The organism is Mucilaginibacter rigui (assembly GCF_014773275.1).
GTDB classification, from domain to species: Bacteria; Bacteroidota; Bacteroidia; order Sphingobacteriales; family Sphingobacteriaceae; genus Mucilaginibacter; species Mucilaginibacter rigui_A.
Genome location: NZ_JACWMW010000002.1, coordinates 401,943 through 632,628, shown reverse-complemented (window position 1 = coordinate 632,628; position 230,686 = coordinate 401,943). Strand labels below are relative to the sequence as shown.

General features: G+C 42.9%; 208 protein-coding genes, 2 tRNA genes and 1 riboswitch (2 of these 211 only partly in view). Of the genes, 123 read left to right on the top strand and 87 right to left on the bottom strand.

From position 1 onward, the window contains the following. Nucleotides 1–128 carry the 5' end (the start) of a glycosyltransferase gene (locus IDJ75_RS09960; RefSeq protein ID WP_191175473.1) on the bottom strand. The gene continues 1,069 nt to the left of window position 1, outside the view, so the window shows 128 of its 1,197 coding nt (coding positions 1–128); its start codon is at nucleotides 126–128; its stop codon lies off the left edge, out of view. Between the two features lie 178 nt (nucleotides 129–306). Between IDJ75_RS09960 and IDJ75_RS09955 the strand changes: the two genes are divergently transcribed. From IDJ75_RS09955 to IDJ75_RS09890, 14 genes are all read left to right on the top strand, one after another. Next, nucleotides 307–954: a class I SAM-dependent methyltransferase gene (locus tag IDJ75_RS09955; protein WP_224746552.1), complete on the top strand. Its 648-nt coding sequence runs from the start codon at nucleotides 307–309 to the stop codon at nucleotides 952–954. A 126-nt stretch (nucleotides 955–1,080) separates the two neighbouring features. Beyond that, nucleotides 1,081–3,915 carry an ATP-binding protein gene (locus IDJ75_RS09950; RefSeq protein WP_191175472.1) on the top strand — a complete coding sequence of 945 codons (2,835 nt, stop codon included), beginning with the start codon at nucleotides 1,081–1,083 and terminating at the stop codon, nucleotides 3,913–3,915. A 445-nt stretch (nucleotides 3,916–4,360) separates the two neighbouring features. After that, a complete protein-coding gene (locus IDJ75_RS09945; RefSeq protein ID WP_191175471.1) occupies nucleotides 4,361–5,161 on the top strand; it encodes a shikimate dehydrogenase family protein in 801 nt (266 codons plus the stop codon). Continuing rightward, nucleotides 5,134–5,733, top strand: coding sequence for a gliding motility lipoprotein GldD (gene gldD / locus IDJ75_RS09940; protein WP_191175470.1), 600 nt, complete (start codon nucleotides 5,134–5,136; stop codon nucleotides 5,731–5,733). Before IDJ75_RS09945 ends, gldD begins: the two co-directional genes overlap by 28 nt. Before the next feature lie 151 nt (nucleotides 5,734–5,884). After that, nucleotides 5,885–6,520 carry an MBL fold metallo-hydrolase gene (locus IDJ75_RS09935; RefSeq protein WP_191175469.1) on the top strand — a complete coding sequence of 212 codons (636 nt, stop codon included), beginning with the start codon at nucleotides 5,885–5,887 and terminating at the stop codon, nucleotides 6,518–6,520. 7 nt (nucleotides 6,521–6,527) lie between these two features. Then, a complete protein-coding gene (locus tag IDJ75_RS09930) occupies nucleotides 6,528–7,754 on the top strand; it encodes an FtsX-like permease family protein (protein WP_191175468.1) in 1,227 nt (408 codons plus the stop codon). Between the two features lie 56 nt (nucleotides 7,755–7,810). Beyond that, complete coding sequence (locus IDJ75_RS09925) at nucleotides 7,811–8,842, top strand: alpha/beta hydrolase family protein (RefSeq protein WP_191175467.1); 1,032 nt, start codon at nucleotides 7,811–7,813, stop codon at nucleotides 8,840–8,842. Between the two features lie 136 nt (nucleotides 8,843–8,978). Beyond that, a complete protein-coding gene (gene rbfA, locus IDJ75_RS09920; protein WP_067059927.1) occupies nucleotides 8,979–9,356 on the top strand; it encodes a 30S ribosome-binding factor RbfA in 378 nt (125 codons plus the stop codon). A gap of 6 nt (nucleotides 9,357–9,362) precedes the next feature. Beyond that, nucleotides 9,363–10,067: a peptidoglycan DD-metalloendopeptidase family protein gene (locus IDJ75_RS09915; RefSeq protein WP_191175466.1), complete on the top strand. Its 705-nt coding sequence runs from the start codon at nucleotides 9,363–9,365 to the stop codon at nucleotides 10,065–10,067. Nucleotides 10,068–10,166: 99 nt separating this feature from the next. Continuing rightward, entirely contained in the window at nucleotides 10,167–11,150 is a 984-nt protein-coding gene (locus IDJ75_RS09910) for a pyruvate dehydrogenase complex E1 component subunit beta (protein ID WP_191175465.1), read from the top strand. A gap of 326 nt (nucleotides 11,151–11,476) precedes the next feature. Continuing rightward, entirely contained in the window at nucleotides 11,477–12,073 is a 597-nt protein-coding gene (locus IDJ75_RS09905; protein WP_191175464.1) for a DUF6624 domain-containing protein, read from the top strand. A 100-nt stretch (nucleotides 12,074–12,173) separates the two neighbouring features. Beyond that, the gene (locus IDJ75_RS09900) at nucleotides 12,174–12,776 is read left to right on the top strand and encodes a hypothetical protein (protein WP_191175463.1); all 603 of its coding nucleotides are present in this window, start codon (nucleotides 12,174–12,176) and stop codon (nucleotides 12,774–12,776) included. 11 nt (nucleotides 12,777–12,787) lie between these two features. Further along, a complete protein-coding gene (locus tag IDJ75_RS09895) occupies nucleotides 12,788–12,994 on the top strand; it encodes a hypothetical protein (RefSeq protein WP_191175462.1) in 207 nt (68 codons plus the stop codon). An 82-nt stretch (nucleotides 12,995–13,076) separates the two neighbouring features. Further along, entirely contained in the window at nucleotides 13,077–13,868 is a 792-nt protein-coding gene (locus tag IDJ75_RS09890; protein WP_191175461.1) for a DUF1835 domain-containing protein, read from the top strand. Between the two features lie 3 nt (nucleotides 13,869–13,871). Here IDJ75_RS09890 and IDJ75_RS09885 read toward each other — a convergent pair whose 3' ends face one another. Continuing rightward, nucleotides 13,872–15,419: a glycoside hydrolase family 10 protein gene (locus IDJ75_RS09885; RefSeq protein ID WP_191175460.1), complete on the bottom strand. Its 1,548-nt coding sequence runs from the start codon at nucleotides 15,417–15,419 to the stop codon at nucleotides 13,872–13,874. Nucleotides 15,420–15,681: 262 nt separating this feature from the next. On the opposite strand from IDJ75_RS09885, the gene IDJ75_RS09880 reads away from it, so the two are divergent. Both IDJ75_RS09880 and IDJ75_RS09875 read left to right on the top strand, forming a co-directional pair. Next, the gene (locus IDJ75_RS09880) at nucleotides 15,682–16,605 is read left to right on the top strand and encodes a hypothetical protein (RefSeq protein ID WP_191175459.1); all 924 of its coding nucleotides are present in this window, start codon (nucleotides 15,682–15,684) and stop codon (nucleotides 16,603–16,605) included. 93 nt (nucleotides 16,606–16,698) lie between these two features. Beyond that, nucleotides 16,699–16,866, top strand: a complete 168-nt coding sequence (locus IDJ75_RS09875) for a hypothetical protein (protein WP_191175458.1) — start codon at nucleotides 16,699–16,701, stop codon at nucleotides 16,864–16,866. 243 nt (nucleotides 16,867–17,109) lie between these two features. On the opposite strand, the gene IDJ75_RS09870 is transcribed toward IDJ75_RS09875, so the two are convergent. The 4 genes from IDJ75_RS09870 to IDJ75_RS09855 form a co-directional block, all read right to left on the bottom strand. Next, nucleotides 17,110–20,853 (bottom strand): sensor histidine kinase, encoded by a 3,744-nt coding sequence (locus IDJ75_RS09870; RefSeq protein WP_191175457.1) that lies wholly within the window; start codon nucleotides 20,851–20,853, stop codon nucleotides 17,110–17,112. Between the two features lie 66 nt (nucleotides 20,854–20,919). Beyond that, nucleotides 20,920–21,804 carry an ACP S-malonyltransferase gene (fabD, locus tag IDJ75_RS09865; protein ID WP_191175456.1) on the bottom strand — a complete coding sequence of 295 codons (885 nt, stop codon included), beginning with the start codon at nucleotides 21,802–21,804 and terminating at the stop codon, nucleotides 20,920–20,922. Between the two features lie 76 nt (nucleotides 21,805–21,880). Continuing rightward, nucleotides 21,881–22,519 carry a GTP cyclohydrolase I FolE gene (folE, locus tag IDJ75_RS09860; RefSeq protein WP_191175455.1) on the bottom strand — a complete coding sequence of 213 codons (639 nt, stop codon included), beginning with the start codon at nucleotides 22,517–22,519 and terminating at the stop codon, nucleotides 21,881–21,883. Between the two features lie 9 nt (nucleotides 22,520–22,528). Then, complete coding sequence (locus IDJ75_RS09855; protein ID WP_191176108.1) at nucleotides 22,529–22,945, bottom strand: 6-pyruvoyl trahydropterin synthase family protein; 417 nt, start codon at nucleotides 22,943–22,945, stop codon at nucleotides 22,529–22,531. 78 nt (nucleotides 22,946–23,023) lie between these two features. On the opposite strand from IDJ75_RS09855, the gene mqnB reads away from it, so the two are divergent. Both mqnB and IDJ75_RS09845 read left to right on the top strand, forming a co-directional pair. Further along, nucleotides 23,024–23,677, top strand: coding sequence for a futalosine hydrolase (gene mqnB, locus IDJ75_RS09850; RefSeq protein ID WP_191175454.1), 654 nt, complete (start codon nucleotides 23,024–23,026; stop codon nucleotides 23,675–23,677). Between the two features lie 70 nt (nucleotides 23,678–23,747). After that, nucleotides 23,748–24,599 (top strand): menaquinone biosynthesis family protein, encoded by an 852-nt coding sequence (locus IDJ75_RS09845; protein WP_191175453.1) that lies wholly within the window; start codon nucleotides 23,748–23,750, stop codon nucleotides 24,597–24,599. A gap of 631 nt (nucleotides 24,600–25,230) precedes the next feature. On the opposite strand, the gene IDJ75_RS09840 is transcribed toward IDJ75_RS09845, so the two are convergent. Both IDJ75_RS09840 and IDJ75_RS09835 read right to left on the bottom strand, forming a co-directional pair. Continuing rightward, entirely contained in the window at nucleotides 25,231–26,463 is a 1,233-nt protein-coding gene (locus IDJ75_RS09840) for a TlpA disulfide reductase family protein (protein WP_191175452.1), read from the bottom strand. Between the two features lie 58 nt (nucleotides 26,464–26,521). Continuing rightward, nucleotides 26,522–27,661, bottom strand: a complete 1,140-nt coding sequence (locus tag IDJ75_RS09835) for an acyl-CoA dehydrogenase (RefSeq protein ID WP_191175451.1) — start codon at nucleotides 27,659–27,661, stop codon at nucleotides 26,522–26,524. Nucleotides 27,662–28,273: 612 nt separating this feature from the next. Here IDJ75_RS09835 and IDJ75_RS09830 point away from each other — a divergent pair. The 6 genes from IDJ75_RS09830 (at nucleotide 28,274) to IDJ75_RS09805 (ending at nucleotide 34,203) form a co-directional block, all read left to right on the top strand. Further along, a complete protein-coding gene (locus IDJ75_RS09830) occupies nucleotides 28,274–30,328 on the top strand; it encodes a M13 family metallopeptidase (protein ID WP_191175450.1) in 2,055 nt (684 codons plus the stop codon). A gap of 141 nt (nucleotides 30,329–30,469) precedes the next feature. After that, on the top strand, nucleotides 30,470–31,081 hold the full coding sequence (gene pnuC / locus IDJ75_RS09825; protein WP_191175449.1) for a nicotinamide riboside transporter PnuC: 612 nt from the start codon (nucleotides 30,470–30,472) through the stop codon (nucleotides 31,079–31,081). After that, nucleotides 31,081–31,614 (top strand): AAA family ATPase, encoded by a 534-nt coding sequence (locus tag IDJ75_RS09820; RefSeq protein WP_191176107.1) that lies wholly within the window; start codon nucleotides 31,081–31,083, stop codon nucleotides 31,612–31,614. The genes pnuC and IDJ75_RS09820 overlap by 1 nt, the downstream gene beginning before the upstream one ends. Nucleotides 31,615–31,740: 126 nt before the next feature. Further along, complete coding sequence (locus IDJ75_RS09815) at nucleotides 31,741–32,301, top strand: RNA polymerase sigma factor (RefSeq protein ID WP_191175448.1); 561 nt, start codon at nucleotides 31,741–31,743, stop codon at nucleotides 32,299–32,301. Continuing rightward, nucleotides 32,298–32,873, top strand: a complete 576-nt coding sequence (locus IDJ75_RS09810; RefSeq protein ID WP_191175447.1) for a hypothetical protein — start codon at nucleotides 32,298–32,300, stop codon at nucleotides 32,871–32,873. Before IDJ75_RS09815 ends, IDJ75_RS09810 begins: the two co-directional genes overlap by 4 nt. Next, complete coding sequence (locus IDJ75_RS09805; protein WP_191175446.1) at nucleotides 32,854–34,203, top strand: hypothetical protein; 1,350 nt, start codon at nucleotides 32,854–32,856, stop codon at nucleotides 34,201–34,203. The genes IDJ75_RS09810 and IDJ75_RS09805 overlap by 20 nt, the downstream gene beginning before the upstream one ends. A 75-nt stretch (nucleotides 34,204–34,278) precedes the next feature. Here IDJ75_RS09805 and IDJ75_RS09800 read toward each other — a convergent pair whose 3' ends face one another. After that, nucleotides 34,279–34,488: a hypothetical protein gene (locus IDJ75_RS09800; protein ID WP_191175445.1), complete on the bottom strand. Its 210-nt coding sequence runs from the start codon at nucleotides 34,486–34,488 to the stop codon at nucleotides 34,279–34,281. Between the two features lie 676 nt (nucleotides 34,489–35,164). Here IDJ75_RS09800 and IDJ75_RS09795 point away from each other — a divergent pair. The 3 genes from IDJ75_RS09795 (at nucleotide 35,165) to IDJ75_RS09785 (ending at nucleotide 38,230) form a co-directional block, all read left to right on the top strand. Further along, nucleotides 35,165–35,953 carry a TerC family protein gene (locus IDJ75_RS09795; protein WP_191175444.1) on the top strand — a complete coding sequence of 263 codons (789 nt, stop codon included), beginning with the start codon at nucleotides 35,165–35,167 and terminating at the stop codon, nucleotides 35,951–35,953. A gap of 109 nt (nucleotides 35,954–36,062) precedes the next feature. Then, nucleotides 36,063–37,646, top strand: a complete 1,584-nt coding sequence (locus IDJ75_RS09790) for a M1 family metallopeptidase (RefSeq protein ID WP_224746551.1) — start codon at nucleotides 36,063–36,065, stop codon at nucleotides 37,644–37,646. 206 nt (nucleotides 37,647–37,852) lie between these two features. Beyond that, nucleotides 37,853–38,230, top strand: coding sequence for a hypothetical protein (locus IDJ75_RS09785; protein WP_191175442.1), 378 nt, complete (start codon nucleotides 37,853–37,855; stop codon nucleotides 38,228–38,230). A gap of 94 nt (nucleotides 38,231–38,324) precedes the next feature. Here the strand turns inward: IDJ75_RS09785 and IDJ75_RS09780 are convergent, their stop codons facing one another. Then, on the bottom strand, nucleotides 38,325–38,768 hold the full coding sequence (locus IDJ75_RS09780; RefSeq protein ID WP_191175441.1) for a cupin domain-containing protein: 444 nt from the start codon (nucleotides 38,766–38,768) through the stop codon (nucleotides 38,325–38,327). Nucleotides 38,769–39,052: 284 nt separating this feature from the next. Here IDJ75_RS09780 and IDJ75_RS09775 point away from each other — a divergent pair, with 284 nt between their 5' ends. From IDJ75_RS09775 to IDJ75_RS09765, 3 genes are all read left to right on the top strand, one after another. Continuing rightward, nucleotides 39,053–40,591 carry a YifB family Mg chelatase-like AAA ATPase gene (locus IDJ75_RS09775; RefSeq protein WP_191175440.1) on the top strand — a complete coding sequence of 513 codons (1,539 nt, stop codon included), beginning with the start codon at nucleotides 39,053–39,055 and terminating at the stop codon, nucleotides 40,589–40,591. Then, nucleotides 40,591–41,031: a hypothetical protein gene (locus IDJ75_RS09770; RefSeq protein ID WP_191175439.1), complete on the top strand. Its 441-nt coding sequence runs from the start codon at nucleotides 40,591–40,593 to the stop codon at nucleotides 41,029–41,031. Before IDJ75_RS09775 ends, IDJ75_RS09770 begins: the two co-directional genes overlap by 1 nt. 121 nt (nucleotides 41,032–41,152) lie before the next feature. Further along, nucleotides 41,153–41,524, top strand: a complete 372-nt coding sequence (locus tag IDJ75_RS09765) for a response regulator (protein WP_191175438.1) — start codon at nucleotides 41,153–41,155, stop codon at nucleotides 41,522–41,524. Between the two features lie 63 nt (nucleotides 41,525–41,587). On the opposite strand, the gene IDJ75_RS09760 is transcribed toward IDJ75_RS09765, so the two are convergent. Further along, nucleotides 41,588–44,545 (bottom strand): outer membrane beta-barrel protein, encoded by a 2,958-nt coding sequence (locus IDJ75_RS09760; RefSeq protein ID WP_191175437.1) that lies wholly within the window; start codon nucleotides 44,543–44,545, stop codon nucleotides 41,588–41,590. A gap of 228 nt (nucleotides 44,546–44,773) precedes the next feature. Continuing rightward, nucleotides 44,774–45,496: a collagen-like domain-containing protein gene (locus tag IDJ75_RS09755; RefSeq protein WP_191175436.1), complete on the bottom strand. Its 723-nt coding sequence runs from the start codon at nucleotides 45,494–45,496 to the stop codon at nucleotides 44,774–44,776. 203 nt (nucleotides 45,497–45,699) lie between these two features. Between IDJ75_RS09755 and IDJ75_RS09750 the strand changes: the two genes are divergently transcribed. Further along, nucleotides 45,700–45,972: a hypothetical protein gene (locus tag IDJ75_RS09750; RefSeq protein ID WP_191175435.1), complete on the top strand. Its 273-nt coding sequence runs from the start codon at nucleotides 45,700–45,702 to the stop codon at nucleotides 45,970–45,972. A gap of 104 nt (nucleotides 45,973–46,076) precedes the next feature. Here IDJ75_RS09750 and IDJ75_RS09745 read toward each other — a convergent pair whose 3' ends face one another. The 3 genes from IDJ75_RS09745 to IDJ75_RS09735 all read right to left on the bottom strand — a co-directional run bounded on the left by IDJ75_RS09745 (nucleotide 46,077) and on the right by IDJ75_RS09735 (nucleotide 51,161). Beyond that, on the bottom strand, nucleotides 46,077–48,692 hold the full coding sequence (locus IDJ75_RS09745; protein WP_191175434.1) for a zinc-dependent metalloprotease: 2,616 nt from the start codon (nucleotides 48,690–48,692) through the stop codon (nucleotides 46,077–46,079). A 94-nt stretch (nucleotides 48,693–48,786) separates the two neighbouring features. After that, the gene (locus IDJ75_RS09740; protein WP_191175433.1) at nucleotides 48,787–50,025 is read right to left on the bottom strand and encodes an aspartyl protease family protein; all 1,239 of its coding nucleotides are present in this window, start codon (nucleotides 50,023–50,025) and stop codon (nucleotides 48,787–48,789) included. A 113-nt stretch (nucleotides 50,026–50,138) separates the two neighbouring features. Beyond that, complete coding sequence (locus IDJ75_RS09735) at nucleotides 50,139–51,161, bottom strand: YihY/virulence factor BrkB family protein (protein ID WP_191175432.1); 1,023 nt, start codon at nucleotides 51,159–51,161, stop codon at nucleotides 50,139–50,141. A 58-nt stretch (nucleotides 51,162–51,219) separates the two neighbouring features. Here IDJ75_RS09735 and IDJ75_RS09730 point away from each other — a divergent pair, with 58 nt between their 5' ends. Beyond that, nucleotides 51,220–51,834 (top strand): SixA phosphatase family protein, encoded by a 615-nt coding sequence (locus tag IDJ75_RS09730; protein ID WP_191175431.1) that lies wholly within the window; start codon nucleotides 51,220–51,222, stop codon nucleotides 51,832–51,834. Here the strand turns inward: IDJ75_RS09730 and IDJ75_RS09725 are convergent. The 3 genes from IDJ75_RS09725 to porX all read right to left on the bottom strand — a co-directional run bounded on the left by IDJ75_RS09725 (nucleotide 51,831) and on the right by porX (nucleotide 55,211). Next, nucleotides 51,831–53,057: an alanine dehydrogenase gene (locus IDJ75_RS09725; protein WP_191175430.1), complete on the bottom strand. Its 1,227-nt coding sequence runs from the start codon at nucleotides 53,055–53,057 to the stop codon at nucleotides 51,831–51,833. The genes IDJ75_RS09730 and IDJ75_RS09725 overlap by 4 nt on opposite strands. Before the next feature lie 48 nt (nucleotides 53,058–53,105). Then, nucleotides 53,106–53,525 (bottom strand): tRNA (adenosine(37)-N6)-threonylcarbamoyltransferase complex ATPase subunit type 1 TsaE, encoded by a 420-nt coding sequence (gene tsaE / locus IDJ75_RS09720; protein ID WP_191175429.1) that lies wholly within the window; start codon nucleotides 53,523–53,525, stop codon nucleotides 53,106–53,108. A 132-nt stretch (nucleotides 53,526–53,657) separates the two neighbouring features. Beyond that, on the bottom strand, nucleotides 53,658–55,211 hold the full coding sequence (porX, locus tag IDJ75_RS09715) for a T9SS response regulator signal transducer PorX (RefSeq protein ID WP_191175428.1): 1,554 nt from the start codon (nucleotides 55,209–55,211) through the stop codon (nucleotides 53,658–53,660). A 139-nt stretch (nucleotides 55,212–55,350) separates the two neighbouring features. Between porX and IDJ75_RS09710 the strand changes: the two genes are divergently transcribed. The 6 genes from IDJ75_RS09710 to efp all read left to right on the top strand — a co-directional run bounded on the left by IDJ75_RS09710 (nucleotide 55,351) and on the right by efp (nucleotide 61,751). Beyond that, nucleotides 55,351–56,598, top strand: coding sequence for an HD domain-containing protein (locus tag IDJ75_RS09710; RefSeq protein WP_191175427.1), 1,248 nt, complete (start codon nucleotides 55,351–55,353; stop codon nucleotides 56,596–56,598). Nucleotides 56,599–56,662: 64 nt separating this feature from the next. Beyond that, nucleotides 56,663–57,706 carry a UDP-3-O-(3-hydroxymyristoyl)glucosamine N-acyltransferase gene (gene lpxD / locus IDJ75_RS09705; protein WP_191175426.1) on the top strand — a complete coding sequence of 348 codons (1,044 nt, stop codon included), beginning with the start codon at nucleotides 56,663–56,665 and terminating at the stop codon, nucleotides 57,704–57,706. Between the two features lie 87 nt (nucleotides 57,707–57,793). After that, a complete protein-coding gene (locus tag IDJ75_RS09700; protein WP_191175425.1) occupies nucleotides 57,794–59,191 on the top strand; it encodes a bifunctional UDP-3-O-[3-hydroxymyristoyl] N-acetylglucosamine deacetylase/3-hydroxyacyl-ACP dehydratase in 1,398 nt (465 codons plus the stop codon). 3 nt (nucleotides 59,192–59,194) lie between these two features. Then, on the top strand, nucleotides 59,195–59,980 hold the full coding sequence (gene lpxA, locus IDJ75_RS09695; protein ID WP_191175424.1) for an acyl-ACP--UDP-N-acetylglucosamine O-acyltransferase: 786 nt from the start codon (nucleotides 59,195–59,197) through the stop codon (nucleotides 59,978–59,980). A gap of 99 nt (nucleotides 59,981–60,079) precedes the next feature. Beyond that, nucleotides 60,080–60,697, top strand: coding sequence for an ABC transporter ATP-binding protein (locus IDJ75_RS09690; protein WP_191175423.1), 618 nt, complete (start codon nucleotides 60,080–60,082; stop codon nucleotides 60,695–60,697). Nucleotides 60,698–61,187: 490 nt separating this feature from the next. After that, nucleotides 61,188–61,751 carry an elongation factor P gene (gene efp, locus IDJ75_RS09685; protein ID WP_191175422.1) on the top strand — a complete coding sequence of 188 codons (564 nt, stop codon included), beginning with the start codon at nucleotides 61,188–61,190 and terminating at the stop codon, nucleotides 61,749–61,751. Between the two features lie 163 nt (nucleotides 61,752–61,914). Here the strand turns inward: efp and IDJ75_RS09680 are convergent, their stop codons facing one another. Beyond that, nucleotides 61,915–62,781, bottom strand: coding sequence for a PfkB family carbohydrate kinase (locus IDJ75_RS09680; RefSeq protein ID WP_191175421.1), 867 nt, complete (start codon nucleotides 62,779–62,781; stop codon nucleotides 61,915–61,917). A 259-nt stretch (nucleotides 62,782–63,040) separates the two neighbouring features. Here IDJ75_RS09680 and IDJ75_RS09675 point away from each other — a divergent pair, with 259 nt between their 5' ends. Further along, nucleotides 63,041–63,586: a peroxiredoxin gene (locus tag IDJ75_RS09675; RefSeq protein ID WP_191175420.1), complete on the top strand. Its 546-nt coding sequence runs from the start codon at nucleotides 63,041–63,043 to the stop codon at nucleotides 63,584–63,586. A gap of 143 nt (nucleotides 63,587–63,729) precedes the next feature. Further along, nucleotides 63,730–64,314, top strand: a complete 585-nt coding sequence (locus IDJ75_RS09670) for a carboxymuconolactone decarboxylase family protein (protein WP_191175419.1) — start codon at nucleotides 63,730–63,732, stop codon at nucleotides 64,312–64,314. 222 nt (nucleotides 64,315–64,536) lie between these two features. Here the strand turns inward: IDJ75_RS09670 and IDJ75_RS09665 are convergent, their stop codons facing one another. From IDJ75_RS09665 to IDJ75_RS09650, 4 genes are read right to left on the bottom strand one after another with little or no spacing between them, the layout of a single operon-like run. Continuing rightward, on the bottom strand, nucleotides 64,537–66,078 hold the full coding sequence (locus IDJ75_RS09665; RefSeq protein ID WP_191175418.1) for a DHA2 family efflux MFS transporter permease subunit: 1,542 nt from the start codon (nucleotides 66,076–66,078) through the stop codon (nucleotides 64,537–64,539). Between the two features lie 5 nt (nucleotides 66,079–66,083). Continuing rightward, nucleotides 66,084–67,139, bottom strand: coding sequence for an HlyD family secretion protein (locus tag IDJ75_RS09660; protein WP_191175417.1), 1,056 nt, complete (start codon nucleotides 67,137–67,139; stop codon nucleotides 66,084–66,086). A 17-nt stretch (nucleotides 67,140–67,156) separates the two neighbouring features. Beyond that, nucleotides 67,157–68,521, bottom strand: coding sequence for a TolC family protein (locus IDJ75_RS09655; RefSeq protein WP_191175416.1), 1,365 nt, complete (start codon nucleotides 68,519–68,521; stop codon nucleotides 67,157–67,159). A gap of 2 nt (nucleotides 68,522–68,523) precedes the next feature. Further along, nucleotides 68,524–69,153 (bottom strand): TetR/AcrR family transcriptional regulator, encoded by a 630-nt coding sequence (locus tag IDJ75_RS09650; protein WP_191175415.1) that lies wholly within the window; start codon nucleotides 69,151–69,153, stop codon nucleotides 68,524–68,526. 195 nt (nucleotides 69,154–69,348) lie between these two features. On the opposite strand from IDJ75_RS09650, the gene IDJ75_RS09645 reads away from it, so the two are divergent. From IDJ75_RS09645 to IDJ75_RS09635, 3 genes are all read left to right on the top strand, one after another. Further along, nucleotides 69,349–71,874 (top strand): PIG-L family deacetylase, encoded by a 2,526-nt coding sequence (locus IDJ75_RS09645; protein WP_191175414.1) that lies wholly within the window; start codon nucleotides 69,349–69,351, stop codon nucleotides 71,872–71,874. A 64-nt stretch (nucleotides 71,875–71,938) separates the two neighbouring features. Further along, a complete protein-coding gene (locus tag IDJ75_RS09640; protein ID WP_191175413.1) occupies nucleotides 71,939–72,136 on the top strand; it encodes a hypothetical protein in 198 nt (65 codons plus the stop codon). A gap of 111 nt (nucleotides 72,137–72,247) precedes the next feature. After that, complete coding sequence (locus tag IDJ75_RS09635) at nucleotides 72,248–73,945, top strand: sodium:solute symporter (RefSeq protein WP_191175412.1); 1,698 nt, start codon at nucleotides 72,248–72,250, stop codon at nucleotides 73,943–73,945. Between the two features lie 122 nt (nucleotides 73,946–74,067). Here IDJ75_RS09635 and dtd read toward each other — a convergent pair whose 3' ends face one another. Further along, nucleotides 74,068–74,520 (bottom strand): D-aminoacyl-tRNA deacylase, encoded by a 453-nt coding sequence (dtd, locus tag IDJ75_RS09630; RefSeq protein WP_191175411.1) that lies wholly within the window; start codon nucleotides 74,518–74,520, stop codon nucleotides 74,068–74,070. Nucleotides 74,521–74,627: 107 nt separating this feature from the next. Continuing rightward, nucleotides 74,628–75,545 carry a ribosome small subunit-dependent GTPase A gene (gene rsgA, locus IDJ75_RS09625; RefSeq protein ID WP_191175410.1) on the bottom strand — a complete coding sequence of 306 codons (918 nt, stop codon included), beginning with the start codon at nucleotides 75,543–75,545 and terminating at the stop codon, nucleotides 74,628–74,630. Nucleotides 75,546–75,793: 248 nt separating this feature from the next. Here rsgA and thrA point away from each other — a divergent pair, with 248 nt between their 5' ends. From thrA to IDJ75_RS09600, 5 genes are all read left to right on the top strand, one after another. Beyond that, nucleotides 75,794–78,244: a bifunctional aspartate kinase/homoserine dehydrogenase I gene (thrA, locus tag IDJ75_RS09620; protein ID WP_191175409.1), complete on the top strand. Its 2,451-nt coding sequence runs from the start codon at nucleotides 75,794–75,796 to the stop codon at nucleotides 78,242–78,244. 107 nt (nucleotides 78,245–78,351) lie between these two features. Next, nucleotides 78,352–79,338, top strand: coding sequence for a homoserine kinase (locus IDJ75_RS09615; RefSeq protein WP_191175408.1), 987 nt, complete (start codon nucleotides 78,352–78,354; stop codon nucleotides 79,336–79,338). A gap of 87 nt (nucleotides 79,339–79,425) precedes the next feature. After that, nucleotides 79,426–80,736, top strand: coding sequence for a threonine synthase (gene thrC / locus IDJ75_RS09610; RefSeq protein WP_191175407.1), 1,311 nt, complete (start codon nucleotides 79,426–79,428; stop codon nucleotides 80,734–80,736). Beyond that, nucleotides 80,729–81,202 carry a GNAT family N-acetyltransferase gene (locus tag IDJ75_RS09605; protein ID WP_191175406.1) on the top strand — a complete coding sequence of 158 codons (474 nt, stop codon included), beginning with the start codon at nucleotides 80,729–80,731 and terminating at the stop codon, nucleotides 81,200–81,202. The genes thrC and IDJ75_RS09605 overlap by 8 nt, the downstream gene beginning before the upstream one ends. Nucleotides 81,203–81,278: 76 nt before the next feature. After that, complete coding sequence (locus tag IDJ75_RS09600) at nucleotides 81,279–81,677, top strand: hypothetical protein (protein ID WP_191175405.1); 399 nt, start codon at nucleotides 81,279–81,281, stop codon at nucleotides 81,675–81,677. On the opposite strand, the gene IDJ75_RS21460 is transcribed toward IDJ75_RS09600, so the two are convergent. Both IDJ75_RS21460 and IDJ75_RS09590 read right to left on the bottom strand, forming a co-directional pair. Continuing rightward, nucleotides 81,678–81,920 carry a type II toxin-antitoxin system RelE/ParE family toxin gene (locus IDJ75_RS21460; protein ID WP_394368101.1) on the bottom strand — a complete coding sequence of 81 codons (243 nt, stop codon included), beginning with the start codon at nucleotides 81,918–81,920 and terminating at the stop codon, nucleotides 81,678–81,680. A gap of 46 nt (nucleotides 81,921–81,966) precedes the next feature. Next, on the bottom strand, nucleotides 81,967–82,149 hold the full coding sequence (locus IDJ75_RS09590; RefSeq protein WP_191175404.1) for a hypothetical protein: 183 nt from the start codon (nucleotides 82,147–82,149) through the stop codon (nucleotides 81,967–81,969). 69 nt (nucleotides 82,150–82,218) lie between these two features. Here IDJ75_RS09590 and IDJ75_RS09585 point away from each other — a divergent pair, with 69 nt between their 5' ends. Further along, nucleotides 82,219–82,824 carry an HAD family hydrolase gene (locus IDJ75_RS09585; protein WP_191175403.1) on the top strand — a complete coding sequence of 202 codons (606 nt, stop codon included), beginning with the start codon at nucleotides 82,219–82,221 and terminating at the stop codon, nucleotides 82,822–82,824. Nucleotides 82,825–82,980: 156 nt separating this feature from the next. Here IDJ75_RS09585 and IDJ75_RS09580 read toward each other — a convergent pair whose 3' ends face one another. Together IDJ75_RS09580 and IDJ75_RS09575 are read right to left on the bottom strand one after the other, a co-directional pair. Then, on the bottom strand, nucleotides 82,981–85,281 hold the full coding sequence (locus IDJ75_RS09580) for a TonB-dependent receptor (RefSeq protein ID WP_191175402.1): 2,301 nt from the start codon (nucleotides 85,279–85,281) through the stop codon (nucleotides 82,981–82,983). Nucleotides 85,282–85,344: 63 nt separating this feature from the next. Then, nucleotides 85,345–85,674, bottom strand: coding sequence for a hypothetical protein (locus IDJ75_RS09575; protein WP_191175401.1), 330 nt, complete (start codon nucleotides 85,672–85,674; stop codon nucleotides 85,345–85,347). Between the two features lie 114 nt (nucleotides 85,675–85,788). Here IDJ75_RS09575 and IDJ75_RS09570 point away from each other — a divergent pair, with 114 nt between their 5' ends. The 4 genes from IDJ75_RS09570 (at nucleotide 85,789) to IDJ75_RS09555 (ending at nucleotide 88,157) form a co-directional block, all read left to right on the top strand. Next, the gene (locus IDJ75_RS09570) at nucleotides 85,789–86,142 is read left to right on the top strand and encodes a hypothetical protein (protein ID WP_191175400.1); all 354 of its coding nucleotides are present in this window, start codon (nucleotides 85,789–85,791) and stop codon (nucleotides 86,140–86,142) included. A 14-nt stretch (nucleotides 86,143–86,156) separates the two neighbouring features. Next, a complete protein-coding gene (locus IDJ75_RS09565; protein ID WP_191175399.1) occupies nucleotides 86,157–86,867 on the top strand; it encodes a peptidylprolyl isomerase in 711 nt (236 codons plus the stop codon). Beyond that, nucleotides 86,864–87,325 (top strand): GNAT family N-acetyltransferase, encoded by a 462-nt coding sequence (locus IDJ75_RS09560; RefSeq protein WP_191175398.1) that lies wholly within the window; start codon nucleotides 86,864–86,866, stop codon nucleotides 87,323–87,325. Before IDJ75_RS09565 ends, IDJ75_RS09560 begins: the two co-directional genes overlap by 4 nt. A gap of 64 nt (nucleotides 87,326–87,389) precedes the next feature. Beyond that, nucleotides 87,390–88,157 (top strand): exodeoxyribonuclease III, encoded by a 768-nt coding sequence (locus IDJ75_RS09555; RefSeq protein WP_191175397.1) that lies wholly within the window; start codon nucleotides 87,390–87,392, stop codon nucleotides 88,155–88,157. A 54-nt stretch (nucleotides 88,158–88,211) separates the two neighbouring features. On the opposite strand, the gene IDJ75_RS09550 is transcribed toward IDJ75_RS09555, so the two are convergent. Continuing rightward, nucleotides 88,212–90,281 carry a prolyl oligopeptidase family serine peptidase gene (locus IDJ75_RS09550; RefSeq protein ID WP_191175396.1) on the bottom strand — a complete coding sequence of 690 codons (2,070 nt, stop codon included), beginning with the start codon at nucleotides 90,279–90,281 and terminating at the stop codon, nucleotides 88,212–88,214. 294 nt (nucleotides 90,282–90,575) lie between these two features. Here IDJ75_RS09550 and IDJ75_RS09545 point away from each other — a divergent pair, with 294 nt between their 5' ends. Then, on the top strand, nucleotides 90,576–91,697 hold the full coding sequence (locus IDJ75_RS09545; RefSeq protein ID WP_191175395.1) for a serine hydrolase domain-containing protein: 1,122 nt from the start codon (nucleotides 90,576–90,578) through the stop codon (nucleotides 91,695–91,697). Nucleotides 91,698–91,760: 63 nt separating this feature from the next. On the opposite strand, the gene IDJ75_RS09540 is transcribed toward IDJ75_RS09545, so the two are convergent. From IDJ75_RS09540 to IDJ75_RS09530, 3 genes are all read right to left on the bottom strand, one after another. After that, nucleotides 91,761–92,954: an MFS transporter gene (locus IDJ75_RS09540; protein WP_394368094.1), complete on the bottom strand. Its 1,194-nt coding sequence runs from the start codon at nucleotides 92,952–92,954 to the stop codon at nucleotides 91,761–91,763. 83 nt (nucleotides 92,955–93,037) lie between these two features. Next, nucleotides 93,038–93,271, bottom strand: coding sequence for a hypothetical protein (locus IDJ75_RS09535; RefSeq protein ID WP_224746550.1), 234 nt, complete (start codon nucleotides 93,269–93,271; stop codon nucleotides 93,038–93,040). Nucleotides 93,272–93,275: 4 nt separating this feature from the next. After that, nucleotides 93,276–93,866, bottom strand: coding sequence for a TetR/AcrR family transcriptional regulator (locus IDJ75_RS09530; protein ID WP_191175394.1), 591 nt, complete (start codon nucleotides 93,864–93,866; stop codon nucleotides 93,276–93,278). A gap of 162 nt (nucleotides 93,867–94,028) precedes the next feature. Between IDJ75_RS09530 and IDJ75_RS09525 the strand changes: the two genes are divergently transcribed. Both IDJ75_RS09525 and IDJ75_RS09520 read left to right on the top strand, forming a co-directional pair. After that, nucleotides 94,029–94,445: a polysaccharide deacetylase family protein gene (locus IDJ75_RS09525; protein ID WP_191175393.1), complete on the top strand. Its 417-nt coding sequence runs from the start codon at nucleotides 94,029–94,031 to the stop codon at nucleotides 94,443–94,445. Between the two features lie 74 nt (nucleotides 94,446–94,519). Then, nucleotides 94,520–95,344: a polysaccharide deacetylase family protein gene (locus IDJ75_RS09520; RefSeq protein WP_191175392.1), complete on the top strand. Its 825-nt coding sequence runs from the start codon at nucleotides 94,520–94,522 to the stop codon at nucleotides 95,342–95,344. 127 nt (nucleotides 95,345–95,471) lie between these two features. On the opposite strand, the gene IDJ75_RS09515 is transcribed toward IDJ75_RS09520, so the two are convergent. The 9 genes from IDJ75_RS09515 to IDJ75_RS09480 form a co-directional block, all read right to left on the bottom strand. After that, on the bottom strand, nucleotides 95,472–95,660 hold the full coding sequence (locus IDJ75_RS09515) for a hypothetical protein (protein ID WP_191175391.1): 189 nt from the start codon (nucleotides 95,658–95,660) through the stop codon (nucleotides 95,472–95,474). Nucleotides 95,661–95,701: 41 nt separating this feature from the next. Continuing rightward, nucleotides 95,702–96,067, bottom strand: a complete 366-nt coding sequence (locus IDJ75_RS09510) for a response regulator (RefSeq protein WP_191175390.1) — start codon at nucleotides 96,065–96,067, stop codon at nucleotides 95,702–95,704. Between the two features lie 160 nt (nucleotides 96,068–96,227). Further along, nucleotides 96,228–98,015, bottom strand: coding sequence for a tetratricopeptide repeat protein (locus IDJ75_RS09505; protein ID WP_191175389.1), 1,788 nt, complete (start codon nucleotides 98,013–98,015; stop codon nucleotides 96,228–96,230). A 126-nt stretch (nucleotides 98,016–98,141) separates the two neighbouring features. Further along, nucleotides 98,142–99,449 (bottom strand): MFS transporter, encoded by a 1,308-nt coding sequence (locus tag IDJ75_RS09500; protein ID WP_191175388.1) that lies wholly within the window; start codon nucleotides 99,447–99,449, stop codon nucleotides 98,142–98,144. 76 nt (nucleotides 99,450–99,525) lie between these two features. Next, nucleotides 99,526–100,914, bottom strand: coding sequence for a M20/M25/M40 family metallo-hydrolase (locus tag IDJ75_RS09495; protein WP_191175387.1), 1,389 nt, complete (start codon nucleotides 100,912–100,914; stop codon nucleotides 99,526–99,528). Nucleotides 100,915–100,965: 51 nt separating this feature from the next. Then, nucleotides 100,966–103,074 carry an ATP-dependent DNA helicase RecG gene (recG, locus tag IDJ75_RS09490; RefSeq protein ID WP_191175386.1) on the bottom strand — a complete coding sequence of 703 codons (2,109 nt, stop codon included), beginning with the start codon at nucleotides 103,072–103,074 and terminating at the stop codon, nucleotides 100,966–100,968. 12 nt (nucleotides 103,075–103,086) lie between these two features. Beyond that, a complete protein-coding gene (locus IDJ75_RS09485) occupies nucleotides 103,087–103,467 on the bottom strand; it encodes a RidA family protein (protein WP_067053474.1) in 381 nt (126 codons plus the stop codon). Between the two features lie 20 nt (nucleotides 103,468–103,487). Then, a complete protein-coding gene (locus IDJ75_RS21380; RefSeq protein WP_317173753.1) occupies nucleotides 103,488–103,631 on the bottom strand; it encodes a DUF6728 family protein in 144 nt (47 codons plus the stop codon). 75 nt (nucleotides 103,632–103,706) lie between these two features. Continuing rightward, nucleotides 103,707–105,071, bottom strand: coding sequence for an OmpA family protein (locus tag IDJ75_RS09480; RefSeq protein WP_191175385.1), 1,365 nt, complete (start codon nucleotides 105,069–105,071; stop codon nucleotides 103,707–103,709). Between the two features lie 149 nt (nucleotides 105,072–105,220). On the opposite strand from IDJ75_RS09480, the gene IDJ75_RS09475 reads away from it, so the two are divergent. Next, nucleotides 105,221–106,513, top strand: coding sequence for an aminopeptidase P family protein (locus IDJ75_RS09475; RefSeq protein WP_191175384.1), 1,293 nt, complete (start codon nucleotides 105,221–105,223; stop codon nucleotides 106,511–106,513). Nucleotides 106,514–106,569: 56 nt separating this feature from the next. Here IDJ75_RS09475 and meaB read toward each other — a convergent pair whose 3' ends face one another. Further along, a complete protein-coding gene (meaB, locus tag IDJ75_RS09470; protein ID WP_191175383.1) occupies nucleotides 106,570–107,463 on the bottom strand; it encodes a methylmalonyl Co-A mutase-associated GTPase MeaB in 894 nt (297 codons plus the stop codon). A gap of 112 nt (nucleotides 107,464–107,575) precedes the next feature. Here meaB and IDJ75_RS09465 point away from each other — a divergent pair, with 112 nt between their 5' ends. After that, nucleotides 107,576–108,463: a glycosyltransferase family protein gene (locus IDJ75_RS09465; RefSeq protein ID WP_191175382.1), complete on the top strand. Its 888-nt coding sequence runs from the start codon at nucleotides 107,576–107,578 to the stop codon at nucleotides 108,461–108,463. A gap of 28 nt (nucleotides 108,464–108,491) precedes the next feature. Here IDJ75_RS09465 and IDJ75_RS09460 read toward each other — a convergent pair whose 3' ends face one another. Continuing rightward, complete coding sequence (locus tag IDJ75_RS09460) at nucleotides 108,492–109,385, bottom strand: glycosyltransferase family 4 protein (protein WP_191175381.1); 894 nt, start codon at nucleotides 109,383–109,385, stop codon at nucleotides 108,492–108,494. 308 nt (nucleotides 109,386–109,693) lie between these two features. After that, a complete protein-coding gene (locus tag IDJ75_RS09455) occupies nucleotides 109,694–110,446 on the bottom strand; it encodes a glycosyltransferase family 2 protein (RefSeq protein WP_191175380.1) in 753 nt (250 codons plus the stop codon). Nucleotides 110,447–110,550: 104 nt separating this feature from the next. On the opposite strand from IDJ75_RS09455, the gene IDJ75_RS09450 reads away from it, so the two are divergent. From IDJ75_RS09450 to IDJ75_RS09425, 6 genes are read left to right on the top strand one after another with little or no spacing between them, the layout of a single operon-like run. After that, nucleotides 110,551–111,279 (top strand): glycosyltransferase family 2 protein, encoded by a 729-nt coding sequence (locus IDJ75_RS09450; RefSeq protein WP_191175379.1) that lies wholly within the window; start codon nucleotides 110,551–110,553, stop codon nucleotides 111,277–111,279. A gap of 15 nt (nucleotides 111,280–111,294) precedes the next feature. Further along, complete coding sequence (locus IDJ75_RS09445) at nucleotides 111,295–112,443, top strand: glycosyltransferase family 9 protein (RefSeq protein WP_191175378.1); 1,149 nt, start codon at nucleotides 111,295–111,297, stop codon at nucleotides 112,441–112,443. 37 nt (nucleotides 112,444–112,480) lie between these two features. Beyond that, nucleotides 112,481–114,316: an ABC transporter ATP-binding protein gene (locus IDJ75_RS09440; RefSeq protein ID WP_191175377.1), complete on the top strand. Its 1,836-nt coding sequence runs from the start codon at nucleotides 112,481–112,483 to the stop codon at nucleotides 114,314–114,316. A gap of 9 nt (nucleotides 114,317–114,325) precedes the next feature. Continuing rightward, nucleotides 114,326–114,922: a hypothetical protein gene (locus IDJ75_RS09435; RefSeq protein ID WP_191175376.1), complete on the top strand. Its 597-nt coding sequence runs from the start codon at nucleotides 114,326–114,328 to the stop codon at nucleotides 114,920–114,922. A gap of 19 nt (nucleotides 114,923–114,941) precedes the next feature. Beyond that, entirely contained in the window at nucleotides 114,942–115,841 is a 900-nt protein-coding gene (locus tag IDJ75_RS09430; RefSeq protein WP_191175375.1) for a hypothetical protein, read from the top strand. A gap of 13 nt (nucleotides 115,842–115,854) precedes the next feature. After that, nucleotides 115,855–116,808 (top strand): nucleotide-diphospho-sugar transferase, encoded by a 954-nt coding sequence (locus IDJ75_RS09425; RefSeq protein WP_191175374.1) that lies wholly within the window; start codon nucleotides 115,855–115,857, stop codon nucleotides 116,806–116,808. Between the two features lie 57 nt (nucleotides 116,809–116,865). On the opposite strand, the gene IDJ75_RS09420 is transcribed toward IDJ75_RS09425, so the two are convergent. Beyond that, on the bottom strand, nucleotides 116,866–117,552 hold the full coding sequence (locus IDJ75_RS09420; RefSeq protein ID WP_191175373.1) for a porin family protein: 687 nt from the start codon (nucleotides 117,550–117,552) through the stop codon (nucleotides 116,866–116,868). Nucleotides 117,553–117,736: 184 nt separating this feature from the next. On the opposite strand from IDJ75_RS09420, the gene IDJ75_RS09415 reads away from it, so the two are divergent. After that, the gene (locus tag IDJ75_RS09415; protein WP_191175372.1) at nucleotides 117,737–119,458 is read left to right on the top strand and encodes a glycoside hydrolase family 3 protein; all 1,722 of its coding nucleotides are present in this window, start codon (nucleotides 117,737–117,739) and stop codon (nucleotides 119,456–119,458) included. A gap of 88 nt (nucleotides 119,459–119,546) precedes the next feature. Here the strand turns inward: IDJ75_RS09415 and IDJ75_RS09410 are convergent, their stop codons facing one another. After that, nucleotides 119,547–121,133 (bottom strand): S41 family peptidase, encoded by a 1,587-nt coding sequence (locus tag IDJ75_RS09410; RefSeq protein WP_191175371.1) that lies wholly within the window; start codon nucleotides 121,131–121,133, stop codon nucleotides 119,547–119,549. A 113-nt stretch (nucleotides 121,134–121,246) separates the two neighbouring features. Here IDJ75_RS09410 and murQ point away from each other — a divergent pair, with 113 nt between their 5' ends. The 5 genes from murQ (at nucleotide 121,247) to metF (ending at nucleotide 128,532) form a co-directional block, all read left to right on the top strand. Then, nucleotides 121,247–122,050 (top strand): N-acetylmuramic acid 6-phosphate etherase, encoded by an 804-nt coding sequence (gene murQ / locus IDJ75_RS09405; protein WP_191175370.1) that lies wholly within the window; start codon nucleotides 121,247–121,249, stop codon nucleotides 122,048–122,050. Between the two features lie 99 nt (nucleotides 122,051–122,149). Beyond that, complete coding sequence (locus IDJ75_RS09400; RefSeq protein WP_191175369.1) at nucleotides 122,150–122,716, top strand: hypothetical protein; 567 nt, start codon at nucleotides 122,150–122,152, stop codon at nucleotides 122,714–122,716. 3 nt (nucleotides 122,717–122,719) lie between these two features. Continuing rightward, nucleotides 122,720–123,214 (top strand): Bax inhibitor-1/YccA family protein, encoded by a 495-nt coding sequence (locus tag IDJ75_RS09395; protein ID WP_317173771.1) that lies wholly within the window; start codon nucleotides 122,720–122,722, stop codon nucleotides 123,212–123,214. Nucleotides 123,215–123,461: 247 nt separating this feature from the next. Then, nucleotides 123,462–123,573, top strand: a riboswitch (SAM riboswitch). Nucleotides 123,574–123,712: 139 nt separating this feature from the next. Next, nucleotides 123,713–127,429, top strand: a complete 3,717-nt coding sequence (gene metH / locus IDJ75_RS09390; protein WP_191175367.1) for a methionine synthase — start codon at nucleotides 123,713–123,715, stop codon at nucleotides 127,427–127,429. Nucleotides 127,430–127,575: 146 nt separating this feature from the next. Next, nucleotides 127,576–128,532: a methylenetetrahydrofolate reductase [NAD(P)H] gene (gene metF, locus IDJ75_RS09385; protein WP_191175366.1), complete on the top strand. Its 957-nt coding sequence runs from the start codon at nucleotides 127,576–127,578 to the stop codon at nucleotides 128,530–128,532. 114 nt (nucleotides 128,533–128,646) lie between these two features. Here metF and IDJ75_RS09380 read toward each other — a convergent pair whose 3' ends face one another. Both IDJ75_RS09380 and amaB read right to left on the bottom strand, forming a co-directional pair. Next, nucleotides 128,647–130,290, bottom strand: a complete 1,644-nt coding sequence (locus IDJ75_RS09380) for a S8 family serine peptidase (protein ID WP_191175365.1) — start codon at nucleotides 130,288–130,290, stop codon at nucleotides 128,647–128,649. 168 nt (nucleotides 130,291–130,458) lie between these two features. Further along, complete coding sequence (gene amaB / locus IDJ75_RS09375) at nucleotides 130,459–132,000, bottom strand: L-piperidine-6-carboxylate dehydrogenase (RefSeq protein WP_191175364.1); 1,542 nt, start codon at nucleotides 131,998–132,000, stop codon at nucleotides 130,459–130,461. A gap of 239 nt (nucleotides 132,001–132,239) precedes the next feature. On the opposite strand from amaB, the gene IDJ75_RS09370 reads away from it, so the two are divergent. The 4 genes from IDJ75_RS09370 (at nucleotide 132,240) to IDJ75_RS09355 (ending at nucleotide 135,977) form a co-directional block, all read left to right on the top strand. Continuing rightward, the gene (locus IDJ75_RS09370; RefSeq protein ID WP_191175363.1) at nucleotides 132,240–133,643 is read left to right on the top strand and encodes a tetratricopeptide repeat protein; all 1,404 of its coding nucleotides are present in this window, start codon (nucleotides 132,240–132,242) and stop codon (nucleotides 133,641–133,643) included. A gap of 275 nt (nucleotides 133,644–133,918) precedes the next feature. Then, a complete protein-coding gene (locus IDJ75_RS09365; RefSeq protein WP_191175362.1) occupies nucleotides 133,919–134,140 on the top strand; it encodes a hypothetical protein in 222 nt (73 codons plus the stop codon). A gap of 13 nt (nucleotides 134,141–134,153) precedes the next feature. After that, a complete protein-coding gene (locus tag IDJ75_RS09360) occupies nucleotides 134,154–134,756 on the top strand; it encodes a flavodoxin family protein (protein ID WP_191175361.1) in 603 nt (200 codons plus the stop codon). Between the two features lie 33 nt (nucleotides 134,757–134,789). Then, nucleotides 134,790–135,977, top strand: coding sequence for a class I SAM-dependent rRNA methyltransferase (locus IDJ75_RS09355; protein ID WP_191175360.1), 1,188 nt, complete (start codon nucleotides 134,790–134,792; stop codon nucleotides 135,975–135,977). Nucleotides 135,978–136,101: 124 nt separating this feature from the next. Here IDJ75_RS09355 and IDJ75_RS09350 read toward each other — a convergent pair whose 3' ends face one another. Beyond that, nucleotides 136,102–136,554 (bottom strand): hypothetical protein, encoded by a 453-nt coding sequence (locus tag IDJ75_RS09350; RefSeq protein WP_191175359.1) that lies wholly within the window; start codon nucleotides 136,552–136,554, stop codon nucleotides 136,102–136,104. A 198-nt stretch (nucleotides 136,555–136,752) separates the two neighbouring features. After that, nucleotides 136,753–137,229, bottom strand: coding sequence for an Lrp/AsnC ligand binding domain-containing protein (locus tag IDJ75_RS09345; protein ID WP_067063623.1), 477 nt, complete (start codon nucleotides 137,227–137,229; stop codon nucleotides 136,753–136,755). 152 nt (nucleotides 137,230–137,381) lie between these two features. Between IDJ75_RS09345 and IDJ75_RS09340 the strand changes: the two genes are divergently transcribed. Both IDJ75_RS09340 and IDJ75_RS09335 read left to right on the top strand, forming a co-directional pair. After that, nucleotides 137,382–137,493: transfer RNA gene (locus IDJ75_RS09340), tRNA-Asp, on the top strand. 303 nt (nucleotides 137,494–137,796) lie between these two features. After that, nucleotides 137,797–138,261 carry a DUF4920 domain-containing protein gene (locus IDJ75_RS09335; protein ID WP_191175358.1) on the top strand — a complete coding sequence of 155 codons (465 nt, stop codon included), beginning with the start codon at nucleotides 137,797–137,799 and terminating at the stop codon, nucleotides 138,259–138,261. A 166-nt stretch (nucleotides 138,262–138,427) separates the two neighbouring features. Here the strand turns inward: IDJ75_RS09335 and IDJ75_RS09330 are convergent, their stop codons facing one another. The 5 genes from IDJ75_RS09330 to panC form a co-directional block, all read right to left on the bottom strand. Continuing rightward, complete coding sequence (locus tag IDJ75_RS09330; protein ID WP_191175357.1) at nucleotides 138,428–139,120, bottom strand: hypothetical protein; 693 nt, start codon at nucleotides 139,118–139,120, stop codon at nucleotides 138,428–138,430. 83 nt (nucleotides 139,121–139,203) lie between these two features. Next, nucleotides 139,204–142,020, bottom strand: coding sequence for a carbamoyl-phosphate synthase large subunit (carB, locus tag IDJ75_RS09325; protein WP_191175356.1), 2,817 nt, complete (start codon nucleotides 142,018–142,020; stop codon nucleotides 139,204–139,206). A gap of 244 nt (nucleotides 142,021–142,264) precedes the next feature. Beyond that, a complete protein-coding gene (locus IDJ75_RS09320) occupies nucleotides 142,265–143,254 on the bottom strand; it encodes an energy transducer TonB (RefSeq protein WP_191175355.1) in 990 nt (329 codons plus the stop codon). A gap of 29 nt (nucleotides 143,255–143,283) precedes the next feature. Beyond that, nucleotides 143,284–143,634 carry an aspartate 1-decarboxylase gene (gene panD / locus IDJ75_RS09315; protein ID WP_067059946.1) on the bottom strand — a complete coding sequence of 117 codons (351 nt, stop codon included), beginning with the start codon at nucleotides 143,632–143,634 and terminating at the stop codon, nucleotides 143,284–143,286. A gap of 88 nt (nucleotides 143,635–143,722) precedes the next feature. Further along, nucleotides 143,723–144,553: a pantoate--beta-alanine ligase gene (gene panC / locus IDJ75_RS09310; RefSeq protein WP_191175354.1), complete on the bottom strand. Its 831-nt coding sequence runs from the start codon at nucleotides 144,551–144,553 to the stop codon at nucleotides 143,723–143,725. A gap of 153 nt (nucleotides 144,554–144,706) precedes the next feature. On the opposite strand from panC, the gene IDJ75_RS09305 reads away from it, so the two are divergent. From IDJ75_RS09305 to glmS, 3 genes are all read left to right on the top strand, one after another. After that, nucleotides 144,707–145,531, top strand: coding sequence for a glycogen/starch synthase (locus IDJ75_RS09305; RefSeq protein WP_191175353.1), 825 nt, complete (start codon nucleotides 144,707–144,709; stop codon nucleotides 145,529–145,531). Nucleotides 145,532–145,546: 15 nt separating this feature from the next. Then, nucleotides 145,547–146,917 carry a DUF4270 domain-containing protein gene (locus tag IDJ75_RS09300; protein ID WP_191175352.1) on the top strand — a complete coding sequence of 457 codons (1,371 nt, stop codon included), beginning with the start codon at nucleotides 145,547–145,549 and terminating at the stop codon, nucleotides 146,915–146,917. A gap of 139 nt (nucleotides 146,918–147,056) precedes the next feature. Then, the gene (glmS, locus tag IDJ75_RS09295) at nucleotides 147,057–148,892 is read left to right on the top strand and encodes a glutamine--fructose-6-phosphate transaminase (isomerizing) (RefSeq protein ID WP_191175351.1); all 1,836 of its coding nucleotides are present in this window, start codon (nucleotides 147,057–147,059) and stop codon (nucleotides 148,890–148,892) included. Between the two features lie 357 nt (nucleotides 148,893–149,249). On the opposite strand, the gene IDJ75_RS09290 is transcribed toward glmS, so the two are convergent. Continuing rightward, nucleotides 149,250–150,740: a catalase gene (locus tag IDJ75_RS09290; RefSeq protein ID WP_191175350.1), complete on the bottom strand. Its 1,491-nt coding sequence runs from the start codon at nucleotides 150,738–150,740 to the stop codon at nucleotides 149,250–149,252. 91 nt (nucleotides 150,741–150,831) lie between these two features. On the opposite strand from IDJ75_RS09290, the gene IDJ75_RS09285 reads away from it, so the two are divergent. Together IDJ75_RS09285 and IDJ75_RS09280 are read left to right on the top strand one after the other, a co-directional pair. Further along, the gene (locus IDJ75_RS09285; RefSeq protein ID WP_191175349.1) at nucleotides 150,832–151,767 is read left to right on the top strand and encodes a hydrogen peroxide-inducible genes activator; all 936 of its coding nucleotides are present in this window, start codon (nucleotides 150,832–150,834) and stop codon (nucleotides 151,765–151,767) included. A 225-nt stretch (nucleotides 151,768–151,992) separates the two neighbouring features. Beyond that, a complete protein-coding gene (locus tag IDJ75_RS09280; protein ID WP_191175348.1) occupies nucleotides 151,993–152,511 on the top strand; it encodes a hypothetical protein in 519 nt (172 codons plus the stop codon). Nucleotides 152,512–152,531: 20 nt separating this feature from the next. On the opposite strand, the gene IDJ75_RS09275 is transcribed toward IDJ75_RS09280, so the two are convergent. The 3 genes from IDJ75_RS09275 to pdxA form a co-directional block, all read right to left on the bottom strand. Next, nucleotides 152,532–153,020, bottom strand: coding sequence for a cupin domain-containing protein (locus IDJ75_RS09275; RefSeq protein WP_191175347.1), 489 nt, complete (start codon nucleotides 153,018–153,020; stop codon nucleotides 152,532–152,534). Between the two features lie 169 nt (nucleotides 153,021–153,189). Beyond that, complete coding sequence (locus IDJ75_RS09270; protein ID WP_191175346.1) at nucleotides 153,190–154,374, bottom strand: heparan-alpha-glucosaminide N-acetyltransferase domain-containing protein; 1,185 nt, start codon at nucleotides 154,372–154,374, stop codon at nucleotides 153,190–153,192. An 80-nt stretch (nucleotides 154,375–154,454) separates the two neighbouring features. Continuing rightward, nucleotides 154,455–155,510, bottom strand: a complete 1,056-nt coding sequence (pdxA, locus tag IDJ75_RS09265) for a 4-hydroxythreonine-4-phosphate dehydrogenase PdxA (RefSeq protein WP_191175345.1) — start codon at nucleotides 155,508–155,510, stop codon at nucleotides 154,455–154,457. A gap of 165 nt (nucleotides 155,511–155,675) precedes the next feature. Here pdxA and rsmA point away from each other — a divergent pair, with 165 nt between their 5' ends. Together rsmA and IDJ75_RS09255 are read left to right on the top strand one after the other, a co-directional pair. Then, nucleotides 155,676–156,458, top strand: coding sequence for a 16S rRNA (adenine(1518)-N(6)/adenine(1519)-N(6))-dimethyltransferase RsmA (rsmA, locus tag IDJ75_RS09260; protein WP_191175344.1), 783 nt, complete (start codon nucleotides 155,676–155,678; stop codon nucleotides 156,456–156,458). Next, the gene (locus tag IDJ75_RS09255) at nucleotides 156,455–157,183 is read left to right on the top strand and encodes a hypothetical protein (protein ID WP_191175343.1); all 729 of its coding nucleotides are present in this window, start codon (nucleotides 156,455–156,457) and stop codon (nucleotides 157,181–157,183) included. The genes rsmA and IDJ75_RS09255 overlap by 4 nt, the downstream gene beginning before the upstream one ends. Here IDJ75_RS09255 and IDJ75_RS09250 read toward each other — a convergent pair. Continuing rightward, nucleotides 157,180–157,743, bottom strand: coding sequence for a hypothetical protein (locus tag IDJ75_RS09250; protein WP_191175342.1), 564 nt, complete (start codon nucleotides 157,741–157,743; stop codon nucleotides 157,180–157,182). The genes IDJ75_RS09255 and IDJ75_RS09250 overlap by 4 nt on opposite strands. Nucleotides 157,744–157,997: 254 nt before the next feature. On the opposite strand from IDJ75_RS09250, the gene IDJ75_RS09245 reads away from it, so the two are divergent. The 14 genes from IDJ75_RS09245 (at nucleotide 157,998) to IDJ75_RS09180 (ending at nucleotide 170,313) form a co-directional block, all read left to right on the top strand. After that, on the top strand, nucleotides 157,998–158,930 hold the full coding sequence (locus IDJ75_RS09245; protein ID WP_191175341.1) for a 2-hydroxyacid dehydrogenase: 933 nt from the start codon (nucleotides 157,998–158,000) through the stop codon (nucleotides 158,928–158,930). Nucleotides 158,931–159,147: 217 nt separating this feature from the next. Further along, complete coding sequence (gene greA / locus IDJ75_RS09240; protein ID WP_191175340.1) at nucleotides 159,148–159,621, top strand: transcription elongation factor GreA; 474 nt, start codon at nucleotides 159,148–159,150, stop codon at nucleotides 159,619–159,621. Nucleotides 159,622–159,706: 85 nt separating this feature from the next. Then, nucleotides 159,707–160,117: an HIT family protein gene (locus IDJ75_RS09235; protein ID WP_191176104.1), complete on the top strand. Its 411-nt coding sequence runs from the start codon at nucleotides 159,707–159,709 to the stop codon at nucleotides 160,115–160,117. Nucleotides 160,118–160,332: 215 nt separating this feature from the next. Continuing rightward, on the top strand, nucleotides 160,333–160,854 hold the full coding sequence (locus IDJ75_RS09230; RefSeq protein WP_191175339.1) for a YceD family protein: 522 nt from the start codon (nucleotides 160,333–160,335) through the stop codon (nucleotides 160,852–160,854). Between the two features lie 17 nt (nucleotides 160,855–160,871). Next, the gene (rpmF, locus tag IDJ75_RS09225) at nucleotides 160,872–161,063 is read left to right on the top strand and encodes a 50S ribosomal protein L32 (RefSeq protein ID WP_082855913.1); all 192 of its coding nucleotides are present in this window, start codon (nucleotides 160,872–160,874) and stop codon (nucleotides 161,061–161,063) included. A gap of 16 nt (nucleotides 161,064–161,079) precedes the next feature. Next, complete coding sequence (plsX, locus tag IDJ75_RS09220; RefSeq protein WP_191175338.1) at nucleotides 161,080–162,018, top strand: phosphate acyltransferase PlsX; 939 nt, start codon at nucleotides 161,080–161,082, stop codon at nucleotides 162,016–162,018. 11 nt (nucleotides 162,019–162,029) lie between these two features. Continuing rightward, entirely contained in the window at nucleotides 162,030–163,019 is a 990-nt protein-coding gene (locus tag IDJ75_RS09215; RefSeq protein ID WP_191175337.1) for a beta-ketoacyl-ACP synthase III, read from the top strand. A gap of 165 nt (nucleotides 163,020–163,184) precedes the next feature. Then, complete coding sequence (accB, locus tag IDJ75_RS09210) at nucleotides 163,185–163,661, top strand: acetyl-CoA carboxylase biotin carboxyl carrier protein (RefSeq protein ID WP_191175336.1); 477 nt, start codon at nucleotides 163,185–163,187, stop codon at nucleotides 163,659–163,661. 89 nt (nucleotides 163,662–163,750) lie between these two features. Beyond that, nucleotides 163,751–165,085 carry an acetyl-CoA carboxylase biotin carboxylase subunit gene (gene accC / locus IDJ75_RS09205; RefSeq protein WP_191175335.1) on the top strand — a complete coding sequence of 445 codons (1,335 nt, stop codon included), beginning with the start codon at nucleotides 163,751–163,753 and terminating at the stop codon, nucleotides 165,083–165,085. 71 nt (nucleotides 165,086–165,156) lie between these two features. Then, nucleotides 165,157–166,014, top strand: coding sequence for a twin-arginine translocase subunit TatC (tatC, locus tag IDJ75_RS09200; protein WP_191175334.1), 858 nt, complete (start codon nucleotides 165,157–165,159; stop codon nucleotides 166,012–166,014). A gap of 178 nt (nucleotides 166,015–166,192) precedes the next feature. Next, entirely contained in the window at nucleotides 166,193–166,630 is a 438-nt protein-coding gene (gene rpiB, locus IDJ75_RS09195; RefSeq protein WP_191175333.1) for a ribose 5-phosphate isomerase B, read from the top strand. A 29-nt stretch (nucleotides 166,631–166,659) separates the two neighbouring features. Continuing rightward, entirely contained in the window at nucleotides 166,660–168,228 is a 1,569-nt protein-coding gene (locus tag IDJ75_RS09190; protein ID WP_191175332.1) for a M28 family peptidase, read from the top strand. Nucleotides 168,229–168,370: 142 nt separating this feature from the next. Continuing rightward, nucleotides 168,371–169,753, top strand: a complete 1,383-nt coding sequence (locus IDJ75_RS09185; RefSeq protein WP_191175331.1) for a LutB/LldF family L-lactate oxidation iron-sulfur protein — start codon at nucleotides 168,371–168,373, stop codon at nucleotides 169,751–169,753. A gap of 11 nt (nucleotides 169,754–169,764) precedes the next feature. After that, the gene (locus IDJ75_RS09180) at nucleotides 169,765–170,313 is read left to right on the top strand and encodes a dihydrofolate reductase family protein (protein WP_191175330.1); all 549 of its coding nucleotides are present in this window, start codon (nucleotides 169,765–169,767) and stop codon (nucleotides 170,311–170,313) included. A gap of 208 nt (nucleotides 170,314–170,521) precedes the next feature. On the opposite strand, the gene IDJ75_RS09175 is transcribed toward IDJ75_RS09180, so the two are convergent. After that, nucleotides 170,522–171,340: a DUF4198 domain-containing protein gene (locus tag IDJ75_RS09175; protein WP_191175329.1), complete on the bottom strand. Its 819-nt coding sequence runs from the start codon at nucleotides 171,338–171,340 to the stop codon at nucleotides 170,522–170,524. Between the two features lie 88 nt (nucleotides 171,341–171,428). Between IDJ75_RS09175 and IDJ75_RS09170 the strand changes: the two genes are divergently transcribed. After that, nucleotides 171,429–173,405: an alpha-ketoacid dehydrogenase subunit alpha/beta gene (locus tag IDJ75_RS09170; RefSeq protein ID WP_191175328.1), complete on the top strand. Its 1,977-nt coding sequence runs from the start codon at nucleotides 171,429–171,431 to the stop codon at nucleotides 173,403–173,405. Nucleotides 173,406–173,488: 83 nt separating this feature from the next. After that, nucleotides 173,489–173,848, top strand: a complete 360-nt coding sequence (locus IDJ75_RS09165; RefSeq protein ID WP_191175327.1) for a hypothetical protein — start codon at nucleotides 173,489–173,491, stop codon at nucleotides 173,846–173,848. On the opposite strand, the gene IDJ75_RS09160 is transcribed toward IDJ75_RS09165, so the two are convergent. The 5 genes from IDJ75_RS09160 to gcvH form a co-directional block, all read right to left on the bottom strand. Next, complete coding sequence (locus IDJ75_RS09160) at nucleotides 173,845–174,462, bottom strand: SprT-like domain-containing protein (RefSeq protein WP_191175326.1); 618 nt, start codon at nucleotides 174,460–174,462, stop codon at nucleotides 173,845–173,847. The genes IDJ75_RS09165 and IDJ75_RS09160 overlap by 4 nt on opposite strands. Before the next feature lie 103 nt (nucleotides 174,463–174,565). After that, the gene (gene feoB, locus IDJ75_RS09155) at nucleotides 174,566–176,680 is read right to left on the bottom strand and encodes a ferrous iron transport protein B (RefSeq protein ID WP_191175325.1); all 2,115 of its coding nucleotides are present in this window, start codon (nucleotides 176,678–176,680) and stop codon (nucleotides 174,566–174,568) included. 14 nt (nucleotides 176,681–176,694) lie between these two features. Continuing rightward, complete coding sequence (locus tag IDJ75_RS09150) at nucleotides 176,695–176,910, bottom strand: FeoA family protein (RefSeq protein ID WP_191175324.1); 216 nt, start codon at nucleotides 176,908–176,910, stop codon at nucleotides 176,695–176,697. 319 nt (nucleotides 176,911–177,229) lie between these two features. After that, nucleotides 177,230–177,625 (bottom strand): VanZ family protein, encoded by a 396-nt coding sequence (locus IDJ75_RS09145; RefSeq protein ID WP_191175323.1) that lies wholly within the window; start codon nucleotides 177,623–177,625, stop codon nucleotides 177,230–177,232. After that, nucleotides 177,626–178,006 carry a glycine cleavage system protein GcvH gene (gene gcvH, locus IDJ75_RS09140; RefSeq protein ID WP_191175322.1) on the bottom strand — a complete coding sequence of 127 codons (381 nt, stop codon included), beginning with the start codon at nucleotides 178,004–178,006 and terminating at the stop codon, nucleotides 177,626–177,628. A 153-nt stretch (nucleotides 178,007–178,159) separates the two neighbouring features. Here gcvH and IDJ75_RS09135 point away from each other — a divergent pair, with 153 nt between their 5' ends. The 3 genes from IDJ75_RS09135 to IDJ75_RS09125 all read left to right on the top strand — a co-directional run bounded on the left by IDJ75_RS09135 (nucleotide 178,160) and on the right by IDJ75_RS09125 (nucleotide 180,368). Continuing rightward, the gene (locus IDJ75_RS09135) at nucleotides 178,160–178,741 is read left to right on the top strand and encodes a DUF4142 domain-containing protein (RefSeq protein ID WP_191175321.1); all 582 of its coding nucleotides are present in this window, start codon (nucleotides 178,160–178,162) and stop codon (nucleotides 178,739–178,741) included. A gap of 100 nt (nucleotides 178,742–178,841) precedes the next feature. Continuing rightward, nucleotides 178,842–179,858, top strand: a complete 1,017-nt coding sequence (locus IDJ75_RS09130; RefSeq protein WP_191175320.1) for a Gfo/Idh/MocA family oxidoreductase — start codon at nucleotides 178,842–178,844, stop codon at nucleotides 179,856–179,858. Between the two features lie 27 nt (nucleotides 179,859–179,885). Then, entirely contained in the window at nucleotides 179,886–180,368 is a 483-nt protein-coding gene (locus IDJ75_RS09125) for a TlpA family protein disulfide reductase (RefSeq protein WP_191175319.1), read from the top strand. A gap of 76 nt (nucleotides 180,369–180,444) precedes the next feature. On the opposite strand, the gene IDJ75_RS09120 is transcribed toward IDJ75_RS09125, so the two are convergent. The 3 genes from IDJ75_RS09120 to IDJ75_RS09110 all read right to left on the bottom strand — a co-directional run bounded on the left by IDJ75_RS09120 (nucleotide 180,445) and on the right by IDJ75_RS09110 (nucleotide 184,055). Beyond that, nucleotides 180,445–181,233: a succinate dehydrogenase/fumarate reductase iron-sulfur subunit gene (locus tag IDJ75_RS09120; RefSeq protein WP_191175318.1), complete on the bottom strand. Its 789-nt coding sequence runs from the start codon at nucleotides 181,231–181,233 to the stop codon at nucleotides 180,445–180,447. Nucleotides 181,234–181,316: 83 nt separating this feature from the next. Beyond that, complete coding sequence (locus tag IDJ75_RS09115) at nucleotides 181,317–183,251, bottom strand: fumarate reductase/succinate dehydrogenase flavoprotein subunit (RefSeq protein WP_191175317.1); 1,935 nt, start codon at nucleotides 183,249–183,251, stop codon at nucleotides 181,317–181,319. Nucleotides 183,252–183,275: 24 nt separating this feature from the next. Further along, a complete protein-coding gene (locus tag IDJ75_RS09110) occupies nucleotides 183,276–184,055 on the bottom strand; it encodes a succinate dehydrogenase cytochrome b subunit (protein WP_191175316.1) in 780 nt (259 codons plus the stop codon). 190 nt (nucleotides 184,056–184,245) lie between these two features. On the opposite strand from IDJ75_RS09110, the gene IDJ75_RS09105 reads away from it, so the two are divergent. The 3 genes from IDJ75_RS09105 (at nucleotide 184,246) to IDJ75_RS09095 (ending at nucleotide 188,799) form a co-directional block, all read left to right on the top strand. Then, complete coding sequence (locus IDJ75_RS09105) at nucleotides 184,246–187,563, top strand: VIT domain-containing protein (RefSeq protein ID WP_191175315.1); 3,318 nt, start codon at nucleotides 184,246–184,248, stop codon at nucleotides 187,561–187,563. 94 nt (nucleotides 187,564–187,657) lie between these two features. Beyond that, nucleotides 187,658–187,807: a hypothetical protein gene (locus IDJ75_RS09100; RefSeq protein ID WP_191175314.1), complete on the top strand. Its 150-nt coding sequence runs from the start codon at nucleotides 187,658–187,660 to the stop codon at nucleotides 187,805–187,807. Nucleotides 187,808–188,199: 392 nt separating this feature from the next. After that, nucleotides 188,200–188,799 (top strand): TlpA family protein disulfide reductase, encoded by a 600-nt coding sequence (locus IDJ75_RS09095; RefSeq protein ID WP_191175313.1) that lies wholly within the window; start codon nucleotides 188,200–188,202, stop codon nucleotides 188,797–188,799. 13 nt (nucleotides 188,800–188,812) lie between these two features. On the opposite strand, the gene IDJ75_RS09090 is transcribed toward IDJ75_RS09095, so the two are convergent. The 5 genes from IDJ75_RS09090 to IDJ75_RS09070 form a co-directional block, all read right to left on the bottom strand. Continuing rightward, nucleotides 188,813–189,076 (bottom strand): hypothetical protein, encoded by a 264-nt coding sequence (locus tag IDJ75_RS09090; RefSeq protein WP_191175312.1) that lies wholly within the window; start codon nucleotides 189,074–189,076, stop codon nucleotides 188,813–188,815. A 69-nt stretch (nucleotides 189,077–189,145) separates the two neighbouring features. Next, nucleotides 189,146–189,319, bottom strand: a complete 174-nt coding sequence (locus IDJ75_RS09085) for a PAS domain-containing protein (protein ID WP_317173770.1) — start codon at nucleotides 189,317–189,319, stop codon at nucleotides 189,146–189,148. A gap of 473 nt (nucleotides 189,320–189,792) precedes the next feature. Continuing rightward, nucleotides 189,793–190,080, bottom strand: a complete 288-nt coding sequence (locus tag IDJ75_RS09080) for a hypothetical protein (protein WP_191175310.1) — start codon at nucleotides 190,078–190,080, stop codon at nucleotides 189,793–189,795. 1,011 nt (nucleotides 190,081–191,091) lie between these two features. Beyond that, complete coding sequence (locus IDJ75_RS09075; RefSeq protein ID WP_191175309.1) at nucleotides 191,092–192,150, bottom strand: esterase/lipase family protein; 1,059 nt, start codon at nucleotides 192,148–192,150, stop codon at nucleotides 191,092–191,094. Nucleotides 192,151–192,671: 521 nt separating this feature from the next. Beyond that, entirely contained in the window at nucleotides 192,672–195,557 is a 2,886-nt protein-coding gene (locus tag IDJ75_RS09070) for a TrlF family AAA-like ATPase (RefSeq protein ID WP_191175308.1), read from the bottom strand. Nucleotides 195,558–196,232: 675 nt separating this feature from the next. On the opposite strand from IDJ75_RS09070, the gene IDJ75_RS09065 reads away from it, so the two are divergent. The 4 genes from IDJ75_RS09065 to IDJ75_RS09050 all read left to right on the top strand — a co-directional run bounded on the left by IDJ75_RS09065 (nucleotide 196,233) and on the right by IDJ75_RS09050 (nucleotide 204,301). Then, nucleotides 196,233–197,051 (top strand): Hachiman antiphage defense system protein HamA, encoded by an 819-nt coding sequence (locus IDJ75_RS09065; RefSeq protein WP_191175307.1) that lies wholly within the window; start codon nucleotides 196,233–196,235, stop codon nucleotides 197,049–197,051. Beyond that, a complete protein-coding gene (locus IDJ75_RS09060) occupies nucleotides 197,041–200,154 on the top strand; it encodes a DEAD/DEAH box helicase (protein ID WP_191175306.1) in 3,114 nt (1,037 codons plus the stop codon). Before IDJ75_RS09065 ends, IDJ75_RS09060 begins: the two co-directional genes overlap by 11 nt. Before the next feature lie 82 nt (nucleotides 200,155–200,236). After that, nucleotides 200,237–201,310 (top strand): restriction endonuclease, encoded by a 1,074-nt coding sequence (locus IDJ75_RS09055; protein WP_191175305.1) that lies wholly within the window; start codon nucleotides 200,237–200,239, stop codon nucleotides 201,308–201,310. A gap of 42 nt (nucleotides 201,311–201,352) precedes the next feature. Further along, nucleotides 201,353–204,301 (top strand): type I restriction enzyme HsdR N-terminal domain-containing protein, encoded by a 2,949-nt coding sequence (locus IDJ75_RS09050; protein ID WP_191175304.1) that lies wholly within the window; start codon nucleotides 201,353–201,355, stop codon nucleotides 204,299–204,301. Nucleotides 204,302–204,328: 27 nt separating this feature from the next. On the opposite strand, the gene IDJ75_RS09045 is transcribed toward IDJ75_RS09050, so the two are convergent. Further along, nucleotides 204,329–205,372, bottom strand: coding sequence for a hypothetical protein (locus tag IDJ75_RS09045; protein ID WP_191175303.1), 1,044 nt, complete (start codon nucleotides 205,370–205,372; stop codon nucleotides 204,329–204,331). 78 nt (nucleotides 205,373–205,450) lie between these two features. On the opposite strand from IDJ75_RS09045, the gene IDJ75_RS09040 reads away from it, so the two are divergent. The 3 genes from IDJ75_RS09040 (at nucleotide 205,451) to IDJ75_RS21375 (ending at nucleotide 208,144) form a co-directional block, all read left to right on the top strand. Continuing rightward, complete coding sequence (locus tag IDJ75_RS09040) at nucleotides 205,451–205,813, top strand: hypothetical protein (protein ID WP_191175302.1); 363 nt, start codon at nucleotides 205,451–205,453, stop codon at nucleotides 205,811–205,813. A 73-nt stretch (nucleotides 205,814–205,886) separates the two neighbouring features. Further along, the gene (locus tag IDJ75_RS09035; RefSeq protein WP_191175301.1) at nucleotides 205,887–206,939 is read left to right on the top strand and encodes a hypothetical protein; all 1,053 of its coding nucleotides are present in this window, start codon (nucleotides 205,887–205,889) and stop codon (nucleotides 206,937–206,939) included. 65 nt (nucleotides 206,940–207,004) lie between these two features. After that, nucleotides 207,005–208,144: an abortive infection family protein gene (locus IDJ75_RS21375; RefSeq protein ID WP_191175300.1), complete on the top strand. Its 1,140-nt coding sequence runs from the start codon at nucleotides 207,005–207,007 to the stop codon at nucleotides 208,142–208,144. A gap of 77 nt (nucleotides 208,145–208,221) precedes the next feature. Here IDJ75_RS21375 and IDJ75_RS09025 read toward each other — a convergent pair whose 3' ends face one another. After that, complete coding sequence (locus IDJ75_RS09025) at nucleotides 208,222–210,243, bottom strand: hypothetical protein (protein ID WP_191175299.1); 2,022 nt, start codon at nucleotides 210,241–210,243, stop codon at nucleotides 208,222–208,224. Nucleotides 210,244–210,624: 381 nt separating this feature from the next. Here IDJ75_RS09025 and mobC point away from each other — a divergent pair, with 381 nt between their 5' ends. Further along, complete coding sequence (gene mobC / locus IDJ75_RS09020; protein WP_191175298.1) at nucleotides 210,625–210,969, top strand: plasmid mobilization relaxosome protein MobC; 345 nt, start codon at nucleotides 210,625–210,627, stop codon at nucleotides 210,967–210,969. After that, the gene (locus IDJ75_RS09015; RefSeq protein WP_191175297.1) at nucleotides 210,956–212,317 is read left to right on the top strand and encodes a relaxase/mobilization nuclease domain-containing protein; all 1,362 of its coding nucleotides are present in this window, start codon (nucleotides 210,956–210,958) and stop codon (nucleotides 212,315–212,317) included. The genes mobC and IDJ75_RS09015 overlap by 14 nt, the downstream gene beginning before the upstream one ends. 37 nt (nucleotides 212,318–212,354) lie before the next feature. On the opposite strand, the gene IDJ75_RS09010 is transcribed toward IDJ75_RS09015, so the two are convergent. Continuing rightward, complete coding sequence (locus IDJ75_RS09010; RefSeq protein ID WP_191175296.1) at nucleotides 212,355–212,570, bottom strand: helix-turn-helix domain-containing protein; 216 nt, start codon at nucleotides 212,568–212,570, stop codon at nucleotides 212,355–212,357. A gap of 126 nt (nucleotides 212,571–212,696) precedes the next feature. Here IDJ75_RS09010 and IDJ75_RS09005 point away from each other — a divergent pair, with 126 nt between their 5' ends. Both IDJ75_RS09005 and IDJ75_RS09000 read left to right on the top strand, forming a co-directional pair. Then, entirely contained in the window at nucleotides 212,697–213,545 is an 849-nt protein-coding gene (locus tag IDJ75_RS09005; protein WP_191175295.1) for an RNA polymerase sigma factor, read from the top strand. A gap of 1 nt (nucleotide 213,546) precedes the next feature. Further along, nucleotides 213,547–214,638 carry a hypothetical protein gene (locus IDJ75_RS09000; RefSeq protein WP_191175294.1) on the top strand — a complete coding sequence of 364 codons (1,092 nt, stop codon included), beginning with the start codon at nucleotides 213,547–213,549 and terminating at the stop codon, nucleotides 214,636–214,638. A gap of 168 nt (nucleotides 214,639–214,806) precedes the next feature. Here the strand turns inward: IDJ75_RS09000 and IDJ75_RS08995 are convergent, their stop codons facing one another. The 3 genes from IDJ75_RS08995 to IDJ75_RS08985 all read right to left on the bottom strand — a co-directional run bounded on the left by IDJ75_RS08995 (nucleotide 214,807) and on the right by IDJ75_RS08985 (nucleotide 216,731). Beyond that, nucleotides 214,807–215,070, bottom strand: a complete 264-nt coding sequence (locus IDJ75_RS08995) for a helix-turn-helix domain-containing protein (RefSeq protein WP_191175293.1) — start codon at nucleotides 215,068–215,070, stop codon at nucleotides 214,807–214,809. Nucleotides 215,071–215,178: 108 nt separating this feature from the next. Further along, nucleotides 215,179–216,405, bottom strand: a complete 1,227-nt coding sequence (locus tag IDJ75_RS08990) for a site-specific integrase (protein ID WP_191175292.1) — start codon at nucleotides 216,403–216,405, stop codon at nucleotides 215,179–215,181. A 252-nt stretch (nucleotides 216,406–216,657) separates the two neighbouring features. Continuing rightward, nucleotides 216,658–216,731, bottom strand: a tRNA-Asp gene (locus IDJ75_RS08985). Nucleotides 216,732–216,908: 177 nt separating this feature from the next. On the opposite strand from IDJ75_RS08985, the gene IDJ75_RS08980 reads away from it, so the two are divergent. The 5 genes from IDJ75_RS08980 to IDJ75_RS08960 all read left to right on the top strand — a co-directional run bounded on the left by IDJ75_RS08980 (nucleotide 216,909) and on the right by IDJ75_RS08960 (nucleotide 223,004). Further along, nucleotides 216,909–218,438 carry a xylulokinase gene (locus tag IDJ75_RS08980; RefSeq protein WP_191175291.1) on the top strand — a complete coding sequence of 510 codons (1,530 nt, stop codon included), beginning with the start codon at nucleotides 216,909–216,911 and terminating at the stop codon, nucleotides 218,436–218,438. Nucleotides 218,439–218,461: 23 nt separating this feature from the next. Next, nucleotides 218,462–219,790 carry a xylose isomerase gene (xylA, locus tag IDJ75_RS08975; protein ID WP_191175290.1) on the top strand — a complete coding sequence of 443 codons (1,329 nt, stop codon included), beginning with the start codon at nucleotides 218,462–218,464 and terminating at the stop codon, nucleotides 219,788–219,790. Between the two features lie 53 nt (nucleotides 219,791–219,843). After that, nucleotides 219,844–221,529 (top strand): sodium/sugar symporter, encoded by a 1,686-nt coding sequence (locus IDJ75_RS08970; protein WP_191175289.1) that lies wholly within the window; start codon nucleotides 219,844–219,846, stop codon nucleotides 221,527–221,529. 113 nt (nucleotides 221,530–221,642) lie between these two features. After that, nucleotides 221,643–222,254, top strand: coding sequence for a hypothetical protein (locus IDJ75_RS08965; RefSeq protein ID WP_191175288.1), 612 nt, complete (start codon nucleotides 221,643–221,645; stop codon nucleotides 222,252–222,254). 90 nt (nucleotides 222,255–222,344) lie between these two features. Further along, entirely contained in the window at nucleotides 222,345–223,004 is a 660-nt protein-coding gene (locus IDJ75_RS08960; RefSeq protein ID WP_191175287.1) for a hypothetical protein, read from the top strand. Between the two features lie 89 nt (nucleotides 223,005–223,093). Here IDJ75_RS08960 and IDJ75_RS08955 read toward each other — a convergent pair whose 3' ends face one another. After that, entirely contained in the window at nucleotides 223,094–223,615 is a 522-nt protein-coding gene (locus tag IDJ75_RS08955; RefSeq protein WP_191175286.1) for a hypothetical protein, read from the bottom strand. 250 nt (nucleotides 223,616–223,865) lie between these two features. On the opposite strand from IDJ75_RS08955, the gene IDJ75_RS08950 reads away from it, so the two are divergent. Continuing rightward, complete coding sequence (locus IDJ75_RS08950) at nucleotides 223,866–226,289, top strand: ABC transporter permease (protein WP_191175285.1); 2,424 nt, start codon at nucleotides 223,866–223,868, stop codon at nucleotides 226,287–226,289. 29 nt (nucleotides 226,290–226,318) lie between these two features. On the opposite strand, the gene IDJ75_RS08945 is transcribed toward IDJ75_RS08950, so the two are convergent. The 4 genes from IDJ75_RS08945 to IDJ75_RS08930 all read right to left on the bottom strand — a co-directional run bounded on the left by IDJ75_RS08945 (nucleotide 226,319) and on the right by IDJ75_RS08930 (nucleotide 229,914). Continuing rightward, on the bottom strand, nucleotides 226,319–226,906 hold the full coding sequence (locus IDJ75_RS08945; protein ID WP_191175284.1) for a PAS domain-containing protein: 588 nt from the start codon (nucleotides 226,904–226,906) through the stop codon (nucleotides 226,319–226,321). Nucleotides 226,907–227,052: 146 nt separating this feature from the next. Further along, nucleotides 227,053–228,063, bottom strand: coding sequence for a phytanoyl-CoA dioxygenase family protein (locus IDJ75_RS08940; RefSeq protein ID WP_191175283.1), 1,011 nt, complete (start codon nucleotides 228,061–228,063; stop codon nucleotides 227,053–227,055). 534 nt (nucleotides 228,064–228,597) lie between these two features. Then, nucleotides 228,598–228,939: a HopJ type III effector protein gene (locus tag IDJ75_RS08935; protein ID WP_191175282.1), complete on the bottom strand. Its 342-nt coding sequence runs from the start codon at nucleotides 228,937–228,939 to the stop codon at nucleotides 228,598–228,600. An 84-nt stretch (nucleotides 228,940–229,023) separates the two neighbouring features. After that, nucleotides 229,024–229,914 (bottom strand): dienelactone hydrolase family protein, encoded by an 891-nt coding sequence (locus IDJ75_RS08930; RefSeq protein ID WP_191175281.1) that lies wholly within the window; start codon nucleotides 229,912–229,914, stop codon nucleotides 229,024–229,026. 107 nt (nucleotides 229,915–230,021) lie between these two features. Between IDJ75_RS08930 and IDJ75_RS08925 the strand changes: the two genes are divergently transcribed. Beyond that, nucleotides 230,022–230,420: a (R)-mandelonitrile lyase gene (locus IDJ75_RS08925; RefSeq protein ID WP_191175280.1), complete on the top strand. Its 399-nt coding sequence runs from the start codon at nucleotides 230,022–230,024 to the stop codon at nucleotides 230,418–230,420. 51 nt (nucleotides 230,421–230,471) lie between these two features. Here the strand turns inward: IDJ75_RS08925 and IDJ75_RS08920 are convergent, their stop codons facing one another. Continuing rightward, on the bottom strand, nucleotides 230,472–230,686 hold the 3' portion of the coding sequence (locus IDJ75_RS08920) for a hypothetical protein (protein WP_191175279.1). 190 nt of this gene lie beyond the right edge of the window; 215 of the gene's 405 nt are visible here — the last part of the coding sequence; its start codon lies beyond the right edge, outside the window — the gene reads right to left on this strand; the stop codon is at nucleotides 230,472–230,474.

Here is a 230,686-nt window from a genome sequence, read left to right as displayed (position 1 = left end):
TAGGCATTTTCTACAAAAAGGATATTGTTTTGGGCTGACAGCACTTTCATCAGCTCAACTACCGCTTTTATATAATTACCGTTCCACTCGGTACCGCTAATGCATAATATATTACGGTTATTTAACATGCAGGGTGTTATTTAATTGCTAAACTAATAATAAAACACATTTATACTAAACATTGTATAGGTAAAAGAGCTATTTGTGCTGAATTATATACTTTTAACGCGTTTAAATATTCATCAAAATAAATTACCTTTAAAACGGTAAGTAAAACTACCTTTTTTATTAAAACCCTTTTATAAAATGTCTGATAATAAACTGTACGTTCATTATGGTTGCGGCCAAACAGCCCCTGCGGAATGGAAGAATTTTGATGTATCGCCAACACTTGTTATTCAAAAAACACCTGTTGTTGGGTTTCTGCTTAAAAAAAGCCTTGGGCAGGTATTTGATAAGAATGTGCAATATGGCGATATTACCAAAGGGCTACCAGGCATAAAAGACAATACTGCCGACGGGGTTTACTGCTCGCACGTATTGGAGCACATGTCGCTTGAGCATTTCAGAATAGCGTTGCGTAATACCTATAAGATGTTAAAACCCGGTGGTATATTCAGGATGATAATGCCGGATCTTGAAGTACTGGTACGCGATTATATTACCGATAAAGATATAAAGCACGACCCGGAAGCATCTATCACCTTAATAAAAAGAATGATGATGGGGGTTGAAGTACGGCCGCGCAGCTTTAAAGCGGTTACAAAACATTTGTTTGGCTACCTGGAACACCTTTGGCTTTGGGACTGGGAATCGACAGAAAAAGAATTACGCGACGCCGGTTTTACAAATATCCGCCGCTGCGAGTATAATGACTCGGCCGACCCTTTGTTTAAACTGGTTGAAAACCCAAAACGATGGGAACTGGTTGTAAAGTTTGAATGTATTAAATAACGAATACACAATACAAACAAAAGGCTGTATTTACCAGGGTAGATATAGCCTTTTTGTTTTAATAGGAAAAATTTTAACCCTATTAGCTTAACAAATAATTGGTAATTAATTAATTTAGCGGGTATTATGCCCCTGGTTAAATACTATTGCCTTTTAAAAAGATCGGTTTTAAGCATCGCTTTATGTACACTGGCCTGGAATGTTGCCTGCGCCCAAAAGCAGTATGATCAACCACATCTCAAAAAAATAACGCAATTTAATAATATCGATTCGGCCAGGCGATATAGTGATTCGCTTTTAACTCTAGCTCGGCAGCAAAACAATAAGGTTTTTGAAGCTCAGGTGCTTTACCTTACCTCATTTAAATACTACCAGGTTGGTGAAGAGGTTACAGCCCTTGAATACGCACGCCGCGCGGTTGCAAACAGCAGCCCCGAAAGCGACTCTTCTACATACGCAAAATCGCGTATGATGATAGCCTATATGCTAAGCCGCAGCGGGAAAAACGAGGCTGCACTTAAAGAGGCATTTGATGTTTTAAAGTTAACTGATAAACATGGCTGGCGAAAACTGCGGATAGAATGCCGCATCTGTATAGCCGACCTGTATCGCCCTCTGCGCGACCGTAACAGCGCATTGCCCATTGCCTTACAAGCCGTGAATGAGGCACAGGCTATAAAAGATACTTCGCTATACATCGCTGCAGCCAGCATGCTCTCCAATGTATATTCTAACCCGGTAAAGCACGGCACTATACCACCAAAAGACGTTGCTAAAGCTGTTTTTTACCTGGAGCAGGTATTGAGCGGGCCTTATTTGCAAAAGCTATCGGCATTTAAAAAGGTTAATTATATGGGCAACCTGGGCCGTTTGTATGAGATGCAGGGCCGTTATGACAAGGCGGAAGATGTGTTAAACATTTCGTTGGCGGTTGCTCTTAAAAACAACTACCCCTCGCTTGCCAAACATAACCTAAACGAGTTGATGACACTGAGCATCGACCATAAAAATTATAGTAAGGCTGTTGCATATGGACAAAGGGCGCTTGCAATACAATTGGGTGTAAACAGCAACTCTACCCTGCAACGCAATATTTATAATAAGTTAAGCGTAGCTTATGAAGGGTTAAAGGATTATAAGCAGGCCTTTAATTTTGCCGTAAGAGAAAATCAATTAAATGATACCATCCTCACCGCCGAACAAACACGGGCTGCCGCCGAGCTTGATAAAAAATACCTGAATGATAAACAGTTATTACAAGCTGCAAACCGTAATAGCTTACTGCAACAGCAACGCAACTTTACTATCATTATAGCCATTTTTATATTAATTGCTATCATCGCCATATACCGCTGGTTTGTTTACAAAAAGAAAAAAGAGGCTGCTGCCTTAGCACTTGAGCATAAACAACTTGCCAAAATGGACGCGATGAAGTCAAAGTTCTTTGCCAATATAAGCCATGAGTTAAAAACACCGTTAACTTTAATAATTGGCCCCACACAGCAGTTGCTTAACCACAGCACTGCCACAGGTCCCGAAAAAGACAACCTGCAAACCATAGCCCGTAACAGTAAAAAGTTGCTCAATATGGTTAACGAACTGCTTGACCTCGGCAAGATAGAATCTGGCACATTGGCCGTAAAACAGCAACCCGTGCAGCTGGCATCGTTCATAAAACTTATTTACCAAGGTTTTGCCTCGGCTGCCGAATACAAGGATATCGCCTATACACTGATCTGTAAAATTGATGAGCAGCTGTATGTATCGTTAGATCGGGATAAGTTTGAACGGGTAGCCAATAACTTTATCAGCAATGCCATCAAATTTACCCCGGCAACACAATCGGTAAATATTATAGCAGGAATAGATGACGACATGATTTGCTTTAGCGTGCAGGATAATGGCCCCGGGATACACCCGCAAGACCTTTCTCAAATATTTGACCGCTATTACCAGGGCAACCAAAACCATATAAATGCCGAAGGCGGCACCGGCATTGGCCTATCAATTGCCAAAGAATTTACAGAATTGATGGGCGGCCGCGTTGAAGTTGAAAACACCTATGGAGAAGGTGCTACATTTAAGGCTTATATTCCATTAGTACCGGTTACAGTACAAAACAGCCTGGTTACTTTACAAGATGATGATAATGTACAAATACAGCCCGCCAATGCAACAGCAGGCAATAAGCTTATTTTATTAGTTGAAGACCACTATGAGATGGTGAAATATATTGCCTCTATACTTTCGCCGTATTACAGGATAAAAACTGCCAATAATGGTGTTAAAGCGCTGGAAGTTTTGCAATCGGCAGATGTGCTGCCCGATCTGATCATATCAGATGTAATGATGCCCGAAATGGATGGGTTTGCCCTGCTTGGCAAATTAAAAGAGCAGTCGGCTTATTGCCACATCCCCGTAATAATGCTTACCGCACTGGCAGATAGCCGGAACAAGCTGCATGCATTAAGCATAGGGGTTGATGACTATCTTACCAAACCCTTTGTAAGTGCAGAATTACTGGCCCGGGCCAATAACTTATTAAAGAATGCCTCGGGCAGGTTTTATGATGATGATAATGAAACCGAGGGGCAAATAACCGTTGAAACGGTAGTAAAGCAAAAAGCCGTACAACCATCGCCGGCCGACTTGGCCTGGTTAAACGATCTGGAAAAAACTATAAGGAGATATATTGGCAAAACCACTATCAACTTGTTGCTGGTAAGCGATGAAATGGCCATCAGCGAGCGGCAGTTGTTTCGCCGTATTAAAGGCATTACCGGTTTAACACCTAATAAATATATCCGCATTATACGCCTGCAGGTGGCGCGGGAGGCTATTGAGAGTGGCAGATACCGCACAATTGCCGAAATTTCATATATGGCCGGCTTTGAAACACCCACCTATTTCAGCAAGCTTTTTAAAGAGCACTACGGGCGCGATGTAAACGAACTTTTATAGTATAAAGCAACCGGAATTTAACTTTTATTAAAAAATGGCGGTTTTATGCGCTTAAATGGCAGTTTTGTTAATATGAGTGGCAGTTTTGTTTAACTTAAACACCCCACTTTTGGGGAAACCCTTAATGAAATGGAACTTATATTTAACGAGCAAAAGGCTAAGCCCCAAATTGATGCAACGGCTAAACAAAAAGTATCGTGCCCGCGTTGCGGCCGGAGTGGTTGCGAACGTGTAAAGCGCGGATCCATTGTAAAAATATTTTTACCCTGGTTAAAGCTAAGGCGCTATCAATGCCATGGTTGCCTGCGTTATTTTTATAGGTTAAAAAATCTGTAACTAAATTACCCTACATCTGCAATTAAATTATAAAACATGGTAGTTTGTTGCTAATATTACGGCGGATAGTGGCTATAAAAAAGCCGCATCCGTCTTAAAATTGCCGGCAATGAAACATTATGGCCTAATTGGGTTCCCGCTTTCGCACTCATTCTCTAAAAGGTATTTCACAGAGAAATTTGAAAAAGAAAATATAACGGATTGCACTTACGAATTATATCCGCTGGAAAATATTGCAGACCTTTCAAAACTCCTTCACGAAAACCCCAACTTGTGTGGTTTAAATGTTACCATCCCGCATAAAGTAAAAGTTTTAAAACAGCTTGACTGGATTGAGCACGACGCAAAAGGCGCCGGCGCGGTTAACTGTATCCGCATTACATCAGAAAGCCCGGTGCAGGCCGCTTTCTCGGGTGAGCTTGGTATAAAAGGGCACGATTTTAGGCTGGAAGGTTATAACACCGATATTTATGGTTTTGACATGTCGTTATCACCGTTGTTAAAAACCCAACATGATACAGCTCTTATATTAGGCGATGGAGGCGCGGCAAGGGCCGTTAAGTGTGTGCTTGATAATAAAGGCATTACCTACAAGTGCATAACCCGCAAACCCGCCGAAGGGAACATCCTTTTTAGCGACCTTAAGCCAAAAGATATCAGGGATAATAAACTCATCATCAACACTACGCCCGTGGGCACTTACCCTAATGTTGACGAATGCCCGCCAATACCGTATGAAGCCATAAACGATGAACACCTGATGTTTGATCTGATCTATAACCCCGAAGAAACACTATTTTTGAAAAAAGGTGCAGAAAAGGGCGCAGTTACAAAAAACGGATACGAAATGTTAGTATTGCAGGCAGAAAAGGCCTGGGAGATATGGAACTCAAAAGAAAAGCACCCGTGAGATATTTTGTACTGATAATAGCTGCTTTACTCCTTGCCGCCTGCGGTGGCAATGCCGATTATTCGCCAAAGCCGCGGGGGTATTACCGTATCGTCTTCCCTAAAAAAGATTACCAGGCCTATAACGAAGGCTGCCCCTTTACGTTTGATTATCCAAAGTACAGCAAAGTTGAAGCCGACAGGGCTGCCAATGCCAAACCTTGCTGGCAAAATATACAGTTCCCCCAGTTTAATGCCACGCTGCATTTAAGTTATGAGCAAATCAAGTCAAAAAAAGAATTTAATGAACTGGTAGAGGATGCGCATAAACTAAGCTTTAAGCATACCGTAAAGGCAACCTCCATTGATGAAGGTATAATTGCCTACCCCGACCGCAAGGTTTACGGCATATATTATACTATTGACGGGAACGCCGCGTCATCGGCGCAATTTTTTTTGACTGATAGTACCAAACATTACCTGCGCGGCGCATTGTACTTTAATTCCGAGCCACGGTTGGATTCGATACAGCCCGTCCTTAATTTTATTAAGAAGGATGTGGATGTGATGATCAAAAGTTTCAAGTGGAAATAACCCCCGGTTGTCATTTCGAACGAGGTACGAGGAGAAATCTTGTTAATTATGCAAAGTTCGCCACCTGTCAATTGACAGGATTTCTCACTATCGTTTCGAAATGACATATTGTTTATTTGCTATGCCCTGCTAATAACCTACTTTTGCAACCATGGCTACCGTTCAATCCTTTGTAAATAATCCCTACCAGGAAAACACCTATCTGTTATTTGACGAAACCGGCGAATGCGTTATCATCGATCCCGGCATGTACACCGCTGCCGAGCAAAACGCAGTGGTGGCTTTTATTAAGGATAATAATTTAAAACCGGCACTGTTGTTAAACACCCATTGCCATATTGACCATGTGCTGGGAAATAAGTTCATTTTCGACCAATATGGACTAAAACCGCAGTTTCATGAAGGCGAATCGGAGGTACTGGCGGCGGTTGTAGCCTATGCACCATCAATGGGCTTCAGGTACGACCCATCTCCACTGCCTGATACTTACCTGCCCGAAACCGGCACCGTTAAGTTTGGCAATACCGAGTTGCAATTAATATTTGCACCCGGCCATTCACCCGCGCATTTGTGTTTTTATGATAAGGCAGCAAACATACTGATAGGTGGCGATGTATTGTTCAGAAACAGTATTGGCCGTACCGATTTGCCCGGTGGTAATTATAGTACGCTGATCAAAAATATTGAAGAGAAGCTTTTTTTACTGCCCGATGATTGTACGGTTTATCCCGGCCATGGCCCCGAAACAACCATAGGCTACGAGAAACAAACCAACCCATATTTATAATAAGCATTTGAATACTTCCATCTATATAGCCAAAAGGTACCTGTTCTCAAAAAAACAGACCCACGTTATCAATGTCATATCGGGCATATCAATGATGGGGGTGCTGGTTGGTAGCGCAGCGCTTATCATCATTCTATCGGTATTTAACGGGCTGGAGAAAGTTATCCTGAAGTTATACAGCAATTTTACGCCTGAGTTGAAAATAGAACCCCGTTTGGGTAAAACGTTCGACCCAAACACACCATACCTTGCCGGCCTTGGCCGCGATGTAAGGGTAGTGTCATACACCCAGGTATTGCAGGAGAAGGCCCTGATCAAATACGCCGACAGGCAATTTATAAGCACCGTAAAAGGCGTAAGCGATGGTTTTTTTAAAGGCCGTACTTTAGATAGTACTATACAGTCTGGCTCGTTTACCTTAAAAGATAAAGGTCAAAACTTTGCTGTTATTGGTGCTACGGTGCAAGTCGCCCTGGACGTGAGCTTAAAAAATCAATTTACTTATTTGCAGATCTTTTCGCCAAAGCGGTCGGCAGGGAACTCCACTAATCCAATGAATGATTTCACGTTCCGCTCCATATTGCCTTCAGGGGTATTCGGGATTCAGCAGGATTTTGATGACATCATCATCACACCGATTGAATTTACCCGCGACTTACTTGATGAACCCAACCAGGTATCATCATTAGAGATCATCTACAAAAAAGGCACCGATGTGGATGCCATAGAAAAGCGCATAGAAGAAAAGATAGGCAAAGATTTTACGGTGAAAAACCGTAAGGAACAAAACACCGGCCTTTATAAAACCATTAATTACGAGCGCTGGTCGATTTTTATGATCCTAACTTTTGTATTGATTATTGCCATTTTTAACATCATTGGCTCGTTAACGATGCTGGTGTTAGATAAGCGCAAAGACATTGCAATATTAACCAGCCTGGGCGCCAATAAAGGCCTTATAAGGCGCATCTTCTTTTTCGAGGGGATGATGATATCTGTTATAGGTTGTATAGGCGGGCTTATACTTGGCCTTATTGTATGTTTAGTGCAGATGCAGTTTCACATTATTAAAATGGGCTCGTCATTATCAGTACTGGATGCTTACCCGGTAGCTTTAAAAGTAAGCGATATAGGGTTGGTATTCTTCACCGTTATTATAATAGCGGTAATAGCATCGGGTATAAGCTCTAACCTGAGCGTAAAACGGCTGGATGAAATAAAAGCGGATCTGTAGATGTCACGTTTTTGAGATAGGGGGTGTCTGTTGAGTTAAACAATTAATTTCATACCATGAATTTTACAACCCAAAACCAATACTTCAAATTCATCATCGCATTGGGTCTTATACTGAGTAGTTTTCACTCTTACGCGCAAAGCCCATGGGATAAATTTTTTGACCATGATACCCTTACAGATAAGCACTTAGGCACTGTAGTTATTCATGTAACCAAAACAAATAGAAAAGAGAAAAAGCCATTATTGATCTATATTGATGGTTCGGGGAATTATCCACTATTTTACCGTAAAAATAACGGCAACTACAATACGTCAATAGCTTTTGATATCGGCCGGTTCGCGAAAGATTATTCCATCGTATTGATCAGCAAGCCTGGCACACCTTTTAGCGACAGCCTTAGATACCAGGCGGGTAAACCTTTTTATCCTGATAATGATGTTTATGACAGCCTTTATAGTTTGCAATGGCGGGCGGGGGCAGCTTCAAAGGCTATTGATTACCTGGTTAAAAACATCCCGGTTGATACTAAAAATATTATTGTTATGGGATATTCTGAAGGCTCGCAGGTTGCACCAGCTGTAGCTGTGCTTAATAAGAAAGTTACCCATGTGGTATGTTTTGTTGGGAACTCGCTCAATCAACTTTATGATTTTATTATAAACGCCCGGCTGGGTGCAGACCGGAACGAAATTACAGCAGAGCAAAGCCAACAAATTGTAGACTCGTTATACAATGTATATGGAAAGATCTATGCAAACCCAAAAGCTACCGACAAGAGATGGTTTGGCGCAACCTTTTTAAAATGGAGCAGTTTCTCTGAAGCTACCCCGCTGGAGAACATGCTTAAATTAAAAATACCTATCTTATATATTGCCGGGGGGAAAGACAATAACCAAACCATTATTGATATGGATTATGCCAAACTTGAATTTTTGCGAAAAGGGAAAACAAACCTCACCTATAAAGTTTACCCTAATAGTAATCACGGGTTTCAGGAAAATACTGTAAAAGATGGTAAAGAAGTAAGAACCGACCGGAGCGATGAAGTACATCAGTTTGCTTTTGATTGGATAAAAGCCCACTAAACAACTTATAGCTGCTTCTAACACAACATATTTACAAACACTATTTTGTAAGCTATTTTCAATTCCTTAGCTTTAACCTTTACCTTCGCAGAATAAATTGAAAACTCATTCGCCTAAGCAGCGTTACTAACATACTATGGAATCTAAACGTCAGCAAAAATTTGCCGGGGTAATACAGGAAGACCTGGCCGCAATATTTCAACGCGAGGGGATGAATTATCTTCCGCATACACTGGTTACCATTACCAAGGTGCGGGTAACACCCGATCTGGCTATTGCCCGTGTGTTCCTAAGTTTTTTTAACAATACAGATAACCAGCAGGCACTTCAGGTTATCAAATCACATGCTTCAGAGATCCGCTACAAACTGGGCGCCCGCATTAAAGACCAGGTAAGGATTATACCCCAGCTGGAGTTTTTTGTGGACGATACCAGCGAATATGTGGAACGTATGGAAAAGATATTTGATAAGATAAGCCACGAGCCGCGCCAGCCCGATACAGAAGAGAACTAAACGGAAATGAACGCTACCGAAAAACTGGCAGCATATATTAAAGTCCACCCCGGTGCCATTGGCAAAGTGGTGGACTTTGATGCTCATACAGACCGCCTTTACCCGCTTGATCTCACCGCGGCCAATACCCAGCTAACCGAAGCCCTGGTTGCCGATACCGAAGCTTTTAGCCAGTGGATAACCAAAACACTGGCCGATAATAATTGCCGCTACGGCGTTGGCGGCTATATGGAACACCGCACCATCTATACCCGTAGCACCTTATTTGATACGGATGATGAACCCCGCCGCCTGCATTTAGGTATTGATATATGGGGCGATGCCGGTACACCGGTGTATGCTCCTTTAGTTGGAACCGTACATAGTTTTGCTGATAACGATAACTTTGGCGATTATGGGCCAACGATCATCCTGCAGCATGATTTAGATGGCTTGGTTTTATATAGTTTATATGGCCATCTAAGCCGGAAAGATCTTAATGGGTTACAGGTTGGCCAATCTATCGGCATAAATCAACAGATAGCCGGTTTAGGGAATGCCGCCGAGAACGGGCACTGGCCGCCGCACCTGCATTTTCAACTAATGCTGGATATAGGTGATGCCAATGGCGATTACCCGGGCGTTGGCAGGTATTCGCAAATGGAGCAATATTTGCAAAATATTCCCGACCCGGAACTTATTTTACAATTTGCTGATGCCCGCAATAACTAAGGCTTATTTGTAACCACTTTATTATATAATACAGCCGATTGCATTTTACACATTAGTGCTTATATTTGCCATCGCTAAAAACTTCATTTAAATAAAATAATGAGAGAAATACAATTCAGGGAAGCGCTAAGGGAAGCCATGCAGGAAGAAATGCGCAAGGATGAGAATATATACCTAATGGGCGAAGAAGTTGCCGAGTATAACGGTGCTTATAAAGTAAGCCAGGGTATGCTTGACGAGTTCGGCGCTAAACGTGTCATCGATACGCCTATATCTGAATTGGGCTTCGCTGGTATCGGTATAGGTTCGGCAATGAACGGGTTAAAACCGATTATCGAGTTCATGACATTCAACTTCTCGTTGGTAGCTATCGATCAGATCATCAACGGTGCAGCCAAGATCATGTCAATGAGCGGTGGCCAGTTCTCAGTGCCAATTGTATTCCGCGGCCCAACAGGTAACGCGGGTATGCTTAGCTCACAGCACAGCCAGTGTTTTGAAAACTGGTATGCAAACTGCCCGGGCTTAAAGGTGGTTGTACCATCAAACCCATACGATGCAAAAGGCCTTTTAAAATCAGCTATACTTGATCCGGACCCGGTTATATTCATGGAATCCGAATTGATGTATGGTGATAAAGGTGAAGTGCCTGAAGAAACATATTACATTGAAATAGGTAAAGCAAAAGTAACTAAAGAGGGCAGCGATGTTACCTTAGTTGGTTTCGGTAAAATAATGAAAGTAGTTAACGCTGCTGCTGCCGAACTTGAAAAAGAAGGCATCCACGCAGAGGTTATTGACTTACGTACCGTTCGCCCTATTGATTACGAAACCGTAATTAACTCGGTTAAAAAAACAAACCGTTTGGTAATTGTTGAAGAAAGCTGGCCTTTAGGTTCAATAGCTACTGAGGTTGCGTTTAAAGTACAGAAAGACGCGTTTGATTACCTGGATGCTCCTATCCTGCGTATCATGGGCGGTGACGTTCCGTTGCCTTACGCACCAACTTTAATACAAGAATACCTGCCAAACCCCGAGCGTGTGGTTAAAGCGGTTAAAGAAGTAATGTACGTTACCAAATAATCGTAACGCCCTAATATTAAAAGCCTCCCAAACTTTCATTGGGAGGCTTTTTTGTTTCCGTTTGTCCTGCCGAGTTATAAAACTCCGGCGGGACTTTAAAGGAGAAGTGACATAAGGAAAGTGTCATCCTTAGCTTGTCGAAGGGTGCGCGGAAAAGGCCTTACCCGCTATGGTTCTACAGGCTCACCATAACAACCCACATATATACGTTATAGGTAACGAATTGAAACATCTAGCAAATTCGCGAATAGATTCTTCGCCATGCTCAGGATAAAACATTTTTTGATTTATCAATACAAACTATATCTTTACCTAAAGATTTAGTTATGAAAAAGACATTCCTTATTTTACTATTAGTGAGTGGTTATGTTATCGCATTTGGCCAGGTTAAAACAGATTCGGTTTTATATAAAAAACTTAGCGCTATGTTTAAGGAGGATCAAAAATGGCGCATCGAATCGGCTAAGTTATATAATCACCAAAAATCCGAATATGACAGGGAAACTGTTGATAAAAACTGGAGTATAGCTGATAGTACAAACGAAGCCGAAGCTAAGCGGATCTTAAACAAATATGGCTTCCCTGGTTATTCGCTGGTTGGCCAAAGCGGCAGCAGTAAGTTTTGGGCAATTGTGCAGCATTGCGATGATAATGTGGCTTTTCAGCAAAAGGTTTTACTGCTGATGAAAAAAGAGGTTGATCGCAAAAACGCTTCGGGAGAAAACTATGCCTACCTTACCGACCGTGTACTAACCAATCTTAACCAAAAGCAATTATACGGTACACAAGGCATCTATGATCCTAAAACTAAGAAGTGGGCACCTTTACCTATTAAAGATGCCGCGCATGTGGAGGCTCGCCGTAAGGCCTTAGGCATGATATCGCTTAAACAATATATAGCCGATACCAACGCGGCTAATTAATTTAAAGGTGTAACTTTATTGTTGTGGTGTAATCAAATGTAAAAGACAGTAATTAATGATATGAGCATAGTGCTTTTAAAGAATAGAGAAACAGCTAAGAATGTTGACCAAAATAGGCCGAAAGAAGTTTCTGGAAAAGTATCCTGATTTTCCAACAGCAAGTGAACAAAGAAATATATTTCATTTCCCGGAAGTTTACGCTGGTTATGTTTTATATGTTGAGCATAAGTCTGATATAGGCCTGGGTAATAATTTAGCAAAAGCAACACAAAGTTTAGTCGAAACTTTGTGTTGTAAAGAGTTAAACTTTTTGGGAGATACAAAGACACCTTGGGTATATCAGGATAATGAGTATAAACCAATAACGCAAGGAATAATATACTTTAAGGAAAACAAGCTGGATGGGCATTTCATTGGAGGAATAAATGTGCCATCAACCAGGGTATCTGAATTTATAAAGCACTTATACTGGTTGGTAAGGGGCAATAGTATTGTAAACTATGTACATTTTAGCAACCCTGAATTTACTTTCATAGGCAGCGTGTGCCAATACGGTAATTTACATTTTCATACGTTAAATAAAAAAATCGATTTGGCATTCAATGAAAATATTGCACAATGCGGTTTCCATATTTCTGAAAATGGTGAATGTGGCGGTGGAAGAATTAAAGGAAGAAAGTATGCATATAAACCATATATTTAATAACTTAGGATATGGAAAAAACACCACGTCAAAAACTACTGCCTTCGCTATTCATATTTATTGGGATGATAATAATAGGCATTAATAGCATCATAAAAGGGATAGACCAGCATGAAACCTGGCGCATTGTATTAGCATCTATATCGGTGGTAATGTTTGCTATCGGTATTGCTTTGATCTTCATCTACACAAAAAAGCAGGAAAAGGCATCGGTTTAACAGGTGTTTATCTGCCGCAAGTTTTAAAAGCTAAAACGCCACACTTTAGTTGTGGCTATACGTTCTGTATAAAACATATCCTATGAGCCCGATACTCCACGTACTTAATGGCGGTGCCACTTTAAACGTTTTTGAACAAACAGGCATTAATGGCGATGTACTGGTTTGGCGCGAGGTATTATCAGAAGGCCCCGTGTCTGAAAACATTGAGGCTGCGGCCTTTTGGCAACAGCGATCGGATTTTATTTGCAAAACCTTTGATGATACCCCCGAACACTACCACGATAATATTGTAACGCAACTGGAGAAATTTAGCCAGCCGTATGAAGAGATAAACCTTTGGTTTGAATTTGACCTGCATTGCCAGGTAAACCTGCTGGGCGTAATGATGTTGCTTTCGCAAAAAACCAACCTGTCCGGCCCTTCGGTATACCTGATATGCCCAACAGAAGTGTCAGATGTTTCTGATTTTCGCGGCATGGGTCAATTGGATAATGAGCAACTGGAAGGCCTATACGATAACATCCGTGTACAGCTTGGCGAATACGATTTTGAATTGGCCACTGAAGCCTGGGACCTTTATGTTGCCGGCGATGCGGCTAAGCTGCAGGAGTGGATAAACACTACAGCCTTCTGGGGTAATATGCACTGCCTTAAACCTGCTATGCAAGCGCATTTAAAGCGGCTGCATAGCAATACAGATGGTTTAAATTATATTGAGCAAACATTGCTTGATATATATATAAATGGCACCAAAACCAAGCCTGAAATATACGCTGCCTTTTGGAGCGCAGATAAAATTTATGGCATGGGCGATAGCGAGATCAATACCTACCTGGATAAACTCGCTGCCCGCGGGCTTATTAATGTATAAGCTTTATTGAACAGTTATTGCCATAGTAGGTGAGCGTTCGCTTTCATTCTTTAGCCTGTCTATAGCGGTTATTACGTAAAAATAAGTTTGGCCCGGTTTCACATTGCTATCCATATAAAAGGCCGTGGTATCGTATTGTATGTGCAGTATGTTCTTAGGGTCGCCCAAATCAAATTTCTCATTCTCCTGGAAACGGTATATCACATAGCCATAAACCGGTTCGTTATCGCTTGCCGGTAATGGGGCCTGCCATTTAAGCATTACACCTTTGTTTTCGGTATGTGCTATAAAATTTTGTGGCGCATTTGGGGGGATAGAATCAAGCCAAAGCATTTGCGGCGGCAACGCCGGGTAACGGTAAAAATCTTTCCTCAGGCTATCTGCCAAATGGTTGGCATTCCCTATAAGCGATTGCGACCTGAAGAATACGCTGCCCTGCACACGCGGGTTAGCACGTATCATGCGTATCTGGTTTGGTATCTCTGATGGGTTTTTAAAAGCCGGGCTGCGTAGTTCATAAAAACGATAGGGTGCCTGGCCAATATATAAATGCCTGTTGTAGGTATTATTGCTCCACCAATTTAACAAGGTATCAAATGATGCGGCGCGATTACCAATGTGCCAGTATATCTGCGGATTAATATAATCTATCCAGCCCTCCTGCATCCATTTGCGGGTATCGGCAAAGTTCTCAATATATGATGATCCCCCGTTTGTGGCCGAGCCATCGGGATGCTGGCTTTTGTTGGCCCATATGCCAAACGGGCTGATGCCGAACTTCATATTAGGCTTATATTTATGAATACTATCAGCCAGCATATGTACCAGCTTATCAACGTTATCGCGTCGCCAGTCTTTTATATTATCAAAATCCTGCCCGTATTTAGCATAAGTATCGGCATCCTGTATTACCTGGCCCCTAACCGGGTATGGATAAAAGTAGTCGTCCATGTGTATGCCGTCAACATCGTAATTTTTTACCACATCCAGTATCACTTGTACAATATACTCACGCACCTCGGGCAAGCCCGGGTTAAAAAGCTTTATACCATCGTAAATAAAAAACCACTCGGGTTTGGTACGGGTAATATGCTCTGGCGCCAGCGTCCAAAATTTATTATCAAAAGTAGCGCGGTAAGGGTTAAACCAGGCATGCAGTTCCATGCCGCGTTTGTGGGCTTCGGTAGTAGCAAATTCAAGCGGATCGTAACCCGGGTACTGCCCTTGTTTACCGGTTAAATATTTTGACCATGGTTCGCGGCTTTTGGCGTAAAGCGCATCTGCGGCAGGCCTAACCTGAAACATGATAGCATTGATACCGTTTTGCTGATGAATGTTTAACTCTTCTGCAAGTTCTTTTTTTTGATTTTCGGCAGTTGCCCTTGTATTGGTTGGCCAGTCAAGGTTTACTACGGTTGCAATCCAAACGCCCCTAAACTCTCGTTTAGGCTGTGTTGGCGTAACCTCTTCTGGTGCAACTGTTTGGGCTATAGACAGGGAAAATATAATTGAAAAGCAAAGTGTAGTAAGCAGGTATCTGTATAATTGCATTAAGCGAATATTTTGTTTTTTTAAAGCCTCAAAGATATAAACTCACAACTAAGCAGTTTTAGTATTAGTATAATAATTACGCCTATTTTGTGTTTTAATCATATTGTACTTATTTTAGCCTGCACCATTATAAGTGCAAACAACGGGCTTTTTACTACGTTATGTTAGTTTTTTGCCTATATTTATTTAGATATTAAAAAAAGAAAGATAGCCTTAATAGGTTAGCAACCCGTTAAATTATCATAACCTTTAAATAATTACTATGGAATACCAACCAACAGATAACCAACCGCAGCAACCCAAAAAAAATTCGAATGTAATTTACTTTTTAATAGCTGTTGTGGTTGCATTATTGGGTACCGATGTTTACCTCTACACACAAAAGAACAAATCGGACATAAAGGTAGTTTACCAGAACGACGAAAAAACAAGGTTACAAACTGAACTGGACAGCCTTGAAGCACAAATAGAACAGGTAAATGCAGGCCGTGCAAAAATGTCGGCAGCTATGCAAGCCAAAAATGATTCGTTACGCTTAAAAATACGCGTACTTAGAAGCGAGCTGGCCAAAGGTAAGCTTACCGTTGCCGAACTGGGCAAAGCGCAGGAGGATATTAAACAACTAAGGTATTTTGTTACCAAATACACCGCCGATATTGAGGAGCTTAAAAAACAGAACACCACACTGGCTACCGAACGCGATACTTTAAAAAACAACCTGGCCACTGTTAGCCAAAAAGCTACAGATTTGGAACAAAAGAACCAGGAACTGGACACCAAGGTGAAGGTAGCATCGGCCATTAAAGTAGCTACAGCCAATGTGGTTGCTTATAAAGTAAAAAACAGCGGAAAAGAAAGCGACGTTACCAAGGCTAAGCAGGCTCAAAAGATAAAGATAAACTTTACGGTTGCCACCAATGCCGTTGCCGAAAAAGGCCTGCATGATGTATATGTACGTATTATTGACCCAACCGGAAACCTGATTACCCAAACAGACTCGGGCACATTCAATGCCGATAGCCAGGACCTGCAATACACTTACAAAACATCAATTGATTTTAGGGACGATGGCAGCGGTTATACGATCGACTGGATAAACCCTGCTCCATTCCAAAAAGGCACCTACACTGTGCTATTATATGCCGATGGATATACTATGGGCAAAACCAGTATAACCCTTAAATAACAAGCCCCAACAGATATTTAAAGCCTCCCGATGTGTCGGGGGGCTTTTTTGTTTCTTTTCCTCCCTGCACAGCCCCGGGTCAGCAAAACAGCTTTGGACGAAAGCGGGCAAAACAGTGGTGGCCTGGTGCATGGCAGGGGCATAGGAACTTTTGCAGAAGTAGCGGGCAAGCGTAACAGGGCAAAAGATTCCAGCCCGGGGGGTTACGCGGTTTGCAGTGCAAAGGCTATGTGTGGCAAACAAACCTTTTTACTGACTTGATTTTTTGGTTACTTTGTATCAAGACATACAGCGAAGCCCAGTACCTTTAAAAAACAAACAACCACGAAAAACTAACAGCCATCCCGCGGCAATTGAGCGGGCCGGTTAATTATAGTAGTACACTTAGCATGAGTGTTATCGATCTGAAGAGATTGCTACGCGCACAATGACATAGTTATAAAAGGGATAGCTTAACTTAGCACTTGAGGTGCTGAAACAAATTCAACATGACATCGGTTAAAGCTACACCATTTCCTCGCCCGCTGCTGGGAAGCTTAGGTAAAATGTTGTACCAACATCAATTGTGGTTTCAAACCAAACCTTACCGTTAGCGTTTTCTATTGAGTTTTTTACGAAGGCAAGGCCAAGCCCCGTACCCGAACTTTTGGTGGTAAAGTTTGGCTCAAATATTTTTTCGCGCATGCTTTCGGGTATGCCGTTGCCGTTATCCTTTATAGTAAGCAGTATATTTTTGGTGGTAATAAGGTAATTAATATCAATTAAGCAATTGGTCTCCTGATGCGCGGCTTCAATAGCATTTTTTAACAAGTTATTAAAGCAGCGCAGCAACTGGTCGCGGTCAGCGCTTACAATAAACGGATCGGCAGGGGGTTGGTAGCTTATGTTAACATTATCCATTTGTTTAAATATGGTAACGGCCTGGTTCAGTATCTCAAATATCGAGATCTTCTCGATACGGGTATCGGGCATTTTTGCAAATGCCGAAAACTCTGACGCGATAGATGACAGGCTCTCTATCTGCTCAACAAATGATTTACTGAAACGCTCAAACTTCTGATCAAACTTAGGGTCTTTATCCTTCCATGATTTATCAAGCAACTGTAAGCCCAATTTAAGCGGCGTAAGCGGGTTTTTTATCTCATGGGCCACCTGCTTTGCCATCTCGCGCCAGGCGGTCTCACGCTCAGACTGGGCAAGCTTTTGGGCGCTGTTCTCCAGCGCAGCTATCATGTTGTTATATTCTTTTACAAGTGCCCCAATTTCGTCATTACGCTCCCATTTTATGGGCTCATTCTTTTTACCGTAAATGGTTTTACTTAAATTGTACTGTATAAAATTTAGTGGCGCAGTTATCTGTCGCGCAATAATTACCGCAAACAGCCCAATAGCTATAAATACCAGTGCATAAACATTTATCATAATGTTTAGCAGCGAGCCTATTCGCTCGGTGTAATCGGCGGCATTGGCAAAGTAAGGTAGTTGAAGGTAGGCGATGGTTTGGTGTTTCACATCCCTAATGGGGGTATAAGCTGCTTTATAGGTAAGCAGGCCTATCTTCTCTTCGTTTAGCACTTCAGAACTTTGCGCCCCACTTAATGAAATAAATGCACGTGCGTTCATTTGCCTGCATAGCAAGCCATAATCATAAATTTTAGGCTGTGTAGAAAACAGCAGGCCCCCGTTAAGGTCATACAAAGAAAGATCGGCAGAGTAGGTTTTGGCCAGTTCTTCAAACCGCATCTTACTATCCTCGCTAATGTTTGTAATATTATTAATAGGCCCGGCCTCAAAAGCTGCCGTAATCTGCATTATTTTGTTGCGGATGATCTTATCCTGTTGCGCCTGGTATTGGGTGCTTATGGATACAAAAGTGATTATACCAACAAGTATAAGCGTTATAACAACCGCAAATATCATCGAAAACTGGATCCGTGTTTTGTACAATATCCTGTCGAAACTTATTCTAAAGCTCCATTTGATGCGATTATTACTTACGTTAAATATGCGTACCCTTATCCATATCAACCTTATCAATAATATTATGGCACTAAATGCCAGCAACACTACAAAGAAGAATGTTAACGCCGTAATATTTGCCAGCAGCACATTGCTTTCCTGGCTTACCACAATGAGATTTCGGTTGGCGGGTTTGTACAGTAAATGATTAAAGGTGGTAAACTTATCGGTAAAGCCATGCTTAACACTTTGCGTGGTTTGTGTAGTGTACTTTTTTAGTTCTCCTTTAAACTCGTTGTTACGAATGCTGTAAACGTAGGTTCCGCTTTGCCCAATGAGTATATTATCGGTATAAAACGCAAACGAATAATTTTTAAACTCTTCGCTGTTGCCCTTAACTTCTTTATCCACCAGCAGGTCGGGGAAGCTGCCGGCGGCAAGCAATGGTTTTGACTTCAGCTCTACAACTATAGTACCTAATTTTTTAGCGCCATCCATAACAGGCAGTATGGCAAAATAGCTTTGAAACCCGAAGGATTCGTTTTGCCTGTAAAAATAATCAGACACTTTAAATGAACTGTACACCACCATATCCTTGAATACATCAAGCGTATAGTTCTTATCAAGCGATATGGGTTGGTCGGCGGTATCATACTCATGTACCTCAAAATCGTATTTAGACAGGTAACGGTCAAAGTAAAATTTTTGCAAACGGGTTTCCAGGTAATCAGAAGTATGGTCGGCGCTTTTATAATAAGAGATAAGCAGCGGGTCTACAATTATTTGCTTCTCTATTTTTTTGAATATCCCATCAGCAATAACATCATCAGGCACTTCCAGGCGTTGTATCAAAACTTTTCGCAGATCTTGCTCTTTTACAGATTCGAAATGGTTAAGTTTTACAGACGCTATTACAGCACAAATTAGTATAACACTTATAAATGATGTGGCCGTGAACTTACGGTCGTTGAATAAAAAGGCGTAGCCCCTCAACAAAATCATCAGCATCCAAAGTAAATAAAACAGGCTAAACTCCCAGTAATATGTTACTATGGCGGTTGTAATAATTATGCTTACAACAAGCAGCAATGCCTGCTGCATGATAGGTATATCAAGCTTAAAACAAATGGTAAGTACAACCTCTGTTAACAAAAAAAACATCAGGAAACTAAAACAAAGCATCAGTACGCCAAGCAGGCTAAACACTGATAAGTTGAGTACATTGTTTACATCGAAACTAATTTTGGAGTTGATGACCAGGCCATAAAAAACCTGCAATAAATGCGTAGATAAAAGAATTAGAGAGAGCAAACACGCTGTGAAAATGATATAGCTTACTACCTTGCCGGGTACCTTTTTAATAAGGTTGGTGCGATGGGCGTAGGCAAAAATAACAACCCAGCACATCATCAGTATATTGATACAAAGATCGCCCAGGGAACGGTATAAGGACGAGGATGCATATAATTTGGGATTAAACAGCGGCAGTTCGCGCGTAAAATAAGGCCAGCCGTAATGCAGGTTTGCAAACCTGAGGCACACAATAAACCCGCATAGAAATACTAATGCCCCATATATATAGCCTTTACCAACCAGGTAGCGTGCAACATTATTTACCAGTAAAAAAAGTGTAAAAATGGCTAAAAGCCAAAAACTTATTACAAAATAAAAAAACCGGTGGTTAACGCCTTTAATTAATTTTAGTGAGAACAGGTAAACATTATTTATATCATGTACGGCGTAAACATTTTTGTCTGTAAAGTCGGCAATGGTAATGTTTTGATCTATAGTAAGGTCTTTTGCGAATACGTTTTGCAGGTAATCGTTTGTAAAGGGGTAATTGGTTTTTACAGGAATAAAAAATATAACCGATACGTTGCCCTCAGTTTTCTTAATGGTTTCGTAATACCCGTTAGGTTGTTTTATAAAAGAGCACCCTTCTTTTAACTTGGTTGCATTTTGGGGGATTATTTTTGCACCGGTCCAAAAATCGAGTTGTTTATCTTTATAAACCAGTATCCAGATGGCGTTTTTAACGGTATACTCGTTAATATAAGCAAGGCCTTTGGCGGGGGTGTTGCGCAGTTGTTTAATTTCATTAAATACCTGCCTGTTTTTAATAGCGTCATACACTACGCTTTCTTTCCGGTGCAGGTTATTCTCTAACAGCCTGGCAGTTTGGATAAGGTTATTTCCGGGCGTGTAAGTTCTTTCAACAACAATTGCTGTAAATAACAAGCTGGCAAACAGTAAACCCAGTAATACGCGTATTTTTCCGGCGGTTGTCAATTTGTTATCGGTGCTAAATCATTGGTAAAAATAAAAGCCATCCATTGGGTAACAGATGGCTTATAATTATTGTATTGCAGCGCTTGCTGTAGCTACATCGCGGTTAACCTTTTTTACAAGCCCTTGTAATACCTTGCCCGGGCCAACCTCGGTAAATGAGGTAGCACCATCCTCGAGCATATGCTCAACGGTTTGTGTCCAGCGTACAGGGCCTGTAAGCTGGGCTATCAGGTTATGTTTTATTTTTTCAATATCGGTATAGGGTTTTGCATCAATATTTTGATATACCGGGCAAACGGGTGTTTTAAATTCAGTATTTACAATAGCAGCCTCCAGCTCAACACGGGCAGCTTCCATTAACGGCGAGTGGAAAGCCCCACCAACATTCAATTTTAAAGCGCGCTTTGCACCTGCTTCAGTCATTTTTATACAGGCAGCATCAATACCGGCTTCGGTGCCTGATATTACCAGCTGGCCGGGGCAGTTATAATTTGCAGGTACAACAACGTCTGTTAAGCGTTTGCAAATATCCTCAACTGTAAAATCATCAAGGGCTAAAATTGCAGCCATGGCGCCGGGTTGTATCTCGCAGGCTTTTTGCATGGCATTGGCACGGGCGGCAACCAAACGCAGGCCATCTTCAAAAGATAAGGCTCCACTGGCCACTAATGATGAAAACTCGCCCAATGAGTGGCCGGCAACCATTTCTGGTGCAAAATCATCACCCAAAACTTTAGCCAGTATTACCGAGTGCAGAAAAATTGCCGGTTGGGTTACGTTTGTTTGTTTCAGATCTTCTTCAGTGCCATCAAACATCACATCCGTAATACGGAAACCTAATATTTCATTGGCTTGTTCAAATAATTCACGGGCTTTATCGCTTTGCTCGTAAAGGTCTTTACCCATCCCCGGGAATTGGGCACCCTGCCCTGGAAAAATGTATGCTTTCATGTTTAGTAATTGGTTGATTGGGTTGATTAAGTGAGTAGTTAGAGCCTCAAACACTCACTTAATTAACCATTCACTATTAACTTAAATTCGAAGAAATCAAGTTTAAAAACTCTGTTCTTGTTTGGCCTTTTAAAAACTCGCCCGTAAATGCCGATGTGGTAGTTACCGAATTTTGCTTTTGTACGCCACGCATACTCATACATAGGTGGCGGCACTCAATAACCACGCCAACTCCTATCGGGCTAAGTGTTTCCTGGATACAATCGCGTATTTCGTTGGTTAAACGCTCCTGTACCTGCAGGCGGCGGGCAAACACATCAACTATGCGCGGTATTTTACTTAAGCCAACTACATAGCCGTTGGGGATATAGGCAATATGCGCCTTACCGAAGAATGGCAGCATGTGATGTTCGCACATCGAGTATACTTCAATATCCTTTACAATAACCATTTGGCTATATTCTTCCTTAAACATGGCCGAGTTCAGGATCTCTTTTGCATCCAGGTCATATCCATGGGTAAGGTAAAGCATGGCTTTAGCAATACGCTCGGGGGTTTTTAATAACCCTTCGCGTTCGGGGTTTTCACCTATCTGTTTTAAAACATTAAGGTAATTGGCCGACAGGTTTTGGATCAGTTGGGGGTTGTAGCGGTCAATCTTCTGGTAGCCGTTTATCCCTTCGTCTCTGTCGGGAATGTTATCGTGGTCAGTCATGGGTTAGGTTTATCCGCCAAAATACTCGGCAGAGTTGTTTTCAGTTTCGTACAATTTTACCGAATGTAAGAATACACCGGGGTAGGCTTCTATCGGGGCTTTCAACTGGTTAAATATGCCTATGCAAAGCAACTCTGTTGATGCCATTATGCCCTTCATAAACTCCACATCCATATTGATGTTCTTATGGTCGAGTTTTTCTATCACATACTCGTTGATGATCTCCTTAAGTTCTTTAAGGTCAATCAGGTAACCGGTTGCGTGGGTAATTTCGCCTTTTACAGTTACAAACAAGTTGTAATTGTGGCCATGCCAGTTTGGGTTGGCACATTTGCCAAAAACCTCGTTGTTTTTCTCTGCGCTCCATTCCTCGCGGTACATCCTGTGTGCTGCGTTAAAATGTTCCTTACGCGTAATATGTATCATCATAGCAATTAATGGTGCAAATATACAAAACAAAAACAGGCGAGTTGTTTTATCTTAGCTGTCAAAAAAATAGCTTTTATGCGGATATTGTTTGTAGCAGCTACGGAATTTGAAGTAGAAAGTCTCAAGTCTGAGGTCGAAAGTCTGAAGAAGAAGCCAGGATTAGGACTTCATACTCACGACTTCGGGCTCCTTATAACCGGCGTAGGCATGGTAGCTACTGCTTTTGCCCTTGGGCGCGAACTGACAACAAACCAATACGACCTGGCTATTAACCTGGGCATTGCCGGCAGTTTCGACCGCGATATTGCACTGGGCGATTTAGTAGAAATAACAGACGATACCATAGCCGAATTAGGCGCTGAAGACGATGAAACCTTTTTGCCCATTAACCAAATGGGTTTTGGAGAAAGCAATTTTAAAGCGAGTAAACAACTATCGGCTATTTATAAAGGCCAATCAATAAGGCAAACCTCCGCAATTACCGTAAATACGGTGCACGGTAACCAGGCATCTATCCAAAAAATACAGCAGCGCTTAAATGTGCAGATTGAGAGCATGGAAGGCGCGGCATTCTTCTTTGCCTGTCGCGAAGCGGGGGTGCCTTGCATGCAAATCAGGGCAGTGTCAAATTATGTTGAAAAACGTAACCGGGATGCGTGGCAGATAGGTTTAGCCGTTAAAAATCTGAATACATTTGCTGCGGAGTTGCTTCGAATGTTGGATGGATGAAACGTTGTAAGTTATTAGTTTCAATCAACCTTGCAACATTCCAACTTTAAAACATTTCAACAGTAAAAACATGAAACTAACCATTGGCTTTTCGCCCTGCCCTAATGATACTTTTATATTCGACGCGCTGATCCATCATAAAATAGATACCGAAGAACTGGACTTTGAGGTGTTTTATGATGATGTGGAAACGCTAAATCAAAAAGCATTTCGCGGCGAACTGGATATTACCAAACTAAGTTACCACGCGTTTGCTTATGCAGCTGATAAATACATTCTGCTGGATGCCGGCAGCGCCCTTGGCTTTGGCGTAGGGCCTATGCTGATATGCAAAGGAAATGCAGAAAAATTAAAAGCAAGACTTGAAGCGGGCGATACATCTCTTAAAATAGGTATCCCGGGGAAATACACTACCGCCAACTTTTTGTTAAGCCTTGCATACCCGGATGCTACCAATAAACAGGAATTAGTTTTCTCAGATATTGAGAATGCCGTGCTTGATGGCCGAGTAGATGTTGGCCTCATCATTCACGAAAACCGTTTTACCTACCAGGATAAAGGCCTGCACAAGATCATCGACCTGGGCGATTACTGGGAAAAACGTACCGGCTGCGCCATCCCGTTGGGTGGTATTGTGGCAAATCGTAATTTATCTTTAGATGTTCAGCACAAAATAAACCGCGTGCTTAAACGGTCGGTAGAGTTTGCTTTTGCCAATCCAAAATCAGGGTTGGAATACATTCGCTCGCACGCACAGGAAATGAGCGAGGAGGTGATGTACAAGCACATCGACCTTTACGTGAATAAATTTTCTGTTGACTTGGGCGAGGAAGGTAAAAAAGCCGTGAAGCTTTTGTTTGACACCGCGCTGGAGAAAGGGATTATCCCAAGTGTGAGCGAGAGCTTGTTTTTGAACAAGTAAGAAAAGGCAGAGGGCTATGCGATTCCTTCCCTTGGGAAGGTGCAATAAGGGGTTTAACAAAGCGGCTAACCCCTCCCTCCACTACCCGGACAAACGCACCCCTCCCACCAGGGAGGGGTTTGAAAAACTATTATTCCTCCGTTACTCGGCTCCAGCCCACAGATGTTAGGAAGAGCCAAAATGGCGGGAATTGTGGGGTCGAGAGCTTCCGTGTAGCTACTTGACAAACGTGTCTTCTATGACCCATAGGGTCTACCGCTTTGTAGCCAATGAAAAGAATATAGTTTTGCTCCGTTAGGAGCTACCCTTTATCGGCTTTTCCGGTATAGAATAATGTAATGTTGCTACCTGTATGGTAGTTGGGTAGCCGCTATGCGGCACAACTACCGATTATTATTGTTTGCTACAAAGCGGTAGACCCTACGGGTCATTGCCCTTCTACATTATAAAACTTGTGGGTACGCGGTAGCTCTCAGGAAGGGAACTTTATCAAAACTTCAATCTTCCCAACACCTGTGAACTTGAGCAGAGTGACCGATATTACACGGCGTCCCGCCGCAGTACACTACAACCATAGGCCGCCATGTTATCACTGGGCTTAAGCCAGGTGATTCCGGTAAATATATTTGGTTTATTTCTCCGCCAGCAAATCATCCGTCAATTTTTCAAACTCGCTGATAAACTCGGTGTAATGCTCGTCGGTGCCAGGACCACTAAAACCAGTGTGGATCTTGCGCACATCGCCACTTTTATCAATAATAATAGTTGTTGGGAAACCTACAACTTTGGTAAGCATAGGCAGGCTTTTGGCTGTTTCTACCTTATTGCTGGTATAGCCAGTTATCAGTATAGGGTATTTAACATCAAACCTGTTTTTGAGTTGCGCCAGCGCTTTTTGCGATCTGGAAAAATCAGTAGTGCGCTCATACGCTAGGCCTATAACTTCTACGCCCCTTGGCTGATATTTTTTATAGTAGTTAACCATATAAGCGGTTTCATCCATACAGTTAGGGCACCACGACCCCATGATCTGGATGATAACCACCTTGTTTTTATAACGGGCATCATCAAGCGATACAGGTTTGCCGTTCAAATCCTTAAAAGTAAAGGCCAGTTTCTTGTAGCCGGATTTTAAGGCAGCCAATGAGAAAGCATCGGGTAATTTGGCGCTATCATCACGCACCGCTGTCCATACGTCTTTGCCGGTTAAGCCCGAAAAGAATTTGCCATCGGTAAGGGTATTATTATCAGCTATTTTAGCGGTAAACAGAAAGGCGTGCCCACCATCAAAACACGAAAGATATAAGCTGTCGCCGCTAACCGTTCCTTCTAAAAAGCGATAGTCGCCGGTGGTAGTAAGGAAAGTACCGGTAACCTTTTGGCCAACCTGTTTAAATTCGCCAACGGTGGTATCGCGGCCATCACCTTCACCAATAATGGCACTCCATCGGCCACTTACATTATAATTAGTTGCTGCCGGAGTTTTTAAAAAACGCCATGGAGTTGCAGCGGTAGCTTTAAATTCTATCTGCTGATCTTTTTCGCCAAGGTGCCTGATGAACAGGCCCTGCAAATTATCCCCGGTTTGCTTCAGCCTAAACTCTGAATCAAACAAAGGCATTTTAATAAATACCGAATCTCCCTTTGCGGTTACATCAGTTACTTTGAAATGTTCGGTGCTGTTAATAATGGCCAGTTGCTGCTTGCCGCCGGTGTTGGTAACCTCAAAATTAAAGGGGATGTGGTTGGCTGCCGCCGTAGTTAAAGCACCACGCCATATACCTGTTTTAAGCTTGGTTTGCGCGGTAGTTATTTGGGTAAGCGCGGCAACAAGTACCGCGCTTAATAAGATCTTTTTTATCATGAGTAAAAATAGTCTACTAATTTTATATACTTTATCAAAAGTAATAAATGTAGCTAAACTATTTCAACACCTCGCGCGATATGACAATGCGCTGAATTTCAGAAGTACCCTCATAGATCTGGGTGATTTTTGCATCGCGCATAAGGCGTTCTACGTGATATTCTTTTACAAAACCGTAGCCACCATGTATCTGTACCGCCTCAATAGTAGTACGCATAGCGGTTTCTGATGCAAAAAGTTTAGCCATTGATGCAGCCTGCGCATATGGCAAACCCTGGTCTTTTAACCAGGCTGCGCGGTAGCAAAGCAAACGGGCTGCCTCAATTTCGGTAGCCATATCGGCAAGTTTAAACTGGATGGCCTGCAGGTCGGCAAGGGTTTTACCAAATGCCTTGCGCTCTTTAGCATATTGTACCGATAGCTCGTAAGCCCCAGCCGCAATACCTAAAGCTTGTGAAGCGATACCGATGCGCCCTCCCTCTAACGTAGCCATTGCGAATTTAAAGCCAAACCCATCCTCGCCAATGCGGTTAGCCTTTGGTACTTTAACATCGGTAAACATCAGCGAGTGCGTATCAGAACCGCGGATGCCCAGTTTATTTTCTTTTGGGCCAACGGTAAAGCCATCCATGCCTTTCTCTATGATCAGCGCGTTTATACCGCGGTGCTTTTTGGTGGCATCGGTTTGTGCCATTACTATATAAGTAGATGCGGTATTACCGTTGGTTATCCAGTTTTTGGTGCCGTTAACCAGGTAATAATCGCCCATATCAATAGCGGTGGTATGCTGTGATGTAGCATCCGATCCCGCTTCGGGTTCGCTAAGGCAAAATGCGCCTATTTTTTCGCCTTTGGCTAATGGCATTAAGTATTTTTGTTTTTGTTCTTCGTTACCGTATTTCTCCAGTCCGTAACAAACCAGCGAATTGTTCACTGATACCACTACCGATGCTGAAGCATCAACTTTTGAAAGCTCTTCCATCACTATAGCGTAAGATATGGCATCCATACCGCTTCCACCATATTGCGGCGATACCATCATCCCTAAAAAACCAAGTTCGCCAAGTTGTTTTATTTCTTCTGCCGGGAATTTTTGGTGCTCGTCTCGTTCAATAACGCCGGGTTTTAATACGTTTTGTGCAAAATCACGCGCCGCCTGGCGTATCATTAGGTGTTCTTCTGTAAGTTCAAATTGCATAATGGTAAATAAAGCTTAAAGGTATAATTATTATGCATGCATAGCAAAAAATCGGTAACAAAAAAAGAGAGCCTTTTTGAAGCTCCCTTTTCCCCTAATTAATTTAAACTATTGATTAAACCCAAAATAAAAGAACATATTCATCTCAACTTGGGCAACTGAGAATTCACTTTTGGCCTTAACATCAGAAAAGTTTTCATAGGTAGATGAAATGTTTTTCAAAAGATGCATGCAGGGCTATTTAACTTTTAACAAAAGGCAAGCCATAATTGCCAAAAAATCTAAAAAATAAACATAGGCTACTTATTATTTTATTCTTTTAAAGAACATTTTTCTTTTTAGGCAAAAATTAAACTTCAATAGGTTTTTTACTATATACTGATTATTAGAGAATTATGTATATATTAAAAGTTTAAACAGATTTTATCGGCGCAAAAAACCACGTATTTATACGCGGTTTTCGTTTTCCATAAAAAAATTAATATTTTTTTGCTTTACCCATTCTTTAACCCCACATTTTAATAAATTTACCTGAAAGCCGGTGTACAGAAAATTATAACATTCTGTTTTTCCATACACAGGCTGTATTATATTTTATACAAACTGCAAAAAATGATGATAAAAAAGAACGCTTTACATGTATTTGCCGCTTGTGCAGTAGGTACCCTATTACTTACCGCCTGTAAAGACAAAAATAAAATATACGCCGAAAACGATGTGCTGATAAAAAACATTGATACAAGCGTAAAACCCGGCGACGACTTTTTTATGTATGCCAATGGTGCCTGGCTTAAAAAGAACCCTATCCCCGGCGCATACTCTTCATGGGGTATTGGCAATGTAGTACAGGAAGACCTGCGCAACAAGCTAAAAAAAATAAATGAGGATGCGCTTAAAGCTACTGCAGCAAAAGGCAGCAACACGCAAAAAATTGGCGACTTTTACTTCAGCGGGCTGGATACCATTAATATAGAAAAAAAGGGCCTTGCACCATTAAAAGATGAATTAGCCCGCGTTGATAAAGTAACTGATGTAAAAAGCCTGGTAGCAGAGTTTGCCCACCTGGAAACCATCGGCGTGCAAACACCGTTTGGTGCCTACGCCGGGCAGGACGACCGCAATAGCGAAAAGATCATCATGCAGCTATCCCAATCGGGTATTGGCCTGCCCAATCGGGACTACTACTTTAATACCGACGAGCACAGCATAGCCATTCGCAACGATTATCAGCAAAAACACCTGCCCACCCTGTTTAAGCTGATGGGCCTTGATGATGCCGCGGCTAAAGCAGCTACACAAAAAACGTATGCGATAGAGAAATTCCTGGCAGATAGCTCACGTAAGCTGGAAGATCTGCGCGACCCATACAAAAACTATCATAAAATGCCGCTCGCCGGGCTTAGCAAGCTTGCCCCCGTAGTAGACTGGAAAGCTACCTTTGAGCAAATGGACTACAAAAAAGTAGATACCGTTATTGTTGGCCAGCCAGAATACTATCGCGCAGTAAACAAAGCGCTTGCCCTGTACAGCATTGACGACTGGAAGAACTACATCCGTAAAAATATTGTGAATGACTACAGCCCTTATCTGAGCAAAGCTTTCGACAACGAGAATTTTCGTTTTTACGGCAACATTGTTTCGGGCAGGAAAGAACAGCTGCCCCGCTGGAAACGGGTGCTGGATACTGAGGGGAGCTTAATGGGCGAGGTGCTTGGGCAGATCTTTGTAAAAGAATACTTCCCCGAGAAAACCAAAAAGCGTTATGTTGCCCTTGTTGAAGCTGTACGCACATCCTTTGGTGAACATATTGATAAACTGGATTGGATGAGCGCCGAAACCAAGAAAAAGGCGCATGGTAAACTGGCTAAAGTATTCCCCAAAGTAGGCTTCCCGGATAAATGGAGGGACTTTTCATCGTTGGATATCGATCGTTCGTCATACGCGCAAAATGTGATGCGTGGCAACAATTTTTGGCATAAGGTAAATGCCGATAAACTGGGCAAACCGGTTGACCGCACCGAGTGGGGAATGACACCACAAACCTATAACGCTTACTACAACCCATCAAATAATGAGATTGTATTACCTGCCGCCATATTTATGATCCCCTGGGCAATGGACGAGAACATTGACGATGCCGTTGTTTATGGTTATGGCGCGGCATCAACCATTGGCCACGAAATTACTCACGGCTTTGACGACCAGGGCCGTTTATATGACGAAAAAGGAAACCTAAAAGCCTGGTGGACGCCACAGGATTCGGTAAAATTTGCGGCACGCGCCAAAATGCTGGCCGATCAGTTTAGCGGCTACACCGTGTATGGCCAGCATATTAACGGCAAAGCCACCCTCGGCGAAAATATTGCCGACCTGGGTGGTATTGTGATAGGCCTTGACGCCTTTAAAAAGACCGACCAGTACAAAGAGGGCAAAACCATTAACGGCCTAACCCCTGTACAACGCTACTTTTTAGGCTACGCCTTAGGCTGGCTGGGGCAGGACAGGAAAGAATCGTTACTGAGCCAGGTATTGACAAATGAGCATTCGCCCGGCTTTTTGCGCGTGAACGGGCCGTTTACCGATGTGCCCGAGTTTTATGAAGCATTCGGCATTAAAAAAGGAGATAAAATGTGGCTGGATCCTGATAAACGGGTGAAAATCTGGTAAGAGATTCTCCTCCTTCTCCGCGCGTAATTGCGAGGTACGAAGCAATCTTCGATAGAAAAGTAGGTGACAAGCATGTCGGAGATTGCCACGTTATCGCTCGCAGTGATGCGTGTTTTATATTAATCGTATTATATTTACCCCATGCAAATCATCCATACACTGCATGATTGGTGGCAGCATCAAACCTGGCTCGAGATAGCCGGGGTTATCACCGGGCTGCTGTGTGTGTACCTGGCGGCCAAAAACAACATCTGGAACTGGCCCTTTGCAGCCGTAAGCGTTATCATTTACATCTTTATTTTTTTTGAGGCCCGCCTTTTTGCCGATATGGGCCTGCAGGTTTATTTCCTGGGGATGAATATTTACGGCTGGTGGTATTGGAGCCAACGGCCGCCATCCGAAAAAAAGGTGCCGGTTGCCCGTATTACAAAAAGCGAGATGGCATTATCGTCAGTAGCTATTGTAGTTTTTACCTTCATTTTAGGCTTTATATTAAAATATACCACAGCATCGTTCCCATACCTTGATAGCTTTTGCACCGCCTGCAGCCTTGTAGCACAGGTTTTTTTGGCGCGGAAGGTGCTGGAGAACTGGCTGATATGGATCTTTGTAGATGTTATATATGTAGGCGTTTATATATTTAAAGATTTGCATCTTACCGCCCTTATGTACGCCGTGTATGTAGCCATTGCGCTGATGGGATATATAGATTGGAAAAAAGACTGGAAGAAGATGCAGGAGACAAGAAATTAATGATCAAATCTGATATCATAAAAATAGCCGTTGTTGGCCCCGAGTCGACCGGCAAATCGCATATGTCGAAGTATCTGGCCCGTCATTACCAAACGGTTTGGGTGCCCGAGTATGCCCGCGAATACTGCGAAAAGCTAACCGAACCACCCACCTGGCAGGACGAGATCAACATGTTTCATGGTCAGTTGTCGCTTGAGGCTACAATACTGCCAAAGGCAAATAAACTGCTGATATGCGATACCACCTTTATTACCGTGAAGATCTGGAGTGATGAGATCTTCGGCAAGGCTCCACAGGAGGTAATTGATGAATTGCCCAAACACCCTTACGATCTTTATTTGCTATTGGATATTGACCTGCCCTGGCAAGACGATCCTTTGCGTGACTTCCCCCACAAGCGCGAACATTTTTTAGATGTATGGCATAAAGAATTACAAGCCCTCCATGCAAATTATGTAACTATATCAGGCACGGGCCAAAACAGGTATCAAAACGCTGTAAATGCGATAAATGCATACATCAACAGCAATTAACCCGATTAACCGGATTAGTAAAAATCGTATTAATTAAAAAAATCTGCTCAATCTTGGTTTTTTTATTGTTAAGCGTGCAACGTTGTTAAATGCCCTGCGTCATTTAACCTGAAACCTGTCAGTAATTTGGAATCCGTATACGTAGATAAACATTATAGCCTGGTGTCTGAGTGTAAGCAGGGCAGTAAAAAAGCCTGTTACGAATTGTACCGATTGTATGCTAAAGCGATGCTAAACGTTGCCTTTAGGATAGTGGGTAATATTGCTGAGGCCGAAGATGTTTTGCAGGAATCGTTTACGGATGCTTTTAATAAGCTGAAGGATTTTAGGCAGGAAACCACTTTTGGTTTATGGCTAAAGCAAATTGTGGTACATCGGTCTATAAACCTTTTGCGCAAACGCAAGTTAGAGTTTGTAGAAGTAGAAGATGGCCACCTGGAAAATGTACCTGACGAGGAACCCTGGGATGATGAAGATGTACAATACCAGGTGGCACAGATAAAAGAGGCCATGAAAGAGTTGCCCGAAGGCTACCGGGTGGTACTATCGCTTTATTTACTGGAGGGGTATGATCACGAAGAGATTGGGCAGATACTAAACATAACAGAGAATACATCACGCACACAGTTTTTAAGAGCTAAAAGAAAACTGGGCGAGATATTAATAAGAAAGGGAATAAAAAAATGAGCAAGCGTTTAGAAGATTTTATGAGCAGCAACAAGGATGAGTTTGACGAACTTGAACCACGCGCCGATATCTGGAACAACATTGCCAAAGAGCTTGATGCCTGGCACGAAGGACAGCAAATGCCAAAAAAGCGCGAAGCAAAAACCTTTTCGCTGGCATTTGTACTAAAAGTTGCCGCTTCGGTGATCGTAGTTATGGGTTTAGGGTTCGGCCTATATCTAAAAAATCAAAAAGCGGCCGGCGGCGTAGACCTGGCCGATATTAACCCAACTTATGCCAAGCAACAGGTGCATTATGCATCGGTTATTGAAGGGCAGCGTACCCGCTTAAAGCTTGTTGCCAAGTTTGACCCGCAGCTTTATAAAGAGTTTAACGCCGAGCTGATAAAAATGGATGCCAACTATAAAAAACTAAATATAGATTTAGCCACCAGCCCCAACCAGGAGCGTGTTTTACGTGCAATGATCCGGAACTTGCAAATACAAACAGAGGTGCTTAATCAGCAACTGAGTGTAATTGAACAATTTAATCAAAGCAAAAAAGATCAGCAACATGAAAACAAAGATATTTAAACACGCCCTGCTTACCATTATTGCGGTGCTGGCAATAAGCACCGGCGTTTCCGCACAGGATTCGCTTGCGGTGCCGCCTATGCCCCCCATTAAGCTAAAGGTGTATAAGTTTAAGGACGATAAGGCATTCAAACAAAACATGGCCGACCTTAAGGTTAAAATGAAACAGCTGCAAAGGCAGATGCAACAAAAAAAATTTAAGATGGATATGAAGTTTGCTTTTAAAGATTTCGATAAAAGTTTTAAAGACTTTGGCAAAAACTTTAACGACAGCTTTAAAGATTTTGGTAAAAACTTTTCAGGCAGTTTCAGCGAAATGTCGCCCAATTTTTCAGGTAGTTTCAAAAACCTTAACGGGGTAAACTACAGCAATAATAACAACGCCGACAACGAAGAGTATAAGCAAAAAATAGCCAGCGGCGAGATGATCGAAAAGGTGAAAAATTATAGCAAAAGCTATCCTGCTGATGGTAACGATGTTTTACAGATAAGCAACACCTTTGGTAAGGTAGTGGTAAATACCTGGGCAAAAAAAGAATTTAAGGTTGATGTGCAAATGAAATTTAGCGCCGATGACGAAGAGTATGTAAACAACATGATAGAAGGCTCAAGCATCAGCGATAGTAAAGATGGTTCAATAGTATCATTTAAAACCAACCTGGCCCGCATTAATAACCGCCGCGGCAGTAATCATATAGAAATAAACTACACTGTTTACATGCCCGCAGGTAATGCATTAGACCTGACCAATACATTTGGCAGCACTGTGTTACCCGATTTAAGTGGAAAAGTAACAATAGTGATAAACTATGGTAGCTTAATTGCACAACAGCTTACCAATAGCGAAAATGATATACGAATTAAGTTTTCCCAAAATGGTCCTTCATCAATAGCTTTACTTAATGGTGGCAAATTTAAACTGGAATATGGGAAGTTAAAAGCAGGTATATTTAATAATGTAGATGCGGACATTTCCTTCTCTACGGTAAGCGTTGATAAACTGAAAAACTCTGCAAGCTTCAGGGTAAGGTATGGCGATGGGGTTAATATTGGGATGATTGACAGATCAGTTAAAAATATCAATATTAATGCTTCGTTCTCTAAAATTAAGCTTGATTTTAAAGATTCGGAAAGCTTTAAATTTGATGTAATAACCAAACTTGGCAGTTTTAATTACAACGACGACAACATAAAAATAACGGCGAAGACGCCATCAGATGAAGAACGCGGTTGGTCATCAACAAAAACCTATAAAGGATATATAGGCAAAGATAACAGTGATGGTAAAATTACCATTCATGCCAGCTTTACCGATGTGAAATTCCAATAAAAAGTATTGAACACACTATAAATAATAAACCCCTTGCTGCGAACGGCAAGGGGTTTATTATTATTGATTTCGGGCTTACTGCTGATTCTCTGTATTGCAGTGTGCTACACAAGGCGTCACTATTAATGTGTAGCAAGTACTCTGCATATCATTATGGCAACCTTGCAAGGCTGCGGTAACACAAGCAGCAACGCAAGCTTCTCCCGTACCACCAGTACCTAACGGTGGCCCACCACCTAAAACATTTTTCATCTCAGCTTTGCTGAGTTTCATAAATTTCTTCATAATAATATAATTTAGTAATTGATGTTATTGCTGTAACTACGCCACAGCAATTTGGGCGGCATGTATTAAAGTGCATACTCCTTACTTTCACGAAAAGTTACTTTATTGTACATCCTTAACTTGTGTAAAATATAGATATGGGCTTATTGTCTGGCTCAATAAACTTATTAAGTTACAGGCAATAAACCTACAATTATTTTAAAATCACGTAGTTTTACGTGGTTTTGGCATGTAACTATTTTGCTCTTTTTTCCCAATTATCAATTCAAAAAATATTGGCTGTATTTGATAATTAATGGCTGATTGATACGGGTAACCAACCTTCTTATTCTCAATAAAAATTAACCTGTTTGTTAAAAGCTACATTAATTGGCGCATTGCCCGGGTAATTGTTAGGTATTAGTGCCGGGCACACAAATAGATTAGTTGCAAGTAAGTGGTGGCGCTATATTACCAGTAGTCAAAATATCAAATACCTGATTATAAGTTATTTATTCATGTTCACGGGTGTTCATGGCAGTGAACGTGAACAGTTGAATGGGCAGCGTGGTTAAACAGGCCACCTATTACGTAAGAAACTTTATAATAAGTGTTATGTATATGAGCCACTCATAAATTAAAAATCTTGCTATAAACGGCAGGGGTTTTGCTATTTTTAGGGCGAACAATACACTGCATGGAAATATTTACCGACCCGGAAGCGTGGATCTCATTAATTACGCTTACCGTTTTAGAAATTGTTTTAGGGATTGATAATGTGATATTCATATCCATACTATCCGACAAACTCCCCAAAAACCAACAGGAAAAAGGCCGTAAACTGGGCTTGGCCATGGCTATGATAACCCGCATATTACTGCTGCTTACCATTACCTGGGTAATGAAATTAACTGCACCGCTATTTAGCATTGCAGGCCTGCTAAATGTTACCGACCCGGAGTGGGTAGAAAAACTGGCTATCTCGGGCCGCGACCTCATCCTTATTATCGGCGGTTTGTTCCTGATCTATAAAAGTACTGCCGAGATCCATCATAAAATTGAGGGCGAAGAAGAAGGCGCAGAGAATGTAAAACCGCATTCGTTCTGGGCTACCATCTTCCAGATCATGCTGCTGGATATCGTCTTCTCGCTCGATTCGGTTATTACTGCCGTAGGTATGGCCCAACATGTTGAAATTATGATAGCCGCCGTAGTGATTGCCGTAGGTATTATGATGTGGGCATCAAGCGGCGTGGCCAGCTTTGTAAACAAGCACCCAACGGTAAAAATGCTGGCACTGTCATTCCTGTTGCTGATAGGTGTATCGCTATTGGCTGAAGCATTTGAGCAACACATCCCCAAAGGGTACATCTACTTTGCCATGGCCTTCTCTATCCTTGTAGAAATGCTGAACCTTAAAATGCGCTCAAAAAAAGCGGCTAAAAGCGCTCAAGGAATAAAAACAACACCGCCAAAGAAAAAGTAGTCTTAAAAACAGGCAAGTTGCAGAAATCAGATACACAAGTGGTATGCTTTATCTAATGCATACCATCAGTCGCTTTGTTTTTACAGTGGTATTTTTTGTAACATTACCTATGCATAAAAAATTAAACCTGCTGCTTTTTGTATTATTGTTTGCTGTAGCGCCAACACTTGCCCAGCAGCCCGGTGCACCTGTTGATGTGCAGCACTATCGCTTTGCCCTTACCTTAAACGATGCCGATAATGTTATAAAAGGCCGGGCAACCATAACAGTCAAATTCCTGAAAGCATCTACAAAGCTGGAACTGGACCTTTACAAAAAAAACACCGAAGGCAAAGGCATGGTGGTAACTGCAGTAACCGAAAACAGCCGCTCGCTAAAATTTACGCAGGATAGTAATAAATTTGTGGTTGACACTAAAACAGCGCAGGGATCCATACATAATTATACAATAACCTACCAGGGCGTACCTGCCGATGGGTTGATCATATCAACCAACCAATATGGCCATCGCACCTTTTTTGGCGATAACTGGGCAACCCGCGCGCATTACTGGCTACCCTGTGTAGATAACCCTGCTGATAAGGCTTCAGTAGAGTTTTTAGTGACCGCACCGCTTAAATACAAGGTTGTAGGCAATGGCCTAAAGGTTTTAGAGAAAACTCTTCCCCATAATAAAAAGCTTACCCACTGGAGCGAAACCGCCCAGTTGCCAACCAAGGTAATGGTTATTGGCGTGGCCGGTTTTGCTGTAGACAATTCAGGGAATCCCGATGGTATACCGGTTTACACCTATGTATTCCCAGAAGATAAGGAAGCTGGGTTTAAAAGCTATGCAGTTGCCAAAAAAATACTTCCCTGGTTTGTAAAACGAATAGGTGCGTTCCCGTATAAAAAGCTGGCCAATGTGCAATCAAAAACGGTATTTGGCGGCATGGAGAACGCCGGAGCTATTTTTTATTATGAAAAATCGGTGAACGGAAGAGAAATAGAAACATTAATGGCTCACGAGATTGCCCATCAATGGTTTGGTGATGCCGTTAGCGAAAAAAGCTGGTGGCATGTATGGCTTAGCGAAGGCTTTGCTACCTACATGACCAACCTGTATATGGAAGGTACTTATGGGGCCGATACCCTGAAGAGCCGCCTCGCTGCCGACAGGAAAGCCATATTCAACTTTGAGAAAAAGTATATGGCTCCGGTAGTCGATTCAATCTTTAAAGGCCCCATGATCAATATGCTGAATGATAACGCTTACCAAAAAGGCGGCTGGGTATTGCACATGCTGCGCCGTAAAATTGGCGATACAGCCTTTTGGAAAGGTATTACGGCTTATTACAAACAATACAACGGCAGCAACGCTAATACCGAAGACCTAAGAGTAGTAATGGAAAACGCCAGCAGTACCGATCTGAAACAATTTTTTAACCAGTGGCTGCGCGAAGCCGGCCACCCCCGTTTAAAAATAACCTGGGATTATAATACTGCCGACAAAACCGTTGCTTTCCATATAAATCAACTACAGGAAAAACCTTACCAGTTTACCCTGGAATGCCTGGTTGATGGTAAGCTATACAAAACAGAAGTAAAGAATAATGCTGCCACCTTTATTGTACCTGTGGCATCTGCTACTGCCATTATAAAGGTTGACCCTAATGTTAACCTGCTCGCCGAGTTTGATACCGGTGGTAATTAAACCTTTTATATAATTGACTGTCTAACTTTAAATCGAATTATAATTTAGTTCCGAAAAATTGATTTTAACCTATATTAAATTTTGACAATTAAAATAATTCAAAATAATATATCTTTTTAAAATATTTTTCGTATAATTGAATCATACAATAACTAAGATGGTTGTTGTGAGAATTAACCCGATCTGTTCACTTAATTTTTAGCATCATGACAAAAGCCTATCAATCCATTTATGTAAAGTTTTGCAGGTGGAGCTTCAAAAATTTTGGTCAGGGTACCCTGCCTCAGTTTAAATCATTGTTTAATGTAAGCTTTTTGCTGGTTGTGGTGCTAACAAACGCCATGCTGCTTACCAAGCTTATGGTAAACGCAAACTGGCTAAAAGTGGATATGACAGCTTATGTAGCCATTTTATTCGGTGCTGTTGGGTTCCTGCTCATTAACCATTTTATACTGTTAAATAACCGCATGTTCAAAAAGCTGAACACCCGCCTGGCAACCATCAGTGTACATAACAAAAACCTGTTTTCGGTAGTATTACTGGTAAATGTAATATTTGCCTGTGGCCTTTGCTTTATCAGATAATAGTATACCACATATAACAAAAAAGCACAGCACCTATTTATTTAGGCCTCTGTGCTTTTTTATTAAATATACTTCTGCCCCAAGCTGTTATAACTTAAGCCAAAACTACCCCATTTCTTTTAGCCACATCGCGCATTACAGCAGGGTCCTTCCCAAATACCTTAACGCTAAGGCACAGGTCTTTTAAAAAATTTTCAGGCCCAAAAGGAGTAATAGTTATCAGCAATTTACCGGTTTGGGTGCCTGCATTCTTAAAATTATGCAACACACCACGTGGAATAAAAATATTACATCCTTTTTCGGCTTCGTATTTTTTTCCATTGGCAAACAGTATAAACTTGCCATCGGCAACAAAAATCACTTTGTCTTCGCGGGTAGAAACATGGGGTGTAGAGCATACGCCTACACTTATCTCTTCTTCAATAATAGTTAGGTGGCCTCCGCTGCATTCAGTACTCAGGATCACACTTTTGCGCGTCCCGGTCATTTCTATATTTTCGCCCGCTTGGGGCTGGTTATAGTTCATAGTAGGTATCATTGCATTAACGTTTTGGTAATGATATGACGGAGGTTTTGCGCTAAGTGTTACAGATACACTTAGAAAATGTTACGTGTTTAAACGGGTAATGAGCTGTTAAACAGACGTGCCGCATCAGATATAGCGGAGGCTCAAGGCCAAAGGCAATACTCTTTTTTTATGGCACGCCCCCATAAGGTGCTTTAAAATAGAGTGCAACTACCATTCGGATCTCTGCAAGAAAGAAAAATCTCCTCCACCCCTCAAATAAATTCTATATCTTTCGGATAACAAAAATCTATCACGTGTTAGTTAAAACCTTTGGAAGTGCGGTTTATGGTATCCAGGCTATTACCATTACAATTGAAGTGAATATTGCGGCTGGTACCAAATATTTTATTGTTGGCCTGCCCGATGTAGCTGTTAAAGAAAGCTATTTCAGGATAGAATCGGCGCTTAAAAACTGCGGCTACCGCATGCCCCGCCAGCAGGTGGTGGTGAACATGGCCCCTGCCGATATCAAAAAGGAGGGCTCTGCTTATGATCTTACCATTGCTACAGGTGTTTTAGCGGCATCCGGTCAGATAGAGGCCGAAGAATTGGACAAATACCTCATCATGGGCGAACTATCGCTTGATGGGGGCCTGCAACCAATAAAAGGCGCGTTACCCATTGCTATACAGGCTCGCAAGGAAGGTTTTAAAGGATTTATACTACCTAAGCAAAACGCCCGCGAAGCCGCTATTGTAGATAACCTTGAGGTTTATGGTGTTGAAAATATAAAACAGGTAGCCGACTTTTTTAATGGCGACACCTCCCTGCTACCTGAGGTTGTTAATACCCGCGATGAATTTTACAACAGCCTTACCGCTTACGACAGTGATTTTAGCGAAGTACGTGGGCAGGAGAACATTAAACGTGCCTTGGAAATTGCCGCAGCAGGCGGTCATAATGTGATACTGATAGGCCCGCCCGGGGCAGGTAAAACCATGCTGGCACGCAGGCTGCCATCTATATTGCCACCGCTAAGCTTGCACGAATCGTTAGAGACTACCAAGATCCATTCTGTAGCCGGTAAACTGTCGGCTGCCGATGCGCTGGTGACCACGAGGCCGTTCCGTTCGCCGCACCATACGATAAGTGATGTAGCACTGGTTGGCGGCGGCACTAACCCGCAGCCGGGCGAGATCTCGCTGGCACATAACGGCGTATTGTTTTTGGATGAACTGCCTGAATTTAAACGCAGCGCGCTTGAAGTAATGCGACAGCCGCTTGAAGAACGCCGGGTAACTATATCGCGCGCCAAGTTTGCGGTTGATTACCCCAGCAGCTTTATGTTAGTTGCTTCTATGAACCCCTGCCCATGCGGGTACTATAATCACCCCGAAAAAGAATGTATTTGCCCGCCGGGTATGGTGCAGAAATATTTAAGCAAGATCTCGGGGCCGCTGCTTGACAGGATTGACCTGCATGTGGAAGTAACCCCGGTAAATTTCAATGAGCTATCATCAGAACGTTTGGCCGAAAAAAGTGAACTGATACGTGACAGGGTGATAAAAGCCCGCGAGGTACAGATTAAACGGTTTGGCGAACGGCCCGATCTGCACGCCAATGCACAAATGAGCCCGCAAATGGTAAGAGATGTATGTAAGATAACCACCGCTGGGCAAACGCTGTTAAAAAAAGCAATGGAAAAATTGGGCCTTTCTGCCCGCGCTTATGACCGCATCCTGAAAGTTGCCCGCACTATTGCCGATTTAGCCGGTAGTGAAGAAATATTATTAGAACACCTGGCCGAAGCCATCCATTTTAGGAGCCTGGATAGAGAAGGCTGGGCAGGGTAATGGAAAAGGAACAGAATATAACAGGTGCTATTACACTTAAGTTTAAAATATACTTCACAAACTGGATAAACGTATTGAGTATAGCATTAGGCACGTACCTGTTTGTAGTAATTAGTGAAGTATTCAAAACGGGGGGCTCGGCTCTTGTACAAATGCTTATTATGGCGGTATGTACAATTGTACTGTATGGCGGCATTTGCTTTACGGGATTCTTAATAGGCATGTTACTGCTGGATCTGATATTGATGAACAGCAACACAAAATACCTTAGATTAAAACTTATTGTTGAATGGGTATTGATCAGCGCGCCATTTACTTATTGGTTGGTAGAGTATTCAGAGTGGATATTTTTAGTAGCCATTATCTTTTTTTTAATAACCCAGTTTATTAGGGAGAGACGGATTTTAATACTACTGGCATATAACAGCTTCCGTCTTTAGCAGGTCGTGTTCCTTTTAATTCTCCCCTTCCGGTTAACATTACACCATCGCTTTTATATCTCTAATTAAAAAATTTGCTTTTTTTAAAACTTATTTATAGCTTCACCCCCCTACATTACCCATGAGCGACAAAGTAAAAAAGATCATCATTTTTGACGATGATGAGGACATCCTATCTATTTGTAGTTATATTTTAGAAGAGCAGGGATGGGAGGTTCACACCTTTACAGATTGCAATGATATTATTGAAAAAGTTGCCGGTATTTTCCCCGATGTAATATTGATGGATAACTGGATACCTGATGTGGGGGGTATTAATGCTACCCAAACCCTAAAAAAAGATGAAACACTAAAGCAGATCCCTGTAGTGTACTTTTCTGCCAACAGTGATATTCAACTACTTGCCGACCATGCAGGTGCCGAATCATACCTGGCCAAACCGTTTGACCTGGAAGATCTGGAAAGGGTTATCAACTCTGTACTGGTTAATTAACAAAATAAAACATTAAGCATAAAAAAGCCATCCGTTAATTAACGGATGGCTTTTGTTTTTTATTTACATTGGGCCACCACCCATAGGAGGGCCACCCATGCCACCACCAGGAGGCCTGTTACCACCACCATCACCGCCTCTGAAGCCCCCTCTGTCTGGATTAGACGGGGTTTTGCCAGAGAATTTCTGCAGGCGGAAAGTAAAGGTTAACAGATAATAACGACCAAGCCTGTTTACGTTTGTTTGTGTAACAGTGCTGCCGTTGGTAACCGTAGAGAAACCTGTATTTTCGTTAAATAAATCGTATGCTGCAAAACGTAAGGTACCACGATGGTCTTTTAAAAACCTGCGTTCTACATAAGCATTAAAAATATTAGGGTTTTTAATATTAATACTGCTTGAATACCCGTAGTTTAATGTTTTGGTATAATCGTAGCTTAAGGTCCAGTCTTTCCACACATAGTTTTTGCCGTTGATACCCAGATCAAGAGAGCGGATATTGGTATTTTGATTGGTTAACGGAGTGTTTAAAGAATTGTCGGTTTTATTCAGCGAATATCTGGAGAATATCTCTGCATCTATCACATCTGTAATATTCGTTCTAAAACGTAATTGCGGCGCAAAAGTTAAAGTTTTAGCAATGTTTTTTTCAATAGGTGTAATATCGTTTTCAGCATTAACACTTTGCGAGTAGCCTATGTTATTAGTATAGTTTACCTGGCCGCCAAATATTAAAGTATACTTACGTTGGCTCCATGGCTTAGAGTAAAGGAAATTAGCTCCGGCTGAATAGTAGCCATCTGAATTTAGATATTTGATCAGCGTTGTGTTTTGATAGTTTTTCAAAGAAGGGTCTGCCGCTAAGGTTGCAGCAGTAAATTCAGGCGGATAGCTAATAATATTCTGTACTATTTTATGATCGGTTTGGGTATAGTTTAAGCCTATCAGGAAGATATTGCCTGTTTGAAAACTAAATGCATTATAACGTAACGATACATTGTTAGTAAATTCTGGCTTCAGGTTAGGATTACCTTGCACCGGATACAACGCATTAGAGAAATCGGTAACGGGTTGCAGCTGGTTAAAGGCAGGCTGATTACTACTGCCGTTGTAATTAAATCTTAACGACTGGCTACGGCTGAAATTATAGTTAAAACTTGCGGCCGGGATGATATTAAATGTAGACACACTTGTAGATACATTATTCATCAGGTTTACGCCATCAAGTTTTGATGGCTGTCCACCAACACCCAGTGTTAAGTTATACTTCTTTTCAACAATACGGTAGTTAAGGCCAAATCGGTTTGTAGTAAATGTATAATTATAGTTATTACTTAACAGATCGTACCTGTGGTACAAATCAGGCGTTGAAGTGTAAAGAGTATCTGTTTCTTTATCGCTTGATGTAAAGGTATGGTTAAGTGCGTAATTAAACTCAAGGAATGATACCTTACCAATAGGCTCCTGGTATGATAGGTTTACACCATAAGCATTTGTACGGCTATCGGTGTAAATAACCTGGTTCTCGGGAGCGGTTGGGATACCTACTGTATAGTTATTAATAGGATTATCATACGCATTATTTTTATTGGTGCTTGCATTAAAACCAATGTTTAAATTACGCTTGCTGTTTTTAAAACGATGGTTAAAAAAACCTGTTAAGCCATAATTTGGAGCCGTTGAGGTACTAATTGTGGTTGATGTATAAGCCAGATTGGTAACATTGTCGCGTATTAAAGATTGATTGTCAACACTGTTTACGTCAGTACCTGCATAACTAAACGTAGGCGTAACTTTTAAATAGTTGAGGGTATCGGGCTTCCACTCCAGGTTAAAGTTAAATCTGTGGTTGGTTGGTGTGCTGGTTTCCTGGCTTTGCTGTGTGCTGGTGCTTGGGTTGGCCGAGCTATTGGTTTGTAATGTGGTAGAATTGGTAAAAGTAGTATTATTACTAAAGCTATAACTACCATATACAGATAAATTTTTACCCCACTGGTCTCTAAAGTTTAACCCTATAGAACGGGCATTTGTTATCCCATTCGCATTAGTAGTAGAACCCGTAGAACCGCCACGCAATGCGTTACCACGGCCACCACCGCCACCGCCAAAACCACCACCGCCCGCAGCACCGCCTGTGGCACTACCGTAGCTAAAAGTGTTAACGTTGGTGTTATTAAGGTTACCAAGTACCGAGATCTGCTGATCGCCTTTAAACTTAAAGAAATTCAATAAGCCTATGTAACGATTGGCATTAGTTACACCAGGTTCTTTAGGTAGCAGGTCTGAGCCATCGCCGCCAGTTGCCTGGCCAAAATATCCGTAATTTTTATCCTTACGGATGGTAAGATTCAATATTTTATTTGGCTCGCCGGTTTTTACACCGGTAAGATTTGCCTGGTCGCCGTAATCGTCAATTATCTGTACACTTTCAATTACATCTGCAGGCAGGTTTTTAGTAGCGCTTTGTACATCACCCCCAAAAAAATCTTTACCGTTTACACGTACTTTGGTAATTTGCTTTCCCTGCGATGATACCGTACCATCTGTTGCAACATCTACACCGGGTATCTTTTTAAGCACATCCTCAATAGGCGCATTTTCGCGTACTTTATATGCCGCTACAGAATACTGAACCGTATCTTCTTTAAATACAATTGGGTTAACCCCCACAATAGTAACTACGCCCAGTTGCTTGGTTGCCGATCTTAGTACTATTGGGTCAAGCACAACGGGCTTTCCATCGCCTTGCAAGGTATAATGCTTAATCAGGCCTTCAAAACCTATTGAGCTTATGGTTAATGTTATCTTATTTCCTTTTACCGATGGAAAGGTAAATTTACCATTAACATCAGCAATAGTAATACTGCTGTCACCAAGCTCGGTGCGTATTTTAACATTACTGCCCGGGAGGGTTAATTTGGTAGTATCCACAACAGAGCCGCTTACCGGCCGTGCGGTTTGTGCGGCAGATATGTAGATATTTAAGCAAACCAATGCTAATATTAAATAAAGGTACTTCATGATATTTTAATAACGTAAGGGTATATTACAAAATGCTTATACAAGCACATATTGTACAAATGTTCACTTTATTCGGTTTATATATTTAATAATCATAGCATTGTTACATATTTAAATATGTAAATAATAGAATTGTTACACTGCCAAATAAAAAGCCCTGCAAATGCAAGGCTTTTTACAATTTTTAAACATACAACGGCATGTTTTTATATACAATTGCTTAATATCTTAGTTCAGCCGAAAGGCCGATGCTACCTGATTAAAGTTTCTAACGTTTAAACCGGGGTGTGTTGCAGATAAAGTGGTAAGCGATGTTCCGGATATTACAACAACCCTGAAATCTAAATTAGAGCCTGTAAAGTTGGCTTTAATATCTACATAACCAACGCCATAGTTAGATAAGGTGAGTGTACGGTCGGCTTCGGCGTATGGCAAAGCATAATAACCGGTAGTTGTGCCGCTCACCCTAAAGTAAACAAGCACTATACCACTGTTAACCACATCAGCCGTTATTGCCGGTATAGAAAACCTGGTTAAGCCCGTTAAAGTGACACTTTTATTTAGCAATAAAAAGCTTTGTGCGTTTGCACCATCCTGACCTGCAGGGCCTTGTGGGCCAGCTGGCCCGACGGGGCCTTGCGGGCCTGTTGCACCGGTAGCGCCTGTTGCACCCGTAGCGCCAGTTGCACCTGTAGCGCCGGTCGCACCTGTGGGGCCTTGCGGGCCTGTTGCACCCGTAGCGCCAGTTGCACCTGTAGCACCGGCCGGGCCTTGCGGGCCTGTTGCACCCGTAGCGCCTTGTGGGCCGGCTGCGCCGGTAGCACCGGTAGAACCCTTATCTCCTTTTTCGCCTGCCACACCTTGTGGCCCCGGGGTTGTAGATTTTTTACAGGCACTTACGCTTAAAAGGCAAAATGCCATAGCAATTATTAAAAGTCTATTTTTTTTCATACTTATTTAGTCAGTGTTATCAACTTGTACGGGGTTGTACTTATTTAGTTTCAAAAATTAATTTGTGCGGAAATAATTTTCTTTATAGTGACTGAAAAGGTTGCAGATATCCACATTGGCTATCAACTTTTGTTTAAAACCCTTATATTCAGCACGAAACATTTGATGTGTTTTTTTCGTTAAACATTAAAAACATTTAACCTATGAATAATTTTAAAGGCTCATTGCATAATAAAGTGCATAAGTGGATGGATGCTATTGGTTTTAGGCTAAATACGTCGCAAACGCATAAAAAAAGTAAGATAACCACCAACCATTACTTTTTTGAAACCTTTAATTTTTTTGAAAAATGGAAGGATGATGATCACGCCAAAGCAAAATTTTTATGCTTTGATACTTATGGAGAGAAAGTAAGCGTTAAAACTTTATTAGATCTGCAAACGGCTTTTTTTGAAAACATAAGTCAACTTAAATAATACCCGCTGCCCGCGACCAGCGGCTTTTTAAATAATATTACAAAACAAAAAACGCCTCCGGCTAATAGCAGAGGCGTTTTTTGTGTCTTATAAAAGGTACTATATTATTTTGTTTGCGGGAAGCAATCAGTATCTGTCTGGGGGGCATCGTCAGTTAAACGGCCCGGGGCACCGCCGCCTGCTACATTAACTATAGGGCGGGTTGGGTACAATGCTTCTTTTATACGCAAACGCAAGTCGGCGTAATGCGCTGTGGTTAACGCGTCGCTACCTTTTGGCAGGGATGTGCTTATTTTAGTAAGCTCGGCACGTACCATTGGCCTGATGTCAGACAGGGCAATATTTATAGGCGTTAAACCAATACCAGCCAACTGCGCTGATGTAGCACCCGGGAAACTTGGGCTTGCATCTTCATTAAGCAGGCTTTTCAACCTGTCAACATAACCGCGCTGCAGGTTACGCTTAAACTCGTCAGGCGTGCCTGTGGTAAATATACCACCGCGCAGGTCATTAAACATATCGGCAACAGTATAAGCAGCTGCGCCATTTTTTGATTGGTTATCAAACATACGGGCCATGCGCGATGCATTCAGCACATTTGCTACCGAGTTAACCTGTAAGGCCTTAATACGGCCTATAATAACGCCGTTATCAAATTTACTCAGCTCTTCGCCATTTATAAGCCATTTTGGTGTAGTAAATACCTGCTGGTTTAAAAATATAACCGCATCATGCTGCAAATTTTTATTTATAAAACCATAAACCGGGCCTTTTTGGTCGTACGTTTTAAAGTTTTCGTTCATGCCACCAATGTTCATGGTGACGTGGCCTATGTAACGGTTAAACTGGCCAATAACTTCGTTATATAAGGTTTGTACATCATCATAATCCTCCCCTTTCTGAAAGGTCCATTTCTCGATGTTCGGTAATATCCTTTTTAAATTGGCAATACCATAGGTACTGGCTTTCATGGCATTATCGCCCAAATCTTCGTTCTGTAAACGCGGGTCAATAGATGTGCCTTGCCTGCCGTAGTAGTATAAAGGATTGCCTGCTTTTTCTTTTGTCCAAACATCCAGCATTTCTTTTTCCTGGGTTGGCGTTTTCTTACCCGGGAAATAGCTGTAACCCCATTTAACAGACCATAGGTCATACTCGCCAATTTGCGGGTACAGGTGGGTTACACCGTCCCCCGGCTGAGCAATGTAATTAAAGCGGGCATAATCCATAATTGATGGTGCTGTGCCATGCTTATCTGTGAATGATTTTGAACGAAGCGAGTCAACCGGATAAGCGTAGCTCGAACCAAAGTTATGTGGCAAACCTAATGTATGGCCAATTTCATGCGATGATACAAAACGGATCAGTTCGCCCATTTGCGCATCGGTAAATTTAGCCATACGTACATTAGGGTTAACAGCAGCAGTTTGTATAAAGAACCAGTTACGCAACAGGCTCATTACGTTATGGTACCAGCCAACGTGGCTCTCCAGTATCTCGCCGCTGCGAGGGTCAGAGATATGCGGTCCGTATGCATTCTGCACATCAGATGCAAAGTACCTTAAAACACTATACCTCGCATCCTCTGTGCTAAACTCAGGGTCTTCTTTAGCGGTAGGGGCTTCTTTACCAACAATCGCATTTTTAAACCCGGCAGCTTCAAAAGCTTTGTTCCAGTCGTTAACGCCGGCAATAAGGTATGGTACCCATTTTTTAGGTGTAGCAGGGTCTATATAATAAACAATTTGTTTTTTGGGTTCAACTAATTCACCCCGTGAATAAGCCGCTTCATCTTTAGGCTCAAGTTTCCAGCGATGAATGTATGCAGTTGCTTCTGCTTTTTGGGCATCGGTGCCATAATCTGTTTGGCCCTGGCCAAAAAAGCCAACCCGGCTATCCATCAAACGCGCTTTCATTGGCGTTTTTGGTAATAATAGCATAGATGTGTTTAACTCAAAGGTTAAAGCCCCGTTGGTATTATCAGTTGGCGATTCGCCTGCACGGTATGTTTTAAGCGTACGGGTCTCCACATTAAGCGGGAAGCTTTTTATAGTGTCAATATATGAGCGGGCATTATCAACTCCTGTAATTTTGTAAAGTTTTTTAATATTATCTGGCAGGCCAATAGCAGCAACATCTCCATTATACAGGTCGGTAACATCAATTAATACACCGGTAGTGTCTTTGTTATAGGCTTTAATATCAAACGAGGCCAGGATGGCGTCAAGGTTTGAATTTTTTACAGATTGGTACATATCACTGGTACTATCAGCCCTTACTGAGTAGCTTGGTACGCGTACAAAGATCTGTTTGTCGTGGCGCTGCCATTTCCAAACCTGATTATTAACTTCTTCGCCGCCGTATTGTTGGCCAAAAGATTTTAAGCCCGCTGGTGTTTTTACAAACCTTGTAACAACAAGCATTTCGCGGCTTAAAAGGCTATCGGGTATTTCAAAATAATACTTCCCATCAATTTTATAAGTATTGAAAAGGCCGGCATCGGCTTTGGTTTTGCCAACCAGGTCGCTAAATTTTTTGATGCCTTCTTTTTTACCGGCGCCTATAGTGGCTGTAGCGGTAGAGCCGCCCGGTGTAGCTGTGGTTTTTAAGGTGAGGGTACGATCGGCCGTTTGCTTTTTTGTAGCGCACGAGCTTGCTATGGTTGCTATAGCAAAAACGGCCACCTGCAGGTATGTATTTACCCGTAAAGTTTTGTTCATTGTTAAATTAATTAGTAAGTCGAAGATAAAATTATGGATTATATTGATGAGAATGCTTACGCAACAAATTAGTTACGTTGCCTTGAAAAAACAGTTATATACGCCGTTTTAAGGAGATGATAACGCGGTCGTACTTTTTATCATGATAAATCTCAAGTAGCAGGCTACGCTCGGCTGTTTTGAAGTAAGAGTCGATCTCCTCAGCGCTCATTTTTGATACTGGTTTAAAGTTAATAGATGTTATTTCGTCATCCTTTATCAGGCCTATTTCGTCGGCAGGCGAGCCGGGGGCCACTCGGCCTATAATTAAATGTGCAAGATTATCGCCGGCCATAAAGTATTCAATGCCACTCATATCATGCTCAAAAGGCAGACTGAATTTTTCGTTTGATTTTAGATAAAGCAGGTTATTGGTATAATCAAATATCAGGTTAAAGCGTTTTAATATTCCTATGCCGATATTGCCATCGCGCGGTACATTAAATGTTCTTTGCACATAATCTTTATCGGGGAAGGAAGTGATCACATTCTTTATTTTATAGCTCCCTAACTCAATTTCTTTAAGCCGGCTTAAGTAACCGGTAATGGGCCCGTTTAACGCCACGCCTAAATTGGCCTGGATAGATTTTTTTGGTAGCCCATGCTTTTGAAGCATATTCTCCAGCGAGATGGGGTGCCCTGCGCCCAGATCTATTATGAATTTATTTTGCGATTTGGTGCCGTCGGGGAAACTTACATTGGTTACCAGGTATGGTTTACGGTCTTCAATAGTAATGGGCACCTTCTGGCTCTTTTTAAAAGGCTTAAGGTCTTTAGGGTAGCAAACATTAATTACACTATCGGTAAAGTTTATTTTAACCGCCAGCGAACTAAAAAACTCGTACCCTAAAAGCCCGTGTATAGGCACGCCTACATAACCCGATAAGTTAAAAACATCGGTTTTTAATATAGCTGCCGATACATTATTACTTTTTAGGCCGGGGATAGAAATATCTAAGGGAGGTGTTACATACGCCTCATAGGCATCCCCTTCGCCCAGGCCCGAAAGTTTTATAGTGCGTTTGTGGGTTACGTTTATCGAATCTATCAGTTTTGGCTCAGTAACGATCATCAGGCCCACACCTGTATCTAATATAAAGTTAAAAGGGCCTTTATTATTGATACTGAGCTTTACAACCATCATGTTACGAACAAGCCTGAAAGGAATGTTCACACTTTTGCGGCCGCTATCAAGCTCAAAAGACTGGGCGCTTGCCGATAAAAAAAGGCAACTTAATACGGCGCTGAACCATATATGTTTAAACTTTGGATATTTATATAGACCGGCTAACACCTGGTTTGAATTGGAAGCTAAAGCTACGGTATTTTTTTATAAAATAACAGCAGGGCTAGCCAGGTTCAAAAATTACAGGTGCTCAATTGCAGCGCCAGTTTGCTTAGGCGTTGTTATATGTTTTTACCATCCTTGCCGTCTTCACATTTAAGCGCTCCTTCCAGTTCCGGATTCTGCAGGGGCATGCGCTTAGTTGTCCTTTCTACTTCGGTTTGTTGTATTACTACCGCGTATTCAGCCGGTTCAATGTGGCTGCCACGGGCTTCGGCATATACCTGGGTAAATTCGGCTCCGATATATAAAATTGCGGCTGTATAATATATCCACACTAAAATTACGATAAGGGAACCCGCGGTACCGTATACGGAACCCTGTGCGGTATACTGAATGTATAAGCTAATGATATACTGGCCAACAATGAATAAGATTGCGGTAAATATGGCGCCCGAGCGTACATCCTTCCATTTTATTTTAACATCAGGCAACACCTTAAATATAATACCGAATAATACCGAAATAACAAGCAGTGTTATACCAAAATTAACGGTGAATAAAAATGTTTCCCCAACAACGCCTGCAATGCTTTTCCCTAATAAATGAGGCAGAAATGCTACTATCTTATCACTAATAGCACTGATGATAATATTTACCAGTAGAGATGCCAGTAATAAAAAGCCAAGGCTCACAATCAATGAAAAAGACAGAAACCTGTTTTTTAACATTTTAACCCACCCTTTTTTTGGCTTGGCTTTAACACGCCATATAATGTTAAGAGAGTCTTGTATTTCAATAAAAATACTGCTGGCACCAAGCAATAGCGTAACTATACTTATCCCCAGGCCTAATCCGCTTTTGCCCGTAATATCCTGCGAATTCATGGTGCTTTGAATCTGAAGGGTTCCCTGCTTGCCTATATAATGTTGTATCTGATCGTAAAAATCTTTTCTGTAACTATCATCCTTTAAAAAAATGCCTGCAAGGGAGAGTATTAATAATAGCAAAGGCGCTAATGAAAAAACGGTGTAGTAGGCTAATGATGCACTAAGCTTTAAGCCATTGTCATTAGAGAAACCGCTAAAGGTAGCGATCAACACTTTCCATAGCTGTTTTAAATATTCTTTGCTAAAAAATTTCATATCAAAAATCGAATATATTTGTTAGTACCTTGTTCTTAATAACAGATAACACCATTTTATGAAAAATGTAATAATACCTGCCAACTTTTTTAAGCTATTATTTATTTGCCTGTTAGTAAGCAATTTTAGTGCCTTGGCTCAAAAAACTAATATATGGATTGTGCGCCACGCCGAAAAAGTGACCACCATTGCCAAAGATGATGACCCTGTTTTAACTGCAGCCGGCCAAAAACGGGCCGAAGCTTTAGCTAAAGAATTAAAAGGCGACCATATAAAAGCCATTTATGTTACCAAATATAAACGCACAGGCTTAACAGCCAGGCCGCTGGCTTATAAAGCCAAACTACTACCACGGGTATATGATGCAGACACCGCTGTTGTAAAACAGTTTGCCAAAACTATTCTAAAGAATTTTAGAGGGAATAATGTTTTAATTATAGGGCACTCTAACACCCTAATGCCGTTGCTGAATGCCTTTGGTTCAGAAATGCCTTTTGCGGGGCTTGATGAACAAGATTACGATATGCTTTTTAAAGTAACTATTAAGGATAACGGCAAGGTGGAACTGGCTATAGATTACTACGGTGAAAAGCATCATACCAATGAGATACCTGAAAAATATCAGCCCGAAATAAACCACCCGGAAAGCGTAAGGCCTTTTACAAATTACTAATGGTTTGATACCACCAGCAGGTCGAGGTCTTTACTTGGGATAGAGAAGCGCTCGCCCATGTGCTTGTTGGTAAGGTGTCCCTGGTATATATACACGGCGTTGCGGATACCCGCTTTTTGCCAGATCACGTTTTTAAGGCTACCTTGTTCGCCTATATCTAATAATATTGGCGCGAAGATATTTGTTAGAGCGTAGGTTGCGGTACGCGCCACACGCGATGCGATATTAGGTACGCAATAGTGGATAACATCATACTTGCGGAAAACCGGATGGGTATGGTTAGTAACCTCAGACGTTTCAAAACATCCCCCCTGGTCAATGCTTACATCAATAATAACCGAGTTGGGCTTCATGCGGCTAACCGTAGCCTCCGATACGATCTGCGGGCTTCGGCCATCATCAGCCCGGATAGCGCCAATGGCAACATCACAGGTGGTAATTGCCTTTTCAAGTACGATGGGCTGCACCACTGATGTAAATACCCGCGTGCCAATATTATTTTGCAGGCGGCGCAGTTTATAAATAGATGGGTCAAAAACTTTAACCTCGGCGCCTAATGATATAGCTGTACGTGCGGCGTATTCTCCAACAGTGCCAGCACCAATAATAACAATTTCTGTTGGGGGTACACCGGTTATGCCACCCAGCATCAGGCCTTTGCCCTCAAAAATATTGCTCAGGTATTCGGCTGCTATCAGTACCGACGTAGCGCCCACAATCTCGCTCATGGCGCGCACAACGGTAAGCGATCCGCCTTCGTCTTCCAGATGCTCAAAGCACAGGGCGGTTATCTTTTTTTTCATTAAAGCGTGCAGGCAATCCGCTTTTAAGGTTGATAGCTGCAGGGCAGAGATCAACAACTGGCCGGGTTTCATCATTTCTATTTCCTCCTTGGTAGGCGGAGCTATTTTGATAATGATATCGGCTTCATAAACCTTTTTGGTATCGTAAACTATCTGGGCACCCTGTTCACTGTAATTGGTATCAGTAAAGTTGGCAGCCTGGCCGGCGTTGCTTTCCAGCATTACCTCGTGGCCGTTGTTGATGAGCAACGCTACCGATAATGGGGTAAGCGGGATGCGGTTCTCCTGAAAGGAAACCTCCTTGGGGATGCCAATATAAAGTTTGTTCTTTTTGCTCTTAACTTCCAGCATCGACTCCTGAGGCTGCATCATTGCCTGTTTGGCAACATCTGAAAACCCACTGTATTTCCCTGTACTCATGATACGTTAATTTTCCGGCTGATGAAGATAAGCAAAAAACAGGTTTGATTATGAAATGTTTTCAACTGTTATTTGCCTTGAGGTTGCATCTAAGACATGGATGCGCACGCCGGTGTAGCTATCCGGGATAAGGCCTGCTATCTTTTCGGGCCATTCTATAAAACAATAATTGCCCGAGTAAAAGTATTCTTCGTAGCCCATATCCAATGCTTCGCTCTGATCTTTTAACCGGTAAAAATCAAAATGATAAACCGGGCCATTGTTGCTTTCATATTCGTTTACGATAGAAAATGTAGGGCTGGTAACCGAATCACTAACGCCCAATTCTTCGCAAAGCGCTTTGATGAGCGTTGTTTTCCCTGCGCCCATATCACCATAAAACAGGAATATGCGGGTATCGCCGGCAAATTGTAATATCTCTGCCGCGGTTTTTGGCAGGTCGGTGGTAGATGTGGTGTGTAAGTCCATATTAGTTATACTCTCCCAAACGTCATTGCGAGGAACGAAGCAATCTCAAGACTTTGCATAGCGGATATGCTTATCAGGAGATTGCTTCGTTCCTCGCAATGATGGGTTGAATTAATGCTTCAAAAATAAATTTTATTTCGGCCCGTACGTTACCACGGGGATGATCATTTCTTCTAACGAGATACCGCCGTGCTGGAAGGTCTCATTATAAAAATTAACAAAATGGTTATAATTGTTAGGGTACACAAAATAGCTGTCGCCTTTGGCAAAAACAAAGCTGCTGCTTACATGCAGTTTAGGTAGCATGGCATCGTGCGGGTTGCGTATGTGGAATACCTCTTTAGCATTATAATTTAGGTTTTTGCCCTGTTTATAGCGCAGATTAGTATTGGTGTTACGGTCGCCTATGATCTTGCTTGGGTTTTTAACACGAATGGTACCATGGTCTGTAGTAATTACAACCCTAACCTGTTTTGAGGCCAGGAATTTCAACAGATCAAACAATGGCGAGTGCTCAAACCACGATAAGGTTAACGAGCGGTAGGCGGCATCATCACTTGCCAACTCGCGGATCATCTGCATATCGGTACGGGCATGGCTTAGCATATCAACAAAGTTGTAAACCACCACGTTCAGTTCGTTATTCATCAGGTTGCTAACCGATTCATTCAGCGCGCGGCCTTCATCAATATTTAATATCTTATGGTAAGAATGTTTCACATCCCTGCGCAAAACACGCTTTAACTGATCGGCAACAAAATCGGCCTCATAAAGGTTTTTACCGCCTTCATCTTCATCGTTTTGCCACATTTGCGGGTAACGGGTTTCCATTTCTAAAGGCATCAGGCCCGAGAAGATGGAATTACGTGCATATTGCGTAGCCGTTGGCAGGATGCTGTAATAAGTATCCTCTTCCTCCAGCCTGAAATATTCTGAAATGATAGGGTTGATGATCTTAAACTGATCGTACCTTAAATTATCAATCAATATAAAGAAAACCGGCCCCTTGCCATCCAGCTTAGGGAAAACCTTCTTTTTAAATAGTTGTGGCGAAGATGTAGGCCCATTCTCAGGGTTTTTTATCCATCCCAGGTAATTACGCTCAACAAATTTACAAAACTGTACGTTAGCCTCCGCTTTTTGCAAGGTAAGTATCTCGTGCATGCCGCTATCCTGCAGGGCTTCAAGCTCAAGTTCCCAGTAGATGAGTTTTTTGTAAACATCAACCCATTCCTGGTAGCTAAGGTTATCGTTAAGGCTCATGCCCAGGTTACGAAAATCCTGCTGGTAGGCCATGGTTGTTTTTTCGGTCACCAGGCGTTTATTCTCGGTAAGTTTTTTTATAGTAAGCAGTATTTGCTTGGGGTGTACCGGTTTTATCAGGTAGTCATCAATTTTAGATCCGATGGCATCCTCCATCAAATACTCTTCCTCATTTTTGGTGATGAGTACAATGGGTACATCGTTATTAATGTTCTTTATTTGTTGTAAGGTTTCCAGTCCGGTAAGGCCGGGCATGTTCTCGTCCAGGAACACCAGGTCAAAGTATCCTTTTTTAAATTCGTCAACGGCATCGTTGCCATTGGTAACGGTTGTTACCTTATAGCCTTTTTCGCCTAAGAAAAGTATATGTGGTTTCAGCAGATCAATCTCGTCATCGGCCCATAATATTGTGGTATCCTGCATAATATCTTTATTTTTACCACCCTATAACCTTTCGGTGGTGTATTTTGTTGTAAAAATATGTAAAGGATTAACATTAATTAACAAATATACCGTGCTTGTTTTGTCATAATTCAACACTTTTGCATTCTTAACACTTGCTTTGAATAAAAAGAAAATAATAAACGACCCGGTTTACGGCTTTATCAGCATCCCTACCGAGCTGGTTTACGACCTCATAGACCACCCATATTTTCAGCGCCTGCGTTATATTAAGCAACTGGGTATGACACATTTGGTGTACCCCGGCGCGTTGCATACGCGTTTTCATCATGCCCTGGGTGCTATGCACCTGATGAATTTGGCTATTGAAACGCTTTGCAATAAAGGCATTGAAATTGCGCCCGAAGAAAAAGAAGGCCTTACCATTGCCATTTTGCTGCATGATATTGGCCATGGCCCGTTCTCGCACGCGTTAGAGCATACGATTGTTGAAGAGATAGATCACGAGGATATCTCTATACTATTAATGAATAAGCTGAACGAAGAGTTTGGCGGAAGGCTCTCTTTAGCTATCAGCATATTTAAAGGCGAATACCATAAGCATTTTCTGCATCAGCTGGTATCCAGCCAGCTGGATATGGACAGGATGGATTACCTGAACCGGGACAGTTACTTTACCGGCGTATCTGAGGGCGTAATCAGTTCTGACCGGATCATCAAAATGCTGAATGTAAAAGACGACAGTATTACAGTTGAAGAAAAAGGTATCTATTCTATAGAGAAGTTCCTGATTGCCCGCAGGTTGATGTACTGGCAGGTTTACCTGCATAAAACCGTTATAGCGGCCGAGCAACTGCTTTGTAAAATATTTACCCGCAGCCGCGAACTGGCATTGACTGGTACGCATTTCCCGCTAACAGCCGCTTTGAGTTATTTTTTAGAGAATGTTGTTACCAAAGAAGCATTCATGGCCAGCGACGAACATTTAAAAACCTTTGCCCTGCTTGATGACACCGATGTAATGGCAGCGGTTAAAATTTGGGCCAACAGCGATGATTTTGTATTAGCGACCCTTTGTAAAAGGTTAATTAACCGCAGGCTTTACCATGTTGACATTACTGCCGAACAACCCGACGATGCGTTTATTAAGCAACTGATAGCCAAAGCAGTAAAAAAATACAGTATCAGCGAACATGAAGCCTCATACTTTGTTTTTACTGATACTATTCGTAATAATGCCTATAATAAGGGCGATGGGAACATCCATATTATGATGAAGGACGGCAGTATTAAGGATATTACCCTGGCAAGCGACAATTCTAACCTGGAAGCATTATCAAAAACCGTGAAAAAATATATACTTTGCTATAGTAAAGAATTGGTTGATAATATTCTAATGAATGAATAAGAGCCTAAAACCTACCGGCAAATTAATAGCTTGTTCATTTAATATTAACATTTAAATTTGTAAGATGCAATTTACCGCAAAGGATATAGCCTTTATGCTAAACGGAACAGTTGAAGGCGATCCGCTTGCTGTGGTTAACCATTTGGCTAAAATAGAAGAAGGCACAGCTGGGTCGTTGTCGTTTTTAGCTAACCCTAAATACGAGCAGTATATTTATACCACTAATGCATCTGTTGTAATTGTAAACCATAGCCTGGAACTAACCGCATCTGTAAAGGCAACGCTCATAAGGGTAGAAAATGCTTATACATCCTTTTCGCTTTTACTTGAACAGTACAATACTATAAAACTTAATAAAACCGGTGTAGAAGAGCCAAACTTCATACACTCATCTGCTAAGGTAGGTGCAGAACCTTACATAGGCGCATTCACATATATTAGTCAGGATGCCGTTATTGGCGATAACTGCAAGATCTATCCCGGATGTTACATTGCCGACAACGTAAAACTGGGTAATAATGTAACTTTGTTCCCGGGGGTAAAAATTTACTTCGATTGTGTAATTGGCAATAATGTTGTAATTCACTCGGGTGCAGTAATAGGCAGCGATGGTTTTGGCTTTGCCCCCAATGCCGATGGCAGTTATAAAAAAGTGGCGCAAATAGGTAACGTTATTATTGAAGATAACGTTGAAGTGGGATCCAATACTACTATTGACAGGGCAACTATGGGCTCTACTATTATACATAAAGGCGCAAAAATTGATAACCTGGTACAGGTAGCCCATAATGTAGAGGTTGGCAGCAACACTGTAATTGCAGCGCAATCGGGCATATCGGGTAGTACAAAACTTGGCGAGCGCATAGTAATTGGTGGGCAGGTAGGTTTTGCAGGCCATTTAACAATTGCTAGTGGCAGCCAGTTTGGTGCCCAAACCGGCATAAATAGTTCTATTAAAGAAGAAAATAAACAATGGGGGGGCAGCCCTCACTTGCCGGTAAAAGATTATTTGCGGGCACATGTAAATATACGCCGCCTGCCCGATCTTGAAAAAAGAGTAAAAGAACTTGAAGATATAATTAAGGAATTAAAGAAAAAAGGCGATTAGTTAACCAACTTATTAGTTATTATACCTTTATAGGCTAACCAACTAATCACCAATGAGCAATTGAATCAATAAGGAACATCTCATAACATGAATGTAAAACAAAGAACTATTAAAGCACCTGTTTCTGTATCAGGCACCGGTTTGCACACCGGCGAAAGCGTTACCATGACCTTTAACCCGGCACCCGAGAAGCACGGATACAAATTTCGCAGGGTAGATTTGCCCGGGCAACCTATTATTGATGCCGATGTTGACAACGTTACCGATACCTCAAGGGGTACAACCCTTACTCAAAACGGCGCCAGCGTAAGCACTGTTGAACATGTGCTAGCCGCTTTAGTTGGTTTGGAGATAGATAATGTACTGATTGATATGGATGGCCCCGAAACGCCTATTATGGACGGTAGTTCGATACAGTTTATTGAGGCGATAGAAGAAGCGGGTTTCCAGGAGCAGGATGCCGACAGGGAATATTATCATATCCCATACAACATACACTACTCTGAAGCCGACCGTAAGGTTGACATGGTAGCCATGCCATTAGATGACGAGTACCGCTTTACCTGTATGGTTGATTATAACTCGCAGGTACTGGGAAGCCAGCATGCTACCATATCAAGCCTGGCCGAGTTTAAAAAAGAGATAGCATCAAGCCGCACTTTTTGCTTTTTACATGAACTGGAAATGCTGGTTAAGCACGACCTGATAAAAGGAGGCGACTTAAACAATGCCATTGTAGTGGTTGATAAAGATGTTGATGAAGAAGAGCTTGCCCACCTGGCCAAAATATTTAACCGTAAGGATATCAATGTAGCGCCGCAGGGAATTTTGAACAATATTGAGCTTCGCCACCAGAACGAGCCGGCACGTCATAAACTTCTGGATATGATAGGCGACTTAGCCTTAGTAGGCGTTCCGCTTAAAGGGCACATTATGGCTGCAAGGCCGGGCCACGCTGCAAATGTTGCATTCGCTAAAAAAATAAAAACATTGATAAAAAAAGAACGCAGCCGCAAGCACATAAAGGTTTACGACCCAAACATGACACCGGTGTACGATACTGTTCAGATAATGAACATACTGCCGCACCGCCCGCCAATGTTGCTGATTGATAAAATTTTAGAACTTACCAAAACCCATGTGGTAGGTTTAAAAGCGGTAACCATGAATGAGCCATTTTTTGTTGGCCATTTCCCGGGGGCACCTGTTATGCCGGGTGTTTTACAGATAGAAGCCATGGCACAAACGGGCGGTATATTGGTGTTAAACACCGTACCCGATCCCGAAAACTGGCTGACACTTTTCCTTAAAATTGAAAATGCGCGTTTTAAAGACAAGGTTTTGCCGGGTGATACGTTAATATTCCGTTGTGACCTGGTTGCGCCTATTCGCCGTGGCATTGCTCAAATGAAAGGTATTGGCATGGTTGGCGAAAAAGTTGTGGTAGAGGCCGAGCTAATGGCACAAATAGTTAGATATAAATAAGATATGATACAGCCCCTAGCATATATACACCCACAGGCCAGGATAGCCGATAACGTTGTTATCGAGCCGTTTGTAACTATCCACAAAGATGTTGAGATAGGTGAGGGTACCTGGGTAGGCTCAAATTCTGTTATTATGGATGGTGCACGTATCGGTAAAAACTGCCGCATCTTCCCGGGGGCTGTAGTATCGGCACCACCGCAGGATCTGAAATACAAAGGCGAGGCAAGTACCGTTACCATTGGTGATAACACCGTTATCCGCGAATGCGTAACCCTTAACCGCGGTACAGCTCTTGATAAAAACACCACAACTATTGGCAGCAATTGCCTGCTGATGGCATATGTACACGTTGCACACGATTGTGTTATTGGCGACAATGTTATTATAGCAAACGGCGTGCAGCTTGCAGGCCACATCAACGTTTACGATTACGCGTTTATTGGCGGCACGTCTGCCGTGCACCAGTTTGTTGAAATTGGCGCACACAGCATGATATCAGGCGGATCATTGGTACGTAAGGATGTGCCGCCGTTTACCAAGGCGGGGCGTGAGCCATTATCATACATAGGCATCAACTCTGTAGGCTTGCGCCGCAGGGGCTTTAGCGCCGAAACCATTAACGAGATCCAGGAGATCTACCGGATCATCTTCCTTAAAAAATATAACATGACCAAGGCTTTGGATATCATTGAAGCTGAGTTTAACCCAACTGTTGAGCGCGACGAGATCATCAATTTTGTACAGAACTCGCAGCGCGGTATCATGAAGGGATTTGGAAGCAGCTAAGAAGCTATATGTAATGTCGAACATCGAATGTCCAATTTTGGATTTTGAAAATTTCGAAATTGGACATTCATTATTCGATATTATCTACAATAACTCCCTATGAACATCACTCTTCAAAATATTGGCCGCCGTTTTAATCGTGAATGGATCTTCAGGGGGATTGATTATACCTTTGAAAATGCCTGCAAATATGCCGTGTTGGGTGCAAACGGTTCAGGGAAATCAACCTTGTTACAGGTGCTTAACGGTAGCCTTGTCCCCTCTGTGGGAATGCTTAAGTATAATGATGCTGGGAAAGAAATTGAAGCAGCCGGGATCTTTAACCACCTTAGTTTAGCAGCCCCATATTTGGAAGTTATTGAAGAGTTCTCCCTTAACGAGATGATCGACTTCCACTTTAAATTTAAGCAGTTTAAAAACGGGATGGATAAAAACGCGGTAGCCGATATTTTAAACCTGGAAGGCAGCCGTAATAAGCTCATCAAATACTTCTCATCGGGCATGAAGCAGCGGCTAAAACTGGCGCTTGCTTTTTGTGCCGACACCCCCATGCTGATGCTCGACGAACCAACTTCAAACCTTGATACACAGGGGATTGACTGGTACCTGGGCCTGGTAGAAAAATTCAGCGAGAACCGCCTAACCATTGTATGCTCAAACCAGGAGCATGAGTACAGCTTTTGTAATAACAGGCTAAGCATAGCCGATTACAAATAGTATAGATCTGAGATTTTAAATGTAAGGCAGCACCGCCTGCCTCATCCTGCACCTGCATCTCACCAAAAACTCTGCGACCTGTTTTGTTCCTTTTTTGAGAAATAGAACAAAATTAAATAGTATTATAGGGTAAAAAAAGCGCCTTTTTTTCGTCCCTTTTCGCCTTTTTTTCGGCCTTTTTAGGATGCAGACAGGTAAAAAGGGGCATTAAACGCATTTTAACTAAATGCTGGTTTTTATTTACTTTAAAAAATACCCCTTGTTCCATTCTGTCTCATTTTTTTTGAAAATGGAACGGGATACTTTTGCTTTTTGCCGCAACAGGTTTTCACAGCATGCCCGTTTGGGGAGAGCATGCGTGTTCATATTGCACGCGGGATTTGGGGCTATATAATAAAGGTAATGTTATCACTCTTATAGCATTATCTCACATCTCTTATCTAAAATCTCAAATCTATTCTATAATTTTGGTGGCTCAATTATAAAGTTTATGGCAAAAGCATCTGATGTAAAAAATGGGAATGTGCTTCGCTTTAACGGCGAACTGGTACAGGTAGAAGAATTTTTACACCGCACACCGGGTAACCTGCGTGCGTTTTACCAGGCCCGCATGCGTAATGTAAAAACCGGCAAATTGGTTGAATATCGTTTCCGTACGGACGAGGAGGTGGATATTGCGCGCGTAGAAACCAACGATTATCAATACCTGTATGAGGATGGTGATTCATTAGTGATAATGGATAACGCAACATACGATCAGCATAATGTACCAAAAAGGCTATTTGGCCCGGCAGTTAAATTCTTGAAAGAAGGCATGAACGTTATTGTAGCTTTTGAAAGCGATGAGCCTATCATGGCCAATATCCCCGGTTCGGCCGAATTAGAGATAACCTATACTGAGCCTGCTGTAAAAGGCGATACCTCAACCGGTGCAATGAAAAATGCTACCGTTGAAACAGGCGCCGAAATAAAAGTGCCATTGTTTATCAACATTGGTGATAAAGTTAAGGTTGATACCGCCACAGGCGCTTATGTGGAAAGAGTAAAGAGTTAATCCCAGCCCCCTGAAGGGGAGTGGAATATAACAAGAAAGCCGCGAAGTTCGCGGCTTTCTTGTTATATTCTTACTTCATTTTAGGCTTGGTTACGCTACATTAACCCGAATTTATAAGTCTCCAAAATCTCCGTTTGTTCCATTTTGCAGTAGAACAGAACTTCTACCGCTGCATCATCGCCAAAACATCCTCTTCAGTCCCCTCAAACGGACCCGAAGTTTCAATTTTTAAGGCTGCCATAGCAGCGGCAAATTCGCCTGCTTTTTGGATGTCGGCACCCTTAACGCGCTTGTACAGGTATCCGGCCATATAGGTATCGCCGCATCCGGTAGCATCAACTACCTCGGTAGGTTTGTAGGCAGGGATGGTATAGTAAATGCTGTCGTGATAAATTACCGAGCCCATGCTGCCCAGTGTAACAACTACTTCTTTAACGCCCCATTCGGCCAGTATTTTAGCACCTTCTTTAATATCGGTTAGGCCGGTAAGTGCTTCCAGTTCGTGCTCGTTTACCTTTAGTATATCTATATACTTAAGGGCTTCACGTTTATCGGCCCAGTCGGTTGCTTTTACGCTTTTATCAACAACTTCGCGCAGGTAGCCCTGTGCATCAACAGAAACATTGCCCCGGCTAAATAACTCCTTAATCAGCTCGGTCGACATATCATCGGCCAGCAAAGCCCCCAGGTGGAAAATAATGGCTTCGGTGTCCTTCAGGTCGGCAACTGTAAACGGATCGGCTTTTTGCAGTACACGCTGGGTGCGGTTATCCTGGTTCTCGCCGTAAATGTTCTCAAAATAAACCGAGTGAGTACTTGGCAAAGCTTTTACCTCGATGCCTTTATTGCGCAGGGCGGTAACTCCCGGCATCTCGGTTTCGGCAACGGCGGTAACCAGGCCATATTTAACATCCATATTGCGAATAGCGTTCGAGAAATAGAACGCCGTACCACCAGCCATATGTTTAATGGCTTTGGGGGTAACAATTTTATCTAAGGTAATGTGCCCTATGCAACAAATGTCGTACATGTATAAATTCAATTTATGTTTAGCGGGGTTACAAATGTAATATTCTGCAGGCTAATAATTAATTAGGGGTAGGTTATAGTTAGTATTGTGGCATTTTACACACAAATAAAGTGTTTAAAAATAGTGGTTTATAAATAGCAATACTCAATATCAATTGATTAAACTATAGATAAAAACTATATTTGATAGATATTATAGATAGAATGCTTCAGAGTTTTATCCTTATATTTGTTGCATAATTTTTAATAAAACAACCAATATGTTAACGATAGGACAAAAATTTCCCGATTTCAGTAAAACTGCCGTAGTTTCTTTAGAAAAAGGCAAAGAGTTTGAAACCATAACTTCAGAATACCTGGTTAATGATGATAACGTTTGGACTGTAATGTTCTGGTGGCCAAAAGATTTCACTTTTGTATGCCCTACAGAAATTGCTGAGTTCAACAAAAATTTTGGTGAGTTCCGCGATCGCGATACCCGTTTAATTGGTGCATCTACCGATAGCGAGTTTGTACACGCTGCCTGGAGAACCCATCATGATGACCTGCGCGACCTTAAATTCCCGATGCTGGCTGATACTTCAAAATCATTGGCTGAAGACCTTGGTATTTTAGAGCCAAACGAAAAGATCGCTTACCGTGCTACCTTCATCATCGATCCTACAGGTATCATCCGTTGGGTATCTGTAAATGACCTTAGCGTAGGCCGTAACGTTAAAGAAGTTTTGCGTGTGCTTGATGGTTTGCAAACTGACGAACTTTGCCCTTGCAACTGGGAAAAAGGCCAGGAAACTTTAACAGTATAATTACCTAAAAGAGGTTTATTTATTAACCACAAAGTACACGAAGAGAAAACCACAAAGTACACAGAGATTTAAGCTTTGTGCCCTCTGTGAAACCTTTGTGTTCTTTGTGGTTATTTTTTTACATCACCCATAAATATTTAACCATGAGCGAAAGCACCGAAATAGTACAGGAACTGCTGGAAACAACAGGGCTTGACAAAACATACCGTACACCAGCCCTTAACTTATTAGAAGCTGGTGAATCGCGCTACCTGCGCGACCTGAAGCTGAACTTTACCAGCACGCTTACATCAGAACACCTGAGCGCTAAAGAATGCGCCCTGCTTGGCTTAAGCACCGCAGCCAACAACCAGAATGCGCCCCTTATTGCTTACTACACCAATGTAGCCAAACAAAATGACGCTACCGATGCTGATGTTGCCGAGGCTGTGGGCTGCGCATCGTTACTTGCATCAAACAATATATTTTACCGTTTCAGGCATTTTACCCAAAAGGAAAAATATACCCAAATACCTGCGCGCATCCGTATGCAGTTAATGATGAAACCGGTAACAGGTAAAGAGTTTTTTGAATTGATGAGCCTTGCCATATCGGCCGTTAACGGTTGCGAGATGTGCGTAAACGCCCACGAAGACTCGCTGATAAAGTTAGGAACTACCGAAGAACGTATTTTTGATGCTGTAAGAATAGCATCATTGGTAACAGCAACCGGCAAAATTATTTTCTAATTAAAAAGAAATAGCTTTAGCTATGTTTAAAAATAATCTGCATTAAATTTGTGTTTGTTAATTTAAAAGCCTTAATTTTAAAGCTTAGATTATTACTACCCCCTGTTGTCATAATAATTTTATAGCTGTAAAACATTACCGATATAAGGGGGGATTACAAATTTAATTGTTGATTTTTTGGAGAAACCATTCTGCTTTTAAAGGCAGAATGGTTTTGTTTTTTTAGTGAGAATCTGTTACAGCCTTTAGCTTTTTAAATGGCTGCAGGTATAGTAACGGGATAGAGAACAGCATTACCAAACCCGAGATCCAGTAAGCGTCGTCATAAGTTAGCAACATAGTTTGCCTGATAACTGTACCTTCAATAGCGGCATATGCCATGTGTGATGCATCTAATACAGATTTACCTTTAGCAATAAACCCTTGCGTTACTATATTTAAGCGTTCGGTAAATGCCGGGTTGTAAGGGTTAATGTGCTCAATAAGTGTGCTGCGGTGAAAACCCTGGCGGATGTGTATAATGGTTGTTAAAGCCGCTATACCAAACGACCCGCCTAATTGGCGCATCATGTTGTTCAAACCCGATCCCTGGCCAATTTCAGCCCCTTTCAGGTCGGCCATAGCCAAAGTGGTTAAAGGCACAAACAAAAGGGCCATACCCACACCACGTATTAATAAAGGTATAAGCACATCTTTTTCGCCTGTAGCCAGGGTAGAGTTGCTCAGCATCCATGTAAAAACAAAGAACAGGAACATCCCGGCAGTAGCCATAAACTGTGCCGGTACACCTTTATTAAGCATTTTGCCAATAAAGGGCATCATAACAATTGTACATACCCCGCCCGGGAATAATAGTTCGCCCGTTTGCTGCGCATTAAAGCCCAGTAAATTCTGGCAAAATACCGGGAACACGAACACCGACCCGTATAAACCAAACCCCAGAATGAACGAGGTAAACATCCCTACGGCAAAACTACGGTGCCTCATAATGCTAAAGTTAACAATAGGATGGTCTGTACTCAGTTCACGCCATATAAATAATATAATGCCCAAAACCGCGGTTATGCTTAATACAATGATATAGTTTTTTGCAAACCAGTCTTCAGATTCACCTTTTTCAAGGATGGTTTGTAAACTACCTACGGCTACAGCCAGTAAGCCAATTCCCCACCAGTCAATAGGCCGTTTTTCGGCCTTGGGTGTTTCAGTTATAAATGTATAGGTAAGAAATGCTGCAAGCGCACCTACCGGTAAATTCACATAAAATATCCAGGGCCATGAGTAGTTTTCGGTTATCCAGCCACCTATGGTTGGGCCTACAGTTGGGCCTACAACCGCGCCTAAACCAAATAATGCGGTAGCCGTACCAATTTGTTCGCGCGGCCAGGTTTCTATCAGGATAGTTTGCCCGGTAGATATTAAACCACCACCTGCAATACCCTGTATGATACGAAATACAACCAACTCATCAAGCGAAGTTGCGTTACCGCATAAAAACGAGGCTATGGTAAATACGATAATAGAGGTAAGGAAGTAATTTTTACGGCCAAAGCGCCCGCCCAACCATCCCGACATGGGCAGGATGATAACGTTTGCTACGGCGTAGCCGGTAACCACCCAGGCAACATCCTCAAGGGTTGCGCCAAGGTTACCTTGTATATGCGGAATAGCTACGTTTACGATGGTGGTATCAATAAGCTCCAGGAGCGATGCCATGATCACTGTAATAGTAATGATCCATTTTTTAAAGCCAGTTTCAGCCATTGTAGTTAGTCTTTAGTAATTACCGAAACGTCAACGCTCATACCCGGGCGTAGTTTCGCTATCTCTTCTTTATTGCCTGTTATTTTTATTTTAACAGGTACGCGTTGTACAACTTTAACAAAGTTACCGGTAGCGTTATCTGGCGGCAGCAATGAGAATTTAGCACCTGTGGCAGGTGAAAAATTGTATACCGTACCCTCTACTTTCAGGTTAGGGTAGGCATCAACCTTAAGGTCAACCTTTTGGCCGTTTTTTATTTTATCCAGCTGGGTTTCTTTAAAGTTTGCAGTTACATAGATGCTGTTATCGTTTACTACAGAGAACAATGTTTGCCCCGCCTGTACTAACTGGCCTACCTGTACATTCTTTTTGGCTACTATGCCGCTTGCAGGTGATTTAACATTTGTATAAGAAAGCTGCAGGTTTGCATAATCAATATCAACCTGCCTTTGGCTTACGCCTGTATTAGTAACTTTTAACTGGCTGCGGCTGGTAGCAATTTGCTCAACTGCTGCTTTATATTTATCACGTGATGCATTGTAGTTAGCTTTAGCTACCTCCAAATCGGCTTTGGCCTGGTCAAATTGCTGGCGGGTTACTGATCCATCCTGTACCAGGTTGGCGTAACGGTCGTAATCTTTTTGCACCTTATCTAAACGTGCTTTTGCTGATGCTACCTCTGCTTTTGCGCTTGACGAGTTTGCAGCTGTAGTAGAAATTTGCGACTCACCTACATTGATACCTGCGCTTGCACCAACCTGTGCGGCTTGCGCTTGTTCTACTTTAATCTTGTAGTCGTGGTCGTCTATTTTAACCAGTAACTGGCCTTTGTTAACGTGTGTGTTTTCTTCAAACATAATGCTGTCAACATAACCCCCAACACGGGCCACAACCGGGCTTATGTCGCCGTCTATTTGCGCATCATCTGTATCAACGTGTTTGCTGAAGTATATATATTCTTTTACACCGAATATGATACCCCCTAAAAGAACCACTCCCAGTATTATCGGAAGTACTTTGTTTTTCTTTTTAGGTTCTGCTTCTTGTGTTTCTTTTGCCATCGCTTTATGTATTGTAATTATTTGTTAAGTTTTCCTGTTGATTTTAATAATGTATAGTATGCAAGTCCTGCATCTGCTTTAGCCAGCTCTAAGTTTATCTCGGCCTGGTAAAGCAAGGTTTGTGCATCAGCACGGTCTGTAGCGGTTGATATATTGCTGCGGTATTTGTTTTCCAGTATGCGGTTGTTTTCCTGCGCCTGGTTTATTGATGTTTGCAGCAATGTTATTTTATCGAGCGCCGCTTTATAGTTCTGGTAGCTTTGGTTCACCTCGTTTTTGATATTATCTGTTGCAATACCTTTATTGATGATCACCTCTTCGCGTTGCAGTTTAGCCTCGTTCAATTTGTTCTTGTTGGTCCAAAGGGTACCAAAATTCCATCCTAAGGTTAAACCGGCCGATATAGGGGTAATGAAGTTACCGGTTTTAGGAATAGGGTTAGCAGCTATACCAACATAGTAAGCACTGGCTGATGCCGATAGCGTAGGTGATGTATTTGCCTTTACACTTTTAATGTTTGTTTCGGCAACCCGGGTACGCAGGTCAAATTGTTGAAACTCGGCTCGGTTGCTCATGGCTGTATCCAGGTAAGCGGTTAAAGGCGCTGCTGAGTGGTCAGTTTCGGTTATTTGCGCAATATTTAACTGGGTACCTTCAGGCAAGCCCAATAAAATATCCATGTTGTAATTAATAATGCGGCGGTTGTTTTCCAGGTCTATACCGTTCAGTTCAATATTTGAACGCTGCAACTGGAAACGCAACACATCGTTTTTGGTAACAATACCCTGGTCAAAAAAGCGCTGTGCCTGTTTTATCTGCGCATCAATGGTAATTAAGTTTTGGTCTACCACTTTTTTGCTTTGCAGTACTTTGTACAAGTTGTAATACGCGTTGATAATACTGTAGGCTATCTGGTCTTTATCGTTAACGGCATCCAGGCGTGCAATCTCTGTTAACAAGGTTGTAGATTCGCGTGCATACTTTAACTTATTACCTTGCCATATTGGCTGGCTAAGAGATAAGGTACCTAAATAAGCGTTAGCGCTTGTTGGCAGGCTTAGGCTTTCTTCGCCAAGGTTAAGTTTGTTTGCAGGGATCTGCGCGCGGTTGTAACCAAAGCTCGCACTGGCTGTTGGCAAGGAACGGTCTTTGGCCTGCTGGTACTGCGACACAGCCTGGTCAATTCGCGATTGCGACAGTTTTAGCGTTTTGCTGTTTTCAATGCCCAACTTCAGGGCTTCGTCAAGCGTAATGGTTCTGTCCTGTGCGGCGGCGGGGTTTGTAACCAGCAGTGCCAATAGTAACATGGCCATACTGCCCGCGGCCTTAAAGGCTTTGTTTATGCGTGAGGGTTTCAAGGGTATATATTTATTAGTTGTCATTTTTAATTCTGTAAATAAGCTTTTAACAGTTTCTTCATATAAGTTTTAAATCGGGGCTTAAGCAGCTTATCCTGATTATCGGCATCCAATACATCATAGCCAATTACTTTTGATGAGATATGCGGGGTGTTTACGATGTAATTTTTAGTACCAAATATGGTAGCAACCAAAAGCTGCTGATCTGCATCTTTATTAAAATCACCTTTTTTAATGCCCTCTGCTATAATGTCTTGAAAAATTTTTACATTTTTCATCATGATATCGGTTATCTGATCGGTAAGCTCGTTCTTCTTTGATTTCGAGATCTCCCGGTTCAGCATAATGTGGAAACAATTATTGGTTACTACTTTATCTATATAGCTATCAAGATATTTATCAAGCTTTTCCCAGGAGTTCATGGTTTCATCGTTACCTATACTAAGCAGTACGGTTTGAAATGTGGTGATCCGGCGATCAAATATTGCCAGAAAAACGCCTTCTTTTGAGCCGAAGTAATAATTAAGCATAGCCATGTTAACACCTGCTTCGCCCGATATCATCCGCGTTGAGGCGCCATCATATCCTAATTCGGCAAAAACACGCTCGGCAACATCGAGTATGTGATCCTTTTTATCTGTTTTTTCTTTTTCCATTTTTATTTGTCCCGCACAAAATTAATCAAACGATTGATTAATTTAAATTTAATTTATCATATTATTGTAATTGTTTGACTGTTAGGTTCAAAAAGTTAATCAATCGATTGATAATAGGGGAAGAAATATAATTATGACGGTATAATTATCATACCAATTACTGCACCAAAGCATCTTTCAAATATATTTGTTGTTATGAAGCGTATACTGCCCGTAACACTTGTCCTTTTTTTAGTTTGCCAAACAGCATTTTCACAAACATCGCCACCATCAGATATCGGCACCATTCGCCAGAATTTGAAAAAACTGAACATATTGGGAAGCGTACTGTACATAGCCGCCCACCCCGATGATGAGAATACCCGCTTACTGGGTTATTTGGCGCAGGAGAAACATTACCGCACCGGTTACCTGTCGCTTACCCGCGGCGATGGCGGCCAAAATCTGATAGGCACCGAACAGGGCGAACTTTTGGGTCTCATTCGTACGCAGGAGCTTTTAGCCGCCCGCCGTACAGATGGCGCGGAGCAATTCTTCTCCAGAGCCAACGATTTTGGCTTTTCAAAAAACCCTGAAGAAACCCTGAATTTTTGGGATAAGGATAAAGTACTTGGCGATATGGTTTGGGTGATCCGCAAGTTCAGGCCCGATGTAATGATATGCCGTTTCCCTACAACCGGCGAAGGCGGACACGGTAACCATACTGCATCTGCTATACTGGCACAAGAGGCTTTCAGCGCAGCTGCCGACCCAAAACGCTACCCCGAACAGTTAAAATATGTTGGGGTATGGCAAGCCAAACGCTTATTATGGAATACTTTTAACTTTGGCAATACCAATACCACCTCGCCAGATCAGTTTAAGATAAACGTTGGCGGCTACAACGCTATATTAGGTAAAAGCTATGGCGAAATAGCTGCCGAAAGCCGTAGCAACCATAAAACACAGGGCTTTGGTTCGGCCAAGCAGCGTGGAGATGCTTTTGAATATTTCAAGACCATCCTCGGCGATGCCCCCAAAACGGACCTGATGGACGGCGTGGATGTAAGCTGGAACAGGATCCCTTTCGGCATGCCGATAGCAACGCAACTGGCTGCCATTACCAAAGCCTTTAATGATGATGAGCCGCAGGCATCGGTACCGGCGTTGGTGAAATTGTTGAACGAGGTTGACCAAACCGTTGCCACAAATAAAGCTTTCCAAACCGTAAGGTTAACCGAAGTGGCTAACTCAAGCTATGATTACTGGCATAAACAAAAAACAAAGGAATTAAAAGACCTGATAGCGCAATGTGCGGGCCTGTGGTTTGAGGCATACAGTAATGAGCCATCATACGCTTTGGGAGATAAAATAGCCGAAACAGCACAAGTCTATACGCCTAATAACTTATCCATTAGTTCCCTTACTATAAATAATGGAGCAACTGCCGTTAAGGTTGACAATGCAGATGGGAAGTCCTTAGGACCGAATAAATTACAAACGTTTAATTTAGAGCCTAAAACTGCCGATAAGATTTCACAACCTTACTGGCTGGAATCACCGCATGGTATAGGTAGCTACACTATAAATGATGAGCAAAAAGTTGGCAATCCCGAAAACCCGGATGCACCTGCTGTAAATTTTAAGTTCACAATAGCCGGTAAAGAGATAGCTTACGAACGCAGGTTGATTTTCAAATATGTTGACCCCGCCCGCGGCGAGATCTATCAACCCCTGGAAATAGCCCCACCTGTTACCGCTAACATTGCCGAAAAGGTATACATCTATAATAATACTCAACCACAAACCGTACAGGTAAAGTTAAAAAGCTTTACCAATGCCAGCGGTAGCATCAGCATAAAACCTGTTGCAGGCTGGAAAATAAGCCCTGAAAAGATTGACTTTACCGGCAAAAATAAAGGTGATGAATGGACGGTAGCATTTAACGTTACGCCAACCAGTAATAAGCCAAACACCAGCAACCTGGAAGTTATTGCGACAGCAAACGGCAAAGCTTTTTCACAAGGTTTATTGAATATTAAATATAACCACGTACCGGCTATCACCATTTTCCCGCCGGCACAGGCCAAACTGGTAAATATCGACCTGAAAACAGCGGGCAAGAAAATAGGCTACATCGCAGGCGCCGGCGACCTGGTGCCCGATGCCCTGCGCGAAGTAGGTTATGATGTGCACCAACTAACCGAGAATGAAATTATTAACGGCGACCTGTCTGTTTACGACGCCATTGTAACCGGCGTGCGAGCCTATAACGTAAACGAACGCCTGGCCTATGAGCAGCCGCGGTTATTAGAGTATGTAAGAAACGGTGGTAACCTGGTTGTGCAATACAACAACAATAATGGTTTGGTAACAAAGCAAATTGGCCCGTATCCGTTTACGGTAGTTAACCAACGCGTTACAGAGGAGGATGCCAAAATAACTTTTACCGACCCGCAAAACGCTGTGCTTAATTATCCCAATAAAATAACCGGTGCCGATTTTAACGATTGGATCCAGGAGCGCGGGTTATATTTTGTTAGCAGCATTGACAGCCAGTACAGCACCCCGCTGCAAATGAACGATACCGGCATGGAACCAAATAAGGGCGCATTAATTGTAACAAACTTTGGCAAGGGGCGTTTTGTATACACATCGCTTGCTTTCTTCAGAGAATTACCTGCGGGAGTGCCCGGCGCTTATCGCTTATTTATTAATTTGTTAAGTAAACCGAAAAACTAACAATTCAATTAGGCATCAATACTTTTATACACTAAATTTGCAGCACATTATTTAACAAAATACTATGTCACATCATCAGCACCCGCACAAAGAAGAAAAAAACTACGATTACATATATTACCTTGTTGCCTTAATTAGCGGCATGTTTGTAGGCGCTATTGTTGACAGAGGCTTTATCTGGATCCCGGTAGGTGGTGTTTTCGGTTTATTAACCGCAGCGCTGTTCATCAAATTCCTGGTGAAAGGCCGTGAAGAGGTCTAAGGACAGCGACCTTCCCTCGTTTATAAAAAACTGGAACCAGTTTTACGGTATTGTTATCGTATGGCTGGTTTTTTTAATTTTAGTATTTTGGCTCATTACAAGATCTTTTGAATGAGTTTAACCGATTGGATAGTTTTAGGCTGCACCCTGCTTGCCATAGTTGCCTACGGCGTATGGAAAAGCGGCAGCAGTAAAAACATCGACCAGTACATGGGCAACCGCTCGCTCCCCTGGTACCACGTCGGTTTATCTGTTATGGCTACGCAAGCCAGCGCCATCACTTTCTTATCTGCCCCGGGCCAGGCCTATAGCGATGGGATGCGCTTTGTGCAGTTCTATTTCGGCCTGCCGCTGGCCATGATCGTGCTGTGCATTACGTTTGTACCCATATTCCACAAACTAAAGGTTTATACAGCTTACGAGTTTTTGGAGCAGCGATTTGATCTGAAAACCCGGGCGCTTACCTCTATTTTGTTTTTGATACAGCGCGGTTTATCTACCGCTATAACCATTTATGCCCCGGCCATTATACTGTCGGGTATATTGCATATTAATACTACTTACACTACGCTATTTATAGGCGGATTAGTTTTGTTTTACACCGTTTACGGTGGTGCAAAAGCGGTATCGTACACCCAACTGCTGCAAATGAGCATCATTTTTACCGGGATGTTTGTAGCCGGCGTTTTTGTGGTGATGTTGTTGCCGCAAAATGTAGGCTTTGGCAAAGCTGTTAAGCTGGCTGGTAACCTGGGCCGCATGAACGTTATTGACTGGAAGTTCGACCCCAATAACCGTTATAACATCTGGAGCGGTATTATCGGAGGTTTCTTTTTGCAGTTATCCTATTTTGGTACCGACCAGAGCCAGGTTGGGCGCTACCTAACCGGCAGTACAGTTGGGCAAAGCCGGCTGGGTTTGATCATGAACGGACTGATAAAAGTACCTATGCAATTCTTAATACTATTATTAGGCGTACTCGTGTTCAGTTTTTACCAGTTTAACAGGCCGCCTGTTTTCTTTAACAATTACGAGGTTGAGCAGGTAAAGAAAAGCCAATACGCACCGCAATTTAATCAGCTGGAAAAACAGTATGCCGACGCTTTCGATCAAAAGAAACAAAAAACAGAAAGCCTTGTAAAGGCACTGGATAGTAAAGACCAACAGCAAATAACCGGCGCAAAAGCCGACCTTAAAACCGCCGGGGCGCAGGCTGATACTATCCGTAAGCAAGCCATCAGCGTTATTAAAAAAAGCAGCGGGAATGATAGCGTGAACGATACCAATTATGTGTTCCTCACCTTTGTAACGCATTATCTGCCTAAGGGGCTCATAGGCTTACTTATAGCCATTATCTTCCTGGCATCCATGGGCTCAACCGCAAGCGGGTTAAACGCGCTGGGGTCAACTACGGTAATAGATATCTACAAACGTATTATAAAACCCGGCGAATCCGAACAAAGCTATGTTACGGCATCGCGCCTGGCAACTGTTTTTTGGGGATTAGTTTGTATAGGCATGGCGCTTTATGCCAGCAAAATAGGTAATTTGTTAGAAGCTGTGAATCAGTTAGGCTCGTATATCTACGGAACTATCTTAGGCGTGTTCATCGTGGCCTTCTATCTTAAAAAGATACAGGGAACTGCAGTATTTGTAGCCGCGGTTATTACCGAAGCCATAATATGCATAATGGGTTATTACGAAACCGTGGCTTACCTGTGGTTAAATGCTATTGGCTGCATCGGGGTGATTATTATCGCCTTGGTATTGAATGGCTTTATAAAGGATAAGAAAGCGGCGGTAAATTAAAGTGCAATCGCTCGGCTCCAGCCGAGTGATAACTATTTTAAGGCCTCTGGCCGCCACCAGCATACAGCGGCGGGACGCCGTGTAATAATAGTCACTCGGCAGGAGCCGAGCGACGGCAAGCTCTACTCTCTAACCTTCGTATCTATCGTAATAGTAACCGGGCCATCATTCACCAAACTTACTTTCATATCGGCACCAAAAACACCGGTAGCTATTTTTTTGTCGGTGATGGCTTCCAGTGTCATAATCATTTGCTCATACATTGGGATAGCTTTATCCGGCTTTGCTGCGCGGATGAATGACGGGCGGTTCCCCTTTTTGGTTTGTGCAAACAGGGTGAACTGCGAGATCAGTAATATGTCCCCGCCAATATCGGCAAGGGCCTTATTCATCAGGCCATTCTCATCGCCAAAAACACGCAGGCCGGTTATTTTTTGGGCAAGCCATTGCAGGTCTTCCTCAGTATCGGCATCCTCAACACCCAATAAAACCATAAACCCAATGCCAATTTGCCCGGTGATGTTGCCATCAACCCGGCACGATGCTTCCGAAACCCTTTGTATTACTGCACGCATAGTTTTTATATAGATTCAGGAAGTCAAGACACAAGAGTCAAGACCCTGTTTAATATTATTGAATACATTCTCTCTTGATTCCTGACTCTAAAAGTCTTGAATCCTTCTTAAGCCCTCGTATCATTCCCATTATAAATACTCAAATAGCTATCATAGCGCGATGGCGCTATTTCACCTGCCTCCAGCGCATCCAGCACGGCGCAGCCAGGCTCGTTGATGTGGCGGCAATTATTAAAACGGCATTGGTTCATCCGTTCACGCATTTCGGGGAAGAAATGGCTTAACACTTCTTTTTCTATATCTATCACACCTAATTCGCGTATACCTGGGGTATCAATAATATAGCCGCCCTGCGGCAGCTCGAACATCTCGGCAAAGGTGGTGGTGTGCATCCCCTTGTCGCTCCATTCAGATACCATGTGCGTGCGCAAATCAAGGTTGGGCAGCAATCGGTTGATTAGGCTGGATTTACCCACGCCCGAGTGGCCCGAAAAAAGCGTTACCTTATCCTTCAGCAATTCCTGCACTTTATCAATATTAGTACCCTCTAAAGCCGATACAGAATAACATGGGTAGCCAATATGCTGATAAATGGCCTGGTAATCGGCCAGGATCTCAAGTCCTTCATCGCTAAACAGGTCCAGTTTATTAAATATTAAACAAGCGGGGATATCATATGCTTCGGCAGTAACCAAAAAGCGGTCGATAAAGCCAAGCGAGGTACGTGGCGATGCCAGGGTAACCACCAAAAGCGCCCTGTCCAGGTTGGCGGCAATGATCTGCGCCTGTTTGGAAAGGTTAATAGCCTTCCGTATAATATAGTTTTTGCGCTGGTGCAGGTTGGTGATAATACCGGTGCCCTGCTCTGGCTCCATATCAAAATCAACCACGTCGCCAACCGCCAGTGGGTTGGTTGTAGTGATACCCTTTATCCGGAATTTACCCTTGATGCGGCAGTCGATAGTATCATCTCCGCTTCTTACCTGGTACCAGCTCCCGGTCGATTTTGTTATAAGTCCCTGCATACGGCCGCAATTTAGGAAGATTTAAAGGCATTGAAAAAATAAAACCAATTTACATTTGGTATTTAAAATAAAATCTACTTACTTTACCGACATAATATATATGACAATTAACAACACCACAATTATTACCATTATTACCACCGGGATAAATTTCGGAGGAAGATAATCGTATGGTGTAAAAACATAAACAAAACCAAATGAAAGCCTTCCTCCGCAAAGAGGAAGGCTTTTTTTATTTTATCGCAAAAATGAAAATTCTAAAATTCGGCGGCACGTCGGTAGGTTCAGTAAGCAGTATAAAAACATTGCTGGAAATTTTAAAAGATGAGGATAAGCCCGGTAACCGCCCGGTAGTTGTACTGTCTGCAATGGGCGGTGTAACCAACCTGCTGGTAGCTATGGCCGAAAATGCTGCAAACGGGCAGGAATTTACCGCCCAACTGGCCGAACTTGAAAAACGCCATTTTGACGCAGTTAAAGCATTGCTTGATGTGCAAAACCAAAACCCGGCCTATACCCGCTTAAAAATTCACTTTAACCAGTTGGAAGAATTGCTGCAGGGCGTGCTTACCCTGCGCGAACTTACCCCCAAAACCCGCGACCAGATCCTGAGCTTTGGCGAACGCTGCTCGGCCTTAATGGTAAGCAAAATTGCCGCCCAGCATTTTAAGGAGGTACTTTTTGTAGATGCAGCTGAGCTGATAAAAACCGACAGCTCTTTTGGCAACGCTAAAGTAAACAGCGAGCTGACTGAACTGCTAATCAAAACTTTTTACCGGGAAAATAGTGATAAACTGCTTATTGTAACAGGTTTTATTGCCGGGAACGATGCCGGGCAAATAACAACACTTGGCCGTGGCGGCAGCGATTATACCGCAGCTATATTCGGCTCGGCATTGAACGCCGATGAGATCCAGATATGGACAGATGTAAACGGTATGATGACCGCCGACCCGCGTATGGTACAAAAAGCCTTTCCGCTGGAAGAGCTTACCTACACCGAAGCAATGGAGCTTTCGTACTTCGGTGCAAAGGTGATCTACCCGCCAACCATGATCCCGGCGTTTCTGAAAAAGATCCCGATCGTTATCAAAAATACATTTGAGCCTGCTTTTGCAGGTACGGTTATCCGCCATGATTGTAAGGCGTCTACTTTACCTATTAAGGGGATCTCATCCATCAACAACATCAGCATCCTTAATTTAGAGGGTAGCGGCATGGTAGGCAAATCGGGCTTTAGCGGCAGGTTATTTTCGCTGCTGGCGAGAGAGCAGATCAACATCATCCTCATCACTCAATCATCATCAGAGCATAGCATCACCTTTGCCGTACAGCCAAACGAGGTGGATAAGGCCAAACAACTGATAGAACAGGAATTTGAACTGGAGCTGTTGGCCAATAAGCTTGAGCCATTGGTGGTAGAAAAAGACCAGGCCATATTAGCCGTAGTGGGCGAGAACATGAAACAAACTCCGGGCATGAGCGGTAAACTGTTCCACGCGCTGGGCCGTAATGGTGTAAACGTACGGGCCATTGCGCAGGGCTCGTCAGAGTATAATATTTCGGTGATTATCTCGGCAAATGATTTGGCCAAAGCCCTGAACGCCGTGCATGATGCCTTCTTTATCGAACTAACTAAAACCCTGCACGCTTTTTGCCTGGGCACCGGTAATATTGGTAAAACCTTATTTAACCAGCTGAACGCGCATAAAGATTTCCTTCAGAAAAATAACGGCATCCAGGTTAAAATAGTGGGCATCAGCAATACCCGTAAAATGGTGTTCAATGCCGATGGTTTGTCGCTTGATACCTGGCAGGACGACCTGCAGGCATCAGACCACTCAGCTGACCTGGCAGGCTTCATTGCCAAAATGAAAGAAATGAACCTGCCTAACTGTGTATTTATTGATAACACCGCCAGCCCAAAACCAATAACGTTTTACGAGGAGGTTTTTAAAGCGAACGTATCTGTAGTAACCTGTAATAAAATAGGCAACTCGGCATCGTTTGCGCAGTACAAAACCTTTAGGGATACTGCACGCAAACACGGGGTAGATTTCTTCTACGAAACCAACGTGGGTGCAGGCCTGCCTATCATCCGTACGCTAAAAGACCTGATGAGCAGCGGCGACCGTATCCAGCGGATAGAAGCTATCCTTTCCGGAACCATCTCGTTTATCTTTAATCATTTTAAGGGTGATGCCAACTTCCACGATGTGGTAAAAGAGGCGCAGGAAAAAGGCTACACCGAACCCGACCCGCGCGATGACCTGAGCGGTAAGGATTTTATGCGCAAGATATTGATACTTGCCCGCGATGCCGGCCACGAAATGGAAGAGGCCGATGTGGAGATAGAAAGTGTATTGCCAAAGGCTTGTTTAGAGGCACAAACAGTTGAAGATTTTTACGCGGCCCTAAAAGCCGAAGATGCTTTCTTCACCAACCTGAAACAACAGGCCGAAAAAGACAAAAAAGTATTACGCTATATAGGCAAGCTGGAAAACGGCAAGGCATCTATCACGCTGCAAAGTGTGGATGAGAACCATCCGTTCTATATGCTGAGCGGAAGCGATAACATTATATCTTTTACCACCGACAGGTATAAAGAACGCCCGCTGGTGGTAAAAGGCCCCGGTGCAGGTGCCGAAGTAACCGCCGCCGGCGTATTTGCCGATCTGATAAATGTAGGAGCTAATTAAAGAGATGCAGGATTTTTAGAATCAAGAGACAAGATAAAAAAGGCACAGCGCGTATGGCTCCCCTCTTGAGAGGGGCAGGGGTGTGTCCCTAAACAACAGATAGTTTTATGAGTAACGATATACAAGATTTAAAACAACCGGCGAAGGCAACTCAAAAGCAACTGGATAGCATCCATGTTTTTGCCCCGGCCACCGTGGCCAATGTGGTTTGCGGGTTTGATGTGCTGGGCTTTGCGGTGAACGAACCCGGCGACGAGGTAGTTATGCGCATTACCGATAAACCCGGCATCACCATCAGCAAAATTACCGGTGATGATGGCCGCCTGCCGCTTAACCCGGCTAAAAACACGGTAAGCGTAAGCGTTGAGCATTACCTGCGCAGTATTGACAGGCTGGATATCGGCCTCGACATCGAACTGCATAAAAAAATGCCGATAGGTAGTGGCCTGGGGTCAAGCTCGGCCAGTACGGTTGCGGGTTTGTTTGCCATTAAAACCTTATTGGGTGATGATACAGACCCATCCACCCTATTACCTTTCGCCATGAAAGGCGAAGAAATGGCTTGCGGACATGGCCATGCGGATAACGTTGCACCTGCCTTATTGGGTGGTTTTGTACTCATTCGCAGTTATGAGCCTTTGGATGTAGTGCGTTTACCGCACCCGGCCAATTTATGGTGTGCTATTGTATTCCCTGATGTGGATGTACCAACACGCGAGGCCAGGCAGATCATCCGCAAAAACATCCAAATGAAGGATGCCGTAACCCAGTGGGGTAATATTGCCGGACTTGTAAGCGGTTTGTTCATGCAAGATATTGACCTGATTGGCCGCAGCATGAAAGATGTATTAGTTGAGCCCGTACGAAGTATGCTAATACCCGATTTTTATGAAATGCGCCAAATGGCAATGGAACTGGGGGCAGTAAGTTTCGGCATCTCGGGTTCTGGTCCGTCGGTGTTCGCCTTTACACGCGATGAGGAAACGGCCAAACGCATCACAGCCAAATTACAAAAACATTTAACCAGTATTAAAATAGGCTCCAACGGTTATGTATCAACCATAAATGATGCCGGGCCAAGGGTTTTGGGATAGGTGATAAAGTCAAAATTAAAAAGTTAAAAGTCAAAAACGCGCGTCATTGCCACGCTGCGTTCGTAATGACGAATACATAAAAACAAAATGAAATTCTACAGCACTAACAATACAGATTTAAGAGTTGGCTTCAAAGAAGCGGTTTTTAACAGCATGCCGCAGGATAAGGGCTTATATATGCCGGTAGAGATCCCGCGCCTGGATGATAAGTTTTTGAGCCACCTGGATGAATATACCCTGCCCGAGATTGCTTACCATGTAGCGCAAAACCTGCTGGGCGATGATATCCCGGCGGATGATCTGAAAGGCATTATCCACGATGCCATCAACTTTTATGCGCCTGTAGTAAAGCTGGAAGAGAACGTTTACGTGCTGGAACTTTTCCACGGGCCATCACTGGCTTTTAAAGATTTTGGCGCACGCTTTATGAGCCGTGTAATGAGCTATTTTTTGGAAGAGGGAGAAAAACAGCTGGACGTATTGGTAGCCACATCAGGCGATACCGGGGGCGCTGTTGCCCTGGGCTTTTTAGGCGTGCCAAATACAAGGGTAACCATCCTTTATCCAAAAGGCAAGGTAAGCCAGATCCAGGAATTGCAGTTAACCACCAACGGCCAAAACATCCGCGCGTTGGAAATTGACGGCACTTTTGATGATTGCCAGGCCCTGGTTAAACAAGCCTTTACTGATAAGGAACTGAACGAGAAATTCCGCCTTACATCGGCTAACTCTATTAATATTGCCCGCCTTATCCCGCAAACATTTTATTACTTTAATGCTTACGCGCAATTGCTTCGCGAGGGGATCAGTAAGGTAGTGTTTGCCGTACCAAGCGGTAATTTTGGCAACATAGGTGCCGGGTTATTGGCCTGGAAGATGGGCCTGCCTGTTGAGCAGTTCATAGCCGCTACAAACGCTAACGATACCGTGCCTGCATTTTTAAAAACAGGCGTATATCAGCCAAAACCATCGGTTGCCACGCTCTCAAACGCGATGGATGTAGGCAACCCAAGCAACTGGGTCCGCATTGCCGATTTGTTTAAAGAAAAACCAGAAGCGCTTAAAAAGTTAATTGTTGGCTATACATACAATGACGAGGAAACGTTGCAATCAATCGAAGCAATCTCTAAAACATACGATTACGTTGCCTGCCCGCATACCGCTATTGCATGGAAAGCGTTAAAAGCATATCAGCAGGAACACCCGGCTAAAGATACCGCGGGCGTTTTTTTATCAACCGCGCACCCGTGCAAGTTCCCGGATGTGTTTACGAAAGAAATCTCAGATAAGATCAACATCCCTGAGCAGGTAAAAGAGCTGGAGAAAAAAGCGCATCATGCCACAAGCTTAGATACCAGCTTTGAAGGGTTTAAAGAGTTTTTACTTAAAAATGCCTGAAATTGAATACCTGACAAGTTTAACAGAACAACAAAAACAGGTTGCGCTGGAAATTTGGAATGCAGAATACCCAAAGCAATTGTGCATGCCCGGCATGGCAGAGTTTAATACTTTTTTGGATTCGTTAGTAAACCCTGCATATTTTTTGTTAAAAGATAAAGGTGCCGGGTTTATAGGCTGGGCTACCGTATTTTACAGGGAAGGCAGCAGGTGCTTTTTTATCATGCTATCCGGCGGGGCGCATGGAAAGGGTTACGGTACGGCCTTGCTAAATGCATTAAAAGCCAAAGAGGATACCCTTTTTGGCTGGGTTATAGATCATGATAATGACGTGAAAGCAAATGGCACAAGATATCCATCCCCTTTAAATTTTTACAGAAAAAACAATTTCAAGATAAATAACCACCTTCGTTTGGAAACGGAAGTCTTATCAGCGGTAAATATTACCTGGCAGGCAAACACTTAATTGCCACGGGGGCCGTATAAATTAATTACAGAGTTTGAAGGATTTAAAGGATATTTGCCTTACAATATTTAGTAATATGAATCGCCTCAGATCATTCCGGTTTATTATCCTTTTTTTCCCGATATCCGCTTTTTTGTTTAGCTGTACAAATAAACAACCCTTTGATCGTGATGAGTGGAACGATGGGGACGGGATCACTTTCCCGAGGAGGTACATGATGGTTGATGACCTGCTTGCCTCCCATAAGTTGGTTGGGCTGAAATTTAGTAACGTGGTTGGCCTGCTTCATTACCCCGATCGTTTCAGCTACGATAGCCTGAGCTTCCATTATGAGATAACGCGTAAAATGAGCGGCATTGATACCCTGTACACCAAAAACCTGGTTTTTACCATGGGTAAAGACAAGGTAATTACCTCGGTTAAGGTTGTAGAGCGAGATGTAAAAAAGGAAAAAGAGGAGAAGAAGAAAAAGTAATTATTTGATAGCCGGGTTGTTTGCCAGTAATCGCCTGTTATGGTGAACTGTGATTATGTCCACTCTTTTATCTGAAACTATACGATAAATTAATCTATAACTGCCGGAAAAAACCTCCCTTATCTCCGGGTCTAACTTCTCAGGCACCATTTTACCTGATAATGGATATTTTTCTAAAACCTTTACCGCTTCAAAAAAGCGTTTTACCTGGATGTGGGCGTAATATTCGGAGTCTTTAGAAATAAATTCAGCAATTTATCAATGTCTTTAATTGCTTGCTTTGTCCATTTTACTTCAACCATTTAGCCAGCTGTTCTTTTGCTTCATTAGTTGATATTGTTTCGTTGTTCTTTGACTGATCTAACCCCGTATCAATTTTTTCTAATATTATCAATCTGTCAATTATCTCGTCAAGGCTAAATTCTTTTGGTAAATCATCAATTGTTTTTAGCACATCATCCCTTGTAAGCATATCTTTAATATTTATTTAAATATACTAAACGTCATTTTAATTAAAAGCGTTTATTTAGTTTAAAACATTATGATCAACACCATTATATTTGACCTTGGCGCGGTACTGGTTGACTGGAACCCGCATTACCTGTACCGTAACCTGTTTCCCGACGAGCAGGAGATGAAAGATTTTTTGGCCAACATCACCACGCCCGAATGGAACGAAGAACAGGATGCCGGCCGCCCGTTACAGGAAGGTACAGAGCTGCTTGTACAGCAATACCCTCACCACGAGGCCAACATCCGCGCCTTTTACGGCCGTTGGGAAGAGATGCTTGGCGGTGCCATTGAAGGCACGGTTGAGCTATTTAAACAATTAAAAGAAAATGGGAAGTATAAGATCTATGCACTTACCAATTGGTCGGCAGAGACTTTCCCTATTGCTTTACAACGTTATGATTTCCTGAATTGGTTTGATGGCATCGTAGTATCGGGCACCGAAAAAATGCGTAAGCCTAATCCAGCCTTTTATCAACTATTATTAGACAGGTATAATACTAAAGCCGAAGAAGCTTTATTTATTGATGATAACCTGCGCAACGTTTTAGCAGCACAAAAATTGGGTATCAAATCCATTCATTTTTCATCTGCCGAACAGCTAAAAGCTGAATTAGAAAACAACTTTATTATATAACCACAGAGTGAGCAGAGGTTTTCACAGAGGGCACTGGGTATTAAAAAAATCTCTGTGTTCTTTGTGGCGGTTCTTTGTACCCTCTGTGGTTTATAAAAAGCGAAAGCCCCGGTAACTACTCCGGGGCTTTCTTTCTAACTAAACTAACTAACTGTATTATTTATTGGTTCCGAAGGGTATGTAAACCCCAAAGGTTATGTTACGGCCCATGTTGTAAACCCCGTAGGTTGGGTCTTCCTGGCTGTAGCGGCCCGGCCTTAAACGGCTCAGGGCATCGTAATAGGCTTTATTGGTAAGGTTGGTGCCCGATACATAAAGTTTAAGCGGCTGCTTACCAATGTTAAATGTTGCACCCACACCGGCATTAAGCAAAGTATAGCCGTTTGTTCCGGTTTCAAACGTGGCATCAATGCGGTTTTGTGCAAAGTAGTTATCTATACCTGCATAAAAGTAAAAATCGGTTATACCTTTTACTTTTGGCTCAAAACGCAGGGTGTTATGCAAAACACCGGCAGGTATCAATGGTAAAGGCCTGTCGAAGGTTTTGTTTTGTGCCTGGGTATAGCTAAATGTATTTTCAAAATGTACAAATGATACCGGGTGCAGGGTAAGGTTACCTTCAAAACCGTAAAGGTTGGCATTTACCTGGCCATAACGGTAAGTATCGTACTCCCTTGGCAAGCCGGTTCCCTCGTCAATTACGGTTGTTTGCTCCTTATTGGTATTTGATGCATAGATGAAATTATGGATGTAATTTTCATAGATGCCAAAACTACCCGTTACAAATCCCGATCCGTACTCCAGCGTAGCATCGGCCTGGTAGCTTCTTTCGGGGCTTAGGTTAGCATCACCTATCTCGTAACGGCTTGTACCTTCATGCACACCGTTGCTGCCCAGCTCGGCAGGGTTTGGCGCGCGGAATGCGGTACCTGCATTCGCTTTAAAACTCAGGTCGTCGTTAAAGATGTGGGTGTAACCTAAAGCACCGCTCACGTTAGAAAATTTATTATCAAACCCGGTAAATATCGGGTTGCCTTCATCATTGTTTTGTGCCTTGCCTTTGTTTTTGACATAATCAAACCGGGCGCCTGCGCTAAATGTGTTTTGCCCCCATACTTTTTTCGCATATACAAATGCGCCGGTGCTGTATTCATCATAAGCCGGGATCAGTAATTCCTCACCCAGGTTAACGCTATGGCTCAGGCTGCTGCTTAAACCAATTACAGGGTGCCAGCCGTTACTTTCGGGCAGGTAGTATTTAGCATCCAGCGAGTAGGTGTTCATGTCAAAAAATAAGTTAGGCACAGGTGTGCTTTCCAACTCACGGCGCTGGTTTTTCTGGTAACCCAGGTCTAATTTTAACGAGCTTGAGCCAAACAGAAAATTATTGTTTAAAGCCACTTTATAATGGCGGATATCCTGCCTTGGGTAATCAAGTGTGCGGCTGGTTGATGTATTGTACAGCGGGTCGCCCGGTTCGGCATCATAAAAGCCAATGTTATCTTTAAAATATGAGAAGTTTAAATGTGAGTACCCCCATGCCTTGTTAAATCCCAGCATACCACTTGCATTGGTTTGGTTAAAACCACTGTTAATATACCTGCCGGCAGGCGTATTAAATGAGTAGGCGTTTTGGTAAGTGCCACGGCCACGCCAAACAAAACCGTTTTCGTTGCCGCTTAACATTACCGATGTATTGCTTAAGCCATTGTTGGTAGAGTAATTGGTTAAAACCTCGCCGGCAATATTCCCTTCGGATGGGGTAGGCGGATCTATTACGTTAATAACGCCACCAAGCGCGTCAGACCCATATTGCAGGGATGCGGCACCACGCAAAACCTCAACACGGCCTGCGGCATACTGGTCCATTTCAATGCCGTGCTCATCGCCCCATTGCTGGCCTTGTTGTTTTACACCATCGTTAAGGGTTACCACTCGGTTATAGCTTAACCCGCGAATAACCGGTTTTGAGATAGCCTGGCTGGTGGTAATCTGGCTTACGCCCGGCACCTGGCGGGCCAATGCGTCGATCAAATTGGTTGATGAGCCTTGTAACTGCTCTTTAGTAACAACTGTTGCCGATGTGCTGTTACTGCGGCTGCCCGATGTTACCGGCGTACCGGTTATTACAACTTCGTGCGTTTCTATAACGCTTGCCTGCAAGGCAAATACTATTGGAGCGGGTGATGAAAAATCTACGGTTTGGGTAAGGCTTTTATAGCCTACATACTGCACCTGTACCACAAAACGGCCCTTTGCAGGTATCGACCGGAAGGTAAATTCACCATTGGCGTTTGTGATGATGGATATGCGCAAATCGGGGATGCTAACAGTGGCACCGATAAGGGCCTCGTTGGTTTTAGCGTCAATAACTTTACCCTTAAAATCTATAGCGTCTGCAAATGCAGAAAATTGAACGAACAAAAATAAAAAGCAACTAATAAGCTTCAGTTTCATAATAAATAAATTAAAAATTCAAGAAAATGCCACATCAAGCGGCGTTTGGCAGGATAGTAATTATTATGAAACTACAGGGGGGGCGCGGCCCTGGGAAAGTATAAGGGCTATGCTTTTAAAATCGTATTGATATGTTACGTAAACATGGTCAACACTAAAAAACGGTGTATAGTACACATTGCCAAGCAGCTCCATATGGGTATGGTGCATGCTGTCACACAATTGGCATTTCTCTTTAAAGGTTTGTTTTGCCGTGTTGTGGCAATCGTTGCAGTTAGGTGCGTGTATGCTTTTGGTGATGTTGTGCTGGTGGGCAAATACCATATACTGCCCTGTTATAAAACAGAGTAGTAACGCCCAGGCGCAAATAATACGATACATGCTTTTTTTCACAACAGGGCAAAAGTAATTAATAAAACGCTAAAGATATTTTTAAAACGTAACAATGTTGTTAAATGTATATCATCAAAAAAGTATTTAACCCGCCTGCATACCTATATTTGCTTTATGAAACCTGCCGAAATTAATTTAAAATGGGCCGCCCTGCAAAACCGTATCGCTACTGAGTTTGATAATGAGAAACCGGATATTAAAGTGGTATTGTTTTTAATAGGGGTACAGGAACTTGGACAGGGCCCCCGCAAGTTCAGCAAAAGGCAAAAGGAAGAGCTGATGCATATTGCCAATTGCAAACTGTTCAGCAAAATGGGGTTTTATGAGCTGGAAGGGCTTGATCAGGACGGCTGGCCGCATTGGAAACTGGTAAAAACGGTACCCAATTATACTTTGCTGGAACAGGAGATGCTCATAAAATCGTTAATCATCGATTATTTTGAAGCGGAGATGGAGTGGGAGTTTTAACCTTACAATGATATATGAAAAGAATTTTTACCCTTTGCCTGTTGCTGCTTGCCATTAGCGCAGCTTTTGCTAAACCACCCAAAAATCAATACGTACGCATAAAAACCAGCTATGGCAGTGTTATTATACGCCTGTATAACCAAACGCCCAAACACCGCGATAATTTTATAAAGCTTGCCAAAGAGGGCTTTTATAATGGTACGCTGTTTCATAGGGTGATACAGAATTTTATGATCCAGGGCGGCGACCCTGATTCGCGCGATACGGCCAAAAACAAACCGGGCGCAGAGCTGGGCAACGGCGACCTTAAATACACCGTACCTGCCGAATTCAGGGATAGCCTGTTCCACAAACGTGGTGTACTTGCTGCCGCGCGCGATGATAACCCCACAAAAGCATCAAGCGCCTGCCAGTTTTACATTGTAGAAGGTAAACGCTTTACCCCCGGCAAATTAGATACCCTGGAGAATACCCGGTTGAAAGGCCGTAAAATCCCACAGTACCAGCGCGATATTTATACAACTGTTGGCGGTGTGCCGCATCTTGACCAAAATTATACAGTATATGGCGAGGTTGTTACCGGCATTGATATGGTTGACCGCATTGCTGCCGTAAAAAAAGATGACAAGGACCGCCCGGATGTGAATATCCCCATGACGGTTGAACTGCTCAGCAAAAAGGAGTGCAAGCAATTGGATGAATTACTATGGCCTAAAGTAAAATGATACGGCTTGCAACCATTACAGATCTTGATGAGATAGCACACTTATACCGCGATACCATCAGCACGGTTAACTTAAAAGATTACAGTGCGGAACAGGTGGCTGCATGGGCCGGTCGCTGGACAAACACACCCGGCTGGACGGACAAGATAACCAACCAGCATTTTTTAGTGGTTGAAGATGGTGAAATAACCGGCTTTTCATCCCTAACCCATAATGGGCATGTAGATATGCTGTTTGTGCATCGCAATCATCAGGGTAAGGGCGTTGCTAAATTACTGTTAACAGAAATTGAACAGGTTGCAAAAAATAAAAAGTTCAGCATTATTACTACCGATGCCAGCATAACGGCCAGGCCGGTATTTGAACATTTTGGATTTAATGTAGTTGCGCCGCAAACCATTATGGTTGATGGTGTTGAATTGAATAATTTTAAAATGGCGAAGAGCCTGTCAGTCTGAGGCTGTCAAGGATCATTCAAAACTTAAAATGGTTCTACAGGCTCACCATGACAGATAAAATAACATGAAAATAATTACCTATAACGTTAACGGCATACGCTCGGCAATAAGTAAAGACTGGCTGGCATGGTTACAAGCTACCGACGCCGACGTAATTTGTCTGCAGGAAATTAAGGCTACACCTGATGTGATCAAAGAACTGGGCCTGGTTGACGATATGGGCTATCAGCATTTTTGGTTCCCGGCAGAAAAAAAAGGCTACAGCGGAACGGCTATTTTTAGCAAACGCCTGCCAAACCATGTCGAGTATGGCTGCGGCATCCCTGATTTTGACCGCGAAGGGCGTTGCATACGGGTTGATTTTGATGAGGTATCGGTAATGAGCGCCTATTTTCCATCCGGTTCAAGCGGCGATGACAGGCAGATCTTCAAATACCGTTTCCTGGATGAATTTGGTAAATACCTTACCCTTTTAAAAGCAAGTATCCCCAACCTCGTTATCTGCGGTGATTACAATATCTGCCATCGCCCTATCGATATCCATAACCCAAAATCAAACGCCAATTCATCCGGTTTTTTACCTGAGGAGCGCGAATGGATGGAGAACTTTATCGAGTCGGGTTTTGTAGATACATTCAGGCATTGTAATAAAGAGCCCCATAATTATACCTGGTGGAGCTTCCGCGCAAATTCGCGCGCCAAAAACCTGGGCTGGCGCATTGATTATGCTATGGCCAGCAAAGAGCTGGAAGGCAATATTAAACGCTGCGCGATATTAGCCGAAGCCAAACATTCTGACCATTGCCCGGTACTGCTGGAGTTGGAGTTTTAAGGACGCCTAATAAACACCCGTCCTCGCAATGACGTATTAGATGGGTGTGTATTCTTACATCCCCAACTGGTTCATTACATATTCAAATACAAACGTCCAGTTTTCAATGGCTTGCTGAGTACTTTGGCCGCTGCCGTGGCCGCTGTCAAAATCCATGTGGAGGATGATAGGGCTGGTTTGGCCGGGGTTGTTTTGCAACGCTGCCACAAACTTTTTGGCGTTCATAGGGTCAACACGGGTATCGTTAGCGCCGGCGGTAACCAACATGGGCGGTACGTTTACACCTACGCGAATATTGTGGTATGGTGAGTAACGCAATAACCAGCGGAACTGCTCCGGGTCTTCGGCTGCGCCATATTCGGGGATCCAATAACGGGCTATCAGAAATTTGTGGTAACGCAGCATATCCAGCAGCGGCACTTCGCATACAATGGCTTTGAACAGGTCAGGGCGCTGGGTTGCGGCGGCACCCATCAGCAGGCCGCCGTTACTGCCACCCAAGGCAACTATCTTGCTTTCGGTGGTATATTTTTCTTTGATCAGCCATTCCGCGCAGGCGTAAAAATCATCAAAGCTGTTTTGCTTTTTGGCCAGCATGCCGTCAAGGTGCCATTTCTCGCCAAACTCGTCGCCACCACGGATGCCGGGTTGTACCACAATACCACCCGCCTGGATAAACGGCGCGTAAAAGCCAAAGTATCCCGGCTTAATGCCCGACTGGAAGCCGCCGTAAGCAGTTAACAATACCGGGTTGTTACCATCCAGTTTTATATCCTTGCGATGTACCACAAATGCAGGCACGCGGCTGCCATCTTTACTGATATAGAATTTTATCTCGCCGGTAATTTCGCTCATATCAACAGGCAGTATCCTTTGATAAAACAGCTTCCATTTATAATCTTTCGGCGAGCAAACGTAGGTTTTTGGGGTGGAGGTAAACGTTACCAGCGATATGTATAGTTTATCCTCCTCACGGTCGTAACTCATGCCACCAACGCTACCTTGCTCGGGCAGTGGCACGGGGCGTAGTTTTTTGCCGTTCAGGTCGTAAATAGTTAAGCGGCTTTGGATATCCTTTTTATCCTGTATGATGATGCTGTTTTTGGTAACCGCATAGCTCTCCATTACGGTGCTGCTTTCGGGGATAAGCGTTTTCCAGTTCTTATATTCCGGGTGCAGCTTGTCGGCCACCATCAGCTTACTGTTTGGCGCGTTATCGTTTGTTTTGATGTACAGGCGGTTACCGATAGCCTCGGGGTATGCCTGGAACTTTTTGCTGTTGTAGATCAGTTTGCCATCCTTAAGGCTTCCTGTAGGGCGGATCTTTACACTGTTTGAGTAGAAATCGCCCTCGCCGCTAAAGGTAACATCGCTGTAACGGTTATCGTATATAAAAAAGCTGTTCTGGGCATCTTTGGTAGTACCTACAAAGGTAGCTTTCTCAATAGGGTCGCCAACTTTTAGGTAGTAAGTTTTTAAAGGGCGCTGCTTATCAACGTCCTCCTGGCTGCGCAGGGTAACGTAGGCGTGCTGCTGGTCCTGTGCCCAATCAAACCCGCTGGTGTTTTTAATAGGGTCGTGAATTTGCTTACCGGTACGGGTATCAATAAAGTAAACGGTGTTTACCTCAGCACCGCTTTTTTGCGCACTTATGGCCGCGCGTTCCCCATCATAAGTATAGCTGGTGCCACTGGTCGAGATCTTGCCGTCGGCATCCAACGCAACCGGGTCCCATATCAATATCTTTTTACCGTCGATGATGGTATAGATCTTATATTGTTTATCGCCTTTCTTTTTCACTGTTTGGAAAACGCGTTTGCCAACTGTATTCAGCGGGCCCTCGTAGTCCATATTCAGGTAAGCGGCAATTTTTTCTTTCAGGTCGGGGTGTACCTTTTGGGTTTTGGCCAGGTACTCAACACCGTAATCGTGCTGTTTTTTTGTCCATTCTATAACATCCTCGTTCTTCTTGTCTTCAAGCCAGCGATAGTTATCGGTTAGCTTAACGCCATGCAGCGTATCAACAACGGGTATGGCTTTGGTTTTTGGCGGATCGAATTTTTGCTGTGCGTTTGCAGCCATAGCGGCGGTAGTAATTACGGTGAGTAGCAGGCCTTTTTTCATTGAAATATGGATAAGGATGATGAGCTAAATATAGGCAAAGTACTTGTGATGGCAATAGCAGAGGTGTTGGAAAGAAACTAAAAGCGATGGGATTTGTGGGATTCCCCTCTTGAGAGGGGTGCAGGGGTGTGTCCTTTCTATATTTACACACCCCTGCAGCTGCACAGCCAATCGCGCCCCCTCTCAAGAGGGGAACTTAGCAGAACAACAATCTGCCGTTCGCAAAAATTAAATTTCAAATACCACGTAACCTTTATGATCTTTCTTTCATCTACTAAATAAAACCAACGCATTATGAAAAAAGTTACCATTATATTACTGTCGATAATAAGCGGATTGGCCTGCTATGCACAGGAAAAACTTAGCGATAATAAGCTAAAGACCCGGTTCGATTCGTTGGTTAACAGCACAGTTTCAGCTTTTATGAATGATAGTTCCCGCGTTGGTCTTTCCATTGGGATTATAAAAGATGGCAATTCACTAATTTATAATTATGGTACAACAGAAAAGGGGAAAAGGAAAACACCAACGGCTAATTCAGTTTACGAACTTGCTTCTATAACTAAAACATTCAGCTCGGCTTTGCTTGCAAAGGCTGTTTTAGACAAAAAGGTAAAGCTTGATGACGATATACGCCTGTATCTTGATGGGAAGTATCCAAATTTAGAATACAAGGGTGTGCCTATTAAACTGGTTAATCTTGCTAATCTCACCTCGGGCTTACCCAACTGGATGCCCAATAATAAAGACCTTTTCATTAAAGCTAACCCCGATTCTATCCCCTATATTCTGGATGGCCTGCATAAAAAATACGCCCGTGCCGATCTTTACCGCGACCTGCATGATATAAAGCTGGATACTGTTCCGGGCGCTGTTACAAGGCATTGTAATACTGCAGCCCAGTTGCTTGGCTATATTATGGAACGGGTTTACGGAGCCTCTATCGACAAATTATTAGAAACATATTTTACAAAACCGCTAAAAATGAAAAATACTGTCTTTTTAGCTGAAGGGAAGCTTCCCGGGGCACTTGTAAATGGTTATGATGGCAAAGGCCGGGTTATGCCCTTTATTGTTTGGGAAGACCTGCGGGTGGCGGCGAGCATCAGTTCGACGAGTTCGGATATGTTAAAATATATGGCTTACCAAATGGACGAAAGCAAAGCAGATGTTATGCTTAGCCACAGGTCTACTAACGGGAAGCCGGAAAATGGCGCTATCGCCTTAAACTGGAAAGTTAATGTTACAGATAAAGGTGTACGCAAGTTTTCTCATACCGGGGGTAGTTTAGGCTTTAGCAGTTATATTGTTTTTTATCCCGATCAAAAAACCGGAATTATATTGCTTGCTAATGAAGCCGGCCCAACCACACAGGGAGCATTAATTAGTTTGGCAGACAAAATTATTAAGCCGTAACTATCACTTTGTTCCGCTTGTCCCCCGTTTCCGCTTAGGGACAAGCGGACACAGAATGACAGATCAATGCGCGAACGCTTCTTCGGGTATAATTGCAGCCTTTTTATCGGCTAATTTTCTTTTGGTCATTTTATCAACCCTACGCATCAGTAATATGCTGATGATAGAAATTACAACAATTACGTACCCCACAGTATTATAATGCTGTAAAGGCGCGCCTTTGCTTGGCTGGGTTACTATTAAACCTGCAACAGCTGCTGCAATACCCCCCGCAATTTGCTGTAATGAGGAATTAATGCTCATGAAGGCGCCGCGGTCGCTCATTTCGGGGATAGCGCTGGTTAGTGCCGATGATGGGATCATGCGGCTCATGATGCCCATCATCATTAAGATATTAAATACCATTACCAGTATTAAAGGCGTTACCCCTAGGTTGGTATAAAGCACGCACATAATCATCATCCAAACTGATGCAAAGGCAAATATCTTAAACTTATCTATCTTATCGCTTAGCTTACCAATCAGGGGCATGATGAGCAGGGAACTTAAGCCCGATACCATCAGCAGCATGGTCAATTGATTATAATTTACCCCCAGGTTATTCACCGCGAAGGCGCTACCGAATGGCATCATCATAAAACCGCCTATGGATAATAGCGCGGTTGAAGTGAAACCTACACGGTAATCGCTATTCTTAACGGTATGCCAGAGGTGTGTAAATGCCGACTTGTCGTGCTGTAAGGCAAGGTGAGCGGTTAGTGGTTTAAGGTATATGGTGATGGTAACGGCTATCATAATACTGAGTATTGCTACCATCCAGAACGGGGCTTCCCAGCGCCATAAAGTAGCAATGTAAATACCTATGGGTACGCCCAAAACCTGGCTGGCGCCAAAGCCCATTTGTATAAAGCCCATAACACGGCCGCGTTGTTGCAGTGCAAAAATATCAGTGATAATAGCCATAGAGATCGACCCGATAACGCCGCCAAAAAGGCCGGTGATGATGCGGGCGGCTACCAATACGGCATAACTTTCAGCAAGACCGCAAAATATAGTACCCGCTATAAAGCCTGCGTAAAAGAATAGCAACAGCTTTTTACGGTCGTATTTATCGGCAAAGCCGGCGGTTAACAAACCTGAGATGCCAGCGCTAAAAGCATACGCCGATACGGCTATACCAAAGGCGGAAGGTTTAAGGTTAAGAGATTTCATCAGCATATCGCCCAGGGGCGACATCACCATAAAATCCAGTATCACGGTGAACTGGGTGATAGCCAGCAGGAATATGACGAATTTTTGGTAGCCCGTAATGCTACCGGTTGTTGAGTGTTCATTGTGGGTTAAGTTAATTCACAGCAACTGTAGCCGTGTTGTGTTATCATTTCAATTATTTGTGTGTGCGATAGCGTTTCGGATACTATCCGCAGCACGCAATCGCTATCCTCCATATCAACGCTCCAGCATTGTACGGTGGGGTTGTTATCAAGCAACTTATGTAACAACTGCTTATCGTTATCGCAGCTTATGTTTGTTTTAAATAACAGTATGTGGTCAAAATTTTCGATTGTATTCATAAGCTTACTTTTTTAGGGCTTTTACAACCAGGTCAAAGGTTTTCCACAGTATTTCATCGGTCATTTTAAAAGGCCGGCCGCCCATGCTTTGGCCCTCGTTGTTAAAGCGGATAAGGTTGTATAAAGGCGCAAACGCTACCGACCAGTATACTTCAAATGGCATCAATTCAATTTCGTCACGGTCAATAATATTCTGCATAAACTTACCCATCACAACTTTAAACTCGCTCAAAAAGCTGGCAAGAAATTCCTCCTGGTAACTGGAGGTCCTCAGCTGTTCAAAAAAAGAATTCAACAGCGGCTTAGCTTTTGTATACTGATAACGGTTATGCCATTGAACACGTAAACCATCTTCAAACGACATATCGGGGCTGAAATCTTTCATCGTTGCCTCTGCCATTATAAGCCCTTCTTCCATGGCGATTTTCAGGATCAGATCATCGCGATCTTTATAATAGATGTACAGTGTAGCTACCGAAATATTGCATGCTTTAGCAAGCTTATTCATACTGAAGCCTTCCAATCCATCCTTCACAATCAGCTCTATCGCTTTTTGCTTTACCAGTTGTACCTTATCGTTGTTCCTTATACGCATATCTAATAATATCCGCTACAAATATAAATGAATATTCATTCATTTATGAATTATTTATTTATTTTCTCCATAACGTCCTCCTTACAATTACCGGCTGTTTACTTATAAGACGAATAACTGCCCATAACTTTTTATATTAGCTACAATCAATTTGCATCAGCCATGAAAAAGTTACTGTTCCCATTCATAACGGGGTGCTTTATTGCAAACCTGTGTAATGCCCAAGCCGGTAAAACAGAAATTACCCGCTGGCAGGACGATAAAAAAGGCGCAGTATCTATTACCTGGGATGACGGCTCCATCAACCAATTTAAAGTGGCGTTGCCATTGCTAAACAGCTATAAATTACCGGCCACATTTTTTATAATAACAGGGCAAATACCGGGTTCAACATATCATGGCAAATTTATTGGCAGGCCCGTTCAGGATATTATTAAAGAAACTGCTACTATCCCCACCAATGCAAACAACCTGTTTGAACGGGCTTCGGCGGCTTCATATTTAGGATTGATTGGCCCTATGGTTATTACTACAGCGCAGGCTCGCTTGTTGATGCCGGTAAAACAGACGAGGCAATAAAGCTAATTGATGAACTGTATAGCAAGGTACGCAACAACGAGTTTAAACAAGGCATACAGCACAACCCGGAATATATGGATGCGCACGGCACTACCTGGGCACAGATACGCAAGTATGCCGCGCAGGGCCATGAATTTGCCAGCCACATGATAACCCACCCGCGCCTGGCCATACTGGATGAACCCAACATGCTTTATGAACTTACCAAAAGCAAGGAGGAGATACTAAAGCATCTTGGCGCCCAATACACCTTTTCGGGCGAAGGGCCGTTTGGTACCGAAAGCGAAAGGGTAATGAGTTATGCCTACAAGGTTTATCCCGCACTGCGTAATCGCATGCCCGAGCCCTGGTTAAAAGAAATAAGCCGTGGCAATAATAGCAACCCGGGTAACACCGATAAAGAGTACATACAGTTTCAGCGCGGGGCTACCACAAAAACGCCCATGCCTATGATGAAAGCCTGGGTTGATACCACCGCCAATAAAAATAATACATGGTTGGTACTTACTATACATGGGGTTGATGGTATTGGCTGGGAGGCCTTATCCCATCAACAACTGAACGAGTATTTTAACTATATTAAAACCCGCGAAAATAAATTATGGGTAGCCACTTTTGGCGATGTTACCCGCTATATGCGCGAGCGCCAAAACGCTAATGTTAAAACCATAAGCAATGGCAGCATTACGGTAACGCTTTCGCAAACGCTTAATAAAGCCATGTACAACTTACCGCTCACCCTTAAAACCCATGTGCCTGCAAATTGGAAACTGGTTAAGGTAACGCAGGGCGCTTCCAGGCAAACCCTAAAAATTATGGCTGCAACAGATAAGGCTAGCCCCTATATTATATACCGGGCTAAACCAAACAACCTACCAATAAAGTTAAAAGGTATTTAAGAAGAAGCCGAAACGAATTGATCAGGGGCGATACACATTAAACACCTACACCTTATCGGGCACATTTTATGCCCGATAGGTAAGATGCACATAATTAGATTCAGAAATCCCCCTCTAAATCATTTAATCAGTCTTTTTTCTCTACGGTTTCCCAAACAGAACCGTACACGTATGATTTTTTATCGCAAATACTGCAAGAATATCTTTTTATGGGTAACCAAAACAGGGTTGCTTTCATTAATGCGGGTCTTCGGGCGCGGTTGGTGAGTTTGCCCTTGCCACAATGCGGGCAGGATTTTTTTTGTCGTGTTTCCATTTAGGGGGTATTGTAAACTTTAACAATTAAGTATTATAGTATTAGGCTGCTATTTCGGCAAGCACTTTTATCATTTCTGTTTTGCTTACCGGTTTTGGCAGGAAAGCATTAGGATGTGTTTGGTTAGCCTGGTCAATCATCTCCATATTGGTTACAGATGATTGAAAAACAAAGGGGATATGCAAATTGCGGTTAATATAATGTGCAAGGTCAATCCCACTCTCCCTTCCTTTTAGCATTATATCTGTAATTACAAGATCAACATGCATAACCTTTAGGTCTTTCACAGCTTCGTCATAACACTCCGCCAATCCGCAAATATTGTGTCCCATTTTAAGGATCATACTCTTTAAAGCATAGGCAATTAAAGGGTTATCCTCTACAATGTAAATATACAATTTTTGCATATAAATTAAATTTTCCGCTGGAGTTAATTATAGCGTTATAATATTCGCAATTATTAATTTAGCTATTGTATTCCAAATATGAATTAAAATACCTGCTTTTAATAATTTTAAGGGTGGACAAAATCAAGACAAATTATATAAAAAGTGTGCCCAGAGACAATTAGAGGCTATTTACTATATCTTCGATGTCATCATCCTCAAAAAGATTCATCTTTTTGCGCAAGCGTTGTTTAGCTTTTTTAACGCCGTCGACAGTGATGCCAAGCATACCCGATATTTCGCGATTATTAAGTTTTAATTTAATTAATGCAAGCAGTCTGATATCAGTATCCGATAAATTAGTATACGAATGGCGGAGATTATAAAAGAAGGTAGTGTGTACCCTCGAAAAAAGCTTTTTAAATTCGCCCCAGTTATCGTCGGTCATGATATGGGCCTGCATCATTTTATCAAGATTCCCCGCAACGCCAGTATCATTATATTTTAGCTGAATATTCTCAAGCTCGGTTTTGATCTCGTCTATCAGTGTGTTTTTTTGCATCAGGTTTTCAGTATAGCCACGTAATACAAGTATTGCGTTCTTTAATTCCTCATCTACCCTTAATTTCTCTGATGCGAGTAATTCTTTATCTTTCTTGGCTTTTAATCTTTGCCTGTTATATATTAAAACGGTAATTATTATTAGCAATATTAATACTACAATTATGGTATTCTGCTTAAACGAGTCAACCTTGGCGCTCCTCTTCAGGGCATCAAATTCTTCACGGCTTTTTTCAATTACCCATTGCAGCCTTACCCTTTCAATGGCTGTAATATTATCTCGCCTGGCAACGCTATCTCTTAGTTTTTCTGATATGGTTCGGTATTGCATCGCTTCTGTTAAACTACCAAGCCGTTCATTAACCTCTGCCTTAAGCTCATAATATTGTACGCGTTGTGTAAGTACATTCTCACGATAAGTTAACAGTATTTTATCAACCGTATCCAACCGCAGTGCGGCCAGTTTTATTTCTCCATAATCAATGTTTATTCTTACCAGGCGTAACAGGGCAATAGCAGCGTTTAATTTTTGATCGAACTTTAGCGATTGCCTGTAATCCTCCTCTACCAGAGGGCGGGCTTTTTTGTATTGATGCTGTAAAAAATATACCGAACCAATATTACCCCTGGCAATAGCAATCCATGCGGTATCTTTTATAGCTGCAGCCATTTTTAATGCATTATTAAAATAGCCCATTGCGGTACTGTATTGCCCATTGTTACGATATGTAAGGCCAATGGTATTCATAATATTTACACGCGTACGTGTTGCATTAGGCTGATACTTTAAAGCAAGGCGAAGATTCCCACGGGCGTTATCAAAGTCGCCCAGCGTGTAATAAAAATTTGCCGTTTCTGAAAAAATATTGGCAATGCCAGGTACATTATCAAACCCCACTTCGCGCAGGTTCTCTTCAGATAAAAGATAATACCGGCACGCGGCCGAGTTTTGTTTGTACAGAAAATAATAATTGGCTTTGCGATGCTGGTAGATGCCTGTTTCTAGCTGTAACTGCTCTGCCTGGGCAAATGCAATTGCTGCATTAAAATACGCGGTACTTTTGGGGTTATAGCCTTTGTTTACCGAGTAATAATCGGCGCGCATATCATAAATGGCGCATTCCAGTTTTATATCACTTAGGTGCCGGGCCACCTGTTTCATGTCGTCGAGGCTTTTCATGGCATCAGCTTCATTCATTTTACGGCAATTAACACGGTAAATGGCCCTTGCGGCTTCAACCCGATTGGCCGCAACTGTATCTTTTAAATTTGCAAAAAGGCCGGGTCGGTATACATGTCTGCCATCACCGTTTAACCCATAGGTAAACAGTGGAATAAGCAATATTAACCATATGGCAATAATATATAACAGCTTAAGCTGTAGCTGGTTTAAGTACTTTGGGGTCAAAGCAAAATAGTTATTAAGTAGGGGGAAATATCACGTGTTAAATTTACTAAAGGTCAATATTATATTACAAATATAATTACCCATTTTTAACCTAAAATAAAGGTGTGTTTACACCTTTAATATTCCTTATTTGCTTACCCCGGGCTGCTGAATCTGGTTTAAGGAAAGCGGAGTTAGCTTTTTTGTTTTTAGCCAGGTAATGCTCACTATCATCAACGTCATGGTGCCGCCAAATATAACAGCAGGTATTGTGCCCAAAAATTTGGCTGCTATACCCGATTCAAAGTCGCCAATCTCGTTAGATGAACCAATAAACATAGAGTTTACTGCCGATACCCGCCCGCGCATATGGTCGGGGGTTAAAAGCTGCATAATGGTACCACGTATAATAACACTTACACTATCAAAAGCGCCCTGTAAAAACAAGAATAGTAATGAAACGTAGAATATATTAGATAACCCAAACCCTATAATAGATATACCAAAGCCCGCAACAGCAATAAGCAAATTACGCCATGGCTTGTTCATGGGCGAAAAGCGGATCATAACCAGCATGGTTAACGCAGCTCCTAATGATGATGCCATACGCATAATGCCCAACCCTTCGGCCCCTACTTTTAAAATATCGAGTGCAAATACCGGCAGGAGTGCCACCACCCCTCCAAAAAACACCGAAAATAGATCCAGGCTCATGGCATAGAACATTATTTTGTTGGTAAAAACAAAGTTGAGCCCTTCTTTTAAGCTGATCCAGATATTCTCCTTCGGGATAAAAACAGGGGGGTATTCACGCAGCATATAAACCAGCACCAATGATACCAGCATAAATAATAGGGTTAAGCCAAATGTTGCTGTTATACCGGTTAATCCCGGTATAATATGGCCTGCAAACGCATATATAGCCCCGCCTGTGAGCGGCCCAAGTATGGATGCCACCTGCCAGCTGGAACTACTCCAGGTGCTGCCGTTAGGGTAAAGTTCTTTTGGGATGCTTTGCGCATAAATGGTAAAGGTTGCCGGGCCGTAAAAAGCACGGGCAAGGCCGTTGCAAGCTATCATGGCATAAAGTATGGCAAGTATCCCATTGGTGTGAAGCTGCGCGGCTATATTGGTTAAGGTTGTTACAAACATTACCAGCGATGATAAAAGCACCCCGGCAAATATGATGAGGAGCATTTTACGCTTTTCGTACTTATCGGCAATATAACCACCGTAGAGCGCTATACCTACGGCCGGGATGGCTTCGCTTAAACCAATAAAGGCAATAGCTACCTTGCTATGTGTTAACTGGTAAATATAAAAGCCCAGTACAACAGTTTGCATTTGATAGGCAAACGTGAAGAAAAAGCGCATCCCAATGTATGAGCGAAAGTCCTTATATCTGAGGGCTGCAAATGAATCTATCCGGGGCGCTGGGTTCTCTTCGTCTGGCAATGTGGTAGTGTATTAATTTGAGTCCGCAATTTACTACTGTAACGGGCGGCCTCAAAATGTATTCGGTATTAAATGGTTAAAAATTTAAACCATGTTGGTCTATCAGGTAAACAAGTGCTGTAATTGCTGCTGCGCCCAATTCAAGCTCGCGTTTGTTTACGTTCTCAAAAACATCGTTAGATGAGTGATGGATATCAAAATATCGCTGTGAATCGGGGCGGAAGCCTATTAGTTTTATAGATGGCACGGTTTCCCTCAGGGGGCCAATATCGGTACCACTGCCGCCCGCAACCAGCCTGTCGGCTTCATAGGGCTCAAATAAGCCTTTCCAGTTTTTATTAATTCCTTTTAAAAATGATGGTGATGCGCCTTCAAAGCTAAAGCCGCGCGGAGTGAACCCACCTTCATCTGTTTCAATAGCGGCAATATGTTCTTCTTTATTGGCAGCGGCAAGCTCGGCATATTTAATGCCGCCTTTATGGCCATTCTCTTCGTTCATAAAAAACACCGCGCGGATAGAATTTTTTGGCCGGTAACCTGTTGCTTTAAGTATCCTCAATACTTCGGCCGATTGCATAACACCTGTACCATCATCATGCGCGCCTTCGGCAAGGTCCCATGAATCGAGGTGGCCGCCAACGGTGATAAATTTATTAGGGTTTTCGCTTCCGGTAATTTCGCCTATAACGTTGTATGATTTTGCATCGGGCAGGGTTTGGCAGCTTTGTTTAAAGTAAAATTTAATAAGCGGCAGTTTGCGCAGCCTAAGCATGTTACTTAGTTTATTGGCTGCTAAAGTTGATATGGCTGCGGCAGGTATCTTCTTAACGCCATCAACATAAACAGTACCACCGGTGTGCGGGTAATCATCAACCGATGATGATATAGAACGTACTATTGCACCAACTGCGCCATATTTTGCTGCTGCGGACGGGCCTGCAAAACGTTGCACACCTGCAGCACCATAACCTGCGCCGGTTTCAATAAATCGTTGGTCGAACGGACCGTTAAAGAAAACTATTTTCCCTTTTATCACACTTTCACCCAGCGCATCCAGCTCTTTAATACTTCTTACTTCAACTATATTGGCCGTAATGCCCGCTGCCGGTGTAGCTATCGACATGCCTAAAGCAGCAATAGGCACGGTAATCTTTTTATTGCCATCAATAATATACGCCTGCTCTTTTGCACCACGCACCCAGTGCGGCACCATTACTTCCTGCAGGTAAACCTTATCAAACCCGTAGCCTTCCATCAGTTTTTTACTCCACTCAACAGATTTTGCAGCGCCTGCAGAACCGCTTAAGCGTTGCCCTATTTTTTTGCACAGGTAGCGCAGGTTTTCATAGCATTGGCCATTAACCAAAGCCTCGTCATAAAACTTACGGATCTGTACAGAATCCTGCGCTTGCGAGCAGATGGTTGTAACTAATAAAACGATAGAAAGCAGTAAGGATTTTTTCATGATAAGTAGCGTTTAAGCAAATGTAATATTTGCCCGGCATTTATCAATCTGTCAGGATATTTTATCCCAGCTTAGGCCGGCATTTTTTGCCTGGAACGCCAGGTTTAGGATCTGGTTTTCGGGCGCGGCCAGTTGCGGGTCTTTTTCAAAGATCTCAATAACGCAATTACGGGCCTGTTGTAATATGTCCTGATCGGTGGTTAGGTCGGCAACCTTCAGGTCGAGCACGCCGCTTTGCTGGGTGCCTTCAATATTGCCCGGGCCGCGCAGCTGCATATCAATTTCGGCTATCTCAAAACCATTATTAGTTTTCACCATGGTATTTAACCGGATGCGGCCATCGTTGCTTAGTTTTTCCTTACTCATTAAAATACAGAAGGATTGGTCGGCACCACGGCCTACACGGCCACGTAACTGGTGTAATTGCGACAGGCCGAAACGTTCGGCATTTTCTATGATCATCACCGATGCGTTGGGCACATTAACCCCAACCTCAATAACGGTGGTGGCCACCATTATCTGCGTTTCGCCTTTAATAAAGCGCTGCATCTCAAATTCTTTTTCGGCAGCCTTTAATTTACCGTGTACTATGCTAATACGATACTGTGGTAGCGGAAACTCGCGCGCCATGACCTCCGTACCATCCTGTAGATTTTTCAGGTCGAGTTTTTCACTTTCCTGTATCAACGGGTACACCACGTAAATCTGCCTGCCTTTGGCTATCTCCTGTTTCATAAAGCCAAACATGCGCAGGCGCTGTGCTTCAAAAAAATGCACAGTTTGGATAGGTTTACGGCCCGCTGGCAGTTCATCAATAATGGAAATATCCAGATCGCCGTACATGGTCATGGCCAGGGTACGGGGTATGGGAGTGGCCGTCATTACCAGCACATGTGGCGGTACTATATTTTTCCGCCAAAGCTTGGCGCGCTGTTCCACCCCAAACCGGTGTTGCTCATCGATCACCACCATGCCAAGGTTTTTGTATTGTACTTTATCTTCTATAAGCGCGTGGGTACCTATTAATATATTGAGGGTACCGTTCTCCAGTTTTTCATGAATAGCCCTGCGGGCTTTCGCCGGTACCGAGCCTGTTAGTAACGCTACTTCAATAAAACCATCACCAACCAAATCTTTTATGGTTTGGTAATGCTGGTTGGCCAGTATTTCCGTAGGGGCCATAATACATGCCTGGAAACCATTATCAATGGCTATTAACATACTCATTAAAGCCACCACGGTTTTGCCGCTGCCTACATCGCCCTGCAACAGGCGGTTCATCTGTACACCGCGCTGGGTATCTGTCCTTATCTCTTTAAGTACCCTCTTTTGAGCGTTTGTTAAAGGGAAGGGTAACTTATCATGGTAAAACTCATTAAAGTAGTGGCCTACTTTGTCGAAAACATTGCCTTTGAATTTTTGCGTGCGCGAAAGTTTATTTTTCAGAAGTTTAAGTTGCAGAAAAAACAGTTCCTCAAATTTTAAACGGTACCGGGCCTCCTTTAACTGGTTGGCATCATTAGGGAAATGAATGTTTCGATAGCTCTCCTGCCGGCCGGCCAGTTTAAAGCGGTTAAGGATGTAGGTTGGTAAATTTTCATGGATATCCCTTGCAGTTTGCTCTAATAACCCGGCTATCAGTTTTTGCAGGCCTTTGCTATCCAAGGTAAACTGTTTTAGCTTTTCGGTAGAATTATAAGCAGGTTGCAGTGTAAGGTTACCCTTTTGTTGTTGCGCCCCGGGATTATACAATTCCATCTCGGGGTGCGACATTTGCGTTTTGCCATTGAAAAAACCTGGCTTGCCAAATATTACATACACCTTGCCGGGCACAAGCATTTTTTCTACCCATTTTATTCCCTGGAACCACGCCAATTCAATAAAGCCTGTATCATCTTTAGCTTGTACTATTAAACGTTTGGTGTGTTTTTCGCCCAGAAGTTCTTTATGGGTTACGCGTGCTAATACCTGCACGTAGGGCATATCGGGCTGTATATCCTTAATTTTATAGAACCGGGTACGATCAATATATTTATACGGAAAGTGCCTTAGCAGGTCTTCAAAATTGTATATCTGCAATTCCTTTTTTAGTACTTCCGCGCGCGCAAGGCCTACCCCTTTTAAATATTCAATGGGTGTTTGAAACTGCTGATTGTTCAATTTTTTATATGATCAGGGCTTTAACGCAATTACAGAGATTTCTACATTAACACCTTTTGGGAGGGCCGATACCTGTACGGTTTCACGGGCAGGAAAATCGGCAGTAAAGTAAGAGCCGTATACTTCATTAACCTGCGCAAAGGTTTGCATATCGGTTAAAAAAATGGTGGTTTTAATAATGCTGTCAAAACCAATACCGGCTTCGGTTAATATGGCTTTAAGGTTTTCCATTACCATAGTAGCCTCGTCTGTTATGCCGGTGGTAATTATTTCGCCTGTTTTAGGGTTTGACGGAATCTGGCCTGATACGAATAGTAAACCGTTAGCGGCTACAGCCTGGCTGTAAGGGCCTATAGGCGCGGGCGCATTATTGGTATTGATGATAGTTTTCATTAAAATAAATGTTAGATGTTTTACTTTTTGAGGATAAACCACTGAATCAGTTTCCAGATAATACCAAGCAGAAACATACTTATGGCAATGGCATTTATAATATGCATTACCTTAAGGTTAAAGCTACTTGGCCTGTTTGGATCTTTTTTTCTGAAAAAGTACATAACACAAATTTAATAAAAAAAAGAAAGCCCCCCGAGTTATTCGGGGGGCTTCTCAAATAATATTTTATTTAGATATTATCTTTGTTTGAAAGAAACACGACGGTTTGCAACACGTCCTTCTTCAGTTGAGTTATCAGCTATCGGGTTAGTTTCACCATAACCTTTAACTTTTAATTTTGATGCAGCAACACCAGAGTTAACTAAGTAAGTTTTTACAGAGTTAGCACGGTCACGTGATAATGATAAGTTGTGAGCAGCAGTACCTTCAGATGAAGCGTAACCATCAATCTCAACAGTTTTACCAGATGAACGTAAGTCAGCTGAAGTAGCATCTAATACAGGGTAAGATGAAGTCCTTAGTACTGAGCTATCAAATTCAAACTGGATGTTTGAGTAAGCAGCAGCAGCACTTGCAGCAACTGTATCAGCTTTAGGGAATACGATAGGGCAACCTGAACCGTCAACAACGCTACCAGCAGGAGTGTTAGGGCATTTGTCGAATTGATCAGATACACCGTCACCATCAGAATCTTTCTTAAGATCAGTAACTGCGTTTTCAACGTTAGTTACACGGCCTTTAAGAGCTTCAACTTCCTGACGTAGAGCTGCATCGTATAATTCGTCATACATCATAGCAACTGGGTTAACCCACTCTAAGCTCGGTTTTGAGCTTGAACCCAAAGTGAATTCTAAACCTCCGTAACCGTAAGAGTAATGATCTTTTTTGTTGTTACCTTTTGTTAAACCGTCAAAGTTACCACCGTCAATAAAGTTTTCAGTGTAACCAAAGTTAAGAGCAACCGCATCGCTCAAACGGAATTTAACACCAGCACCAACTGGGATAACATATTCTTTAACCCATTTGTTAGTAGCAACGTTACCGGCAGCACCATCTTTAAAGTTAAATGGTACACCAGCAGCTGTTACACCAGTTGGGTTATACATAGCCAAACCGGCACCTGCGTTAATGAAAAAGTTAACAGAGTTTTTACGACGGATAAAGTCGATAGTTGCAACGTTAACAACACCGCTTAAAGTAGCCTGGTAGAATTTAGTTGAATAAGAACCAGGGTTAATTGAACCATTGTCGCCAGCAACTTTGCCACCACGTACGTCTAATTGCAGACCGAAGTTATGACCTAATTGATCACGTACAGAGATACCGTAACCTAGTTCAACTTTGTTTTTTGCGTAATCGTTCAGACTTCCGCCTGTAGCCATTGTAGGTGAAGTTGCACCAACGTTAACACCGATACTCCAGGTTTTGTACTGACCTCTACCGCCAAATACTTTAGCAGTGGTTGTTGCAGATGACATTGTTGTGTCAGTGGTGGTTGTGGTGGTGGTTTTAGTGGAGTCTGTTTGTGCACTAACCATTCCAGCAACCAGCAAAGAAGCAAATGATAATGCTGCTGATTTCTTTAATGTAGAATAATTCATAGTTTTAAGATTAAACGATTTAATTGTGATTTTTTTCAAAATTAGTAATTATGTTTGAAACAAATACCAAATCTTGTTCCAAAATTCATAATATCTACTACAATCGGTAGAAATAATTTGTTTTTATAAAAATTAATATTTTACATTCTATGAAATACCTGCCTGTTAATGAACGGTTATTTACAATTAATAGAAAAAATTTCGTTTCACGAATAAAATCAAACTCTATAGCGATATTTCACTCCAATGACGAATATCCGAGGAGTGGTGACCAAAGTTTCATATTTAAGCAAAATCCGGATTTTTATTACCTCACGGGCATAGATCAGGAGCAAAGTATATTGATACTGTACCCCGATTGTCCTAATCACCAATACAGAGAAGTACTTTTTTTAAGACAAACCAACGAACATATTGCAGTTTGGGAGGGGCATAAATATACTAAAGAAGAAGCACGCAAGGCATCGGGCATTGAGCATATTTATTGGCTGCATGAATATGATACTATTTTACATACTATTATTAATTATGCCGATAATATATACATAAATACCAATGAGAATGACCGTTATGCGCATACGGTGCCATACCGCGACCTACGATTCCTTGAAACTTTACGCCAAAAATACCCGCTTCATCATTATGAGCGTTCGGCCCCTATACTGCGCGACCTGCGTGTTATAAAGTCGGATATTGAGATTGAGCTTACCCAAAAAGCGTGTGATATAACAAACGATGCTTTTAAACGCGTACTAAAATTTGTACAGCCCGGCGTTACCGAATATGAGATAGAAGCCGAAATAACACACGAGTTTTTAAGGCAGCGCGCAACCGGCCATGCTTACAACCCTATTATTGCATCGGGCAAAAATGCTATCGTTTTACATTATATAGATAATAACCAGGTGTGTAAAGACGGCGATGTAATATTATTTGACTGGGCTGCCGAGTATGCAAACTATAATGCCGATATGAGCCGCTCTATACCTGTTAACGGCCGCTTTACCAAACGCCAGCGCGATGTATATGACGCTGTATTGCGTGTAATGCGCGCCGCTACAAAAATGCTTGTTGCCGGCACCGTATGGAACGATTACCACGATGAGGTAGGCAAAATAATGACCGGCGAACTAATTGATCTTGGCCTGCTGAAAAAGCATGAGGTGGAAAAACAAGACCCTAAAATGCCATTGTATAAAAAGTATTTTATGCACGGCACATCGCATCATTTAGGTTTGGATGTGCACGATTACGCCAGCCGTTACAAACCGTTTGAAGTGGGTAATATCCTTACCTGTGAACCGGGCATCTATATCCCTGAAGAAGGCTTAGGCATCCGTTTGGAGAACGATATACTAATAACCAAAGATGGCAACCGCGATTTAATGGCTAACATACCTATCGAAGCAGAAGAGATTGAAGAGTTGATGAACTCGAAATAGTGAGTGGTTGATTAAGTGAGCAGTTAACCATTCACTTAATCAACCTATTTAACTACTCACTCAATGTAGTTGGATGCAAACCTGTAAATATTAAAATCAGGTTTTTGTAAAGCTTTAGCAATATCCTGCTGAAGCTTTTTCTTATCTATACCCGCCATTTTATTTTGCTGGATAATATTGTAAACCTTTTGGGTAAGCAGCAGTTCGCGGCGGCTGTTTGTTATTTTAGGGTTAGCTAATATGAAATCTGTAATGGCATCAATCCCCTCATTTTTTGAAGCAACTGTTTTAAATATCGGCACCTTATTTTCCTTGCTCTGCTGCAGTATTTTTTTAAGGTTGTTAATAAACAGATCGGCGCCTTCTCTATCTGCCTTGTTAATGATAAAGGCGTCAGCAATTTCCATCAATCCCGATTTGATGTTCTGGATCTCATCCCCGGCCTCGGGCACAAGCATTACGAAGGTAATATCGGCAAGGCCGGCAATTTCTACTTCCGATTGGCCTACGCCAACCGTTTCTACTATAACATGATCAAAACCCGATGCTTTGAGTACATCCGTCATCTCGATGGTTTTGGCTGACAGCCCACCCAGCGACCCCCTTGTTGCCAGCGAACGGATAAAAACATCAGGGTGGTTAAAATGCGAAGCCATGCGGATCCTGTCTCCCAGCAGCGAACCAAAGTTAAAGGGCGAGGTTGGATCTATAGCCAACACGGCAACCTTTTTACCTTGTTGCACCAGGTTATTTATAATAGCGTTAACCAGTGTGCTTTTACCTGCACCCGGTGGGCCTGTTATACCCGTTACAGGTATTTGTATATTAAAGGTAAGGCTTTTTAACAGGTCAGCAGCGCCGGCAAGGTTATTCTCAACAATAGTTAAAGCGCGGGCTACCGAGCGGAAGTTGGTACAGGTAGGTATAATATGTTGTGTAGCGCCGGCCATTGTATGTTGTTGTAAAGAAACAAAAATACACGTTAATTAATCGACGCATAATAATATAAAATGAGCGGGCATAGATAATTATATTTGCAGGCAATATATACCTATTATTATAATGAAGGTTTCGGGGTTCACATTTATACGTAATGCTGTAAAAAACGACTATCCTGTTGTTGAAGCGATCACATCTATACTATCCATATGTGATGAGTTTGTAGTGGCCCTTGGCGATAGCGATGACGATACTGAAAAACTGATAACCGATATAAACTCACCCAAAATAAAGATCATACACACCGTATGGGACACAAGTATACGCGATGGGGGCAAAGTTTTTGCCGACGAGACCGATAAGGCATTTAATGCGATATCGCCAGATAGTGATTGGGCATTTTATATCCAGGGAGATGAGGTGGTGCATGAAAAATACCTGCCTGTAATAAAGCAGGAGATGCGGGATAACCTTACTGACACCAAAGTTAAAGGATTGTTATTTAAATATCTGCATTTCTACGGGTCGTATGATTATTACGGGCATTCGCGCAGGTGGTACAGGCGCGAGATAAGGATTGTGCGTAATAATAAAAACATACACTCCTACCGCGATGCGCAAGGATTTAGATGGGCCAACAACCGTAAGATACAGGTAAAACTGATCGACGCCTATATTTATCATTACGGGTGGGTTAAACCACCGGCTGGCCTGGCAAATAAGTTGCGCAATTTTAACCGCTTTTATCATGATGATGAGTGGATGTCACAAAACCTGCCTGAAACTTTTACGTTTGATTACAGCCATAAGAACCCCGACAGACTGGTGCATTTTACCGGCACCCATCCTGCAGTAATGCAAAAGCGACTGGCAGCCACCAACTGGAGTTTGGATATCGACTTAAAGGAGCTGGATAAGAAAATGAGTTTCAGGCGCAAGCTGCTACAAAAAATAGAAGACCTTACCGGCTGGCGGGTTAGCGAATACAGGAATTATAGGATGATTAAGTAAAAGAATTGCGCAGAAACACCTATTTCTGTTATTTCCATTTTAAGCACTCCTCATATAGTTGCAGGTATTGTGAAGCTGCATTATCCCATGAGAATTTTTCTGCTTGTTTAATTATGTCCTGAACAGGCAATCTTAATTCATAATCTTTCATACCTGATGTAAAAACATCTTGCATATGTTCGGGTTCAAAATTCTCGAAGTAATAAGCTACATCTCCACCAACTTCGGGGAGGGATGTTTTTTTTGCAAGAAAAACCGGCTTTCCAAAATGCATGGCCTCAATTACCGGTAAACCAAAGCCTTCCGCTTTTGATGGAAAAACAAATGCGGTGCAATTCTTAAAATACCAGCTTTTATCTAAATCACTTACCGGCCCAACAATATGTAGCCTATCCAGGCAATTGTATTTTATAGCTTCTTCTATGATGGTTTGTTTGTGAGGTGTTTCTATGCCGGCTATCACTAACTCATAAGAGTTTCCCTTAAGCAATGCAGGCAATAAGTGAAAGCCCTTTTGAACCGATAGCAACCCTATTGTAAACAAAAATGGCCTTGGAGGTATATTTACAGGGCTATAATCATCGGGTACGGATAGTTTGTCGGCGCCATTATAAATAACACTTATTTTGTTTTTTGCTTCCGGGAAGTAATGTCTCAGATCGTCAGCTACAAACTCTGATATCGCAACTACTTTATCAACATCTGAAATGAATTGTCTCAATTTATCAAGGTACACCTTAATCCTGTGCGGTTTGCTGAATTTTAAATGAACTTTGTTCATATCATGAACCGTCATAATTTTAACTGCGTTAACCTTATGTGGTCTCAAGCGACAATTTTGATCTGAAAGATGAACAATGTCAAATTTATTTCTGTGGCGAAAGAATAATTTATCAAGTTTAGATAAAATGTATATTTTCACTTTATTGTCAAACCGGTAGCTGGTACGCTTATGCAGATAGAAACTTAAATTAAACCTATTCCTGTTATTTATAATAAGCGCATTTCCTAAGCCTTTGCCAAAATAAAAGTATCCGCAATTATCATCCTTCATCGAGTCAAAAGTTACCAGCACAGACGGAGTATACATTATATAAGATTTTGTTATTAATTAATCCGATAAAAATAAGAATACTTATATCATATAAAAGACAGAATTGAGAAGCACAATAGCCAGCAATGGAGCCAATTTGCTATGATTTAATTGTGAATAGTTAGCTTGGGGTATTTTTATATCCTTGGGTTTTTATCGCCTTTTATCTTTGACTTAATCATCCTGAAGATATATCTCGACCAGATCTTAAAGCCAAAGTTTTTCAGTATCAATCCCGATTTATCTTTCGCAAAAGGTACATCTATCTGTGTGCCCGATATGCCTGTATGGTTAAAATTTGCTATCAGGTGATCTTTATATAAAAAATGATAGGCCTTATCGCTATATAGGTTCAGGTTGAATGCAAAATCGGCAGAGATACGGTATTTAGTATCGAAATTGTGCCCGGCAAAAATACTTGCAGGGTATATCATAGCCTGATGATAGATACCAACCTTGGCAAATTGGTATGTTGATAACTCACCCGATCTCTTTGCCCCCTCAGCCCAAACGTTACTGTAATATATGGCGCTGTTATCTTTAAGGTCATAGGCCAGGTCAGAAAACCCCGGTAAAAGGGCATCATCGGCGCCTAAAAAATACACCCATTTACCGGTAGCTTTTTTGGTAGCCTTGTTCATGGCGTCGTAAATGCCGCTATCCGGTTCGCTTTTCCAATAGCCTATCCGGCTGCTGTTTGCCTCCAGGATAGCTACGGTATCATCTGTGCTTTTGCCGTCAATAACAACAATCTCTATGTTTGGGTAGGTTTGTTTGTAAATGCTATCCAGGCAAGCCTGTAAAGTTGCCGCTGCGTTGTAGGTAACTATTATTACCGATACCTTATCGGCAGTACTATCAACGTTTAAACTTTTTTGGCCTGTCAGCATTCTATAATGATTACTTATATTTGCCCGCTACGGGCGGTTGCGCAAAATAATTATTTTTTATCCTAATAGCCGCTTTGTAAAAGCATTTAAATACATAACCATACATGACCGATAATAAAGCGCTTCCAAAAATTTCTGTAATAATTGTAACGCTTAATGTTGCCGATACCCTGCAGGCCTGCCTGGATAGTATTTATGCGCAGCTTTATCCAAATATCGAGATTGTGGTGATGGATGCAGTTAGTACCGACGGTACAGTTGATATTTTAAAAGCCAATGATGATAAAATTACCTTATGGCGCAGTGAGAAGGATGGCGGTATTTACGACGCCATGAACAAAGCGCTTGACTACACCACCGGCGAATGGGTGTATTTTTTAGGCGCCGATGATGTGTTGTTTGCGGATTATTCTAAACTGGCGTACCAACTGTCGGATGCCAATACTATATATTATGCCAATGTATTATTAAGGGATAAAAAGTATAGGGGTAAAGTAACCTCTTACCAGCACGCAAAAGGTACTATATGCCATCAGGCCATGATTTATCCGAAGCATGTTTTTGATAAATACAGGTTTAACACAAAATATCGCCTTTCGGCAGATCATGTATTAAACATGCAGTGCTGGAAAGATAAAAGCATACATTTTAAATATGTGGATCTTATTATCGCTAATTTTAACCACACCGGCGCATCCTCTAAACCCGACAAAGTTTTTATAGCAGACCAAGCGGGGCTGATTCGCGAGAACCATGGCTTTATACCCTGGTTGAGGTTTGTAATACGGCAATATCGCAACCGTAAAAAAGTTATACCCGAATCTTACAACTAAACTGATGATGAGATAATGGATATAAAAAATCGCAACCTGTTCAGGATATCCCGGTTTATACTTTTAAAACTGCCAAAGTTCTTCAGGTTTCTTTCCCGCTTCAGGCCCACTCGTAAACACCTGTTGTTTATAAAAACTGATGCCATTGGCGATTATATCCTTTTCAGGAACTTTATTGAAATAACAAAACGGTCGGAAAAATACAAAGACTATCGCATTGATATTTTAGGGCACCCCATTTGGCGCGATGTTGTTTCAAGCTACGACAAGGAATTTTTAAACGCCGCTTATTTTACCAATCCACGGGGCCTTTATGAAGCGCCGCTCACAGCATTTAAATTAGCCCTGCGCCTGTTTTTAAACAATTACGAAGTTGTACTGCAACCCGCCTACACGCGTATTTTTGCAACAGACGGGCTTGCCGCATTAACAGCCGCTAAACATATTATTGGTTACCAGAGCGATCATGAAGGGATAGAACCGCGGCATAAAAGTAAAACGGATGCATTTTACACACAAATGCTGCTTTTGCCTGCAGAGGTTTATTTTGAATTTCATCGAAACAGATTTTTTTTTGAAAGCGTTTTAAATGAACGCATTGCTATAAATGTACCATCAATAACAACAGGTATCAACTCAAAAAAGGGTATAGCTATATTACCCGGTGCGGGTGCCTTTAAGCGGGGGTGGGAACGGGAGAAATTTTTGCAACTCATCAAGCTTATCAAACAGCACACCACACAACCTATATACCTGATAGGCGGTCCCGCAGAAGTTGCCGCCGGCGATTACTTAATGGAAAACCTTGCCGATGGCAGCGTTGAAAATTTTATCAATAAAACCTCCCTGCCGCAGCTCATCGAAAAAATTGCCGGCTCGGCACTACTTATAGCAAATGAAACAGGTGCCATACATATTGCTGTTGCTACACAAACACCATCGGTTTGTATACTGGGCGGCGGCCATTTTGAGCGTTTTGCACCATACCCAAATGATGTTGCCTTTGGCCCTGTTTGCATTTACGAAAAGCTACCTTGTTACTACTGTAACTGGGATTGTATTTTTAATACTGCACCAACAGATCCATTCCCGTGCATATCTGGCATTAGCCTCGAAAAAGTTTGGGCAAAGGTACTGCCACTATTACCGCATAATAGTAATTGATTAATTACCGTTAACTTTGCATCTATTATATTTTTAAATGAAAACTTATTTCCGTTTATTATCTTTTGCAAAGCCAATTGGAAAATTTGCGATACCATATGTAATAACAACCCTGTTAACAGTAATATTCAGCACGCTTACTTTAGCGCTATCATCTCCGTTACTAAAAACGCTTTTCATAGATAAGCAGGCCACCCATATCGTAAAACTGGGAGAAAGGCCATCGATCTTTTTACATACTATTGATGCATTTAATTACTATGTGCAATGGATGCTAAACAATTACGGCGCATGGGGGGCATTGCAATTTGTTTGCGCTACCATAATAATATCGGCTTTATTAGGCAATTTTTTCAGATATCTGTCACAACGGATTATGGAAAATTTAAGGGTGTATACTCTCTTAAATTTGCGCCGGACGGTATTTAATAATGTAATGAGCCTGCACCTTGGGTATTTCAGCAATGAGCGTAAAGGGGATATTATTTCAAAAATAGCATCGGATGTACAGGTTGTGCAGTATTCGGTTACCGGCACTTTACAGGTCGTTTTTAAAGAACCCCTAACGCTTATTGCTTACATGATAGGATTATTCCTTATATCGGTAAAGCTTACTTTTTTTTCCCTGCTAATTATTCCGATTTCTGCGTTTGTAATATCGCGGATAGTAAAGCGCTTAAAACATCAGGCCGCAGCATCGCTGAAAACATATGGAAACATGATAAGCTATCTTGATGAGGCACTGTCGGGGATAAAAATCATTAAGGCGTTTAATGCTACCGGTTTTATAAAGGATAAGTTTGATAAAGAAAACACACGTTACTCGTCCATCACCCGGGCCATGGCAAAAAGGCAGCAGTTGGCTTCTCCAGTATCTGAATTTTTTGGTATTACAATGGTTGCCGGCATTTTACTTTATGGCGGGCACCTTATCTTCACAAAAGACACCGCTTTTTTAAAGCCCGAAAACTTTATTACTTATATTGCCTTGTTTTCGCAAGTAATGCGCCCGGCCAAAGCCATATCAGACTCTTTTAGTAACATCCACCAGGGAATTGCCGCCGGCGAACGTGTGCTGAGCCTGATAGATGAAAAACCTTTAATAACCGATTCGCCCAACGCAGTTACTGTTGCCGGGTTTAATGATGCTATCCGGTTTGAGGATGTATCATTTGCCTACCAGGAAAAAACGGTTTTAAACCATATTAACCTGGTAGTACCTAAAGGCAAAACTGTAGCGCTGGTTGGCCCGTCGGGTGGTGGTAAATCAACCATGATGGACCTGATACCACGCTTTATGGATCCGCAACAGGGTAGTATAACCGTTGATGGTAAAAACATTAAAGATGTTACTGCCGATTCGTTACGTAACCTGATGGGAGTTGTTAACCAGGATTCGGTTTTGTTTAACGATACCATTTTTAACAACATCGCCTTTGGTAAAACAGATGCCAAACGCGAGGATGTTGAAGCCGCTGCGCGCATTGCAAACGCCCACAACTTCATCCTGGAAACTGAGAACGGATACGAAACCAACGTTGGCGACCGGGGTACAAAATTATCCGGGGGGCAAAGGCAGCGCATCTGTATTGCACGCGCGGTTTTAAATAACCCACCTATTATGTTGTTAGATGAAGCAACGTCTGCATTAGATACCGAATCAGAAAAGCTGGTGCAGGATGCCCTTAACAACCTGATGAAGAACCGTACCTCATTAGTAATAGCCCACCGTTTAAGCACCATACAAAATGCCGATATTATTGCGGTGTTAGAAAATGGCAAGTTAATAGAACAGGGTACGCATATGGAGCTGATAAACCATAACGGTGTTTACCGTAAACTTATTGATATGCAAACTTTTAGCGAAGGTTAATATTAAGGTATGGCTCACGTAATCATCACAACTGCAAATATCCCTGAAGGATACGAGAACAGGAAAGCGCAGTATATCGAATCGATAGAAGCATGTTTAAAGTATTCGCACCTGTTCAGTTCCTATTGTATCCTGGAGTGTGTATCGGCCAATGAAGATTACCTGAACCAATACAATACCTATTACAGTAATGAAGGTAATATTTATGCCAATAAAGGGTTAAATGAAATGAACCATTTGCGGGCTTATTTAAAGCAGTCTTCATTTCCCGGCAATGAGTCCATCATCAAACTATCGGGCAAGTATTTGATTGAAGAACCATATTTTTTTGAGAAAGTAACAGAACTGGAAAACGAGTTTGACAGCATGTTTAAAAATGATAATGATGTATACGTGGGTAACGGATACCATACGTTTTTTTATTACATGAAAAAAAAGCTGTTTATTGATATTGCCGATAGCCTTGACTACTCAAACGATAATGGCAGGCCTATTGAGTGGGATGTTAAAGAATATTTAATGGTAAACAGCAGGCATATAGAAATAGACAGGCTGGGCCTGATGGCCCGGCAAGGGCCAAATTCCGAAAAAGTATTTCACTGTTAAAGGCATAACCCAATTATTGATGACATCAATACCCATCATTTTTTTTCACTACGGTAACCCCAATTACTTAAAGTACAGCCTTAAGCAAGCCAGGTTTTTTAACCCCCATTGTGAGATTTATTTACTGGGCGATAAAAAGAACGATCGGTATGATTTTTTAACACATATACAGGCAAGTAACTACCAAAAAGAAGCTGACGCATTTGCCGCCATATATAAACACAGGTCATCTAATGGCGAGCATTACGAATTGAATTGCTTTTTGCGATGGTTTTATATTTGTGCTTTTTGCAAAGAAAATAATTTCGGGAAATTTATTTACCTTGATTCTGATGTATTGCTTTATGAAGATATAAGTAAAATGCTGCCTTTTTTTGAGCATAGTACAATTGCCAACACTTGCGATACAATAGGGGTGCCCGCATTTACCTATTTTAATGGATATAAGGCGATTAATGATTTTTGTAACTTCCTGCTGTACTCCTATACCAATAGTAAAGCTATACAAACTGTACAGGAGCTGTATGAGCCCTTCGTTAAAGACCCCACCATAATGGGCGGGATAAGTGATATGACGTTATTTCATATCTACTTCCAGGAGCATCCCGCAGAAACCATGAAGATCAACCTTATAAATAACAATCTGGCAATTGATATTTGCATCAATAATCCCGATGGGTACGAGATGGAAAACGGGATGAAAAAAATTTACTGGCAAAACAACTTGCCTTATGGTAAAGACGTAGCCACACATAAATTGGTAAGGTTTGCATCGCTGCATTACCAGGGCCATGCTAAAGATGTTATACGCCGGCATTACAAAGCAAACGGCTATGTATTGCATCGCTTATGGGAATCCCTTAAAATTAAAGCCAGGTTTAAAAAGATCAAAACAAGTATTAAAGCTTTGGTTAAATAAACATATTTGTAAAATGAACGCCCCCGATAACCTCATATACAAAACAAAGTCCCCCGTATTATTCATCATATTTAACAGGCCGGACACCACTCAGCGGGTTTTTGAAAAAATAAAGGAAGCACAACCTTCCAGGCTTTATGTAGCTGCCGATGGCCCGCGTGCCGACAGGCCGGCAGAACCGGAGATGTGTGAACAGGCAAGGGCCATCATTAAACAGGTTAACTGGCCTTGTGAGGTTAAAACACTTTTCCGCGAAAGTAACCTTGGGTGCAAAGAAGCGGTATCATCAGGTATTACATGGTTTTTTGAGCAGGAAGAAGAGGGTATAATATTAGAGGATGATTGCCTGCCTGCTAATGACTTTTTTAGGTATTGCGATACCATGCTGGAGCGCTACAGGCATGATACCCGCATACGCCATATTGGTGGCTGCAACCTGCAGCAAGGCCAAAAATGGGGCAATGCCAGTTATTACTTCTCAAACATGACACACGTGTGGGGGTGGGCCGGCTGGCGCAGGGTTTGGAAAGATTACGATAAAGAACTAAGCCCTTACCATTCAAACGAAGTAAGGCCCCAATTAGAAACAATTTTTAACGATAGATTTATTGTTGATACATGGGAAGAGTTTTTCAATTATATGAAAGCAGATAAAATTGATACCTGGGATTTTCAACTGGCCTTTTTAAACTTTTTTAACAATAGCTTATCTACAATCCCTAATGTTAACCTTATCTCCAATATTGGCTTTGGCGAAAACTCAACCCATACTACAGATCCGGATAGCTTAAACGCAAATTTACCTTTAGGTACACTTGGCGAAATAACACATCCCTTATACGTATTGCCACAAAAAGGTGCCGACCTGTTTACGCTGCGTTATGATTTTAACATCGAAGCCCGGTGGCGAAAATATAATCATCCGCGGTATAAAGCAAAGCGGTGGTTTAAAGGGTTGTTTAAATAGCAAAAGCCACCCTGATTGCTCAGGATGGCCTTAAATGCATCAATAGTAAATTCTTCCTTATTGAAACTTAAATCCTAAGCCCAACTGAAATACCTGGTTGCGGTAATCGGGTGCCGAACTGTTAGAGTAATTTTTGTCAAGGTCAATAGCATAACGGCCACGTAATTCAACGTTGCGGTTAAGTTCAATACCTACACCAATTACGCCAGATATGTAGCTTTTATCACCACGGTAACTATACTCAGGCTCTGATATGGTGTTAAAGCCATTATCATAGGTATTGCGGGTTGATGTTATAAACGTTAACTGTGGCCCTATTACAAAGTTAAACCCCGGCACCAGGCGGAATTTTGCCAGCAAAGGGATGTCGACATAATTGGTGCGCTGTTTAAAGGTTCCATCAATGGTTTCGGCCTTATATCCTTTTTGCGAAAACAAAATTTCGGGCGCGAATGATAACGGGTAAGCAATAGGTACGTCAAACGTTAAACCTGCGTGCCAGCCCGCAATGGTACTGGTGCTATAATCAGAGTTGTAAGCATCAACAGTATTTGAAAAGTTAACGCCGCCTGCAAGGCCTACTTTAGGCTGCCAAAAATCATTCTGCCTTCTGTCGTACCGTTCCTGAACAGGGGGCGGGCGCCTTACCACTCTGCGTGGGGGGTAACGGCGATCATAACGTTGCGCACTTACTGAGCCAACTACAGCCAAAAGGCATATTGCCAAAAAGAGAAATTTTTTCATCGGTTCTATTTTTTAATGAAGCTGAAATAGAAGGGTATTTGCCCGTGATATTCCATTGTTTGTTAATTTTTATAACCTATAGAGTGAAAATTAGGGCTAAGGTTTATTCGTATATGCTTTAAATAATTGTTGGCAAGCCAAAACAATTATTGTTAATTGAGATTTAAGCTACATTTGAATAATAATGAAACGTAAAAATTACATAGCCTGTTGCCTGCTTTTTATATTAAGCCTGTCAGTTCAAAGCATTTTCGCCCAAAAAGCAAACTTCATCAGTACATTAACAGAACAAAACCACTGGGTTGATTCTGTTTATAAAAAGCTTAGCCGTAAAGAACGTATTGGCCAGCTGTTTTATGTAAGGGCACATACCAACAAAGGCCAGCATTACGAAGATTCGGTTGCGATGGTGATACAGGACGAACATATTGGTGGCCTGGTGTTTTTTCAGGGCGGGCCGGTAAGGCATGCCAATTTGATCAATAGTTATCAAAAGCTCTCCAAAGTACCATTGCTCATCGCAATGGACGGCGAGTGGGGTTTAGGGATGCGGTTAGACTCATCTGTATCCTATCCTTACCAAATGACTTTAGGCGCCGTACAGGATAATAACCTCATTTACAAAATGGGGCAAATGGTGGCTTACGATTTTAAGCGGCTGGGCATTCATATAAACTTTGCGCCCGATATGGATGTAAATAATAACCCCAACAACCCGGTGATCAACTACCGGTCGTTTGGCGATAATAAATATAATGTAGCCCAAAAAGGCATAGCCTATTTTAAAGGTATGCAGGATGCCGGGCTAATTGTTTTTGCCAAACACTTCCCCGGCCACGGCGATACCAATGTCGATTCGCATTACGACCTTCCTTTACTGCCTTTTACCCGCGCAAGGTTAGATTCGTTAGAGGAATATCCCTTTAGGGAGGCCATCGCCGCAGGCGTTAGTGGTGTAATGATAGCACACATGAGCATCCCTGCGCTGGATAGCACAAAAAACCTGCCTTCTACATTATCAAGGCCAATTGTTACCGGCATCCTTAAAGACTCGTTAGGGTTTAAAGGCATCGTAGCCTCTGATGCGATGGAAATGGCCGGCGTAACCAAGTATTTCCCAAACGGCGAAGCTGATGTAAGGGCATTTTTGGCAGGCAATGATCTGATAGAATTATCTGTAAACTCGCAAAATGCGGCCAAGCTTATTTTAAAGGCCATCCGTAAAAAAAAGATCACAAAAGCCGAATTTGAGGCCAAGGTGAAAAAACTGCTTGCTGCCAAATACTGGGCCGGTTTAGATGCTTACAAACCAACCACACCCAAAAACATTATACAGGATATTAACCGTCCCGCCGCTGCCGAACTGATCCAGCAATTGGCTGATGCCGCCATAACCGTACTAAAAGGCGATAGCCGAACCCTGCGCCAGAGCCCGTTCAAAAAAACAGCCATTGTAAGTATCGGGGTTGACAGGCCAACAGTTTTCCAGATGGAGCTTTCTAAATGGTATGCCAACAGCATGATATTTTTGGTAGGCAAAAACACTTCGTTAACAGATTTGAACAGAATGCTGCAAACCCTAAAAGGGTTCGACCAGATCTTCGTAAGCATCCATGATACCCGTCTCCGCCCCGCCAGCAAGCTCGATTATAGCAGCGATGTTAAGTTCCTTATCTCGGCCCTGGCCGCTAAGCCAAACGTGGTAACCAGTGTATTTGCCAACCCTTATACCATAGCGGGTTTACCCGGCATTGAAAAAAGCGCCGGGATATTGGTAGGTTACCAAAAAGATGATGCCATGCAGCGTTCGGCAGTAAAAGTAATAACCGGCTCAATGAAACCGGCTGGTAAATTACCTGTAAGCGTAAACATGTATTTTACTACCGGTATGGGTATGAGCTTTTAGAGGATATGCAGATTTCAAATTTGCACATGATAAGAATTACAATCTGCCCATCTATTTTTTCATTTGCACATCTGCACATATTTTTTAGCTATTGCAGCAAAGCTGCTTTAAGCGTAGCATCGTTGGTGTTTAGCACCCGGTAATAAGCATTATTGCCCCATTTAAAACGGGCTGCATTTGCTTTTATAAGGGTTTTGATAATATCACGTGATATTTCCAGGTCATGCAGCGTTATACTTTTTACTGTTTGCGAGGCATAAGCTATAAAGTTATGCAGGCCGGTATCGGTAATATCGTATTGGTTAATGAAATTATCGGCAGTTGGGTATTTGCTTATTACAGGCTGCAGCCTGTCTATCACATAAGCGGTAAAAAGCTGGTTACCGGCAAGGTCATCCACCAATTGCGTGTTTTGTGTAGTATCGGCAGGCACAAAAACGTCGGGCATAATGCCGCCCATGCTAAATACCTTACGGCCTTTTGTGGTATGGTAGGTTGATGCCCCCAGGAAAGCGCTGTCGCTTAAATTGCTCCCGGCGGTTAATAGTTCGCCTTTACGTGCGCGGTTAGCTAACTCGTTACGATAGCTGGCTGCACCATTTTTATAAGATTTCTGGATCGACCTGCCCGATGGGGTATAATACCTGGCAACAGTTAAGTTAATAGCCGTGCCATCCCCAAACGGAAATTGTTGTTGCACCAGCCCTTTACCAAAAGAGCGGCGGCCAACAATAGTAGCCCGGTCCAGATCCTGCAGGGCGCCTGCCAATATTTCACTGGCCGATGCCGAATATTCATCAATAATAACCGTAAGCGCTCCCTTTTCATAGCTGCCCGAGTCGGTAGCAAAGTAATCGGTGCGTGGTTCATGGCTGCCCTGAGTATACACGATCAGTTTGCCGGCGGGTAAAAACTCATCAGCCATGGCTGTCGCAGTGTTCAGGTAACCGCCGCCGTTCCCGCGCAGGTCAAGCACCAGTTTCTGCATGCCATCGGCTTTTAATTTACTTAAGGCATTCCTAAAATCAGCATCGGTAGTTGATGCGAATTTGCTTATTTTAACATAACCGGCATCGCCAATATTAAATGCAGCATCAACACTGCTCAGGCTAACCCGATCGCGCTTTATATCAAAATCTTTTGCGGTTTTAAATTGATCTCTGAGGATACCCAGGGTAATATGCGTGTCTTTTTCACCCCTAAATGTTTTACTAATGCGCGAGATACTCAGTTTTGTGCCTGAGAAAGCTTTGCCATCAACATTAATAACCTTGTCGCCAACCATAACACCGGCTTTTGCAGCAGGGCCATCATCGTTTACCTGAGTAATTACAAGGGTATCGCGCAGCAACTGGTATTCTAAACCGATGCCGTTAAAGCCCCCTTCCAACCGTTCGTTTATAGAACGGGCCTGTTGCGCAGGCAGGTAAACAGAATGCGGATCGAGGCTTTGCAGCATATCATTAACAGTTACGCCTGCAATACTATCAGTGTTTACCGAATCTACGTATTTGGTGCTTACCAGATCGAGCACGTGGGAGATCTTATCGGGCCCGGCAAAGTTTAAACCCAGCCTGCGCCCGCCAATATTACTATCGCTTATCAGCATCCCAATGGTTATACCAACCAGTATTAAAAGCAATGTCCTGAAAATTATTCCCGCAGTTCGTTTCATCTAAATTTTTCGCCAAGCAAATCTAATAATTAGCAGCTATTGCTGATAATTTATATCATGTTCGTTGCTTTGATGTTTTTTATTCAATTTTGTTAAAAATTTATGGCCAAAACATGGAAATAAACACCGAAAAGGATTCTAATTACAACGGCCTTGAAAACATGTCGGTATTGGAACTCCTTCAAAACATCAATAAAGAAGACAAAACCGTGCCATTGGCAGTAGAGAAAGCCCTGCCCCAAATAGAAAACCTGGCGGTTATAGTAACCGAACGCATGCGCAAAGGCGGCCGCTTATTTTATATAGGCGCCGGTACCAGCGGCAGGCTGGGCGTTGTTGATGCTTCTGAATGCCCCCCAACTTTCGGGGTGCCGTTTGATTGGGTGGTTGGCATTATTGCCGGTGGCGATACCGCTATACGCAAGGCTGTTGAATTTGCTGAAGATAATACCACACAGGCATGGAAAGACTTGCAGGAGTTTGATATAAATGAACACGATGTGGTGGTTGGCATAGCGGCCTCAGGCACTACGCCTTACGTTATCGGCGGGTTAAAAACAGCTAACGAGCATGGTATTGCTACAGGCTGTATAGTTTGTAATGCCGGCAGCCCTGTTGCTGCCGAAGCGAAATATCCGGTTGAAGTAGTAACAGGGCCCGAGTTTGTTACAGGCAGTACACGCATGAAAGCCGGTACCGCGCAAAAGCTGGTGTTAAACATGCTCAGTACCAGTGTTATGATACAACTGGGCAGGGTAAAGGGTAATAAAATGGTGGATATGCAGTTATCCAATAATAAACTTGTACACCGCGGCACCCGCATGGTAATGGCCGAAACAGGGTTAGATGAAATCACTGCCGCCGAACTGCTAAAAAAGCATGGCAGTGTACGTAAAGCGGTTGATAGTTTAAAATAGATGTGCAGATGCGTGGATGCAGATGTGCGAATTGAAATAAAAGAAAAATTAAAATAATCTGCACATACGCAAATTTGCATATCTGTACATCAATAATAAATGCACGAAATAGAACCATATTACCGCTGGCGGGATGATTATATAGCATCAGAGGATGAGTACTCTCCTTTTTATGCTACGCAGTATAACGAATTTGAATACGATAAGCAGATCTATAACTACCTGCTGCACCCGCAATGGGATTCGTTCGGCTCAAATACGCTGTACCTTAAAATTTTGTTTGTTGATTACGACCGTGGCTACACCATTATAGAATTTATTGGAGAATGGAATGATGCTATCAACAATGATATTATGCTGATGAAGCGCGAACTGTTTGAGTTGATGATAGACCAGGGCGTTAACAAGTTTATCCTGATAGGCGAGAATGTGCTTAACTTCCATTTTTCTGACGATAGTTACTACGAGGAGTGGTTCCAGGAGGTGGAGGATGGTTGGATAGCCGGTGTAAATTTCCAGGACCACGTGATAGGCGAGTTCAAGAAAAGCAATATCGATTACTACATTAACTTTGGTGGCGAACTTGATGAACTAAACTGGCGCGCACTAAAACCGGTACAGGTGTTTAAAAAGGTAGAAGAACAGCTCACCAAAAGGCTCAATTAACAAATATTATCAAGCCGCATCGGCAAAATGAGCCTGATAACCGCAGGTATAGTATTTGTGGCTTTTTCGGCTATTATGGGTATAAGCATTAGCTATATATTTTACCTGTATTCATTCGGTACTATATCAAGTGCTTTTATTACAGCATCTGTTGTGTTTGGCATAATGGCTATTGGTGGTTATACAACTCAGCAGGATCTGACCAAATTCGGTTCTATCCTGATCATGCTGCTTATAGGTGGTATAGTAGCAACTGTATTAAATGTATTTATCTTCCGCAGCAGCAGCTTTGATCTGCTGATCAGCTATGTATTAGTTGCTGTATTTGTAGGCTTAACCGCGTACGATGTGCAAAAGCTAAAACGCATTGGCGCAGGCATTGAATATGGTAGCACCGAAGGTAAAAAAACGGCTATCATGGGTGCTTTAACCCTGTATCTTGATTTTATTAATCTGTTCCTTTTATTACTGCGCATATTTGGCGGTAACAGAAGATAATAGCATGTTATGATATTATTGAAAGCCGTTTGCAATTTGCAGGCGGCTTTTTTGTTGAGCTGATTTTGGCTAAAGCCAGGATTGTCCTTTTTAGCTATCCATCCCATAAATTTGCCGGCAATGAAATAGGAACATCATTGCCGTTGGCTTTAGCCAACGGATAACCAGGCGGACTATTTTCGGCTTCAGCCAAACTTCGTGTAATTTATACGCTTGCACTTTACAACATTATTATTCATCTTTGTAACGCTTATGGAGAAAGACGGAGGGATTAGACCCTGCGATGTCTTAGCAACCTGTTACTTAACAAGGTGCTACATTCTACTCCGGTTAAAAGAATAACCGGGGACAGATAAGTGAAAGTCAATTAAACACCCGACTTTTCGAGTAAGCTACGTTTTGAGATTTCACAGATTGTGTTTTGATTACACCTATTTCGGCTATAATCAATTCTGGTAATCGGTGAAATCATCAGGATAGAATCGGTGGAATCAACAAATGGATATTAGAAAAGAATTACAGAAACGCATACTGGTTATTGATGGAGCTATGGGTACCATGATTCAAAGGTACGAGCTCACCGAGGAGGATTTTCGCGGGAAGCGTTTCCGTGACCATGCATCCGACCTGAAAGGTAATAACGACCTGCTGAACATTACCCGCCCGGATGTAATCAAAGCCATCCACGCCGAATACCTGGATGCCGGGGCGGATATCATCGAGACCAATACCTTCAGTACCCAAAAAATATCACTGGCCGATTATCACCTCGAAGAACTTGATTATGAATTAAGCTACGAGGGTGCGCGCATTGCCCGCGAAGTGGCCGACGAATACACCAAAAAAGACCCGTCAAAACCACGCTTTGTGGCCGGCGCTATAGGGCCTACAAACCGTACTGCTTCCCTATCGCCGGATGTGAACGACCCGGGTTACCGTGCTGTTACTTTTGATGACCTGGCCGAAGCTTATTACGAGCAGGTGCGTGGACTGGTTGATGGCGGCTCGGATGTGTTATTGGTTGAAACGATATTTGATACCCTGAATGCAAAAGCGGCGCTGTTTGCTATCGATAGATATAAAAAAGAATGTAAGGAAGCCGGTAAAGATTATCCGGCCTTCAGAGAAACCGGCGGAGTGATGATCTCGGGCACTATTACCGATGCATCTGGTCGCACCTTGTCCGGCCAAACGGTGGAGGCATTTTGGAACTCAATCAGTCATGCCAACCTGTTATCGGTTGGGTTGAACTGTGCCCTGGGCGCTAAAGAAATGAGGCCGCACTTAGAGGAGCTTTCTGATAAGGCAGGTGTGTTTATCTCTGCCTATCCAAATGCAGGCTTGCCAAATGAATTTGGCGCGTATGATGAAACCCCGCACGAAACCGCCCACCAGGTTGACGATTTCATCAAAGCCGGGCTGGTAAACATTGTAGGTGGTTGTTGTGGCACCACACCCGAGCATATTAAATGCATAGCCGATAAAGCAGCTAAATACTCTCCAAGGCAGCTTCCCGAAATTAAGCCTTACCTGCGCTTAAGCGGACTCGAAGCCGTTACCCTGACCCCCGAAACAAACTTTGTAAACATTGGTGAACGTACCAATATCACCGGGTCGCCAAAATTCTCCAAATTAATCCTGGCCGAAGATTACGAGGCTGCCCTAACCGTTGCCTTGCAGCAGGTAGAAGGTGGCGCGCAGGTCATTGACATCAATATGGATGAGGGTATGATAGACTCGGAAGCGGTAATGGTGAAATTCCTGAACCTGGTTGCCAGCGAGCCCGATATTGCCAAACTGCCCATCATGATCGACTCCTCCAAATGGACGGTTATTGAGGCTGGTTTAAAATGCTTGCAGGGAAAAGGTATCGTAAACTCTATCTCCCTGAAAGAAGGCGAAGAAAAATTTAAGGAATACGCCCGTAAGATACTAAGCTACGGCGCTGCTGCCGTAGTAATGGCATTTGACGAAACAGGCCAGGCCGATTCATTGGAACGCCGTAAAGAGATCTGCGGCCGCTCATATAAGATATTAGTTGAAGAGGTGGGTTTCCCGCCGCAGGATATCATCTTCGACCCGAATATTTTAACCGTAGCAACCGGCCTCGAAGAACACAACAACTACGCGGTAGACTTTATTGAGGCTACCCGCTGGATAAAACAAAACCTGCCACTGGCTAAAGTAAGCGGTGGGGTAAGTAATATATCATTCTCGTTCCGCGGTAATAACGTGGTGCGCGAGGCCATGCACTCGGCATTCCTTTACCATGCTATTAAAGCAGGCCTGGATATGGGCATTGTAAACGCCGGGATGCTGGAAGTTTACCAGGAGATCCCGAAAGACCTGCTGGAGCTTGTTGAAGACGTTTTACTAAACCGCCGCGACGACGCCACCGAACGTTTGGTTGAATTTGCCGACACCATAAAAAGTAAAGGTAAAGAAATAGTACGCGACGAAGAATGGCGTAAGAACCCGGTAGAGGATCGCTTATCGCATGCTTTAGTAAAAGGTATCATTGAATACCTGGACGAGGATGTGGAAGAAGCCCGCCAGAAGTTTGCCAAGCCCCTAGAGGTTATTGAAGGCCCGCTGATGGATGGCATGAACGTAGTAGGCGACCTGTTTGGCGCCGGTAAAATGTTTTTGCCGCAGGTGGTAAAATCGGCCCGGGTAATGAAAAAAGCGGTGGCTTATTTGCTGCCCTTCATCGAACTGGAAAAACAACGTGTGATTGATGCTGGTGAAGACAGCAGCGGTAGTCGCGCAAATGCAGGCAAGGTTTTAATGGCCACCGTAAAGGGCGATGTACACGATATCGGCAAAAATATAGTAGGTGTGGTGCTGGCCTGTAACAACTTTGAGGTAATAGATCTTGGGGTAATGGTGCCCGCGCAAAAAATAATTGAAGAAGCGAAGAAACAGGAGGTAGATATCATCGGCCTTAGCGGTTTGATCACCCCATCGCTTGATGAGATGGTGCATTTTGCCAAGGAAATGGAACGCGAAGGTTTTACTATTCCGTTGATCATCGGCGGGGCAACTACCTCGCGCATCCACGCGGCTGTAAAGGTAGCGCCGCATTACTCGGGTGCTGCTATCCACGTGTTGGATGCATCGCGCAGTGTAACCGTTTGCAGCAGCCTGATGAACCGGGATACCCGCGATACTTACATACAAGGCATTAAAGATGAGTACGCCAAAGCCCGCGAAGCCCACGCCAACAAAAAAAGTGATAAGCGTTTTGTAAGCATTGAGCAGGCCCGCGAGCAAAAGTTCCGGATAGACCTGAAAACCGTTGCCCCAGCGCCGACGTTTTTAGGCACCAAAGTTTTCGAGGCATACCCGCTGGAAGAGCTTGTGCCATACATCGACTGGACGCCGTTTTTCCATACCTGGGAACTGCGTGGCAGCTATCCAAAAATATTTGCCGATAAGTTTGTAGGCGATGAAGCCAAAAAGCTTTTTGATGATGCCCAGGCATTAATGAAACGCATTGTTGACCAGAAATTGCTTCGCGCAAGTGGTGTTATAGGTTTCTGGCCGGCTAACAGCGTGGGCGATGATATCGAAATTTATACTGATGATACACGCCAGCACTTGCTTACCCGAATCCATACGTTGCGCCAGCAGAACGAAAAGGTTAAAGGTGAGCCGTATTATGCCCTATCGGATTTTATAGCGCCTAAGGATAGCGGCATTGCCGATTACTGGGGCGGTTTTGCCGTAACAACGGGTATTGGCTGTGATGAACTGGTTGCCGAGTTTGAGGCAGACCATGACGACTACAACAGCATCATGACCAAAGCCATTGCCGACCGCTTTGCCGAAGCCTTTGCCGAAAAAATGCACGAACTGGTACGTAAGGAATATTGGGGATACTCGAAAAACGAGCAACTCGATACAGAGGAACTGATCAGGGAAGAGTACCAGGGTATCCGCCCGGCACCGGGTTACCCCGCCTGCCCGGACCATACCGAGAAAACCACTTTGTTTGAGATACTAAGCGCCGAAAACAACGCCCACATGCACCTTACCGAAAGCCTGGCCATGACACCGGCTGCATCAGTAAGCGGCTTTTATTTCGCGCATCCGCAGGCAAGATATTTCGGATTGAATAAAATAAGTAAAGACCAGATAGAAGATTATGCGCAGCGTAAGAATTTATCTATTGATACGGTTGAAAAATGGTTGGGGCCGAATTTGAATTATTAAAGGAGCGGAGCGAGGACCAACAATAATAAACAAACCGTCATTGCGAGCGTAGCGTGGCAATCTTCGATAGAAAAGTGTAAGACAAGCATGTCGAAGATTGCTTCTTACCTCGCAATGACGGGTAAAATAAAGATTTATAACCTACAATGAAGATAACAGAACACATTAAAAATGCGGCAGGGAAAACGCTTTTCTCTTTCGAACTTATCCCGCCATTAAAGGGCCAGAGCATCCAGGGAATTTATGATGCTATTGACCCTTTGATGGAGTTTAAGCCGCCGTTTATTGATGTAACATCGCTCCGCGAGGATTATATTTATAAAGAACATGAAACCGGTTTGCTGGAAAAACTGGCTTACCGTAAACGCCCGGGAACTATTGCTATTTGCGCGGCTATTATGAATAAGTACAAGGTTGATACCGTTCCGCATTTGCTTTGCGGTGGTTTTACTAAGGACGAAACTGAGAACGGCCTGATTGACCTGCAGTTTTTAGGTATTGATAACGTACTGGTTTTACGCGGCGACGCCCGCCGTGGTGATGCTTCATTCGTGCCGACCCCGAACGGCCATTGCTATGCTACCGACTTGTTACAACAGGTTGTGAACATGAACAACGGCGTTTACCTCCATGAACATTACGAAGGCATCCTGAAAACAGATTTTTGCATAGGTGTGGCCGGTTATCCCGAGAAGCACTTTGAAGCGCCAAATCTTAAAACCGACTTTAAATACCTGAAGCAAAAGATTGATATGGGCGCAGGCTTCATCGTAACTCAAATGTTTTTTGACAACCAAAAATATTTCGATTTTGTAAATAATTGCCGTGCAGAGGGGATCAACGTACCTATCATACCGGGATTGAAACCTATTACTACATCAAAACAACTGGTTAACCTTTCCAAAACTTTCCATATAGATATCCCCGAAGCGTTAAGCGATGCGATACAGGATTGTAAGGAAGAAAAGAACGTAAAAGATATTGGTATAGAGTGGATGATAGAACAATGTAAGGAGCTTGTGAAATTCGGCGCCCCGGTACTGCACTTCTACACCATGGGTAACCCCGGGCCAACAAAACGCATTGCAGAAGCAATATTTTAATATCCCAATATCCACCCTGTTATTTCGAACCAACGAGAGCGGGGAGAAATGGTTTAAACAAGAAATGCCCGACTAATCATCGGGCATTTCTTGTTTATGATGCGAGAGGATAGTTTATATCCCTTCGCCTTTTAGTTTTGATGCGGCAACTAACGCCCTGTAGGCATTAACTATGCCACCTGTTTTTGACAGGGTTGTAAAATCAACTTTCTCGGTTTGGCTGCCCGGCTTTAAAACCATAGTGCCGGTTAGCGGCGTGGCCGATTCCAGTATCACCTGTTTAAGCTGCTTGGCGCTCAGGTTAGGGTAATATTCTAACACCAACGCTGCAATGCCTGCGGTAATTGGCGATGCAAAGCTGGTACCATCGGCAGTGTTAAATTCGGCATCCATATTTACAGATGTTACTTTAACACCCGGTGCAAATACATCCACATTTTTTTTACCGTAGTTACTGAAAGTACCGGCAAGGCTTGCATCCAGCTTATCGGCAGATGCGCCAACGCAAATCACATTATCAGCATCCGTACCAGACCCATCCTCAAAGGTATCATTGGGGAATTGTGGTTTGGCGTCAACATCCTGGTTATCATTCCCCGATGCCTGTACAAGCAATACATTTTTACCGGCAGCATATTTAAAGGCCTCGTCAACCCATGCTTTATGCGGTGACAGTTTTTTACCAAAGCTCATGTTAATGATCTTTGCGCCGTTATCAACCGCGTAATGTATGGCGTTAGCAATATCTTTATCGTACTCATCGCCGTTAGGTACAGCTTTAATTGCCATAATGCGCACATTATCGGCTACGCCATCAATACCATATTTGTTATTACGTACAGCGCCTATTAAGCCGGCTACACCAGTGCCATGCTCGGCGTCAGCAAATTTGATGAGGTTACTGCCATAAGGTTTGCCATCTTTCTCGTCAGGGTTGTCGCCAACAATACGTTTGCGTGCATCCAGATCGGGGTTAACATCGTTGTTTAGTTTAGCAAGGTATTCGCTCAGGTCGTTAATGATCTTGGCGTTAGTGTCATCGCCGCCTTCCTGATCAAAAACAGATGCCCATACAGCCTTACTTTGTTTAACGGTATCGCTTGCAGAGGTGATCTTCGCCAGGTCGCCCTTTTTAAAAGAAGCATCAGATTTTAAATTAAGCGCTTTTTTAATATAACCGCTGGTGGCCATCAAAGCGTTCATGATAGGTTGCAGCTGCTGTATCTCGGTTTTTGATTTGTTTAAGGTGGTATTATACGTAAGTTTTACAGATTCCCAATAAGCAAATTCCTTTTCGCTGCCGGCAGGGGCCGATGTAAGGTTTTCATATTTAGGTTTTAACCTGTTGTATTCGCGTACCTCTTCGGTGGTTTCGGTAAAATCACATTTACCACCAGGGCCGCCTAAAAAGTTCCAGCCATGTACATCATCAACATAACCGTTCTTGTCGTCGTCAATACCGTTGCCGGGTATCTCTTTGGTGTTGGTCCACAGTACGGGTTTAAGGTCGGCTTGTGCGGTGTCAATACCGCTGTCGATAGTAGCTATAATTACCGTTTTGCTTTTTTTACCTTTTACAAACTGGTAAGCCTGATTAAGGCTGATACCGAAATATCCATCAGTTTTAAGATCCATCAGGTGCCAGTTCTTTGGCAGTTCGGCAGGGGCTTTTGGCGCAACCTGCGCCGTTGAGTTAAAGCTTATTAACAGCGCGCTGCTCAATAATACGCCCGCAATGGTTTTGCAAATTTTGTACATATTTTAATAATCGTGTTTATACTTTTTTATTCATTGCCGTTGACTAAAGTCAACGGATTACCATATTAAATTAATGGCTTTAGCCTAATTACTTAGGCTAAAGCCAAAATTGCTCTATCTGTCATCCCGCCCCATAAATGGGACGGCAATGAAATTTAATTCAATCGTTTACAGGTCAAATTTAATCCCCTGCGCTAAAGGCAACGTTTTAGAATAATTAATAGTATTGGTTTGGCGCCTCATGTAAACTTTCCAGGCGTCAGATCCGCTCTCGCGGCCACCGCCGGTTTCTTTCTCGCCGCCAAATGCGCCGCCTATTTCTGCACCTGATGTGCCTATGTTTACGTTGGCAATTCCGCAATCAGAACCCGCGTAAGAAAGGAATGTTTCCGCCTCGCGCAAATTATTGGTCATGATAGCTGATGATAAGCCCTGCGGAACGCCATTCTGCAGATCGATAGCTTCTTCGATGGTTGCGTATTTAATGAGGTAAAGTATCGGCGCAAACGTTTCATGCTGCACGATCTGGTAATGGTTCTCAACCTCGGCAATACAGGGTTTAACATAACAGCCCGACGAATAAGGCCCGCCATCCAGCTTGCCGCCTTCTACCACAAACTTACCGCCTTCGGCCTTGCATTTCTCAATCGAATCAAGATACAAGGCTACCGCATCCTGGTCAATAAGCGGCCCCATGTGGTTGTTCTCGTTTAGTGGGTCGCCAATTTTTATTTGGGCATAGGCTTTAACCAATTTTTGTTTAAAGGCTTCGTAAACACTTTCGTGGATGATGAGCCTGCGGGTACTGGTGCAACGCTGCCCGGCAGTGCCCACTGCACCAAATACAGCGCCAATAAGCGACATATCCAGGTCGGCATTTTCAGTGATAATGATGGCATTATTACCGCCCAGTTCTAAAAGGCTTTTACCAAGGCGTGCTCCAACTGCTGCGCTAACCGCCTTGCCCATGCGGGTAGATCCGGTTGCTGATACCAACGGTACACGCGTATCATTGCTCATTAGTTCGCCTATGTTGCGGTCGCCTATTACCAGGCAGCTTACGCCTTCTTCAATATTATTACGTTTAAAAACCTCCTGCGCTATGTGCTGGCAGGCAATGGCTGTTAAAGGTGTTTTTTCGGATGGCTTCCAGATGCAAACATCGCCGCAAACCCAGGCAAGGGCAGCATTCCAGCTCCAAACTGCCACAGGGAAGTTAAAGGCCGATATTACGCCAATGATCCCCAGCGGGTGATATTGCTCATACATGCGGTGCTCGGGGCGTTCGCTGTGCATGGTAAGGCCGTATAACTGCCTGCTAAGTCCCACGGCAAAATCGCATATATCTATCATTTCCTGCACTTCGCCGTAACCCTCCTGCAGGCTTTTGCCCATTTCGTAGGATACAAGCGTGCCCAGTTGTTTTTTATTCGCACGCAGCGATTCGCATATCTGCCTAACTATCTCGCCACGCTTTGGTGCCGGTATAGTGCGCCAGGTTTTAAAAGCCTTTGCGGCGGTCTCCACCACGGTGTTATACTCATCTGCGGTAGCAAACTTTACAGCGGCTATCTTTTTACCGTCTGTTGGCGATACAATATCTTTTGTAACAGCATTGGCGCTGCTACCCCATTGACTGCCAGTACTAAACGCATGGTTAATGTCGTTTATATGTAAATGATCAAGAATATCTTTTATAGGTAAGCTCATAATTGGTACTTTTGTCAAAGGTAAAAATCTTTAGGGCAATTATTCTTCAACTCATCGCTTGCCGGCTAAAAATGCTTTACATTTATTATCAGCCACTTGTATTAACGCTTGTTTAATAATGTTTGTATGTTGAAAACTTAATTGACTTATGGATGCTTATTATTGTAATTTGAACTCATGTTTAAGCCTTGCGGATATACATCCGCCGGGAAAATATGGTGTTCTGCAACTCAACTTGAATGGAAGAAGAATTTGAATTTGGTTTTACCGAAGATCCAAAGTTTTCGGTAGAACGGTACGAAGAGATGATTCGAAATCATGATCAGTACTTTTTTGACGCGCAGGCGTTTGAGAACATTATAGACTACTACATAGAAAAAAACGACCCGGCAAAAGCCCTGCAGGTATCAGAATATGCCCGCAACCAGCACCCGTTTGCCGCGGTATTTTTAATAAAGCAGGCCCAGTTGCTGGTAGTTACCAATCGCGCAAGCGAGGCATTTGCCGCACTTGAAAAAGCCGCTATGCTGGAAGCCAGCGACGCTGATATCTATATCATCCGTGGTAACCTGTACGAGAGTATGGAGCGCAATACCGAGGCTTTAGAGAACTACGAAAAAGCGCTTGAACTGGCCGAGGAAACTGACGAGATATTGTTGCACATTGCCTACGTTTACCAAAACATGGGCGATTACGATACCGCCATTACCTATCTTAAGCTTTGCCTTAAACAAAACATGGAAAACCAGGATGCCCTGTACGAGCTGGCATTTTGTTACGATGTTTTGGATAACCAGGAAGAGAGCGTTCAATTCTATCAGCAGTATATAGATAACGAGCCTTACAGTTATGCCGCATGGTATAATCTGGGCAACGCGTATACCAAACTTAGTTTGTTTGAGAAAGCGATTGATGCTTACGATTACGCCATACTGATCAAAGACAGCTTTGCATCGGCTTACTTTAATAAAGGTAACGCCCTGGTAAATCTGGAAAAATATGCCGAAGCTATTGAGGTGTACCGCCAGACATTTGAGTACGAGCAGCCTAATGCCGATACTTACTGCGCTATAGGGGAGTGCTACGAAAAGCTGGAGCAAATGGACGAGGCGCGTTCTTTCTACAAAAAATCGGTTAAGATGGACCCTAAACTGGCAGATGCCTGGTTTGGGATTGGTGTTACACTTGATTTTGAAGAACGCTATTTTGAGGCCCTGCATTTTTACAAAAAGGCGCTCGATCTGGATATTGCCAATGCCGACTATTGGTTTGCCATTGCCGATGCCGAATACAAGCTTGGCCACATGGGCGAAGCCGAACAGGCTTACGAAAAGGTAGTGGAACTTAACCCGCTTGATGTAGATGCCTGGCTGGATTACTCATCTATACTATATGAGCAAAAAAGGCTTAAAGATGCTATTGAGGTAATATCTCAGGCTATAAAAAACAACCCGGATGCTGCAGAACTGTACTACCGCATGGTAGCCTACCTGTTTGCCAAAGGCGAATACAACGAAGCGCTGAACTACCTGGAGATGGCGCTCGCGTCTGACCCGGAGAAGCATTATATCCTGTTTGATTACCTGCCACAATTGCAGGAGAACAAGGTGATCATTGATATCATAAACAGATATACGAAGTAGTGAGTGGTGAATAGAGAGCTGTGAGTGGTTCTTATTTCATTATCCCAACAGATAATACTCAAATCCGACTCAATCAAGTGTTAAAGGCCAAACAGTAATGTTTGGCTTTTTTTGTACCTAACGAATTACTTGCGAGGGCTATACTATACATGATAAAAGTGGTGGCAATATTTGCCAATCAGCGTTCACGGCAGTGAACGTGAACACTTCCGTGGGGTGAGTAAAATTCCAAACAACCCCACCGCTTATCCGTTGTTCCTTAAAACCCAATAAGTATGAATACGCCAGATAGTTCAAACCCGGGGAATAACCTCTCTTCAGTGGGGCAACCCAACGACCCGATAGTAAATGCGGAAGAGCAGTATGTGATCACCAATAATGATGATGCTGAAAAGGTAACTAATAAAGATTCCACCGTATCAGATGCTGAGAAAGTTACCGAAAAGGCGAGCGAAAGCGAGAAAGTTGCGCCACAGCCGCCTCCAGAGAACCTTTAACACCAGATCAACCATGAAAGCCCTGATATTGAATTGCACCTTAAAGCCATCGCCCGCCGTATCAAATACCGAAGCTTTGGCCAATACTTTTATAGAAGAACTGGAACGCCTTGGTGTGAAAACAACTTTTATACGCGTGGCTGATAATCATATCATCACCGGCATAAAATCTGACCTGGGTAAAGGCGATGCCTGGCCTGCAATCCTGAAAGAACTTTTAGCATCAGAGATACTGATTATAGCCACCCCTACCTGGATGGGCACCATGAGCAGCGAGGCGCTGAAAGTTTTGGAGCGTATAAACGGCCTGTACCCTAAACGCGATGCGCAGAACCGCCCGGTTACTTTCAACAAAGTAGCGGGTTTTGTAGTTACCGGCGCCGAGGATGGTGCCCGCCATGTGGTATCTGAAATTGCAGGCGCGCTGATGGATGTTGGCTTTACCATAGCGCCGCAATCATACACTTATTGGAACAATGGCCCCGGCCCCGGCGATAATTACCTGGAGAGCAATTACCGGAAGGAGTGGTCGATAGAAACGGGGAAAGCCGCAGCGGCTAATGTGGTGGCAGTTGCTAAAGCGTTAAAAAACACACCTATCCCCGGCAGGGAATAACATTGGCAATGATATTATTACCTTTGCAACCGTATGATAGATGTTGTATTAAAAAAGGGTAAAGAAAAAGCAGTACTGCACAAACACCCCTGGGTGTTTTCGGGGGCGATAGAAAACGTAAAAGGTAACCCTGCCAATGGCGAGATCATCCGCCTGCTGGATAGCAAAAAAGATTTCCTGGCTTACGGTTTTTATAACGCTCAATCGCGCGTGGCAGTGCGTTTGCTGGAATGGGACGAAGCCATTGCGGTTGACGACAATTGGTTCCGCGATAAAGTGCGGGTAGCTGTTGCCGGCCGTGCCCATATACTGGCCGATGGCAGTACAGATACCTGCAGATTGATCTTCAGCGAATCTGACTACCTGCCGGGCCTTATTGTAGATAAATATGCCGATCATTTGGCGGTACAGGTACTTACCTCGGGCATGCAAAATGCTATGCCTGTTATTATAGATGAACTTAACCAACTACTGAAACCTGCCAGCATCTTTGATAAAAGCGACGCCACATCCCGCTCGCACGAAGGATTGGAAACCACCAATGTGTTGCTTGCCGGTAACGAACCACCCGAACTGGTGATGGTGAAAGAAAACGGCATCAGCTACGGCATCAATATCGCCGAAGGCCAAAAATCGGGTTTTTACTGCGATCAGCGTTATAACCGCCAGGTATTGGCCGGTTATGCCAAAGGCAAAAATGTATTAGACTGTTTCAGCTATACAGGCGGCTTCACCTTAAACAGTTTAAAAAACGGTGCGGCATCGGTAACCAGTGTAGATAGTTCTGCCCTGGCATTGGAAACGCTTGAAGAAAATATCCGCCTCAATAAATTTGAAGGTACGGAGCATAGCGCTATCAAATCTGATGTGAATGTGCAACTGCGCAAATTCAGAGATGATGGCGAAATGTTTGATGTTATTGTACTCGACCCGCCAAAATACGCGCCATCGCGCTCCGCGCTCGACAGGGCATCACGGGCTTATAAAGACCTTAACCGCCTGGGCATGCAATTGCTTAACAGCGGGGGCTTATTAGCCACTTTCTCCTGCTCGGGGGCTATGGATATGGAAACCTTTAAACAAGTGCTTGCATGGGCCGCTTTAGACGCGGGGAAGCAGGTACAGTTCATCTACCAGTTCCACCAACCCGAAGACCACCCCGTTAGGGCATCATTCCCTGAAGGGGAATACCTGAAAGGGCTTTTGTGCAGGGTTTGGTAAATTGCTTGCGCGAGCTTTCAGCTCGTGCCGTGGCATAAGGTCAGCTTTCAGCTGACGAAAGCTTTAGCCATTCCTACACACGAGATACGCTACGCTGATATCGCGTTAGCATATGTTGTTTTACTTATTTCAACTTCATAAACCGTTCACCTAAAATAATGGCATAACCCATTGTTTTGGCCACGGTGACCTCAATACGGTCGAATGTTCCTTTGTTGGCACCTTTCCAACCAGCTTGGCCATTGTCGCCATATTTTAGCACCAGTACCATCTGGTAGTTTTCGTTCACATCGCTTTTGCGTACGTTTATTTTACCTTTTGCATCGGTTTCAATCCAAAATTCTACCGGGTAGGCAGGCACCTCATGCACCTGGAACTTACCGGTACCATCTTTATTAACATCAACAATAGGTTCTTTGTCGCCATCTTTACTATAACTGTAATGCCCAACAATTTCGGCGGGGATGGCTTTGGTGCCGTAATAAGTGTTGTTATTAATGGTAAAGGTTTCAACCTTTTGGGCAAAGGCGGTAATTGCCATAATTGTGAATAGCGCGCCGAATAATAGTTTTTTCATGGGATGATAAGATATTGGTTACCGTAATAAAGGTAACTGTGCGGCCAATTTTAAAAAATACCCATAAGTAGGTAATTAAACAGCCATACACCACAAAGCAACCTCTAAACCATGTAGCTGTACATAGTTCAGAGATTGCTTCATGCCACGCAATGATATGCGTGAGTATATTATATTATTGCAGGAAACCTAAAATAACTAATCCAGTGTTATCTGGCGTTTAATGCTTTCCTCTAAGGATATAAATGTTTCGGTGCGTTGTATGCCTTTAACGCTTTGAATGTTCTCGTTCAATACCTCGCGCAGGTGGTTGGTATCATGGCAAACAATCTTGGCGAAAATACTCCAGCTGCCTGTTGTGTAATGCAGCTCTACTATTTCGGGTACCATTTTTAATTGTTTTACGGCTTCGTTATACTGCGACCCCTTTTCCAGGAATATTCCCAGGAAAGCGGTTACGTCATAACCCAGTTTTTGCGGGTTCACTTCCAGGCTGGCACCTTTTATTACCCCCATCTCCTCCAGTTTTTTCATCCGCACGTGTATGGTTCCGCCGGAAACGATCAATTCTTTTGCGATTTCGGTGTAAGGAGTGGTCGCATTCTTCATTAATATTGATAAAATTTGTATATCAAGATTATCAATTTCTAAATTTTGAGGTTTCCTGTGAGGCATAATTTTAAATATCTATATTCAAATACAAGTATAATTATAATAAAAGTAAAAATAAAAATATTTTGTTGAAATATTTGCAAGAAAGTGACAACTCCTTTAGATTTGTATAAAGCAAATGACAATTGCTATATCGTTCTTTTAAAAACAAACATTGTTGGGTGGTGAAATTTTTGGCAGACACACCTCCTTGTCCCGGTGGCGGAGAATATGGGAAACCCGAAGCGGGCTAACCACTCTGTGAAGGTTCGAACCCTTCCCCAACAGCACTTCAAACGCAAGGTTTGATTTATATCCTGTAGGATGGTGAAATTTTTGGCAGACACACCTCCTTGTCGCGGTGGCGGAGATCATGGGAAACTCTTAGCAATAAGAATAACCACTCTTTGAAGGTTCGACCCCTTCTCCTACAGCTCTTCTCATAATTTAGGTTTATAATTGGTTAGTAAAGGCCCCTGCCCATCAGGGGCTTTACTTATATAATAGGGTTTTTGGTTTTAATGTGGCTATCCCTTTACATCAGCACCCGAAATTTAAAACTAACAGCTATACCGTATGTTAACTATCATAATGAAACGGTTACTTATCCTTGTTTTTATTTTTTGTACAATAAACGGTTTTGCCCAAAAGCATACCCCTTTACCGCATGGAATGGTTTTTGGCGATAAACCAAATGATATTGCGCCTGTGCCGGCCAACAAAATAGAGGGCTTTATGGGTAACAAGATACGGCAAACCACGGCCCTTACAGGGAAGATCATTAAAGTTACCAAAGAGCAGGGGGGCTGGTTTGAAATGGATGCCGGTGAAGGGAAGGTAATTGCCGCGCATTTTAAAAACTACAATATTAAGCTTCCGCAGGCTATTAAAGGCCGCACGGTAATTATTGAAGGCGTTGCCCAGCGCGTGTTAACTGCCGATGATATGCAGCATTTTGCCGGCGACACCGTAAGCGGGGCTAAACAACATACAGAAAAAGTAAACCCTAAAGCACGCATAACTTTTGAGGTTTGGGGCCTGATGGTAGACAAGTAAGCGGTTTGCAGTGGTGGGTTTCCTGTTTGCACCTTTGTCATGGTGAGCTTGTCGAACCATTGGCGGACTATCCCACGCGCGTCCTTCGACAGGCTCAGGATGACCGGACACAAAAAAAGCGATGGGTTTAAAAACCATCGCTTTTTTAATATTGTGTTCAAAATGCTTATGCGAAACGTGCTTGTTTTTTTAACGCTGATGGTTCCACGTGCAGATAATCGGCAAAAAGTTCTTTTACTTTTTCGGCCACTTCGCCACGGTTAACGGTTGAAGCATCACGGCGGCATTTCAGATAATGCTCGCGCGCAATTTTTTCAGAAAGGTCACCAAGTGTTTTCACCTTAAGCTCCTTCCCAAATTTACCGGCAAGTATTAAACCGGTAATGGCCAGCCCGGCTACAATAAACCCTGCAACATTATTAATAAATGATAAGGCTATCGCTGCCATAAGCAGCCCGGCAAAACTATAAACTATCCATTGTTTCGGCTGGAGCAGGTTCATATGTAAACCCATTTCATTTTCAAGATCGGCAACAACCTCAATACGGTTATCGCGCGGAAAAAGCTCGCAAAGTTTTGTTTGTGGCTTTAAGTCGCATTTTTCAATGGGCTTTTTAGCATTAATAGCGTTACGCAATTTATAGAAGGCCTGCTGCGTTGTACAGCTATCGCTTTGTACCTGTTTAACCTTATCAACAACCAGGTCGCATAGTGCGCCAAAGGTTTTTATGTGGGTAAGGTCTTCGTCTGTGAACCTGATATTGAATGATCTTTCGATCTTTAGTAACACATCACCTATATCCTCCGGGTCGATATTGCTTAAATTAACGACCGGCGTATTCTTTAAATTAACTTTCAATACTATAGTACTAAATTAAACCATGTAGCCACCGTAATAACACGGTGGCTAACCTTAAATTCAAAACTGATGCCAGTTTAGAACTACTTACTTAAATACATTGATTTTTCTTTGTAAAGATGCCTGAAATACGGGTCGTCCAGGTCAGGTATAAACCTGATGGCTTCGCCGGTTGATTTCATTTCTGGGCCAAGCTCCTTGTTTACTTCCGGGAACTTATCAAACGAAAATACGGGTTCTTTTATTGCATATCCTTTAAGCTTACGCTCAATAGTAAAGTCTTTTAATTTATTAACGCCAAGCATTACTTTAGCAGCTATGTTAATGTAAGGTACATCATAAGCCTTGGCTATAAATGGCACTGTACGCGATGCGCGGGGGTTAGCCTCTATCACATACACCTTATCGTCTTTAACAGCAAACTGTATATTCAGCAAGCCCCGAACGTTAAGCGCACGTGCTATTTTGGCAGTATATTCTTCCATCTGGCTTATCACATTATCTGATAGATCAAACGGCGGCAACACCGCGAATGAATCGCCTGAGTGGATACCGGCAGGCTCAATATGCTCCATCAAACCAATGATGTGTACATCTTCGCCATCGTGGATAGAATCTGACTCGGTTTCGGCAGCGCGGTCAAGGAAGTGATCTATCAATACACGGTTACCGGGTAAATTCTTCAACAAGTTGACCACCGCTTTTTCCAGGTCCTCATCGTTTATAACAATGCTCATGCCCTGGCCGCCAAGCACGTAACTTGGTCGCACCAATACGGGGTAGCCAACCTCATGTGCAACTTCTAACGCTTCCTCAGCACTTTCGGCAACGCCATATTTAGGGTAAGGGATACCAAGCTCTTTCAGCAGGTCGCTAAAGCGGCCGCGGTCTTCGGCTATATCCATATTATTGAACGATGTACCAACGATCTTGATACCATGCTGGTGCAGCTTTTCTGCCATCTTCAGGGCAGTTTGGCCACCAAGCTGAACAATCACACCTTCCGGTTTTTCAAGGTCAATTATCTCGCGTACATGCTCCCAAAAAACGGGCTCAAAGTACAGCTTATCAGCCATGTTAAAATCGGTAGATACGGTTTCGGGGTTACAGTTAACCATAATGGCTTCGTAACCTGCTTCTTTGGCAGCAAGCAAACCATGTACGCAGCTGTAATCAAACTCAATACCCTGGCCAATACGGTTAGGGCCCGATCCTAATACTATGATCTTCTTTTTATCAGACACGATCGATTCGTTCTCGCCTTCGTACGTAGAGTAGTAGTATGGCGTTTTTGCCGCAAACTCTGCCGCGCAGGTATCAACCATTTTATAAACACGTTTTATGTTTAAGGCTTTTCTGCGCTGATAAACATCTTCTTCGGTTACATTGCCTAAAACATACGCTATCTGGGTATCAGAAAAGCCACGTTGTTTCAGGGTGAAGAAGAAATCTTCAGGGATATTATTCAGCGAGTAGCGGCGCAGTTCTGTTTCTACGTTCACTACATCCTGTATCTGGTTCAGGAACCAGCGGTCGATCTTTGTTACTTTACGGATAGATTCAATTGGCACACCAAGGCTCATAGCATCATAGATGTGGAACAACCTGTCCCAGCTTGGATGCTCCAGGCTGTGCATTATCTCGTCAAGGTTGCGGCTTTGGCGGCCGTCGGCACCAAGGCCGGCGCGGCCAATTTCAAGGCTCTGGCAGGCTTTCTGTAAAGCCTCAATAAAGCTGCGGCCTATGCCCATAACCTCACCAACTGATTTCATGGTTAAACCAAGCTCACGGTTAGCGCCTTTAAATTTATCGAAGTTCCAGCGGGGGATCTTTACGATCACGTAATCCAACGTTGGCTCAAAGTAAGCTGATGTTGTTTTGGTGATCTGGTTCTCTATTTCATCAAGGTTATAACCTATGGCCAGCTTGGCAGCTATTTTAGCAATTGGGTAACCTGTTGCTTTTGATGCTAATGCTGACGAGCGTGATACACGCGGGTTGATCTCGATAGCGATGATCTCTTCATTAGCAGGATTAACCGAAAACTGCACATTACAACCACCTGCGAAGTTCCCGATGGCACGCATCATTTTGATGGCCTGGTTACGCATTTCCTGGTAGCAGCGGTCGCTCAGGGTCATGGCCGGGGCCACGGTTATCGAGTCGCCTGTATGGATACCCATCGGGTCGAAGTTTTCGATAGAGCAGATAATAATAACGTTATCGTTACTATCTCTTAAAAGCTCCAGCTCGTATTCTTTCCAGCCTAAAACAGCCTGCTCTACCAAAACCTCATGGGTTGGTGATGCCTGCAAGCCACGGCTTAAGGCGGCGTCAAATTCTTCTTTTTTATGCACAAAGCCTGCACCTTTACCACCAAGGGTATAGCTTGGGCGTATAACCAGCGGGAAACCAATTTGCTGTGCGGCTTCTTTACCTTCTAAAAACGAGTTGGCAATTTTTGAAGTTGCCACCCCAACGCCTATATCAACCATTAACTGGCGGAAGGCTTCGCGGTTCTCTGTTTTTTCAATAGCATCTAAATCTACACCAACAATTTTTACACCGTATTTCTCCCAAATGCCCCGCTCGGCAACGCTGATGCAAAGGTTAAGTGCGGTTTGGCCGCCCATAGTAGGCAGTACTGCATCAATTTTTTGTTCTTGTAGTATCTTTTCAATACTCTCCGGTTCAAGCGGTAGCAAATAAACATGGTCTGCAATAACCTTATCGGTCATGATAGTGGCGGGGTTGCTATTTATAATAGAAACCTCGATACCCTCGTCTTTTAAGGAAAGGGCAGCCTGCGAACCCGCATAATCAAACTCACACGCCTGGCCAATAATAATAGGGCCTGAACCAATAATTAAAACGGATTTGATGGAAGTGTCTCTGGGCATAGTTTTTTAAGTCTTATGTCTTATGTCCAAAGTCTTAAGTCAAGGTCTAAATCAAGCGATAAAAGACTAACGACTAACGACTAAGGACTTGAAAATCCTATGCGCTGAAAGGCGAAAAATCCCGACCTCAGCGTCGGGGTGCAAAGATAGTAATTTGCAGGGATTTGAAATGTTAAATTTTCAAATTAATGTGATAGCTACAATTATCATCCAAAACATGCGCTATGCACATTATGCGGAGCTGCTACTCCCTTGACAGAGCAAAACCAATTGGCACGCTATACCTGACTTTTGCAGGCGACCCATAAGCGGTACCCGGTATCCATTTAGGGCTATTCTTAAGCATCCGTAATGCTTCGTTATCAATACCTTCACTAACTGATCTTATTACCTTTGCATTTGTAAGTTCCCCATCCTTGTTGATTACAAAAGACAAAACCACACGGCCCTGAGTATTATTTTCCCTGTCTTTTGCAGGGTATTTTATTCCTCTTGAAAGGTATCTGTTAAAGCCCGATTCGCCACCCGGAAATTTTGGATTCTCCACCCGGGTTTTGCTATAATTAACAGCTACGCCATTATGCACTGCCTTGCCTGATACCAGATCCCCATTTTCATAAACCTCTTCAAACATGGTATCATATTTTTTATCAAAACCTTTCCATATTCCTGAACGCAGCCCGTTTTTAATGGGCCCCTCTTCTGTAACTTTTAAATTATTAACGGGGTCTTCATTGTATCCGCTATAAATACCATTGCCGTCTTTTACAGTAACGTTACCTAACGAGTCGAAAGCCTGCTGTATAGTAAAAGTACTGGTCTTATATTTATAATGTAATTTAGGTTCTACATTATCTTTTAAAATATATTCTTTACGGGTAGATAACCGCCCGTTTGGATAGTATTCATCAACGCTGCCGGCCAACACACCATCCTCGTAGTTTTCAGACGATTTTCTAAAACCATTCTTATAAAAGGTAAGGCATACTCCTTGTAAACGCAACGGGTCGATCGTCTTTGACCTGCCGGTTAGCTTTTTATTGCCATTGGGGTAGTATTCTATTACATTAAAAAGCGTTGCCCCTGAGTCGGGTTCGCTAACTACACGGATAAAGTCGGCACTATCTTTATTATCAACAAGGGAGTTATCCTCCTTTAAGAAATAAACATTTTGGCGTTGCGCAAAACAAACCGAAGTGGTAAGTAAAAAAGCGGCAATAAGGAAAAGTCGCATTATAGTAAGCGGGTTTAAGCTCCGCTAATTTACTTTATTAATTTATTATTTGCATCCGGGAAGATCAATATAGGCTCATAAGCACGGGCTTCATCAGCTTCCATATATGCGTATGACATGATGATAACGATATCGCCAACCTGGGCAAGCCTTGCGGTTGCGCCGTTAAGGCATACGGTGCCGCTGCCGCGTTCGCCTTTTATAACATAGGTTTCAAAACGGGCTCCGTTGTTGTTATTAACAATCTGCACTTTCTCATTCGGGATGATATTAGCAGCCTCAATAAGGTCTTCATCAATGGTTATGCTGCCAACATAGTTCAGTTCGGCCTGTGTAACCTTAACGCGATGAAGCTTTGATTTTAATACCTCAATAATCATGGTGCAAAGGTAGGAATATTTTTATCTGTAAAGTTTATGCATCATCGCCACATTGTAATATATACATGACGGTGCCGTGATCTGCCGTTTACTTTATCAATACATTATCTATCAGCCTTGTTTTGCCAACACGGGCGGCAGTAAGGGCTACAATAGTTGTACTATCTTTACCGGCAGGCAATAAGCTTTCCCCATCAACTATCTCAAAATACTCGGGCTGTACGTCATTTTCAGCTTTAAGCATCTCCATTGCCTGCTGTTGTAGCTGCGGTATATTATCAATATCAAAGTTGCTTTTTACCCAATTCAGCGTTTTTGACAATACAAGCGCGTGTTGCCTGTCGGCAGGTGATAAATGAATATTGCGCGAGCTCATGGCCAAACCATCCGCCTCCCGCTCAATGGGGCACATCACCATTTTTACGGGCATATCCATCAGTTCAATCATGCGGTTAACAACCATAATTTGCTGGTAATCCTTTTGCCCCATGTAAAGGGTATCGGGCTTAACAATATCTAGCAATTTGTAAACCACCTGCGTTACGCCCTGGTAATGCCCTGGCCTGAATTCGCCCTCAAGCAAATGCTCAAGCGGGCCAATATTCAAATGCCATTGCTCATTTGCGTCATACATTTCTGTAACGGCGGGGTTAAACAAAACATCGCAGCCGGCCTGCTCCAGTTTGGCTATATCGGCCTCAATGGGGCGTGGGTAATTTTCCAGGTCTTTGGGATCGTTAAACTGTGTTGGGTTAACAAAAATGCTGCAAACAACAATATTGTTGCCCTGCTTTGCCTGCGCAATTAACGACAGATGGCCATTATGCAGCGCGCCCATGGTGGGTACAAACCCAACAGTTGCTGGGTTTTGTGCGGATAGATATTCCCGGATTTGCCGGCGTGTGGTAAATATTTTCAAACTAAAAAGGGTTGCAAAAATTTGGTAAAGGTGTGCAATTACTTAAAAACTACCAAACCCTCTTGCATAAGTGGTTGCCAGTTCATATAATAATGCTTATATTTGCACACTCAAATTTTTTGACTTCTTTACATTTATTAATACTGATTAGTGATGGGTAAATCAAAACTACTGTTCATAACTCATGAAATGTCTCCTTTCCTTGAACTCACAAAAATTGCCGAAATAACCCGTCAGCTTCCGCAAGCCATGCAGGAGAAGGGTTTCGAAATTCGCATTTTGATGCCACGTTTCGGGAACATTAATGAGCGCAGGAACCGTTTACATGAGGTTATCCGTTTATCGGGGATGAACATTATTATTAACGATAATGATAATCCACTGATTATTAAGGTGGCTTCTATACCGGCAGCACGCATGCAGGTTTACTTTTTAGATAATGAAGAGTATTTTCAGCGCAAGCACGTGTTTAATGACAAAGACGGCAAATTTTATGCTGACAATGATGAGCGCATGATCTTTTTCTGCAAAGGCGCTTTAGAAACCGTTAAGAAACTTGGCTGGGCACCTGATGTTATTCACTGCCATGGCTGGATGAGCGCTTTAGTGCCGGCTTATTTAAAAACAACATATAAAGACGACCCAACCTTTAAAAATTCAAAAGTAGTTTACTCTATTTATGGAAATGATTTTAAAGAGAAACTGGATGCCGATTTTGCAAGCAAGGCTGTAATGGGCGATATGACCGAAGCACATACCGAAGTTTACAAGGATGGCACCAATACTGCAATGTACGCAGGTGCAATACACTACAGCGACGGCATTGTACTGGGCAGCGCCGATATTGATGCAGATGTGTTAAATAATGTTAAAAACAGCAATAAATCGGTTTTGGAATACGTTTCTACTTCGGATTTCGAAAATTATTACAATTTTTACGAAGAAATCACCAACGAGCAATTGGTGGATGTTGCATAAGCTTTAAAATTATATATGAAATTTTACAAATTAGGCTTATTAACCCTGTTAATAAGTCTTTTTATTTTGAATAGCTGTAAAACCCAGGATGGTATAGGCTTAGACCCGGCTACACCAATTGCCGGTAAACTTATAGCTGATACCAGTATAATGGCCACCACCGTTAAAGAAGACAGCGTTATAACCAGCGGCTTATCAAGCAGGGTGCCTTTATCCTACTTTAAGGATCCGGAGTTTGGCACAACCGAAACTAACATTGCAATGGTGCTATCAACCCCGGGCGCAACTGCTTACACCTTACCAACCGGAACAATCACCATTGACTCGGCCCGATTGATCCTGCCTTACGCTACTGATGGCTTTTATGGTGATTCGCTGTTATCAACATATAAAATTGACGTGCGCCAGCTTAGTGAGCGTATTGTAGCTACAAAATCATACTACAACACCAAGCATTTTGAATCTTACAGTGATATAATAGGGTCTAAAACTTTTTCGGCCAGAGCGCATGACACACTGAAAATATTAAACATGGTGAAAGGTGGCCCCGATACACTGATAAAGGTTAAACCACAGGTACGTATCCCTATTGATCCGGATTTTATTAATCAACACTTTTTTTTAGTTGCTCAGACAGTATTAAGCAACCCTGTGATTTACGAAAACCAAATGAATGGTTTATATATTTCACTTGATAAAAATCAAACACCTGGTGTGGGTGGTAATATGTATTTCAATCTCGATTCGGCGGCGTTAACAATTTATTATAAAAACATTAACGGCTCTACTACCGATACCACCTCAATTTCACTATCACTTGGCAGAAAAGTTACCGAAATTAAACATACTTATAGTACCAAAGTACTGGCCGCATTAGATAACACATCAACTAAAGGGCTTGTATATTTACAGGGACTTGCCGGGCTTAGGGCTAAATTAACCCTCCCCGATGTTAAAAGCATCTTTGCATCCGAGGGAGGCAGCGACAATGTTGTATTAAACCGCGCCGAATTGATCGTTAAGGTTGATCCGGGCTCTGCAACACCGTTTGCACCAAGCAAAAGGCTAACGCTTTACAAGTACGACATTGCACGCCAGCGTACAACCTTACAAGATGCATCATCAACCGACCCAAGAGCATCAAACTTTGGCGGAGCATATAATGCAGCCACCGGTGAATACCATTTTATAATAACCGCTTATTTACAAGACCTGTTACGTGGCAAAACTGTAGATTACGGTACTTTCCTGGCACCTGTAAACCCTACTGGTACAACTATTGACGTTACCCCCGCATCTACTTATGCCGATAGGTCAATAATAGTAGGTAAAAATTCGCCTTACCGGGTAAAGCTTAACATTATATACACCAAAATAAATCAATAAAACTTTTTAAAAGCATTTAAAAATACCCCATTAGGGGTATTTTTTTTTATCTGATAAATAGCATTTGATAATGCTATTTATCTCCTTACTTTTGTCGCACATCTAATTCTATTAATTACATTAAAAATTCTATTTATTTATGTGCGGCATAGTAGGTTATATAGGCTTCAGAGACGCCTATCCAATAGTAATAAAAGGGCTTCACAGGCTTGAGTACAGGGGGTATGACAGTGCTGGTATAGCACTGGCTAATGACGGCTTAAAACTTTTTAAAAAGGCCGGAAAAGTAAGCGAGCTTGAAGCCCATGTAAAAGACGCAGACGTTTCAGGCTCTGTAGGTATGGGGCATACCCGCTGGGCTACCCACGGCGCCCCAAGCGACCGCAACTCGCATCCGCATACCTCCGGCGATGGCAAGCTTACCATCATCCACAATGGTATAATTGAGAACTACGCTACCTTAAAAGAGGCCCTGTCCTCAAAAGGGCATGAGTTTAAAAGCGACACCGATACTGAGGTGTTGATACATCTTATTGAAGAGATTAAAGACGTAACCGGCCTTGGCCTGCGCGAAGCCGTAAGGCTTGCCCTGAACCGTGTTGTTGGCGCCTACGCAATAGTTATTATGAGCGAGGATGAACCCGACGAACTTATAGCTGCACGCAAAGGCAGCCCGATGGTAATTGGTGTTGGTAAAGGCGAGTATTTTATTGCATCTGATGCTACACCAATTGTTGAGTACACTAAAAACGTTATCTATTTAAACGATAACGAGATTGCATATGTAAGGCGCGATGACCTGCTGATCAAAAATATTGATAACACTATCCAGACACCGTATATACAAGAGCTCGAGCTTAAACTGGAGATGCTTGAAAAAGGCGGCTATGACCACTTTATGCTTAAAGAGATATACGAGCAACCCCGCTCTATCCGCGACTGTCTGCGCGGCCGTATCGACCCTGAGCATGGCATTGTTACCCTGGGTGGTATTAAAGAGTATATCGAAAAACTAAAAAATATCGACCGTATCATTATCGTTGCATGCGGCACATCATGGCATGCGGGCTTGGTTGGCGAGTATTTGATTGAAGAATATGCACGCGTACCTGTTGAAGTTGAATACGCTTCAGAGTTTAGGTACCGCAATCCTATCATATCATCAAAAGACCTGGTTATTGCCATTTCACAATCGGGCGAAACTGCCGATACCATGGCCGCTATTGAACTGGCTAAAGAAAAAGGCGCCACTATTTTTGGTATTTGTAACGTTGTAGGCGCATCTATACCGCGTATTACACATGCAGGGGTTTACACCCACGCCGGGCCGGAAATTGGCGTTGCATCAACCAAGGCGTTTACCGCCCAGGTTACTATACTAACCCTTATTGCGTTTTATATTGCCCAACAAAGGGGCACTATAACCCAAAGCAAATTTGTTGAATACCTTACCGAACTGGATGAGATACCAGCCCTGGTTGAAGAAACCTTAAAATGTAACGATGTGGTTAAAGCCATAGCCGAACGTTTTAAAGATTCAGCCAACTGCCTGTTTCTTGGCCGTGGCAGCTCATTCCCTGTTGCGCTTGAAGGTGCTTTAAAGCTGAAAGAAATTTCATACATACACGCAGAAGGCTACCCTGCTGCCGAAATGAAACACGGCCCTATCGCTTTAATTGACGCAGATATGCCGGTTGTATTTATTGCTACTAAAAACTCATCGTATGAGAAAGTTATCAGCAACATACAGGAGGTAAAAGCCCGTGGCGGCCATGTTATCGCCATTGTATCAGAAGGTGATACCGATGTTAAAGCAATGGCCGATTATACAATTGAGATCCCGCTAACAGGCGAAACTTTTGTGCCATTACTGGCAACAATACCATTGCAGCTGTTATCATACCATATAGCGGTAATGCGCGGTTGTAATGTTGACCAACCCCGTAACCTTGCAAAATCGGTAACGGTAGAGTAAAAAACTCAGATTTAAGCTATTAGATGTGAGATTTGAGACCGCAAGGTTTCGGATCTCACATTTTTTTTGCCTCATTCCCGTCCATAGCCAAAATCCAATATTTGTTTTTTGGAACAATCCTTGCCATACATCAATCAACAAAAACTAAAATTATGGCAAACCGGGGGAAAAGAGGCCCGTGCTGGGCGGGCTACAAAATAGCGGGTATGAAAACAAAAAATGGTAAGAAAGTGCCTAACTGTATTAAATCGGCCACCAAACGCAAACCCAAGAAATAACAAAAGCCTCTCGTTAACTGGCGAGAGGCTTTTTATGTGAACTTTTCTCAAATCTCACATCTAATATCTCAAATCTAAACTATGCCGGCATGTGCTTCATGGTTTCGCTCAGGTCTAACTGCAGGCCTTGTGCAATAGCCATACCCAGCCCAATATCCGCACGGAACCAGTGGCAAAGCTGTCTGTTGGTAATCTCATCCTTTTTAGGGCCTTCAATACCACTCATTGAGTTAACAATGTTTTTGATCAGGTCCTTCTTAGCGGTCTCATCCATCAAACGGTACAGGTTCCCCGGTTGGGTGTAGTGGTCGTTCTCGTTTTCGGCATTGCGGTCATACCAATCGGCAACCTGCGCATTTACATCCCAGGCCGGTTCTTTGTAATGCTGGTCGGCCTCAATGTCATCAAAACTGTTTGGGAAGTAGTTAGGGTTTTTACCGCCATTGCCGTCAATACGCATCTGGCCGTCGCGTTGGTAGTTGTTCACCATAAAAGGGCAGCGGTTTACCGGTATTTGCTCGTAATTAGCCCCAAGGCGGTAACGGTGCGCATCAGGGTAAGAAAGTATGCGCCCCTGTAACATCTTATCTGGCGAGTAGCCTATACCATCTACAACGTGTGCCGGCGCAAAAGCAGCCTGCTCCACATGCGCAAAATAGTTATCGGGGTTTTCGTTAAGCTCTAAAATGCCTACATCAATAAGCGGGTAATCGCCATGTGGCCAAACCTTGGTCAGGTCAAACGGGTTAATATGGTAAGTTGCGGCTTCAGCTTCGGGCATTACCTGTATCTTCACAGCCCATCTCGGGAATTCGCCGTTATCAATATGCGTTAACAGGTCATGCTGTGCAAAATCGGGGTTTTTACCGCGCATCTCGCCGGCTTCTTCATCGGTAAAGTTCTTAATCCCCTGCTGGGTTTTAAAATGGAACTTTACATAAAAACGTTGGTTTTGCGCGTTAATGAACGAGAAGGTATGGCTGCCAAACCCATCCATATGGCGGTAACCGTAAGGCGTTCCCCTGTCGCTCATCAAAATGGTAACCTGGTGCAGGCTCTCGGGGTTAAGCGACCAAAAATCCCAAATCATGGTTGGGCTCTTACAGTTGGTGTATGGGTCGCGTTTTTGGGTATGGATAAAATCGCCAAACTTTTTGGGGTCTTTTATAAAAAACACCGGGGTGTTGTTACCCACAAGGTCCCAGTTGCCATCCTCGGTGTAAAACTTCAGGGCGAAGCCGCGGGGGTCACGTTCTGTATCAGCCGATCCTTTTTCGCCGCCAACTGTAGAGAACCGCAGAAATGCGCGGGTTTCTTTACCTACCTGGTTAAATACTTTTGCACGGGTATATTGAGTTATATCATGCGTAATTGTTAGGGTACCATACGCGCCCGAACCCTTTGCATGTACCACACGCTCGGGGATACGCTCGCGGTTAAAATGAGCCATTTTTTCGTGCAGTATATAATCCTGAAGCAGGATAGGGCCACGCGGGCCAATGGTCTGAGAATTTTCGTTCTCTGCAAAAGGCCTGCCTGATGCAGTAGTAAGCTTTTTATTGGGTACCATAACGTTGTGGATTTGTATTTTCCCAAACTTGATTAAAAATAATGGATAGAAAAAATCAATAATTACTATCTTTAGATAGATTATATTGATAATGACTATAACTCAGCTTGAATATGTAATTGCGGTTGATACCTACCGTAGTTTTGTAGCGGCGGCCAACAAATGTTTTGTAACGCAGCCTACCCTTAGTATGCAAATACAAAAACTGGAAGACACCCTTGGGGTAAAGCTTTTTGACCGCAGCCACCAGCCGGTTATCCCTACCGAAATTGGTGAAGAAATTATAGCACAGGCAAGGGTGCTGCTGGCCGAAAGTGAAAAGATAAAGGAAATCATCAGCGACAGGCAGAAGGAACTATCCGGCGAATTAAAAGTGGGTATTATCCCTACAGTATCGCCATATATATTACCTAAAATATTAAACGGCTTTATACAAAAATACCCGGCCGTAAAACTGATAGTTTGGGAGCAAACCACCGAGCAGATCATCCAGCAGCTAAAACTGGGCACAATTGATTGCGGCATACTATCAACCCCGCTGCATGAAAGCAGCATTACGGAGATCCCGGTGTTTTACGAAAACTTTGTGGCCTACGCTTCAAAAAACAGCAAGCTGTATAAAAAGAAAACCATCACCCCCGATGATATTGATATGGAGGAGATTTGGGTGCTTAACGAGGGGCATTGCATGCGCGAACAGGTACTGAACATTTGCCAGCGGCGTAAGGCTACCAAAGGCTTTCAGCATTTTGAGTATAACACCGGCAGCGTTGAAACGCTAAAACGAATGGTTGATATGAATAACGGCGCTACCATTTTACCAGAGCTTGCCCTTGCCGAAATGAGCGATAAGCAGCGCGATCGCGTACGCTATTTTAAAAGCCCCGAACCGGCCCGCGAGGTAAGTATAGTGATGCACCGCAATTTTTTAAAGCGCCGGATGATAGAAGCCCTGAAAAACGAGATACTTGATTTTGTACCTAAAAGGCTGCGGACTAAAAAGAAAAAAGAGGTGATGGAGATATAGGCCGCCCGCATGATACCCCCCGGGTTAATTTGGCATCCCATTTTTATATTACCTCCTGTAGTAGCTTCTGATATTTACCTGTGCCTGCTCCTTTTATTTTGTGGCTATGCATGGCTATATCATTAACAACAATACTATCACTAAAATAAATCGCTAAACAGCTTCACCAAAATTGATGCTGCAATACTATCTTGGCGCTATCAATCAAACCCTTGTTCACATCAAATGAAAAAGAAATATTACCTGCTGTTATTTGTGCTGATATTATCGGCCACCGCTAATGCTCAAACCACCTGGATAACTAAAAACCTCGACGAGAAAATATCAGTAAAATTCCCTGCCGAGCCGCTAAAGGATAGTAAAAACGGCATTGATATTTATACCCTTAAGCAGGCCGACAGTATTGCCTATACCGCCAATATGATAGACTATAGTGTTGTGGCTCACTTAGATTCGGCCACTTTAGCACCAATGAAGGACGACCAGCGGTTTGCAGATCAGTTGCTGGCGGGGTTTGCATCTAAAAAAACCAACTATACCTTCGGTGAGATAACAATAGGTAAGTGGAAAACATACACTACCTATAGCTTCTCGGGCACTGAAAATACCACAAAAGCTACGCTGACCATACAAATGATTTTAACCGGAAGCAAAATGTATTCGCTGTCATGCCGGGTACCTGCTAATCTGGTCACCAAAAACAAGGACTCATTTTTAGGGTCGGTAGAGTTGTTAAAGAAGTAAAGGCAGCCTTTGGCTACCACTTACTCCCTGCACAGCCTATTTAACAACTCCCTATGCTGCGGGTATTGCTCCAGCAGGTCATCCTTCTTAGCCATCTCGAACTCGGCAAAATCAAAACCGGGGGCAACGGCACAACTCACCAGGGCAAAGCCGGTGGCTGATGATATCTGGGCCGCGAACCAGGTATGGGGCGGGATAACCGCTTGCAGGCTGCCGGTGCTGCTGTCGCTCAGTTCAATGGTGGTATGTACACCTTCATGGTCAATAACATGGATGTGCAGCGGCGCGCCTTTGTGAAAGTACCACAGCTCATCTGATGCCAGTCGGTGGAAACCCGAAAAGTCCTGGCCTTCCAGTAAATAGTAAATGGATGTGCAGGCCTGTTTCACAACCGTAGCCCCGGCCCGGGTAACCTCATTGTCCGACCGGAAAATTTCTTTGTAGTACCCTCCCTCGGGGTGCGGCAGCAGGCTTAAGTGATCTATCCAGTATTGGGCTGTTTGAGGCATAGGTATGTTATTAAAACAATTGAAAGGTATAAAATATTTCGACCGGGAGTGCCTTTTGAGGGCGTTTTTAAGTCGTTTGGGGGCGTTTTAAATACCAAATTCAGCTTTTAACTGATAATCAAATACTTAGCCGCGTTCACAAGTGTTCACGGCAGTGAACGTGAACACTTTATATCTTGAGCCGTACATTTATTTTTTGCAGCAAACCGGTTAACCAAACCATTACAAACGCAAATATGACGCACTTAATAAGCCCGCCGGTGCCCTGGTTAAAGTATTCGGGGTAGCCAAGATCCGTCATTTGGTAAAGGGGATAAAACAAAAAAGGCAGCAGGTAGCAGGTAAAAGTGTTGGTGCCGGCGGGTTCTATCACCTTAAACCAATGGAATTTGTGCTTTACATCTACCAAAAAAATAAAGAAAGCGTATACCACCAAACTTATACCTGTACAAATGAGCACCCATGAAGGGGTATCGCGCGCCTTACTTATTCCACCGCTAAAATAACGCACGATAAAGCCAAGGTTAAACAATATCACGGCCATCAGCAGCATAGCAACCCACAGCATTTTAATTTCCTTATTTTCAGCAAGCCGCATGTAAAGCACTGATACAAAAACGCCGGCCATGGTAAAGGCCTGCATGGCCCCATTACCGGCTATCCACATATATTTTTGGATGCCGCTTAAAAAGTTAAGCATGCCAAAGTGGAAATCGATATTGAAGAACATAAAGAAGATCCAGGCGGCAGCCTGTACCCAAAGCACCCCATTACTGTAATAATAAATAAACGCACAAACCAGGTACGACCAGCCAATTAGCCCCAATATGCCCCACCATGTTAAATGCAGCCACGGGTGGTTGGGGTCGGTACTTTTGTATAGAATGCACATGACGGCCAATAGCAGGATGCCAAAGCCCTGAAGTACGTATCGCGTGGTTTTTGACTGTACTTTGCTGTAATCTAAAAATATAAAGAAGAAACTGAAGGTGGCCAGGCTTTCCCAAACAGGTTGCGGCAAAAGGGTGGCCGGGTCGTTATAGGTTTCCATATTGGCGTGGAAAAACCCGATAAATATAAGCGCGAACGACCGGGTGACAATGCGCATAGGGATATGCGCGTTCTCATTATGCAGCCGTTTTTTAAAGGCATAGGGTATGGATAAGCCTACAATAAAAAGGAAGGCTGGGAATATGGTATCGGCAAGTCCTAAAGCATCGGCATTAATTCCTGCATGTTTAAGCCATTGAGGGGTATTTGGCACGCCATCCAGATCATTCACAAAGATCATCAGGAACATGGTAACTGCACGAAACGCATCAATTGACCTGATGCGGTTAATTAAATTACTCATTAAACAGGAAAATGATTTTTATAGATAAATGTTTTAATCTAACGGTAATAAATTTAAAACAGTATCTCTGCGATGGCTTATTAGTCCCTATCGCGACTTAATTTGGCAAACATCAAAGGGTTCTCGTTTAGCTCGGCGGTTTCTCTTCTGTGTTTAATAATATGTAAAGCGGTGAATAATGCTTCGCGGAAAGATACTTCCGAAGCCATGTTTCTACCGGCAATGTCATAAGCGGTTCCATGATCGGGTGAGGTGCGTACAAAACTTAGCCCGGCAGTGTAGTTGACACCTGATTCAAACGCTATTTGTTTAAATGGGATAAGCCCCTGGTCGTGGTACATGGCCAGTACGGCATCAAATTGCAGGTAGGTACCGTTAGCAAAAAAGCCGTCGGCGGCGTAAGGGCCAAAAGCCAGTACATCGTTGTTCCGGGCTTCTTCAATAGCAGGGATGATCGTATCTTTTTCTTCACTGCCAATAAGGCCATTATCTCCCGCGTGGGGGTTAAGCCCTAACACGGCAATTTTTGGCTTGCGGATCCAAAAGTCATCCTGCAGGCTGGAATTCATCAGCTTTAGCTTGTGGATGATTTTGTCGGTAGTGATGCTTTCCGCGATCTTTGACACCGGGATATGGCCAGTTACCACGCCAACACGCAGGGTATCACTCACCAAAAACATCAGCGATTCATCTTTGCTGTCGCGATGCTGCAGGTATTCGGTATGGCCGGGGAAACTAAACTCCTCGTTTTGGATATTGTCTTTATTGATGGGCGCTGTTACCAGGCCGTCTATATTGCCGGCCAGCAGGTCGTCTGTTGCGCGTTGTAAGGAGATGTAAGCGTATTTGCCACCTTCGGCAGTTACCTGGCCGGGTTCAATTTTCACATCTTCTTCCCAGCAGTTTATCATGTTGGGTTTACGGTGCTGCGCATCGGCGGCACTATCTACCACATTAAAATTAAATTCGTTTATATGGGTAGCCCGGCGGTGGAATGACGCCACTTTAGTATGCCCGTAAACAATTGGAGTGCAGTAATCGTATATTTTAGCATCAGCCAGGGTTTTGATGATTATCTCTAACCCTATCCCGTTAACATCTCCAATACTTATTCCTATTTTAGGTTTGTCGCTCATGATTATTATGATTTCGCCGATGGTTTTTTATACCGCCGGTTACGTATTTTGCTTTGTGCTTTAAGCCTTTAGCTCGCCGCTCAACATGCAAATAAAAAGATTTTAAGTTTATAAATTCTGATTAAAGCACAAATATGCCTTAATTTGCTCAAATAAAAACAGATAATGACATTAGTAAGAGCAAAAAAACATTTAGGGCAGCACTTTCTTACTGATAAAAATATTGCCTCTAAAATCGTGGATAGCCTGCGCCCCGAGGGTAGGTATAAGCAGGTACTTGAGGTTGGCCCGGGTATGGGCATCCTGTCTGATTTTTTGCTGCAAAAAGCCGAGTACGAAACTTTTTTGATAGATATTGATACCGAATCGTATACGTTCCTGAAAAAGAAATACCCCAAATTGGGCGAGAGGCTGATCAATGCCGATTTTTTGGAGCTAGACTTTAAAGCGAAGTTTGAAAGCCAGATGGCTGTGATAGGTAACTTCCCTTACAATATTTCCTCGCAGATACTTTTTAAGATACTGGATCACCGTGACCAGGTACACGAGGTTGTAGGCATGTTTCAGAAAGAAGTAGCCGAACGCTGTGCATCAAAACCCGGCAGTAAGGAGTACGGCATCCTGAGCGTTTTTTTGCAGGCCTATTATAAGGTTGAATACTTATTTACGGTGAAGGCTGGTGTATTTAACCCGCCGCCAAAGGTACTGTCGGCTGTTATCCGCTTAACCCGTAACGCCACTGCCGATCTTGGTTGTGATGAAAAACTTTTTTGGCAGGTTGTAAAAGCGGGGTTCAACCAGCGCCGTAAAACCCTGCGAAACGCGGTATCATCATTAATTAATAAAGAGAAGATGGTAGATAATAAAACCCTCGACCTGCGTGCCGAACGTTTAAGTGTAGCCGATTTTGTGCAACTAACCAACGAGATAGCGGAAAACAGACAATGAAACATGTATTGATAATGATTGGTGTGGTTTTGCTTGGCACTTTTTGTTGCTATGCACAAAAAACCATAACAACCAAGCCTGTTTATTTAAAATACCAGGACAGTGCCGATACGTTATACCTTCCGGTGGTATCAAATAAATCTCCCGAATTACAAAAAGCGCTGTCTGAAAAGGAAATTCTTAATGGCAAAACAATAGCAGAGGTTGTTTCAGAATATGCGGAATGCGGATGCGGGATAACTGCATTAAACTACGATGTAAACTATTTTAGCGGAGATATAATATCTGTTAATTTGATGTATGAAACCATGGGGGCATACCCAAGCTCGTACCAGCGGTGGGTTACCTTAAATACAAAAACCGGCAAGCCCGTTTTGCTGTCAAAAATTCTTACTGCAAAAGGGCTTCGTATAATTAAGGCCAGGTACAAACGCATTTTAAGCGAGCGTATACAAGATGATAAAAACTCCCTTAAAGACGACCCTGATTATGATTCGGTTATATATGACAGGTTGATGAAAACCGTAAATACATTTAACATCAGCAGCCCCGCAACAAAATATTTAATTACCTCCAAGGGGATACTGCTGTCATCAGATGATGTTTTGCCGCATGTTGTGCAGGCTTTTGAACCACAACGGGATGTGCTGTTCAGCTACAAACAACTCATGAAGATGAAATATCTGGACCCCAACGGGTTGTTAGGTATAAGCAAGTCGCGTTAGTCAATCGGTATTACCACTACCTTATCTGCGCCTTTCATTTCTTTAACCTTTAAGGCCATGCGTTTTACAAACAGGTAATTTGCTGTGCCACCAATTACGGCACCTACAACCGGTACTAAACGCTCCGCAGCGCGTACGCCAAAAGCCAGCAATAATTTTTCGGCAATGCCTTCCATCATGGTTTTGGTTACGGCTATGCCAGCCTCTACTTTAAAAGATGTGGCAACAAGTACCATAAATTCATCAAAGCCTATCCTGTAGTTGCCTTTGGTATAATACATAATGGCCATAGTAACCCTAAACTGTTGGGTTATCAGGTTAATAAAATCAACCGGCATGCCTACCAGCATGGTCATTACGCCGCCACTGCCGGCAATAGCACCCGAGCCTGCAGCCATGTACGCACATTGGTTGATGAACTTATCCAGGCCATGTTTATCAACGCCTTTTTTGATGCCGAGCTGGTCTATATTGTCAAATATGCGCCTAAAGCCATCGTGCGATAGCGTATCTACATATCTTTTAATATCTGTACGTGCTTTTTTAAATGGAATAATCATCAGTGAATTTATTATATATAGATGTATGCTATTTGCGTGCCAGTTTTTAAGGTGGCAGGTTGGTGAGTAAACTCACCCTCTCTCCGCTTGTGGAAAGAGGGTGTTTGCAGTTTCATCCTCTTTGCGCAGCAGAGAGGATCGGCCAGCGCAGCATAGCCGGGGTGAGTAATTCCGTCATGCTTAAACCACATAATTATTCGCTCCTGCCTTATCCTTTCTAAATTTGTAATTTTGCGCATCAAATTCTTACGCCATTGAAAAACAACATCCTTATTGTCGACGATCTGCACCCTACGTTTATTGAACAGGCCGGAGGTTTTGGGTACACAATCAATTACCAGCCAGATATGAAGCTTGATGAGGCCTATGCCATCATCAATAATTATGATGGATTGGTTATCCGTTCCAAGTTCCAGGTAGACAGGAAGTTCATTGACCAGGCCACCCATCTGCGTTTTATTTGCCGCGCCGGGGCCGGTATGGATAATATTGATGAAGATTATGCTTTAGAAAAAGGCATCAAATTAATCAACGCACCCGAAGGTAATATGGATGCCGTTGGCGAGCACGCCATAGGCCTGCTGTTGTCACTGATGAATAATATGAATACCGCGGATGCCGAGATCCGCGCAGGCAGCTGGCGCCGCGAGGAAAACCGCGGGTACGAATTAAAAGGGCGGACTGTTGGCATTATTGGCTATGGGCATATGGGCAGCAGCTTTGCCAAAAAGCTATCGGGTTTTGGCGTAAATGTTATTGCTTACGATAAATATAAAACCGGTTTTAGCGACCAATATGCCCGCGAGGTAAGCATGGAAGAGATTGTTAAACACAGTGATGTTTTGAGCCTGCATATACCGCTCACCAAAGAAACTGATGGAATGGTGAACGATGAATACTTTTATCATTTTAAAAAGCCTATATTTTTTATCAATACAGCACGCGGCAAGGTAGTTAAAACCAGCGCAGTGCTCAGCGCCATTAAACAAGGCAAAATAATAGCTGCGGGGCTTGATGTATTGGAGGTGGAGAAATTTCCATCGCTTGCAGAACAGGCCTGGTTTGATGAATTACGCCAAAGCGGCAGGGTAATTTTAAGCCCGCATGTTGGTGGATGGACGTTTGAAAGTTACCGTAAAATAAGCGAAGTAATGGCCATGAAACTGGGTAAACTGGGATTAGCGTAGTCAGTAAAATTCCATCCGATAGGTGTAAGCATTCAATTAAAAAATTTGGATAATAAAATTTAATTATACTATCTTCGTTTTACACTAAACAAGACTATGCAGGCCCGGCCCACGTAGTCTTGTTTGTTTTTAAGGCCATCACGCTCTTCTATAGAAAAAGTAGGGGGGCGGTTTTTTTTGGCGCAAACTGATAATAAACTACTAATTATATTGTGTTATGGCAGAGGTATCATACTATACCAAAGAAGGTTTAGAAAAATTAAAAGAAGAGTTACAATACTTAAAAACTACAGGCCGTGCTAATATCAGCGCTGCAATAGCTGAAGCACGTGATAAGGGCGATCTTTCGGAAAACGCCGAATACGATGCAGCAAAAGAAGCTCAGGGCTTGCACGAGGGCAAAATAGCCCAAATGCAGGAAACGCTGGCAAACGCCCGTTTACTTGATGAATCAAAACTGGATGTATCTAAGGTTTTGGCCTTATCTATCGTAAAAATAAAAAATATAAAAAGCGGCGCTACTATGAGCTACCAGTTGGTATCAGAAAGCGAAGCTGATATGAAAGCCGGTAAAATATCGGTAACATCACCTATTGCAAAAGGCTTGTTAGGTAAATCAGTTGGTGAAATAACCGAGATAACCGTACCCGCAGGTAAAATAGAATTTGAGGTATTAGAAATTAGTAGATAGTAAATGGTTTGGGTGAGCAGTTCCGTAGCTGTTCATCCAAACCATTTCTTAACTATTCACCACTCACATAATCAACCACTCACTAATTATGAGCATCTTTTCAAAGATCATATCAGGCGAAATCCCGGCACATATAGTAGCCGAAACAAATGAGTTTTTAGCTTTTTTGGATATCAGCCCATTGGCCGAAGGGCATGTGCTGGTTATCCCAAAAGCCGAGGTTGATTATATTTTTGACCTGGAAGATGAAACGTACATGGGTTTGCAGATATTTGCTAAAATTGTAGCCACGGGGATAAAAAAAGCTATCACATGTAAGAAGGTTGGCGTAGCTGTTATTGGTTTAGAAGTACCTCACGCTCATATTCATTTAATACCTATGAACAGGGTTGATGATATGAACTTTGCAAGGCCAAAACTTAGCCCTACGCAGGATGAACTGGCCGCTACTGCTAAAAAAATTGTGGAAGCCTTACGTGAGGTTACCCACCAATAAATAACCGTGTGGTATGATGGAGCGGAAGAACCATTCCCCACAACGCATTACGCATGCTTACATAAACACGGAGAGGCCAGCCGCTTTCTTTTACCCTTAGCCTTTCCGCTTTTACAGCCCTTCAACGGACATTGTTAACAACCCAAAAACCAATTAAAAAAAACACTTTCCAGTTTTCGGAAATTTACCTACATTTGCGGGCTAATTGTTGCTCATTGAAATCGCTAAAAACATATTCAATCCCTTTTACCGGCCTTAAGCTGGGCAAGCATTATTTTGAATACGAAATAAACGATGTTTTTTTTGCCGAGTTTGAATACTCGTTAGTTAAAAAAGCCAATCTTATTTGTAAGGTTGAACTGGACAAACAGGAAACGATGCTTATCCTGAACTTTGACATTACCGGCACTGTAAATGCCACTTGTGATAGATGCTTATCTGATTATCTGCAACCGATAGATATTCACGAACAGCAAATAGCCCGGTTTACAGAAGAGGAAATGAGCGAAGATGACGAGATAATTACCCTTGGCAAAAACGATCATGAGATTGATGTTGCCAGGCTGATATATGAATATGTGAACGTTGCGCTGCCGTTTATTGCCAATTGCAGTAACGAGGGCGACGGGAAACAATGTGACGAGGAAATGCTGGCAAACTTAAATAAGCTTGCGGCAAATGATGAAAAAACCGAGAGTGTTGACCCGAGATGGGAAGCTCTTAAAAAATTAAAATAATATAATAACTAAAAGTTATGGCACATCCAAAACGGAAAATTTCAAAATCAAGAAGAGATAAACGCAGAACGCACTACAAAGCAGAAGCGCCTACTTTAACTACTTGCCAAACTACTGGTGCAGTACACTTGCCACACAGAGCATACACTGTTGACGGTAACGTTTACTTCAACGGAAAAATCCTTATTGAGAAAGCAGTAGCAGTTTAAGTTTAATTTTCTGAAAATGAAGATTGGCTTAGATATTATGGGCGGTGATTTCGCCCCCAAGGCAGCAGTTTTAGGGGCAATTGAAGCTTGTAAAGTTTTATCTGCCGGGCAAAAACTCGTGCTCATTGGCGACAAGCATATTGCACTAAGCATACTTCAGGAAAATAATTTTAGCCCCGATAACTTTGAGTTTGTACACACAACCGAAGTTATTGGCATGGGCGAACACCCCACTAAGGCTATTGTTCAGAAACCCAACTCGAGTATAAGCGTTGGCTTCCAGATGCTGAAAGAAAACGCTATACAGGCATTTTCCTCGGCAGGGAATACCGGGGCTATGCTGGTGGGCAGCATGTTCAGCGTAAAAACCGTACCCGGTGTAATACGCCCGGCCATGACAACCATTGTACCCAAACTTAAAGGCGGTTTGGGTATTATTTTGGATGTAGGCGCCAATGCCGACTGCAAGCCTGATGTGCTTTTGCAGTTTGGTGTTTTAGGCAGCCTGCTTGCCGAATCTATATACGGGATACCCAACCCGCGTATAGCGCTGATGAATATTGGCGAAGAAGAGGAGAAAGGCAACCTGCTTTTACAGGCCACCTACCCTTTAATGAAGGATACCAAACTGTTTAACTTTGTAGGTAACGTTGAAGGACGCGACCTTTTTGCTGATAACAACGATGTTGTTGTATGCGATGGTTTTACAGGGAACATTATCCTTAAACTTGCCGAATCTTTTTACGTTATTACCCAAAAGAAAAGATTTAAAGACGAATTTTTTGACCGCTTTAACTACGAGCAATACGGCGGAAGCCCTATACTTGGTGTTAATGCGCCTGTTGTTGTTGGCCATGGCATTTCAAGTCCCGAGGCTATCAAAAACATGGTGCTATTGTCAAGGAACATGATCGAGACCAACCTTATAGACAAAATTAAACTGGCTTTTCAGTAAAAAAATATAGAATGAGCAAAATTACTGCTGCTATTACCGCTGTAAATGGTTACGTGCCCGAGTACGTATTAACCAACCAGGAGCTGGAAACAATGGTGGAAACCAACGATGAGTGGATAACGAGTCGTACCGGCATTAAAGAGCGTAGGATATTAAAAGGCGAAGGGCTTGGCACATCAGATATGGCCGTACCGGCTGTTGAGGGTTTGCTGAAAAAGCGTGGTATAACTGCCGAAGAGATAGACCTGATCATATTTTGCACCACCACCCCTGATTTACCTTTCCCCGCAACGGCAAATATTCTTGCACACAAAATTGGCGCTAAAAATGCCTGGGGTTATGATCTTCAGGCAGCATGTTCCGGCTTTATATTTGGCCTGGCTACCGGTGCGCAGTTTATTGAGAGTGGTAAACACACCAAAGTATTAGTAGTAGGGGGCGATAAAATGTCGTCAATCATCAACTACGAAGACCGTGCTACCTGTATCATTTTTGGCGATGGATGCGGCTGTGCCCTGCTTGAGCCTAACACAGAAGGCTACGGCATTATAGATTCGGTGCTGAAAAGCGATGGCGCGGGCTCACAGCTTTTATTTCAAAAATCGGGTGGTTCGGTTAGTCCGGCCACGCACGAAACCGTTGCTAATAAAGAGCACTATGCATACCAGGAAGGCCAGGCAGTATTTAAATTTGCTGTAACCAACATGGCCGAAGTTGCCGCCGAAGTAATGGAACGCAATCATTTAGTTGCCGATGATATTGCATGGCTGGTACCACACCAGGCCAACAAACGTATTATTGATGCTACAGCTAACCGCACCGGTATAACCCCTGATAGGGTTATTGTAAACATTGAGCGTTACGGTAATACCACAAACGGTACTATCCCATTGTGCCTATGGGAGTGGGAAGATAAATTTAAAAAGGGTGACAACCTTATTTTAGCTGCCTTTGGCGGCGGGTTTACCTGGGGCTCTATTTATTTAAAATGGGCCTACTAAACTGATGTGCAGATTTAAAATGTGCAGATATGCAGATTTTAAATTAAAACATCTTAAAATTGTACTTGTTAAATAAATAATTCATTAAAAATCATTTGCACATTTGCATATCCGCACATTTGCATATTTATAAACTACTTTTATCCAAACCAATTATCGCTTATTATGGATATTAAACAGATTCAGGATCTTATACGCTTTGTGTCAAAATCGGGCGTAAACGAAGTATCGATCGAGCAAGAGAATTTTAAGATCACTATAAAAACCAACGAAGCACCAACGTATGTAAACGCTTCTATACCGGTACAGCAACCGCTTGCTGCAGCCCCTGCGCCGCAGCCTGTAAGCTTGCCATCTGCAGCACCTGCTGCCGAAGCTGTGGCTGTTGCAGATACTTCAAACCTGATCACCATCAAATCGCCGATGATAGGTACGTTCTACCGTTCATCATCGCCCGATAAACCATTATTTGTAAACGTAGGCGATGAAATAAGCACAGGCAGCGTATTGTGCATTATTGAAGCTATGAAACTTTTCAACGAGATCGAATCTGAAGTATCAGGCCGTATCGTAAAAGTACTTGTAGACAATGCTTCGCCGGTTGAATACGACCAGCCTTTATTTTTAGTAGAACCTAAGTAAATTCGTTGATGTGCAAATTGCGGATGTGCAGATGAGCTGCGCATTAATCTGCATATTTGCACATCTGCATATCTACACATTCGAAAGCCATGTTTAAAAAAATATTAATAGCTAACCGAGGTGAAATTGCCCTGCGAATTATTCGCACATGTAAAGAAATGGGCATTAAAACCGTAGCTGTATACTCAACCGCCGATCGTGATAGCCTGCATGTGCGTTTTGCAGATGAAGCTGTTTGTATTGGCCCTCCTCCAAGCCGCGATTCATACTTAAATATTCCCAACATCATCTCAGCAGCCGAATTAACAAATGCTGACGCGATACACCCCGGATACGGTTTTTTATCTGAGAACGCAAAATTCTCAGCTATTTGTGCCGAGTATGGTATCAAATTTATTGGTGCCACGGCCGATCAGATCAACAGAATGGGCGATAAAGCTTCGGCTAAAGAAACCATGAAAAAAGCCGGCGTTCCTATCGTTCCTGGTTCTGAGGGATTGTTAACTGATGTTAAACAAGGCATATCTATTGCCAACAAAATAGGTTACCCTATAATACTAAAAGCAACCGCCGGTGGTGGTGGCCGTGGTATGCGTATTGTTTGGAAAGATGCTGAATTTGAAAATGCCTGGGATAGTGCCCGTGCCGAATCTGGCGCAGCCTTTGGTAACGACGGCCTGTACCTTGAAAAATATGTTGAAGACCCACGCCACATCGAAATACAGGTAGTAGGCGACCAGTACGGCAAAGTTTGCCATTTATCTGAACGCGACTGCTCTATCCAGCGCCGCCACCAGAAACTGGTAGAAGAAGCTCCATCTCCTTTTATGACAGAAAAGCTGCGTAAAAAAATGGGCGAGGCTGCCATTAAAGGCGCTAAAGCGGTAAAATACGAAGGTGCCGGTACGGTAGAGTTTTTAGTTGATAAGAACCGCAACTTCTACTTTATGGAAATGAACACCCGTATACAGGTAGAACACCCGGTTACCGAAGAGGTGATCAACTTCGATTTAATAAAAGAACAAATAAAAGTTGCAGCAGGTATCCCTATATCGGGCAAAAACTACGAGCCAACCATGCACGCCATTGAGTGCCGCATTAACGCCGAAGACCCTGCAAACAATTTCCGCCCATCACCGGGTAAAATAACAAACTTCCATTCGCCGGGCGGCCATGGCGTACGTGTAGATACACACGTGTACAGTGGCTATATTATCCCGCCAAATTACGACTCGATGATAGCCAAAGTTATCTGTATGGCCCAAACCCGCGATGAGGCTTTGGCAACCATGGAGCGTGCTTTAAGCGAGTTTGTTATTGAAGGGGTTAAAACAACTATTCCATTCCATTTAAAACTACTGCAAGACCCAAACTTCCGTGCGGGTAACTTCACTACCAAGTTTATGGAAACGTTCGAATATTAATATTTAATAAATCTTCACGGGTTAATACAACGTAAATAGCATTCCGGCGTTAATACTGCGGAAAACAGGTAATGAGCGAAAACAAAATAATAAAAGCAATAAAAGAGAAAGGCCAGACAATGGAGGCCGAGATGTCGTTTTTTGATCACCTGGAAGCCTTACGATGGCACCTGGTACGCGCGGCCATTGCTATTGTTATTTTTACCGGCGGTGCTTTTTACTTTTACGATTTTATATTTGATACCATAATCATGGGCCCAAGTAAGCCGAGCTTTTGGACCTATAGGATGTTGTGTAAGCTTGGTGATTATCTGCACCGCGATGGCTTTTGTATCAATAAGATCAATATCAGCCTGCTTAATACCGAAATGGCCGGGCAGTTTACCCTGCAGATCAACTCCGCCCTTCTTATAGGTATAACCCTTGGTTTCCCTTACCTGCTTTGGGAATTATGGCGCTTTATAAGGCCCGCATTGCACGAAAAAGAACGTAAGGCAGCATCTGGGTTTGTAGTTTACTCTACTTTTCTGTTTATAATTGGAGTGCTATTCGGTTATTATGTTATTACGCCCGAGTCGATAAACTTCCTGGCCGGCTATACCGTTAGTTCATCAATACAAAACATGTTCTCTATTGATTCTTACCTGTCATCGGTAGCCACATTAACGCTGGCAACCGGTATAGTATTTGAATTACCCATACTGGTATATGTGTTGTCGTCATTAGGCATCCTTACCGTTAAGTTTATGCGCGAGACCAGGCGTTACGCCGTGGTTGTGATACTGATCATAGCGGCTGTAGTTACCCCAACACCCGATATGATGACCATGACAGTGGTAAGCATACCGTTATTCATTTTATATGAAGTGGGCATACTGGTTGCCGCAGTGGTTGAAAAACGCAAAAAAGCAAGAGAAGCAGCGCTATAATTATAAGAACAATTTCGAATACTGAATGCCCAACATCAAATGAGGAAGTATAACCTCTATGTTGGGCATTCAATATTTATTATTGGATATTTGCACTTCTAAATCCATTACACTATCCTCTTCAATTCCAACAAAATCTTTACCTTCGGCAACGCAATAAAATCATAAATTTGAGTTGATGAAAAAAGGGTTAAAGATAGCCATAGGCGCAGACCATGCCGGGTTTGATTATAAGCAAGCCATTTTAGGCATGTTTGGCGATGATATTATATTTACCGACCACGGTACCTACTCTTCAGAATCTGCCGATTACCCCGATTTTGCCCACCTGGTTGCCAACGCTGTTGAAAACGGCGAGGCCGATTTTGGCTTTTTGCTTTGCGGCAGCGCCAACGGTGTAGCCATGACAGCCAACAAACACCAGGGCATCCGCGCGGCACTGTGCTGGAAACCCGATGTTACCATCCCGGCACGTACACACAACAACGCCAATGTGCTTTGCATCCCTGCGCGCCATGTATCATTAGAGGATACCAAAAAGATAATAGAGATATTCCTGACCGAAGAATTTGAAGGCGGACGCCATGCCAACCGCGTTAATAAAATTGGCTGCTAAATAATAAACTGACCCATTATTAAAATCAAATGAAGAAACTATCACTTTGGATCACCGGGATTGCCTTTTCGGCAACCGCCTGTGCCCAGCAAAACCCAACCGCACTTAAGTACGGTAACATTATTAACACAACCGATGCTAAAAAACACCTGAGCATCCTTGCATCTGACGAGTTTGAAGGCCGCGAAACCGGTAAACCGGGTGCAGAAAAGGCTGCCAACTACATTGCAGCCGAATTTAAAAGATTAGGCCTGCAGGCACCTGTAAACGGCTCATACTTTTTAGATGTTCCTTTAACCGAAAACCAACTTAAGTTCACCGCTTTTACTGTAAACGGTCAATCTTTTGGAAACTGGCAGGACTTTTTTATGCCGGGCACTTTCCCTGATAAAAATGTAACCGCTAATGATATTGTTTACGTTGGTTACGGTACCGAAGCCGAACTGGAAGGTGTAGACCTTACCGGCAAAATTGTTTTGTTAATTAACGAAGACAAACCCGAAGAAGGTAAAAAAACAAACACCAGCTACCGTGCAACTCCACAGCGCCAGGCAATTTTAAAAGCTATCCGTGCTAAAAATCCGGCAATTATAATGGGTGCCAACAGCGAGCTTACTGCTATACTTAAACGTTTTGGCAAAAGCCAGGCAGGCGGCAGATTAGGACTTAAAAAAGAAGAGAAAGCAAATACAGCGGCCCCATTATTTAATATTACACCTGCCGTGGCTGATGCGTTACTAAAAGCTACAGGTAAAACCTACGAAGAATTAAGAACAGCGACTGCTACAGGCAAGCAAACACAGGTTGTTAAATCAACAGTTAATATTGCTTTTGTAACCGAGAAAAAAGACGTTAAAGCAGTTGATGTATTAGGCTTTATGCCCGGCAACGACCCTAAGCTTAAAAGTGAGGTATTGGTGTTCTCTGCGCATTACGACCATATTGGCTTAAACCCCGATGCTACTGCTAAAGATAAAGTAAACAACGGTGCCGATGATGATGGTTCTGGTACAACAGGCATCCTTGAAATTGCCCGTGCTTTTTCTAAAGCACAAAAAGATGGCAAAGGCCCGCGCCGTAGCATATTATTCCTGGGTAACGTAGGCGAAGAGAAAGGTTTGTTAGGTTCAGAATGGTACACAGATCATCCTGTATATCCATTGGCTAATACCATTGCCGATCTAAACATCGACATGATTGGCCGTGTTGGTGAAGAGTACATTGGCAAGCCCGATTCTGGTAACTATGTATATTCAATCGGTTCGGCTATGCTAAGTACCGATCTGCATAAAATTGGCGAAGCTGCAAACGCAACTTACACCAAAATGAAATTGGATTACAAGTATGATGACCCTAACGATCCTAACCAGTTCTACTACCGTTCAGATCATTACAACTTTGCCCGTTACGGCGTGCCTATTATATTTTACTTTAACGGTGTACATGCCGATTACCACGGCCTTGGCGACGAAGTAAGCAAAATCAACTTCCCGTTATTGGTAAAACGTGCGCAACTGGCATTTTATACCGGATGGGAATTAGCTAACCGCGATACCCGCCCTGTAGTTGATGCTAAATCACCAGCTCCAACAAAATAATTATAAAACATTTCACAACAAAAGCGGCCATTAAGCCGCTTTTGTTGTTTATACCAAACATCCCGGTGTAGTTTTAAATATTAATAGCTGTATTTTTAACACATTACAAAAACTTTTAACAGGTTTGTTTAATTTCGCATAAATGGGAAATACCGCTGAAGAATTTTTGGTAGCCTCAGAGCAAAAGGCGTTCGAGATAGATCATCGCAGGATTATCAACAACAGTATTGGCAAGTACGATACTGCTTTTGACAGGGGGATCTCGCGCATGATCAATGTTGAGAACACCAAAAAGAAAGGCCATACCATTAAATGGAAGGTGATGGAAAACCTGGACAAGTTTTTGCCCGAGTTTGAATCGAACTTTCAAAGACGGGGCGGTAAGGTTATCTGGGCAAACGATGCTGAAGAGGCTAACCGCGAGATCCTGAATATTATCCAAAAATCCGGGGCAAAAAAGGTCATCAAATCAAAATCGATGGCAACCGAGGAGATCCATTTAAATGCTTTCCTGGAGAAACACGGCGTTGAATCATTAGAGAGCGACCTTGGTGAATATATTGTACAGCTGCTGGGGCAGGAGCCGTATCATATGGTAACACCTGCTATGCACCTCTCCATACAAGATATTGCGAAACTGTTTAACGAAAAGTTTGGTAGCCCACTGGATAGTACCGCCGAGCAGCTTACCCAAAAAGCACGCGAATTGCTGCGCGAAAAATACCTGCAGGCTGATGTAGGTATTAGCGGGGCAAACTTCCTGATAGCTGATACCGGCAGCATAGGCATTACCGAAAATGAGGGTAACGCGCGTTTAACAACAAGTTTCCCTAAAATACATATCGCCGTGGTGGGTATCGAAAAAATGATCCCGTCAATAACAGATCTGGATACTTTTTGGCCAATGCTGGCCACACATGGTACGGGCCAAAACTTAACGGTTTACAACACCATATTAAGCGGCCCACGGCAAACTAATGAAACGGACGGTCCGGATGAAATGTACGTGGTATTGCTTGATAACGGCCGCACTAACCTGCTGGCACAAAAAGAACAACGCCAGGGCCTGTACTGCATCCGTTGCGGTGCCTGCCTTAATGTTTGCCCGGTGTTTCAAAACGTGGGCGGCCATACATATGATACTACTTACGGCGGGCCTATAGGTTCGGTTATAGCGCCGCACATGCGCGGGATGGAAGAGTTTAAGCACCTCAGTTATGCATCAAGCCTTTGCGGCAAATGCACCGAAGTTTGCCCCGTAAAAATAGAGATCCACAAAATGCTGCTGCTTAACCGCCGCGACGCTGTTAATGAGGGACTTGTTGCCACCAAAGAAAAATGGGGCTGGGCCGGCTGGAAAAAAGGAATGCTTAAACGCAGCCTTACCGACTTTTTTAGTGGTAAAACTAAAAACTTTTTGATGAAAATATTCTTCAAAAAATCATGGGGCCAGTATAAAGAAATGCCGGAAGTATCACCAAAATCATTCAGCCAGATGTGGAAGGATGGCAAACGCCCCGAATAACCCATTCCATTATGCGTAAAGTAGTTTTAAACCTGGCTGTAAGCCTTGATGGTTTTATTGAAGGCCCCAACGGCGAATATGATTGGTGCCGTGCCGACCAGGATTATGGCATGGAAGCATTTTTTGCCCGTACAGATACCATCTTTATAGGTCGTAAAAGTTTTGAACTGATCCGCGCTGATACCGGCATGTTCCCGGTTAAAAACATTTATGTGTTTTCTGATACGCTGGTTCCTGAACCTGGCGAAAACTTCAGTGTCATATCATCCGCCAATTTTGAAAGCGCGGTTGCAGCAATAATGGAAAGTGAGGGTGGCGATATCTGGCTGTTTGGCGGGGCCGAACTGGTAACCATATTTGTAAATAAACGCCTGGTGAGCGAGTTGCTGCTATCCATCCACCCATTACTTTTAGGGGAAGGAAAACCTTTGTTTAAGGATATTAAGGACAGGGTAGCATTAACCCTTATCGACCAGAAAACTTACGATACCGGCCTTCTGCAGGTTAGATACGAGCTAAACCCATGGTTCGACCCCGAAAAGCTTCCGTTTTTAGGATAATTATAGTCTTTATTGGTGTCCTTTAATTCCCTCCGCTTTTTTAGCCGTTGTTGGTGTTGTCACCAACAACATTTAGGCTCGTATCAATATCGTCTATTGCATGGCGGCTTGTTGGTGACAACACCAACAAGGGCGAAAAAAAAATCTTTATTGGTGTTCTTAGTACCCCCGCTTTTCAGGCAAAATATCAAATAGAATAAGTATCTACTTAGTGCTTATCCCCAAAGCCAAATTCTTTATAAGTATCCGGCGCATCATCATGGTTGCTGAATGAGAAGGTGTACGATGCCACCCATGATTGGTAATCGGCATCCTTACTTTTCGATTCTTCGAACTTAGTGGCCCTTATCAGGTAAATACCTTCACGGCTCATATTAAAATACACCTGGCCCGATGCATCACTGGTTAGTTTTTGCGGGTATACATTTCCCGATTGCGTTTTAATAAACAGCTCTACCGACCCGGCATATGGTTTGCCTTTAAAATATATGGCTGCAGTAAGGTCATCACCATAGTTTAATTTATAAGGGTTCTTTTTCAGGATGATTTCAAAATCGTCGCCCAATATTTTGCCAAATTCGCTGCCACCTTCGTTATCAACCCGTATCAGGGTTTTTAAATAGCGGTTGTATTTTTCGGTAAAGTTTAACGCGTTGCTGTTTTTCAGTTTATCGGCTATCTCATCATAACCCTGCTCGGTTAAATAAGGTAAAAAGTCCTCACGGGCAATATCATTCAGCTCGTTGGTATTCATTTGTACCAGCGCAAGGCCACTGTTCTCCATCGTATAATTCAATAATGGCGAAGCATCATTTTTTACAATTGTAGTAAGGTCGGTTTTTTTCTTACCCTCGTATATCACAAACCTGGTGGTTTGCTTGGCATCATAAGGCACCTCTCGCTCTTTGATCAGGCTTTCGCCCGATAAAAGGTGCAGGTTAAACTTATCGCCCTTGTGCAGGAAGAAGTTTTCGGGCATTAAAAATTGGTCGGGAATAAAAGATACCAAACCAAAAAATGCAAACATTATAAGAATTCTAACGTACAAGTGCTTCATAGCGAAAAGATGTGTTGCTCAAACATACAAAGTTTTAAAAACTTCTTAGCTTTACCTGATGATTTTTGACCGGAAAAACATAGATAATGACGGTTTGATAACGTTTTATAAGAAATTGTTATTGCCCCGCCTGGTTGAAGAGAAGATGTTAATTCTGCTCAGGCAGGGCCGTATTGGTAAATGGTTCTCTGGCATAGGCCAGGAAGCTATCTCTGTAGGCAGTACAATGGCCTTAAATGCCGATGAATATATCCTGCCGATGCACCGTAACCTGGGTGTGTTTACCTCACGTAACATTCCTGTTTCACGCTTAATGGCCCAGTGGCAGGGAAAGGCTTCGGGTTTTACAAAAGGCCGCGACCGTTCCTTCCATTTCGGCACGCAGGAGTTTAAAATTATCGGCATGATATCGCACCTTGGCCCGCAGCTGGCTTTGGCCGATGGGATTGCCCTTGCTGATAAACTAAGAAATGATAAAAAAGTAACTTTGGTTTATACCGGCGAAGGTGCCACCAGTGAAGGCGATTTTCACGAAGCACTAAATATTGCCGCCGTTTGGGACCTGCCCGTTATTTTCCTGATAGAGAACAACGGCTACGGCCTGTCTACCCCCACCAATGAGCAATACCGTTGCGCAGCACTGGTTGATAAAGCCATAGGCTATGGTATAGAAGGCCGCCGTATTGATGGCAACAATATATTAGAGGTTTATCATACCATAAAAGAGCTTGCAGAAGAGCTAAGGGAAAATCCGCGTCCGGTACTTATCGAGTGTATGACCTTCAGAATGCGCGGACACGAAGAGGCATCGGGCACCAAGTACGTACCACAGCATTTGTTTGACGAGTGGAAACAGAAAGATCCGCTTGATTGCTTCGAAAAGTTTTTGCTGGATGAAGGTGTGCTTCGCCCGGAGTGGGTGCCCTATCTAAGAAATGAATTTACTACGCTGATAGATGCCGAAGTTGAAAGGGTTTTCAGCGAGCCCGATATTATACCGCATGTGCAAACCGAAGTGCAGGCTATGTACCGCCTGTATAACACAGCTACACATATCACATCTGAAGTTAGCACCAACAAACGCTACATTGATGCCATAAGTGACGGGCTGAGGCAAAGCATGCGAATGCACCCTAACCTGGTTATTATGGGTCAGGATATTGCCGAGTATGGCGGTGCCTTTAAAATAACACAGGGCTTTTTAGAAGAATTTGGTAAAGACCGCATCCGTAATACACCTATTTGTGAATCGGGCGTAGTAGGCACAGCTATGGGGCTTGCATTAAATGGCTACAAGGCCATTGTTGAAATGCAGTTTGCCGATTTTGTAAGTTGCGGTTTTAATCAAATAGTGAACAACCTGGCCAAAACCTATTACCGCTGGGGCCAAACGGTTGATGTAGTTGTCCGTATGCCGGCAGGTGGTGGTACTGGCGCAGGGCCGTTCCATTCGCAAACCAATGAGGCCTGGTTCACCAAAACACCCGGCCTGAAAGTAGTTTACCCGGCTTTTCCTGATGATGCCAAGGGTTTGCTAATGGCATCCGTAGATGATCCGAACCCGGTAATATTTTTTGAACATAAAGCCCTATACCGCAGCATGAGCGGCAATGTACCTGATGATGATTATTATGTTGAGATAGGCAAAGCCCGTGTTGTACGCGAAGGCACCAAAGCCAGTATCATTACCTTTGGGCTTGGAGTTCATTGGGCTATTGAGTATGCCGATAATCACCCCGATCAATCTATAGAAATAGTTGACCTGCGCAGCCTGCAGCCTTGGGATAAGGAAGCGGTTGTAAAAAGCGTGCAGAAAACATCGAAGGTGCTGGTATTGCACGAAGATACGCTCACCAGTGGCTTCGGCGGCGAGATAGCTGCCTATATAGGAGAACATTGCTTTAAATACCTTGACGGGCCTGTAATGCGCTGCGCCAGCCTTGATACTGCCATCCCCATGAACAAAGCGCTTGAGGACCAGTTTTTAGCCAAAGCACGCCTGGAAGAGGCGATGGAAACATTATTAAAATTTTAATTGCAAACAGCACCCGGGGCAGGGTAGTACAATCTATCTTCACTATCCCCCAACAATCCCGGTTAATAATAGTTAATGGTTTTATGAATAAAATTATTAATAACATCATCCATTTACCGGTAAATCATAATGTATATGGTGATGTTTCTATACAAACCCTTCTTGATCAAACCGGCTATAATGATCATTATAAAGAGGTAACTGTAAAAGACATTTTATTCGCGCTTAATGCAAACCCTGTATTAGCAGATAACTGGCTGATTTATTCGTCAGATAAAAGAAGTGATTCTGGCTGGTACATTTTAGATACCGGCGACGGCAAATACCAGGTAGGTTTTTATCCCGAAACGGACGAGATCCCCGTAAGAACCTACACCGACCTAAATAAGGCTTGCGCTATTTTCATTAAGCAGGAGCTGGAATCCATCAGGTTAAGTTTTTAATTCCTCTCCTCTATCACCTCCACCTCGGCAACAGGGCTAAACAGGTAAACTCTACGGGTACTTATCTCGATACATTTATAGCGTTTGCGCAGTTTCTCTTCCTTGCGGAATATACGGCCATCCTTTAGCTTAAATAAGGCTTTTAGGGGAAGTTTCTCTACCGTGTGCACAGATTCCTTCGGCGCATCGTATTTGCGCAGAGAGCGGTACAGGGTGAGGTCGGAGCAGCTGGATGCAGCAGGGTTATTAAGGTAACCTGTAATGGCCTGCTTTACATCCGGCGGGAATACATCCTTCTCAAAAAAAGGCTGCATCATTTTTTTAAAATTGTTCTTCCACTCGGTGCCGTGGGGCTTTGCTTTTTGCTTATGCTCATTCCAGGTATGTAAGTGCGCAAACTCGTGCACGGTGGTTACCAGGAAAGCGTAAGGGTTCAAATCAAAATTTACAGATATGCGGTGCCCTTTGCCTGCATAGGGGGCGCGGTAATCGCCAAACTTGGTACCGCGGTTACGCGATATTTTAAATTCACACTTAAAGTAATCTATCCAGCGGCCAATAAGTGGTGCCGCATCAGGCGGAAGATATTTTTCTAATACTTTTACTTTATCCAATTGCTACCTCTGTATCAAAGATAAGGGTTTAGGCGTAAACGTGAAAGGCCAAAGCCTAAAGCTTAAGCTACGCTGACAAAAGCCGTCTGCTTTAAGCGTTCAACTACTTCAACAAATGATATGCTAAAAACGCAGCTCCGTAAGCCAGTACAGTCATGTAAGCAAATTGCGCGGCGGGCCAGCGCCAGTCTTTTGTTTCACGGTAAACAACGGCTACAGTGCTGGCGCACTGCATGGCAAAGGCGTAAAACATCATCAAAGAAAAGGCCACGCCAAGCGTAAATACAGGGCCGCCCGTATTGGGGTTTTTAGCGTTACGCATTTTATCCTGTACGGAGTCTATCCGATCGGCATCGCCATCAACACTGTAAATGGTGGCCATGGTGCCTACAAACACTTCGCGTGCGGCAAATGAGGTGATGAGCGCTATACCTATCTTCCAGTCGAAGCCTAATGGTTTGATAACCGGCTCGATAGTATGGCCTAAAACACCGGCGTATGAGTTCTCCAGTTTTTCGGTAGATATAACCCTCGCCAGGCTATCCGGTGTCATGGTTTTGGTGTATTTCGGCTGGCTGTAGGTTTGCTCTATCTTTTTAAACCTGTCGCCCGGGCCATATGATGACAGCACCCACAATATTACCGATACGGCAATAATAACTTTACCCGCCTGCAGTACAAAAGTTTTTGAGCGCTCGTACATCGAGAACAGCACGTTGTTCCACCTTGGCATACGGTAAACGGGCAGCTCCATAATAAAATAACCACGCTCGCGGGCCTTCAACACAAATTTCATTACGTAGGCCACAATAACAGCCGATAGCAGGCTTAAAACATACATGCCAGTTAAGGCCAGGCCTTGCAGGTTAAATATCCACCAAACATTTTTGTGGGGCACTACAAGCGATATTAGTAAGGTATAAACCGGTAAACGTGCAGAGCAGGCCACTAATGGGGTTACCATAATGGTGATCATCCTGTCCTTCCAGTTTTCGATCGTGCGGGTACTCATGATGGATGGCACGGCGCAGGCAAAACCACCAATAAGCGGCACTACCGATTTACCGTTCAAGCCAACCTTCCGCATAATTTTATCCATCATAAACGTAACACGCGACATGTAGCCCGTATCTTCCAATATAGATATGAAAGCAAACAGGATGGCTATCTGTGGGATAAATACCATTACACCGCTCAGGCCGGCAACAACGCCGTCTATCAGCAGGTCGGCAAGCGGGCCGCCGGGTAATACGTGGCGCAGGCCGCCTTCAATCCAAACAAAAAGGTCTTCTATCAGCGACATAGGGTACGCCGACCAGGCAAATATCGATTGGAACATGAACAGCAATACGCTCATGAAAATAATAAACCCGAACACCCTATGGGTTAATATCTTATCAATCTTATTACTTATCGATTCATCGTGCGCGGTTACGGGCGTGTGCACCGTATCATACAATACATCGTTAATGTAGTTGTAGCGCGCTATGGTTTCACTGGCCTGTGCTTTTTGCGAGTGGAAAGAGTATTCCTTTTCCAATTCCTCAATACGGTCGCTTTGGGCGGGCGTTAAAAATTTTAAGGTTTCGTGCTGGTGCGCCAGCTGTAGGGCAACGTATGGGTTATCGGTTTTAAACTCGCTACTAATGCTTGCTATAATTTGTGGTGCAATGGCTTTTACATCAATACTATCCTGCTGCAGCGCAAATTTATTGGCGTATGATATGATGTTTTTTAATTGTTCTATTCCTTCTAGCTTACGGGCTGATACAGGCACAATAGGCACACCCAGGCGTTGCGACAATAGCTCAACATCAATTTCTATTTTTGCCTTTTTCGCCTGGTCCATCATGTTAAGGGCAATGATAACCGGGATCTTTAAATCGGCAACCTGTGTATAAAGCAACAGGTTTCGTTTTAAATTGGTGGCATCAATAATCACTACAACCAGGTCGGGCGTAAGCTCTGTATTCTTTTCGGCCAGTACAGAAAATACAATGGATTCGTCCTTGCTTTTTGGGTAAAGGCTGTAAGTACCCGGAAGGTCGATGATCTCGGCCCGGCGGCCATCAGGAAGCTGGCTGTAACCTATTTTTTTATCAACGGTAACACCCGGAAAGTTTCCTATCTTTTGATTTAACCCGGTTAGTGCATTAAAGAGTGTCGATTTACCGGTATTTGGATTTCCTACAAGCGCTACTCTGATATCGGCTTTCAAGTGTTATAGATGTGCTATTGCAAAATTATGGTGGATGCTTCAAACTTGCGCAAACTTAGCTGGTAGCCAGACACATGAATAGCGATAGGGTCGCCAAGCGGTGCAATACGTGAAACTCTGATAGACTCGCCGGGAAGGCAACCCATTTCCATCAGCTTTACAGACATCTCAAGATCAGTAAATTCTTTTACTATTCCTGTTTCTCCTACTCCAAGCTGTTCAAGCGTCATTTGCGTAAAATTAGATTACAAATGTAAGCTTATTTATAACAAATCCAAATAAGGAGATTGTGTTGTTAACGTAAATTTTTGAAAGCCTATTGTAGTTACCTTTAATAGGCTAACTATCAATTTGTTATAGAGAATGTTCAACAAAAGTATTAAAAGTTAAAAAGGTTTTAAGACCAATTTAACCTATGTCTCTAATCAAACTATTCGCGTAGAAGTGTTAGCCGACTTTGCATTACTAAAATGCGGGCAGTTACAATCCTTTTTGAAGATGCCGCACGATGAGAGCCCTATAGTAATAATTAAAGCTGCAGACAGATATTTAACTGTTTTCATGATTGATAGCATTACTGGTTAACAATACGCCAAAAATACCCATACAACTGCCAATGGTATCTGCCAGCAGGTCATTCCAATCGCCACTGCGCCAGGTAAAAACGCGCATTTGCAAATATTCTATCAAAGCGCCATAACTTATCAACACCACTGTGTTTTTCATAGCAATTGCTATACGAATGCTTCGTGTTTGCCATTTGCGGATGCTGCCATAGCAGTATAATACAGAAAGCACAAAAAACAATACGCAATGCACAAGCTTATCAAAACCTGGGAAAAACAAATCAGGAGGGCCGGGCGCACTAAACGGCACAGCACATATAATTAAAATAAATAAGGCCCACAAAATTGCAGGCCCGTAATATTTTAGCGTTTGTTTCATTTATTGGCCAATAACGCCTTTATAAGCATCTGCATCTAAAAGTTTTTCTACGTCTGCCGGGTTGGTCAATTTTATCTTTACCATCCAGCCATCGCCATATGGGTCAGAGTTAACCAGTTCGGGCTGGCTATCCAGTTTTTCGTTCACCTCAAGGATGGTTCCGTCAACCGGCATAAACAAGTCTGATACTGTTTTAACAGCTTCAACAGTTCCAAAAACCGATTCTTTTGTAACGTCCTGGCCAACAGTATTTATATCGATGTAAACTATATCACCTAATTCGCCCTGGGCAAACTCGGTTATACCAATGTAAGCCTCATCACCTTCAACTCTTATCCACTCGTGGTCGCTTGTGTATTTTAACTCTGCAGGAAAATTCATATTGATTGATTTATGTCTTCAAAAATAATAAAACTTTAAGGGATATCAACAACAAGCACAATTTTAACACATGCATAATTAATGTAGTGGCAACAAACCAATTGGCGTAAATTTTGTTAACTAATAATATAAAAACAAAAACACCTATCTAAAATGAAAAAATTAAGTTTAGTGGCAATGATGGCTGTTGCAGCCTTATCATTCCAGGCATGTAACAATGCCGCAAAAGACAGTAAAGAAACTGCTGACAGTGTAAATGCCGTAAAAGACACCACAACAAACGGATCTACCGGTATTGCCGTGGATGCTAATGATGCAAAATTTGCTACAGATGCAGCCAACGCAGGCATGGCCGAAGTAGCGGCTGGTAAAGTGGCTTCAGAAAAAGCGACGAACCCACAGGTTAAAGAATTTGCTGCTATGATGGTTACCGACCATACCAAGGCAAATGACGAATTGATGGAAATTGCCAAGAAAAAGAATATCACTTTACCGGTAGCCCCCGATGCTGACCACCAAAAAATGCTGACCGATATGTCGGCAAAAACAGGTAAAGATTTTGACAAGGCGTATGTTGATGCCATGGTTGACGGGCATAAAAAAGTAGCATCAATGTTAGAAGATGCGTCAAAAAATTGCAAAGATACCGACCTGATGGCTTTTGCCACCAAGACATTGCCTACAGTTAAAGAACACTTGGCTAAAATTGAAGCGATACAAAAAAGCATGAAATAAGCTGGTCTTATTATAAAGAAGAGGGGATAGGTGTAAGCCTATCCCTTTTTTATTTTAGATAATTTATGTTGATACCTGTTAATATGATAAATTTACCACCATGGCAGCACCAATAGTTACAGGCCTAATGGCCTACGGCATGTCGGGCAGGATTTTTCATGCCCCATTTATCAGTACCAACCCGGGCTTTAAGCTTAAAGCGATAGTTGAACGCAGCCAAAAAAAGGCCGCCGATATTTATCCGGACATTATTAGCTATAACAACATTGATGAGTTGTTAAATGATGATGAGATAGAACTTGTTATTGTAAACACCCCAAGCAACCTGCATTTTGAGCACGCCATGATGGCCATGAAAGCCGGTAAACACGTACTGCTTGAAAAACCAGCAGCTGCAACATCGGCACAGGTTAAAGAGTTGTTTGATACAGCCCGCAAGCTAAACAAACACCTCATGGTTTACCAAAACCGCCGATACGATAGCGGCTTTTTATCAACTAAAGAAGTAATAGAAAGCGGCCGCCTGGGTAATTTAATAGAAGTTACTTTCAGGATGGACAGGTACAAAACGGCAATAGGCGTAAAATCATTTAAAGAAACCAAGGGCGTACCGGCCGGTGGTTTGGTGTATGACCTTGGAGCACATTTAATTGATAACACTATCGCGTTATTTGGCAAACCTATCTCGTTCCATAAAACAACGGGCATCTACCGTGAGGGTTCTGAAGTGCCCGATTACTTCCATTACCATTTAATATATCCAAATCAGCTTAACGTTTATTTAACATCGGGCCTGCAAATTGCCGGTGATACACCGGGCTTCTGGATAAACGGCACTTTAGGTAGTTTTATTAAAAACCGCACCGACGTACAGGAAGCACAACTTGATAGAGGCATGATGCCAACCGATCCGGCTTATGGAATTGAGCCTGCCGGTAATGAGGGCCAATTAATAACAGCAGGTGTAGACAACCAAAAAAGTACCGAAGCTGTACCTTCGCAAAAGGGCGATTACAATGAAATATTTAATGCAGTTTATCATACAATTCGCGATAATGCGTTATTCCCTGTAACAGAAGAACATATTGCCTGGCAGCTGGAACTGCTGGAGGCTTAATTAATTTTCTAAATGACGATAAAACAAATGAAAAGACTTATATTTCTATTACTTGCGGTAATAGCCGGCTTTGCATGCACACAGGCACAAACTATACCGCTTACCATTCCCCCGTATAAAATATTAACAACTAAAGACCAAAACCTTACCCCGGCAGACCTGGTAAAGAACAAACCTGTAATGATCATTTATTTTGCGCCGGACTGCCCCCACTGCCAAAAACTGATCAATGACATGAAGCCATCCATGGCTAAATTCAAAAACATACAGGTGATAATGATAACGTTTACCGATATCCGAATGGTTAAGACCTTTGAGAATGATTACGGCTTAAAAGCTTATCCGAACTTTGTTTTGGGTACCGAAGGCTACACCTACACCGTACAGCGCTTTTACCAACTTAAACATACACCGTTTGTGGCCATTTATGGTAAAAACGGCCAGTTGGTACAGTCATTTGAGAAACAACCCGAAGCGAGCGACCTGTTAGCGGCGATCAAGAAAGTTTAAGGCCGATTTGACTTTTATAACAAAGCCCGATTGCAAATGCAGCCGGGCTTTTATTTTTTAAAATAGTATTTATAGCTTATTCGCCACCGGCGTGATCGTGTGCGTGCTCCTCGCGGAACAGTTTTGCGCTGAAGAAATCGTTATTCATGAACGCGATGTTGTTCAGGCTGATCTCTTTAGGGCACTCTGCTTCGCAGGCACCGGTATTGGTACAGTTACCAAAACCTTCTTCGTCCATTTGGGCAACCATGGCTTGTACGCGGCTATAACGCTCTGTCTGGCCTTGTGGCAGTAACCCTAACTGGGTAATTTTTGCTGAGGTGAATAACATAGCCGATGCATTTTTACAAGCAGCAACGCAGGCCCCGCAACCAATACAGGTAGCCGAGTTGAAAGCCTCGTCGGCAATAACCTTAGGGATTGGGATGATGTTGGCATCGGGCACACCACCGGTATTTACCGATACGTAACCACCTGCCTGCTGGATGCGGTCGAAAGCTGAACGGTCTGTCGCCAGATCCTTCACTATCGGGAACGCAGCCGAACGCCATGGCTCGATAGTAATGGTCTCACCATCGTTAAAGGTACGCATGTGCAACTGGCAGGTTGTAATGGCTTTTTTAGGGCCGTGCGGGTGGCCGTTAATATATAATGAGCAAGAACCGCAAATACCTTCGCGGCAGTCATGATCAAAATAGATAGGCTCCTCGTTTTTACGGGTAAGGCTTTCGTTCACCACGTCAAGCATTTCCAGAAAAGACATATCCGGCGAAATATTTTCGGCCTTATAGGTCACAAACTTGCCCGGTGTTTGTGTGTTTTTTTGGCGCCATACTTTCAGCGTCAGGTTCATGTGTCCACTCATTGTTTTGAGATTAGTGAGTAGCTGATTAAGTTAAGTGGTGAGTGGTTTTAACCATTCCCTATTAAACTCAATCAACCATTCTCCTATTTATAACTACGTTGTGTTAACTTAACATTTTCAAAAATCAGCTCTTCTTTGTGCAGCACTTCTTCCTGGTTTTCACCGGTAAATTCCCATGCTGATACAAAAGCGAAGTTGTCGTCATCGCGTAAGGCTTCGCCTTCTTCTGTTTGCGACTCCAGGCGGAAGTGTCCACCGCATGATTCTCGACGGTTTAACGCATCGGTAACCATCAGTTCGCCAAGCTCAATAAAATCAGCAACACGGCCTGCTCTTTCAAGGGCAGCATTCACTTCTTCGTTTTCGCCGGTTACAATAGCGTTCTTCCAAAAATCGGCTTTCAGCTCTTTTATCATCGCCTTAGCTTTGGTCAAACCTTCTTCGGTACGTGCCATTCCGCAGTACTCCCACATAATGTGGCCAAGCTCGCGGTGGTATTCAACAACTGTTTTAGTGCCTTTAAGGGCAAGCAATTTGTTGTTGTATGCAATAACATCCTGTTTGGTTTTCTCAAAAGCAGGGTGATTTTTATCAACAGGCTTCGGCCCTATGGTTGCAAGGTAATCGCCCAGTGTGTAAGGGATTACAAAGTAACCGTCAGATAAGCCCTGCATCAGTGCTGATGCACCAAGGCGGTTTGCACCGTGGTCGCTAAAGTTACATTCGCCCATGGCGTATAAACCCGGTACGTTTGTGCTTAAATTATAATCAACCCAAAGGCCGCCCATTGTATAGTGTACCGCCGGGTAAATGCGCATTGGCTGTTTGTACGGGTTCTCGTCCGTAATTTGCAGGTACATGTCAAACAAGTTACCATATTTAGCGCGTACAGTATCTTCGCCTAAACGTTGTATGGCTTCGGCAAAATCAAGGTAAACAGCTAAGCCGGTTGTACCTACACCCTTGCCCTCGTCAGACATTTCTTTGGCATTACGTGATGCCACATCGCGCGGTACAAGGTTACCGAATGACGGATATTTTCTTTCCAGGAAGTAATCCCTGTCTTCTTCTTTTACATCAGAAGCACTGATCTCTTTCTTTTGAAGTTTTTGTGCTATCTCAACCGTTTTTGGTGCCCAGACACGGCCATCGTTACGTAACGATTCAGACATCAGCGTAAGCTTGCTCTGGTGATCGCCGGTAACCGGTATACAGGTTGGGTGGATCTGGGTATAGCAAGGGTTGGCAAAGTATGCACCACGTTTGTGGGCGCGCCACGCTGCAGTTACGTTAGATCCGATTGCGTTTGTTGACAGGTAGAACACGTTACCATAACCGCCTGTAGCTAATAGCACAGCATGACCGGCATGTGTTTCAATCTCGCCGGTTTTTAAGTTACGGGTGATGATACCTTTGGCATGGCCGTCAATAACAACCACATCAAGCATCTCTGTACGGGTGTACATTTTTACTTTACCCAGGTGGATCTGGCGGTTCAATGCCGAATACGCACCTAATAAAAGCTGTTGCCCTGTTTGGCCACGGGCATAAAACGTACGTGACACCTGCGAACCACCGAATGAACGGTTATCCAATAAGCCGCCATATTCGCGGGCAAATGGTACGCCTTGTGCAACGCACTGGTCAATGATATTTACAGATACCTCTGCCAGGCGGTAAACGTTGCCTTCGCGGGCGCGGTAATCACCACCTTTAATAGTATCGTAAAAAAGGCGATAAACGCTATCGCCATCGTTTTGATAATTTTTTGCAGCGTTAATACCACCCTGTGCAGCAATAGAGTGCGCACGGCGTGGGCTATCCTGAAAGCAAAATGATTTAACGTTATAACCAAGCTCGGCCAGTGATGCCGCCGCAGATGCGCCGGCTAAACCTGTACCTACAACAATAACATCGTACTTACGCTTATTGGAAGGGTTAACCAGCTTTAAATTAAATTTATGCTTGCTCCATTTTTCGGCTAATGGGCCTTGCGGAATTTTAGCATCTAAACTCATTTCAAATATTATTTAGCGTAAACTTTATAAACTCTTTAAGTAATATATAATCGGCATTAGGGCGAAGCCTATCGGTATAATAACCGCAAACAGCCAGGTGCCGAAGAAGTAAACAATAGGTGTGTACTTTTTATGTACCCAGCCCAGCGTACGGAACGCGCTTTGAAAGCCATGCAACAGGTGGAATGACACCGCGCCCATTGCTATTACATAGAATGCAACATACCATAAATGGCTAAAGCTGCTTTGGATGCGTGCATGCAGGTCTTTTACACGTACTATCTCTACATTGTTCTCGGTAGAGATCGACCTTTCAAAATCGGCAACCTGGGGGGTGTAATCAGATACCGTGGTTTCGTTTGTAGCCAGATTGGTGCGGTACTCTTTAAAGCCTAAAATGTTGTTGTACTTGTAGGTAAACCAAAAATCGCCCATGTGTATTACAATGAACAATAGCAGGATAGAACCCAATAAGCCCATGTTTTTTGATGACCATGAGGCATCCGACTTTGGCTGCACGGCATAACCCACCGGCCTTGCCCTGCGGTTTTTAATAGTTAACACCAGGGCATAAACAGCATGCACTATTATAGATAGGTACAGCAAATAGGCTATAACTTCTATAGGAGGAAAATGCGTTAAGAAATTTGCGTAGCTGTTAAATGCAAAGCCCTGGTCGTCTTTAAATAATAAAAGGTTACCGCCAAGGTGCACAATTAAGAAAGTACACAAAAACAAGCCAGTTAAAGCCATGATCAGCTTCTTTCCCAGTGATGAGTTAAAGGTTTGTTTAAATTCGCTCATTATTGATCAGATTTATTTACGCAAAAGTACCAAAAGATAGAAATGGTTTCGGCTTAAAGGAATGATATTGATTATTTAGAAACAGTCTAAGCAAGTTATAGAAATGTAAGCCGTTTCGGCGGAAATTATTTTTATAAATAATTTATGGAATATGCTTTTGTATTGCATCCTACAGGAAACAAGCAATACGATGAAAGCACAGACCAGATCACTATTATGTTTCCTGCTATTATTAATTATCAGCTCAACAATTGTAAAAGCACAATCGCCGCAAATTACTGTTGATGGCCAGAGCAATACCGGTGTAAAACTGCAGCAGTTGAAAATTGACGTAGCCGTGTATGGCAATATAAGTCGCACAACATGGCAAATGACGTTTTACAACTCCACCTCGCGCGTTTTGGAGTGCACACTCACCTTCCCGCTAAAGGATGGGGTTAATATTAGCCGGTACGCCCTTGATATTAACGGCAAAATGCGTGAGGCTGTACCGGTAGACAGGGGTAAGGGCACAGTAGTTTTTGAATCGATAGAACGTCGCCGGATTGACCCGGGATTGCTGGAGAAAGTAGCGGGTAATACCTTCCGTACCCGCATCTATCCGCTTAATCCTAATAGTACCCGCACCATTATTATTGGATACGAAGAAGAGATCCCGATGGCAGATAACGGGGTGCTTAAATTTAATTTGCCTCTCAATTTAAAAGATACGGTGCAAAAGTTTTCCCTGAATGCATCTGTAATACAAAGCGCGACTGTGCCTCTTACCGATAATGCGGATGAACTTAAGTTTAACGCGCATCAAAACACCTATACGGCATCGGTAGAAAAAACAAACTACGTTCCGGACCACGCCCTGTCATTTTCCATCCCTAAACCTGCCGATGCAATCGGGGTAATGCTACAGCAGCTTGGCAACAAATACTACTATTTTGTAAACACAATTATCCCTGCCAAACAAATTGAAAAGTCCCTGCCAAAACGTATTGCTTTATTGTGGGATGCATCGCTAAGCGGCGCAAACCGGGATATTAACAAAGAGCTTTCATTTTTAGCAAACTACACCGAACAAAATAGCGATGCAGAGCTTACACTGATAACCTTTAGCAACAAAGTTTTAAAAACCAGGGTGTACTCCCTAAAAAACAGCTGGGCGGCTTTAAAGGCCGATTTAAAAAGCATGGTTTATGATGGCGCTACCGATCTTGGCAACATCGACCTATCGAAATACAATGCCGACGAATTTTTATTGATGAGCGACGGCCACCAAACCTTTGGCGATAAAACCTTAAAGCTAAACAACAAGCCCGTTTACTGCATCAATTCATCGGCCACTGCCGATTATAATAACTTAAAGCTGATCGCATTAAAATCGGGCGGGGTACTGATAGACCTTAATACCATTACCCCTGAGCAGGCGCTACAAAAAGTAATGATGCAGCCCCTGCATTTTTTAGGCATCAAAAATGGCGGAGATATTGAAGAAAGTTATCCTTCGCTACACGTTACTGTTAATGGCGCTTTTTCAGTAGCCGGTATTACCCGTAATCCAAATCAATCTGTTATTTTACAGTTTGGCTATGGCAACAAGGTGAGCGTTGAAAAAAACGTAGACCTCGACCTGCAAAAAAATGCTGTTGATAATGTTGATGTTGCCAAACTTTGGGCACAGAAAAAAATAAACGAACCGGATATTGATTATAATACCAATAAACAACCGATAGAACAACTGGGTAAACGCTTTGGCATTATAACCCGCAACACATCGCTCATTATACTGGAAACAATTAATGATTATATCCAATATGAGATTGAGCCGCCTGCAGAACTGCGTGCCGAATATAATGCCATAATGAAGCAGCGGGGCAGCAATATAAACTCCCTGCAAAGAGAAAACCTTACTACGGCCACCAATATGATGAGTGAGTTGACACGTTGGTGGAACCGGGATAACAACCCTAAACTAACCCCAAAAACCAAAAGGAAACGCGTTACTGGCGATGCCGCTTCAGTAGTCCAAATTGATGAGCCTGTTGGTAGTGCAGATGTAAGGCAGGTTGTTGAGGAAAGGAGCGCTCATGCGGCGAGTCAGCGTGTAAACCCGGGGCAACTTAACGAGGTTGTAGTGACCGGTACCAATGTACAAAGAAGAAGGGATGTAACAGGTTCGGTTAGTACCATAAATCCCCCCGGAAGCGCACAAGGCTACGATACTACTCAACCAGCAAGCCCCGATGCAATTACACATGGCTACACAAAGAATTTACCTCAAGCCTTGAATGGCATGGTTGCCGGTTTGCAAGTAAATGTAATATCGTCTGGCGCAAACCCAAACACACGCATCGTGCTAAGAGGCAACAGGTCGGTGGCCTCAAACGACAAAGCATTAGTGATTTTAGATAATATTATTGTTCCGCAGGATGTTTTGAAAAATTTAAACCCGGATGATATCGACAATATATCTGTATTGAATGGGTCAAACGCAACTGCTTTATATGGGGCGAATGCAGCGAGCGGTGCGATCATTATCACCACTAAAAGAAGCGCAGCTTCAAATGCAGATTCATTACGTAGTGGTAGTGCTGCAAAAGGTATCGATATCACTTATAAAAAAGCCGACGAGGATTATTTGAAAGTGCTTAAAAAAACGGCTAAAGAGAATCAGTATCAAAAATATTTAGAGTTGCGTGCCGGCCAAAAAAGCAATCCGGTGTATTATTTTGATGTGGCTAATTATTTCATAACAACGGGTAACCGGGAGATTGGTATACGGGTATTAAGCAACCTGGCCGAGTTAGACTTGGAGAGCTACGAATTATACAAAATGCTGGGCTATAAATTTAAACAGCTTGGTGATTTTGAAAGCGAAGTATTCGCCTTTAAAAAGGTAACCGAACTGCGCCCCTTAGACCCGCAAAGTTACCGCGATTACGGGTTGGCGCTTGCCGATGCCGGCGAATATCAAAAAGCGCTTGATGTACTTTATGCCGCCATGACAAAAAGCTACACCAACGATGCCGACAATATTTACAGAGGGATACAGGAGATCTTCCTGCCCGAAATAAATCATATTATAGCGTTGCATAAGCCGCGGCTTTCCCAGTCCGCTATCTCTAAAAAGTTTATTAAACCACTGCCGGTTGATATAAGGATTGTTATGAACTGGAACATGAACAACACCGATATTGACCTGTGGGTAACCGACCCGAATGGCGAAAAATGCTTTTACAGCCATAACCGTACCGCAGCTGGTGGCCGCATCTCGCGCGATATGACCCAGGGTTTTGGCCCCGAACAATTCATGCTGAAAAAATCCATAAAAGGCACCTACAAGATAGAGATAGATTATTATGGCGATACCCAGGCAACCATTGCGGGGCCAACAACTATTATGGCCGAGATGTACACCCATTACGGAACACCACAAGAAAAGAAAGAGATGATTGTACTGCAAATGAAAAAAGATGCCAAGGGCGGAGTATACATTGGCGACTTAGATTTTAAATAACAAACAGCCGGGTTTAACAAATGTTAAACCCGGCTTAAAAGTTCTTTTAAAATTGAAAAGATATTCTCTATTTTCGGTCTCCTGATTATTTATAATGAAATACTATTACCTTATCGCCGCGGTGTTGTTTATTACAGCCTGCAACCAACCGCCTAAAGTTGAATTAAATATTAAAACTTCCGGTATAGCAAGCGGTACGGTCATCATCAACCAAAACAACCAGGAGCTGTTAAGCAAAATATAAAGGATGGCAGCGCTACCATCAGCAAGGCTTTTGAAGCCCCCGGCTATTATAATATTACTGTACTGGATAACACCAAGCCATTAAGCGCCAAAAACAGTTTCGAGATATACCTGGAGAATGGCAGCTATACCATAGATGTTAAGCCAAACAGCAGGGGTATTTACCCGGGCATTACAACCACATCGCATACGCAGCGACAGCTTTCTGATTATTATAAAACCGAAAATGAATTATCCGGGGGCCTTAACCACACCATAGATTCGTTACTGATATATCTGGATACGCGCGAAGCGAAAGCGTTAACTAAAAAAGCGCACACAGCACTGACCGATAAAACCCGGGGTTATCAAATAAAGCGTAGAAAGCTGGAGCCGGAGATACTAACTGCCTACGTGGCCAAACATCCGGATAACGTTGTCGCTGCACATATTATGGCGCAGCAATACATGGATGAGTACCCGGTTGAATATAACAGCATTTTTAAAAAGCTTACCGAAAAAGCTAAAAGCACTGACGACGGCGTAAAGATTGCCAACAAAATAAGCATCTTAACCAAGCTTTTGCCGGGAGCAAGCGCACCCGATATTGCAGGCTTTACTATCGATGGGAAAGCATTCGATAAGAGATCCATAAGCGCCAAAGTAATATTGGTAGAGTTTTGGACATCAACCAGTCAGTTAAGCGAAATAAACCACTCTAAAATGCTTAACGGCCTTATTTTAAGCGATAGCGATAAAGGGGGTTTTAAAACAGTAAGTGTTGCTACCGATGCCAACAAACAAACCTGGGAACGCGCAGTTAAACTAAGCCAGTTAACCTGGCCGCAGGTGGCCGATTTTAAAGGCGATAGTTCGCCAAACGTTGCTAACTGGCAGATAAAAACAGTCCCCGCCTATTTCCTGGTCGATGGGCAATGGCGCATACTTAAAGCTAATATAGATTTGGCTGATGTAGATCAGTTTGTACATGATTATTTGAAGAAGAAGGGCTAATCCCTATCTTCTGCTAATCCTGGCTTGTTTCGTTTATTTTGCTGATGGTATCATCCAACTCGGTTGATGCTTTTTCTAAAAGGGAGAGCAGGTGATTCAGGTCTTCGGTATTATTGGCGCAAGCCTTAATTAATGGGATCAGCCCCGTTATATTACAAAGCGGCCTTCTTATTTCGTGAGAGTTTAGCCAGGCAATTTTTTTCAGCCGCGCATTTTGCTCCTCTAATTGCTGGCCATATAATTTAGGTGTGCTAATATCCTGCATCGCACCAATCATTCTGACAGGTTTATTATTTTGATCGCAGATCAGATACCCGCGGTCTAAAACATATTTATAACTACCATCCTAGCATTGGTACCTGTATTCTGCATTCCATTTTTGCTTTTTTTCTGCAAGCACCTTTTTAAAGGCGCTAATAATAGTAGCCCTGTCGTCCCCGTGTATGCGCTTCATATTCCAGAAAACGTTTGTTGCTATTGACTTATCTTTATATCCAAGCACCTCCTTGTAACCACTAATCCACGTTAGTTCATCACTGGTAATATCGTAATCCCATATAACATCGCTTGTTGCCCGGGTAACAACCTCATAAATATTTAATAATGCATCAAGTTCAACTTTCCCCTTTGCAACTGCCCGTTTAAAACCCTTTCCTTTAGCAGTAATATTTTATAATAGCTGTTCATTAAATAAACAACACCAATTACACTCGCTAAAAGAAAAACAATGTTTTTTATATCCCACAGGTACTTCAAATTTGCCGAAGGGTGGTTAGCTTGAATATGGTTAAGCAGCCAGGTACCGGTAACCAGCCAAACAAATCCTATAATAAGGTATATGAGTATCGGCCAGAATAAAAACTTCCTGCTCACGATAGATTAGATTTATTATTAAACACAAAAATGCAATATAAACAAAAAGCCCTTCAGATTTTCACCCAATGGGCCTGTCAAGCTCAACATAATATATACAAAGAAATTACCTATCTCCAATTAAAGCAAATGTAACACCAACTGCTCCCACTCCTTTTGTAAAGACAAGTTTGGGCGAATATGCCGCGCTTTGCTATACCAGTAATCCGCATTCCAGATATCACCTTCTTTACGGTGTAGGTAGGCATGAACCCACGCCGATCCCTGATCTTTTAATTGATCAACCAGGGCATGCGCTTGATACCAATCACCCTTACCATCATACCATAGACTTTTTAACTGAACACAGAGCTCGCCGATAGGCTGGTCTAAATTCAATGATTCTTTAAATTCGATTAAAGTTTTCACTGCTCATTTTTTTTCAAAAATAAAGGTAAAATATGGTTTGTAAATAAGTGTTTACCAATATCGCTGATGAATGATTTAAACAATCCCACTGTAAGCAACTGATTTACATAATGTTAATTCGGCCATAGGTGATAAATTTGGGGAAAGATCATGTTGCCCGAAATGATACCCTACAGGATTGTAAATAATTGATTTATCTGATATGGAAGCCCCCTAAAAAGGCTTAACGCAGAAAAGCCTTACTTCTCAGTAAGGCTTTTTAGTTTTCTGCGGAATGGACGGGTCCGTTGACTTTTCCGCAATGGCTTTATTATCAATAATTTGATGTTTCTATGAATTAAAAGGTAACCGATTAGGTAACCGAATAATTTGATACGTTTTAATTGAGTTTGAAAGAACTATTTCAAATATAAACAATTGAAATAGCTTTTACCAGTAAAACTATAACCTTATTTCTTGGAGGTATTCGTGAATGCAAGATGCATATTTGGCTATCCTTATTGTGAGCTTTCTGTCACGGCTACTATAATCTTTGCAACTTCTTCAGGTTGCGACAAGCATATTCTATTTCGAATGGCACCCAATCGTCATCATGTTTTGTTGTTTCGCCGATGATTAAATCATGTGTTTGCTGTTGTTAAGATGTTCTGTTAGACTTCGTTTTTGCCCAAAATTGATCGACCTATATATCAATGCCACGCTTAATAGTCTGTACGCATTTCCGGAAAATCAAACCTGATGGTAACCCTAACACCATGCTTCACGAAGACATAGTTCTTGCTGTTTAGAATCTCACGATCTGCTCTGGAAATAAAATCGAATTCTGACCGCTGTTCATCTTTAATCAAGGAGAGTAACCAGTTATCCCGCTCGGTAAAGTTTAATCTTTTAGGTATAGGGTGACATGAACCGTGGCATTCGCCATTTTCATTCCGGCATATGGCAAGATCGTCATCGGGACAATTGGTGGTGCCACCTGGGGGCCTATTGCAACTGCAATTCATGGGAAATTTAATTAGGGTGATTGATTAATTCGTAATGTGAGCCGTTAATATTTACCTTATAACGAACGGACGGCTCCTCCGTTAAATGTTGGAGGGCTTCTAAACCTTTGTAGGTGTTTTCTGCATTAACCTTTTGTGAACGAATACCGACTGCCAGTTCGGCATCGGTGAAACCAGTAAAAGAGATAGTGCAAGAAGCTGTCTCTGTTAATAACTCGGCGATTACTTTCAATGAACAACCAGCAGGAATGTCAAATTCCATTGGCGCATTCCCTTTTACAGAGCTGCTCTGTTGTTGGCCCAGAGTTACTAAGGCTTTCAATTCTTTCAGCAGCCGCTTATAAGGGGTATGTGATGCCGGGTCCGAGATATCCTGGACGCTGTAATGGTTGTGATTGGTGTCGATACGAAAAGCGGCGGTCACACCTGCTGGTATAGCTGAACCTTCGTTAACGATTTCATCCTGGTGACCCGATTGGTAAATGACCGTCGGCTTATCTTCCAGGTTAGCAAATTGATAAGTCAGTTCATTAGTAAAGTCCGAAAATCTTTTTAAATCAAGTAACTGAATATGCTTGCCCAGCAATTTGGTGCCGAGTTCAGCTAAACTTGCACCATGATGCGGGACAGACAAGGATAGCACCAATTTTACTTTTCTGAGGTCTACTGCCTGCATATCGATTATAGCACGTTTAACAATCAGCCCACCCATACTATGCGCAACAATAACAATATTTTTGTAATCACCAAAAGTTTCCCGGATGTCGCTGGCCAATTCCATGGCAATTGCACGAATACTAACGTTGAAAGTATCTTTTTTTTTTCCTGAAAACGGCAATTTCGCTTTGATTTTTTTCCAAAAACCAGCTTCGAGGATTTTACTGGGATATTCAAATACGAATAACTGGTAATTGGCGTTTACATCGCTTTGCTTCTTTAGCGTGCTCACGAAGCTACTGTTTTCACCCATCCAACTATCGCGGCTACCATTTAAGCCGTGAACAAATATGATGGCATTATCAAATTTTTTGTTTCCAACCTTTAATGATTCATTAAACAGCGGCATATGTCGATTTAATCTGTATTAAAGTACAATGTTAATTATAAAAAGGCAGAATAAGACCGCCGTTCCACCCGCTTCATTCCGTTTCTCCATTCAGCAGTTTCCCGGGTGTTGGCACCAGCTTCACCAGTGCGCTATTGAGAGTTTTCCCCTCGGATGTGGCGCGATATTATAAGATAATCAGTAAATATAAACAATGTTATGCCGTTTCCTATTGCAGCCATTTACAGAGTTGTTAAACTCAACTGTGTGGCTATAAGCGTCAACAAATGTCTTTAACATGTCTTTTAATATAATTCGAAGCCTATCAAGTTTCAATTTTCCAAGGAGAATCCGTTTGATATAACGCCAAGGCGCGTTCGAAAAAGAGATAGACGCCCTTGATAAAACTTTAGGGTTGTATGGACCCAATGGGGTAGACAAGTACTGAAAAAAGGTTTCCTAAATATCGCTGATTCAAAATACGTAGGTGATTTTGTTCGGAATATACTTTCAAAAAGTGATCAATAGAGTGATCAATCACGTTATTGTATAGCATATTTCTTTTCTCGTTGTTTAAATGCTTTGTTACCACCCTCTAAAATGTCACATACATGCTCTTTTATTCCTTGCTGGTGCAATACATTTTGAATCGTCGTATCAATCTTGCTCGTGTGCTCTAATGATCCGTTAACGTATTCAAAACGCAACCCAGATAAAGTTTCATTAGTGGATTGTCCTAATTGATTTGCAACTATCACATTTTCGGTGTCGGTAGCCACAACTAAATTCGCATTATGAGATACGATAATGATTTGTCGTTCCTTCTTTTTCTCTTTAATTATTCGACACAATAATTCATATATAGTTCGATTATCTAAATTATCTTCGGGTTGATCAATCAAGATAGGATACTCTGCTGAACTGATCTCCAAAAACAATATTAATAAAACAGTGCCTTTTTTACCTGGCGACATTTCAAGTAAGTTATCCCCCTTGTAACTGACAGTGTAATCTATCTCCATTGTATCCTTTATAAGAGCGCGCAAAACGCCATCAATAGACATTTTCTGCTTCAAAGGCAAAAATTTATCACTTTCGTACAAAAGTTTGTCATCATTAACTCTTAGTGGATGAATGAAAAAATCGTTAATGTAATTGTAATCAACGCTAGTTTTGCTGCTAAAAAACTTATGGTAGTCACTATCTTGTGAGATTGCTGCCTTATTGATCATTTCCGAAAAGCCAAAATTTTCGACCTTATAAATGAGACTTGCTTCTAATGTTATTTCTGCATCAATATGTTTTTTAGTGCCATTTACGATATTGACTATTAGTTCGTAAAATTCGACACGCTGTTTCAATAACTTGACAATCCTTTCTCGTGTAGATTTATAATCAGCTAACAAAGACGAAAATTGCTTTTCTAAACTTAGAGCTTGTTGTAGTCGGGTTTTCTCCTTGTTCAAACTCTCAGTCAATCTAACCAATTCTTTCTGCCCGGCCAGTTTTACAAGATATTTTTTAAGAGATGTGTTTATGCCCACCAAAACCTGTCGTAACTTATTAATGTTCTCATCGATATTTAGCTGGCTTACTTTGGCTTTTAAATTATCGATAATAGATTGATATTGAGTTTGGATATCTTTTCGCAATTCAGCAATTGAGGGATCATCGATAATTTCATCTAACAGTACTTCAATACGTCCGCGAGTATTGAAACCATCACTATCTTGACTCCCAAGTAGCTCAGAATTGTTCGCAGCTAGCTCAGAAAGCAAACTATCTAACGTCTCTTTCTTAGTTGACTCAAATGCAATTGCTTTTTCGGTTGCCTGTTGTTGGTTAGATAGTTTTTTGTAATCGTCAAACTCTTCGGGAGAGAGGTTTGAACTCTTTTGTCCATCGGTGATTTGCCTATCGATATCATCAATGCTTTTCTGAATCGATTGGCTTTTACCCAATTCAGTCGATTCCTTTTGTATCGCTAATGCTTTATCTCTGGTTTGGAGATATGTATTGATTAAAGTTTCAATTTCTGAATTAACGAGTTTAATTTTACCCATCGCCTCATCATATCTTATTTTGAATGCTGAATCTTGTAAAAGAATTCCTTTAATAAGGGAATTTAATTCTTCTTTGTTATTTTTCTCTACCAGATAGTTGATATAGAGTTGGGGTATATATGTAATTTTATGAATTTTGTTTTCTCTAATATTGTCAGCATACCTGTCTGTTTCTCCGTTCTTCCATTCTGCAATAAAATCGAAATTTTCTTTAAAAGTGTAGCCGTCAAATCCAAGTCTTGCCGATGCGCGCTCTACTTGTGACGGGTCAATACTCCGAGCCATCAAATAAAGCAGAAGCGACTTTCCTGATGACTTACCACCAATAATCGCATTGAGATTATCATTCAATAAAATCACCTGATTGCCAAATAGTTTGCCACTATCTTGAAAACTCAATTTAGAGATAACATACCTGTCTTTTTTGACGTCCGGCTTTAATGCCTGGACTTTTACCCTGTCGTCAGGTTCATATAAAATTTGCTTGAGTCCTTCGAAATTTGGATTGGCCTTTATCCACGTATTGCAATTCCCAATTCGATCTTTTTCTGGTGCACTTGAAAAATAATGTGCGTCACTACAATCAAGCAATAAATCTTTTACAGCATTGTTTTTTAGCTGGATTTTGGCCTTTTCAAAATCTTCAATACCATTAGATGCAGTGAAAACTACATCCGCCTGGTTAATGATTGTCTTTTTGGTAGCTACAGAAGCTTCTGTCCATTTTAAATCACCCCATTCGGTTTTACCTACCGCTATTAAATACTTGCCTTTAAAACAATCCTTTTTTAATGATGTAAAAATTTGATCTTCCTTAATATTAAGATTACTAAATCCTGTGTTTAGCGGGGAACTAAATGTACTTCTCTTATCTGCTGGTGCATTCTCTATAATCGTCTTTCCCAATTCGTTAACACTTGCATATGTAATTGCTCTGGTCCAAGCTTCACCTGTGGTTTCTAATACATAACTTTGTTCAAGGGTGTTTAGAAATTGACTTTTAATAGTTTCAACAGATAATTCCTCGGAAAATATAACGTGCAAGTTGATACGTTTTAACGAACCGAAATCAATCCCAGCAAACTTTTCTATTCGGAATTCAACAACGGGTAGTAAACATTTAATATTAGCCATTCGGCCGTTAGACTTTTCCTTTAGTAGTCTTTCATAACCATCTAGAAAAAAGTAATCATTGATACCAAGTACACTAAATTCAGGTGGCAAACTTTCAATGTCTTTTATGTATGCTTCCCATGCCTCCTTTGTATCACCGCCGTAACGTTGAAAAATTGATAGCGGGGTATGAACATGTAAATCCCATTTACTCCATTCAGATCCACGTAGAAAAGAATTATAATCAGACATAACTTTGGATAAGGTGAATTATACAGTTTATAAAAAATTGCTAAACTGAACAATTATACTAATTAATAACTCATTACCATACACTTGAGAGATTATGCTTAATTCTTGTAAAGCCACCAATCCCATGAGTTTTTTAGTAAACCCTAAGATTAATAAACTTTAATGCTTTCTTGGGCGATAATATTGAGACAGGTCTAACGGCTCACCAAAATTTCCAATTCTACAAAGTTTATCTATAAATCTGCGCGAAAGTAAGCCAGTCTGGGGAGCTTCGATTTCGTCCCCAAAGTGGGCATAATTTAAATAATGTGATGCAACAATTGCGTTTTTTAAACGATTTAAAGGTAGCTTAAACAGGGTTCGCTCGTTCTGTAGGTTAGGCAGTAGCGGCATAATATTTCGATTAAGCATAATTTTGTTACAACCTCACAAAGGTTGTAACAAAACTATATTTTACTATTTACCGTGATTGATCCTTTAAGTTATGAATTGTTATTTGTGAATTCTTTATTAGTACGAAATGTACCTCCGATAATCAAAACAAAAAGCAGTTAAAATCACAAGTCTAGTCCACATCCTATTTTATATATAAAATCGCATGGGTAAGAAAACGACCAGTTGTTTAGTATCCTGATATTTATGTAATTTTAGCGCTTACCTCAAACCAGTTCGCACATGCCTTGGACTAGTGATCACATCCCCTGGTTGACTGACCAGCAAAATATCTTGACGACCGCCGACGGCCACCCGGTGGCGGTGCTGGAGTTCCAGCCCGACCGGAATGACCAGGCCGTTATGAGCGCCTGGGCTAAACACTTCCGCAACCATTATGCGTTCGACACTGAGATTGATGATTTGCGTCGGGGAACGGGTCTAGACCGTAAAGAATTTCTTATGCAACTCAAATTCCCTACTGATGGCCGCGGGTTTGGACCCGCTGTCCGTGCAGGCGATTTTGGGGAAATCTTGGTCGCCGATTACTTGGAGTTCGTGCTCAACCATTTCGTACCGCGAACCCGCTATGGCACGAAAACTGTCAAGGACGAAAGTACCAAGGGCTCCGATACCATTGGCTTTCTCTTGTATGACGAGCACCAGACCCCGCAGGATATTTTGACCGTAATCGAAGCCAAGGCCCAGTTCTCCGGCACTGCGCCTAAAGCGCGGCTACAGGATGCGATCGACGGGTCGGTATCTGATCCCTTACGCTTGGCTGAATCCCTGAATGCGATGAAACAACGCTTGTATGATAAAGGCGAAAAAGATCAGTGTGCGCTAGTTGAGCGGTTTCAGGACAAGGCGGGCAAACCTTACCAGAGCAATTTCGGTGCCGCCGCGTTATTTACAAACGCCGCTTATGGCCCAACAGCCATCACGGATGCTGATACTTCCGTCCACCCGCATCAGCAAAACCTTTTCCTGATCCTTATCAAGGGCGATGACCTTATGGATCTAGTACACCATTTATACGAAATTGCTGCCGATGAAGCCTGAAGCAAATTCGGTGCGTTTGCTCGGAGTGACCCGAGCCCGCGCCAAAATGTACGAATATGAGGTCGCTGAGCAGGACTTTAACAACATTCCCCAGCACCCGGAAGAATTGTTACTGATCACGATTGGCATCCTCGGCGATCTCAATAATCGTTCAAACGGGAAAAGGCCACTACCTTCGGAAGAGAAAAAGAATGTGCTCTTCTCTGCACAATTCTTTGATGCTTTTTTGCAGTCGCGACTCACCCAGACACCCGGCAACTACCTATTGCTCTTATGCGCCGCCGCTTATTATTTGGCCGATCTGCCCGGCAGTTCCAGTGTATTGGTCCAGCAAATCGGCGATTTCCCCGATCTTGGCGGCAGTGGCCTGGAATATTTACTGTTCGGCTTCCTCAAAGACCCTTTTAAAAAAATGCCGCCAATGTCCCAGGATTACCGCCAACAGCTCCGGCGCATCCGCAAGGCGTACCGGCGCTATTTCAGAAACGGCCAAGGACGCAAGACCTGTTTGCGCTTAATGAAAGCTTTGCGCCGGCAAGTCTATCAGCACGGCTCGGACCGCGAACTGTTACTTATCGATACTGCCATGAGCGTACTCAAGCGGCGCTTCCGCCAGGCCAGCTGGCGGCTGTTACCCCGGTACACTGGCACCGGTAAGAACGATTGGCGCAATGCTATTATTAAAAAAGGCTTCATCCGTGAACTCTGGCCCGCACAGGCTCTCCTGGGTGAAATGGGCGTGTACAGCGGCAATTCTGCGGTAGTGCAAATGCCGACCAGTGCTGGCAAGACCCGTTCCATTGAGCTGATCATCCGCGCACACCTTCTGATCTCAGAGCAACCGCTCACCGTGATTGTGGCGCCATTCAAGGCGCTTTGTAATGAGATCAAACAGACGCTTCACCACGCCTTTCGGGACGAAGATATTCGTATTGACGCACCATCAGACGCGTTCCAAGCAGACATCGAACTGGAAGAGGGCCTGGCCGGCGGCCAGCAACGCTTAGTTTTGGTGCTTACCCCTGAGAAATTACTTTACATGCTGCGCCAGTTACGGGAGCTTGCGGCTCTTGTCGGATTGCTCATCTATGATGAAGGCCACCAGTTCGACAGCGGCATTCGCGGAGTCACTTATGAACTGCTGCTATCTTCCTTGCGTTCGGTCATTGCCTCGGAGACCCAAATCGTGCTTATTTCGGCTGTAATTCGCAATGCCGAAGAGATCGGCGACTGGCTGATCGGACCCGAACGAGTTATCGTGAACGGCGGCGACCTGTTGCCTACTTACCGTACTGTGGGCTTTACCAGCTGGAATACGGCCCAGGGGAGGATCGAATACGTATTGCCGGATGACCCGGATACCGACGACTTTTTCGTGCCGCGCGTCCTGCGGCGGGAAACCCTCCAGCGCAAACCCCGGGAGTTGCGGGACCGGGTGTTCCCCGAGGCAGGCAATGGCCGTGCGGTAGCGGTTTATCTTGGCCTCAAGCTGGTCAAGAACGGCGCAGTCGCCATCTTTTGTGGGACCAAAGCGGTCGTCAGCACCACCAATGAACTGATCGATGACCTGCGCGTCCGGAACTATACCCAAAACTGGCCATCGGCTTTAGCCGACGCTGCCGAACTCACCCGGCTGAACCTGCTGCATGAACGGCATTTCGGCGCCACCCATGCGCTGACCCGCAACTGTGAGATCGGTGTGTTCGCGCATAGCGGCTTTACACCCCAGGGTGTTCGCTTAGCGATTGAATATGCCATGCAGCAGGGCCATATCCGCTTCCTGATCTGCACGTCCACCCTGGCCCAGGGCGTAAACCTGCCTCTCAAATACTTATTAGTGACCGGTTTTTACCAGGCGCAGGAAAGGATCAAGACCCGGGACTTTCATAACCTGATTGGGCGTGCCGGCCGTGCCGGCATCTATACCGAGGGCACGATCCTGTTCACCGACCCGGAGATCTATGATGATAAAACCTATCATCATGACAACTATAATTGGGGACTCGCCAAGGGCCTACTTGATCCACGCCGTTCGGAACCCTGCTCGAGCACCATCCTGACGCTCTTCGATCCGGTCAAAAGCGCTACGGGGAACTTTGAACGCCCGATCGATGTGCCGGCACTCGTGGCTGCCTATATCGCCGGTGCGGCCGAGGTGAACGCTTTTGTGGCAGAGGTCGTTCAGCGCCGCGTTAATGTGGCCTTTACCCTGGAGAATACCGCCCGGCAGATCGCTCACCGGCTTGCGATCCTGTCGGCCATCGAAAGCTACCTGCTGGCCCATTGGGCCAGTAATGATATCGAAGCCGACGAAGAAGGAGTGGCAGCCCTGGCGGCATCCACGCTTGCCTACCAGCTCATGGATAAGGAGCAACAGGAAGAACTGGTGGCGGTCTTCGAATTGCTTGCTGGCCGCATCCGTACCGACCTGCCCGCGGCAAATCAAAAAGCCCGTTACGGCCGGACCTTACTGGGCGTGAGTGAGCTCCTGCAGATAGAGGCTTGGCTGGAGGTACATGAAGCTGGATTACTGGAAACGGATACGCCGGAAGAATTACTGGTCCTACTTTGGCCCTTATTAGCCGGTCATTTGACGCATAATAACCTCAATAAATTAACTCCTGTAGCACTCCGGCAAGGCTTGGCCAGAATGTGGATCAGTGGTCAGCCTTATCACCAGCTGTTGACGGCCTTATTTAACAGCCAGGCCTACCTCGCGCAAGGGTCCCGGCGCGGCCAAGTCAAGCTGGAAACGGTGATCGATATCGTCGAAGGCGCATTCGGATTTGACAGTACGCTCATCGTGAACGCGGTCACGGAGTTACTCTTATTGAGGGGGAATGATGACCAAGAGCAGTTAATTGCTCACCTGCAGTTATTACAGAAACAGCTGAAGTATGGTTTGCCGACCGCCTTGGCGATCGCGTTTTACGAACAAGGTTTCGCTGACCGGGTGCTGGCGCAGGAGCTCGCCCTAAAATTCCCGGACTTCCCTATCCAGCGATATAGGCTGCGGGAAGCTATCCGGGCTGAAAATGAGGCCGTCCAACAGGCCATAAGCCTTTACCCAGCTTATTTTTTGTATGTCTTGCGTGAGTTATAACAGGTGGGTGTTCGAGAATCCGCCCCGAACTACATCTTTTAGAACCTTATAAATTATCTTTGTTTACTTACTTTGATTATGTATGCTCTACGCCGCTGACGATATCCGTTTCGAACAACTTAGCCCTACTGAATTCGAGCGGTTATGCTTTGAGTTGTTATTAAAACTAGGGTTCCGCCAGCTAATCTGGCGACAGGGCGGCGCAGACAATGGTAGGGATATCGAAGGCATTTGGACTGTGGAGACACCGCTAAGCCGGGAGGATTGCCGTTGGTTTTTCGAATGCAAACATTACACAGCAGGTGTTCCCCCGGAACAGCTTAACGCCAAAATCGCCTGGGCCGATGCGGAGCAGCCAGCTTGTTTAGTAATTCTTATTTCTTCCTACTTGACAAATAATGCCCGTATATGGTTAGAGCAAATAAGCGCACAAAAGCATTATCGTATCCAAGTCATCGAGGGACAGGAGCTGAAAAATCTGCTGCTTCGTTTCCCGGCATTGATTGAGCAACATTTTGCGGCAAATCGTTATGAGCAGTTATATTTGGATGCGCGCAGACATAACAGCGAATATCGAATCGCGATCAGTTATGATTTGCTATATGCATTGTCGCAGCATCTTGATCCGAGCCGTTTAACGCTTAATGATCTGGGGTTCTTATTTACCGGACTTTACAGCCAATATAAATATCTAGTAGACCGCAACGATTACTACGGGGACTTCGATCCAAAAGTAATGAAGCCATTTTACGCAAGGCTTAGAGAGTTGGCCGGTACTACAGCCATTGCATTATTTGACCAGTACCGCAATAATTATGATTATTTAGGGGGTAGTGGGTTTTGGGACGATATGGAAAGCTGGGAGACTGGTCTGGAAGGTGAAAGTGAGGCAGCTTATCAATACAATACACTTCATTTGAATCACAGGGGACCTGACACCTCGTGGGCGCTTGGCCACTACTTATTTTTCCGTATCTCTACGGGCGAAGCGTTTGAACTTTTTTGTGTTGAAGATTCAGAATTCACGACTGCTGCCCGTTATTTCGCAGAAGTTAGCCCTGCAACAGTCGGCGAACTATGCCTCCAAGGAACAGCATATTTTAAAGCTTTACTAGAGAACAAGGCACTCGTTTTTCAACGTCCGCCCGAAGAATAGATTGGTCCATCAGTTTAAATCCTAAGTAAACCGATTAACTAAATGAATGAAGAAGAAATCAGAGGAAAAATATTATTACCTTTTTTAAATGATTTAGGGTTCAACGTTTCCGAGATATCCTTGGAGAGATCGTTTACGATCAGACTGGGGAAACTCCGCCAAATGATCAAAGGAAGGGCCGATATCCTGTGTAAAAGACATGGTAAGAACCTATTTGTTATCGAATTAAAAAATGACCAACATAACATTTCACAGGATGACGTCGATCAGGGTATTTCATATTCAAGGGCGCTTGATGAAATCGCGCCTTTTACCATAGTTACCAATGGCAAGATCACAAAGATCTTTGACACGATCACCAAACAAGACCTTACCGGCAAAAAGATCTCTGATGCGTCAGAATTCTGGAAGAATGGTTGTACACTCGCAACGGACGTTGATATAAGAATCAGATACGAAGCACTTAAAAACTTTGTCTCATTTTCTGATGAAAACCTACAAGCATTTTGCAGAAATCAAGTGCAGGAGCGGATGGGGACAATTGTCGGCGATTTAGATTCACCGAGCGCTAAATTTGTTAGGGAGCTTTTCGTTCCGAGAAATGACCTGCGATCTGTGTTCGCAGAATTTGTCAATTCTGAAGCATCGGCCTTTGCGATTGTGGGTAGTGCCGGTGTAGGTAAAACAAACGCGATGTGTTCACTTGCATTACAGTGCCTGGATGACAAATTTGTATTTTTTTACAATGCTGCGATTATCAACAAATCGCCATTGGAGCATATAGCCGATGATCTGAACGGGGTCTTTTCAAGTAAAAGTGAAAGTGAACTGGTATTAAAAAAGCTGGATGAATTGGGGCGATTTATTAGCAAAAAGATATTAATATTTATCGATGGCATAGACGAAACTATCAGTTCAGCTTTGGCCATTGAACTTAGCGAGATCGCGCTCGCCATCAAAAACCTGGATTACGTCAAACTTTGTGTGAGCTGTAAGGATAGTATCTGGAATAGCGTGCTTGAAATCAATGGTAATTTAACTCATTTGTATGAAGAATTATTAAAATTTAGAACGAGGGTGCCACGGTTGAATAATCGACCGGGTTACCTATTGGAAGATTTTAGCGATGAAGAACTCAAAGAAATTATCCCGATTTATAAAAGTGCGTTTGGCTTCAAGGGAAATATCTCTGATCAGCTATTGAAGGAGTTGAAAAACGGTTTTTTTCTACGAATATTCAGCGAGGTTTACAGTAATAAGGATGTTCCACCGGAAATTGACGACAAACATCTGATTCATGCTTATTTAAAGCAATCTCTTGGAAAAACCAGTATAGGTGTTGAGTCTGGTCTTAGAATACTTTCAGAGATCGGCAGGATATTAATGAATTTCAAATACTCTAATCACGAAGAGTTTGAAGACGATGGCGTAGAATTAGAACGACTGCTGGAAGCTTTGAATTTTCCGTTAGATAAAGGCTTACCAGACGACCTGTTTGCGAGAAACTTATTGACAAAATATAGTAAGGAAGATTCTTACCACATATCCTTTTACTATTCAAAGATCCGGGATTACATCATCAGTTTTCACACCTACAAATTGCATCGTCTGGATGACACTGCGTTTGCGAACATCGTAGGAGATTTTTACCATAATTATATTGGAAAGAGTGCAATTGCGTTTTACATCAGCAACGCTTCAGAAAGCCATCAACACGTATTCCGAGAATTTAAAAAGAACAAAGCCCTTAATTACGTAACAGCGTACAATGCCTACCTTGATGAAAATTTCGGAACATTTAAGCAGCTATTCAGGCCTGGGACGAAAGGTGAAATCGGGATCGTACTACCGCATGATATCATCAAAAATGATGGTTATGCTCTTTATCGGATAACGCCTGAATTACCAGGCAAGATCATTTATGAAGATCTGCGCTACGCCTTTGAAGGGAATTACTTCGAAGGCCGGTTATATAAGATCGGGGTCGAGAGCGTTTACAGTAGCCATATCTCTTTACTGGAGCCTGACCAGGATAAGCTTATTCGAAAACAAGTATTTGATAAATTAAAAGACATTATTCAAAAAGGTAGGCTAAGCGTCTATAACTCGGAGGTATTGCTATTAGAGCAGGTATCGCTGATCGTTTATTATTACCTCAAAGACCTTTACTTTGATCTAAAACCGGTAGATCTTTATTTACCCCGGTTCAACCAAATATATCCGATAGATTTAAGCGACTTGCAGAACCGAATACGCCGTTTCAGAGCTATACGTCATTATCGCGAAAGTAATGTTCCTTATGAAATGGTAACTTCTTTGGTCGAACAAGCCTTGAAAAATAATCTTGATATACCCAAATTAAATATCATAGGTGATATCGCACCTCTAGAAGAACTTTCTAAGATTGTGACGATCTTGCAAGAAAAGGGATATGAGAAGATTGAGACACATCACTTACCTTTGCCGGATATCGCGATTAATGATGTTATCAGAGTTAAAGACGAAAAGGGCATGACAGATGTCGCGCAGATAAGAAATAATCAATATAGTCCAGAACAGGCGCGTCTTTATATTGAGCGTTTTTTTAGATCGTTGGAATCTTCTTACAAAGATTTTGTTGAACAACTGTTTCCAACATTTAAAGACGGGTTTTCTTTTTACAGTTCCATGCCGCATGACTATTTCTTTTATATGAAAGATTTAGATATTCTGAAATGGGGCTCATTTGGTTACTGCAAGTCAAAAGAAGGCCAATCAAAGTTTTACTATAAAGAACCTGTACCATGGGAAAAGGCGTTCGAAGATGTATCCTCACTGGAAGCGTTTTCACTAGATAAAATTTTGCGTAGCGACTACCACAATCAGATAAAAACGATCGATAAAATCAACACAGGCAAAGTTGATGATTTTTGCGTGATCAGAAACTGGGTTTACAAACTGCTTAAAGATGATATGCGTGACCTGTTCAGGCAAAATGGTTCTTATATTTAGCAACGGGTAATAACAAACAGTATGACCTTATTTTTGCAATAGCCAACCGGTAATTGCTTCCATGGCCTTATCATGAAGCTGCGTGATCATGTCTTCCGAGGACTTCATCTGATCGAGTATGCTCATAGCCTTTATCATCGCGGTAGAGTCTTCATAAGACTGGTGGATAAGTTCTGTAAAACGCACTCCGTAAAAATAATCGCTTAGACAGAACAGTCGCTTAATGGCATCCGGATGTGATACATTTTCTTTGTTATCAAATAAATAAAATGTATCAAATAAGGTGATCATTGTTGTTAACAGAAAAAACTTTCGTTCGGGACTTACGGGCTGGCGCTCTGTTTTGAGAACCAACAAAAATGCCATCAGGTCGGCGAAATATTCCTTCCTATGTTTCGGATTGGGTTCGTTAAGGAATATCATATCTGATGGGCGGAGACCACTAATCTCCATCAAGTCACCATTGAGAAAATGACCAATCTCGTGAAAGATAATAAAGCGCTCCTGAACATTTAACATTTCAAAGTGTGCGACAGCATAGCTTTCTTCCAGCACGATAAATGGCCCATCAGCCCTTTTGGTCTGGGAAAACGCCGCAATATATTCATCGCGCATTGCCTTGATCTCTCCTGCATTCGGTTTACGGCCAGGATAACGGTTACAGAATTTCAAAGCTTCGGGATTTGATTTAATTGCGCTGAGTTTACCCATTTTTGTAAGCAGGTCGATCAATGTCGTATTGATAAATACGGCATAAAAAGCCTTAGGTTTATAAACGGATATTTCCGCATTCACGGTCGTCGTTTCCAACGTAGTGAAGTGAAAGTGTTCATCAAATACCTTTCGATAAACTTCATTGAGCTGCCCCTTGAATTCAACGATAATTTCATCTATTACCCGTTGATACCGGGTATCCTCCGCATTATAATTATCGGACATTTCGAATTTATAATGAGCAGCCATAAATTTTTTGCGATGCGCCATATCCGCCGCATCGGGTCGGGTAACGTCCCGGAATTTTATCCGTTTGATGTAATTGGCGTACGCACGCGGATCGTTAAAAACAGGCATGGTGCAAATGTCCGGGTTTCATATGGCAATCGAAACACGTTTGACGATAATCTCTTATCTTCGTTTTAAATACAAATTATGACATCAGATCTAAACCCACAGGAAAATCAGGAACAGGAAATCATCGTTGATTTCACGCCTGTTGATGAAGCCAGCGCAGCAGACATCCGGACTTGTTTTGCAGACGACGAAGTGTTAGAGTCCAATTCTTTTATTGGTTCTACTATGGTTACGGTCATTCTTGTAGCCGGAAATCGCGCTTTAAATAAAGTGCTGAATTACTTTTTGGAGCGTCGGAAAACCCTTAAGGATGCAATAGTGAAGATCGGCAAAGACGAGATATCTCTGAGTGGTTATTCAATAGATGAAGTTAAAGCGCTGATCGAATCAGGGAGCGTGGAAAAACTGGTTAAAGAGTTTAATAAAAGTGGAAAAAAGTGATTACGTCGAATGGGTAATCAGCCGGATCAGGCCTCGCGCCCGGTTCGTTAGTGTTTCGCATACAGACGAGTTCATGCCCAAAGAAGCAGAGATCGGCACTGGATTCTCTTATGTTTCATTGTACGATGAAGAGATTGCTTCCAATGTGATTCGCACTAAAAATGGCATTATCCTTATTGACAATTCTTATCTCTCATCCTTCGCATATAACCTTGCGCTAAGCCGGGTTTATGCGGTTTCAATGCAGGAAAGTACTGGAACTGACGAAGCGCTACTTCTACGGTATAACCTCAAAAAATTCTATGGTGAACAGCTATTTTCCAAACACAACGATAGCTTTTCACGAGCTGTACTACTGGAAACTTTACTTTACGAGGAAAAGCACATGCGGCCTGTTTTCGCGAGTATTAAAGATAACGCTGATTTCCAATATACTGCATCGACACTTTCCCAGATCATGTCGAGCCTTGTGGTCAACCATGAAATGGGCCATTATTATTTGGACCACTCGCCAGAAATATGTGAACCTGTCTTTCTAAAGAATCAAACGGCCATTACGCCAATTCTGAATTTTGCTGAAGCTGAATATGGCAAACCTTTTGCGACAGAGGTTAAATGTGATGTTATCGCTGTCTATTCTGTACTACATCTCCATGAAAAGACAAGCGGCCTTTTATTTTGTCTACGCGCTATTGCATTCGGCTTTGCTGCTTTTGCAGCTACGTCCTCGCTGGCAAAGTCTGCCGCCTATACCGCAGCTTCGCATCGTAAAATCCAAGAAGAGATTGATTTGACCAGTATCAAAAAGACGCATATTGATTTTGATTATGCTATCGGTAAAGATTTGGATTTTATTGAAAGAGCAAAGCTAGTTATTCAATTATGCGCAAACATTGCGCAGGTCAATGGTATGAATCTATTCAGTAATGAACCAGCCTTTCCATTGCAGGACAACATCTTAGATCACATATTGAGCATCATGGATCAGGTGATGGAGTCGTCCGACCCTCTCGAAAGGGAAATGGCTTTACTGGTTTCGCAGGGATTTCATGGGCACCCTGACGGCATAGATTATTTGTATCTGAGATCTAAAGTTTACACCAGTTATCGCGACATCGGCAATTGACAGCAATTTAAGTTTACCGCCGATAAATACTTAGCTTTGAATAGCAAATAATTAATTAACAATTCGTGGATATCATCGCCGTTTTAAATCCCTTGTATCAAGATTTACTTGCCATTGAATACGATGGAATGATGTCTAATGCTAACTTCAATCGAATAACGAATACATTGGGGGTAACGGATGTTTATGCAGAAGCAGTTAATGATGCCCGTAAAGAAAAGGCAAATGATCAGTATGCATGGCTGATTGCAGGTAATTCGAATGAAGAGATACTTGGACATTTTTTGAATAAGATTTTCCAAAAGCCACATCCTGAATTTCAGGAGAAGTTCACTGCACTATTAACAGATACTCTACCAATCCTTGACTATGTACCAAGTATTACTGATATTCTCAGCGATCTGAGTTCTATTGGCTTTGAAAAAACTTATTTGGATAAGATCACTATGGCCTGGCAAAAAAATGAGCATAATTACGGAAAAAAGGTTGCTTATTTTCAGTCATTAGTAATCACTAGAGGTATTAACCGCCCAGTCAATGATGCACATTACGCACCATTAAGGGCGGATATTCTGAATCATCACGCTCTAAAAGAATATGTACCGGATTACATTGTAAATAATCCACAAATTCAGGGTTTTTGGGAATTTATTAAAGGGCAAGGCGGTTACCGTCTACGCGAAGCCTTTATAGCGGATACTTTCGAGCCTTTAATGAAAGCCTCACAGAATATTTTAAATGTAGCTCATGATACCATATTTACCAAGCCACATCAAAATATTGACATGGCTTTTATAGGTCACGATTGGAAAAAGGCCCTTAATCGCTTGAAAGACGACCCGGAAGCTGCAATTACTTCGGCAAGGTCTTTAACAGAAACTGTGTGTAAGTATATTTTAGATGCAAGTCATGTTGAGTTTGATGATAGTATTGATCTGATCAAACTTTATACACTTACCACTAAGCAATTAAATCTTTCGCCTGAAACCCATACTGAACCTATATTTAAACAAATACTTTCAGGATGTTTCTCTATTGTCGGCGGTTTAAGTGGGCTGCGTAACAAACACAGCGATGCTCACGGTAAAAAAATAACGAACATTAAACCGTCGGCAAGGCATGCAGAACTGGCGGTCAATATCGCAGGCGCTACGTGCAGCTTTCTTTTGCAGACATTCGAGTTTCGGCAGGAAAAAATAAATTAATGATGAACGTCGAAGTTCAGGAACACAAAATCATACTTTCTTTTATTAATTTCGGATAAATTATAGGTGATAATAGTTTATTTTCCAAATAGTTTATCGAAGAATGGCATATGTCTGTTCTTGGCATACTCCAGTAATTTTGCGAACGTCATTACTTCTATGTGTAAGTTATTATTCGCTTCCATCTTGTAGAATGTACCAAACGGGGTTTTCTGCCAACCTTTCCCGATATTATATTGCTCAAGCAACGGGGGCAAAACGTCAATAATCACGAATCCAAATTTGGGAGTTTCCTTTTTGACTATTACCTGTTTCCCTTTATAATTTTTCTTATCAGGAGAATACAAAAAATCCTCGAAATACGGTTCTATCAACTCAGAAAATTGCCAACGGTAATTTCCTTTTGTTTTTTGATGGGCTACTTCACCAGGTCGTTTAAACTCAAAAATTACCATTGAGTTTACTTCCCCATTACTTTTATCTCCAAAGCTAATGGGATTATCAAACATTTGGGGCTGTTCATCTAAGCAGATCAGATCCGGTTCTTTACTGCTTTTTTTCTGTGAATAAGATGTTATCGACTTATCTGAAGCTATGAACTTATAGCTTAGAAATCGTTCATCCAATAACCACAAATTATGCATTTCATAGCCAAGGTCTTCATTAGTAAAACCGAGAGGAAAAATTATATTGTGAATATCTTTTTCAAGCTTATACTTTCCCTCACTATCGGCTTCAAGAAATTTATCAAACAAATCAATGATAGCTTTTCTGCGCATCATGTAGTCTGCTAAACTATCAACGTCATATGCCGTTTTTTCCTGGATATCCTTTTTAACCTTTTGAATAGTGTCCTCGCTGATTTGTTTATTGTCTATGAAATCTTGAAGTTTACTTTCTACTGTTTTCCTGGCATGATAGGATATTCGATAAAGATGTTCTTCTTTTTTGTCATCGGTCAAATTAGGCGGAATTGACTTAAGCAGATCGGGGTTGTTTCTTAAGCTCTTGTACCTTGGCGCTTTTTGATCAATATAATTTTGAATTTCGGTTTGGCTTTTTTGCGATGCTTCCTTGATATGATCCTCATATTCTTCCTCAAGCACATTCACCAATGCTAATTCAATTTGGTCAAATGACAAGCTATCCTCATTACTGAATAAGCCTTCGTCCTCTTGGGGAATGGCAAAACCATTCCTTGTCTTGTAATTCTTTTTATTCAAGTAATCACTTACAACATAGATCTCCAAAAAATAAGGCTTCCCATCTTGTATAATTGGGTAGCTAAAAACACTATTGACCTTGCCAATACTTTTTGGCTGTCCAACAACTCTTGAATTTGCGCAATAGAAAATGTAATGATTCTTCCGGTTGTTTTCTTTAGGCACTTTGGTTATGTATGCCATGAAGAATTCGTTACCTACTTGGAACGTTCTCTCATTCTCTTTTGAAACTTGTTGAAACAGATCGTTGATTACCTCGCCTTCAGAATTGTCAGCGTCAAATATCCTGATCAGAGGCATTTGACCACTTAAATAATAAATTAAACAGTGGTGCATGATCTCTCTGGAAATTTCCTGAATGCTAATAGCCGTTTTATACTTAATTATTGGGTTAAAGCAATCGATGAGATCGATAGTTGTTTTTGGAATTTGAACATCCGATGACTCGTGTTTGATTGGAGTTACTTCGTTCTCTGGGTCGCAAGTAAATTCGCGATACTTCCAAATTCCATTCTCTTGATAATTGCTTCTTACATGCAATTCATTAAAGGCGGCTAAAACTGTAAATCGCCCAATTCCTTTGCAGCCAAAATCTCTGTTTACTCTAGAGAAGGGTGTTTCAAATGATTTGAAATTCTTTTCTGTAAAACCAACGCCATTATCAGTAATGGTTATGGACTTTATCGTATTCACACCATCAAAATGTAATTGGGATGGCGCATCCCCTCTTTTTACTTTAATTTGAATCTCCTTATTTGTAACATTTGACTGCATTAAGCTAATTATCGAATTAACAACGCATTCAAACAATGGAAGCAAAGCATCCTTTGGTGTCAGGTCTACGGTTTCAACAATATTTTGTACAGGAACAAACATCACTTTTAACTACTCTATAAATATATAACAAATGAATTTTTCGGCCGGTTAGCAAAATTTAACACAACATCAAAAGTAAAATAAATACTAATAATATTGGCATTTCTCACAATCTAATTAATCAGATATATTTTTAACCTCATTTTGTATGCTGCTGTTAAAATACAACTCTAAATGCCTTTTTTATTAAAGGAAAGCAAGTTATGTTTTGGTAATACCAAAACGACTTGCCCTACGGGTCAGCTGTGCTGATTGTGGCTACTTCACTGCGTTCAGCAGACCCTGGGAATTTAATTACAGCCTTTATTTTTCGGCGACTATGTTACGGTAGTACAGAAATGCTTGTGATAAAGTGTTTTTCAGATACGACAGCTTTGCACCATGGCAAGGCCGAAAAAAGATAGAGAACATAAGTTATCCAAGACAGTCGTATTTCGGTTGACAGAAGGCGAGCTGCAAAAATTGGAGCACTGGAGTGTCATGTGCGGACAGCACCTGGCTGTGATGATCCGGCAAAAGCTGTTTACCGGTAAATACCCGAAAACCGTTTTGCCGAAAGTAACCGTTGACCTTTATGCGGAACTAAACCGGATCGGTGTCAACATTAACCAGCTTACCAAGCAGGTTAATGCCGGGAGACTGCCAATTAGCCTTCGGGCGGTATTAGATGCGGTTGAAAAGCAACAACAGGAAATCATTAGACATTTACTGGATGATCGCGGTTGAAAAGTTTGGCTCTAACTTTATGGGCGCTTTGGCCTATAACCTTAAAAAGCTGAATCACCCCGATAAAGCCCAAAGGGCGGAATTACTGGCAAGCACTTTTTCTTCTCTTTCAGCCGGCAGCATCAAAAAAGAGGTGGATCTGATCAGAAGCCTGCGCCCTGCTCTATCAAAGTACGTCTGGCATACCAGCCTCAATTTTTCGAAAGATGAATACCCCGGCAACCTGAGTAATGAAAAGCTTTTGCAGATCGGATTAGAGTATATGCGGTCCATGGGTTACGATGATAACCAGCACCTGGTCATACGTCACTTTGATGCTGAACATCCGCACATTCATCTGCTGGTTAACCGTATCCGATTAGATGGAACGGTAGTTTCTGATAGTAATAACTACCGTAGGAGCCAATCAGTGCTGCGAAGATTAGAGCAGCAATATAACCTTATACCATTAGGGCGGGCGAACAATATAGCTATGCAGCTTAATGGCGATATAGCAAGCGATCGGGATAACAGCATATCAGCGGAACTTTATGACGGCAGAGCAAATGAGCAAGATAACAGTGCAGCAAGCTTGCCGGATAACCGAATATCTTCCTATCAGAATAGCCGGCGACCAACAGACCGAAATAACAAACTATCGCAGCGTTCATTGCGAAAGAATGAGATCGAGCGGACGATCAGGACCGGCTTTCCCTCCGACAAGGCACTATTACAGGCTATCCTTGATCCGATCATTTACGAGAGGAAACTGAATTTAAGTGAATTTATAGCGCGTTGTCATAAAGCCGAAGTCAGCCTTTTATTCAACCAGGCAAGTACTGGCAGAATAAGCGGTATAACCTATTTCATCAACGACTTTAAGATCAAAGGGCAATCTTTAGGAAACCGCTTCAAATGGGCGGAGATAGTTAAGTATATCGATTATGAGCAAGACAGAGACGGCAAGGCTGTTAGCGCTGCAAACAGCGGCACAAAAGCAAAGTACGGAGAACTTACCTACAGCTGGCCAGCTGGAAGCGACAAGAGTATGGGAGGAAGAACGACAGATGTTACTAAAAACTCTCGGCCTGATGCAGACCAACGCGACAGCGAACGCAAAGCTGCTACGGGAGATGGGCGACAAGAACGCAGAGATCATGAATCGCTTAACAAAACTGGAGCAAAAAGCAGTTTTACAGGGAAAGAGTTTGACGGTTCTGAAAATAATGATCGTAGTGATGTTTCTGATCGTGCTGATCGTAATTTATATAATTACCAGGGTATCGATATAACTGATGATGTCGATGATGAAGCGATACACGGAAGAAACAGGCACCGGCAAAAGCAAGCGAGGACTAACAGGAGGTAAAAGGAATGATGGCAAATGTGTTTGCCATATGTCACCATTAGTCTTTCAGTTTAAGATCCATAAATAGGTGATTCAAAAGCTCTTTGGGGTCGACATCTATCGCTAATGCAATGAGGTAAAGTTCATCAGCTCGAAGTTTTGTGCTGTTGTTCATAGACAATTCGCTAAGTCTTGACTTACTAATACCGGTCTTACGGGAAATTTCCGCTTTATTAACGGATTTCTTTGCCAGAAATAACCCAAGATTTGTCATTTATTTAGTTTTCCGTTACGTTTTTCCAGACTTAAAGTACAAGTGTTTAGGCGAACTGGATAAATAATTTGATTTTGTTTAGAAAATCTATACATTAGTAATGTTATTCTAAATTAGATTGGATTTATGGTAGGTAAGTTGTGTGAGATAAGCAGTTTTGACGATAAGGTATTTGAGAAAATACTCAAGCAATATCGCCTAACAATTTATTCATTCGGCAAACGAATGCTTAATGACAGTTATATAGTAGAAAATATAGTTCAAGACGCCTTTCTGAAACTTTGGAACTTCAGGCAGACGATAACCAGCGATGAGCATGCCCGGCGTTTTTTAATGCAGTCGGTTAAATGGGCATGTTACTCCTACTTTCGGAATTCAGACAGCAGGTTTCACCGTAATATGATCAGGTTGAATGATTACGATAACCCTGCTGATCTTTTTGGAGAGCACCCGGATGTTCAGACTTATAACGATCATACCGAAGCCCTGAATGAAAGCCGCCTGAATGAAGTTAAGGAAGCTATTGATAAGGTTTGCTATGGAAGGGAGAAAGAGGTCATGGAACTTCATTTTATCAAAGGGCTTAGCCATTCACAGATAGCCGAACGGTATCACCTTTCCATTCGTACCGTGACCGTGATCATCGAAAAGGGAACGGTTCGATTAAAGACCATATTGGTCACGGTTAAAACGCCTGTACATGATATACAACTAAGCCCGGCCCCCGGCTTTGTGGATAGTTTTAACCATATCGAGGGCTTGAACGAAGAGCAGAATAAGATCTACCATCTAAGGCTGACCGGCAGGTATGATTTTGAACAGATCGCTTCCTTCTTACAGTTACCCCTCGCATTCGTCCAAACGGAATATCTCAAGGCATGGAAGATAGCAGCCTGTCTGAAAAAGAAAAATGGCAAACCGGCTGGTCGGGCCAATAAGGGCATCTCCGGGCGGTACGGACTTTTAAGTGCTTGAAATGGCGGACAACATGTATATTACCCGGAAGATCCAGATCATAGTGAACAGCCCCGATAAGGATGTCGTATACGACGCTATTGGCAAGCTAATGCAATGGCAGCAGGCCTGTTATAAATGCGCTAACCTGATCTATACCCACCAGTTCCTCCAGGAACAGATCGCTGAGATGGTCTACCTCGCAGATGGTGTTAAACTGAAGATCAGCGACCATCATAAGGATGCTGACGGTATGCTGGTATCATCCCGTACCAATTCTACTTACAAAGTCCTTACAGAAAAATTCAAGGGTGTACTCCCAAGCAGTATCTACAATAACCTGAACAGCCAGCTGGTCTCCACCTTTTTAAAAGAAAGAGGGCTTTATGTCAACGGGGAGCGGTCGATCAGGAATTTCAAACGTTCCATTGCCATGCCCTTCAGTGCGGAGAATATCAGGCGGCTGACAGCGGGCGATCACGGAAACTTTACTTTTATCCTATTCGGCATCCCTTTCAGAACTTACCTCGGCAGGGGCTATGATGAGAAACGGGAACTGCTCCGGCAGGTTGTCAACGGTAAGATAAAGCTGGCATCCAGCTTTCTGAAAGTGGAGCAGAAGAAGGTCTTTTTGCTGGCCACATTCGAACAGGAAAAACAGTTTCATCTCTTAGGCGGGGCCATTATTGCCGAGGCATCCCTTTCATTGGAATATCCGCTTACCGTTAAGGTCGGCAAAGCAAGAATGACCATTGGCAGCAAGGAGGAGTTTCTACATCGGAGGATGGCGATACAGGCCGCCCGTAGCCGGGTGCAGGCATCGGTCGACGGGAACAAGGCGGGTCATGGCAAAGTTCGTAAACGTAAGCCCTTAGCCCATTATCAATCTTTAGAGAAGGACTACATCAAACACAAGCTGAATGTATACAGCAAGCGGTTGATTGATTTCTGCTTGCAGCACCGGGCAGCGACCCTGATATTGACCGGGCAGCAGGAAAAGGAAGAGATCGCTATGGCTGAACCTTTCCTCTTAAGGAACTGGAACTTTGCAGGGCTGAAAGAAATGATAGCATTCAAAGCAGCGAAGGTCGGTATCGACCTGATCGTGGAATAGCTGTCAATAAAATATGAGGCTGCTTGTACAGCCGTAGGGTGTGGCCTTGTTGCCTCACTGAATATGGATTGAACCTGAGATCACATCTGTATATACAACGGCTCGCTTATCGTGTAAAAATAAGCTTTCTATAAGTTGTACGGTTAAGTTATAAGCAGAACTTATAGTTCATTTAGATTTGGCGTCAAGGATTTTGGCGATGTCATCGTACTTGTAGTAGATGATGCCGCCAATTTTTGAGAACGGTAAAGTGCCGTTCATTCTCAGATTCTGAAGCGTTCCGGGCGATATCTTAAGTAGATTTTTGACCTGGTAGCTCTTAAGGAGTTTACCGGTCTCTGGTTTGTGGTTGCCTACGATCGACCTGATATCTTCTAACAGCCTCAGTCGAAATTCCTCTAAGTCGGATTTTGTTATGATCTCTAATGCCATTTTACTTTCTTTTTGCACAAAGATCATATTACTGCATTAAAATTCTTCGGTAGCTTTCCAGTACTACCGAAGAATAAATGATCTGTAGTTAAGCTTCGATCAAAGTTGCTAAGCATTACAATTCAGCTTATTTCTAAGTTGTCTCATATCGGCACTTAGCTTTTGCTCCCTGACCCTTGCGTATATCTGTGTAGTCGTGATTTTAGTGTGGCCGAGCATCTTGCTGACAGATTCTATCGGAACACCATTGCCCAGGGTTACGGTCGTCGCGAACGTGTGCCTTGCCATGTGTGTCGTAAGATTTTTCTTAATGCCGCACAAGTCTGCTATTTCTTTTAGGTACGCATTCATTTTTTGATTGCTTTTCATCGGCAGGATGCGGCCACTGATCATACATTCATCGTGCTCTTTGTATTTGTTGATAATAGCTATAGCCCGCGGCAGCAACGGTACATTGGCGGCTATGTCTGTCTTTGTCCGGTTGGTTCTCATCCACATTTCCCCGTCATTCCCAATGACGATGTTAGCGGCGGTTAATTTAGAGGCGTCAACAAAAGCATAACCCGTATAGCAGCTGAATAGAAAACAATCACGCACTTCTTCGAGTCGCTTGATAGCGAATTGCTTATTGGTAAGCGTTTCAAGCTCGTCCGGATTCAATTCTTCACGTGTTACTTTGCGCGTAGTACATTTGAAGGCTGAGAAAGGGTTGTAAGCTATCCAGTTGTTGTGTACCGCCAAAGAGATTATCCTTTTAAGTCGCTTGATATAAGCCATAGTCGTATTATGGTCGATACCTGCTTCGATCTTCAGATACTTTTCAAACCCCGTCACGAAGCTATATTCAAGTGTGTCGAGATAGATATCAGACTTGCCGTATTTTTGGAGAATGTACTCGGCAACCTTGCTTCGAATGGTCTTGTACTTTGTCAGCGTAGCTTTGACATAGTCCTTGCCGACCAGTTTCTGAATATCGTTATTGTGTTCGTCAAATACCAGAAGCAGTGACCGACGCTCAGCGGGTACGCCTGTGTATTTATTTTTTATTTCCTCGGCGGATATGTATTCGCTGTTCTTCTGCAATTCACTGTAGATCTGGAAGATCTCTTCGGAGACCTGGTGAATATGATTGTTGACCGTACGGACTTCGTTTCCGTTTCCTTTCATATAGCCGGTCTTGGCATCCCATTTAGCAGGATTAACTTTCTTTTTTAGCGAGATCTCCGCCCTTTTGCCCATAACAGTCACTCTTGCGTATAGGGGCATAAGGCCATTAACATCTGATTTTGCTTTGTTCGCCCAGATCAGGATCGAAAAGCTGTTAGAATTCTTCATAAGTAACCAATTTTTTGATAAAAGATTTAATAAAATTTGAATCGTTTTAATGCCATTCGACATCGGGTTAATTCATTCAAAATCAATTAATTAAATCTATATTCGGTTACCTAAATTAGGTGATTCAAACAGGTAACCGAATAGGTAACCGGGAGAATCATAAAACTTAGTCTGAAACGAGCGCTTTTGGCATAAAAAAAGCGCCTAAATCATTGATTTAAGCGCTTTTGGTGGGTTTTGACACCCTTTTAGCGGAATGGACGGGACTCGAACCCGCGACCTCCTGCGTGACAGGCAGGCATTCTAACCAGCTGAACTACCACTCCGTTTGGGATTGCAAATATACGCACCTTTTTCTTTTACACAACTCTTTTTTAAAATTTCTCATTTTAATTGTTTTTAGCCTAATTGGCGTCAAATAGACGGTTTTTAAAAAATTACTTTAAATTCGTTTTTTGATACCCAATTATTAATCGTCCACGTAATTCTTAAAGATCAATAGCATGCTGTTATTAGGCATTGATGTAGGCACCTCTTCGGTAAAAGTATGCATTGTTGATGCTGAAAACCAGCGCGTTATTGCTTCCGCGCAATATCCTGACGAGGAATCACCCATCAAATCCCTGCAAACCGGCTGGGCTGAGCAATCGCCAGATATGTGGTGGCTGCAAACACAGAAGGCCCTGGCAATTTGCAATAAAAAGGGTGGGTACCACCTTAAAAATATTTCTGCAATTGGCATTGCTTACCAGATGCATGGGCTGGTTTTGGTAGATAAAGAGCAGAAAATTCTGCGCGACAGCATCATTTGGTGCGATAGCCGGGCGGTAGAAATCGGCGATAAAGCCTTTACCGATATCGGTACCGAAACCTGCCTGTCGCACATGCTTAACTCGCCAGGCAACTTCACGGCGGCAAAACTGGCCTGGGTAAAACAAAATGAACCGGGCATTTACAACCGCATAGATAAGATCATGCTTCCCGGCGACTACATTGCCATGAAACTTACCGGCGAAATAACCACCTCGGCTTCGGCATTATCAGAAGGTATTTTTTTCGATTTTCAGTTTAATGGTATCTCAAAAGATATTACAGATTACTTTGGCTTTAGCAATACACTGTTCCCAACCGTTAAGCCGGTTTTCTCGGCCCATGGCAGGGTAACGGAAAAGGTTGCTGCCTTATTAGGGCTAACAGCCGGAACCCCGGTTACCTATAAGGCCGGCGACCAGCCCAACAACGCCTTATCTTTAAACGTGCTGAAACCCGGTGAGGTGGCTGCAACAGCAGGAACATCAGGTGTTATATATGGCGTGAGCGACCAGTTGGCTTTCGACCAACAATCGCGCGTAAACACCTTTGCACATGTTAATTATACCAATGAACGTAAAAGGCTTGGCGTTTTACTTTGTATAAACGGCACGGGCAGTTTGTACCGGTGGGTAAAGAATACATTCGGCATATCGCTTAGTTATGAGCAGATGAATAAACTGGCAGAAAGCGCCCCGCAGGGCAGCGATGGCCTGCGTATACTTCCATTTGGCAACGGTGCCGAGCGAATGCTGAACAATAAACAGGTAGGCGCGCACCTGCACAATATAGACCTGAACCTGCATACGCCCGCCCATATCTTTAGGGCTGCGCAAGAAGGTATTGCCTGCGCCTTCAGATACGGGCTTGATATTATGCGCGAGAACGGGATGAACCCAACTGTGATCCGCGCAGGTAAAACCAATATGTTTTTAAGCAACCTGTTTACCCAAACATTTGTGAACGCTACGGGTGTACCTGTAGAGCTTTATAACAACGATGGCAGCATTGGCGCAGCATTAGGAGCCGGCATTGGTGCCGAGATCTTTCCTTCACAGGCTGAAGCATTCAGCAAGGCGGAGCGGATTGGCTATGTGGAACCTACTGGTGCCGCTGCTTTCGAAAGCATATACCAGGATTGGAAAAATATTCTTGAACAGCACCTGGAAGCGAAGCAGGACGACAAGAATCAGGAAGCAGGACGTAAACCTATCAATAAATAATAAATCATTATAAATCTACTACTATGAGCATTGTAACCGGTGAGAAAACATTTTTTAAAGGAATAGAACAGATAAAGTACGAGGGCCCGAGATCTGATAACCCTCTGGCATTTCGGTGGTACGATGCAGATAAGGTGATCAACGGTAAATCCATGAAAGACCACCTGCGCTTTGCCTGTGCTTACTGGCACTCGTTCTGTGGTAACGGCGCCGATCCGTTTGGCGAACCAACCCACATCTTCCCGTGGGCCGTAAAGGCTGATGCTGTAGAACGCGCCAAAGATAAAATGGACGCCGCCTTTGAGTTTATCACTAAAATGAATTTACCCTACTACTGCTTCCATGATGTGGATGTTGTTGATTATACCAACGATGTTACGGAGAACGACCGCCGCCTGCAGGCTTTGGTTGAGTATGCCAAACAAAAGCAAGCCGCAAGTGGTGTAAAACTACTTTGGGGTACATCAAACCTGTTTAGTAACCGCAGGTATATGAACGGGGCTTCTACAAACCCCGATTTTCATGTACTGGCACATGCAGGGGCGCAGGTAAAGGCGGCTATTGATGCTACCATTGCCCTTGGTGGCGAAAACTATGTTTTTTGGGGCGGCCGCGAAGGATACATGACCTTACTGAATACCGATATGAAACGTGAGCAGGAACACTTCGCTAAATTTTTGCATACGGCTAAAGATTATGCACGTAAACAGGGCTTTAAAGGCTCGTTTTTTATAGAACCAAAGCCATGCGAGCCAACCAAACACCAGTATGATTATGACGCGGCAACGGTATTGGGTTTTTTGCAGAAGTATGACCTGCTGAACGATTTTAAACTGAACCTTGAGGTTAACCACGCCACGCTGGCCGGCCATACGTTTCAGCACGAACTGCAGGTAGCTGCCGATGCGGGGTTGCTGGGTTCAATAGATGCCAACCGTGGCGATAACCAGAATGGCTGGGATACTGACCAGTTCCCGAATGATATTACCGAGGTTACTGAGTATATGCTGATCATACTGCAAGCCGGTGGTTTTGCAGGTGGCGGTATAAACTTTGATGCCAAGATCCGCCGTAACTCTACCGACCCGACCGACCTGTTTTATGCCCACATAGGCGGGATGGATGTTTTTGCAAGGGCGCTGATCATTGCCAACGATATTTTGCAGCGATCGGATTATAAAAAGATAAGGCAGGAACGTTACGCCTCGTTTGATAGCGGCAAGGGTAAAGATTACGAAGCCGGAAAACTATCGCTTGAAGATCTGCGCCAATATGCTATTGATAATGGCGAACCTGCAACCATCAGCGGCAAACAAGAGTATCTTGAAAATTTGATTAACCGATATATATAACTATTATTAGCCTACCAATTTATAAACCTATTTTAAAACCCCTTAGCAGATAAATGAAGACCCTATCTAACGGCGATTATGCTGTGTTTTTTATCTATTTTATAATTGTATCGTTATACGGATACTGGATCTACAGGCGTAAGCATAATGCCGACGCAACGTCTAAAGATTATTTCCTGGCCGAGGGGTCGCTTACCTGGTGGGCAATTGGCGCATCACTTATAGCCTCAAACATCTCTGCCGAGCAGTTCATCGGCACCAGCGGTTCGGCATTTAAAATGGGGCTGGCTATATCTACCTACGAGTGGATGGCGGCAGCTACCTTAATTATTGTAGCTATATTTTTCATCCCCATATATCTGAAGAACAAGATTTTCACCATGCCGCAGTTTTTAAATCAGCGGTACAACGGCACAGTAGCCATGGTTATGGCTATTTTTTGGCTGTTGCTATATATCGTGGTAAATTTAATGTCTATACTTTACCTGGGGGCATTGGCCATAAGCGGCATATCCGGAATTGATATAACAGTATGTATAACACTACTGGCGGTATTCGCGGTTTTTATTACCCTGGGTGGCATGAAGGTGATTGGCTACACCGATGTTATACAGGTATTTGTATTGATACTGGGCGGTTTGGTTGCCACATATTTAGCATTGAATCTGATCAGCGAAAAATCGGGCACTACCGGTTTATGGAACGGCCTTAGCATTATGCGCACAGAGGCTGCCGATCACTTTCATATGATATTTGACAAAAGCAATCCTAATTATATGGAGATGCCGGGCTTATCGGTACTTATTGGTGGTATGATCATCGTAAACCTTAACTACTGGGGCTGTAACCAATACATTACCCAGCGCGCCTTAGGTGCCGATTTAAAAACAGCCCGTGCGGGTATCCTGTTCGCGGCATTTTTAAAATTGCTGATGCCTGTTATTGTAGTATTGCCGGGCATTGCAGCTTACCTGCTTTATCAAAAAGGGATGTTTCACCAGGAGATGATGAGCTCAAAGGGCATTATGGACCCAAATAAAGCTTATCCATCGCTTTTAAACCTTTTACCAAATTACTTAAAGGGCTTATCGTTCGCGGCGCTTACAGCCGCTATTGTGGCCTCGCTTGCGGGTAAGGCAAACAGTATTGCCACCATATTTACATTAGATATTTACAAGAAAGCTATTAACCCCGAGGCTAACGATAAAAGCCTTGTTAAGTTAGGCAAATGGGCAGTTGTAGTGGCTATGGCGCTGGGCGTAATTATGTCATTGCTTATTGGCGAACAATTAATGGGCGAAGGTAAACAAGGTTTCCAGTACATACAGGAGTACACCGGTTTCGTATCGCCGGGCATATTTGCTATGTTCATCCTGGGCTTTTTCTGGAAAAAGGCCACCTCTAACGGCGCGTTGTTTGCCACCATTGGCGGCTTCTGCTTCTCGGTATTCTTTAAGTTTTTACCCCACTATGCTAACCTCGCTTTCTTAAACCAGTTTGGTTTTTCTAAACTGAACGAAAAGGGCGTTTACGAGATCCCGTTTATCGACAGGATGGGTTTTGTATTCCTGCTATGCGTTTTGGGTATGTACATCATTTCAAAAATAGACCACGCCAAAGGTGTTAAAGCCAAAGGGCTGGAAATTGATGCCGCTATGTTTAAAACATCCCGCGCGTTTACTGCCGGTGCATTACTGGTAGGCGGTATTATTGTAGCGCTGTACTCCTTCTTCTGGTAATACCATTAAACCTGATATGCAAAAAGCGGCCTTTACCCGGGCCGCTTTTTTTATGCTTGTTGATACCAAAACAAGCGCGTAGGATACTTTGTTGTAATGTAAACCAACAGGCCATGAATAACCCAACCGAAAATATACCGCCACAAACCGAAGGCGAAAAAACTGATGTGATCCATTTTGCCGATTGCACATCTATAGAGGAAGCACACCACCTATTCTTATTAGCTAAAGACCGGCTTAAGGACATCTCGCAATGGCATGTATTAAGCGGGCCGCATTCGGCTAAGTTTGCCCTAACAGATGCTGCAGGTAACGAAGTTTATAAAATGGCCGAAAAAGGCGACCTCTTTTATATTAATCTGCCTGCCCCCGGTCCGCTTGCAGGTGATGGGAAGGAATGGGTAAGGATAGAGGCGATAGAAGAAGTTGACGACGCTACCGCCGAAAGTGAATATATCACCATGACCGTGAGACCTGTTGCCAGCCCTATGCACCCCGATAGGGCCACTGCACACTTTTTTGCCCACCAGTCAACCAATACATTTATTGTAGAGCGGTACCTGACCCATGTTAGCGCGGCTTCATACGGCCGTAACGAAACGCCCAATAACAAGGGCGTTGGTTTGTATGATACCGTTCGTAATACCATAATTGCCCTTGCGGCCCGCGAAGGCCTCTCAGGGCCGCAATGGAAATCGCTGGTTAGCGGCATATTAGAAAAGTAATAATTTTTATTTAGCTACTTTATTTTAAACTAATGGCTAAGTTTATAGTCTAAATGAATGTCACACTTATAAACTTTAAACTTCACCAAATTGAAAAAAATAATCTTACTTACAGCAGCAGCTCTATTTTGCTTATCAGGCGCCTTTGCACAGGTAGGTGTAAATCCGGCAACTTCACCATTTATTTTTACTGATTTTACAACAGGAACCGTCTTCCAGAAAAACGGGGCAACACTTGATGCTATACTTAACTACAACACCATAACCCAAGAGATGATGTTTGATCAAAATGGCAGCAAGCTGGTTTTAGATCAAAGCGGTAATATAGATAGCATTGCTATCCAGGGCCGTTTACTTGTACCCGGTAAAGTAGGTTTTTATGAAAAGCTTACAAAAACCCCCGTTGCCTTATATGTACAATACAAAGGTAAAATAGTTAAAGGGGATGCGCTTGGTGGCCGCATAGGCACCTCAAATTCAACCCTTAACGGCACACTGGGTGGCAGCAAGAGCAGTTCGGACAAACCCGGCAATTATGATATTAAACTGGCCGACGGTTATATAATGGATACACAAAACATTTATTGGTTAAAAAAAGGTAACGATTATATACCAGTACCTAATTTAAAAGCTTTCGCTAAACAGTTCCCAAGTAAAGAAGCCCCTATAGACGCCTTTATAAAAGAAAACAACATTGCCTTTGGCAAAGTACATGACATGATAAAGCTAACAGAGTTTAGCAATAAATAAGCAACTGTTTACATCGTATAAAATACTTCTTAAACACAAAAAGGCCCCTTCTATAAAGGGGCCTTTCTTATTATAAATGGGGATAATACTTAATCCCTGTGTCCGCGATCGTGGCCTTTGTTATTACCACGGTTATCGTGTTTTACAATTTTAGTGGTATGTTTTACCACTTTGCGATTTTCTATACGTACCGGGCGGTTACTACTTGACCAATGGTTACGATATTTAACATCGCGGCTATCACGTATTATGGTTTGGCCGGCACGGCCCCTGTAACCTGCGTATTTGGTTCGATAGGTTGTTGCATGCACCCATGGGTTTGGTTCGTTCACAACAACTTTGTAGCCGTTATATACATTGTAGTTACTATACCTTGGGGGTAAACTGGCCCTGCGTACCCAGCTGTTATTCTCCAGGTATACATATTGGTGGGCCGGTACATCATAATAGGTATCAATATCCGGCATGTAGTAATAATCGGCGTGGTCGTAACCTGTTGGCCCCCATTCGGGCTGGCTGCCAATGTTAATGCTTAAACTAACTTGTGCACTTGCTGTTTTGTATGCTATGCAGCTTAAAAATATGGCTGCTGTAATAATTACCTTTTTCATAGTTGTATATTTTTGCAGGTATGACAGCTGGTGCGAACTATAGTTTAATAAATAGAAGGGGTATAACATGGATGTTACAGAAGCCTCTATCCGCCTGAAGGGGGAACCGAATTAAACTTGAGTCATCTTAAAATAAGTTAACTTGAGTGTCAACTTATTTCAGGACGGGACACCCTAAATAAATAAGTTTGAGGCTTTTTTGCGTTTATCTGAAAAACTAAATTGTTAAATTAGCGAAAAAACTCACGCTATGCTACGCAATCTGCTTCTGGTTACTTATCGCAATCTGATCAAAAACAGGTCTTACACAGTAATCAATGTGGTTGGTTCAAGCTTAGGGCTTGCCGCATTTATTGTAATAAGCGCATACGTACATTTCGAGAAGAGCTTTGATAAAATGTACCCCGACGGTAACAATATTTACCGCGTGGAAAGCCAGTTTTACAGGTCGGGGGAGCTTACCGATAGCTGGGCTACCGCCACCAACGGTTACGCAAAAGCCATGTATGATAACCTGCCGGGGATAGCCAGTTATGCCCGCATTAGCTGGAATGATAACGAACGCATAGTACGCTACCAAAGTGTAAAATACCGCGAGCAGCGCGTGTGTTTTGCCGATAGTAATTTTGTTTCTTTTTTTGGGCTGCCGCTGCTTAAGGGCGATGCATCATCGGCATTAAAAGATGTTAACAGCGTGGTCATATCAGCATCCGAAGCAAAAAAATACTTTGGCAATGCAGATGCTGCCATGGGGAAAATGATGCAGTTGTCGTCGAGGTTTAACAGTTACAGTTGTATGGTTACGGGGGTGTTTAAAGATCTGCCCGCTAATTCAACGCTGCAATTTAATATGCTGGTATCGTGGGCCACATCACCTGCCTGGATCAAAGAATTTTGGTACCAGCATGAAAATTATACCTTTTTAAAACTTAAGCCGGGTGCAACAGCAGCCAGCATTGAACAAAAGTTCCCGGCGCTTGCCGAGCGTTTTAAAACCGAGGCCCCCTTAAAGGAACTTAAGTGGAGTGTAAAACTGGTGCCCCTTGCCGAGATCCACCTGAATACCGCGAAACCTTATGAAATGGAAACGAAGGGCAACAGGCGGGCTGTAAACTTCCTGGCAATAATGGCGTACGGCATCTTGCTTATTGCCTGTATCAATTATATTAACCTGGCTACTACAAAATCTGTTGACAGGGCGCGCGAGATCGGGATAAGAAAAGTTAACGGCGCCCATACCTCTCAACTTATACTTCAATTTTTTATAGAATCATTTATCATCAACCTGATATCGCTTGGCGTTGCTTCTTTGCTGGTAATATTTATCAGCTACTTATTGCAGCAAATATCTGGCGATACCCAAACCTACCGTTTATTGGTAGATGGTAGCCTGCTCATCAAGGTTACCCTTGTTTTTATGGGCAGCATACTATTATCGGGCGTTTACCCGGCAACAGTCCTGTCAAGGCTGCAACCTATTAAGGTGCTTAAGGGTAGGTTTGCGTTTTCAAAAAGTGGCGTGTGGTTACGTAAGGCAATGGTGTCTTTTCAATTCGCAGCATCACTGTTGTTGTTGGCAGGTACGTTTGCTGTTTACAGGCAATTATCTTACATGAGCGGGCAGGAAACCGGGGTAAACTTAAAACAAACGGTAGTTATTAAAGCTCCCTCCAATACAGGCAATTACATACAAAAAGTTAACAGCTTTAAAAATAGCGCCGCTAATGTTGCGGGCGTAAAAGCAATTAGCATATCGGGCGCGGTACCCGGCAAGCAGGTTGGTATGGCTGCAGCCTGCCGGAGATATGGCACCTCAAAAAACGATGAGCGCACTTACGAAATGTTACGGGTCGACTTCGATTTTATGAAGATGTACCAATTACAACTTATTGCCGGCCGTAGTTACGATAGCGCCAATACCGGCGACTCAACCAAAGTGATACTTAACGAATCTGCCGTCAAGCAATTTGGCTTTAGATCACCGGAGGATGCTATTGGTAAAAAAGTATGGATAGAATCATTAGATAAAGAACCTAACGAGGTAATTGGGGTAATAAGGAACTATCACCAGCAATCATTAAAAGAGGCTTATACTGCAACCGTACTTTTTATGGACCCTAAGCTTACATGGGTACCGCTTAAGTACATATCTGTGCAGATAGATCAGGCGCAAATGGAGGCATCTAATCATACCCTCAGTAAGTTATGGACTGATTTTTTTCCTGATTCATCCTTTGATTATTTTTTCCTGGATGATTTTTATGCAAAACAATATGAGCAGGATATACATTTTGGGCAGGTGTTTATGCTCTTCTCATCTATGGCGATAATAATTGCCTGCCTGGGCCTGTTTGGTTTAACAGCCTACTCAACGGCCAGGCGCAAAAAGGAAATTGGTGTGCGTAAGGTATTAGGGGCATCGGCACAAAGCATTATACAACTTTTAACAAACGATCTATTAAAGCTTATACTTGCGGCAAGTATAGTTGCCTTGCCTGTAGCGGGGGTACTTATTTATCAATGGCTGCAGGGGTACGCGTTTAAAGTGCAAATAACCTGGTGGCAATTTGTAGTGCCGGTTGTAATATTAATGCTTATATCTTTTTCGGCAACTATTTATCTTACCTATAAGGCGGCGCTTACAAATCCTGTAAAAACCCTGCGCGATGAGTGATATACCCGGTTGAGACTGTATTTGTGATACTATTCAGCTTTACTGGCAATCTCTTTAATCACCATATCAAGGTCATTTGCGCTGGCAATAAGTTTCTCATGGAGCTGGCGCACATCCGGGCCAACTTCTATATCTGCTAAAAGATGGGAAATGCCTATAATATTGGCTAAAGGTTTCCTTACCCCATGTGATTGTATAAAGCTAATTTCGGATAGCTTCATGTTTTTAGTTTCAATTTCGGTTTGAGCGGAAACCAGTTCGGTGATATTATAGCCAATGCAAAAAACACCCTCAGGTTCGTTTTTCTCACTAAATATCCCCTGCATTTCCCATTGGGTAATAACAAATCCTCCTTCTCCATCATGCTTGCGCAATTTTGCAGGAATAAGAACGCCCGGGTTTTGCAAGCACTTCATGCCCGCCTCCGCGCATATTACGATATCATCGGGATGCAGGGTTGTAGAGAAATGCTTGCCCAGCAATGATTTTTCTGATAGCGCAAAGTTACGATTGTAATTATCACTGACGTAGCTATAACGACTGTCCAGGCCAATGGCAATGGTATAGAAAAAAGACGAACTACTCAAAAAACTATTGATCTCTTTGAAATACTGCATGGATTATGTTATTTACTTACAACCCGTTACCGCCTGGTTGGTTTGATATTTCAGTGGTATTATTAACCCGCTTTTACGCGGGCTGTATAAAAGTTTAAGAAGACCGTGCCGTGTTTTCGGTTCAGCCATATAAATATAAAAGCCATTTATAGCCAATTGGTGTGTTCTGTAAAGCCCAATGGTTGATAATTGATGTATTGTACAAAACGTGGCTGTGCTGATGTATTGGGGCTGCTACCATGTTGCAACGCCTGTTGCCAAATAATAAAGTCGCCGGTTTCGCCTGTAATGGGCATGCTACCAAGCGCGTGCAAATCCTGCCTACGAGGATCGGCACCGGCCGGCAACGAGTTAAGCCAGCTTTGTAACCGGTGCTGAAAGCCAGGCACCAATGTAAAAGCGCCCTGGTTAGCTGCTGTATCACTAAGATATAAAATACCCTGCAAGCCAAAGGGAATTGGGAGTTCAAGGCTACAGTCCCAATGAAGGTCAGGCCCCGGAAATTTCCAGTTTTCGGTTTCCGGCGGGTTAAACCCCACCCGGTCATTATTCATCCAAATATTCTTTGTATGCCACAATTGTTCAAAGGCCCTGCGTATTTTATCTGAACTGCGGTTTTTGGTTAATATTGGATGCTGAAACAACTGCACCATAATACCCTGGCGGGCGGGGTTTGGCTTGTACCAGGTATCGGGCTGGTCTTGCTTAATTCCCAAAAAATCGCAAATAACGTTAATGGTTTCTTTGCAGTCATCTTCCGGTACAGCATTCTTTATTACCACATAACCATTTGTTTCAAAAAAGATCAGATCATCCGCAGAAAGAATAGGGTCGATAGTTTCGGTTTCGGCCATCTTACTATCAAATATTCTGTTAAAACGATCAAGGGTGTCGTTATCAGGTATGCCTGTAGTATCAATTATCCAATCTTCAAAATCATCAAATGAAGGGGCGTTTTGATAGATATGGGTAATCGTTTGTTCGAGGCCTAAGCTAAGAGCCCCTAACAGTACTTTATTGAGTTGCCATTCACTCTGCAATATTGCACCAGCCTTGCCACTACGATTAAGCTGGGTTGCCTGCCAAAATCGTTTTAATTGTTTAATTCTTAGCTTACCCGTTTCGTGAGGCGAAGGTAAAGTTATCCCGGAGTTCATTATTTAATTTAAACAATAAGAGTTGAATAATTACTACATATAATTATAAGCAGAATAATTCAATTATTATCTGAATGTTTTTTTGTACCCTTTATGTTTAGTATATAAGATTTTGCCTTGCAGTAGCGTTTTTAATAGCCGGTTCGTATTGTAATGGATTGCAGGTGCGATCCCATTATCTTTAAACCTCATGACCCCTAAATTAAACGCATTATTGTTGTATGTTTTTATTGCAATATTACTAACAACCGGCATTGGCTTATTTTGCTATTTATTCTATCACATCCTGGCCTGTTGTAACTCATCTATATTAATGCTTATTGTAACTCTTTTAATTATTCTTGCCCTGATCGTTTTTGCCATGTGCCTTCGTAACGATATCAGAAATAAATATAAAAACCACACCCGCTTTTAACCCTTGCGGGTTATTCAAATAAAAAGGGGCTCTGATTTTTCAATTGGAGCTCCTTTTTATAAATACAGCTTTTTACTATAAGTATAACCCCCAAATTATAAGCTGGTAATCTGAGATTGTTACTTCACCATCAAGGCTTCTCCTTCAAAAGCTACTCCCGGCCAGCCATGTGCTATAAATTGCCTTATATTTTGATGATCTGCGGCATGGGGGTTCTCCAGCACCGACAGGTAATGTTCGGCAAACAGGTAAAGCGTATCTGCTGCACTTAAATTATTGATCCGGGCAAAGGCAAATACTTTAGCACTACCCTGGTTTTGTGTTGCCTCGTTGTATACGTCGCCGTTTTTAAATGCGGTTGGTTGGTGCCAGTATCGCGCCTGGATAAAATCAATAACATCATTAAAAGTTACCGAGTTTTCCTTTAACCCTGTAATTAAGCCTCTTAGTTGTTCTTCCATCTAAAATTATATTTCACCGAAAATAACCAATGCAGCCTCCACATTCAATAAGCATTGCTTATCCCTTTATAGCATACGGGTTTATTAACCTTTCAAATTCTCTTTAAAAAAATCAATTGTGCGTGTCCAGGCAAGCTCTGCCGCGGCTTTGTCATACCGTGGCGTGGTATCATTATGGAAACCGTGGTTGGCTCCCTCATAAATAAAAGCCCGGTATTTTTTGTTATTTGCTTTAAGCGCAGCTTCGTAAGCCGGCCACCCCGCGGTAATGCGGGTATCAAGCGATGCATAGTGCAGTAGTAAGGGCGCTTTAATTTTTGGTACATCTTCCAGGGCTGGCTGGCTTCCATAAAAAGGAACCGCTGCTGCCAGGTCGGGGATGCGAACAGCCATCATATTGGCAATGCCGCCGCCGTAGCAAAAACCTACAACGCCTATTTTGCCATTACAGTCTTTATGGGCTTTGAGGTAGTTGTATGCATCAATAAAATTTTGTTCCATTTCGCCTTTATCACGGGTGGCCTGCATTTCGCGTCCTTTATCGTCATTACCGGGGTAGCCGCCAAGCGGGGTTAAAGCATCTGGTGCAAGGGAAATAAACCCGGCCAGGGCTGCCCGCCTTGCCACATCTTCAATATAGGGGTTCAGCCCCCGGTTCTCATGAACCACAATGATGCCGCCAAGTTTGCCTTTTGCATCAGCCGGCACAGATAATAATCCTTTAATGTTCCCGCCACCTTTTGGCGATGGGTAGGTGATGTACGCTGATTTTATGCGCGGATCATCTGCTTTAACCTGAATGTTCCCCTTATAATCGGGCATCAGGAAACTCATCAAAGCGGGCACGGTTAAGCCGCCCACTGCATACAAGGATAGCTTTTCCATAAATGTGCGCCTGTTAAGGCGGCTGTGCGCATAATCATCATACAGGTCAAACACTTCCTGTTTAATATCTTCTTTTTTTATCTGGCTCATGTTAGTTGGCTTTGATCAAATTTAATGCTTCGCGATGTACAAAACCCTAACAGTGTACCCGCCCATATTGTTTATAACAATACAGGTACAAATCTGTTAATTTACTTATGGAAATTAAACGCAACGGCTCACAGCCATCGGGTAAAGGCCCCGCAGAATATTTTACCGGCACCGTACGTATCGACCCACTGTTTACCCCGCCAGATCCGGCACGGGTTGCTATGGCTTTAGTTACCTTTGAACCGGGCGCCCGTACCGCCTGGCATACCCATCCGCTTGGCCAAACCCTTATTGTTACCGCCGGCAGCGGCCGTGTGCAGCGTGAAGGTGGGGCTATAGAAGAGATACGGCAGGGAGATGTAGTATGGTTTGCGCCGAATGAAAAGCACTGGCACGGAGCATCAGCAACTACTGCCATGAGCCATATTGCCATACAGGAAAAGCTAAATGGTTCACCGGTAACCTGGATGGAGCAGGTTACGGATGAGGAATACGGTAAAAGGTAAAATCGTGCTATTGGGTTGTTTTAGAACACCGATTCGCCTTGCAAAACTTTCCTATAAAAAGCTTTCCATCTGAAACATTGTTGATGCTAAAAGAAAACTTAATAGTTTTTCCACTCCGGGATCGGGAAGCTGCAATGCCGGCTTTTCGGTTACTTTTTTCCAGATAGAATACCCGCCATAAATAAACATGCATGCAATAAAAACATACACCCATACCGGGATATTACGCCCCGCGATGATCAGGTACATGTAGGGCAGGCTAAAAC

Coding starts and splice junctions, on each gene's coding strand:
- IDJ75_RS09905 (WP_191175464.1), top strand. CDS start 11,477: ATGAAAAAGACATTCCTTATTTTACTATTAGTGAGTGGTTATGTTATC.
- carB (WP_191175356.1), bottom strand. CDS start 142,020: ATGCCCAGAGACACTTCCATCAAATCCGTTTTAATTATTGGTTCAGGC.
- IDJ75_RS08995 (WP_191175293.1), bottom strand. CDS start 215,070: ATGGCATTAGAGATCATAACAAAATCCGACTTAGAGGAATTTCGACTG.
- IDJ75_RS09215 (WP_191175337.1), top strand. CDS start 162,030: ATGAGCAAAATTACTGCTGCTATTACCGCTGTAAATGGTTACGTGCCC.
- IDJ75_RS09805 (WP_191175446.1), top strand. CDS start 32,854: ATGAAAACAAAGATATTTAAACACGCCCTGCTTACCATTATTGCGGTG.
- IDJ75_RS09015 (WP_191175297.1), top strand. CDS start 210,956: ATGATCGCGGTTGAAAAGTTTGGCTCTAACTTTATGGGCGCTTTGGCC.
- IDJ75_RS09600 (WP_191175405.1), top strand. CDS start 81,279: ATGAATCGCCTCAGATCATTCCGGTTTATTATCCTTTTTTTCCCGATA.
- IDJ75_RS09555 (WP_191175397.1), top strand. CDS start 87,390: ATGAAAATAATTACCTATAACGTTAACGGCATACGCTCGGCAATAAGT.
- IDJ75_RS09495 (WP_191175387.1), bottom strand. CDS start 100,914: ATGAAAAAATCCTTACTGCTTTCTATCGTTTTATTAGTTACAACCATC.
- IDJ75_RS09510 (WP_191175390.1), bottom strand. CDS start 96,067: ATGCAAAAATTGTATATTTACATTGTAGAGGATAACCCTTTAATTGCC.
- dtd (WP_191175411.1), bottom strand. CDS start 74,520: ATGCGTGCAGTAATACAAAGGGTTTCGGAAGCATCGTGCCGGGTTGAT.
- IDJ75_RS09655 (WP_191175416.1), bottom strand. CDS start 68,521: ATGACAACTAATAAATATATACCCTTGAAACCCTCACGCATAAACAAA.
- IDJ75_RS09065 (WP_191175307.1), top strand. CDS start 196,233: ATGCCTTGGACTAGTGATCACATCCCCTGGTTGACTGACCAGCAAAAT.
- IDJ75_RS09950 (WP_191175472.1), top strand. CDS start 1,081: ATGCCCCTGGTTAAATACTATTGCCTTTTAAAAAGATCGGTTTTAAGC.
- IDJ75_RS09450 (WP_191175379.1), top strand. CDS start 110,551: ATGACCGATAATAAAGCGCTTCCAAAAATTTCTGTAATAATTGTAACG.
- IDJ75_RS09840 (WP_191175452.1), bottom strand. CDS start 26,463: ATGATAAAAAAGATCTTATTAAGCGCGGTACTTGTTGCCGCGCTTACC.
- IDJ75_RS09115 (WP_191175317.1), bottom strand. CDS start 183,251: ATGAGTTTAGATGCTAAAATTCCGCAAGGCCCATTAGCCGAAAAATGG.
- IDJ75_RS09000 (WP_191175294.1), top strand. CDS start 213,547: ATGGCGGACAACATGTATATTACCCGGAAGATCCAGATCATAGTGAAC.
- rpmF (WP_082855913.1), top strand. CDS start 160,872: ATGGCACATCCAAAACGGAAAATTTCAAAATCAAGAAGAGATAAACGC.
- IDJ75_RS09185 (WP_191175331.1), top strand. CDS start 168,371: ATGGGAAATACCGCTGAAGAATTTTTGGTAGCCTCAGAGCAAAAGGCG.
- IDJ75_RS09640 (WP_191175413.1), top strand. CDS start 71,939: ATGTCACATCATCAGCACCCGCACAAAGAAGAAAAAAACTACGATTAC.
- pnuC (WP_191175449.1), top strand. CDS start 30,470: ATGCAAATCATCCATACACTGCATGATTGGTGGCAGCATCAAACCTGG.
- IDJ75_RS09125 (WP_191175319.1), top strand. CDS start 179,886: ATGAAAAGACTTATATTTCTATTACTTGCGGTAATAGCCGGCTTTGCA.
- IDJ75_RS09165 (WP_191175327.1), top strand. CDS start 173,489: ATGAATAAAATTATTAATAACATCATCCATTTACCGGTAAATCATAAT.
- IDJ75_RS09770 (WP_191175439.1), top strand. CDS start 40,591: ATGGAAAAGGAACAGAATATAACAGGTGCTATTACACTTAAGTTTAAA.
- IDJ75_RS09665 (WP_191175418.1), bottom strand. CDS start 66,078: ATGGCTGAAACTGGCTTTAAAAAATGGATCATTACTATTACAGTGATC.
- tatC (WP_191175334.1), top strand. CDS start 165,157: ATGAGCGAAAACAAAATAATAAAAGCAATAAAAGAGAAAGGCCAGACA.
- IDJ75_RS09255 (WP_191175343.1), top strand. CDS start 156,455: ATGAAACATGTATTGATAATGATTGGTGTGGTTTTGCTTGGCACTTTT.
- IDJ75_RS09545 (WP_191175395.1), top strand. CDS start 90,576: ATGAAAAAAGTTACCATTATATTACTGTCGATAATAAGCGGATTGGCC.
- gldD (WP_191175470.1), top strand. CDS start 5,134: ATGGAACTCAAAAGAAAAGCACCCGTGAGATATTTTGTACTGATAATA.
- IDJ75_RS08955 (WP_191175286.1), bottom strand. CDS start 223,615: ATGAAAAAGGTAATTATTACAGCAGCCATATTTTTAAGCTGCATAGCA.
- metH (WP_191175367.1), top strand. CDS start 123,713: ATGGATATTAGAAAAGAATTACAGAAACGCATACTGGTTATTGATGGA.
- IDJ75_RS09660 (WP_191175417.1), bottom strand. CDS start 67,139: ATGGCAAAAGAAACACAAGAAGCAGAACCTAAAAAGAAAAACAAAGTA.
- IDJ75_RS09025 (WP_191175299.1), bottom strand. CDS start 210,243: ATGTTTGTTCCTGTACAAAATATTGTTGAAACCGTAGACCTGACACCA.
- IDJ75_RS09580 (WP_191175402.1), bottom strand. CDS start 85,281: ATGAAACTGAAGCTTATTAGTTGCTTTTTATTTTTGTTCGTTCAATTT.
- tsaE (WP_191175429.1), bottom strand. CDS start 53,525: ATGGACTTACACACCACATCTACCACCGACCTGCCAAAAACCGCGGCA.
- IDJ75_RS09130 (WP_191175320.1), top strand. CDS start 178,842: ATGGCAGCACCAATAGTTACAGGCCTAATGGCCTACGGCATGTCGGGC.
- IDJ75_RS09955 (WP_224746552.1), top strand. CDS start 307: ATGTCTGATAATAAACTGTACGTTCATTATGGTTGCGGCCAAACAGCC.
- IDJ75_RS09590 (WP_191175404.1), bottom strand. CDS start 82,149: ATGCTTACAAGGGATGATGTGCTAAAAACAATTGATGATTTACCAAAA.
- pdxA (WP_191175345.1), bottom strand. CDS start 155,510: ATGAGCGACAAACCTAAAATAGGAATAAGTATTGGAGATGTTAACGGG.
- IDJ75_RS09645 (WP_191175414.1), top strand. CDS start 69,349: ATGAAGCGTATACTGCCCGTAACACTTGTCCTTTTTTTAGTTTGCCAA.
- IDJ75_RS09440 (WP_191175377.1), top strand. CDS start 112,481: ATGAAAACTTATTTCCGTTTATTATCTTTTGCAAAGCCAATTGGAAAA.
- accB (WP_191175336.1), top strand. CDS start 163,185: ATGGATATTAAACAGATTCAGGATCTTATACGCTTTGTGTCAAAATCG.
- meaB (WP_191175383.1), bottom strand. CDS start 107,463: ATGGCCGGCGCTACACAACATATTATACCTACCTGTACCAACTTCCGC.
- folE (WP_191175455.1), bottom strand. CDS start 22,519: ATGACTGACCACGATAACATTCCCGACAGAGACGAAGGGATAAACGGC.
- IDJ75_RS09370 (WP_191175363.1), top strand. CDS start 132,240: ATGGAAGAAGAATTTGAATTTGGTTTTACCGAAGATCCAAAGTTTTCG.
- IDJ75_RS09550 (WP_191175396.1), bottom strand. CDS start 90,281: ATGAAAAAAGGCCTGCTACTCACCGTAATTACTACCGCCGCTATGGCT.
- IDJ75_RS09635 (WP_191175412.1), top strand. CDS start 72,248: ATGAGTTTAACCGATTGGATAGTTTTAGGCTGCACCCTGCTTGCCATA.
- IDJ75_RS09485 (WP_067053474.1), bottom strand. CDS start 103,467: ATGAAAACTATCATCAATACCAATAATGCGCCCGCGCCTATAGGCCCT.
- porX (WP_191175428.1), bottom strand. CDS start 55,211: ATGCAGGATACCACAATATTATGGGCCGATGACGAGATTGATCTGCTG.
- IDJ75_RS08940 (WP_191175283.1), bottom strand. CDS start 228,063: ATGAACTCCGGGATAACTTTACCTTCGCCTCACGAAACGGGTAAGCTA.
- IDJ75_RS09270 (WP_191175346.1), bottom strand. CDS start 154,374: ATGAGTAATTTAATTAACCGCATCAGGTCAATTGATGCGTTTCGTGCA.
- IDJ75_RS09420 (WP_191175373.1), bottom strand. CDS start 117,552: ATGAAAAAATTTCTCTTTTTGGCAATATGCCTTTTGGCTGTAGTTGGC.
- IDJ75_RS09285 (WP_191175349.1), top strand. CDS start 150,832: ATGACTATAACTCAGCTTGAATATGTAATTGCGGTTGATACCTACCGT.
- IDJ75_RS09075 (WP_191175309.1), bottom strand. CDS start 192,150: ATGCCGCTGTTTAATGAATCATTAAAGGTTGGAAACAAAAAATTTGAT.
- IDJ75_RS09290 (WP_191175350.1), bottom strand. CDS start 150,740: ATGGTACCCAATAAAAAGCTTACTACTGCATCAGGCAGGCCTTTTGCA.
- IDJ75_RS09675 (WP_191175420.1), top strand. CDS start 63,041: ATGTTAACGATAGGACAAAAATTTCCCGATTTCAGTAAAACTGCCGTA.
- IDJ75_RS09320 (WP_191175355.1), bottom strand. CDS start 143,254: ATGCGACTTTTCCTTATTGCCGCTTTTTTACTTACCACTTCGGTTTGT.
- IDJ75_RS09700 (WP_191175425.1), top strand. CDS start 57,794: ATGAATGTAAAACAAAGAACTATTAAAGCACCTGTTTCTGTATCAGGC.
- IDJ75_RS09480 (WP_191175385.1), bottom strand. CDS start 105,071: ATGAATTATTCTACATTAAAGAAATCAGCAGCATTATCATTTGCTTCT.
- IDJ75_RS09895 (WP_191175462.1), top strand. CDS start 12,788: ATGGAAAAAACACCACGTCAAAAACTACTGCCTTCGCTATTCATATTT.
- plsX (WP_191175338.1), top strand. CDS start 161,080: ATGAAGATTGGCTTAGATATTATGGGCGGTGATTTCGCCCCCAAGGCA.
- IDJ75_RS09800 (WP_191175445.1), bottom strand. CDS start 34,488: ATGAAGAAATTTATGAAACTCAGCAAAGCTGAGATGAAAAATGTTTTA.
- IDJ75_RS09445 (WP_191175378.1), top strand. CDS start 111,295: ATGGATATAAAAAATCGCAACCTGTTCAGGATATCCCGGTTTATACTT.
- IDJ75_RS09830 (WP_191175450.1), top strand. CDS start 28,274: ATGATGATAAAAAAGAACGCTTTACATGTATTTGCCGCTTGTGCAGTA.
- IDJ75_RS09915 (WP_191175466.1), top strand. CDS start 9,363: ATGAACGCTACCGAAAAACTGGCAGCATATATTAAAGTCCACCCCGGT.
- IDJ75_RS09335 (WP_191175358.1), top strand. CDS start 137,797: ATGAAACGGTTACTTATCCTTGTTTTTATTTTTTGTACAATAAACGGT.
- xylA (WP_191175290.1), top strand. CDS start 218,462: ATGAGCATTGTAACCGGTGAGAAAACATTTTTTAAAGGAATAGAACAG.
- IDJ75_RS09280 (WP_191175348.1), top strand. CDS start 151,993: ATGAAAAAGAAATATTACCTGCTGTTATTTGTGCTGATATTATCGGCC.
- IDJ75_RS09925 (WP_191175467.1), top strand. CDS start 7,811: ATGAATTTTACAACCCAAAACCAATACTTCAAATTCATCATCGCATTG.
- IDJ75_RS09175 (WP_191175329.1), bottom strand. CDS start 171,340: ATGTTTGCATTTTTTGGTTTGGTATCTTTTATTCCCGACCAATTTTTA.
- fabD (WP_191175456.1), bottom strand. CDS start 21,804: ATGAAAGCATACATTTTTCCAGGGCAGGGTGCCCAATTCCCGGGGATG.
- IDJ75_RS09565 (WP_191175399.1), top strand. CDS start 86,157: ATGAAAAGAATTTTTACCCTTTGCCTGTTGCTGCTTGCCATTAGCGCA.
- metF (WP_191175366.1), top strand. CDS start 127,576: ATGAAGATAACAGAACACATTAAAAATGCGGCAGGGAAAACGCTTTTC.
- IDJ75_RS09135 (WP_191175321.1), top strand. CDS start 178,160: ATGAAAAAATTAAGTTTAGTGGCAATGATGGCTGTTGCAGCCTTATCA.
- IDJ75_RS09795 (WP_191175444.1), top strand. CDS start 35,165: ATGGAAATATTTACCGACCCGGAAGCGTGGATCTCATTAATTACGCTT.
- IDJ75_RS09880 (WP_191175459.1), top strand. CDS start 15,682: ATGGAATACCAACCAACAGATAACCAACCGCAGCAACCCAAAAAAAAT.
- IDJ75_RS09365 (WP_191175362.1), top strand. CDS start 133,919: ATGAATACGCCAGATAGTTCAAACCCGGGGAATAACCTCTCTTCAGTG.
- thrA (WP_191175409.1), top strand. CDS start 75,794: ATGAAAATTCTAAAATTCGGCGGCACGTCGGTAGGTTCAGTAAGCAGT.
- IDJ75_RS09780 (WP_191175441.1), bottom strand. CDS start 38,768: ATGATACCTACTATGAACTATAACCAGCCCCAAGCGGGCGAAAATATA.
- glmS (WP_191175351.1), top strand. CDS start 147,057: ATGTGCGGCATAGTAGGTTATATAGGCTTCAGAGACGCCTATCCAATA.
- greA (WP_191175340.1), top strand. CDS start 159,148: ATGGCAGAGGTATCATACTATACCAAAGAAGGTTTAGAAAAATTAAAA.
- IDJ75_RS09105 (WP_191175315.1), top strand. CDS start 184,246: ATGAAAGCACAGACCAGATCACTATTATGTTTCCTGCTATTATTAATT.
- IDJ75_RS09855 (WP_191176108.1), bottom strand. CDS start 22,945: ATGATACATATTACGCGTAAGGAACATTTTAACGCAGCACACAGGATG.
- lpxA (WP_191175424.1), top strand. CDS start 59,195: ATGATACAGCCCCTAGCATATATACACCCACAGGCCAGGATAGCCGAT.
- IDJ75_RS09150 (WP_191175324.1), bottom strand. CDS start 176,910: ATGACGCTTGAACAGCTTGGAGTAGGAGAAACAGGAATAGTAAAAGAA.
- IDJ75_RS09170 (WP_191175328.1), top strand. CDS start 171,429: ATGATTTTTGACCGGAAAAACATAGATAATGACGGTTTGATAACGTTT.
- IDJ75_RS09475 (WP_191175384.1), top strand. CDS start 105,221: ATGAAATACCTGCCTGTTAATGAACGGTTATTTACAATTAATAGAAAA.
- IDJ75_RS09040 (WP_191175302.1), top strand. CDS start 205,451: ATGACATCAGATCTAAACCCACAGGAAAATCAGGAACAGGAAATCATC.
- IDJ75_RS09935 (WP_191175469.1), top strand. CDS start 5,885: ATGGCTACCGTTCAATCCTTTGTAAATAATCCCTACCAGGAAAACACC.
- IDJ75_RS08950 (WP_191175285.1), top strand. CDS start 223,866: ATGCTACGCAATCTGCTTCTGGTTACTTATCGCAATCTGATCAAAAAC.
- IDJ75_RS08970 (WP_191175289.1), top strand. CDS start 219,844: ATGAAGACCCTATCTAACGGCGATTATGCTGTGTTTTTTATCTATTTT.
- IDJ75_RS08965 (WP_191175288.1), top strand. CDS start 221,643: ATGAATAACCCAACCGAAAATATACCGCCACAAACCGAAGGCGAAAAA.
- IDJ75_RS09735 (WP_191175432.1), bottom strand. CDS start 51,161: ATGAAATTTTTTAGCAAAGAATATTTAAAACAGCTATGGAAAGTGTTG.
- efp (WP_191175422.1), top strand. CDS start 61,188: ATGGCAAAAGCATCTGATGTAAAAAATGGGAATGTGCTTCGCTTTAAC.
- IDJ75_RS09520 (WP_191175392.1), top strand. CDS start 94,520: ATGGATGCGCACGGCACTACCTGGGCACAGATACGCAAGTATGCCGCG.
- IDJ75_RS09005 (WP_191175295.1), top strand. CDS start 212,697: ATGGTAGGTAAGTTGTGTGAGATAAGCAGTTTTGACGATAAGGTATTT.
- IDJ75_RS09380 (WP_191175365.1), bottom strand. CDS start 130,290: ATGTACAAAATTTGCAAAACCATTGCGGGCGTATTATTGAGCAGCGCG.
- IDJ75_RS09425 (WP_191175374.1), top strand. CDS start 115,855: ATGAACGCCCCCGATAACCTCATATACAAAACAAAGTCCCCCGTATTA.
- IDJ75_RS09190 (WP_191175332.1), top strand. CDS start 166,660: ATGAAGAAACTATCACTTTGGATCACCGGGATTGCCTTTTCGGCAACC.
- IDJ75_RS09525 (WP_191175393.1), top strand. CDS start 94,029: ATGAAAAAGTTACTGTTCCCATTCATAACGGGGTGCTTTATTGCAAAC.
- IDJ75_RS09055 (WP_191175305.1), top strand. CDS start 200,237: ATGCTCTACGCCGCTGACGATATCCGTTTCGAACAACTTAGCCCTACT.
- IDJ75_RS09145 (WP_191175323.1), bottom strand. CDS start 177,625: ATGAAACAAACGCTAAAATATTACGGGCCTGCAATTTTGTGGGCCTTA.
- IDJ75_RS09845 (WP_191175453.1), top strand. CDS start 23,748: ATGAAACTAACCATTGGCTTTTCGCCCTGCCCTAATGATACTTTTATA.
- IDJ75_RS09465 (WP_191175382.1), top strand. CDS start 107,576: ATGAAGGTTTCGGGGTTCACATTTATACGTAATGCTGTAAAAAACGAC.
- mqnB (WP_191175454.1), top strand. CDS start 23,024: ATGCGGATATTGTTTGTAGCAGCTACGGAATTTGAAGTAGAAAGTCTC.
- IDJ75_RS09750 (WP_191175435.1), top strand. CDS start 45,700: ATGAATAATTTTAAAGGCTCATTGCATAATAAAGTGCATAAGTGGATG.
- IDJ75_RS09120 (WP_191175318.1), bottom strand. CDS start 181,233: ATGAGTGGACACATGAACCTGACGCTGAAAGTATGGCGCCAAAAAAAC.
- IDJ75_RS09785 (WP_191175442.1), top strand. CDS start 37,853: ATGACAAAAGCCTATCAATCCATTTATGTAAAGTTTTGCAGGTGGAGC.
- IDJ75_RS09680 (WP_191175421.1), bottom strand. CDS start 62,781: ATGTACGACATTTGTTGCATAGGGCACATTACCTTAGATAAAATTGTT.
- amaB (WP_191175364.1), bottom strand. CDS start 132,000: ATGAGCTTACCTATAAAAGATATTCTTGATCATTTACATATAAACGAC.
- IDJ75_RS09275 (WP_191175347.1), bottom strand. CDS start 153,020: ATGCCTCAAACAGCCCAATACTGGATAGATCACTTAAGCCTGCTGCCG.
- IDJ75_RS09355 (WP_191175360.1), top strand. CDS start 134,790: ATGATAGATGTTGTATTAAAAAAGGGTAAAGAAAAAGCAGTACTGCAC.
- rpiB (WP_191175333.1), top strand. CDS start 166,193: ATGAAAAAAGGGTTAAAGATAGCCATAGGCGCAGACCATGCCGGGTTT.
- IDJ75_RS09745 (WP_191175434.1), bottom strand. CDS start 48,692: ATGAACAAAACTTTACGGGTAAATACATACCTGCAGGTGGCCGTTTTT.
- IDJ75_RS21380 (WP_317173753.1), bottom strand. CDS start 103,631: ATGTACTTTTTCAGAAAAAAAGATCCAAACAGGCCAAGTAGCTTTAAC.
- IDJ75_RS09350 (WP_191175359.1), bottom strand. CDS start 136,554: ATGAAAAAACTATTATTCGGCGCGCTATTCACAATTATGGCAATTACC.
- IDJ75_RS09430 (WP_191175375.1), top strand. CDS start 114,942: ATGACATCAATACCCATCATTTTTTTTCACTACGGTAACCCCAATTAC.
- thrC (WP_191175407.1), top strand. CDS start 79,426: ATGAAATTCTACAGCACTAACAATACAGATTTAAGAGTTGGCTTCAAA.
- IDJ75_RS09765 (WP_191175438.1), top strand. CDS start 41,153: ATGAGCGACAAAGTAAAAAAGATCATCATTTTTGACGATGATGAGGAC.
- IDJ75_RS09045 (WP_191175303.1), bottom strand. CDS start 205,372: ATGCCTGTTTTTAACGATCCGCGTGCGTACGCCAATTACATCAAACGG.
- IDJ75_RS09050 (WP_191175304.1), top strand. CDS start 201,353: ATGAATGAAGAAGAAATCAGAGGAAAAATATTATTACCTTTTTTAAAT.
- IDJ75_RS09945 (WP_191175471.1), top strand. CDS start 4,361: ATGAAACATTATGGCCTAATTGGGTTCCCGCTTTCGCACTCATTCTCT.
- IDJ75_RS09455 (WP_191175380.1), bottom strand. CDS start 110,446: ATGCTGACAGGCCAAAAAAGTTTAAACGTTGATAGTACTGCCGATAAG.
- accC (WP_191175335.1), top strand. CDS start 163,751: ATGTTTAAAAAAATATTAATAGCTAACCGAGGTGAAATTGCCCTGCGA.
- IDJ75_RS08935 (WP_191175282.1), bottom strand. CDS start 228,939: ATGGAAGAACAACTAAGAGGCTTAATTACAGGGTTAAAGGAAAACTCG.
- rbfA (WP_067059927.1), top strand. CDS start 8,979: ATGGAATCTAAACGTCAGCAAAAATTTGCCGGGGTAATACAGGAAGAC.
- IDJ75_RS09180 (WP_191175330.1), top strand. CDS start 169,765: ATGCGTAAAGTAGTTTTAAACCTGGCTGTAAGCCTTGATGGTTTTATT.
- IDJ75_RS09605 (WP_191175406.1), top strand. CDS start 80,729: ATGCCTGAAATTGAATACCTGACAAGTTTAACAGAACAACAAAAACAG.
- IDJ75_RS09835 (WP_191175451.1), bottom strand. CDS start 27,661: ATGCAATTTGAACTTACAGAAGAACACCTAATGATACGCCAGGCGGCG.
- IDJ75_RS09900 (WP_191175463.1), top strand. CDS start 12,174: ATGTTGACCAAAATAGGCCGAAAGAAGTTTCTGGAAAAGTATCCTGAT.
- IDJ75_RS09345 (WP_067063623.1), bottom strand. CDS start 137,229: ATGCCTCACAGGAAACCTCAAAATTTAGAAATTGATAATCTTGATATA.
- IDJ75_RS08990 (WP_191175292.1), bottom strand. CDS start 216,405: ATGAAGAATTCTAACAGCTTTTCGATCCTGATCTGGGCGAACAAAGCA.
- IDJ75_RS09110 (WP_191175316.1), bottom strand. CDS start 184,055: ATGAGCGAATTTAAACAAACCTTTAACTCATCACTGGGAAAGAAGCTG.
- gcvH (WP_191175322.1), bottom strand. CDS start 178,006: ATGAATTTTCCTGCAGAGTTAAAATACACAAGCGACCACGAGTGGATA.
- IDJ75_RS09410 (WP_191175371.1), bottom strand. CDS start 121,133: ATGAAACGAACTGCGGGAATAATTTTCAGGACATTGCTTTTAATACTG.
- IDJ75_RS08945 (WP_191175284.1), bottom strand. CDS start 226,906: ATGCAGTATTTCAAAGAGATCAATAGTTTTTTGAGTAGTTCGTCTTTT.
- IDJ75_RS08980 (WP_191175291.1), top strand. CDS start 216,909: ATGCTGTTATTAGGCATTGATGTAGGCACCTCTTCGGTAAAAGTATGC.
- mobC (WP_191175298.1), top strand. CDS start 210,625: ATGGCAAGGCCGAAAAAAGATAGAGAACATAAGTTATCCAAGACAGTC.
- murQ (WP_191175370.1), top strand. CDS start 121,247: ATGGAAATAAACACCGAAAAGGATTCTAATTACAACGGCCTTGAAAAC.
- IDJ75_RS09810 (WP_191175447.1), top strand. CDS start 32,298: ATGAGCAAGCGTTTAGAAGATTTTATGAGCAGCAACAAGGATGAGTTT.
- IDJ75_RS09415 (WP_191175372.1), top strand. CDS start 117,737: ATGAAACGTAAAAATTACATAGCCTGTTGCCTGCTTTTTATATTAAGC.
- panD (WP_067059946.1), bottom strand. CDS start 143,634: ATGATTATTGAGGTATTAAAATCAAAGCTTCATCGCGTTAAGGTTACA.
- IDJ75_RS09435 (WP_191175376.1), top strand. CDS start 114,326: ATGGCTCACGTAATCATCACAACTGCAAATATCCCTGAAGGATACGAG.
- IDJ75_RS08930 (WP_191175281.1), bottom strand. CDS start 229,914: ATGAGCCAGATAAAAAAAGAAGATATTAAACAGGAAGTGTTTGACCTG.
- IDJ75_RS09690 (WP_191175423.1), top strand. CDS start 60,080: ATGAACATCACTCTTCAAAATATTGGCCGCCGTTTTAATCGTGAATGG.
- IDJ75_RS09060 (WP_191175306.1), top strand. CDS start 197,041: ATGAAGCCTGAAGCAAATTCGGTGCGTTTGCTCGGAGTGACCCGAGCC.
- IDJ75_RS09090 (WP_191175312.1), bottom strand. CDS start 189,076: ATGATTGGTGCGATGCAGGATATTAGCACACCTAAATTATATGGCCAG.
- IDJ75_RS09560 (WP_191175398.1), top strand. CDS start 86,864: ATGATACGGCTTGCAACCATTACAGATCTTGATGAGATAGCACACTTA.
- IDJ75_RS09670 (WP_191175419.1), top strand. CDS start 63,730: ATGAGCGAAAGCACCGAAATAGTACAGGAACTGCTGGAAACAACAGGG.
- IDJ75_RS09820 (WP_191176107.1), top strand. CDS start 31,081: ATGATCAAATCTGATATCATAAAAATAGCCGTTGTTGGCCCCGAGTCG.
- IDJ75_RS09250 (WP_191175342.1), bottom strand. CDS start 157,743: ATGATTATTCCATTTAAAAAAGCACGTACAGATATTAAAAGATATGTA.
- IDJ75_RS09070 (WP_191175308.1), bottom strand. CDS start 195,557: ATGTCTGATTATAATTCTTTTCTACGTGGATCTGAATGGAGTAAATGG.
- lpxD (WP_191175426.1), top strand. CDS start 56,663: ATGCAATTTACCGCAAAGGATATAGCCTTTATGCTAAACGGAACAGTT.
- rsgA (WP_191175410.1), bottom strand. CDS start 75,545: ATGCAGGGACTTATAACAAAATCGACCGGGAGCTGGTACCAGGTAAGA.
- rsmA (WP_191175344.1), top strand. CDS start 155,676: ATGACATTAGTAAGAGCAAAAAAACATTTAGGGCAGCACTTTCTTACT.
- IDJ75_RS09400 (WP_191175369.1), top strand. CDS start 122,150: ATGCACGAAATAGAACCATATTACCGCTGGCGGGATGATTATATAGCA.
- IDJ75_RS09360 (WP_191175361.1), top strand. CDS start 134,154: ATGAAAGCCCTGATATTGAATTGCACCTTAAAGCCATCGCCCGCCGTA.
- IDJ75_RS09725 (WP_191175430.1), bottom strand. CDS start 53,057: ATGAGTACAGGGAAATACAGTGGGTTTTCAGATGTTGCCAAACAGGCA.
- IDJ75_RS09035 (WP_191175301.1), top strand. CDS start 205,887: ATGCCCAAAGAAGCAGAGATCGGCACTGGATTCTCTTATGTTTCATTG.
- IDJ75_RS09755 (WP_191175436.1), bottom strand. CDS start 45,496: ATGAAAAAAAATAGACTTTTAATAATTGCTATGGCATTTTGCCTTTTA.
- IDJ75_RS09730 (WP_191175431.1), top strand. CDS start 51,220: ATGAAAAATGTAATAATACCTGCCAACTTTTTTAAGCTATTATTTATT.
- IDJ75_RS09010 (WP_191175296.1), bottom strand. CDS start 212,570: ATGACAAATCTTGGGTTATTTCTGGCAAAGAAATCCGTTAATAAAGCG.
- IDJ75_RS09515 (WP_191175391.1), bottom strand. CDS start 95,660: ATGGAAACACGACAAAAAAAATCCTGCCCGCATTGTGGCAAGGGCAAA.
- IDJ75_RS09530 (WP_191175394.1), bottom strand. CDS start 93,866: ATGCGTATAAGGAACAACGATAAGGTACAACTGGTAAAGCAAAAAGCG.
- IDJ75_RS09585 (WP_191175403.1), top strand. CDS start 82,219: ATGATCAACACCATTATATTTGACCTTGGCGCGGTACTGGTTGACTGG.
- IDJ75_RS09570 (WP_191175400.1), top strand. CDS start 85,789: ATGAAACCTGCCGAAATTAATTTAAAATGGGCCGCCCTGCAAAACCGT.
- IDJ75_RS09300 (WP_191175352.1), top strand. CDS start 145,547: ATGAAATTTTACAAATTAGGCTTATTAACCCTGTTAATAAGTCTTTTT.
- IDJ75_RS09890 (WP_191175461.1), top strand. CDS start 13,077: ATGAGCCCGATACTCCACGTACTTAATGGCGGTGCCACTTTAAACGTT.
- IDJ75_RS08925 (WP_191175280.1), top strand. CDS start 230,022: ATGGAAATTAAACGCAACGGCTCACAGCCATCGGGTAAAGGCCCCGCA.
- IDJ75_RS09100 (WP_191175314.1), top strand. CDS start 187,658: ATGAAATACTATTACCTTATCGCCGCGGTGTTGTTTATTACAGCCTGC.
- IDJ75_RS09885 (WP_191175460.1), bottom strand. CDS start 15,419: ATGCAATTATACAGATACCTGCTTACTACACTTTGCTTTTCAATTATA.
- IDJ75_RS09790 (WP_224746551.1), top strand. CDS start 36,063: ATGCATAAAAAATTAAACCTGCTGCTTTTTGTATTATTGTTTGCTGTA.
- IDJ75_RS09760 (WP_191175437.1), bottom strand. CDS start 44,545: ATGAAGTACCTTTATTTAATATTAGCATTGGTTTGCTTAAATATCTAC.
- IDJ75_RS09305 (WP_191175353.1), top strand. CDS start 144,707: ATGGGTAAATCAAAACTACTGTTCATAACTCATGAAATGTCTCCTTTC.
- IDJ75_RS09615 (WP_191175408.1), top strand. CDS start 78,352: ATGAGTAACGATATACAAGATTTAAAACAACCGGCGAAGGCAACTCAA.
- IDJ75_RS09535 (WP_224746550.1), bottom strand. CDS start 93,271: ATGAATACAATCGAAAATTTTGACCACATACTGTTATTTAAAACAAAC.
- IDJ75_RS09650 (WP_191175415.1), bottom strand. CDS start 69,153: ATGGAAAAAGAAAAAACAGATAAAAAGGATCACATACTCGATGTTGCC.
- IDJ75_RS09910 (WP_191175465.1), top strand. CDS start 10,167: ATGAGAGAAATACAATTCAGGGAAGCGCTAAGGGAAGCCATGCAGGAA.